Here is a 230,686-nt window from a genome sequence, read left to right on the forward strand (position 1 = left end):
TCTTTAAGCTGAAAGAAATCCTGAGCATTGCTTATTAGGGGAAAAAGTAAGAGTAACCAGACGATAGCACAGAGTTTATGTGTCATTCTGGTTACTCCTTGCAGTCCTTAAAACTTCATTTCGGTAATAGGACTGTCTTCAAATTTCAGGTCAACTTGATACTCAACGCCACCCGCACGGACGAAAAAATACGTCTTGTCTTTTTTGAAGACTTCTTGCAGAGAAACGAGTCTCAGACCGGGACGCCGCTCGGCAGGGAGGTCAGTAAGCTCTACTGTGCCTCGGGAAACCAGAATATTTTGGTAACGAGGACCAGTAATTAAAAGCAGTTTTTTATTTTCATCTTTCAGTAGAATGGTATTACCCGTTACTGAATAGGGTTCTTCATTACCAAACAAGGCCAGCTCCTGTCGCGTCAGCTTATTACTGACGACACTATAACGAATTATCGCTTTTTGGCAAATAACCGTTTAAAAAATCTTCAACAATAATGAGCGCCGCCTGACTATCAACCGCGCCCTTCTCCAGCTTTCGGAAACCGCCTTCGGCAAACAAACTTTCCCTTGCTGAGGTTGAGGTCAGCCGCTCATCCTGAAAAGCGACCGGTAAACCGAAGCGACCATGTAACCTGTTACCGAACTTCTTTGCTCGTTGAGTTAAGGGTTGTTCTGTGCCATCCATGTTTAATGGCAGACCGACGACCAACTGTTCTGGCCGCCACTCGGCAAATAACTTTTCGATAAGCTGCCAGTCGGGTATACCTTCCTTTGCTTTAAGTGCCGCTAAAGGCGATGCTGTTGCTGTTATTGTCTGACCAACAGCAACGCCAATACTTTTGGTGCCAAAATCAAAACCAATAACCGTACTCATGCGTGCCCGACATCCGGTCCCAGCTGCCACACATCAAAACCCAGCTTTTCGGTCGCTTTCTGCCAGCGTTCGCTGGGCGGCGTGTTGAACAAGAGTTCCGGGTCTGCCGGAATCGCCAGCCAGGAGTTTTCCCCTAACTCCTCTTCCAACTGGCCAGCCTCCCAGCCCGCGTAGCCCAGTGTCAGCAAAAACTGAGGTGGGGCTGCCGAGGAACCCAGTGCTTCGAGAATGTCGCGCGAGGTGGTTACCATAATGTCGTCGCTCATCTTTTGGCTGGCGCGCCAGTTATCCTGCGGTGGATGAATCACGAAGCCGCGTTCCTGGCCAACAGGGCCACCCTGATAAACATTACCTTGTAAGTGTTGGTTATTCTCGGGATAAACAATTTCCAGCTTATCCAGTAATGAGGTAACACTTAAATCCGCGGGCTGGTTAATGATTAAGCCCATCGCGCCTTCTTCGTTATGTTCACAGATATAGGTCACGGTCCGTTTAAACATCGGGTCGTTCAGCATAGGTGTTGCTATCAATAAATGGTTCTGTAAATTGTTCATCGATTCACCGACTCCTTAACGATAATCTCTGCTAACGATATTGGGGCGCATAGTTGAATTTCAATTAAGCTTTTCTTCTATAGCCTGGAAAACGAGCTCAGCGATATTGATGTCATAAGCATTCTCAATTTCACGCATACAGGTTGGGCTGGTGACATTAATTTCGGTAATACGATCACCAATGACATCCAGTCCGACAATAATAAGACCACGCTTTTTCAGTTCAGGACCTACTTTGCGGGCTAGCTCCCAGTCACTGTCAGATAACGGTTGAGCACGACCACTGCCGCCAGCAGCAAGGTTGCCCCGAGTTTCGCCCGCGCTGGGAATTCGCGCGAGAGAGTAGGGTACGGGCTCACCGTTAATAATCAGAATGCGTTTGTCGCCGTCTTTAATTTCGGGCAGATACTTTTGCGCCATGGCGTAGCGCGCGCCTTTTTCGGTGAGTGTTTCGATAATAACGCCTAAATTGTTGCCGTCGGCTCCAACCTTAAAGATTGACGCACCGCCCATACCGTCAAGAGGTTTCAGAATGACATCGCCATGCTTTTTATGAAACGCTTTAATGACATCGGCTCTGGCGCTGACAAGCGTGTCCGCAATAGAATCGGCAAACCAGGAGGTGAACAGCTTTTCATTGCAGTCGCGAAGGCTTTGCGGTTTATTAACCACCAGACTGCCGCGCAGCTCGGCCAGCTCCAGAATTTGCGTGGCATATAAAAACTCGCTGTCAAAAGGCGGATCTTTACGCATCATAATCACGTCAAAATCTTCAAGCGGACGATATTCGCTGTCGCTTAAACTGTAAAAGTCGCTTTTTTGGTCGCGAACGCTTACTTCGCGAGCAAACGCCATGGGTTGTCCGTTATCAATGACTAAGTCGCCAAGTTCAAGATAAAAACACTGATAACCGCGTGCCTGAGCTTCCAGCAGTAGACGAAAGCTCGTGTCTTTTTCGGTTTTTACTGCGGCGATTGGGTCCATCACCATAGCTAACTTTTTCATGTAAACTCCTTTAGCATAAGTCGCCAAATTGATATTGCACAGCGGTAAGCGCTGAAAGTGCTGCGGTTTCCGTTCTTAGTATACGCGGGCCCAGGCGCATAGGTTTGAATCCGTGTTGTTCGGCGGCATGAACCTCAGCTTCACTAAACCCGCCTTCAGGTCCAATTAATAATTGTATACCTTTGTCTGCGTCATTAAACGATGACAATGGCTTGGTCGCAGTTGGATCCAGCGTGAGTTTTAACCCTTCGAATGGGCTTTGCACAAAGTCGTTTAATTGCTGGGCTGGTTTTACTGGCGGAACCACGCTGCGACCGCATTGCTCGCAGGCAGACTGAACAATCTTTTGCCATTGCTGTTGTTTCTTTTCGAGCCGGTCACCGCTCAGTTTAACGCCACAACGCTCACTGAACAGGGGAGTGATTTCTGTGGCACCTAGCTCAACTGACTTTTGCAACACAAAGTCCATGCGGTCACCTCGAGAAATCACTTGCGCCAAATGAACTCGGATAGGTGACTCCGAGTTATTCACCTGATAGCTTGTTGCGATAAAGTGAGCGGACTTCTTTTGAATTGAAGTAATACTCGCGTCGTAGTTGTGACCGTCACCGTTGAACAAAACAATGTTATCACCTACGTTTAAGCGCAGTACTTTGATCAAATGCTGAAATGCATCTGAACTCAATTCAGTTTCAGTTTTTAAGTTAATGGGATCGGGGTGATAGATCCGCGGTACTCGCATGCATTCGCCTTATTCGGACTTTTAGACGTCCAGAAGTAGAAAAAAACAGAGTGATCGGTTACATTATGCAACCAGTATTGAATGATTTCATCAAATTAAAGGAATAGTGGGCATATGTCACGTCACCTGTTTACCTCAGAGTCAGTGTCCGAAGGACATCCGGACAAAATTGCCGACCAGATCTCCGATGCGGTTTTAGACGCAATTTTAGAAAAAGATCCTAAAGCCCGGGTTGCCTGTGAAACCTATGTTAAAACCGGCATGGTACTCGTTGGTGGAGAAATCTCTACCCGAGCCTGGGTCGATGTTGAAGACTTAGCACGCCAAACAGTACAAGACATTGGCTACCGGCACTCCGACATGGGCTTCGACGGTGCGTCTTGTGCCGTATTGAATGCCATTGGTAAACAAAGTGGCGACATTAACCAGGGCGTTGATCGCGCGAATCCGGAAGAACAGGGGGCCGGTGACCAGGGCTTGATGTTTGGTTATGCCTCAAATGAAACGTCAGTCTTAATGCCTGCACCTATTACTTACGCGCATCGCATTATGCAGCGTCAGTCTGAAGTGCGTAATAACGGTACATTAGGTTGGTTGCGCCCAGATGCAAAAAGCCAGCTTACCTTTGTTTATGAAAATGGTAAGCCGGTTGCTATCGATACCGTTGTGTTATCAACCCAACACCGCGAAGATATTACTCAGGAAACGCTGCGCGAAGCGGTTATGGAAGAAATTATCAAACCAGTGCTGCCAGAGCAGTGGGTGTCAAAAGATACACAATTTCATATTAACCCTACGGGGCGGTTTGTGGTTGGAGGGCCGATGGGCGACTGCGGACTGACTGGCCGTAAAATTATTGTCGACACCTACGGTGGCATGGCCCGTCACGGTGGCGGTGCGTTTTCTGGTAAAGATCCGTCAAAAGTTGACCGCAGTGCGGCTTACGCCGCCCGTTACGTTGCCAAAAACCTGGTGGCTGCTGGTCTGGCTGAGCGTTGCGAGCTGCAAATCTCTTATGCCATTGGCGTTGCTGAACCAACCTCCATCAGCATTGATACTTTCGGTACGTCAAAGTATTCGGAAGAACAATTAATTGCTCTGGTTCGTCGTCATTTCGATTTACGTCCTTATGGTCTTATCAAAATGCTCGATCTGGAACGCCCAATTTATAAACAAACGGCAGCATACGGCCACTTTGGTCGCGAGAATCTGCCGTGGGAAAAAACCGACAAAGCAGCCGATTTACAGGCCGATATTTAAACACTATTTTGCCTATAAATTTGCTTGTACCCCCTGAAATGTGGAGAATACGCGCATCGCAAGTTGCTCTTCATCGTCCAGGGGGTTTTTCATGTCAGAACGTCAATATCTCGCCAATGCCATACGCGCACTTAGTATGGACGCGGTTCAGAAAGCCAAGTCCGGTCATCCCGGAGCGCCTATGGGTATGGCAGATATCGCAGAAGTCCTTTGGCGTGATTACTTAAAACATAACCCGAACAACCCAAGCTGGGCCGACCGTGATCGTTTTGTGCTGTCAAACGGACACGGTTCAATGCTTATTTATTCGCTGTTGCACCTGTCGGGTTATGACCTCAGCATTGATGACTTAAAGCAATTTCGACAGTTAGATTCAAAAACTCCGGGTCACCCTGAATATGGCTACACCCCCGGTGTTGAAACCACTACCGGACCGTTAGGACAAGGGCTTGCAAACGCCGTGGGTATGGCGCTGGCAGAAAAAGTGCTGGCGGCGCAGTTCAACCAGGAAAACCATGAAATTGTTAATCACCATACTTATGCGTTCCTTGGTGATGGCTGTTTGATGGAAGGGATTTCACACGAAGTCTGTTCATTGGCCGGAACCTTAGGGTTAGGCAAGCTAATTGCGTTCTATGATGACAACGGCATTTCTATTGATGGTGAAGTGGAAGGCTGGTTTACCGACGATACTGCGAAGCGTTTTGAGTCTTATGGCTGGCACGTTATTAACAAAATTGACGGACACGATTCTGCAGCCATTACTCAGGCAATTGAAAGTGCTCGGGCAAATGAAGATAAGCCCACACTGATTATCTGTAAAACGGTTATTGGCTATGGCGCCCCGAACAAACAAGGGTCCGAAAGCTGCCATGGAGCACCTTTGGGGGACGATGAAATTGTGGCCGCACGCAAGCAATTGAACTGGCCACACGAGGCGTTCGAAGTGCCTGCCGATGTTTACCAAAAATGGTCAGCGGTAGATAAAGGTGCTGCGGTTGAGTCGTCATGGAATAAGCGCTGGGTAGCTTATGAGCAAGAGTTTCCGCAGCTGGCAAAAGAACTGAAGCGTCGCCTAAACGGTGAGCTGCCGGAAGGGTTTGAAAACTCAGTGCACAACTATGCCAAACAGCTGCAAAGTAAGCCTGAAGCTATAGCAACACGTAAAGCGTCGTTGAATGTTTTGAATGAATTTGGTCCTAAGTTACCTGAGTTGTTAGGCGGTTCTGCGGACTTGGCAGGCTCTAACCTGACACTTTGGAACGACGCGAAAGGTATTACCGCGGATGACGCCAGTGGTAACTATGTGTTCTACGGTGTTCGTGAGTTCGGAATGTCGGCCATTATGAACGGCGTTACCCTGCACGGCGGTTTCAAAGCCTATGGCGCAACCTTCCTGATGTTTATGGAATACGCACGTAATGCGGTGCGTATGTCAGCACTGATGAAGCAGCCCAGTATTTTTGTTTATACCCATGATTCCATTGGTCTTGGTGAAGATGGCCCGACACACCAGGCGGTCGAACAACTGGCGAATCTGCGTCAGACCCCGAATCTGCAGTGCTGGCGCCCGTGCGATCCAGTAGAAACAGCAGTCGCCTGGGGGGCTGCAATACAAAGCAGTAAAACCCCGTCGGCTTTAGTCTTTAGTCGTCAGGGCATGCAACAGCAAGAACGTAACGAAGAACAGCTCACGAACATTGCCCGCGGTGGTTATGTACTCAAAGATTGCGACGGCGAACCCGAGGTCATTTTGATTGCCACCGGTTCCGAAGTTGACTTGGCTGTAGCTGCTTTCAATGAACTGTCAGAGCAGGGGCATAAGGTGCGTGTTGTTTCGATGCCATCGACCAATGTGTTTGATATCCAGGACGCGGAATACAAAGAGTCTGTATTGCCTTCAGGCGTAACTCGCCGTGTGGCAATAGAAGCGGCTATTGCGGATTTTTGGTTCAAGTATGTTGGTCTTAACGGCGAAGTCGTCGGAATGACAACCTTTGGTGAGTCCGCTCCGGCTGGTGACTTGTTTAAGCATTTCGGTATCACCACAGAAGAGACTGTAGCTGCGGCAAAACGCTTGCTGGGAGCTTAAATGAGCGAACCGACGCGTATTGCAATTAATGGTTTCGGCCGCATTGGCCGAAGCTTTTTGCGCGCATTGTATGAAAATGGCTACCGCGACAGCGTGCAGGTGGTGCTTATTAACGAACCGGCGGCTTCCGAAGCGATAGCGCATTTATTGAAATACGACTCAAGTCATGGCCGGTTCGGGCAAAAAGTGACACAGTCGGGAGATACCCTAACCGTAGCCGGGGATACTATCGCGTTAACTCATCAAACGGAGATTGAGGCCATTGACTGGCGCGCCCATCAGGTTGATTTTGTGATTGACTGCACCGGCGTTTATGGTAGTCAGGAAGATGGGCAGCGTTATATCAAACGCGGTGTTAAGCGGGTATTGTTTTCTCACCCGGGTAAGCCGGATGTGGATTTTACCGCTATTTATGGGGTGAACGAAAAAGAGTTAACCGCTGAGCATAAAGTGGTGTCCAATGGCTCCTGCACAACCAATTGTATTGTACCGGTCATTAAAGTGTTAGATGACACTTTTGGCATTGATTCGGGTGCCATCACAACCATCCACTCTGCCATGCACGACCAGCAAGTAATTGATGCTTATCACCCCGATCTTCGACGAACTCGCGCTGCCGGGCGCTCTATTATTCCGGTGGACACGCGTCTGGCTAGAGGTATCGAACGAATACTGCCTCACTTAGAGGGGCGTTTTGAGGCTATTGCTGTGCGAGTGCCAACCACGAATGTGACCGCTATGGATTTAAGTGTCACGCTGAATAGTGATGCGACCATCGAGCAAATAAACCACGTTTTGCGCGAGCAGAGTGAGCAGCAACTGGCAGGCATACTGGACTACACTGAAGAGCCTTTAGTCTCAATCGATTTTAATCACGATCCGCATTCGTCGATTGTTGACGGCACCCAAACTCGCGTTAGTCATAAGCGTTTGGTTAAGCTGCTGTGCTGGTGTGATAATGAATGGGGATTCGCTAATCGCTTGTTGGATACCGCCAAAACGATGGCTGAACAAATTGAACATTAAGTTTAGAGAGGATACCGCATGTCTGTCATTGCTATGACTGATTTGGATTTAAGTAATAAACGAGTTTTAATTCGTGAAGATTTAAACGTTCCGATCAAAAATGGAAAAGTCTCTTCCGATGCGCGTTTAAAAGCAGCAATGCCGAGCATTCAAGAGGCATTGAAAGCCGGCGCTAAAGTCATGGTAATGTCTCACCTGGGTCGTCCGACCGAAGGTGAATACGATGAGCAGTTCTCCATGCAACCGGTGGTAGATTATTTGCAAGAGGCGCTGGATTGCCCTGTGCGCCTATGTAAAGACTACCTGAACGGTGTTGAAGTGAGTGCTGGAGAACTGGTAGTTTTCGAAAACGTTCGCTTTAATACTGGTGAAAAGAAGAATGATGACGAGTTGGCTAAAAAATTAGCGAGCTTGTGTGACGTGTATGTGATGGACGCCTTTGGTACTGCGCACCGTGCTCAGGCATCCACCCATGGTGTGGCTAAATATGCACCAATTGCTTGTGCAGGCCCATTGCTTGCCGGAGAGCTTAAGGCGTTAAGCAAAGCACTGGAAAATCCTAAGCGTCCTTTGGTCGCTATTGTCGGGGGTTCGAAAGTATCAACTAAGCTGACTGTGTTAGAGTCACTGTCTGGTGTTGTGGATCAACTCATTGTGGGGGGCGGAATCGCCAATACCTTTGTCGCAGCGGCAGGGCACAATGTTGGTAAGTCACTGTATGAAGCTGATTTAACCGACGAAGCGACCCGCTTAATGGCTCAGGCAAAGTCTGAAGGTGGTGATATTCCGTTACCGGTGGATGTAGTGACGGGTAAGGAATTCAGCGCTGAAGCAACGGCAGAGACAAAAGCGGTTAACGCGGTTGCTGATGACGACATGATTTTTGATATTGGCCCTGAAACGGCTGAGCAATTAGCGTCTATTTTGAAAGGTGCCGGAACCATTGTCTGGAACGGGCCCGTCGGCGTTTTTGAATTTGAGCAATTTGGACAGGGCACAAAAACCATCGCCAACGCGATTGCAAAAAGCGATGCCTTTTCAATTGCCGGCGGTGGCGACACGTTAGCTGCAATTGATCAATACGGTATCGCTGATAAGATAAGTTATATTTCAACAGGTGGCGGGGCTTTTCTGGAATTCCTCGAAGGTAAAACATTACCGGCCGTTGCAATTTTACAAGAGCGGGCTAAAGACGCCTGAACACAAGTTTTAAATTAAGGAGTATTTTTTATGGCCCTGGTGTCATTACGACAGTTATTAGATCATGCCGCAGAAAACGACTACGGCGTACCGGCGTTTAACGTCAACAACCTTGAGCAGATGCGTGCAATTATGCAGGCTGCTGACGCAACGGACAGCCCGGTTATTGTGCAGGCCTCCGCTGGCGCCCGTAAATACGCTGGCGCACCTTTTCTGCGTCACCTAATTCAGGCCGCAGTAGAAGAGTGGCCACACATTCCTGTGGTTGTGCATCAGGATCACGGTACATCGCCTGCCGTTTGCCAACGTTCTATTCAGCTGGGCTTTAGTTCCGTAATGATGGACGGCTCGTTGCTGGAAGACGGAAAAACACCTGCTGACTATGACTATAACGTTAAAGTGACCAAGCAAACTGTTGAAATGGCACACGCCTGTGGTGTATCCGTTGAAGGCGAACTGGGCTGCCTGGGTTCTCTTGAAACCGGTGAAGCAGGCGAAGAAGACGGCGTTGGAGCGGAAGGCAAACTGTCGCATGAACAGCTACTGACTGACCCTGAAGAAGCGGCCGAATTTGTTAAGGCGACTAATGTTGACGCGTTGGCCATTGCCTGCGGTACCTCTCATGGTGCTTATAAGTTCACCCGTCCACCCACTGGCGATATTTTGGCCATTGATCGCATTAAAGAGATTCATCGTCGCATTCCGGGTACACACTTGGTGATGCATGGTTCATCATCTGTACCTCAGGAATGGTTAAAAATTATCAATGAGTTTGGTGGCGAGATTCCGGAAACCTATGGTGTACCGGTTGAGCAAATCCAGGAAGGTATTAAACATGGTGTTCGTAAGGTCAATATCGACACCGATTTACGTTTGGCTTCCACGGGGGCTATTCGTCGCCATTTGGCGGAGAATCCGTCAAACTTTGATCCGCGTAAATTCTTTACCGCGGCAACTCAGGCGATGGAAGATATTTGTCGTGCGCGCTACGAAGCGTTTGGCTGTGCCGGTATGGCAAGTAAAATTAAGCCAATTAACTTAGAATCAATGTTCCAGCGCTATGAAAATGGCGAATTAGACGCCATTATTAAGTAATACAGAACGTTTATTACAGAGATAAATACGAGGTTAGTGTGCGATTTTCTTTATTATTCGCGAGTTTATTTTTACCCGTTGCAGCAAGTGCGCAAACGTTCATGTTTGACGACGCTGATGACATGGATACAAAAACCGTTGAGGAGTGGCAGGCAAGTGCTGAGTTTGGTTTGCTTTATACTTCAGGCAATACAGAAACTGAGACTTTAAAAGGCAAGCTGAATGTCTCTCGGGACATTGAGAACTGGCGGCATAAAGGCGTTTTCGATTATTATACGTCTGAGCAGGAGAACCAGGAAACAGGCGAATCTATTGAGACGGCAGATCGTATGTTTATCTCGGCGCAGAGTAACTATAAGTTTGCTCCGGACAGTCGCTCATCACTGTTTGTTTTCGGTTCTTATGAAGAAGATGAATTCAGCGGTTTTGCCTATCAGGCAACCGTGGCAACCGGTTACGGTGCTCGGTACCGTTACGATGAAAATGTCTATGCAGACTATGAAATTGGTCCGGGTTATTCGCGTACAAAACCGGTTCAAATTGAAGGTGAACCGCCAGTTGATGCCGAAGGACAGATGATTCTCCGTGTCGCGGGCAACTTGAGTTGGAAGATTTCTGAAAACTCACAGTTTAGTGCGCTATTGTCCTCAGAATTAGGGGAAGACAATACCAAGAGCAAAGGTGAACTGTCCGTTTCGTCAAACATTAACAGTTCGTTGGCGATGAAGTTTTCTATTGGAGCCACTCATAACTCACATGTTGCTGATGAGAGTATTGAAAAGCTTGATACAGAAACAGCAGTAACCTTGGTTTACTCTTTTTAAGGTGCTAACCTTTTGCACTTGAAAGCCGTGGCATTGCCACGGCTTTTTTATTGCGAGAAAGCCGAACAATATTGAATAATTAATCAAATCTTACGGTTCCCTTTATCTTTATATTTCGCTAACATTCGCGGCAGCTAAGATTGGCTGAAAAAATCGGATATTGTTATGTCAGTGAACTCATTTCTTGGGGTGTTTGCAAAATCCCCTATAAAACCGATGATTGAGCACATGGACGAAGTGCACCGCTGCGCTTATGCGCTTAAAGATTTCTTTAAAGCGGTTTATTCAAAGGACTGGCAAAGCGCAGAAGTCGCTCGCGCAACCATCGTGAAGCACGAATCGAATGCGGATGATATGAAGCGCAAAATCCGCCTTAACCTTCCCAGCGGTTTATTTATGCCTGTAGAGCGAGCTGACTTGCTCGAGCTGGTTTCTCAACAGGACAAAATTGCGAATAAAGCCAAAGACATCTCCGGTCTGGTTACTGGTCGCGAACTGCCTATTCCTGAAACCTTGGTAAAAGATTTTGATGCGTATTTAAGTCGCTGTCTGGATGCTACCGATAAAGCTCGCGAAACCATTGGTGAATTTGATGATTTGCTAGAAACCGGCTTTAAAGGGCGCGAGCGCGATCTTGTCGACAACTTCATTGCCGAACTTGACGCGATTGAAGCTGATACCGACAAGCTTCAAATTCAGTTACGCCAGGATCTACGCAAAATTGAACTGGATATGAACCCAGTCGATGCGATGTTCTTGTACCGCATTTTGGACTGGGTTGGCGACTTAGCTGATTTAGCCGAGCGAGTGGGTGCACGTTTCGAATTAATGCTAGCACGCGTCTAAGCGGAGTCTGATTCATGGATATTATTTCTAGCTACAGCTTTCTGCTTATTGCGATGGCAGCGGCCTTTGGTTTCTTCATGGCGTGGGGTATTGGTGCAAATGATGTCGCCAATGCTATGGGAACGTCTGTCGGCTCTAAGGCTTTGACAATAAAGCAGGCGATTATCATTGCAATGATCTTTGAGTTCGCCGGTGCCTATTTAGCGGGCGGCGAGGTTACCTCAACCATTCGCAAAGGTATTATCGACTCTGCTTACTTTGTCGACCAGCCTGAACTGCTCGTTTTTGGCATGATCTCGGCGCTATTAGCGGCTGGGTTTTGGCTATTAATCGCTTCCTACCTCGGGTGGCCTGTATCAACCACGCACTCGATTATTGGTGCCATTGTCGGTTTCTCTGCTGTTGGTGTCAGCATGGAATCAGTTCAGTGGGCGAAAGTCGGGGGTGTTGTTGGAAGCTGGGTGGTTACCCCTGCCATATCAGGCTTTATTGCTTATCTCATATTTATGAGTGCACAAAAACTGATATTTGATCGAACCAATCCGCTGAAAATGGCGCAACGCTACGTACCTTATTATATGGGGCTGGCGGGTTTTGTACTGTCGTTGGTAACGATCAAAAAAGGACTTAAGCACGTCGGCTTGGATCTTGGCGGCCTGGAAGGGATTGTTTGGGCTCTGGGTATAGCGGCACTGGTTTTCTTTATTGGTAAGTTGGCTATCAGCCGTCTGAAGTTTAATCCGTCAGATGACAAAGACATGCATTACACCAATGTTGAAAAAGTGTTTGCTGTGCTTATGGTGGTAACCGCCTGTGCTATGGCATTTGCTCATGGTTCAAACGATGTGGCTAACGCCATTGGGCCACTTGCTGCCGTTGTAAGTGTAGTGACCAGTGGTGGTGATATTAGCAGTAAAGCGCAGTTGGCTTGGTGGGTATTGCCTTTAGGTGGTATCGGCATTGTGGCTGGCTTGGCTATGCTAGGCAAGCGTGTTATTGCGACCATTGGTAACGGCATTACGCATTTAACCCCGAGTCGCGGCTTTGCTGCTGAGCTCGCAGCGGCGTCGACCGTAGTTCTTGCTTCGGGTACCGGGTTACCAATATCAACCACCCAAACGCTGGTAGGTGCGGTGTTAGGTGTTGGTATGGCACGCGGTATTGCCGCCTTGAACCTTGGTGTTGTCCGTAACATTGTTATTTCGTGGGTAGTAACGCTGCCAGCGGGCGCAATCATGTCGATTGTTTTCTTCTATATTTTGAAAGCAATCTTCGGCGTCGCGTAACAAACGCCATCTACTATAGAGCCCCGCCGTCAGCGGGGCTTTTTTATGCTATTCAAAAAATTTAGTTTCCTTCAAACTTTTTTCCTTCCATTATCGACTTAGTAATAAAACCACGGAAACAAAGTCTTGTGTTCAAACCGTCAGAAAAGAAACAAATAAGAAAGGCGTTAGGTGGCGATCAGCGAGCCTGGCTATGGTTAGTTCAGCGCTATGAGAAGCTGGTTTATCATTACGGGTTGCGCATGCTTCCGAGTCAGGCCGATGCATTGGATTTACTGCAAGACACCTTTACTAGTGTTTTTAAAAGTTTAGCAAACTGGCGTGAGGAAGAACATTTTAAAGCATGGTTAATGACTATTGCTCATCATCGGTGTGTTGAATTTTATCGACGTCGGAAACTTGAAGAACAGTGGCAAGTGGAAAGCCACGATGAAGTGGACGAAGGAGACTGGTCCCACCCAGAACGCTTTTATACGCAAGGAGAGAACGTTCGAAGACTCCTGCAGGCAATGCAGTTACTTTCAATAGAGCAAAAAGCGGTTGTTGATGCAAAGTTCTTTCAGCATTTGACGCTGCCGCAAATAGCGGAACAGCAAAGAATATCGGTTAATACCGTGAAATCTCGTCTGTATGTATCGGTCGATAAACTAAAACAGTATTTGGAGGAAGCTCATGAGTCATCAAAATCAGCATGAGTTTGAACAGCGGATTTCGGAAGTAAGTGAGAGTTACATAGAGTCCGAAGTCCCGCCCTGGGATAGAGCGCAAACCATGACTTACAGAAAAGAGCCCTTGGCATTTTGGCAACGCCCCATAGGGTTCATATCGTTAGCGTTCTCTTTTCTGGCAATAACAGTCGTGACAGTGCAATTTTATAAGGCGGAATTGGAAGCCTCTATAGATCAGCGGGTTGAAACGCTTGTGGCTAAAGAAATGTCGGTTTTTAAGGAAGAGCAAGAAACAGCCTTTGCAATGCATGGTAGAGAATTGCGCGAGGATTTTAGAAAACAGCTTTCGGCTTCGACGACACAATTAGCGACTTATATTTTGGCGACTAACCGAAAAGAGCGTCAACAGAATTATTCTCAGTTGGTTGAATATATGAACGAAGCCCGGGAAGAAGATTATGATTTTTATGCGACACAGTTACGGCAGTTACAGTCCTCTGTGTGGCCGCCATTAACGGAGAAAAAACAATGAAAAAGTGGATAGTAGCGTTAAGTGTCGCTGGCACGCTAATGAGTAGTAGTGTTTTAGCGAATGAATATGATTCGCTGGAAAAGCAGATGAATATTCTGGCTGAAATTCTCGAAACGTCGGTTGAACAAGAAAGTGAAAAAGGAGAGCTACCCATATCGCGGTTTGAATACAGCTATCTTAAAGGGCAGGGGGTTGTTCTGTTTGCTGACTCGGGACGTATGCCGTGGCGCTTTGTTGTACCGAATATGCCCGAGCCACCAATGCCACCAGACGTAGGCGAAATGAATGAGTTTGCTGAGCGCATGGATTTGGATGCAATTATTGAGCAAGGATTGCGCAGTGCTCACAGAGTCTTAGGTCAACTCAACGGTGAGTACTCAAATGAGTGGGTCGAGATGGCTGAAAGCGCAAGGGATACCGCTTGGGAAATTCGCGACAAAGAACGTGAGTTGCGAGACCTGGAGTTTGAATTACGTACGGCCGACGAATCTCGTCAAACGGGAATTGAGAAAGAGAAAAAGCAGCTGGAAATGGAGCTATCCAATTTGCGGGAAGAACAGAAAGCGCTGCAACAACAAGCGTCAAGCTTAAAATTGAAGTTAAAAGAAAAGCGGCGTGAACTTGAAGAAAAACGAGTAGCGACACGTGAAAGTTTATTGAAGCGATTTGAAACCACTCTCGCAAATACCCTATGTACATATGGAGTAACGCTCAAATCGTTACCAGAGAATGAAAAAGTGAATGTTATCTTGAGAGACTTTTATCCGTCGAAGCAAGGAGAGTCTCAGGATCAGTTGTATGTTTTTGATAAATCTGAATTGATCCAGTGCGTAACCGAAGGTAATGCACAGTCCCTTATTGAATCGGCCAGTCGTTATCGCTTCTGATAGTAAAAGCAGTTTGGCAGCCTGCAACAGTGACAGGCTGCCTACTTTCCAGTAAAATCCGCGCTTTATTACATCTCGCAATTGCAGCACGGATATGTCAGATACCAATCATTCTTCTTTAAAAGTCAGTGACTTTTCATTTGAACTACCTGATGAGCTTATTGCCCGCTATCCCCAGGAGCAGCGCAGTGCAAGCCGGCTATTGTCTGTCAATTCGAGTGAAAACAGCATTGAACATAAGCATTTCGAAAACATTGTTGATGAGATAAACGCTGGCGATTTGTTGGTGTTTAATGATACTCGGGTGATTCCTGCCCGTTTACTGGGCGAGAAAATCTCCGGCGGTAAAGTGGAAGTTCTGGTTGAACGCTTGCTGGATGAGCACCGCGTGTTGGCACATGTTCGTGCCAATCGAGCGCCCAAAGCGGGGGCTCAGTTGCTATTAGAAGGCCAGGTTAACGTCACCATGTTGGGTCGTCATGATGCACTCTTTGAGCTGAAGTTTGAGCACAATGAGACCGTACTCGAATTATTAGAGCAGTATGGTCATATGCCGTTGCCTCCTTATATTGATCGCCCGGACGAGCATTCCGACAAAGAGCGCTACCAAACAGTTTATAACCGGGAACCTGGTGCAGTTGCCGCACCCACGGCCGGGCTGCACTTTGACGATGAGATTCTGCAACAGCTACGCGATAAAGGGGTAAAGTTTGCTTATGTGACTTTGCACGTGGGAGCCGGCACGTTTCAGCCCGTGCGAGTGGAAGATATTAACGACCACGTTATGCACAGCGAATACGCCAAGGTCAGTGCTGAAACCTGCGATGCTATTAAGCAAACAAAAGCCACCGGCGGGCGAGTTGTTGCTGTCGGAACTACGTCAGTTCGTTCGCTGGAATCTGCAGCGCAGGCGTCAAGCAGCGGTGATATTGAACCCTTTTTCGATGACACCGATATTTTTATCTTCCCCGGCTATGAATTTAAAGTGGTTGATAGCTTGATAACCAACTTTCATTTACCGGAATCGACGCTCATTATGTTGGTATCGGCATTCGCTGGCCGTGATTTGATAATGAGTGCTTATAATGAAGCCATTAAAGAGCGCTATCGTTTCTTTAGCTACGGCGATGCCATGCTGTTACAGCGTTAAACTTAATACACTGAAGTGAATACTTATGACAATGAAATTTGAACTTGATAAAACCAGTGGTCGAGCACGTCGCGGTCGAATGGTGTTTGAGCGAGGAACCGTAGAAACTCCGGCCTTTATGCCCGTGGGTACTTTGGGCACGATAAAGGGCATGACGCCAGAAGAAGTCAAAGACACTGGCGCCCAAATCTGCCTGGGCAACACATTTCATTTAATGCTGCGGCCCGGTACGCAAATTATTAAACAGCACGGCGATCTGCATGACTTTATGAACTGGGACAAGCCTATTCTCACCGATTCAGGTGGTTTTCAGGTGTTCAGCCTTGGCGAGCTTCGTAAAATTACCGAAGAAGGTGTTACTTTTCGATCGCCCATTAATGGTGAGAAAATTCTGCTGACGCCGGAAAAATCGATGCAGGTTCAGCGAGATCTAGGCTCCGATATTGTCATGATTTTTGACGAATGTACGCCCTTTCCAGCCACTCAAGCTGAGGCCCGTAGTTCAATGGAGCTGTCACTGCGTTGGGCGGAGCGCTCTAAACAAGAGCATGGCGATAACTCAGCAGCATTGTTTGGAATTATCCAGGGTGGAATGTACGAAGAGCTTCGGGATATCTCCTTAAAAGGTTTGAAAGATATTGAGTTTGACGGTTACGCCATTGGTGGCTTGTCTGTTGGTGAACCGAAAGAAGACATGATGCGGATTCTGGAGCATACCGCACCGCAGATGCCCGAGCAAAAGCCTCGTTATTTAATGGGAGTGGGCAAGCCGGAAGATTTAGTGGAAGCCGTGCGTCGTGGTATTGATATGTTCGATTGTGTCATGCCCACTCGTAATGCTCGTAACGGCCATTTGTTTATTAGCACCGGCGTGGTGAAAATCCGCAATGCCGTTCATCGCACCGATACCTCGCCGTTAGATGACAATTGTGATTGTTATACCTGTAAAAATTATTCACGCGCGTATTTACATCACTTGGATCGTACCAACGAGATGTTGGGTTCACGGCTCAATACCATTCATAATTTACGCTTTTACCAAAAAGTAATGAGTGATATGCGCGACGCCCTAGATGCTGGGACTTTCGATGACTTCGTGAAAGAATTTTATCAGCAACGAGATCAGTCTGTTCCGGCACTGGATTGATACTGGCTTATTTCGTTCTGTAATTTCTGGTAGCGGTCGGCATTTGGTTTATTCTGAATGGCGGCCTTTACCGAACGCAGTGCCGAGTCTTTCCATCGTTCAACTAAGTGGGGATGCTCGTTATTGAGCTTAGCAAGTGCCAAGTACATTTTTGCGAGCAAATAATGCGCTGCTGGTTTCTCTTCAAACTGCGCGGGATCCCCTAATTCATTAATTGCATTCAATAGCATTGTCGTGATTTGGGTGTGACTAAAAATTTGCCCAGATGTCAGAATAAAGCGGGTCCGTTCTTCATGGTACCTAAGTGCATCCGGATTATTCGCAATAGCGTGGTCAAAGTGATCGAGTGAAAGCTCGGCCTGTTCCGTAGCCCGTTGTCTATCGCCCTGGTTGGCAAGGTATTGCGAATAGTGAGCGAAGACGACTGCATGCGCGTACTGATCCTGCTTACTGGAATAGTCCTCCAGAAAGTGTCTGGGCGCGGTGTCATGCAGTGTAAGAAACAATATAAAGGGAACAACCAGCACGGCCGCATTGGCCGCCGTAAACCAAAAAAGGCGTTTCTTCAGCCGATAACGATTAAGCCAATGTTCGAGTTCTTTTTGAAACTCCTGACACTCATGAAAACGAGAATTAGGATCCAGCGACAGCGCTCGTTTGATAATGCGGCTTAACTCTATAGGAAGCCCTGGTCTGGATATGATTGGATGATGGTAAAACTGCTCCGGCTTCATGTCGGTTAATAAAGACAGAAGCAATGCGCTAAGCTGGTAGATATCTCGTTGAATACTGGCCGGGGAACTCGGTGCTGAAATGCTGAGATCCACTAACACTGCTCTCTTACTTTGTTCTTTTTTACTGGTTCCTAAAGAGCGAACCATAATATTTTGCGGAGTGATATCGCTGTGCGCATAGCCAGCCTCGTGCATACGACACACACCATCCACAAGTGATTTTACCATCGCCACTGTTTCGTAAACTGAAATAGCGCTACGCACCTTATTCAGTGGTTTACCATCAATATACTCGAGCACCATGAATAATGAAGACGAGGGGGTTTCAGGTTCACCAATATCAAATACTCGACAAAGTGCGGGGTGATCCACGGCCGATAGCAAACGGGCTTCGTTGACGAGTCGATGACGACTGACAATAGAGGGTGAACGTGCAAACTTTATCGCGACATGACGTCTTAAACGTTGGTCATAGGCCTTATAAACGAGCCCACTGCCGCCGTGCCCCAACAATTTAACGCATTGGTAACGTGCTGGTATTGGGTAAGGAAAATTTGTGTCCGGATGTGCTTCAGCCAAATTCGTATCCTTACTGGTTAAGCTCAAATCCAGTCTAACGACCACAACTCTCAAACAACAGGTTTAGCGTAGATGCTGATCGGCTACACATAAAGTGACGTCAATTGACATCATGGGAAAATAATTCCTCTATAGCTTAAAATGCAGCAAATTTAAGCTATGATGAGTTTCATAAAAAAATAATAAAGCAGGGGTTAGCACTGATGCAGGGAAACAGTGATGTTTTAGCAAACAGTGGATTCAGGCAGTCCGTCGAAGTCCAAATTAAATACAATGGCAGTTACAAGCGCCTAAATATGACCCTGGTTGGCCAGCAGCACCCTGACTACCTTATTTTGCAGCTTTCCAGACAATACTGTTGGCAAGATATTTTGCCGTTGTTAGTTGCGGATAAAACGATTGGTCTGAAAACGATCTCTCAGGCAGGAGAGCAGTTAACCGGTGTCGTCGACATTCTTCATATGACCCAATACCCGAGGAAACTCTTGTTTGTCAGCTATCCCAGAGAGGCGGATGTTCAGGTGTTACGGTCATCACCCAGAATTGCAATTAATTGTGAAGCCAAACTGCAATTACAGCTTAATGATAAACTTGGAGACCCTTTGCCCGGAACAGTCGTTGATATATCAGATAAGGGCATTGCTTTTAATTATCGTGGTACGTCTCCTGTTAGCGCTGACCAAAGCGACGATGTGCTGGCGGAGGTGAAAGTAAATACCGGTGACGGTACGCTTACGTTCCCCGAACTGTTAATTCGAAGTGTAAACTCTGTAGGCCCGCAACTCTGGCAGTTTGGGCTTGCTTACAAAGAAAAACCAAATAATTTGCAGGACCTTGTCAGTAAGTTACTACTGGAATCTACGCCAGTCCGCGAATTGCTTGGTGATAATGATCCCGGATGGGAAGCATCGGATAACACTTTACAAGGCGAATCTGAGTCGGTACAATTCAGCACCAATTGAACCCGTAGTGGTTAATTTTTAACCGAAACAGATAATTTACCCGAGGTGATTTTTTAATGCCAGTCGTTAAAGTGAAAGAAAACGAGCCGTTTGACGTAGCTTTGCGTCGCTTTAAGCGCTCTTGTGAAAAAGCAGGTGTTCTGTCTGAAGTCCGTCGTCGCGAGCACTATGAAAAGCCGACTTCAGAGCGTAAGCGCAAAAAAGCTGCTGCGGTAAAGCGTCACGCCAAGAAACTGGCTCGTGATAACGCTCGTCGTACTCGTCTTTACTAAGACACTAATTACTACGACAATTTGAGTGTTCACTTTTCCGTAAAGTGCTGAAAGCCGTGACTGAATTGTCGCGGCTTTCGTGTTTCTGCTACTTTTTGTTTTCGCAACCCCGATATTGAGACAATATGGCAGGCTTGATCCCCAAAAGTTTTATTCATGATTTGCTTGAACGAGCAGACATTGTCGAGATAGTTGATAGCCGTGTGCCGTTGAAAAAGGCCGGTAAAAACCATCAGGCTTGCTGCCCGTTTCATAATGAAAAAACACCTTCTTTCACCGTGAGTCAGGATAAACAGTTTTATCATTGTTTTGGCTGTGGGCAGCACGGTAACGCCGTAGACTTTTTAATGGAATTTGATGGCTTAAATTTTCCTGATGCGGTGGAAGAGTTAGCTGGGATCATGGGCGTTGAAGTTCCGAGGGAACAGCCAGAGAACCCCCAGCTGGCGCAGAAAAAGCAACAACAAGTGCAAGACGATGCTGAGCTAATGAATAAAACGGCTCGTTTTTTCCAGCACCAATTAAAGCATCATGAAAACTCTAAGCGCGTTATAGACTATTTAAAAGGCCGGGGGTTAAGCGGAGAAACCGTAAAGCGCTTTCAAATTGGCTACGCGCCGGATGCTTGGGATAGCCTGCTAACTACCTTTGGTGGTTCCGCTCAACATCGCCAGCAATTGCTTGAATTGAAGCTTATTAACCGGAATGAGAAAGGGCGGCACTACGACTTTTTTCGTGACCGGGTAATGTTTCCTATTCATGATCGACGTGGTCGGGTTGTTGGTTTCGGTGGGCGCATTATTGACGGTGATGGTCCTAAGTATTTGAACTCTCCGGAAACTAGGCTATTTCATAAAGGTAGCGAGCTTTACGGTTATTGGCACATGCAGCAAGCGGTGCGTAAGCCTGAGCAGGTTTGTATTGTCGAAGGCTATATGGACGTGGTGGCGCTTTCTCAGGCTGGTATCCATTACGCAGTAGCATCTCTGGGTACCGCAACCACCAGTGAACAATTACAGAGGTTATTTCGTACTAGTAGCAGAATTGTTTGCTGTTATGACGGTGATCGCGCCGGTCGGGATGCGGCCTGGCGAGCATTAGAAAATGCGTTGCCGTTGTTGCGGGATGGTCTGGATATGGCATTTTTGTTTTTACCCGAAGGTGAAGACCCTGATTCGGTGGTACGCGAACACGGTGCAGAGGCTTTTGAACACCAGTTGAAGAAGGCAACGCCATTCACTGAGTATTTCTTTGAGCACCTTCAGGCCGATATTGACGTAAGTACTGACGCTGGTCGGTCGCAATTATTGAATATTGCCAAACCATTAATTGAGAAAGTAGCCAGTGACTACTATCGTGACACATTAATGCAGCGCTTGGCTGAAAAACTGCGTCGGGAAACCTCGCAACTGGAAAGAAATTTCGAAAAACCGCAGCGTCATTCAAGGCCGAAAGAAAGCGTGAAAATGACACCGTTACGCAAAGCGATTGCTTTGTTAGTTCAATACCCACAGTTAGCACAAACGATTCCGGTACGAGAAGAGTTACGCGAGCTAAGGGTTAACGGTATCGATTTATTGATAGCACTGCATAAACAGTGCTCAGAAAGACACATGACGACAGCGCAAGTGCTTGAGGGGTGGCGTGATACCGAGTATTACCAACCGCTGCAGAAACTGGCGTTATGGCAACATCAGCTCGACGAAGACAATGTCGAGCAAGAATTTAACGATATATTTATTTACCTTATTGACCAATATTTTGAGCAGCGAGCGAATGCGCTTTTAAAGAAAGAGCAGGAGGGTGCTTTAACCCGAGTTGAGCGTCAGGAATATCAGACGCTGATTCAATACTTGAGTAAGGCAAGATAGTACATCCTCGTGCGCCTTACGCTAGCTTAAAAATCAGTATTCTGATATACTATTCGGTCATTTTGGATACTCTACATTCACAGTCACAGGTGGAACGTCTGTATGCAGCAGAATCGGCAATCGCAACTTAAGGTCCTTATTGCGAAAGGCAAAGAACAAGGGTTTTTGACATTTGCTGAGGTCAATGACCATTTACCGCAGGAAATTGTTGATTCCGATCAGGTTGAAGACATTATTCGCATGATCAACGACATGGGGATTCGCGTGTTTGAAAGCGCGCCTGATGCCGATGACTTGATGATGGCAGAAAGTGCTGCTGACGAAGACGCCGCTGAAGAGGCCGCTCAGGCGCTAGCCTCTGTTGACGGTGAAATTGGGCGTACAACTGACCCCGTGCGTATGTACATGCGCGAAATGGGTACGGTTGAACTACTGACCCGTGAAGGCGAAATTGACATTGCCAAGCGTATTGAAGAAGGCATTAACCAGGTTCAGTGTTCCGTCGCTGAGTACCCTGAAGCCATCAACTTCCTGCTTGAACAATGGGACTCCTACGAAGCTGAAGAACTGCGTTTAACCGACATTATTTCCGGATTCATCGATCCTGACGAAGTAGACGAAGCTCCTGTGGCGGCGACTAACGTTGGCTCTGAATTACCAACTGAAGAGTTGGAAAAAGAAGGCGACGATGACGAGGAAGATGAAGAGGAAACCGATACAGGCATCGATCCGGAATTCGCCCGCAGTAAATTTAATGCGCTTCGCGAACAGTACGAAGTGACTCGTCAGGCTATTGCTAAACATGGTCGCGATGGCGCCGATGCGCGTGTAGAAATCGACAAACTCAGTGAGCTATTCAAACAGTTCCGTTTAGTTCCGAAGCAATTTGACCGTCTGGTTAAAGACATGCGTGGCATGATGCAGCGTGTTCGAGTTCAGGAACGTATTATTATGAAGATAAGCGTTGAACAGGGCGAAATGCCTAAACGCAACTTCATGAAAGCATTCTCCAGCAATGAAAACAGCATGGCCTGGGTAGATAAAGAGATTGATTCAGGTGCGGGCTACGCTGATACGTTGAAAGAAGTTCGGGGCGAAATTGAACGCTGTGTCAACAAACTGGTTGATGTAGAGAAAGAAACCGGTTTAACCATCGGCAAAGTAAAAGAAATTAACCGTCGTATGTCTATTGGCGAAGCCAAGGCACGTCGTGCGAAAAAAGAAATGGTAGAAGCCAACCTACGCTTGGTTATCTCTATTGCTAAAAAGTACACTAACCGTGGCTTACAATTTCTGGATCTCATTCAGGAAGGTAACATTGGCTTAATGAAAGCCGTGGATAAATTTGAATACCGTCGGGGCTATAAGTTCTCAACTTACGCCACGTGGTGGATCCGCCAGGCTATCACCCGTTCAATTGCCGACCAGGCTCGTACCATTCGTATTCCGGTTCACATGATAGAGACGATTAATAAGCTTAATCGTATATCGCGCCAGATGCTCCAGGAGATGGGCCGTGAGCCGCTCCCAGAAGAGCTGGCTGAGCGTATGATGATGCCGGAAGATAAAATCCGTAAGGTATTGAAAATAGCTAAAGAACCTATTTCAATGGAAACACCCATTGGTGATGATGAAGATTCACATTTGGGTGACTTTATTGAAGATGGAACTCTGGATTTGCCAATTGACTCGGCAACGTCCGAAAGCCTGCGGAATTCAGTGCGTGATGTTCTTGGTGGGTTAACCGCACGTGAAGCAAAAGTATTGCGTATGCGCTTTGGTATTGATATGAATACCGACCATACTTTAGAAGAGGTAGGCAAGCAATTTGATGTGACTCGTGAACGAATTCGTCAAATTGAAGCCAAAGCATTAAGAAAGCTTCGCCATCCAAGCCGCTCTGAGCAGCTTAAATCATTCTTGGATGAGTAAGATATTTTCAGAAACAGGAGGCAGCATGGGTAACAACCGTGACAATTGGCCGAAACGTATTATTGACTCTCATTTGCATATTTATGATGACGAGTTTCCGCTAATTGAAAACCAAGGTCACATCCCTGAGCCTTTTTATATTGATGATTATCGTAACTTGGTGCGAGGCCTCCCTATAGAAGGCGGTGTCATTGTTTCAGGTTCATTCCAGGGCTTTGAGCAGCGCTATTTAAAAGCTGCATTGGAAAACTTGGGTGGTAACTTCGTGGGTGTCACACAGTTACCAGGCTCTGTTAGCGATGAAAAAATTCAGCAACTGAACGAGCATGGTATTCGTGGTGTGCGTGTTAACTTAAAACGAGGTGTTCACCGCGATATCGAAGGCATTGTTGAGTTTGGTAAGCGCATTTGGGATCTCGCTGGTTGGCATTTGGAAATTTATGTCGATAGCCGCGAACTGGACGACATGGTTCCTACCTTACTTCAGCTACCGAAGCTCAGTGTTGATCACTTAGGTATGGCGAAGTCTGGATTATCTCAGGTTCGTCGTTTGGCAGAAGGCGGAGTCAAAATTAAGGCCAGCGGTTTTGGTCGTACTGAAGTGAATGTGGCCGATGCTGTCCAGACACTGAACAAAACCAATCCTGATGCTTTGATGTTTGGCACCGACTTACCAGGCACCCGCAGTAACCGTTCATTTGAGCCATCGGACATCGCCACGATAGTGAATGCTCTGGATGACGAAGAAGCGGTTGATAAGGTGTTTTATCAAAATGCCCGTGATTTTTACAAACTACCTTAATAAAAGAGAGTGAGGTAAGTGCAGTCTCTCTCTTCTCACACAAAACATAACCGCTGGCTGGCCATTGCATTGATAGCAATAGCCGTTGGCGGTTTGTTAGTTGCGTTCTGGTTTTCTTCCGGCGAAGCACTGCAGCGCAATCAAAACACGATGAGTGCGTCCTGTAAAGAAGCTCAACTTGCCGTCAGTCGTCTTTTTCCCGTTTCTGAGTCTCTGCAACAGCAAGTTGCTAATCCCGAATTGATGTACCAGTCACTGCAAGACTCTATAAAAGATGCCGGTCAAATTCAGGGTGGCTTTTGGCATACCGCTCAGGGTTTCATGGGGTTTGCGTTCACCAATGCCGGTGATGGTAACTCCGGAGTTGGTATTGGCAACGAGGACATCCCTATTGTTCGCTCAGCGGTTCAGCGTTCGTTAGAGCAGCAACGGGCGGTGGTCTCGGTTCAGGCTCATGATGGAGGCGCTACAGTGGTTGCTGCCTGCCCGGAGAAGAATCACTACAACTTGGGGATTTGGCTGAAAAAAGAGGTTCAGCTGGTACCTCCTCATTTTACACTTATTGTTAGTGTCCTGTTTGTCGCGCTCGCTATTATTGGTGGAATTTTAATTGTTTGCGAGTCGGTGTTTAATCGTAACTGGCATATTGAGCGAGACCGAATTGTTGCTCAGGCGGAGGATAACTCCCAAGCCGTTTCTGTCACCACTGAAATTCCGGAAATACAACCGTTGTTAATGTTGCTGTACCAGGCTCGCCAAAAAATTCAGGCGAAAGAGCGTGAGCTCAGTCAGCAAATGAATAAAGTCATTATGGCGAACCAGAAGACATTAATTGGACGGATTGCCCGCTCGATGAGCGCATTGGCTGTGGCTGAATTGGAAGAAATAAGGCGCAAATTGGCTAAAACGAATGCTGACGACATTCGACTCAAAGTGTCTGAATTGACCGAGTTATTCGAGTCATTCGATAAGGTAACGTCCGAAGCTGGCAATGGCCGAACTCAACCGATTGAGGCCGAAAGCTTTCTCGAAGAGCTATCTGATTATCATGAAAGCCACGGCAATGTTAAAGACATTACCTTAACAAGTATTGCGGAAAAAGGACTCAAATTCGATGCCGAACCTTTGCTACTACGCTTCTCAATGGACTATTTATTACGCCATATAATGAGTTTTGCGCCGGATAATTCCGAGATTATGTTGCAGGCAACAGCAGAGGGTGACTTTGTGAAAATTGCTATTAGCGACGAAAGCACTGGCATAGAGAACAAGAATAAGCACCTCCTGTTTCATGCCGACGAACTGGCGCCAACGCAATATGGCATAGGCTTGAAAGTAGTGCGAGATACCCTGCAAAGTCAAAATGGCGACATTAGTTATGAAAAACTCGAGAAAACTTCACGATTTAACGTGCTGATACCCATGACAAAAGCATAAAAAGTTCGTATAATCTGCGCCGCTTAACAGCTTCCAATCAAAAATGGCCCCTTAGCTCAGTGGTTAGAGCACCCGACTCATAATCGGTTGGTCCCCAGTTCAAATCTGGGAGGGGCCACCACCTTTCAAAGTCCCATTTTCTCGCTGTTCGTGGCTCGAGCAAAAATTAATTTTGTTACCTATCCAGTTAGCGCGCCTAACAATGCAGATATTGATCTACATCGCCGATGACGTCGGTTACGCCTATTTAATAACGACCTAAAAGTAGTAACATGCCAGCACATCATTAATGAATTAGGTGGGTATGATGACAGTCGATATAAATAGCCGCTATGGCCTCAATCCTGCGCATAGTGAAGTCGTAGAAGCATGTAAGATTATAGAGCCGTGTAACGCGTTAGATATGGGCTGCTCAAATGGCCGTAATGCGTTGCACATGAGCCAGCTTGGCTTCAATGTGACCGCGGTAGATAATAACCCTGATGCTATCAATATGTTACGACAAATTGTCAGTGAAGAGGGTATCAACAATATTGAAGCGCGAGTCGACGATATTAATGATGCAGAGTTAAGTGGCGAATATGGGCTGATTGCCTGCACGGTAACGTTAATGTTTCTTAACCCCTCGCGAGTTGACGCTGTTATTGACGATATGCAATTACATACCCAACCCGGTGGGTACAATTTAATTGTTTGTGCTATGGATACTGCTGAGCATCCATGCCCGGTTCCTTTCCCCTTTACGTTTAAAGCAGGGCAATTGCGAGATGCATATCAGGGATGGGAGCTACTAAAGTACAACGAAGAAGTCGGAACCATGCATAATGGAGCGCAACTTCAGTTTGCAACGATGTTAGCGCGCAAACCCAACAAATGAAACACAAGGCTATGGCTGTTTTATTAAGGAGTCCTCATGAAACTTTATCAGAAAATGGGCTGTGTAGGTTTGATATTGGTAGCTTCTGGTTTGTCTTTAAGTACATTAGCAGCGGACCCAGTCACTCCTAAATTGACGGATAAACTAAGCCGATTGCTAAAACAAGAAATGCGCTCGATTCAGTCTGCCATGGCCTCAATTCATGTTTCCATGGTTACCGGGGAGCATGAGCTGGTAGCGACCCAGGCACAGCAAATACACGACAGCTTTATAATGAAACAATCTTTGACGGAGCAGGACAAAAAAGACTTAATGTCGGCGGTTCCAGAGGGGTTTGTCAAGCTGGATAAAGACTTCCACCGACTCGCTGCGGGACTGGCTCAGGCGGCCAAAGACAAAGATACTCAAAAGCAATTTAAGCTTTATAACAAAATGACAGGTAGCTGCATTGCTTGTCATAGCAAATATGTATCTGATCGTTTTGATGGGCTAGTAAAACAGTAATTATCGCGGTAATGGACTAGAATGTTAACTTGGGTATCACCGACATTTTTGTAGTCCGTAGGCTCAAAGGTATCTAAATGGCACAAAATGCAAATAAAACAGAGCATTCAGGCGCTAAAAAAGGCCGCGGTGCTTATTGGGGGCGAAAAAAAGACGCGAAAGAAGAAAGTAGCAAAAAACGCCGAGCGGACGAGCGCGAACAAGTAAAAGATTGTCCGCTTGCCTCTGAGCCGTTTTGACTGCAGTGTACCTGAGTCCTTTCCTGGCCAACATTGACAAGCTTAGGATGCCTGACAATACTTTCAGACTGACACCTACGAGCAATCTAATTTCGAGAGCACGGAAGGAGCCTATGTCGATGAACACAAAGGTCACCAAAAAACAGTTTCCCGTCAATAAAGCACGCCGTTACCTTGAGCCCGGGCCGGTCGTTCTAGTGAGCTCTCATTCTAACGGTGAGTCCGACATCATGACCCTGGGCTGGCATACTGTAATGGATTCTTCACCGTCGCTGATAGGCTGCAACATTTCAAAGGCTAACCACAGTCATCATTTGATCAGGGAAAGCGGGGAGTGCGTGATCAATGTACCTACCACCGAGCTGACGGAAAAGGTTATTGGTATCGGGAATACGACAGGCGCCGAAATTGATAAGTTTTCAGAATTTGATCTGACGGCAGAGCCCGCCCAGAAAGTGTCAGCACCGAATATCAAAGAATGCTATGCAAACTTTGAGTGTCGTCTTTACGATGACACACTCGTTGACGCCCACAATTTCTTTATCTTTGAAATCGTTAAAGCTCAGGTAATGACTGAACCTGAGTATCCGACAACCCTGCATTACACCGGTGACGGTATATTCATGATCTCCGGTGAGATAATTAATCGCCGGGAGCTTTTCTTACCGGAGATGCTGGATTGAGCAACTCAGTAATAAATGTCCTAAAAGAAAAGAAGCGGGAATTTTCCAGCAGCGATGAACTGCGCCCTTTAATCGAGTCTATTAAAGACAAAAAGGTTGTGATGTTGGGCGAAGCGTCACACGGTACGCATGAGTACTATAAGTGGCGGGCTAAAATATCAAAGATTTTAATCGAAGAGTACGGGTTTGACTTCGTTGCCGTGGAAGGCGACTGGCCGCCTTGTTATGAGCTAAACCGGCACGTTAAAGGCTATGACGATGCGATTAACGATACGACCCAGGCGTTAAAGCAATTCAAACGCTGGCCGTCATGGATGTGGGCAAACTGGGAGGTTCATGAGTGGGCGCAGTGGCTGCGAGATTTCAACAAAGGGCTGGCGCAGGATAAGCGCAAAGGCTTTTACGGTTTAGATGTCTACAGTTTGTGGGAATCGATGGATGCGATTATGGATTACCTGAAGGAAGAAGATCCGAGTGCCTTTGAGACTGCGAAAATGGCGATGCGGTGTTTTGAGCCTCACCGCGATGGTGGCGGGCAGCGCTATGCACTCTCTACCCGACTGGTCCCGGAAGGGTGCAGTGCCGAGGTGACACAACTTCTAAAAGAGATACGCAGTAAAGTGCCGAGCTACAATTCGGATAGAGAGCACGCCTTTAGCACTGAGCAAAATGCGGTTGTGAGTAACAATGCGGAGCGCTATTACCGCATTATGGCGTCGCGGGACGAGTCGACCTGGAATCTTCGCGACCGGCATATGATGGATACCCTGAAACGGTTAATGGCGTTTCACGGCAGCGAAGCCAAAGGTATTGTTTGGGCGCACAATACTCATATCGGTGATGCCTCTTATACCGACATGGGTGACGCTGGCTTGTACAACATTGGTGAACTTGGGCGTGAGGAATTCGGTCGTGACAACGTGGCTTTGATTGGTTTTGGCTGTCATAGCGGAAGCGTTCTGGCCGGCGCCTCGTGGGGAGACCAAGTGCGCCAAATGAACCTGCCAGACGGTCGCAGCGACAGCTGGGAAGACTGGTGTCACCAGGCTGGCACGCAATTTTATGTTGCCAGTGACGATCTACAGTCGTTGGATGAACTGCAAGACCGTATTCCTCATCGCGCAGTGGGCGTGGTTTATGACCCACGGCACGAGCGCTACGGCAATTACGCGCCGACCATTATTCCAAAGCGTTACGATTACTTTATGTTTTTTGATAAAACGCGAGCACTGCACGCTATTAATATTCAGGAAGAGACATCCAGAACGCCTGATACCTATCCGCACGGATTGTAATGTGGTGTCACCGATAATGTCCCTACCCCAATATTGTTTTTACGAAGCCTCGGTTAGAGCTAGAAGTCATAACTCACAGACAGACGGATATCGCGTCCGGCTTCGTAAGGGCCGACAACCGTAGGAAATACCTCACTGTAGTCTCCAACGCTTGAGTGGTTGATATACAGTTCGTCCAGCAGATTAGTAACGGCTAAGTTAACCGACAAATTATTGCTGACATCCCACGCTCCGAAAAGGTCGACCACGGTGTAACTTGGCTTATTTAAGGTATACAACGAATCGGTCCAACCGTTTTCAACGGCCTGATGCAATGTTTCAATGTTGATATCATCCACGTGAGTGACATTGAACCCGACGCTTAAATCATGCGCTACAAAGTAATCCGCACCCAGCACCATGGTATTGCCGCGACTGTTGCCTAAGCCATTAAACTCATACCCATTCAAGTCAATGGCGTTGTAGTCTTGAGTGTATAAACTGTCCCGGGGTTTCAGCTCGGCGTCGGCGTTTGAAAAACCAAAGTAGAGATCCAGAGACTCCCAACGATAAGCCAGGTTGAATTCAACGCCTGTTGATTCGATATTGCCAATATTGTTGTAAACAGAATTTCCTGAAAAGCCGCTGAAAATGACATCATAAATTGTCGACTGGTAAACGCTGAGTTTCGCACTTAATTGGCTAGCATTGTATTGAATAGAGGCCTCAATGTTTTCAACTGTTTCCGGCACCACATCGCTTGCAACTACGGGTACATCTTCGCCGTCATAAAGGTACTCATCTAGTGTAAAGCCATCACCAATTTCCTTTCCTCGCGCCGCCTCTGCATAGCTCAAGCCGAGCTTCCATGCTTTGGCAACTTGATAGGACAAGCCGGCGTTAAAGCTCAGCTCGCTCTCGTCTAAGCCAGCCGCTGTATCGGTAATAGGCTCACCAGAGTAGTTATCAAGGAGAATTCTCTGCTGGAAATCGTAGTCGTCGTAACGAACACCGTAGCTGAACAATAATTCAGGCGTAATATTACTGTGCGCCTGTGCATAAACGCCGAGTACGCTACTTTCTTCAGCATTTTCTTTGGGCCCCGATGCAGGTCCACTTACAACTTCATCGCTGCGATAATCGACACCATAAGTGAAGCTGTGGTACAGAGTGTCGCTGGTGTTGCGTAGATCAAAGCCTTGCGTATCAATTTCTGCCAGCCAGTCAAAACGACCACCACGGAATGACGAGCTTGTCTGATACGCTGTCGCCTCCAGATACACTAGTTCGCTATGATCAAAGCGATAATTGGCGACATAGGTATCACGTTTTGCTGCGCTAGGGTAGAGCGGTGAGCCTTCGGGTACAGCCCAGTTTGGCCGAGCCGAAAATTCGCCTTCTTCGTCACGCTGCTCAAAACTCAATGAAACATAATGATTATCAGCAATATCGCCACTGGCCTTTAAAAAGGCGAGATCCTGGTCTGCGGCAGTACCGTAAACCTTATTGTCTTCTCCGTCTTCCATGGTGTTACGGTCAACGGCGCTGTAATAGCCTAAAAGACCGAAGCTGTCGTTGAGCTTTCCGTAAAGGGTACCGCTGTAACGTGTTCCGTCGTTAGAGAAGTAATTGGCTTTTACTCGACCTCCAAATTGCTCATTTTCGTCTAATAAGTCTTGTGCATCTTTGGTTTTAAAGCGAATAGCACCGCCAATAGCACCGGGTCCACTGGTGGCTTCACCGGCACCTGCTTGTACATCGATTTGTTTCAGTAAGTCCGGATCCAGGGTGACCCGACCAATATGATGGAATAATGTTGATGTTTGTTGTGCACCATCCACAGTCACATTCAGGTAGGCATCTTCCAGGCCGCGAATATAAATCTTTTGCGCAACACCAACTGAACCACCCACACTGACTGACGGTGACTCACGAAAAATGTCGGCAAGATCATTGGCCTGAAACTGCTCAATGTCTTCAGCCGTTACGCTAAAGTTGGTTGCAGCGCCGACAACAGAAATTCGTTCAATGGCTTTTTCATCTTTGGTTTTTACGTTATCGGTATTCTCAGCCTCTGCTGTTTGCGCTAACAACGGCGTGCTAAAAAGGGCGTAGGCAACCCCTGTTAAAACAAGCTTCTTCACTGGTATCTCCTTTTTATTCTTCCATGCATGAAAATGAGAATGATTTCTATATGCATTATTGAGGAAATAGCGAGATAGCGCAAATTCTTTTTAAGAAGAGTCGATAAGAAACAAGCCAAACTTAGACAGAGGGTTACGGCAACCTCAACATTGCATGTCTTTAAGGTTAATAGGGTTCGCGCCTTTCTGCGTTTTATCTAGCCAGGTTTGAATAACGCCGGTAATTAAACTGCTGCCAGAAATAGACTCCAGAGTTTTATCATTAATTTTAAAAACGGTGCCGGAATCGGGGTCATAGGCGATAGTGATAATATCGTCGGTGCTCATGGTTTTATAGACCTGCTGCATTTCGTTTATTTGTGTCTGAGTCAGATGTTTTTGCAGTCGCTTATACCAAGATTGTGGAATGTTCTTTGGGAGCTCTCCGTCGTAAACCGGGTACAGTACAACTGCTTTGGCCGTGTTGGGTGACAGAATTGAGGGTTGTGTCATGCTTGAGTCCGGCAGGTAAAGTGCTACGGCATAAATGTTCATCCATAAGCTTTCGCGCACGCCACAGGCGGCCAGTTGCAGAGTTTTATCTTGCAGTTTCACGGCTGCTGCCGGCGAGATGCTGGCGATACGTTGCGCGTGTGAAGAGGTTGTTATAAACAGGAGCGATAGCAAAAGGATCGGTAAGAAAACGCGCATAAAGCCTCCTAAATAAGGAAAGCCCAGCATCGCGCCGGGCCAATTGACATTGTTATCAGCCCTGATTAAAGGCAGATAATCTGGTTATTTTACAACGAGTGTTTAGACGTCAAACCAACCGGCTTCACCGGCATCGTCCCATTCTTCGTCATTAAGGAAGTTGTCATCATCAATATCGTAATAATCGAATGTACCGTCTAAAAACTCATTATCATCTAAGTACCCGTCGTTATCGATATCCCACGATGTGAAGTTGTAGTCGTAATCGAGATCGTGCCACTCGTCCTCTTCCAACAGGTTATCGTTGTCGAGATCCCAGTCATCATAAATGCCTATATCATCAACGTACCCGTAATACTCAGCTTTTGATATTTTCCCGTTATTATCGGCATCAGGCTGATTCATAGGAGCGGCCATAGCACCGCTGCTACCCAGAGCAAATGCAATTCCTAATGCGAGGCTGATTTTTTGCAACTTTTTACTATCAGTATTAAGAAGTTTCATAAGAAGTCTCCTTATGTATTCAATAAAAAATTGATGTCATTTTCATTCCAGACAAGATGTCTTGCTTTGCTACCTGTCTGCAATTAAACGTAGTTTATTAATCTAAAATTTCAAGTAAGTCGTCTGTGTTCAGACGAGTGATAACCAGGGTGACTGAAAGTCAAAAGTAGCTTAAAAGCTAAAGGTACTGCGTGGGCACGGAAGAGTTCGGTCGCGACAATATTGCTTTGATAAAACGTCCGATACCTATCCGCACGGATTCTACAGAGCTGTCGCTGGATAAACCTGATTACGGCCTGAGTGTTTGCCTTTGTACAACGCTTTGTCAGCGCGGTTGAATAGTTTTGTCCAGTTATCTCCAGGCTGAACTTCCGCCACGCCTAATGTCACTGTCACAAAAATATCGTTCCCATTTTTTGAGAATTTGTGCGCTGCAATTTTTGTGCGTAGCTTTTCTGCTACCACGGCGGCCTCCGCTTGGCCGGCTTCCGGAAGTAACGCCGCAAATTCCTCTCCACCAATGCGGGCAGCAGTATCGTGAGAGCGTACAGATTTTTTTAAAATAGAGGCTATTTTTATGATCACCTCGTCACCAAACGGGTGGCCGTAGGAGTCATTGCAGTTTTTAAAGTGGTCGATATCAAGAATGATAAGGCTTAAAGGGCTGCCGTTTCGTTTTGCGCGTGACAGTTCTTTATCCACTTGTTCTGTGAAATACCCTCGGTTGTATATGCCGGTCATTCTGTCGGTCGATGATTTCTTCAGAAGTTCCAGCTCCAGGGTCTTCTGCTCGGTAATATCTCTGAACGTACCGATTAACGTGAAGCCGTCCTGTTGCAATTCAGCAAACTCTTCTACCCAAATATAGTGGCCGTCAGCATGTTGCATACGGTGCTGAATTTGTAGTTTATTGTTGTCAGGAGTGAGTCTTTCAAGCGACTTAACACCTTCCAAATCATCTGGGTGAACCAAACTGTTAAAGCGTTCTATTGACGTATTGGAATTTGTTTTGTCTAGCCCCAGCAATTCTCTAACCATCGTGGAACGATGCAGTTCACCGGTGTTTAAATTGGCCTGCCAGTGACCAACACGGCCAACTTGCTGTGCGCGCTTCAGTTCATCATTGGTGCGCTTTAACTCAAGTTCTAGTGACTTTTTGTCGGTGTTATCAATAAAAAGGCCATTCCAGATAAGGTTGTCTTCTACCTGCTTGTCCGGCACTGCCCGGCCCGATATCCAGACGACTTTTTGCTCAACTATGACGCGAAATTCAAATTGCCAGGCAGTGAGCTTGTCGCTGGCATTCTCCAGGCTTTCAATAAGAAGCTCTCGGTCGTCAGGGTGTACTTTATTAAAAAAAGCCTCGGCGGATTCTGTTAAATCGCCGGGTGATATATCAAATAGTTTTTTGGCGTGAGCACTTATTAACGGAAACGAAATTTCAGCGCGGCTACCGAATCGCATTTGGTATAAAACGCCGGGAAGAATATAGCTGAGCTGACGAAGTTGTTCACGGGTTTTTACCAAATCTTCAATTACCGTAATGGTTCCGACAAAGTGCTCTGCGTGGTGGGTTGATGAAGAATGTTTTCTGATTAGGTCTTCAACCCAAAGGTAGCCTTTTGTTTTGTGTCTAAAGCGGTACTGACGACGCAGTAATCCGGTAAAGTCTGCGTGTTGCCAACGGACAAACTGGTCATGGGTCGTGCTTATGTCGTCGGGGTGGATATTGTTATACCACCAGTTTTCAAGGTGATCGATGCTCGACCTGGGGTAGCCCAGTGAACGCTCAACATCGTTAGAAATAAAAGCGGTCTCAGCGCCTCGATCTTCTGATGACATGGGCGTTCTGAAAACGATAGAAGGAATATCGTCAACAATAGCCTGAAACTCTTCAATGGCGTCGAGTGGTTCGGTACCGGCAATAAGGCTGTTCTGGATCAAATGAGCCTCTGCTCTGGGTTTGTGAGAACGGTACAATTTACAAACAACAATCTTATCTTTTGCCGACAGCTATGCACACTATGTCAGAGGGGGTAGTTTGTATTGTTTCTAATATGCTGGGGACTTTACATTTACTTCATATTTACAAAGCCAACGTATCAACTTTACCATTTAATGCCTATCCTTTGGTTTACTCGGCAAGCTTGAAACTAGGAGGAATAGAGATGGATTTGGTTCGAATTATCCTTGCGATTCTTTTGCCACCGTTGGGTGTTTTTCTTCAGGTTGGGCTTAGTGGAGCCTTTTGGCTTAATATTCTTTTAACGATATTAGGATACATCCCCGGCATTATCCACGCTGTATGGATCATCGCTAGGCGCTGATAAAATAGGCTGGTGACAGGGAAGCCGTTAGCTTCCCTGTTTTGATCTTGCTTGATGCAGTTTCTTGTAGCTCTCAATTAAACGCAAGTGCCTGTCTAACCCTTCCAATTGCATGTTGGTTGGCGTCAGGCCATAAAAACGGGTAGTGCCGCTAACAGAGCCTATAACGGCCTCAATAGTTTCTTCGCCGTACATACGGCCTAAATTGTAGCGGTAGTCTTCAAGTTCTAATTCGTCGTCTTGTTCAATTTCCAGCACCGCTTCCACCGCCCGATAAAACAAGGTGCGCTCAACGGTGTTGTCGTTGAACTGCAGGAACATCTCTACGTATTCGAAGGCGTCTTCTTGGCGCTGCAGTGCCAGATAAATGAGCAGCTTAAGCTCAAGAATGGTGAGCTGACCCCAGACGGTATTTTCATCAAACTCAATACCAATCAGGGTAATAATGTCCATGTAGTTATCAAGCTGACTGTCTTCTAAGCGCTCGACTAAATCTTCCAGTTGCTCGTCGGTTAAACGGTGCAAATTAAGAATGTCTTCGCGGTATTGCAGAGCTATGTTGGTGTTATCCCAAATAAGGTCTTCCACCGGATATACCTCGGAGTAACCAGGCACCAGAATGCGGCATACCGGGGCGCCTAAATCCTCGTGTACGGCAACATAAACTTCTTTGCCCATGTCCTGCAGAATACCAAACAGTGTGTCAGCTTCCGCTTGATTAGAGCCGCTAAAGTCCCACTCAACAAATTCAATGTCGGATTTTGCACTAAAGAAACGCCAGGAAACGACACCTGAAGAATCAATAAAGTGCTCAACAAAGTTATTGGGTTCGGTGACTGCCATGGAGTTGAAAGTGGGTGCTGGTAGATCGTTTAAGCCTTCAAAACTGCGACCCTGCAGTAACTCGGTCAGGCTGCGCTCCAGTGCCACTTCAAAACTGGGGTGCGCACCAAACGAAGCAAAAACGCCGCCGGTGCGCGGATTCATCAGGGTAACGCAGGCCACCGGGAACTGACCGCCCAGTGAAGCGTCTTTAACCAGTACCGGGTAGCCTTGTTCTTCCAGTGCGTTAATGGCCTCGACAATGTCGGGGTATTTGCTGAGGACTTCTTGCGGTACGTCTGGCAGAGCAATTTCATCTTCAATAATTTGTTTTTTAACCGCGCGCTCAAAAATTTCAGATAAGCACTGAACCTGAGCTTCCGGCAGGGTGTTACCTGCGCTCATGCCGTTACTTAAGTACAGGTTCTCAATCAAGTTAGACGGGAAATACACCGTTTTGCCATCGGAGTGACGCACGAATGGCAGCGAAACAATACCGCGATCAGTTCGACCCGAATTGGTATCAATTAAATGTGACCCGCGCAGCTCACCTTCCGGGTCGTAAAACTCACGACAATGTTCATCGAGAATCTCCCCGGGTAACTGGTCGTCAACGCCAGGTTTAAACCACTTTTCGTTGGGGTAGTGAACGAAATCGGCGTTCGCAATCTCTTCGCCAAAGTACTGGTCGTTATAAAAGAAATTGCAGCTTAAGCGCTCGATAAATTCGCCCAGAGCGGAACACAATGCGCTTTCTTTAGTGGCGCCTTTGCCATTGGTAAAGCACATGGGCGAGGCGGCGTCGCGAATGTGCAGTGACCACACGTGCGGGACAATATTGCGCCACGACGATATCTCAATTTTCATGCCTAAATCCGCGAGTATGGCGGTCATGTTGGCAATGGTTTGCTCCAGCGGTAAGTCTTTACCTTCAATAAAGGTTTTACTGTCGCTGTCTGGCCGTATGGTCAGTAAGGCTTGTGCGTCTTGAGTAATACTTTCAACCGCTTCCACGTCAAACTCAAGGTCATTTTCTATGACACGTTTCACGGCACAGCGCTCAGCGGCACGGATAATCGCTTTACGGTCTTTATCTGAAATATCAGCCGGCAGTTCTACCTGAATTTTAAACAGCTGCTTATAGCGGTCTTCCGGGTCAACAACATTATTCTGCGATATACGGATGTTTTCGGTTGGAATGTCGCGGGTATCGCAATACAAGCGAATAAAATGTGCCGCACACATAACCGATGACGCCAGAAAGTAGTCGAAAGGACCGGGCGCGGAACCATCGCCTTTGTATCGAATAGGCTGATCCGAAATGACTGTGAAGTCGTCGAACTTGGCCTCAAGGCGCATATTGTCGAGAAAGTTTACATTGATTTCCATGGGAAGCTTAACCGCTGAACGAGGCTGTTTTAAATCGTGTGCGTATTATGCCTGTTTTATACGTCAGAGTCTTGGGGGAATCTTTTAAAGTGAATATTTATTGACCAATTAAAGCTTTGCTGCTTTGTTTCCGATATAGATTCACGAAAGTGTCACAGGAGCGCAAATTCATGGGTTGGTTTAATAATTTAAACGTCCGTTACAAACTGCTATTACCGATAGTGTTGTTGGCGTTGGTACTGATTGGAATTGCTTCGGTCAGTATGGTCAACTTTAAGTCGGTGGCAGGCAGTGTCGACAAAATTTCAGCAGAGCATCTGCCGGGGCTGAACTTTTTACTGCAAGCGGACCGGGATTTGCACCAGGCCCAGGTGGCAGAGCGAACCTTACTGTCAGTTGAGCCCGGGAGTTCGCAGCAGCAACAGCTCATCGACACGCACAACGAAAATATTAAGCAAGCACAGCAACGGGTCGATAAGTTCCTGGGGCTTACCTCAAGCGAAACTGAGCGCGAGATGGTGGCCGACTATAAGCAAAAGAGTAAGGTCTGGGTTGCCACATCCGAGGAAGTTATTGAACTGCACGCCAGCGGTAACGTCGATGCGGCAGTGAACTTAAGTCAGCGACAAAGCGGACCCGAGTTTGAGACAATGCGGAATGTTCTGGATCAACTGGAACAGAGACAAGAAGAGGCTGCGTTTAATCAGACCGAATTAATTAACTCAACTATTGCACAAAGTAACTGGACGCAAAGCGCCGTACTTATTATTGGTCTAGCGATTTGTGTGCTTCTGGCTCTGTTCTTCCCTCCGTTAATTTCTAAGCCACTGAATTTATTATTAGAGCGTTTTCGTGATATGGCCAAGGGTGAGGGTGACCTAACCGCCCGTATTCATCTGCAACGTACGGATGAACTGGGAAAAGTTGCTGATGCGTTTAATGAATTTGTCGAAAAACTGCAGCGCACCATTCAGAAAGTGAACAGCATGGCTGAGCAGGTCGCCACGGCATCAGAGCAATTGTCCAGTATTTCAGAACAGTCTAACCAAAGTATTAAACAGCAGCATCAGGCCGTTGAGCAAGTTGCGACCGCTATTCATCAAATGTCGGCAACGGTGGATGAAATTGCTAAGAATGCGAATGAAGCGGCGCAGTCAGCTCAGGAAGCCGATGCACACACGAAAAGCGGTCGACAAGCAGTGGACCAGACGGTTGATGCCATTCAGGCGTTGGCCTCTCAGGTTCATAATATTACGCAGGTCATCGATAAAGTCGCTGATGATAGTAATAACATTAACCGCGTGATTGAGGTGATTGGTGGTATTGCGGAACAAACCAATCTGCTGGCGCTCAACGCCGCAATTGAGTCGGCACGTGCCGGTGAGCATGGCAGAGGTTTCTCAGTGGTCGCTGACGAAGTGCGGACGTTAGCGAGCAGAACACAGCGGTCGACACAAGAAATTCAGGACATGATTGAGCGTTTGCAAAGCGCTACCAGTGAAGCTGTGACTTCTATGAATGCCGGACGTGAGAGTGCTGATGCGACAGTGGAAAAAGCACAGCGGGCAGATGACGCGCTAAAAGGAATTACCGAAGCGGTAACAGAAATCAATGACATGAACAGTCACATTGCAACGGCGGCCGATGAGCAAAGCTCGGTTACCGAAGACATTAATAAAAATGTCAGCACGATAACCGATATTGCGGAGCAATCAGCGCAGAGCTCAGCGCAAGTGAGGGAGTCGAGTGACGATTTGGCGAAATTGTCGATGTCACTGCAAAAGGAGCTTCGTCAGTTTAAAATTCACTGATCATTGTCGGCATAGCCACTGCCGATGGCACTGAAAGGTAATTTCAGGCCAAGTTCCGGGAATTGTATGGCTATCCAGGCCGGAAAGGTATTACTGTTCGGGCCTGGTAGAACTTCGTATTGATTGGCCCATGGATAGCGTAAGGCGGCAGCTTTTATGTCGGGTATTAACTCAGCGGCTTTCTCGCCCCGAATCGATAGGAGTTTTGCCGGTTTTGCACCATACCAGTAACGATCAGGGTTTGCTGTTTGGTAACTACGTAATGCCGGGCGGCCGTGCTCTACACCCCAGCCAACCACTTCGTAGACAGTGTACTCACTGGCATCCTTCGGCTTTACCGCCAACCAGGTGTGAACCGCGAACCAGCCCCGCCAGCCAAAAGCATCGGCGGCATACGCTTCTATTACCGCTTGTTTTTCAAGTTCAGGGTCAGGTGCTATGCCTGCAGGCTCTCTGGATGCGTCGCGCCAGTCACCCGATGAGCAACCAAAAAGAAATACGGTTGTAGCCGCAGCAATGACTATATTGCGCATATTATCAAACCTCACTTAAGTTACGCTATTGCGGTGTTGCCATTCGGACGCGAGGTGCTCTTCCGCTTTAATCACCTGTTGCAACTGCTCGGCTGCGTGCCACACATCTTCAAAGCTGGTATACAAAGGCGTAAACCCAAAACGGATGTAGTTCGGAGCCCGGAAATCGGCAATAACACCTCTTTGAATCAGTGCCTGACAAAGACCGTAGGCATGCTCAAAGTAGTAGGACAACTGGCTACCACGCTGTTCTCGCTGCTGAGGCGAAATTAATTCCAGGGTTGTATCAAGGTTGTGGTCTTTCAGCGATTGATGAAACACATCGCTCAGCTGTAAGGACTTTTCTCTCAACTTTTCCAGACTAACGTTCTTAAAAGCATTAAGCGCTTCGTCAACGGCCGCCATTGCAATAACCGAAGGCGTACCGGTCAGCATCTGCTGTATTCCTTCTGCCGGTTCGTACTCTGGCGTAAAATCAAACGGACGCGCATGACCAAACCAGCCGTTCAAAGGTTGTGCCATCGCTTTGTGGTGGTGTTTTGCAGCATAGATAAAGGCGGGCGCCCCAGGGCCTCCGTTTAAATATTTGTAGGTGCAACCAACTGCAAAGTCTGCGTGCCAGTCATCCAAGTGCACCGGCATTGCTCCGGCACTGTGGGCCAGATCCAAAATAACCAACGCCCCTTTTTCATGGGCACTGCTGGCTAGCTGCTTTGCGTTCAGTCGTTTGCCCGTTCTGAAATTAACCTCGGTTGCTAAGACAACAGCCGTTTTGTCATCAATGTGCTGCTCTAACTCACTCTCTTCAACTAACTTTAACTGGCAGCGGTGTTCACCAATAAATTGAGCAACCCCCTGCACCATATACAAATCGGTTGGAAAATTGTCTTTTGTTGATACGACAATGTTGCGCTCTGAGTCCAGGCTTTGAACAAGGGAAAGTGCTGCGGCTAATGCTTTAAATAAGTTCACCGATATGGAGTCGCAGCATATGGTTTGTCCTGGTTCTGCTCCTATCAGACGGCCAATTTTTTCACCGACGGTCAGTGGTAGATGGATCCAGTTATGGTCGTTCCAGCTACTGATAAGATCGTGTGACCACTGTTGTTGAATGACGTGCTGCAAACGTGTTGCGGTGGCTTTGGTCATTGCACCCAATGAGTTGCCGTCCAGATAGACTTTATTTTCCGGTAATTGAAACTGTTCGCGATACGACGCAAAGGGATCGATGCTGTCCAGTTCCCGTATGTCGGTCAGGTTCATGGGGTAAGCTCTTTATTTAGTCGCTGAATGATTGCTTTCCATGCAAGTGAATGAGGGTGTATCAAGTCAAAGTGGCCTGCACCGTCAATTGTTTGTCTGTGTACGTTAAGTCCACGAGTTTGGCTCATAGGGACAATCGCATCAGCAGTTCCCTGCATAAGCCAGGTATTGTCGTGTAAGCGTTGTGGTTTAGCACTGGCCTTTTCGTAATCGTTTTTGTCCGTATAGGCGGTTTCCATTAAGGCTGAGGCTGCACGGTTACAGCTGCCTTCTATTTGGGTGTAACTCACCATGTCAGTTATAGCCGCAAGTCCAATAACCGTATCGATGTTGTCAGAAGACGAGGGAACATTTGAAGTGGCAAGAAGGGCCAGGTGGCCGCCGGCCGAGTGTCCCATGACTGCAACGGGCTGGTCATTTAACTTTGGCTGTATATATTCTATAGCGGTCTTTACGTCGTTTAAGCTGGCCGGCCAGTCTCCGCCTTGCTCGCCAAGACGACGATATTCAACGGACCAGACATTAAAGCCTGCGTTTTTTAGCGCGCTACTTGCGGGGTAAGTGTGACTGATATCGTACTCTTTTAACCAACAGCCCCCGTGAATAAAAATCACGTTTGCCGCCGAATCAGGCTGAACAGGGGCACTCCAGTACTCAATATACTGGGAGGGTTGAGACCCGTAGCGGTAGCTGGTTTCTGGAGCTTCAGAAGGAAGCTCAAGCACTGACTGAAAAGAGACTTGCTTCAAAGGGGAACTGTTAGCTGAAGCATTGGAACTAACCAGACTGAAAATAAAAAGGCTAAACACACTCAGTTTAACGGGGAGTTTCATTGAGTAATACCACCGCTCTAAATGTTTATAAGTGAAAAACCTGAGAACCATACAAGTATTTTCAAGAAGGCTCAACAAAATTGTCTCATTAGCAATAAATGCGTCATTTATTCGTCATCGTATCGTCAACTGACCTAAGTAAATTGGCCCGGCGTTAACACGTTAATCACTCAAATTAGGGCTTAAAGAGTTATGACTACTCATAAAAAAATACCGGCATTACCGTTTCCAAAAAATAAAGTATTAAACTCTGTTATTGCAGCAATTTTTACACTAAGTGCACCAGTTGCGTTTGCGCAACAAGACACATCTGATGAACTGGAGCGCATTGAAGTCACCGCACAAAAACGGGTGCAGTCTATTAATGACGTGCCAGCCAGTATCACTGCATTTGAAGGTAGTCGCCTGGACGCGTTGGGTTTAAATGAACTGGATATGATTTCAGATTTGACTCCCGGGCTAGTCATCCAGGAGCAAAGCCCTAACAACCCGGGGTTTGTTATTCGTGGTATTACCTCGGACAGCGGTTCTGCTCAGGCCTCTCCGCGAGTGTCGGTTTACTACAACGGCGTGGATGTTTCGCGTTCACGGGGATCCTATTTTGAGTTGTTCGACATAGAGCGAGTAGAAGTGGTTAAAGGTCCGCAGGCAACATTGTTTGGTACAGCGGCATCGGTTGGAGCAATCAGTGTGATAACCCGTAAGCCAGAAGCTGATTTTTCTGCAGAAATTAATGTAGGCGCGGGGAATGAATCTCAGAAGAGATTGGGAGGCTTCATTAATGGCGGCAATAATTCAGTGAGTGGGCGTTTTGCCTTCATTTATCGTGAACGTGATGGTTATATAAAAAATATTGCTGAAAATCAGGATGATATGAACGGTCTGGATAGGGTCGCTCTGCGTGGTTCTCTTCGTTTTCAACCTAACAATGCGGTAACTGCTGATTTAATTTACAGCTACGAGAAAAACGAAGACACCGGAACGTCCTTTAAGAATGGTATTTTCGCGCCAACCGGAGGTGATACAAGCCCTTATAGCTTTGTTGAAATGACAGGTAGTCCTTATTCTGCTTCGGTATTAGGCCGTGAAAAGTTGGGTCTGGACAGAACCGTTGACGATATTAACTTAACCGTAGACTGGACCATTAGCCCACGCCTGAGCTTTACCTCGGTGAGTGGTTACCGCAGCTTCGATTCACTGGAGGTGTTTGACGCAGACGGTACTCAGGCCTGGTTCCTGGAGTTTGGTGAAGACGCCGAAGGCGACCAGTTCAGCCAAGAGTTTCGCTTTAATTATGCGGCGGATAATCTTTTAACCTTGTGGGGTGTTAACTACTTTACGGAAGATGGCAGCCAGCGCGTGCCCTTTAGTACCGAAGAGTCCATCTTCTTAAATTGTGCAGGCGCCTTGCCAAGCGGTTTGCCTTGTATTAATGCCGATGGTTCGGTTAATCAGCTGACACCGGTATTAACGGGTGGCGCCTTGCAAGAAATACCTTACGCTGGCGAATTTACTAACTTTGGTGATAATGAGTCCTGGTCTGCATTTGTCGATTTAACTTACCAGTTAAACGAGAAAACCGAAGTTGCTGCGGGGGTCCGGTATGTTTCAGAAGATCGTGAAAGTGGTTTCTCTGCTACGATGCCGAACAGCCAGCTGTTACCTCTGCTTGGCCTGCCGACACAAACCTTACTGCCGACGGTGTCTACCGACGGAGAGGTATTCACTGCGAGCAACAGTTCAGACGCGTGGCTGCCGCGCTTTAACGTGATTTATAAATTAAATGATGCGAACAACTGGTTTGCAACGGTTTCTAAAGGGCGTCGCTCTGAAGTGGTCGACGTCAGTTCAGCTCGTAATGCAAATGGCGAAGTTGTACGCGATTTTGATTTAATTCCGGCAGAAGTTATCTGGAACTATGAAACTGGTTTAAAAGGCAATTTAACCGAAAACCGAGTGCGTTATTCTGTCTCGGTATTCTATCAGGACTACTCCGATTTTCAGGTTACTCTACAAGATGACTCGGGTAACTTTTATACGGCAAATGCAGGATCTGCAACTAACTTCGGTGTGGAAACAGAAATTAATGCCAATTTAGGTTCAGGTTTAGAAGTATTTGGACATCTGGCTTATCTGGATGCGAAAATTGACGATGAGAGCAGTAACGGCGATTTAGCTGGCAACCGATTCCGTTTGCAACCTGAGTGGACCTCAAGCCTTGGGGTTATTTATGAAAAATCGATGTCGGATCAATACGCTTTGCGCGGCTCTGTAGTGGGCACTTACCGCTCGGAAGTTTTCTTTGAACCGGAAAATGCACCGATAGCCGGGCTGGATATTAGTCAGGATTCGGTCTCTCTAGTGAATGCAACCTTGGGTCTTTATAATGACTCGGCAAACTGGAGCTTGGCCTTAAAAGCGACAAACTTACTGGATAAAGACTATCTGGTTGATGCAGGGAACACCGGAGGTAGCTTTGGCAACCCCACCTTTATCGCAGGACCACCGCGTTTATTCTATTTAGAGTTTACCAAGAAATTTGGGATGTAAAATAGACGTCAGAACAGCAAAAGGGAACCTGAACGGTTCCCTTTTTTGTGTAAACTGCTGCGGTTAACTACCGATATAGCGAGCTTTGTGCTTATTAACGACGTGATAATCTCTACTGCGAATATTGTCGATAAACACCCACTCCGCCTCTACAGCGTCTTCCGATGCCAGTAGGTTCATATAGCCGCGCTGATGTAGGTTGGTGTACTTTAAGTCCTCAATAAGCGTCGGAAGCGCTTTAGCGAGTTGCTCTGCCGTTTTTTCATCCAGGCTTAAATAGGTTTCCATACCCGGAGAGGAAACAGAGGATGTCGCAAACTCAACGCCAATGTGAGAACCATCAGCACTGCGTAGTTCACTGTGCCAGGCATTGTGTGTGTCGCCGGCGATAACAATCAGGGGTTTATTGGCTTTTTGGGCCGCACGGTACAATAACTCCCGCTCCATGGGGTAACCATCCCAGGCGTCCAGATTATACGGGGTAATCTGCGTTACCATTGCCTGTTGCTGCGGCGTTAATGTTTCACCGTTTTTGAGGCGTTGTTTAAGCTCGGCTACCTGTAACAGTATCGGCGTGACTTTGCTGCGGTCACCCGCTGAAAACGCAGCTGCCGGGAAGTTCATTTTTCCCATCAACAGCTGTTGCCCCAGAACCTGCCAGCGGGCTGAACTGTTATTGAGTTTATCGACCAACCACTGCAACTGCTTTTTACCCATAATACTGCGGTCACCGGAGATGTCCCGCTGGAATTTTTCTGCATTAAATTGACCGCTGGCATCGCGATAATCATCATAATTGAGTTGTTTATCGCGGCCTATAATTCGGGTGTCCAGCATGATCAAATCGACAAGATCACCGAATTTAAAGTCCCGATATATGGTAAGGTTTGCTTCGCCCTGTGGCGGGCGAATAGGAAGCCATTCATAGTAGGCCTGAACCGCGGCCGCTCGTCTTTCGATAAAGCTTCCTTCGTCTTGCTGGTGGTTTTCAGCACCATTTTTCCAGGTATCGTTACTGATTTCGTGATCGTCCCATACCGCTATAAAGGGGGCGTGGGCGTGCAGTGCCTGCAATCCTTCATCGGTACGATAAAGCGCATAGCGACGGCGATAATCGGTCAGGGTAAAAAGCTCGGTATCATTATTATCCGGTAACCCGCGGCCAATTTCTTTTGAGCCTTCTGTTGCGTAGCCATCTTCTCCGTATTCGTAGATGTAATCCCCTAAATGAATAACGGCGTCGATAGCCTCGTCTTTTGCTGCTTCTGTATAGGGATTGAAATAACCGGCTGGATAATTAGCACAGGAAAACACAGCAAATTTTAATGGTCTTAATCCCGATTGAGGAAGGGTTTGTGTTTTGCCGGATGGGCTCTGGCTGCTTTTGCCTAAAAAACGATAATAATAACGCTGGTTAGGAGATAGTTGAGTGACGTCGACTTTTACGGTGTAATCGCGACTGGCGCTGGTTGTGGTTGTGCCAGAACGAATAATGTTTGAAAAGCCTTTATCAGTGGCCAGTTCCCAGCCAACGGTTACCTGTTTTTCTGCGCTGTCTATTGGCTCTGCGCGGGTCCATAACAGAATGGCGTTTGAAGTTGGGTCGCCGCTTGCCACACCATAACCAAACTTGACTGAGCTGCGCTCGTTAACTTTGCCAATGCCTGCGCAGCCCTGTAAAGCCGTCGATACCGTTACTGCCGCTCCTGTTGCGGCAAATAATTTTAAAAAGTCACGTCGATTAAATTGCTTCACTCTTTTTCTCCATGCATTTTCCCAGAATAAAAGAAATTACTCTGCGGATATGAAGGCTTAATGACAGTGAAGTTTTAGTTCGGCGTTAACTTATGCATTATCGTTTTTGGGCTTGAGTTCCAACGCCTGAATTGCTGCGCGAACGTCTTGGCCTGATGTTTCCTGATACACCTGCAAATCAAATTGAGGCAGTATGGCAAAAAGATGATCGAAGATATCAGACTGGATACCTTCATAAATTTCCCAGGCAGTGTCGCTGCTGAAGCAATAAACTTCTATGGGTAGACCCTGAGGCCCAGGACTCAGTTGGCGAACCATTAAGGTGAGCCCTTGATGAATATCCGGTCTGTGTTTCAGGTACTGCTTCACGTAAGCTCGAAAGGTACCAATGTTAGTTACCTGACGCCCGTTAATGGGGTCAAAGCCTTGTTTCTCTAAGCCCAGGTTCCATTCAGAGATGTCTTTTTCTTTTTGCTCCAAATAGTCGCTCAGTAGAGAGAAGCGTTTGAGTTTTTGCTTTTGCTCCGCCGATAAGAAGTGAATACTGTTTTGATCAATATACAAAGCGCGCTTTATACGACGACCACCGCTTTCCTGCATTCCGCGCCAGTTTTTAAACGACTCTGAAATCAAGCGCTTGGTCGGGATGTTGGTAATGGTTTTATCCCAGTTTTGTACGCGCACGGTGTGCAGTGCAACATCAATGACATCGCCATCGGCATTCAGTTGAGGCATTTCAATCCAGTCGCCTACGCGAAGCATGTCGTTAGATGACAGCTGAATACTGGCAACCAGCGACAGGATGGTGTCCTGAAATACCAACATAGCCACGGCACCCATGGCACCTATGCCTGACAACAGAATAATCGGCGAGCGGTCCAGCAGCGAAGCGATGATGAGAATAGCGGCGACGACATAAACCACAATTTTGGCAATTTGTAGGTAACCTTTAATAGGTTTTTCATGCGCGTCGGGCTGCCGACTGTAAATCTCATTAATGCTGGTCATGGCCGCACTGAACGAGCGGGCCAGCGTTAAAATTAAATACGCAATACTGATATTACGTATGATTGTGGTGGCAACTTCCGGTAAGTCGGGCACTAAGTAAATGCCGGCGGACAGAACCAACGCAGGAACCACTTGTGCCAAACGGTGGACAATAACGCGGATACCAATACCCGGGTCACTGCCTAACTGAGTTTGCGATAATAGTCTGGAGACACCGCGTAATAAAATGTTTTGAGTGATGAGCTGAGAGAGCCATACTGCGACAACGAGAATAACGCAGGCACTCATAGTATAGGCCCAGGGTTGTGTTGAGGCCCACTCGTGAAACCACTGCGGGTAGTCCAGTTTCATCATAGTTTTTGTTCCACCGCTGCTTTTAAGTCCTTTCTAAAGCCCAACATAAATACCACCTCTGCTACAACGAATAAAGGCCCAATGGCCAGACCCATAATGTCATCAACGAAAGCCGGTTTTCGGCCTTCAAAATAGTGGCCAATAAACTGAAATATCCAGCCCACGATAAATAAACCGATACTCCAGCTAAGCCAAAAGGTAGTGGGTAATGCGGCAATATCGCGACCAATGGATAAAGATAACCACAGGAGCACAGTCATTAATAAGCCGAGCTTTATATCCAGCCGTATGTAAAAGATCACCGAGGCTAATACCACTAAGCTGGCAGGAGTGATCAATAGATAATCTAACGGCAGGGCAGGTCGTGATAACAAACTAATGATGCCGACAACAATCATCGGTATGCCCACAATGTGAGTTGCCACATTCTTACAGTTACGATGATAAGCCGCATATTGCGCTAAGTGATCAACGATGGTTTTCATAGGTTTGCCACTTGGTAACAAAATAGAGACTTAGATTGCTACGCACATGGCGTGTTGTCAATGGACGCCAGAGGTGCAGAGTCCTTTATTTTTTTTATTGCCGGGCCTTTAACTAACCGATAACCTAATACCCTTATTTTTATAAGGTATGGAATAGGGGAAGTTCGGTGGCGTTTGATTACGGTTCGATAGACCTTGGGTTAAAAAACCCGTTTAAAACTGAAGGCTTGATAACAAGTATGCGCGGTGTTGTGCAATCGCTGTTTGGCATTTACTTGTTGGTTGCGGGAGCGGGCTTTGTTAAGCAGGACGCGATTACCGGTTGGGTGTTGGCACTGTTTGGCATTTTACTGTTAGCCGGTGGTATTAAAGTGCTGAGTGGCGGCACAATGGCCATGCTGCGCTACTTTGTTGGTCGTAATCACCCGACTTCGTTGGCGCGTAACTTCAGTAAATCTGAGCGTAGCACAGCCCAGGAAGAGTCGCGTTATGTGGCTTATAGCGACCAGGCTCTGGAAGAAATGCTTATGGGTCGTAAAAATAGCACTTTTATAGAGCCTAAAGGGTTATTGGCCCGAATTGCTCATACTGTGTTTCCCAAACTACTGTTTATGCCTTACCCAATAAGGAATATGGCGCAACGCCTGTTAGGGGCCTGGGTACGTACGTTAACGGCAATGGTCGCTTTCGGCTTTGCAGCATTTGTTTCGCTGGCCGGGTTTGCTGGTGATGCCGGCGTCCTCGCTTTCCCGGTCTATACGGTGTTGTTAACACTGTATTTAATGCATGTGTGGAAGGCAGCAGGCAAAGCGATATCTCGTGTTGCGGAACAGTCTATTGACTCTATGGGCAGTGGTGATTTAGTCAAAACCATCGCTTTTTCTTTGCTGTTGCCCGTTATTGTTGGTTTACTCGTTAGCTGGTGGATGAATGCTGCTGACTTAACAGCGGAAACAGTAGCGCAGCAATTTGCGGCCTTACCGGATTTTCATGCGGGTTGGTATTTACTCGGTATCTTTGTGGGCGCTGTCGCTTGTACCTTAGTGACGGTTGTGTTGCTGAAAAAGAGACTGTCTGACGCGAACCCCGTTGCCGAAGTGTCTGAATTACGGGAAAACTGGCAGGAGTCGGTGCATCCCAAAGAAATTTTCATTAACCTGGATAACCTGGTAATGGCAAACCGCCGTTATCGGGAAGTACCAAACCGTGTCTACCGTGAACTCGAGCCGAACCTGCAAGAGCAGGTGGACGGGAAAGGCGCTTTTAGTGGCGAAATGATTCAGGAAATTCAGCCCCGAGTGAAACCCATGACGTTGGGAGCGGTTTTTGAGAAGTTCCGTTTTATCAGTTTGTTGCTGGGTAATGGCCTGTTTATTGTAGGAATACTCTTCACGTTCTTTTTAGCTTATGCCTCGGTCGACGTGGTGAAGTTTTTGCAAAGTGTCAATTACCAGCTGTCAGAAAATACAACCTACGGCGAACTAATGGCGTTTGCGGATATCGCCATGACAGCGGTTCACTTTTTGTTAATTGGTTACGTTTTACGCGCTTTTGCACGTATGACCGCGAATATTGCGCATTTGTTCTACGCAGAAATTCAATTTGAATCGATGCTTATTTATTTTAAATGCGAAGGCACTTTCACCGAGTCTAAAATTTCAACTGGTGCGGGCATTCATGACAGTACCCGCTCAGAGAACACCTTAGTACGCAGCAGCATTACACCTTGGGTTATTGTGTCTCGCATTGTGTCGACAACGTTTGCAGGAACCGGAATGAAGAATCTGGAGCACCCTCGCCACATTTTGGAAATGCATAAGTCAGACAGTGAGATGGCCTCTATTCGCAACGATGTCATCGATTTTCTGAAAGATCGTGAATCTATTGCTTCTATTACCAGCAACAGAGATTTAGGCAATGCGTCGCAAATTCATCAGTTGAACGAGCAAACTCGTGCTATGCCAACTAGTCAGGATAAGTTGCAAGAAAATAAAGCACGGGCTTCCGATGATGAAGCCGCAGGCTACTTGCGCCAGCAAGAAGAGCTGAGTGCAGATGACAAAGAAACCGAAACAGAAAAGGAACGTTGATTTTAATCAAGTAAATGCGCGGACGAGCCGAAGCTCGTCTGCCCTTGCTACCAAGGTCGTAATGCAGCAACGTTAAGTTTCATGGAAACTGTTCGATAAATAAACATGGCTTGTTGCGTTGTTTACGTCTTACGGAAGCAAAAAAATGTCCACAGTTGATGTGAAACCTCCATTATTATTAACGGCTTTGACCGTTCTTACCGGCTTGGCCGTTATTTCCTTTGTTCCCTGGCTTTGGCTGCAGTTGTGCCTTCAATCTTTGCTGTTTATTGTTTTAAGCGGATTCTGCATTCGCTATTTTCAGCGATACGCAGTGGTTGATGAGAACGACGACTTTGTTGCCGGTGACACCGACCACCTTGCTGAAAACTCAGGAAAGAACGCCATTGCGACGGCTGAGCTCAGTTTTGCAATTACTCGTTTTAAAACGGTATTAGCAGACATTGTAGAGCGCCTGGAAGAAAGCGTTGATAACTCCTCTCGGGTAAGTGAGCGGGCTCAGGGAATCGAAACCTTTTCCTCAGAGGTAGCCGTTGCAGCAGAGCAAACTAAACAAATTAGTCACGAGGGTAGAGAACGAATAAAGCAATTGACGCATGAAATTGATTTAGTCGTATCGGATAGTCAGCAAAGCGCAGAAGCAGTTAGAGGGCTGCAGGAAAAAGCCAGCGATATTCGAAAAGTGACTCAGGTTATTGATAGCATTGCTGAGCAAACCAATTTGCTGGCGCTGAATGCTTCTATTGAATCTGCCCGTGCCGGAGAGCATGGCCGAGGGTTTGCGGTGGTTGCCGATGAGGTAAGAACATTGGCAGGGCGCACGTCGGATGCAACCGTAGAAGTAAGTCAGCTGGTCGAAGCGATTCACAGTGAAACGACTGCCGCGGTAAAAAACATTGAGCATTTGTCAACGCGTATCGAACAGCAGTCAAAGACCACCGCCGGTATTGTCGAGCAGTTGGCCAGTATTGTGGAACAGGCAGAAACGGTTGAGCAACAGTTGCAAAAAATCACCGCATTAATGGGAGAAAACGCAGAAGATCTCTCCCGTAATGGCGAGCTATTGCATTCCGTTAATTCAGACTTATCTGAACAGTATCAGCAGCTGGATGGTGTTAGTGGCCAGGCGGAGCAGTTGGAAATGCAGTCGGAACAGTTATTTGCGCATTTGGTAGAGAATGATGCCGACGCCGAGCACCGCGTAATTTATAAAGCTGCAACTGACGCAGCACAGCAAATTAAACAGCGCCTGGAACAAGCACTTGAACAGAGGGAGTTGTCCTCAGCCGAACTGTTTTCGCAAGATTATGAACCGGTGCCGGGGACGGACCCGGTAAAATACAAGACAGCTTATACGGAGTTTTTTGACAGCGTATTGCCTGCTATTCAGGAGCCTGTTTTAAAACGACATGAACACATTATTTATGCCATTACCACAGACCCCAAAGGGTACGTTGCCCGGCACAATGACGCATTTAATAAGCCATTGACGGGCGATCCACGAAAGGATTTCGTCGGTAATCGTTCTCGGCGCTTATTTAATGATAAAACAGGCGCTCGTTGCGGTGCTCACACGCAGACGTTATTGTTACAGACCTATAAACGCGATACGGGTGAAGTCATGCATGATTTGTCTGTGCCTATTTATGTTAACGGAAAACATTGGGGCGGCTTCCGTATCGGCTATAAACCTCTTTAACTAACAAGTAGGTAAGTGAGTTGAATGTCACACGATACCATTGCGATGAATAAAGAACGCCAGGATTTGAGTGGCCTTGAAGCGGTTTGGCTGTTCGGTTATGGCTCGCTTATTTATAAAGTGGATTTTCCCTATCTGGATCGCGCTCCAGCTTCCATCGAAGGGTGGTCGAGACGTTTTTGGCAGGGGTCGCATGACCATCGTGGTACACCGGACGCACCTGGAAGGGTTTTGACGTTAATTGAAACGCCAGGGGAAACTTGCACGGGCATGGCGTATAAAGTTTCTCCAGACGTTTTTGAACATTTAGACCACCGCGAGAAAAATGGTTACTTGCGGTTCTCAACAGCAATGACATTTAATGACGGCTCTCAGCAGGAAGGCCTGGTTTATATTGCAACAGAGGACAATGAGGCCTTCCTTGGTGCCGCTCCTGAAGCGGCAATAGCCAAACACATAGCCGGTGCTTCGGGTCCCAGTGGTCCAAACACGGAGTATCTGGTTAAACTGCAACTGGCGTTACAGGAATTGGGCGTTAACGACCCTCATATTACTCAGATCTATGAAGCACTCGTTGATGATTAAGTTAGTCGGAAACAAAAACGGCATCGGCAGTCTGAGGTAGTTTATAAAACTGCCCTTGCCAATAATGGCATCCAAACTCTTTAAGCTTATCAAATTGAGCTTGGTTTTCTACGCCAACCGCCTGTACTTCTAACCCTAACTCCGAGGTCATCCGAATAAGAGCTTTAACTAAAGTTCGAGAACGCTCATTGGTATCGAGATCGCGGATAAATTCACGTTCAATTTTAATTTTACTGACCGCCATGGTTTTTAAGTGCAACATGCTGGCAATGCCTTTACCAAAACGGTCAATGACTAAGGTGATACCTAATTCATGCAGTTGTTTAATAATATCCAGAGTATCGGGCAGTGGCTCATTTAAACTACTTTCGCTGAGATCAAACTCAATTTTAGTAACCAGTTCAGGTTTTTCTTTCATTAACCGGCTCATGGTTTGATAAAGCCTCTGTGATATTTGTTCGGTCGCTAAATTAATGGCTATTTTGCCGGGTGCTATAGCCTTTTTCTGCCATTGCTCAAATTGTGCCACGACATTTTCAATGACCCAGATACCAAGAGTGTCAAGCATACCGTTGGCATCGAATTGTGGTAAAAACTGGACTGGCTGCAAAGTGCCTAGGTCGGGATGTTCCCAGCGCAATAACGCCTCAACTCCGATAACTTTTTTGTCCATGTTCAGTACTGGCTGGTAAACCAATTGTATTTGCTCAGTCTGGAGGACACTGCGCACATCTTCTTCGAATTGAACGTCATCGTAAGAGCGCTTTTCAAGCTCTTGTTTAAAGTAGGTTTGATTACCGCTGTGCTGGTCCTTAGCCGAATTCATTGCTAAATTAGCTTGTGCTATGAGCTTGCCGGCATCGTGCCCGTCTAAAGGGTAAACGCTGGCGCCAATGCTTGCGGTTAACTGAACCTGCTGGTCATTACTGCCGAGTACGAAGGAGCGCTCGTAAGCTTTTTGAATCTGCAAAATAATATTTTGGATATCAATATACTCAACGACATGATTCAAAACCACAGCAAACTCATCGCCGCCCAGGTTATATAGCTTAGTGCCAAAGGGCATAATCTCTTTTAGTCGCTGGGTAAGGCGCTGCAGTATTTTATCGCCTATGTGATGACCATATTGGTCGTTGACCTGGTGGAAATGATCAATATTCATAACAACGACAGCGGCTAATCGGTCGCTGGGCAACTCATCCAGTAACCGGGATAAGTCCAAAGTCAGTGAGTTGCCGTTGGGTAACCCGGTTAAGTCGTCGAAAAAAGCTAACTTCTGTAGTTGTCTCTGCTGTTGCTTCATTCGGGTGACATCACTTAAAGTCGCAACATACGCAGCCTGCTCCGAAAGTCCCCGCACCGCCTCCCGAATTGTCAAAATGGCGGAGTATCGCTTTTTCTCCGCGTTGCGGCCAACAATCAGAATATTTTGGTTGTACGGAAAGTGAGTACTAAGATCGTCAAGATCGGTGGTAATTAACAGCTCCTCTAACTTTGAGTTCACACACTGAAACTCGTTTAATCCTGATATCTCGGTGAACGGCGAGTCTACGCTAATGACTCTGTGGTGCTTATCGAGCAAGGCAATGCCGGATAAAACGCCGTGCTCTGAGGTATCGCCCGCACTTCCGTTTGAGTCATCAATATAGTCTGCGGAGATATTTGTCCAGGAGCCCTGAAAACTAAGAGGTCGTTGGCTAGTCCGGCGTAATTCATCTCGTACCCAAACGTAATGACCCTGTTTATGACGAAAGCGATATTCATAAACAAACTGAGTCTCTTCAAGGCCTCGTAAGGCTCTTTTCTTAACCATTTGAACATCGTTAGGGTGAATGTTTTTCAGCCACCAGCCCGGCGCTTTCACTTCGTCCGGCGTATACCCCATAATTCGTTCACAGTTCGGGCTGACCCAATCGACGCGAAAGTCTGATTCAAGCGCTTTGATCTCATAATGGACGGTGGGGCTGTTACCCAGATACTTATGCAATAAGTGACGAGATTTCTTAAGTTTTAAGGCCCAGATACGAGTGTAGAAAAACATTAAGATGACTGAAAATGCAGCAAAAACCCAAGGTTTTGATTGAACTAAGGTCTGTTTAATGTCGGCATTGAGAGACACATGCAGGACTAAGGCATTGACGCCGAGTTCCCAGGCAATAACCGCAATAATGTAGCTAAACGCCAGGATGACTTCCGGGCGTTGTAAAAATGGTCGGCGCCATTTTTTCCGTGCTGTTAACTCGAGTTTATCGTTCATTATCGTATCCGTGCCCAGGGTATATCTGATTTCTTCAATGATTTACTGAGAATCGATCCTTGTAGTTCCTCGCACCCTATTTGTTTTAGTAGCAATAGTTTTGCGCGATCATTAATACCGGTTGCTATGGTGGTTAAACCACGCGCTCTTGCCATTTTGACCATCGACGCGAGTTCTCGTTTTTTATCGCTGTGCGAGGTGGCTTTTTGTACTAACTCTTCTGATAGTTTAACTGCATCGACCGGCAGCACAAAAAGCGACTGTATGGTTGAACGTCCTTCACCAAAGTGGGAGGCAATCACATTGCAGCCCACACTGCGTAATCGCTCAAGGTATCGCTTTGATTTGTCTGGCAGTGACATTAACGCGCGTTCGCTCACTTCGATATTAATATGTCGCGCCGGAAACTTGGTTTCTTGAAGTTCGTGAGCCAAAACATTCAGAACAATGGGGTCAACGATATCATTAATCGTGATATTAATAGAAACGCGGACGGTAACTTTTTGTTTTTGCCATACCTTCAAATCTTTGAAAGTGCGTTGAATCATCCACGAGGTGAACTGCTGAGTGAGCGAAGCCTCTTCAATCATCGGTTTGAACTCAACGAGTTCCATGTTACCGCGTTTGGGATGAACCCATTTGGCTGATATTTCCAGTACCGAAAAATAGCCAGTATTGGTGTTCAGACGCGGTTGGTAGTAAAGCTGAATATCGTTATTTTTCATTGCCTCGTTGAATTGACGAGAGAAAGAGACTTCTTCAATTTGCTCAATAGCGTTGTCACTTTGCTCCAAAAATGAAAATTGCTGCTTTTTCTGAAGCGCATTAAAGGCATGAGCCTGAGCTTCATCAAACACTTTCTGATGATCATCTTTTAGCTGATCTTTTTTGACCCTGAGGACGCCTGCCGCGCTGTCCATTTGGTAAGAAACACCGTCAATCACAATAGGCTGTTCCAAAAAGCTTTCTATTTTTTGCTGCAACTCTTTTGTATTTTCTTCTGCTTCAGCACTAACACCCACTAACTCATTCTTAGACGTTTGCCCAACGTGTATTTGATCGCCCAGTAATTTTTTGAGCTGCACCGCCATTTGCTTAACCAGCTCATTGGCCTTTTCAGTGCCCACTTGTTGTTGAATTTTTTCCATGTTCTGCAGACGAAAGTTAAAAATATCGACGAGGTCGTTCGGCGACCCGTTCTGGTTGTGACCTATTGCTTTTAACTGTTCCAGCAAAGCATCAATATTGGGAAGGCCTGTTCCCTGATACTTACGTTTAGCGTTTTGCTCAGCTTTGTTGAGATCTTTTACCACTCTTGAGATGACACCGGCTATTGTGGCAACTGAGGTGTAGGCGACTAAACGAAGGATCCAGCCTCCAGCGATTTCATTACTACTGATTAATGAATCTGAAAAAGAAAATGGACTGAGTAGTACACCGCACATGATGCCGGCTAAAGCTCCAATACGGGGACCCAGTAGTAGGCCGGTGAAGACTAAAGGGAAGTAGAGTAAGTGTTCATACAGGCTTGGAATGCCGCCTGTCATTTCAATAATTCGAATGAAAGCCGCAATCAGTATTGCCAATACGAATCCGATAAACACCTGTTTTTCGGCGTTCATCTCCGTAAAGTTAATTAAACTTTCTTTGCACCACGTGGCAAAGCTGTATTGATCATCTAATTTGGGCATTTATTCTTAACAGTTGTGATAAATTAAACAGTTAGCTACGTTGAGATTGTTATCAATCATAAGGTCTGTCAAGCCTTAACGTAAATAATCATTAACACCAGAGGATTGTTTATGCGCGAATCACTAGAGCGCCGATCGTTTTTACTCACATTGGGTTTTGTCAGTATAGCCTTTGCCTGGGTACTCATCCCGTTTTGGGGCGCTATTTTCTGGGCCTCTGTTGTCGCTGTAATCTTTTTCCCGCTGCAGCAAAAATTAAAAACGAAATTGGGTGATAAACCCAACCGAGCCGCAATAGTGACGCTATTAATCGCACTGATTATTGTGATTATACCGGTGTTAGGGATCTCTTATTCGTTTGTGCAGGAAGGTGTCGGCTTTTATCAGAGGTTGGACTCGGGGAAAATTAACCCGGGCAAAATTTTCGATGAAATCCAGTCGGCTTTTCCTGTTATAAATGACCTGCTTGCTCAGTTTGATATTAAGGCGAGCGATGTAAGAGACAAGATATCGTCATTAGCGATGAACGGCAGTAAGCTGTTAGCAGAGAAGGCGTTAACGATAGGCCAAAATACATTCTCTTTTCTAATGAGCCTGGCCTTAATGATTTATCTGACCTTTTTCCTGCTACGAGATGGGCATCGCCTAATCAACCTGATGGTTCAGGCTTTACCCTTGGGTGATGAACGAGAACATAAGTTATTTAGTAAGTTCGCAGAGGTGACCAGAGCAACAGTCAAAGGCAATTTAGTTGTTGCCGTTGTACAGGGTGCGCTGGGCGGTATTATCTTTGCTTTACTAGGTATTCCGGGCGCTCTGCTCTGGGGTGTGGTGATGGCCTTTTTGTCTCTCATTCCGGCGGTGGGAGCGGCTCTTGTTTGGTTGCCTGTTGCTGTTTACTTATACGCTACGGGCAGTTGGGTATCGGCAACCATACTGGTTACTTATGGTGCGGTAGTGATAGGCCTGGCAGATAATCTGTTGCGGCCACTGTTAGTTGGCCGGGACACCAAACTGCCCGATTACGTGGTGCTGTTTTCGACACTGGGCGGGTTATCGCTATTTGGTATCACCGGATTTGTTTTAGGGCCGCTGGTTGCAGCCCTGTTCATGGTCTTCTGGGATATTTTTAAGACGGAATTTAATTCGGCCCCTTAAAGTTGAGGCCGGAAATAACCGCCAACGCGTCCTTTCGGAGATAACACCCATTGCCACAGCTGGATGTCGCGCGCACGGAACGCGCCGGCACAGGACAGCAGGTAGTATTTCCACATGCGATAAAACTCATCATCAAATTGTGATTTTAGCTCAGGCCACGCGTTGTCGAAGTTCTCAAACCAGGCCATCAGGGTTTTATCGTAGTCCTGACCAAAGTTATGGAAGTCCTCGCACACGAACTTTCCCTCGAGCGCAGTACCTATCTGGGAAATAGAAGGCACTTCACCGTTAGGGAATATGTATTTGCTGATCCAGGGGTCGGCGGCTGTATCGCTTACATTTTTACCTATGGAGTGCAGTAAAAACAAACCGTCCTCTTTGGTGCAACGCAGGGCCACATCCATATAATCGTCATAGTTTTTCTGACCGACGTGTTCGAACATGCCAAGGCTTATGACACGGTCAAACTGTTCATCGAGATCGCGGTAGTCCTGCAGTCGAAACTCAACCGGGAGACCCTTGCAGCGTTCTTTTCCAAGCTCGACCTGCTCTTTTGAGATAGTCACTCCTACGCATTCAACACCGTAATTCTCGGCTGCGTATTGCATGAAGCTACCCCAGCCACAGCCAATATCAAGCACCCGCATGCCGGGTTTGAGACCTAATTTTTTACAGCAAAGCTCAAGTTTATGCCGTTGGGCTTCGTCAATATCTTTTGCCTTTTCCCAGTAGGCGCAGGTGTAGACCATACGTTCATCAAGCATTGACTGATAAAGGTTATTTCCCATGTCGTAATGATGCTCGCCAACTTCCCATGCTTTTGACTTGCTTTGTAAGTTAAATACCCGGCTTTTCAATGAATGAAAGATAAGGCGAGCGGGGTTAATTTCATCCTGAATGCCAGAGCGTAGCAGTTTGAAAAAAAACTGATCGAGCGATTCTGCATCCCACAAACGGGCCATGTAAGATTCACCAAGGCCCAGGTTTCCCCGAGACAAGGCCTGGTCAAATACGGTTTCATCGTGAACTTGTATATCCCAGGCACGATCGCCGTTAATCCGAATATCTGCTTTAGCTAAAAGTTCTTCAACATACTCTCGTGATGTCGACATAGTCGTTCGCCCATTCCGGAAAAATGATGGTATAAAACCGTATCAAGAATGGGCGATACTGGCAATAAAGCGTTCTCTAACCATCCTTTTTAGAGGTAAACTCAGGGTAAGCCTCAACACCGCAGTCGACTTGATCTAAGCCAATATACTCCTGCTCTTTGGTAACGCGGATACCCAGGATTCGCTTCAGTATAGTCCACACAATTAAACTACTGACAAACACCCAACAAAAAATAGTGCCAACGCCTGCCAGTTGTATGAAGAAACTAGCACTGCCATCACTGAGCGGTACCACCAGAGTACCGAAAATGCCCACTACGCCATGTACTGAAATAGCGCCAACCGGGTCATCAATATGCAGTTTATCCAGACCAATAATTGAGAGAATTACAATGAGACCGGCAATAAAGCCAATAATGCCGGCAAGCCATGGCTGCGGGGTGACAGGCTGTGCGGTTATTGCCACCAACCCGGCTAACGCGCCGTTCAGAATCATGGTTAAATCGGCTTTCTTCCAGAGTAGTTTGGTGAATAACAAAGCACCTATGGTGCCGGCTGCTGCCGAGGTATTGGTATTGACCATAGCACGGGCAATGGCATTGGCGTCGTTGACGGAGCTTAATGCCAGTTGCGAACCACCGTTAAAGCCAAACCAACCAAACCAGAGAATGAAAGTGCCCAGTGCTGCGAGGGGCATATTTGAACCCGGTAATGCATTGATACTGCCATCGCTCAGATATTTACCAGAACGAGGGCCCAGTAACAGTACCGCAGCCAGTGCAGCGGAAGCCCCGGTTAAATGAACGATGCTGGAGCCCGCAAAGTCAACAAAGCCCCATTCGGCGATCATGCCGCCGCCCCAGGTCCATAACCCTTGTACTGGATAGATAACAGCACTTAATACCACACAGAATACTAAAAAACTCATGAGTTTCATGCGCTCTGCAACCGCGCCTGACACGATAGACATAGCGGTGGCAACAAACACCATCTGAAAAAAGAAGTTGGCATCCGCAGCGTAAGCGGAAGTAGCTGGCGCCGGGTACATAATGCTGTAGCCAATTGCCAGGTAAGTGATGCAGGCAATGGCGTAAAGTACGATATTTTTAGTCAAAATTTCGGTGGTGTTCTTGCTTCGTACTAAGCCTGCCTCCAACATAGAGAAACCCGCTGCCATCCACATCACCAGGGCCCCGGACATAAGTAAATAAAATGTGTCTAGCGCGAAAGTCAGTTGTTGTGTGTCTTGTATGTCCATCACGGGCTCCTTAAAGGGCGTCTTGATTGGTTTCGCCGGTGCGTATACGAACGCATTGCTCCAGCGGCATAACGAATATTTTTCCGTCTCCGATATTGCCGGTATGAGCGGCAGCAATGACCACCTCAAGCGCGCGTTCAACGCTATCGTCGGGAACCGCCAGCTCAATTTTCATTTTGGGTAGAAAGTCCACTTGGTACTCGGCGCCTCGGTAAAGTTCTGTATGGCCTTTTTGTCGTCCGACCCCCCGCACTTCAGTCACTGTCAGGCCCTTACAGCCAATTTCAAACAGCGCTTGTTTTACATCTTCCAGTTTGAACGGTTTGATAAGAGCAATGAGCATTTTCATGGTGCTTTCCTTATTAAAGTCGTGTTAAGCAACCACTTACTTCACGAAACGTGCCAATATATAAGTGTTTGATATTAAAGTGTAATTTTTGTCGGAGTGACAGTGCTGCACAAAAAATGTGCGCAACCGCTGTGCATTGCACCAAAAGTGCTATTGAACCGAAACGATGCAAAGGGGATACTATTTACCTACAGTAGCGAATGATTAAAGGTGCAGTAGCATGAGAGTTGGCGCGCGGCAGAGCGATCTTATCGGACAGACGGATTTACTGCGGATACCTTCGCTGTCTGACTTGACCGGATGCGATATTTTTCTTAAGTGTGAGTTTCAGAATCCGGGCGGCTCGATAAAAGATCGTGCGGCGAAGCAGTTAATCGATGACGCTATGGAGCGCGGTGAATTAAAGCCTGGCATGACGGTGGTCGAGGGCACAGCCGGTAACACCGGTATTGGCCTCGCAGTGGTGGCAAAGTCATACGGACTACGTATGTTAGCGGTCATGCCAAACGACCAGACGCCAGAAAAAGAGCGGATGATTCGGTTGCATGGTGGTGAGCTAATGGCCGTTGATCCGGTTCCCTTTAAGAATGAAAACCACTTTTACCATACGGCGCGCCGTTTAGCCGAAGAGCGCGACGACTGTTGGTGGGCTAACCAGTTTGAAAACACGAGCAATGCGCGTGCGCATTACCTGCATACGGGTCCTGAAATATGGGAACAAACGGCGGGTAAAGTTGATGTTCTGGTGTCTGTTGCCGGTACCGGCGGCACTATTGGCGGCAACTCCCGTTTTTTAAAAGAACAGAATCCGAACTTGGATGTTTGGGTGGTAGATCCCGACGGCTCTGGTATTTATGAGTTTCTGCGCAGCGGTGAATATGTGTCGAATGGCGGCTCTATGACCGAAGGCATTGGTATCATGCGGTTAGTGGATAACTTCCGTCAGGCACGTATCGATCACGCGGTTAATCTGCCCGATCAAGATTTAGTGACCTTATCCCGTTACGTGCGAGACAAAGACGGTATTGTTTTGGGTAGCAGTTCAGCGTTAAACGTTGCTGGCGCACTGGCTGCTGCTGTACGAAAAGGGCCGGGGCAACGCATTGTGACGTTTTCTTGTGACTTAGGCGAACGTTCCGCCAGTAAGCTGTATAACCCGGAATACTTGCGGGGGCGCGGGTTAAAATCCGAACCTGAACCTATTGAGGCACTATTGAAGCGTTATCGTGAGCTTGGCGATAAAGTACTTGAGGTTAACTGGAATAATGATTAAGCCGACTTTTGGTGTCTTGCTTTTACTGATAACAACGACCGCTGTGAAAGCGCAGGAAACTCTGCCGGAAGCTCCATTAGACGATCTCAAAGTACCCCAATTTCTGGATATTGCTCATCGTGGCGCCTCCGGTTATCTGCCAGAGCATACGCAGGCCAGCACGGTTATGGCCCATGGCCTGGGCGCGGATTATATTGAACAGGACGTGCAGCTGAGCCGCGATGGCGTTCCGATTGTCTTGCACGATGAAACCCTGGGCCATGTCACCAATGTTTCTGAAGTATTTCCGGAAAAGCACCGACCGGATGGAAAATATTATGTTGTTGATTTTTCTCTGGAAGAATTAAAGCAGTTAACGGTGGTTGCACGGCATAAAGACTATGAATTGGTTTACCCTAAACGGTTCTCGCACCCGGATATACGCTTTCCAATACAAACGCTTGATGAACAAATTAAATTGATTCAGGAATTGAACCGAGTCAGGAATGTCTCGACGGGTATTTATGTTGAGCTGAAATCTCCGCGTTGGTATCAGCAACAAGGCTACGATGTCACTGCAGCGGTTATGTCGGTGCTGGCAAAAAATGGGTATCAGGACAGACGTCCAACACCGGTTTACTTGCAATCCTTTGACCCTGAAGTGTTACGACGTTTGAAGCGAGAGTTTAATTGGGATTTTCCGTTAATTCAGTTGGTGGGTGATAATGAGTGGGGCACCACCGATATTGATTACAGTACCATGCGCACGGCAGCGGGGCTGGAGTCAGTAAAAAGCTACGCTGAAGGCGTTGGCTTGTGGCTAAACCATGTGCTGACCGGAGTGACTGAAAACGGCGAACCCGAATGGAGCAGTGTCATTAAGTCAGCAGAAGAAAAAGAATTGAGCGTTCACGTGTATACCTTGCGTGCCGACGATTTACCCAAAGGCGTGAAGTCTCACGCTCAACTACGACAGTGGTTGAAGCAGGCGGGTGTCGACGGTGTTTTTACTGACTTTCCGGATAAAAAGTAAGGCGCATTTTAAAACCGTCGCTGCCATCATCGTAATAGTCGGGCAACAGGTCAACGGTTTCGAAGCCACAATTCTGATACCAGTGAATAGCGGCTTTGTTGTCGCTTTTGACTTCCAGAGACAACCCTTTAGCGGCGTGACGTTTTGCGGTATCGAGAATTTCATTCATGAGCAAATTACCGACTCCCAACCCTCGAAAGTTGAGTGCAACAGCAATGGAATAAAGGCGCCATAGGTTGCTATTGCGCCGGGTAAAAGCAATGGCATACCCGGCCAACTCCTTGCCTGCGCGCACAACCCAACAAAAGTTATGTTGGGATTCAATGACCTGCTTAAAACTACGACGGCTAATACAGCTGTAATTAAAGGTTGCCCGCTCAAGTGCAACGAGCTGAGCCAGGTCGCTTAGCTGCGCCCGCTCAACCCGGAAATTAGTATTCATCCAGACGTCGCCCAAAGTCCGCCATGATTAACCGGTAAAGTTCATAGCCTAAATGTTTGTCTTCAACACCAGACTCAATCGACGGGTTGTCATTAATTTCAATGACCACCGGGCCTTGTGGGGTTTGCTTAATATCCACACCGTAGAGACCGTCACCAATTAAACGGGTGGCCTGCAATGCCAGCCGAACCACGTCTTTAGGAGCCTGGTGCACGCCTAAGGTGCTAAATGAGCCACTCTTACCACGAGAGGACGACTCACTGTGGTTGTATATCTGCCAATGGTTACGCGCCATAAAATACTGACAAGCGTATATTGGTCGGTTGTTCAGCACGCCCACGCGCCAGTCGTAGTCGGTTCTCATGTACTCTTGAGCCAGCAATATAGTGGACTGTTTAAACAGCTCTTCTGCCACCTTTTTAAACTGAGCCAGATCCTCTGCTTTTTCCACACCAATTGAAAATGAGCCGTCAGGTATTTTTAGAACCACCGGGTAACCGAGACGTTCGCCAATGGCTTCATAATCGATATCGGACTGGCTTAGTAGAAGCTCGGTTTTTGGTGTCGCGACTTTATGCTTATCCAGTAACTCTTTTAAGAACACTTTATTCGCACACTTAACAATGGAATCCGGGTGATCAATAACCACCATACCGTTGGCCTCGGCCTTCTTGGCAAAGTGGTAGGTATAGTGGTTAATACGGGTGGTTTCCCGAATGAACAGCGCATCAAACTCCAATAAGCGGTTGAAGTCATTGGCGGTAATAAGCTCTGCTTCAATATCGGCTTCTTTAGCTGCCTTGATAAACTGCGCTAACGCTTTTTTGTCACTGGTTGGAATGGCTTCGTCCGGGTTATATAAAATAGCCAGGTCAAAACGGTATTCTTTACGGGTACGGGCCTTGCGCCATACGCGCTTGCTAAAATGGTCCAGCGAATTACCAAAAAAGCTTTGTTGCTCGTCAGATAACTGGTTCAGTGCCCCAGAAGTGAGCTTATTAATATGCCAGCGACCATTAAATTCCAACTCCACTTTTAAAATGGGGCATGGATAGCGCTCAAAAATTTGGCGCGCAAAAGACGCTAACTCAGGTTGTTCACACAAACCAAAGCAAATCAGTAATGACAACGACTTTTGGTCGTGGTTTTGTAAGTACTTCGTCAGTGATCGGTCAGCGGTATTGATCAGTAACTGATAATGAGAAAAATTGGTCAGGTCGTTAATGGTTGCAACCGATGGCATGACCCGCTGTCCCCGTGCCTCTGCTAACAAACTGACGTAGTAACCGGTAGACAGGTAAGATAAGTCATTACATAAATTTAAGACGTGATAACGACTCTGCAAGTGCGCTGATTGTAAGTATTCACTTGCGGTGAGTAAGCTTTGACTGGGGTAATAAGGCTGCCAGTCGGCGGCGTTATCTATGATAAGGTGAACGTGTTGTTGCATGTCGTAAGATACTCAAAAGTCGCTAAAAAATAGGTAAGTTATTTGCGTAATAAATGCAACTGACACTATATTAGAAAGACAACGGATAACAAGCAAATTTGCTGTTTTATCTTTTTCAAAGGAGTCAGGTGAATGCTGACAATTCTGGCAAAGCTGTTGAAAGCTTTGAATTCTGAAACAAGCGCCTGGGCATTAGCGTTAGCCATAGTGTTGGGGATGTTTATGGGGATAACCCCACTATGGCGAATTCATAACCTCATCATTTTATTGGCTGCGTTAATATTCCGCGTCAATCTCAGTCTATTTATTGTGTCTTTTGCTATTTTCTCAGGGATTGCCTATTTACTGGACCCCTGGTTCCACAGTATTGGATTGAGTCTATTGCAAGCCTCAAGCTGGCAGGGCATTTATGAAGCTGTTTACGCCACCGCATTAGGGCGTCTGTCCATGTTTAACCACACCATTACGCTGGGGAGCTTTGTGGTCGCTTTGATTGCTGCACCGATATTGGCTGCTGTGAGCTATTGGGTGGTCGTTAATTATCGTAAACGGATTCAGGCGAAAATAATGAAGTTTCGTCTGGTGCAAGTAATTCGTGGTAGCCGCTTCTGGCAAATCTATATGGACTTGAGGGGGTGAGTATGAAACGCAGTATCATTCGCTGGCCGGGACTGGCCGTTTTTGCCGGATTCGTATTATTGTTGATTGCCATCTCCTGGTTGTTTCTGGACGCTATTATTAAGGTCACACTCGAGCACACTTTGGGCAGACTGAACGGCGCAGAAGTGAATATTGAGCAGGTAGAGCACAGTTGGGTTCCGCTGTCGTTGTCTTTGACCGGAGTGCAAGTGACCAATCCCGATGCTCCGGAATACAATCGGGTGCAGGTTGCTGAGGCGTCGGCCGACATCAGTCCGACCGAAATTGTACTGGGCCGTATGCTAATAGAAGATTTAACGATGACGGGTATACGTGTTGACCAGCCGCGCGAAAGTGAAGGTGAAGTCTATGTACTGCCTGACGAAGAGGACATGAAAGGTTGGGCGAGTCAGTCGTGGGATACACTCAGTACATCGCTGCCCTCTACCGATGAAATTGTAAGCCAGGTTGATTTGCGCACTGAAAAGGTGATTGAAGATGCGAAAACGGCTTACGAGCAGCAAAAACAAAATGTAAAAGCGGCTCAGGCAGCTCTGCCAAGTGAAGAAGCCATTAAGGAATATGAGCAAAAAATTAAGCAAATTACTGAAGGTAAAATGGAAGGTTTGGGTGATCTTGCGGCAAGGAAGAAAGCGCTGGATGACTTAAAGGAATCGATTAAAGCGGATAAAGAAGCTGTTAGTAATTTCAGAAAAGAAATAACACAAGCAAAAGACGTTGTGCAGCAGCAAATAACCGAGCTTAAAAATGCACCGGGAAATGATATTGACCGGATAAAGTCGTTTTTCAGTATGGACGGGCAAGGCTTACAAAACGTGACCGGGTTGTTGTTTGGCAATAAAGCCAAAGAATGGAGCCAGTATCTGCTCTTAGCTTATGAGCAGCTGGGACCCATGTTGGCACGTTCCGATAATTCAGCAACGGTAAAACCGGTTAGGGGCGAAGGGCAGACAATTTCATTTGCCGATGAAAATGCGCCACCGGAGTTTCTAATTGAGAAAGCTCGTACTGAGTTTATGATTGCCGGGACCGTCATCGATGTAAACTGGCAGAACATCACACACCAACACAACTTGTTGGGGCAACCGACAACCTATCAAGCGAGAGCTGACAATAGTGAGCTTTGGAGTTCCTTTAATCTGAATGGCGAATTGTCGCTGACCGATCTGGGCATTGATGCGAAGCAACAGTGGCAACTAAAAGATGCGAAGTTGGAAAACATGGGCTTGAGTGAAAGTGATGAGCTGAGTGTCCGTATTCTGTCGTCGTTACTGGATAGCAGCGGAACTGTTTTGGTTCGTGAAAACAAGCTGGATGGCAAAGCGATGATACGGATGCTAAGCCTGGATCTGGCGGCAGACGGCAGCAGTAAAATAACCTCAGCGATAGCCGCTGCTTTAAAACAGTTAGAACGGTTGGATATTACGACGAATATTGGCGGTGATATTCAAAGCCCGTCTTTGAGCTTTGAGTCTGACCTTGATAACCAGCTGAGCAATCTACTGACACAAACGGCTATGTCAGAGGCGGACGAAAAACTGTCTGAGATAAGAGCTGACTTGACCGCTAAAGTTTCTGGCCAATTAGAGGGGCAACAGGGTTTACTGAAAAACCTGACTCAATGGGACAGCGAATCAGGCAAGAAAAGTGAGCAACTTGAAGAGCTGTTAAAGTCGAAAGTTGAAGACAGTTTGAAAGATAAACTTAAGGGCCGCCTGTTCGGCGACTCTTAAGTTTTTGCGGAGGTTACTCAGTGGCTAAAAACTCACTGAGTAACTTAGCTTTTTGTTGAATAGAGAATAAGCCATTTAAGTGGCCCCAGGGACCATCAATTTCTTCGTACTGAACGTCTTTTCCCATTTCTTTCAATTGGCCTGCGGTTTTTTCGGCCAGGTAAGGCATTAATAATAAATCGTTACTGGATGGAAGAAATAACGTTTTAGCCGAAATGTTCTTAAGCCCTTGTTTTAGCGTTTCCTGATGACCCGCCACAAACAACTGATTTGCCCTGACTAAATAAAGAATATGATTGGCGTCAGCGAGCGGCGCGCGTGCGCGGCTCGCTCCGTATAACCATTCCACAGCAGGAAGCTCATTCGTGACGGACTCAAGCGCTTTTTCAGGCAAGGTTTCCTGTTGAGGTGCGACCTGATTAATATAGGTTGGGTGCATTGCACCTTGAGTGATCATTGCCTGTGCCATGGTCACGCCTTCTAAAGGGGCTTTACTGTCGTAGTAGTCCCCACCATTCCAGTTCGGATCCAGACGAATGGCTCGTGCCCAGTGCTCCAGCCCCATAATAGTCCAGGCATCTAAAGAGCCAGCACCAATAACGGATACCATGCGTTCAACCCAGTCAGGATAAGCGGCGGCCCATTCAATGGCCTGCAGTGAGCCCATGGATGCGCCGACAACGGCATGCAATTGACGAACCCCCAAGTCTTCTAGCAGCGCCTTCTGCACGTTAACAAAATCTCGAATGGTCACGATAGGAAAGTCGAGTCCATAAGGTTGTCCTGTCGCCGGATTGATACTGGCGGGGCCTGTGGTGATAACACTGGGAAGGTTTGGATAGGCGTTCACGAGTGAATCCACACTAATCACATAGTACTTATTGGTATCGATAGCCTTACCCGGGCCAATAATGGCATCCCAGTAGCCAGCTTGTTTGTCGTCTTCGCTGTATTTTCCGGCAGCGTGACTGTTCCCTGAGAAAAAATGCGTGATTAGAATGACATTGTCTTTTGCTTCATTGAGCGTGCCATAAGCTTCCCAACCCACTTTGACGTCTTTTATGGTTTCTCCGCCGTGTGTTGTGTAGCTGTCCATAGTGAAACTGCGTTTTTCTACCCATTGTTCAGCATTTATCGGTAAGCTGATGATCAGCACTGTCACGCTGATAACAATTGTCCATAGTCGGGTCATGACTGATTCTCCTGTAAGTGGTTCTGATAGTGTTGACGCAACGTCTTTTTCAATAGTTTGCCGGTCCCTGTGTGCGGAAGTTCAGTAACAAAGAGAATGTCATCCGGCATCCACCAGCGTGCGATTTTTCCGTCTAAAAAGCGTTTGATGTCTTCTTTCGACAGGTTTTGACCTTTGTTTAAAACCACCAACAGTAGCGGGCGTTCGTCCCATTTTGGGTGTTTTACTCCAATAACACAGGACTCATTCACTGCCTCATGTTGGCTGACGATATTTTCTATATCCAGTGAGCTTATCCACTCACCCCCACTTTTAATGACGTCTTTTTTGCGATCGACTACCTTCATAAAGCCTTCTGGCTCAATAACCGCAATGTCTCCTGTGGCTAACCAGCCATCGGGGAAGCTGCTTAAGTCGTCATTGCGAAAATACTGTGAAGCAATCCAGTGTCCTCGAACTTGCAGCTCGCCACGAGCTTCTCCGTCATTGGGTAGCGGTTTATTGTCTGCATCGACAATACGGTGCTCTATACCGAATACCGGTCGGCCTGCGGTTGTTTGCAAGCGGTACTGCTCTTCTTTGGGGCGACTAATAATATCTGGCTGCGGCGGTAAAGAGTGAACCAAAGGTCCTGTCTCTGTCATGCCCCAAATAGGTTGCCAGTAAACACCATAATACTGGTCGTAGGTTTTGACCAAACCTGCGGGGGAAGCCGCGCCGCCAACACACACGCGCTTTAGTGAAGGAACGCTGAGATTATTTTCACTCAAGTAATTGTGGAGGGTTAGCCAAATGGTTGGTACCCCTAAGCCCACAGTGACATGCTCGTCGCGAATCATCGTTGCCATGGCCTCGCCAGAGGTGCCGTCGCCGGTAAAAACCAACTTGCAGCCGGATAATGGACCCGCGTAAGGTGCGCCCCAGGCCGCCACGTGATACATGGTGACCATGGGCATCAATACGGTATCACTGCGCAGATCCAGCATGTCGGCACTGATGGTGGCCTGTGCGTGCAGAACCATTGCCCGATGCGAACTCAGTACGCCTTTCGGGTTACCTGTTGTGCCTGAGGTGTAGCAAAGTAAGGCGGCGCTGTCTTCGTCAACATCAGGCCAGTCAAAGTCGCTGGCCTCGCTTGCCAGAAGGTCTTCGTAGCAAAGCGCGTTGCTCAAGCGAGTTTTTGGCATATGGGCTCTGTCGGTCATAATGACAAACCCTGTCACCCCGGACAGTTCAGCTTCTATCGACTCGAGTAATTCAACAAAGCTCAAGTCGACAAAGACCCAGCCACTTTCTGCATGATCCAGGATCCACGCAATTTGTTCACCGAACAAGCGTGGATTTACGGTATGCATGATGGCTCCACTGCCGCTTACCGCATAATAAAGCTCCATATGGCGGTAGGTATTCCAGGCGAGACTAGCGACTCGCTCACCTTGTTTTACACCGAGCTTCTCAAGTGCATGGGCTAACTGCCCGCTTCGTTTCCAGCAGTCGGCATAGCTGTAACGATGGATATCCCCTTCCAGCCGGCGGGTTACAATCTCCTGACGCGGATGGCGATTCGCTGCAAATTTTAACAAGTCGATAATTTGCAGCGGTCGTTTCATCATATTTCCTAACATGGTCAAATCCCCTTACGACCGGGTTACAGCATGAACAGGCTGATAGCCACGGCCAGACCCATTAAAGGCACGACCACGGTAACCGCCGCAACAGCCCAGTAAGCGGCGCTGTGAGTTTCGTTACAAATAGCCCGGATAGTGGTTACCACGTAACCGTTATGCGGCAATGAATCGAGTGCACCGGAAGAAATAGATACAATACGGTGGAGTTGTTCTGGGTTAACCCCCGCAGCCAGATAATGCGGGCCTACTTCCGGTAAAGCGATTGCCTGTCCACCCGATGCTGAGCCGGTTAAACCTGCAATGACACTGACTGCGACAGCCGCGCCCACCAGCTCATTGCCCGGCAGACTGGTCATGGCATTCACTGCGGTATCAAACGCTGGCGTTATTTTGGCTATACTGCCAAAACCGACCACCGCGGCAGTATTACCAATGGCCACTAACGCCCCGGTGGTGGCTTCGTGAATGGCGGTCTGCGGCTTATGGAAGTGTTTGAAGTTAATCACGGCTATGGCTATTACGCCGCCAAGCAATGCAACAATAAGTGCATTTTGTTGCAAGATATCATGGAAGGTAAAAGACAAACCCAGTACAACAAATAACGGGATCAGGCCGCTAATAGGAGAGGGCAGTTCACGTTCCAGCAGTATGGGATCGCCTTCACGCGCTTCAAAGCGCTCGCCATTTGCAACCGCCCGGTTGATGATCTTTTTTAGCCACCAATAGCCAAAGGTAGCCATTAATACGGCGACCACCAGACTGACTTCCCAGGCCGCGTAAGGCGAAGTTCCAAGGTATTTCACCGGTATCCAGTTTTGAATCTCTGGTGAGCCTGCCGATGTCATGGTAAACGTTACCGACCCAAAAGCCAGCGCTGCCGGAATAAAGCGACGGGGTAAATCGGCGTCTTTAAATAAACTTAACGCCATGGGATAAACTGAGAAGGCAACAACGAACACGCTGACGCCGCCATAAGTCAGAATGGCACAAGCTAATACAACGGCTAAAACGGCTTGTTTGCGGCCCAGCTTCTTAATGATCCAACTGGCAACACTGTCGGCAGCACCGGTGTCTTCCATAAACTTACCGAACAAAGAACCCAGTAAGAACATAAAAAACCAGGATGCGACAAAGCCAGCAAAGCCATTCATATAGGCACTGACAAAGTTCACGTCACCCGTGAGTAATGGAATACCGCTGCATAAAGCAACAATCACCGCGCACAGAGGAGCACCGATAAACAGGTTCATCCCCTTTAAAGTGAGTATGATAAGCAGCACAAGACCACCAATCAGACCAATCATACTTAACATGAGATACCTCGCAACGAAAAGAAAACGGACCATGCTCTGAATCGCTGCATGGATTTATTGTGCGTGATAAAGGGATTTGCCCCTATAGTACTATGGTACAGATCACAATCTTAACAATTTGCGCTAGTTTAGTAAGCAACCATGACTCTGAACCGTTCAATAGCTGTAAACGGAAATAACAAATACAACGACATTATCTGTCAGGGGAACAACAATGAAACAACCCAAATTTCAGAAATCACTGATTGCAGCGGCGGTAGCGACTTTATTGAGTAGTTCTGTGGCTATAGCGCAGCAAAACGAAAACATCGAGACTGATGAATCAGCTAAAGAAGATAAAGCTAAATTAGAACGTATCGAAGTGACAGCTCGCCGTACCACTGAAAGCTTGCAGGAAGTACCCGTTGCGGTGTCAGCCTTTGGTGAAGAAGAGCTGGCCAGAGATGGTATTGAGGATATCACCGAGCTGCAATACAAAATGCCTAATACGACCTTCCAGGTTAGTCGCGGTACTAACTCTACGTTAACAGCCTATATTCGAGGCGTGGGCCAGCAGGATCCGTTATGGGGGTTTGAACCCGGTGTCGGTATTTATATTGACGATGTTTATGTGGCACGTCCACAAGGCGCGGTTTTGGAAGTACTTGACGTGCAGCGGGTCGAAGTGCTGCGTGGGCCGCAGGGAACGCTTTATGGTAAGAACACCATCGGTGGTGCCATGAAGTATGTGACTCGGGAGTTGACGGGTTACAACGAATTTGAAGTGAAAGGCACCGTTGGGACATACAACCAGCGAGACCTAAAAATATCAGGTCAAACCGCTTTAACTGATAATTTTTACGTAGGTGGCGCGTTTGCGACATTAAATCGCGACGGCTTTGGCGAGTTTGTTAACACCGGTGACGAAAACTACAACAAAGAATTAATGACTGGCCGCTTTAATGCTAAATGGCTTGTTAATAAAGATATCAACGTTAAATTTGCAGCTGACTGGACAAAGGATGACTCAAACGCCCGTGGTGGTCATCGTGAGCAAGAATCCCTGCTAAGCGATATGCCGCGTTTGACCGATGTCTATGATGCTTATACAGCCATGCCTACCTGGAACGAAGTTGAAAACGAAGGGTATTCAATGACTGTTGACTGGGCGATTAATAATGACTGGATGTTTAAGTCTATCACCGCCTATCGGGAAGGTTACACAAACACCAACATTGACTTTGACTCTACGGTGAATCCAGTGCTGCTGGTTCCGGCTATTTACGATGATAATCAAACAACTCAGGAGTTCCAGTTTAAGTACAGGGATGACCGTTTAGATTTCGTTGGTGGTTTATATTTTTACGAGGGTGAAGCCTGCGGTGAGTTTGGAACAGTTCTGGGGTTACTTAATCTTTCCATCGATACCGGTGGCTGTGTTGATACCTCAAGTGAAGCTGTCTTTGGACAAGCGACTTATCAATTGGATGACCAATGGTCTGTTACATTAGGCGGTCGTTACACTCGCGACGACAAGACCGCGAATGTCTATCGCTACACTTATGCTGGGGTCAAGTTCCTTGACCGAGGCGACTATTCAATGGATCCGATTGTCGTCAACTCAGATTTCACCACTCAGGCTGACTGGAGTAAATTTAGTCCCCATGCAAGTGTCAGTTTTCAATTAGATCCTGCGGTTATGATGTATGCCAGCTACAGCAACGGCTTTAAATCGGGCGGTATTGATATGCGCGCCGACGTATCGTTAAACCCTGACGCTGATAATCCATACGACCCTGAAACCGTTGATACAGTTGAATTTGGTGTTAAAAGTGAATTACTCGATGGTCGTATGCGCTTAAATGCAGCGACTTTCTATTCCGACTACCAGGACATGCAGGTTACTGTACAGCGTGCGATTGAGGGCGGCGGTGTTGCTTCCCAAGTGCTCAATGCTGCAGACTCGACTGTCAAAGGCTTTGAAGTTGAATCGACCTTTGCGGCAACATCGACACTAAACTTCACCGGTTCACTGGGTTATATCGATGCCGAGTTTGATTCTGTTGCCTTCTTTAACCCGGAAACGCAGCAAGTAGAAGATGTGTCTGAGCTATGGTCATTCCAGAACACTCCTAAAGTAACGGCCAATGTCGGTTTCACTCAGGAATTTGCATTAGAGAGTGGTTCGTTAATCTGGTCAGCTAATATCGCGTACCGCGATGACACGCAAATTTTTGAAGTACCTTCACCACTGGATGAAGAAGCTTATAGCCTAACGAATACAAGCGTAGTTTGGTATTCAAACTCTGGTCAATGGACTGTTGGTTTACATGCCAAAAATGTGTTCGATGAAGAATACCGGGTTTCAGGTTATAACTTTGGTTCGACATTCGGTGAAAATATTGTCACTGGCTACTACGGTGATCCGCGTACTGTATCTCTGTCGGTCGCTTATCGTTTTTAGCACTTATCCGCCAGCATTACTGATTACGCGGTAATGCTGGCTTTTTTCTCCTAAGTCGATAGCATGGTCATGAAACAATCGTTAACCCCAGCAGGAAATATGGCCAGAGCAATTATTGCCGATGATCATCCCTTGTTTCGTGCCGCTATGAAACAGGCATTAAGCGACAGTTTAGAGAGCGACATCATTGAAGCATCAAGTTTCGCTCAACTAGAACAGCAACTGAAACAATTCCCTCAAATTGAACTGGTTTTTCTCGATTTGTCTATGCCGGGAAACCGGGGACTTACCGGACTTAGCGTTTTACGAAGTCAGTTTCCTGATATTTTAGTCGTTATTGTTTCTGCTAATGAAGACACCCGGGTGATACGTCAGGCTATGGCGCTGGGGGCCAGTGGCTATATTCCTAAATCGGTGCCCCTGCCTGAATGGCAGACCGCTGTGACGACTGTATTGGCCGGTGACAATTGGCTACCTGAATCTATGCGCACGATGAATGTGGCGGAGCCGGATGCTGAAATGAGTGAATTTGCGAATAAGCTGGAACAGCTAACACCGCAGCAATTTAAGGTACTGCAGTGCATAGCCGATGGCTTATTGAATAAACAAATTGCTTATGAGCTTGGGGTGCAGGAAACCACGATTAAACAACACGCATCAGCCATATTAAGAAAGCTTAAATGCATTAATCGAACCCAGGCAGGTATTCTCTTCCGGCAGATGTTAGATACTTCGGACTCGTTTGAGGAGTCTCTTTAACGCACCGCTCTTCAAGGGTTTTGGAATAAAGTGAGCGTTGGCCTCCAGGGCTTGCTCTCTTAAAATTTCATCGGGGTCTGCTGAGTTTATTATCGCTGGTACATCGTTCCCCCAGACCTTTCTCATGGCTATAACCAATTCAATTCCCGTGCTGCCATTGTCCAAATGGTAATCGGCCAGAATGAGATCACACGGCGGATGCTGTCGTGCCTGCTTTAAATCTGCTGCGGTCAGGGTATCCGCGCCCCAGTCGCTGAGTAAACCGGCAGTAGCTACCAGCACCTGAGGATCATTATCGATGACTAATACGCGCATGCCGCTCAATAGCTTTTCATCAATGCTTCGGTTCTGGATGACAACAGGCTCAGGTGGCGTATGCCAGCTGACAACTGGCAGCGTTAACTCAAAGAGGGTTCCCTTGCCCAGAGTGGATGATAAGCTCAAGTCAATTTTTAGCAGTCGACACATCCTTTCGACAATTGACAAGCCGAGTCCCAGTCCGGGGTTGTCACCGCTGGATTGCAGTTGATGAAACTCTCTGAAGATGTCCTGTTGTTTGTGCTCAGGAATGCCCGACCCCGTATCGATAATGCAAATGGTCAGGTGGTGTTGGTGCCGCCGGAACCCCAGTACAATCCGGCCACTTTCGGTATAACGTAACGCGTTAGAGAGTAAGTTTTGTACCACTCGCGTCAGTAACTTGCGATCGGTCTGTACCATCGCTGAGCTCTTGTGGTAGTTCAATTGCAAGTGTTTCTCTTTTGCCATCATTTGGTAGCGCTCAACCAAAGGTTGTAAAGCGCGATCAATCGAAAACTCCTGATAATCGGGTTGGAGATTACCGGCATCGAGTTTGGTCATATCAAGCAACATCGTAAGCAGTTCTTCCGCGTGCTCAAGTGAACGCTGAATGTTATTGGCTAAAGGCAGGTATTGTGGTGGAAGCCTGGATTGCAGCATTTCGCAGAATAAGCTGGCTGCATTAAATGGCTGCATCAAATCGTGACTAACGGCAACGAAAAAACGTGATTTACTCTCATGCGCTCGTTCTTCTGCCTGTTTTGCAGATAATAACTGTTGCGTGCGCTCATCAACTCGCTGCTCCAGCTCCTGATTAACTTTTTGCAGTTGTTTCTGCGCTTCAATACGTTCGGTTATGTCGCTATAGGTTGTGACAAAGCCACCTCCCGGCATTGGGTTTCCTTGCAACTCGATAGTTAAGGAGCCTTGTTGGCGTTGGTAGCGATAAGCACTGCCGGCGCGTAAATAGTTAAGACGTTTCTGAATTTCACCTTCAACATCCTGGTTTTCTGACGTACTGAGAAGGCCGCGGCTCGCGTTGTAGCGCAGGAGTTCTTCCACCGGCATTCCAGAGCGCACCAGGCCGTCCGGGTAAGCAAAAATTTCTAAATAGCGGCGGTTCCAGGCAACGAGCCGGAGCTTCTGATCAACCACGCTAATACCTTGCGGGATATTCTCTACTGATGCCTGCAGCAGCTCGCGGTTAAATTGATAAAGCCGGGAAGCTTCTGTCGCCCAATCTACTACCCGGGAGACGGGAAACTCCTGCTGTTCAGATACGGTGTCTAGCAGTAGACGGCTGGCGGAGGTGCCGATGACAGCAGAGAGCTCCCGCTCAATACGGACCAGCATAGGAGCCGGAACCATGGACTGACCGTCAGGGGTCAGTAAATCCATTTGTAATCGCTGCTGAATAGCGGCTAATTGTTGATCGTCATAAAATCGAGATAACAGTGAACGCAAACGTGCCCAGCTGAGGCTGGGTTGTTGTGCAAACTCTTCCGCGTGATCGACGCGGGGAGGCTCTGTCTGGACGCTTCGACTGATGATTGAAAATAGCCAAAAACAGAATAGGTTAGCGCCCAGACTTATCAGAACACCATCCGCGATATCGATATCCGTTATCTGTGGCTGTTGACCAATAGAAGGAATAAGCAACAGAGTTAACCAGAGTGCTGTGCCCACGGCTAACCCCGCTAATACACCGCTCTGCGTCGCGTTACGCCATACTGCCGTACCCAGTATAGCGGGAGCCATCTGTGCTAACAGCGCAAGGGAGAGTAATCCTGAATTGACCAACGGCATAGATTCGATCGTGGCTTTATAATACAAATAAGCCATGAACATGACGACGATCATGGTGACCCGCCGTATGGACAATATTCGTTTGGGTGTGAAACTAAATTGTCGCAGTCGCTGACGAGTTAAGCGCAGCCAAACGGGCATGACGACATCATTTGAAACCATGATACTCAGTGCAAGAAGGGCGATGATAACCATACTGGTGGCAGCAGAAAGACCACCGATAAAAGCGATCAATGTAATATCCGGACGTTCCATCATCAGTGGTATAACGAGTAAAAACGTATCCCGGCTAGCCTCCCCGGGCGCCAAATGCAGTGCGCTTAGGGCCAATGGCAATATAAAAAAGTTGATCGCAAACAAGTATAGGGGGAACGCCCAACGTGCCGTTCGGAGTTCGTCGGAATGGGTGTTTTCAACGTAACCCACGTGGAATTGGCGCGGTAGACAGAACATCGACAAACCGCCCAGTAACATATGTACAGCAAAAACATAGCCACCGTGCTCTCGCCCGGCAAGAACGTCCTGCGTGTGAGCGGTTTGAAAGCTTTGCTGGAAAAGATCGGTCAGACCATCAAATACCGAATAGCTGGCAAACAGACCCACAATAATAAAAGCAGCCAGTTTCACTAAAGATTCAAATGCAATCGCGTCCATCAAGCCGGAGTGTTGCTCTGCCAGACTGAGCCGTCGCGTACCAAACAGAAAGCCAAAGACCACCATGGTCAACGCCACCAGTAAGGACAAATCAAATAACCAAAATGGCTCATTATCGAACCCGGTCACTGCGGCAAAGCTTGAGGTCACAGCGCGTAACTGCAGAGAAATATAGGGAACGACGGCGATAAACGCCGTAATAGCGACAACGCCGGCCAGTAAAGGAGATTTGCCATAGCGTGTGCCAATTAAGTCTGATATCGACGTGATATTCTGGTGCTTACAGTAGTTCAGTAACTTTAATTGTATGCCGTGCAGCAGAATAAAGACGACAATGGCGCCGGCGTAGGTCGGGGCGAACGCCCAGCCATAATAAGCCGATTGAGTAATGGTGCCAAAGAAGGCCCAGGAGGTACAATGAACTCCCTGGGCTAACGCGTAACGGTAAGGTTTGACCCGGTTCGAAGCAGCGCGGTCACCGCGATAAGCAATGCTGAACAAAATCGTCAAATAGGCGATTGCAGCAAAAACGGTGACTTCGATGCTTAGCATAACTAGTGGTGATCGTGATGGTCAGGGAAAACGGTCAGCGACCAATTAAACTTGATGGCCCCGAGACGAATGAGCAATGTTGATGCCATACCGGCAGCCAACGCAATGAGGGGCTGAAAGGGAACCAGTATTACGTAAACGGTAGCGCCTATTATGCAGGTGGTTGCGTATAATTCGCTTTTTAAAACCATGGGAATATCACGCGCAAGAACGTCGCGGAGCATACCGCCAAAGCAGGCTGATATGGTTCCCATGATAATAGCAATAAAAGGTGGAAAGCCGGCTGATAGAGTTTTTTCAGCGCCCATTGTGGCAAAGAAGGCCAGCCCAACAGCGTCTGCAGCCATTAAAGTGTTCATGGGTATGTAAGCTTTGAACCTGAGCCAGGTGATGGTCAGCAGCGCCGCCACAATAATGGTGTAGAGGTAATTTGGGTCGTGAGTCCAGAAAACCGGTAAGCCAAGGATCAGATCGCGTGTTGTACCACCTCCGATAGCGGTCGCTGACGCTAAGATAAGTACGCCAAAGCCATCCATCTTTTTGCGAAACGCTAATAATGTACCGGCTATCGCAAAAACCGCGACACCAGCATGATCTGTCCAGTAAAATATCAATTCCATGAGTAATCAAAAAGTAGCAATGGTATAACCTAGTTTGTCATTAAGCTTAATTGATTCCCAGCACAAATTGATTGGCTATTTACGGCCTATAATTTTATCATGCTACCAACTTCAGAGAAGCTGATGAGCTAAGGATTAGCGAGAATGAGTGCAACTCAGTACACGACAAAACACGTTGTCGATGAATTAGTTAATAGTTATCAGCGAGTACCAATGCTAATTATTGCAACGCACCCTGACCGCTCAAGGATTGGCGAGCGGGCAGTGCTGATGGAATTGCATAATAACAGCAATGATTACTTGAGCCGGGTTAAACCTGAATTTGCTAAAAATGGGAATGCGGGCAGGGCGTTACTTGACGAATTTATCAGCCGATCGCCCATCATTTTTCAAAGCGAATCAGGTGGGCGTATCAAGCTGCGCGCGCACAGTACCAAAACAACCGTGACTATCGCCGGGCGTGGCATTCAGGACGAGTATGTTCTGCAAGAAAGTGAGTTAGATAACGGTGTTGTTATCGGCTTAAATCACCGCATTGTTTTACTCTTAAAAAATTTACCATTGCATGACTCCACCGTTGACGATAATGACGTGCTGTTTGGAATCAGCTCAGACATTAGGGCGATTCGGCAGCGGGTGGAGCGGTTAGCCGGAATGAACTTACCGGTTATGATTAGAGGCGCTGCCGGAGTCGGAAAGCAGCAGGCGGCTTACGCTATTCATCAAGCCAGTGAGAGGCGCACCAAACCTTTCATTAGCGTGAACCTGGCGGCTATTCATGATGCCGTTGCCGAAGCTGAACTTTTCGGTAGTTACCGTAACGGAAGCCGGCAGCCCGGTTATTTTGAGCAGGCCGATGGCGGCACTATTGTTTTGGAAGACATTGAGGACGCCTCAAGCAGCATACATCGGTTGCTTTACACTGTGCTGCAGAGCCAGTCGGTAGTGCCTGTTGGGAGCGACGAAGCATTGTCGGTCAGTTGCCGCATTATGCTCACTAGTCATCACGATCCGAATACGCATGAGGAAAACTCCATATTGTCGATGCTAATTGAGAAATTATCGGCTTATCAATTGTTTATTCCTCCGTTGGCGGAGCGTCGAGAAGACATCGGTTTGCTGTTCGACTATTTTGTTCGTGAACAGTGGCGCAAGCTTTATGGGAATCGCAAGGATGATATTAGAATTCCGGGGGAGCTGATGAACCAGCTGCTGACGTTCCACTGGCCGGGAAATGTGCGGCAATTACGTAACGTAGCGCGACAGGTGGTTATTGATAGCAGAGAACAGGAACAATTGCATCTTGACCCTCAGCTATTGTCCATGTTGAAGCCCGCTACCAGCGGTAGCTGGGAGGAAGCAGCAGAAGTGCACCGTAAGCCAAATAGTATCAGTCGTGATGAATTATTAGAAACACTGAGCGGCTGCCGGTTTGAGCTGCAGGCAACCGCCAAAAAACTAGGGATATCGAGAGCGTCGGTTTATCAACTAATCCAGCGTTTCGAAGGGGTTCGCACCGCACAGGATCTATCCGAAGATGAAATCAAACAAAGTTACGATGAGAACAGAGCAGACACAGAAAAAATGATGTGGGATTTACAAGTTTCTCAAATTGGATTGCGGCGCCGTTTAAAAAGTCTTGGCTATACTATTTGATAATACTGAGCGGTGTTAAACTTTCTGATAGTATAACGGGTTTAGAAAACTGAATTGTATTTTTGAATAACTGTCCCCATATGGGAAGATGGTTGTTTAAAACATATAAATAATAAACTGATATTAACTGAGGGAAATTTATGGATTTTTTTATTAGCTCAGCATACGCACAAGGTGCCGGCGGCGTCGGTGGCGGTGGTATGGAATTAATTTTCATGCTGGTCATGTTCGCCTTAATTTTTTACTTCATGATTTACCGTCCGCAAGCAAAACGCGTTAAGCAGCATAAAGAACTGATGGGCGCCTTGAGCAAGGGCGATGAAGTGTTAACCCAGGGTGGTTTAGTCGGCAAAATCACTAAAGTAGCTGAAGACAAAGATTTTGTCGTTATCGCTTTGACTGACGAGCTGGAAGTAACGATTCAAAAAGGTTCTGTGACTTCTGTTCTTCCTAAAGGAACGATGAAGTCTCTCTAATCTCTGATGTTATAAACAGGGGCACGACGTGTTAAATAAATACCCGTTGTGGAAAAACTTACTGATTATTTTTGTCGTCTTAGTGGCAGCGCTTTATGCGCTGCCAAATATTTACGGCGAAGATCCCGCAGTTCAGATTTCCGCAAACCGAAATGCGACCATCGATACCAGCACAATGGATCGCGTGAGAACGAGTCTTGAAGAAGCTGGTATACAGGCCAAAAGCATTGCGCTTGAAGAAGAGCAGCTGCTGGTCCGTCTGACATCCGATGATGAGCAACTTGAAGCACGAAAAGCTATCATGAAAAGCTTGAGTGATAATTACACCGTTGCTCTCAACTTGGCTCCCGCTACACCAGAATGGCTTAAAAGCATTGGCGCTCAGCCTATGAAGCTGGGTCTGGATTTACGTGGTGGTGTCCACTTCTTAATGGAAATCGATATGGACGAAGCCGTCCGTAAGATTGTTGGTGGTATGAAAGACACGGTTCGTGCTGAACTGCGTGAAGAACGCATTCGTTACAGTGCGGTTCGCGTCAATGACACAACCGTTGAAGTGGAGCTTCGCAATAAAGAAGCTTATGCGGAAGCAGTCAGTTATCTCGATGGGCGTTACCCCGGATACACCTTAGTTGAAGACGAAGAAAATCAACTACTGACGTTGCAAATGACTGACCAGAAGCTGGCTGAAACCCGTGACTACGCCGTATCTCAAAACATTACGATTATGCGTAACCGGGTGAATGAGTTGGGTGTGGCAGAACCACTGATTCAACGCCAGGGCGCCAATCGCATCGTGGTTGAACTGCCGGGAGTTCAGGATACCGCGCGCGCCAAAGATATTTTAGGTGCGACGGCAACGCTGGAATTCCGCATGGTTGATACGGAAAATGACGTACGCGATGCGCAAAATGGTCGGGTGCCCTTCGGTAGTGAGTTAATGCCGATGCGTAACGGACCTACTCAATTATTAAAAGAAGACGTTATTTTAACCGGTGACCACATTGTTAACGCTGACGTAGGCTATGACGAGTACAACCGTCCACAAGTCAACATCACCCTGGATGGCGCTGGCGGCAACAAAATGTCCATGGCGACTAAAGACAATGTTGGCGACCCAATGGCAACGGTCTTTATTGAATACAAAGCAACGGACGAGCGTGATGCGGAAGGAAATCTGGAGTTCACGAAAAATGCTGAAGTCATTAACGTAGCAACCATTCAGTCGCGTCTAGGCAGTAGTTTCCGTATTACCGGTGTGGGTGCTAATGAAGCACAGAACCTGGCTCTTTTACTGCGAGCAGGTGCCTTAATCGCGCCTATTCAAATTGTGGAAGAACGGACGGTTGGACCAAGTCTTGGTCAACAAAATATCAATGCCGGCACACAAGCTATTCTCTGGGGCTTTATTTTGGTTCTGGCGTTTATGGTGTTGTACTACAAGAAGTTTGGTCTTGTGGCCAATACCGCGCTGGCAGCCAACCTGATTCTTATTATCGGTGTTATGTCGATGATTCCTGGCGCAACGCTTACGTTGCCAGGTATGGCTGGTATCGTGCTAACCGTTGGTATGGCAGTAGACGCCAATGTGCTTATTTTTGAGCGGATACGTGAAGAGATTAAATCCAAACGAAGTCCACAGCAGGCGATTCACCATGGTTATGACAGTGCGCTGTCGACCATTGCCGATGCTAACGTGACGACTTTGATTGCCGCACTGATACTCTTTGCTATTGGTAACGGGCCGGTTAAAGGCTTCGCTATTACGCTTATTATCGGAATAGTAACGTCAATGTTTACGGCGATAGTTGGAACCCGTGCCATTGTTAACTCAGTTTGGGGCGGTAAAAAGCTGTCTAAACTGTCTATTTAGGGGGAGCTATGCCAAGAATTATTAATACAGATGAACGACTTCCCTTTATGCGTTTTCGCGGAATTATGGGGGCTATCAGCGCGTTGCTGGTGGTCGCTTCCATCATTTCGTTATCGGTGAACAAGCTAAATTTTGGGCTGGACTTTACTGGCGGAACGTTATTAGAGGTTGGTTTTGAAAAACCGGCAGATTTAAGCCGTGTCCGGGGTGCCTTAGATGGTGCTGATTTCGGTGATGCGGTTGTACAGCATTATGGCACTGAAGAAGACATTCTGATTCGACTAGAGCCTCGCGAAGGCGTTAAAGCTGAGCAGCTAGGCACCGCGATACTTGAATCTTTGCGTTCAACTTTTGAACAAAAGATAGAAATGCGCCGGATCGAATTTGTTGGCCCGAACGTTGGCGAAGAATTTATCGAGCAGGGTGGGTTAGCGATGCTGACCGCGATGATATGTATCCTACTGTATATTGCCATGCGATTTGAATGGCGATTAGCGGTTGGTGCTGTTGCTGCCTTGGCTCACGATGTTATTTTAACGCTAGGGCTATTCTCGGTATTAGGGTTGGAGTTTGATTTAACCGTACTGGCCGCACTACTGGCGGTTATTGGTTACTCAATTAACGATACGGTGGTGGTCTGTGACCGAATCCGTGAAACTTTCCGCAAGTTCTCTAAGTTAACGCCTATTCAGACAGTTAACCGGGCGCTGACGGATACGTTAAGCCGAACCTTAGTGACATCGTTAACAACAATATTAGTTTTGTTGACCTTATTTTTTCTTGGTGGGCCGTTAATCCACGGATTTTCTACAGCGCTATTATTTGGTGTGGTCATTGGTACTTACTCATCCATTTATATCGCCAGTACGGTTGCGCTGGCTTTTGGCGTCAGTCGAGAAGACTTAATGCCGCCAGAAGTAGAAAAAGAAGGCGCGGATCAAGATCCGTTACAGTAAAGTCGCTATTATTGTATAAATTAAATGGGGTGCATTAGACATGTTGGCCGTTGTTTCTCCAGCAAAAAATTTGGATTATGAAAGTGATTTGCCAAAGCTCAGTGTCACGCAGCCTCGGTTGCTGGATAACGCTGAGGAGCTGGTTCAGGTTTGTCGTGAATTGAGCCCGCAACAACTGGGGTCGTTAATGAAAATTAGCGACAAGTTAGCGGGTTTAAATGCGGCTCGTTTTGAGCAGTGGCAACGACCTTTCAATGAAAAAAATGCACGCCCGGCTATGTATGCTTTTAACGGCGATGTTTATACCGGGCTTGATGCTGCAAGCTTGAGTCCGGATGCCATTGATACGGCGCAAAAGCAGCTGCGTATTCTTTCCGGTTTGTATGGTGTTTTGCGTCCACTAGACTTAATGCAGCCTTACCGGCTGGAAATGGGGACGAAACTGGATAACGCCCACGGTAAAAATTTATATGAGTACTGGGGCGATACGATTACCCAGCTACTCAATGATGATTTAGCCGAGCTGGGGAGTTCAACCTTAGTTAATTTGGCGTCTAATGAATACTTTTCTGCCGTTAAGCCAAAAATGTTGAATGCAGATATTGTTACACCAGTGTTTAAAGACGAAAAAAACGGTCAGTACAAAGTGATCAGTTTTTACGCAAAAAAGGCACGCGGACTAATGGCTCGCTTTATCGTGAACCAAAAGCCACAATCTGTGTCTGATTTAAAAGAGTTTGATGCAAGTGGTTATTGTTTTAACGAAGCAATGTCAAACGACAAACAACTGGTTTTTTGTCGTGCTGAGCAAAAATAAAGGAGCGCACAATGAGTGATGAACAGGTAGAAACATCGCCGGCAACCGAAGAAGCAAGTCGAAAAACGACTTGGGTTGTTGTTACGCTGATTGTGCTGGCTATTATAGCCGCGCTGGTATGGTGGTGGTTACCGTCTTCGGAAGACAGCAAACAGCGAACTGAAACGGTCGAGGTTGATCAGCAACAATCGACTGAAGTTCAGGCTGAGAGTTATGAAGAAGTGACCGAACCTGAACCCGAGGTTGAGCCGGAACCAGTGCCAACCGAACCTGAGCCCGAAGTCCAACCTGAACCAGAACCCGTTGAGCCTGAGCCTGTGACGTTACCTGAGCTTGAGAATAGTACACCAACGGTTTTACAGAACCTTGATTCTGCGGACATCAATATTCGCCCGCTTAAGAGTTCTCAGCTTATTCGAGATGCCGTTGTGTTAGTGGATAACATGAGTAACGGCGGCATTGTGCGCGAGCGGACTATTGTCCAGCGCCCAGATGGCCGTTTCAGTGTGATTGAAGTGGATGGTGAGCTTTATATTGATGAAAGCACTTATCGTCGGTACGACGCATTAGTTGACTGGTTCGTCAGCCTGGACCCTTATGCACTGGCTGAAAATTACGAGTTATTTAAACCGTTAGTACAGGAAGCTTATGCTGAAATCGGATACCCTGACTCTGATTTTGATAACACGCTTTTAGAAGCCATTGATGTTGTTTTGGGAACGCCTGTACCGGAAAGTCTGGTGCAAGTAGAAGATGATAACGTCATGTACACCTATGCCAATGAGGCTTATGAAACGTTACCTGCGGTGCAAAAGCAATTATTGCGCATGGGCCCTGAAAACATTAAGCGCGTGAAGCAAAAATTACGCGAAATAAGAAGAGCACTACAATAATCTTATGACGGATAAAGACGTAATTCCGGAATTTGTTAAAGGCGAATTCCCCGTTCATCATAATCGCTTTTTGCGTTGGTTGGGTCGGTTAGGCCTAAGGTTGATGGGCGGTTGGAAAATTAATGGCGAAATGCCGAATGTAAAGAAGGCAATTCTTCCTGTAGCGCCACATACTTCTAACTGGGATTTCCCTGTTGGGGTTTTCGTTATGCTGGCTATGGGTCTGAAGCTGAATTATTTAGCCAAAAGTAGTTTATTCCGATTCCCTTTAAAAGGTCTGATGATCAAACTGGGAGGGATTCCCATTGACAGAAGCAGTGCGAATGGCGTTGTTGGCAACATGGTCCGAGAGTTTCGGGAGAAGAATGAACTGATACTGGTGATTACACCCGAAGGCACCAGAAAGCGCGTAAAAGAATGGAAAAAAGGTTTTCTGCACATGGCGCAGCAAGCGAAAGTTCCAGTCATTCCTATCGTGTTCGACTTTGCCCGTAAAGCCATTGATATAGGCCCTGCCCTGATGATTGGCGATGAAATTGATAAAGAGCTCATTCGCGTAAAATCTTATTTTGAGCACGCACGAGGCAAGCGGGGAGAAGCCTGTTGAAACGGTCGCTTCCCTTTTGTCTCTTGCTGCTTATTCTTCCGCTTTCTTTTTCAGCGGCTGCCGCAGACTTTTGGAAAAAAGATTGGGTAGTACCTGAATACGCAGAAGGGACGAGCTTAATCATTCGTCCACTCAAAGCATCTGACACAGACCGTTTCTTTCACAGTTACATGACCTCTCAAAAGTGGCTGTATAATCGCCTTGGCTGGGCCTGGCCTTCGGAGAAAAGTAGTCTCGAACAGAATGAAACGATGGTTAACTACCATCTGGAGCAGGCTAGAGAACATACCGCGTTTACGTATTTGGTGATTGATAAGAGCGACAACTCCATTATTGGGGCTGTGTATATGGTGCCGGTAGCCGCAAGCAGAGAAGAAAAAAGCGGTATTTCACGCGGTACCTATAATGCTGAAGTCAGCTGGTGGCTTTTGCAGTCAGCCGTGAATGATAATTTACACAACGACTTTTTTGCCTTATTAACCGACTGGTTAGAGGCAAGCTGGCCCTGGCGTCAGGTATTATTCCCCGTATCCGAAGATAACGAAACAACGGTGCAACTGCTTGAAACGAGCAATGCGCGTTCGTTAGGCCGTAACCTGGATGCCAGAGAAAAGTATTTCTCCTATTCAATTTCACGCAAATAATCCGTCATTGTGCTATCATCGCGCGCAATTAACGAACGGTTAATAAGGAAAACTCATGCAGGTAATCGAAGGCGGAATAAACGCCGCGGGTAAAAAGTTTGCCATTATTGTCTCGCGCTTTAACCATTTTATGGTCGAAAGCCTATTAGACGGTGCGGTACAAACACTGAAACATTATGGTGAAGTTGCGGATGAGGACATTACTGTCGTACGCGTTCCAGGCGCATACGAAATGCCGGTAACCGCTAAACGCCTGGCCAGTTCAGGTAAGTACGATGCGATCATTGCTGTTGGCGCTGTTATTCGCGGCGGGACACCTCACTTTGAGTTTGTTGCTGGCGAATGTAACAGTGGTTTAGGCCGGGTCGCTACGGAATTTGATCTGCCAGTAGCCTTTGGTGTTATTACCACCGATACGCTGGAACAGGCGATTGAACGCAGTGGCTCTAAAGCTGGTAATAAAGGCTCGGAAGCCGCACTAAGCGCGCTTGAAATGGTTAACGTACTGAAACAACTCTGAGATACATTAAATGAAACCCGCAGCAAGAAGAAAGGCCCGCAAGTTGGCCGTGCAAGCAATTTACTCATGGCAGCTATCGCAAAATAGCTTTAGCGACATCGAGGCTCAATTTTTAACGGACAACGACACCAGTAAAGTGGATGTCGACTACTTTTTGGAGCTGGTTCGTGGTGTTGGCGGGCATTACCGGACACTGGACGAAGCTCTGGAGCCGTTTTTAGACAGACCGATTAAGGAACTCGACCCGGTAGAACTGGCGGTTCTGAGAATTTCAGCTTACGAATTACGCGAGCGTGTGGACGTACCTTACAAAGTTGCTATTAACGAGGCCATCGAGCTTGCTAAGTCTTTCGGTGCCGATGACAGCCATCGTTTTGTGAATGGCGTCCTCGATAAAGCCGTTGATACCTTTCGGCCAACCCGGCAGTAATTTATGCCTCGCGATGAATTTTCGCTAATTAATGAATACTTCGCACATCGCTCCGCAAAACGGGGCGATGTTGCTTTGGGTATTGGAGACGACGGCGCGGTTGTCCGCCCAATGCCTGAACATGACTTAGTTGTTGTGACTGATACCCTGGTGGAAGGTGTGCACTTTGATCAAACGACTCCCCCGCGTGCTATAGGTCATAAGTGCGTTGCCGTAAATTTGAGTGATTTAGCCGCAATGGGCGCTCAGCCGAGCTGGGTCAGTTTAGCTCTAACTCTTCCCCGCGTTGACGAGGACTGGTTGCAGGAATTTAGCGGCGGACTCGATGAAATTTGCAGTTATTATGATTGCCAGTTAATTGGCGGTGATACCACCAAAGGTCCACTGACCATTACCATAACCGCGCATGGTCAGTTGCCATCGGGTACCGCGATACCGCGCTCCGGAGCTAAAGCCGGAGACTGGGTTTATGTCAGCGGCTCTTTAGGAGATGCTGGTTTAGGTTTGAAAGTAACTCAAAATAAGATCAGCACAACAGGTCGCCACTTACAGCAGGTGATTGAGCGCTTACATTATCCGTCGCCAAGGGTTGCTTTGGGGCAAAGCTTGCGGGGTGTTGCCAGCTCCTGTATTGATGTATCCGATGGTTTGATAGCTGACTTGGGGCATTTGATGACAAAAGCCGGCACGACCGCTCAGCTGGATCTGGAAAAGCTACCCCTGTCCTTAGCGCTAACTGAAAACTTAAACGTTGACGATGCGCTTGCCCTTGCTTTGACCGCCGGAGACGACTACGAGTTATGTTTTACCTTACCGGAAGAACATCGTGGTCGAATGGAAACCTTAACGGCCCACCTGAAAACGCGACCGGTCTGTATTGGCCGTGTGGCTAATGGCGGACAGGGAGACGTTCATTTACGTTACAATGGCGAGGAATGGTCGTTGTCAGAGGAGTACCGGAGTTTTAATCACTTTGCGCAGAGCGATATGACCCGGGAAGAAAGTTAATGGATCATTCAGATTTACCGAAAAATAAGCTTCCCAAGTTTAACCCAGTGCATTGGCTGTCTTTAGGATTCGGATCCGGTCTGATCCCGAAAGCACCTGGTACGTTTGGAACGCTGGTTGGTATCCCGGTTGTTTTTCTATTAGCACAGCTGACTTGGTGGGGCTATTTGCTGGCACTTGTGGTAATGACTGTGGCGGGTATCTGGATATGTCAGTACACAGCGAAAGCCATGGGGGTGCATGACCATCCCTCTATTGTCTGGGATGAAATTGTCGGTTACGCCATTGCTATGTTTGCCTTGCCGGTCGAGCCGTTTTGGTTAGTGGCGGCGTTTATTTTATTCCGCATTCTCGATATTTGGAAGCCCGGGCCTATTGGCTGGGCTGACAAACAGTTAGAGGGCGGAAACGGCATCATTATGGACGATGTACTGGCAGGGGTTTTCTCTGCTGCGTTATTGCATTTAGGGTGGTGGTTGTCAGGTCTGTTAGGCTAACAAACCTGACGTGTACTCTTAGTTTTGCTTGATGAAATCCTTTACCTGACGCTCTAAACCTCTGGCATCTAAGCCCAGCTCCGCACGAACTTCATTTTGTGACCCATGTTTTATAAACTCATCAGGTAATCCAAGTCTCAGAACCTGCGGACTACTCTCGCGCTGAGCAATGTATTCACAGACAGCGCTGCCTGCGCCGCCCGCTATCACGTTTTCTTCGATAGTGACGAACAGAGTGTGGGTTTTCATTAATTCGTCCAGACAGTCGGTGTCCAGGGGTTTTACGAAACGCATATCAATGACCGTGGCATTAAATGCCGCAGCCGCTACTTCCACCTCAGGCAGTAAAGCACCAAAATTAAGGAAGGCAATGTCCTGACCCTGATGAATGGTTTTCGCCTGACCAATGTCCAGGGCTTTGCCCTGACGAAGTTCCAGACCTATGCCAGCTCCGCGGGGATAGCGAACAGCAGCCGGGCCTTTGTGTTGATAACCCGTGGTGAGCATATCCAGGCACTCTTGCTCGTTGCTGGGCGCCATAACTAACATATTGGGTATGCAGCGCAAATAGCTTAGATCAAAGGCGCCCTGATGCGTGGGTCCATCTGCACCGACGATGCCCGCCCGGTCAATAGCGAAGAGTACGTCGAGGTTTTGCAACGCGACATCGTGAATCAGTTGATCGTAACCACGCTGCAAAAAGGTAGAGTAAATTGCCACAACAGGCTTCGTTCCTGCAATTGCAAGGCCGGCCGCATAGGTCACGCTGTGCTGTTCAGCTATGGCAACATCAAAATATTGTTTTGGGAAGCGTTGAGAAAACTCAACCATACCGGAACCTTCACGCATGGCAGGTGTGACCGCCATAAGCAGGGAGTCGTTATCGGCGGTATCACACAGCCATTGACCAAAAATTTCTGAGTAGCTTGGGATTCCTGCGGCCTTTTTAGGCAAGCTCGATTCTGCAGGGTCAAACTTAGGAACGCCATGGTAGCCAATGGGGTCCTGTTCTGCTGGCTTATAGCCTTTGCCTTTTTGCGTAGCAATATGCAGTAACTGCGGGCCACTTAAATGGCGCATATTTGACAGTGTTTCAACTAAGGCATCGACATCGTGACCGTCGATAGGACCAATGTAGTTGAAACCCAGTTCCTCAAAAATTGTTCCCGGTGCCATCATGCCTTTCATGTGTTCTTCAGCGCGGCTGGCGAAATGGCGAATGTGAGGAAGCGGGCTGAGTAATTTTTTGCTGCCTTCACGCAACGAGGTGTAAAAACGACCGGACAACAAACGGGCAAAATGATGATTTAATGCGCCGACATTCTCTGAAATTGACATGTCGTTGTCGTTGAGTACAACCAGCATATCCGGCTTTATGTCACCGGCGTGATTCATCGCCTCAAAGGCCATGCCTGCGGTCATTGCACCGTCACCGATAATGGAGACCACTTTTTGCTTTAAGTTTTGCCGTTGAGCCGCAACGGCTAAGCCTAGAGACGCCGAAATGGATGTACTTGAATGACCGACCGATAGCACGTCGTATTCACTTTCCTCACGCCATGGAAAGGGGTGCAAGCCGTCCTTTTGACGAATGGTGTGTAATTGCTGCTTGCGGCCTGTCAGTATTTTGTGTGGGTAAGCCTGATGACCCACATCCCAGACTAACTTGTCTTGAGGCGTGTGATAGACATAATGCAGAGCGACGGTCAGCTCAACGGTGCCTAATCCCGAGGCCAGATGACCACTGCTCTGACTAACAGAGGTCAGTAAAAACTGGCGGATTTCGGCACATAATTCCGGTAACTGCGTGCGTGAGAGTCTGCGCAGATCAGCGGGGAAGTTAATTTTATCAAGTAACGGATATTTTTCAGTCATTCAATTAGTGGTCCCGCTTTAACAGCAAGTCGGAAAATTGTTCGAGTTTGTCGGTATTGTAAGGGATATCGTCTAATGACTGTAGCGCTTTATTGTGTAAGTTTTGTAAGCGCTCTTTTGCCCCTTCGATACCGAGTAAGCGCACATAAGTTGATTTTTCTGACGCGGTATCAGAACCCTGAGGTTTTCCCAAAGCTTCTGTATTACCTGTTACGTCGAGAATATCATCCTGCACTTGAAATGCCAGCCCCAGATAACGCGCAAACTTTTCAAACTGCGGTAACCATTGTTGCGCCTCGCTGCTGCCGCACAAAACGCCCATACTGGCCGCCGCTGCAATCAGAGCTCCGGTTTTACTTACATGCATTTGCTCCAGAGCGCTTTCGGTTAATGTTTTAGCGGTTGCCTGTAAGTCAATCGCCTGGCCTGCACACATACCCTCAGCACCGCTGGCCTTAGCCAGTACATGCACCAATTGTAACTGGCGTATCGCTGGCAGTTGATGCATGGCCTGTTCGGTTAATATTTCGAACGCCAGCGTTTGCAGAGCATCACCAGCCAGAATAGCAGTCGCTTCATCATATGCAATGTGACAAGTGGGTTGGCCCCGACGCAAATCGTCATTATCCATTGCCGGTAAATCGTCATGAATTAACGAGTAGGCATGGATGAGCTCTATCGCGGCGGAAGCACGTAATGCGTCTTGTTTGTCCGCACCGCAGATATCAGCCACGGTCATGACCAAATAGGGACGAATGCGCTTGCCCCCCAATAGAACACCATGCTGCATTGCCTGGTTTAACCGTTCGTTTAGCGTCAGAGTGCCGAGTTTCTGTTCTAAAAAGCGATCAACCTGCTCTCGGGTCTCTGCTGTTAACGAATTAATCGTCACATTAGTTCTCCGTTATCTTCACTGCTTTCTGGCTGCTGTTGCTCAGCGAGCAGCGTGGTGACTTTCTGTTCCGCCTGCTGCAGTTGCTGTTGGCTTGATCGTGATAACTGAATGGCCTGCTCAAATTTTTTCAGTGACTGCTCTAGCGGCAAGTCGCCTTGTTCAAGTTCGTTGACTAATTGCTCCAGCTGTTCAAGAGCCTGTTCAAAGGATTGCTGTTTTTTCTCATCTGCCATAGCTGTTTCTGCCTTTAAGTCAGTTTTGAGCGGCTTCGCTACTCTAGTGAAAGTTAATTATCCGATAAAGAATCCCGAATGTCAGCCGATGATCTCATTATTCCTGTGTAAGATGATCAGATGTCGCTTGTCAGAGCGACACTATTGTTTAAGAATGAGCACAGCAACAAAAGCGAATACGTAAATTGGGGAGGAAAGCTGAGTGGATATAGCAACGCTCATAGGAATTATAGGCGCTATCGGCTTTGTCGTTGTTGCCATGATTCTGGGGGGTGATATTGGGCTATTTATGGATACCCAGTCATTCTTTATCGTATTCGGTGGATCATTATTTATAACCTTAGCAAACTTTTCTTTAAGTCAGTTTCTGGGTACCGGGAAAGTTGTCGTTAAGGCCTTTTTCTTTAAAATTGAACACCCACAAGAACTTATTGATACAGCCGTTGAAATGGGCGACGCTGCGCGAAAAGGCGGGTTTCTCGCCCTTGAAGAAGCAGAAATTCCAAATAAGTTCTTTCGCAAGGGTGTTGATATGCTTGTCGATGGACACGATGCTGAGGTTGTTCGTCAGACGCTATCGAAAGACATCAAAATGAGCTTTTCCCGCCATGAAGAGGGTGCCCGCGTATTCAAAGTACTGAGCGACGTAGCCCCGGCTATGGGTATGATTGGTACCTTGATTGGTCTGGTCGCCATGTTATCGAACATGGACGATCCGAAAGCGATTGGTCCAGCCATGGCGGTTGCGTTGTTAACGACGCTTTATGGTGCCTTTCTGGCCAACGTCATTGCGATTCCTATCGCGAACAAACTGCTCTTGCGTGCTGAGCAGGAAAAACTGAACCAGCAATTGATACTGGATGCCATTTTAGGTATTCAGGACGGTCAAAACCCCCGTGTAATAGAAGGTATTCTCAGGAACTATCTGGCTGAATCCAAACGTATTGGTAACGAGGATGAGGGCGAGTAGTCATGGCCTCTGAGAAAGTGAGAGACGAAGAAGAAGATTGCAACTGCCCGCCGGCAGGGCTGCCCATGTGGATGGCAACCTTTGCCGATCTCATGACATTGTTAATGTGCTTCTTCGTACTGCTGCTGGCTTTCTCCGAAATGGACGTACTGAAGTTTAAACAAATTGCCGGTTCCATGAAGTACGCGCTCGGCGTACAGAATAAAATTGAAGTCAAAGACATTCCTAAAGGCACCAGTGTTATTGCACAGGAGTTCCGACCCGGGCGCCCGGAGCCTACCCCCATTGAGACGATTCAGCAGCAAACAGTTGAAATGACACAGCAAATGCTCGAGTTCCAGGAAGGGGAGTCGGATTTTGCTGGCGGTCAACAAACTGAACGCGGTGGCAAGGAATCGGAGAGTGAGCAGGATAAAGAAGAAGCGAAGTCCGAAAATACTGAAGCCATGACGAAAGTATCAAAAGAGCTGATGCGTCGAATTGAACAGCAACTGGAAAATGAGATTAAAGCGGGCACCATTGAGCTGGAACAGCATGGACAGCAAATTATTATTCGCATACGCGAGCAAGGCTCTTTCCCCGAAGGCTCGGCATTTTTGCAGCCGCAGTTCCGTCCAATTATTCAGGAAGTTGCAGGGGCATTAAAAGATATTCCCGGCGAAATTACTGTGTCGGGTCATAGTGATAACGAACGTCTGGTTTCTGAAATTTACTCTTCACGCTGGGATCTTTCCAGTAAACGAGCGGTCGCTGTTGCGGAAGAAATGCTGAAAGTTGAAGGTTTCAGCGAAGATCGTATGGTTGTCATGGGCTATTCGGATACCAAGCCTCTGGTTCCTAATAACTCAGAGGAAAATCGCAAGCGTAACCGGCGTGTTGAAATATCTATTATGCAGGGTAAAGCCGCAGAGTCCGATCCGGTTGATGTGATCGACTGAACGCTGGTTTCTGTCAGGCAGGACACGTATAATTGTGCACTTTCCTAAAGAACTGACGATGTTGCTATGAAGTTTGTTGTCCGCCTGCACGCCGAAATTACCATTAAAAGCCGTTCTGTGCGTAAGCGTTACGGTAAAGTGTTAACCAATAACCTGCGCAAAATTTTGGCCCCGGTTGATAATTCCGTGCTAGTGAAGTGGCTATGGGATCGCATTGAAGTGTCTGCTGATGGCGACTCTCCCCAAGTGCGAAATGAAATTAATGACATTCTACAAAATACCCCCGGAATCTCCTGGTTTGCTGAAGTTATTGAGCAACCATTAACCGATTTTGATGCTATTGCAGAATTGGTTGGCGAGCACTGGCTAGAGCGTTTGTCGGGAAAAAGCTTTGCGATGCGGGTTAAGCGCAAAGGCAACCATGACTTCACTTCTCAGCAACTTGAGCAATATATTGGTGGCTATTTGTTAGAGCGTGTTCCGGATGCGTCGGTCAATCTTTCTAAACCCGACGAAGACATCGCACTTCAAATTACCAATCAAGTCGTGCATTTAGTGGGCGAACGCGTTAATGGTCTTGGCGGATTTCCCATTCCTACCCAGGAAACGGTGCTGTCGTTATTGAGTGGTGGCTTTGACTCAGGGGTAGCCACCTATGAATTTATTCGTCGTGGTGCCCGCACGCATTTCTGCTTTTTTAACTTAGGTGGCGATGCTCACGAAGTAGCGGTACGGCAAATCGCGTATTATCTTTGGAAGCGCTATAGTGCGTCACACCCCATTAAGTTCATTAGTGTCGACTTTGCCCCAATTGTTGATGACATTCTGACCCATGTGGATAACGGCCAAATGGGGGTGGTATTAAAACGCCAAATGCTAAGAGCAGCCGACAAAGTGGCCCGCTATGTGAAGGCTCAGGCGCTTGTGACCGGCGAAGCCATGGGGCAGGTGTCGAGTCAGACCCTCTCTAATTTACGCGTTATTGACCAGGCAACGTCGGCGTTAGTGTTGCGACCGCTGATAACCAAAGACAAACAAGAAATTGTGGATGAAGCCAAGCGCATCGGCACCGAGCCGCTGGCGAAATCTATTCCTGAATACTGCGGGGTTATTTCGAATAAGCCCACGGTCAAGGCCATTCCGGCGGTTATCGAAGCCGAAGAAGCGAAGCTTAATCAGGAATTGCTGGACCAGGTGGTTCGTGACTCGAACGTGCTCAGTATGCAGGATATTGCAACGCAAACGGAAGAAGAGTTGGCACTGCCGGAGACGACAACGGAACTGAAAGCAAATACTGCCATCATAGATATTCGCAACGATGACGAAATAGAGGATGCTCCGTTGTCGGTGGATGTTGAAGTGATTGAAATTCCGTTTTTCAAATTAGCGACTCAATTTGCTGAACTGGATCAAAATCGCGAATACTTGTTGTACTGTGATCAAGGTATTATGAGCAGGATGCAGGCGTTGTTATTGCACGAAAATGGCTACACCAACGTATCGGTCTATAAGCCTTAATTTAAAGAGATGTAAATTATGCTGGCAAGAGCCGTTTTTTTTGTTCTGTTGTCGATAACAACGTTTTTATTTTTGTGGCAGTTTCCCGCAACAGGAGCCCAGAGTGTTCCTTATTTGGATAAACTGGTTCACTTCGTTCTTTTCTTTCTTCTGGCGCTGACGTTTCATCGGGCTTTTGCTTTGTCAGCCGGTATTTCACTGTTGTTTTTGGTGGGATACGGACTCTTAATTGAGGTGGCGCAAACGTATGCGCCGGGTCGCGGCGCTGATGTTTATGACTGGATAGCCGATGCCAGTGGCGTCATCGCCTATTTTATCTGGCACCATATAAGAAAAAAGTCGCGTTAACGCGACTTTTTCTTTTTGTCCTTTTTCTTCTTGTCTTTTTTCTTAGAGCGCGATTTATCCGTCGACGGAAATTTATACTGAGGCTTTAAACCCTCAATGTTTCGTCTGTCGAGTTTGGCATCTAAATAGCGTTCAATTCGGCCCAGCAATAAGGCATCGTGTGCTTCGACTAAGGAAATGGCTATGCCTTTTTGCCCTGCTCGAGCAGTACGCCCAATTCGGTGCAGATAAACGTCGGCCTGTTTCGGTAAGTCGTAATTCACCACGACGGTAATATCGTCCACATCCAGGCCTCGTGCGGCAATATCAGTGGCAACTAGCGTTATGTCGGTGGTCTGCTTTAGCTCGTTCATAATGCGCTGTCGGTCACTCTGCGGCATATCACCCCGTAGCGTCACAATTTTGCGGGCGGTACCGAACTGACTGCGTAAGAAATTGGCAATGAGTTCCACACGCTCACGAGTTCGGACAAACACAAACTGACGGCCAGGGTGCTCTTTAAGCGTACTCATTAAAAGCTGGCGCTTATGTTCGTCAGTATCGGCCAAATGCACCCATTGAAGAATTTTGCCGCGTTCACGCTTTGGTGGTTGTACGTCAATGTATTCCGGTTCGGTGAGTAGCTCCCGTGAAAACTTAATAACACCAGAACTGTTGAGCGTTGCCGATAGCAAGAGCGATTGTTTACGGTGACGCGCTTGCAGGGCCATTTCTTTTACTGTTGCTGCAAAGCCCATATCTAACATACGGTCGGCTTCATCAATAATGAGCCACTCTATGCCTTCCAGGTTGTACTGTTCTGCTTCCAGTAAGTCCATGAGGCGACCGGGTGTGGCAACCAGAATGTCGTGTGTTTTTTCCAGCAGTGATAGCTGCGAGCCGTAGTTAATACCGCCGGTCACTACCACAGAAGACAACCCTGTTTTATTTTCAAATAGGCTTGCCTGCTGGTGGATTTGCTCAGCGAGCTCACGCGTTGGAGCCAGTATTAAAATGCGTGCCGGGCCCGGTTGTTGACGCGGAAAGTCCAGCAAGTGCTGCAGAGCGGGCAGCAAAAAGGCTAATGTTTTACCGGTGCCGGTGGGTGCACTAATGAGTAAGTCACGGCCATCGAGAGCCGCAGGAATACTCTGTTGTTGCACTTTTGCTGGCTTGTTGAGTTCAGCCTCTCGCAGAACAGCAATTAAGCGGTCGTCGAGATCAAACTCTTCCCAATCTGGGGTCATGTTGTTTTCCTTGAAGTCATCTTGTCTACCGTTAACGTAGCAATAGTAAAGCTGAGTTGGTCGTTTGTAACAAACTGGTTGTGGTGCTGCCAACTAAAAACTGGCGAATACGCGAATGCCCATAGGCACCCATGACCAGAATGTCGATATTATGTTCTTTTTGATAAGCGTGAAGCGCTGGCTCAACGTCACCAGAACGTATTTCAAAGCGTACGTCATGCCCCAGTTCATTCAGGTGGTTTGCAGCGGCTTCAATCGAGGCACGGCTGTCGTGTGTGTCTGCGCCAACCATGACCAGGTGCAAAGGCAACCCTCTAAAAATTGGACTTTCGGCCAACAGCCGAATGCCTTTACGGGAAGAGTCGCTCCCGTCGAACGCCAGCATGGCGCTCTTAGGTTCTGTGAATTCTTCCGGGGCAACCAGAATAGGGCGGTGCATGGTTCTGACAACGGTTTCTAACTGGCTACCGACTCTGCTTGTACGAGTGGTGTCTTCACCGTGCAAACCCATCACAAGCAGTCGCATTGAGTCTTCAATTTCTTGTAGTGAGTCGGCTAAGTCACCATGGCGTTGACGCAAGTTAACCTCTTCTACGCCGTCTTTCAGGGCCCGGGCTTTTGCACTTTCCAGCATATGGTGGCCTTGTTCTAATGCCAACTTGCTGCGTTTTTGATCCAATTCCGCCAGTTGCTCCAGCAACGCTTCGCGACTGCCCAGGCCGATGTTACCGGTCATATCCGGTTCGGTTGGGTAGCGTGCTTCATCCAGCACATGAAAAAGCGTTAAGGGGGTTTCTAAGCGCAACGCAGCCCAGCTGGCGTAATCGCAGACAGACTGAGTTGACGCGGAACCATCAATACAAGCAACAACGTGTTTCATTATTGAATCCTTTTCCATTAGTGACCATCCATCAGTTTATCAACCGCGGCAGGCTTGTCGTGAACACCAAAGCGATCAACGATAGTGGCACTGGCTTCATTCAGCCCAATCACTTCGACTTCCGCACCTTCCCTACGGAATTTCACCACGGCACGGTCAAGCGCATCAACCGCGGTAATATCCCAGAAGTGGGCATGACTTAAGTCAATAACAACCTGTTCAACACCTTCTTTGAAATCAAATGCTGCCAGGAACTTTTCAGATGAACTGAAAAATACCTGCCCAACCACACGATAGGTGCGTTTCATACCGTTAGCATCAATGTTCGAGTTAATGTACAGATAATGCCCTATTTTGTTGGCAAAGAACATGGCAGCCAAAAGCACACCAACCAGCACGCCATAGGCTAGGTTATGCGTAGCTACCACCACTGCAACCGTGGAGACCATAACAATATTAGTGGACAGCGGGTGTTTTTTTAAGTCGCGAATAGAACTCCAACTAAAGGTACCGATAGAGACCATGATCATGACAGCGACTAACGCGGCCATTGGAATTTTTACCAGTAAGTTGTCGAGAACCAAAACCATAACCAACAGAAATAAACCGGCCACAAGTGTTGAAAGTCGCGTCCGGCCACCCGATTTCACGTTAATAATGGACTGACCTATCATCGCGCAACCGGCCATGCCACCTAACAAACCCGCGCCAATATTGGCAACGCCCTGACCTTTACATTCGCGGTTTTTGTCGCTGGGGGTATCGGTTAAATCGTCAACAATAGTGGCGGTCATCAGAGACTCGAGCATGCCCACAACGGCGAGAGCTGCTGAGTAGGGGAAAATAATAGCTAACGTTTCAAAATTGAGCGGAACGTCAGGCCAAAGAAAAACGGGCAAAGTGTCAGGCAGTTCACCCATGTCACCCACGGTGCGAATATCCAGTCCTAAAAACACAGCGACTATCGTTAGCGACACAATGCACACCAGTGGTGACGGCAGTATCTTTCCGATAACAGGTATATACGGGAAGCCGTAGATAATAGCTAACCCGGCTGCGGTCATGGCATACACATGCCAGGTCACGTTCGTTAATTCGGGGAGCTGTGCCATAAAAATGAGAATGGCTAACGCATTAACGAACCCGGTCACAACGGAACGGGAGACAAAACGCATGAGCTCACCCAGCTTGAGGTAACCCGCGATGATTTGCAGCACTCCGGTCAGTAACGTTGCCGCCAGCAAGTACTGAAGTCCGTGATCTTTAACCAGCGTGACCATCAGTAGCGCCATGGCCCCGGTTGCGGCGGAGATCATGCCTGGGCGTCCACCGGTAAATGCAATGACTACTGCAATGCAGAAAGAAGCATATAAGCCGATTTTTGGATCGACGCCGGCAATAATAGAAAATGCGATTGCTTCCGGGATAAGCGCTAGCGCGACAACAATACCCGATAACAAATCACCACGTATATTAGAAAACCAGTTCTGCTGGATAGACTTCAACATAGTTAAATGACACCAAATTTTAGATAACAACAACGAATATAATTGGCCGGAATGGCCAGAAAAGCAGTGAACAGCCTACTGCGCACCTGTGACAGGAAAGTGACGGCTAGGGTGGCGTAATACGCGTCAGCACGTAGGTGGCTCCTTATGGTTTGCGGCTGGTCAAAAAAAGAGCGCGAATTCTAGCATAAAACCAGCCGACTACAAGGGCTTTCCACATCGGCGTAGCCTGACATTTATGTCAGGTCAGATATCGCAATTGACATAAATGTCAGGCTACGACATATCAGACACGATGCTTTTCCCGCGCTGGTAAAAAGCTAATAGCGACAGTGGATAATAGCAATAACAGCGTTGATATCATTAAGCAGGCCGCTAGCCCCCATTGTTGATAGACCCAGCCTGATAAAACAGTACCCATTAAGCGACCGGCGGCGTTGGCCATATAATAAAAGCCCACATCCAGAGAAACGCCATCGGCGCGCGAGTAGGCCACGATTAAATAGCTGTGCAACGAGGAGTTAATGGCGAACAAAATACCGAACAGGCCTAAACCAATCATAATACTCAGAGCTACCGGCAAGCTTTGCCATAAGGCCAGTGTCAGCGCTAACGGACTGAGCATTAGTAATGCATTCCAGACAATGGCCTGGGTTTTAGGTACGTCATTACGACTTTGGGTAAAGCTTGGTGCAATGCTCTGTACAAAGCCATAGCCAATGACCCAAAGTGCGAGAAAACTACCAACCTGCCAATGACTCCAGTTAAGCTGACTGGCAAGAAACACCGGCAGCCCAACCACAAACCACACATCGCGGGCGCCGAAGAGCAGAAACCGCGCCGCTGATAGAATATTAATCGGCCGGCTTTTGGATAAAATGTCTTTAAATTTGGGCTTGAATTTGGCCTTGCCAGACTCCTTTTTCAGGAAAATGAGACTGCCTGTCCAGACGACAGCCAGCATTATTGCCATAGCCAGTACCGCACCCTGGAACCCAATGACGGTTAACAGTAAGCCCCCCAGGAAAAAGCCAACACCTTTTAAAGTATTTTTAGAGCCGGTCAGTATAGCGACCCACTTATACAACTGATCTTGTTTGTTATCGGGCACCAAGAGTTTGATGGTACTTTTGGCGCTCATTTTATTTAAGTCTTTGGCAATGCCAGAGAGCGCCTGAGCTGCCATCACCCAAATAACCGTTAACATTGAACTGGGGACCAATAGCATGGCAAGTGCCACAATCTGTACTCCCAGCCCAATGTTCATGGTTCGGTTGAGCCCCCAACGAGCACCCAGCCAGCCACCGAACAGGTTGGTTACCACGCCAAAGAACTCGTAGAACAGAAACAGCATGGCCACTTCCAGCGCACTGTAACCCAACTGGTGGAAGTGCAGAACCACCAGCATGCGCAGCGCGCCGTCAGTCAGCGTAAAAGCCCAGTAGTTACCTGTAACAATTAAATACTGACGGATGGCAGGAGACAGCTGACTGAGCATTAGCCGACCTTAGCAACCAGTTCTACAGCGCGGTTTGCATAGCCCCATTCGTTGTCATACCAGGCGTAAATTTTAACGTGTGTGCCATTAATGACTTTGGTGGATAGCGCATCGACAATACTGGAACGTGGGTCGGTTTTATAATCAATGGATACTAGCGGGCGTTCTTCGTAGCCGAGAATGTTTTTCAATTCACCTTCAGCGGCTTCTTTCATCCAGCCGTTGATTTCTTCAACTGAGGTGGCTTTTTCCACTTCAAAAACACAGTCGGTTAACGATGCGTTGGCTAAAGGAACTCGTACCGCATGACCGTCAATTTTGTCCTTAAGCTCCGGGAAAATCTCGACAATAGCAGTGGCCGAGCCGGTAGATGTAGGAATCAGGCTCATACCGCAAGCGCGGGCGCGACGTAAGTCTTTGTGCGGCGCGTCCAGAATGGTCTGCGTATTGGTTAAATCGTGAATGGTGGTAATAGACGCGTGTTTAATGCCTATTTTGTCCTGCAGTACTTTAACCACAGGCGCCAGACAGTTGGTGGTACAGGACGCAGCTGTAACTATCTGATGCTTTTCCGGGTCATAAAGATGATCATTAACGCCCATGACAATATTCAAAGCGCCGGGCTCTTTAACCGGAGCTGATACGACAACTCGCTCAACGCCCTGTGACAGATAGTCGTTAAGAACTTTTACGGTTTTCATTTTGCCCGACGCTTCCAGTACTACATCGCAGCCACTCCAGTCGTTGTCGGCGATGGTTTTGTGTTGGGTGAACGCAATGCGCTCATCTCCAATCTGAATGGCGTCGCTTAGGCCTTCGGCTTCATAACCCCAGCGGCCATGCACGGAGTCAAAATTCATTAAGTGCGCAAAAGTCGCAGCGTCAGCACCCGGGTCATTCACCTGAACAACTTCCAGTTCAGGATTCTTCCACGCTACGCGCAAGGCAAGGCGACCAATACGACCTAAACCGTTAATTCCAACTTTAATCGTCATAATATTAACTCCTACTAAATGTAAGCATTCGTATCTCACCTGACGCTATTGCGTCAGGTTGATGCAAACCAATGCTTGGTTCTATTTGCGAACCAAACTAAAGACAACATCACCGGCACTTCAACCAATACCCCAACCACCGTGGCAAGCGCAGCCCCCGATTGCAAACCGAACAAACTGATAGCCACTGCAACCGCCAGCTCAAAAAAGTTAGAGGTACCAATAAGGCACGCTGGTGCTGCAATGCGATGTGGTAATTTAATCAGTAAAGCAATAATAAACGTGATAGCAAAAATACCGTAGGTCTGAAGCAATAGCGGGGTGGCTATCATGGCAATATCCAATGGCCGGGTTAGTAAGACTTCTGCCTGAAAGCCAAACAGCAATACCACGGTCATTAGTAACCCCACAATTGACCAGGGTTTCATTGTCTGGTCAAAGTGAGCCAGCGATTTTTCACTATCTTCAGTAGAACGCGTAATACGTTGACGCGTTATAAACCCGGCAATCAGCGGGGCGATAACGTAAAGTCCTACGCTTAACAGCAAGGTTTGCCAGGGGACAATAATGTCAGTAACGCCTAATAGAAGGGCCGCAATAGGCGCGAAAGCGAAAATCATAATGATGTCATTAACGGACACTTGTACCAGGGTGTAGTTAGCATCACCTTTGGTCAGCTGACTCCAAATGAACACCATGGCAGTGCAGGGAGCGACCCCCAGTAAGATAACACCGGCAAGGTACTGGTTAGCGGTTTCCGGTTGAATAAAGTCGGCAAATATCCCTTTGAAAAATAGCCAGCCAATAAAGGCCATCGTAAAAGGCTTAACGAGCCAGTTAATAACAAGGGTCAGAATTAATCCTTTCGGCTCTTTAGTGATTTGTTTAATGGAACCAAAGTTAACCTGAACCATAACCGGGTAAATCATTAACCAAATTAATACGGCGATAACCAAGTTCACCTGAGCGAACTCTATGGCTGAAAGCCACTGAAAAATGGATGGGAAAAATTTACCCAAAGCGGTGCCGGTAATAATTGCTAAGGCAACCCAGGCGGAAAGGAAGCGTTCAAACACACCCATTTTCGATATCCTTAATCAGCTGTGGATTGTACTCTGCGGTCGTAATAATCACTTTTCGCATCCAGTCAGGCAGCGCACTGTTTAGCTGGTAATACACCCAACGTTGATCTTTGCGGTCAGTGAGTAGCCCATATTCGCGTAGTTGGGCCAGATGACGTGAAACCTTAGGTTGTGACATGCCGGTCGCATCCACAAATTCGCAGACGCACAACTCTTTATGCTTAGCCAGCAGGCTTATCATGGTTAAACGTAGCGGGTCGGCCATGATTTTGAAAAAGCCTTCCGGAGCATTGAATAAATGAGGCATCTGACTGTCTTTGTTTTTGCGCAGAATCAATAAAAACATTTTAATCCGCTCACTCAGTTCATGAGCGGTTTTTTTTAAGGCGTTGGGCTTATTGCTGCCGGAGGGATCAGGAAAGTCCCAGGCAATAAAGTGATTATTTTTGTACTGAAGCTGGCACTCAGAGCGAGCGCGGTCGCATAAGCTAATCACGTAATCGAATTCTGAAATGCTTAAATCCGAGACCGCTTTTGAACGCAAACCATCTGTACTTACACCAAGCGTATTCAGCGCCTCAATAGCTTCCGGTTTAGGTTCGGTGGGTTCAGTGCCGGCACTGTAGACGTCTAATTCGTCGTTGCCAAACTGACGCAAAATGGCTTCCGCCATTAACGATCGAGCAGAGTTTGCAGTGCATAAAAATAGGACTTTTGTGCTCATGGGAGACACCATATATTCGATATTCCATATATATGGTAATCCGAATATATAGTGATTGCAACAGGTTAAGGACTGAACCAAGAGCGCTGAGGTTACAGGAACCGTCGGACGCGCTCCTGTTTCAGCTCCTAACCTGATATCAATCCTAGGTTGGGCAGATAGGGTAGGTCGCTCAGTTGTGAGCGTTATGAATGTTGGGCCCCCTGTGGCGGAGTGTCGAAGGCCATGGATGGCCTTCGTCAAGCGTTCATGGATGAACTCGTAGCGTCTCCGTCACAGGGGGCCCAATGTTCAAGCGAAGCAAGTGACAACCTGGCCCTACAGCCCCAATACGTCTTTGCCTTGCTCAAAGGTAACGTCTACGGGGATGCCGGCGTCTGCTAATTCATCCAGGTCGGCTTTTAACTGTGGGCTGACAACACCCAGAGTCGCAACCAGTTCAGCTACACCGTTGTAATCGCCGTCACCTTGCAGGGTCAGGATCTTTTTCGACAAGCTGTTCATAGCTTCGCGCATTTTTTCCATGTTTATAGCGTATTGACCGCTGGCATTACGCTTAAAGGCGCCTGCGTCAGCAAAGTAGTTAAAACGAATCATGTTCGCTTTGCCGTGTGCACTGGAGGCACCAAAACGAACGGAACGGAAGATACTGGCCATAAACGTGGTGTAATAGTCTTCCAGTTCGCCTTCGTCTAAAACGCCTTGCTCAAACAGTTGGGTAACCATGTAGAGCCCAAGAATGTCGGCTTTGCCTTCCTCTAAAGCAGAAGCGTGTTCCTTTAAGGCTTCGCGAACCGTGCCCTTGTTATTCAGGGTGTTTTTAATGCCCAGACCGTGAGCCACTTCGTGGAACATGGTATTGGCAAAAAAGGCGTTAAAGGTAATGTCGTCACGTTGCTCCGGAACAATCAACTTCTCTGCAATAGGCACCAGAATTTTATCGAACTTAGCGCGCATTGCGTTTTTCAACTGCAAGCGACGTGTCCCTTTTTCTAATTGCACTTCTTCGTCGTTCGGCAGGTTAATGGCGATTGTTTTGCTGCCTGCGTTTGAGTGGCCTGCGTAGTAGATTGCATCGTAGGCGTTCAGCTGGGCGTTAGCCCCCGGCATTTCTGCTTTGTAGGCTGGTTCAACGGGCAAGCCCTTCTGCAGTTGAGGTAAATACTGAGCGTATTTAGCCAGGCGCTCACTCCATGCTTTATCTTTTATCAAAACGTAGGACTCGAAGGCCGCCTTATAGCCAAACAAATGATCTTCATAGTTTTCAATAGGCCCGATAACAACATCGACGTCATTATTTTTCATTTCCATCCAGGCCATGTCTGACGGTTGGTATTCATTGCTTAAAAACGCATCAGCACGCAAACGTAAATACTCAGCGAATTGCTTATTCTCTGCTAAATCAGCAGCCTGACGAAGTAAATTAGCCGCTTCGGTCAGAGGCTCTTTGAAGGCTTCTGAATAAGGCACCGTAATGAGTTCACCTTTTTCATTGCGGCGAATAAGCGTGTAAAGACTGGTCTTATTCGCTAGCTCGGCGTTTTCGAACTCAACTTTTGTCATGTCCGTAGGATAAAAGTTGGCACCTTCCGGTTTCTCTTCAAAGCCCGTTAAAAAAGGCTGGTTATTATTCAAACGATCCCATGGGCCGTAGTTTATCGCGGTAAATTCCTGAACATTACCCTCAACATTGCTTAACAGTTTCTCCTTGTTGCCCGGAAAAGCCTGTTTCCAGAATAGGTTGTCCATAATTTTAGAGGCGTCTATTAATAAGCTGACCATCTTTTTCTGGTCGCTCGATAAATGCGACAAGTCTGCATCCAGTTGATAAGGTGTGTAGATATCTAAACGATCTTTGGCACCGTCTACCAGCTCGTAGCGATCGACGGCTACATCAGGAGATGTCTGTGGTTCATTGCAACCAAACAGAATAAGAGTCAACGGCGCTATGCTAAGAAGAGTTTTTTTCATAATATGACTTTTGTAGAAATTGTGTTGTTTGAAAGTTCTGTTAATCTACTGCCTAGCTTTTAGAGAAGCAAGAAAACCATAATAATAATAAGGATCCCAAATGTCATCGCAAAATGCGTTACACCTTCTCATTGATGAACGGCTAAAACGTGATGAGTTGAAACTGCCCAGTTTACCTAAAACGGCAGAGCAGGTTCGTAATGCGACAATGGATCCCGACTGTAACTTGCACGACCTAAGCCACATTATTCAGCAGGATACTGTGCTCACGGCACGGCTTATCCGGCTGGCTAACAGCGCGTATTTAGGCGGGCGCAGTAAAGCCGAAAGTTTGATGCAGGCATTAACCCGTATTGGTATGCGCCGCATAAGAACATTAGCGCTGGCTATGGCTATGGAGCAGGTGTTTAATCCCAGCAACGACATTATACGAATGTTTTCCGAACAGTTTATTACGGAAAGCCGGCAAATTGCAGCGGCGTCGGTTGTGATAACACAAGACCTGCAGCGTCGCGGAATTGGTCATCGTTTGCATCAGGATGTGTCGCTCTTAGCTGGCATGGTGTCGCGTATTGGCGTGGCACCAATTCTGAGTATGGCGAATGAGTTTGAGGACAGCTTTGCTAATCCGTCGTTTATTAACGAATGCATTACCCAGTTCAGCTCGGGCTTAGGCAGCAATATTCTGCGTTATTGGCAGTTCACCTCTAATTTAGTGCAAGTACCGCTGCACTTTTATACCGGTCGGATGGAATTAGATGATGCAATAACTGTGAATTATTGTGACATTGTGCATTTGGCCAGCTTATTAACCGGCAATGCCAAACCGAACAAAAACAGCGTGACTATTGTTGAGTATCAAATGCGGGGCGTGATTAAAACCGATGACTTTTGGCAGCAGGAATCCATTCAGGACGCCTACCACCAAATGTTGGAGCTATTGTCTTAGCCAAAGGCACGCTTCAAATCATCAAATAGCAGTCCGACTTCTGCGCTCACAAGAGCAAAGTCAGCATCAATTTTTTCTTCCGGGCTTGGGTCAACCAGGTCATCTTTGGTATCCAGCAGGCGATCAGTTGGTTTGACCCGCTTTAATGCCATGTCCGACTCTATAATAAACTCTAAGTTTTCCTGCCAGACCAGTCCCAGACGAGTGACTTGTTTGCCACCGGATAAATGGGCTTGAATATCTTCCCGGGTTAAATCTTCCTGCTTACAGCGAATGATGCCACCATCGGCTTGAGGCGAACGCAATTCCGCTTCATCGCCAAACTCAAAAGGCTGGGGTAAATCGGTGCTTTGTAACCAATGTGTCAGGTAGGTTTCAACCGCATCGCTGGGGCTGACCGGACGTACCGGTAACGAACCCACGGATGAGCGTAACAGGCCTAAAAAGTCCTCGGCTTTATTCGCGGCCGATTCATCAATTGCAATAATTTGACGGTCGAGGTCAATGTAGCCCCAGCTCTGACGAAAACGACTGAATGCCTGTGGTAGCAACTGATGAATTAAATCTTCTTTTAGATTTTGCTTTTCTTTACGGGGTACCGAACGACCCTCTGCATCACTAATTTGGCGAACTTTTTCGTCCAGCTGCGCATTGACGACGGTACTGGGTAATACTTTTTCTTCGCGTTTTGCGCACAGCAGCCAGCAGTTGCTCAGACTGTGGGTAAGCACATCGTTATCTGCGCCAAAGGGCGAGCTCCAGCCAAAGGAGCTTTGATCTGAACGGGAACAGGGATGAAAGCTGTGCTCTGCTAATTGCTCAGAGAAATCATCAGGCAGTGAAAAGGTTTCGCTGAATTGATAAAACCGAAGATTTTTAAACCACATAGGTAAGCTGTTCCTGTCGCAACATAGAAAAATTTAGGGCTGGGATTGTATCCCGTTAGCGCGGAACTGTCAGTTAAAAAGCTCAGGGCTGTCAGTTAAAAAGCTCAGGGCTGTCAGTTTAAAACCTGTACAGGAAACGAAAAGAAGTAACTTAATCCCTCACCCGGTTCGCTCTCGGCCCGGATATCGCCCGACAAGGTCTGAGTCACCAAATTTCTGACAATATGAGTACCCAGGCCGCTACCGCCCTGATCGCGCTTGGTGGTGAAGAAGGGGTCAAACAATCGGTTGAGCTGCGATTCTGACAGACCGTTGCCATTGTCGGAGTAATGTACCTCAAGCGTTTCGCCGTCCAATTTGATAGAGATATTCATTACCCCTTGGCTAATACCGTCAAACGCATGTCTCAGTGAATTGAGAATCAAGTTGGTGAAAATTTGCGATAACGCTCCGGCCGGACAACGAATAAAAATATCATCAGCACATTCCAGGTTGACCTGATGATTGCTCTTTTTCAAATGTGGTTGCAACGACTGAATTAAATCTTCGATATAACTTTTGAGGTTAATGTCACGGATGGCATCCGATGCCTGGTCAACGGCCACTTGCTTAAAGCTGCTGATAAGATCCGAGGCGCGGTGCAAATTGTTGTCTAGTAAGTTAAGACTTTCTCGCCCTTCATCTATAAACTTCTTTAACTGTGCCTGTGTCAGCTCTTTATTCAGCAAAGACTGATCAAGCATATCGAGCTTTTCGCGTAAATAGGACGACGCGGTAACACTGATGCCAATGGGGGTGTTGACATCGTGGGTAATGCCAGCCACCAGGCCGCCTAAAGACGCCATTTTTTCTGACTCAATCAGTTGTTGCTGGGTTTCTCGCAAATGGTTAAGCGAGGACTCCAGCCGCTGATTTGACTGCCGCAAGGTGTTCTCGATAGAGCGGCGCTGGCCAACTTCTCGCTCCAGTTTTTCCTGGCGCATTTCCAGCTCGTTTTTACGCTGCTCAAGATCCAGCATGACCTGACTCAGGCGTGAGGTTTTGCGCGCCACTTCCTGTTCCAGTATGGCGTTCTGCTCATCCAGCTGACGGTTAGCCGCTTTTAGTTTCTTTTGCGTGCGATCCAGGTCGGCCTGATATTCCTCAATATTATCCAGCAGCTGATTGTAGGCTTGTTCCACAAGCACCAACTCATTGTTGTGCTGATCATTCAGGCGAATTCTGGAACGCTCAAGGTTATCCAGTCTAAAGCCTTTAATTTGTTGGGTCAGGTCATTTAAAGGACGACTTAACATGCGGTTAAAGGCAATGGTGAAAAGCACAATAAGAAAGGTGCTTTTAATAATCGCATTACCAATAATAAAGCCTAGGCTGACTTTGATGCGATCAATGGCGATGTCGCGGGTTGAGAACAGGCTGACGTCGCCGACTTTGGTTGAGTGTCCGGAAAATTCAAAGATTAATGAGTCGTAGTAACCAAAAATTCCTTTTCTTTCCGGTAAGAGCATCCCTTCACTGTTGTCATCGGGCAGGTCACTCATTTCGGTGGTTTCGCCTAACTGCACCAGTATGTTGCCCGCGTCGTCGCGGATAAGAACACCAGCAATGGCCGGTATGCTGATAAGTCCGTCGGCAATGGTGTCAATTTGATTGCTGTTGAATTCCCAGAGAGAGCGAGTTAGCGAGCCATTAAAGGTGCTTTGTTGGTTTTGCAGTTCGGCAATCAAAACCCGTTTGGTATCAAAGTATTCTGCTCCAATTTGTACCGCAGTGACAATCAGCGTTAGCACAAAGTAAACAGACAGTACCCGGGTCAGCAATGAGGATGAAATGCTTTTGATTGCCATAGACTAATGTCAACGAATTGAACGGATAGGGATAAACTAATTCATTGACCAGCATAACGCAATAAAGCAATAGGACCTAGGCGAATAAAAACGCTGACATAAAAGTGACACGTTTCGGTCATTAAGCTGTCATGAAAAATGACTAAAGTCGCCACAAATTAATTCACAAAGGTCATAACTTATGAAGTTAATTACTTCTGCTGGCGCTTTAGCTGTTGCCGCTTTGATGGTAGCCCCCGCATATTCGCAACAGGAAAAACTTGAGCCCGTGGTTGAGAAAGCTTCTTCTATTAATGAATCGGCTCGCAAATCTCAGCTAACTATCGATGAAATTTCCGACGATATGCAAGAACGGCTGCAGCAGTATAAACGCATTCTAAAAGAAATTGATGGATTAAAAGTTTATACCGCACAAATTGAGCAGCAAATTCGCAGTCAGGAAACCGAAAAGCAGGATATCGACAACTCCATTGATCAGGTGAGTTATGTCGAGCGTCAAATTACGCCTCTCATGTTGCGAATGATTGACTCGTTAGAGTCCTTCGTTGAATTAGATGTGCCTTTTTTACAGACCGAACGAAGTGAGCGTTTACAACAGTTAAACGACTTAATGACAAGAGCCAACGTTGATGTGTCGGAAAAATTCAGACGGGTAATGGAGGCTTACCAAATAGAAGCGGATTACGGCCGGAACATTGAAGCCTATACTGCTGAACACTCCATTAACGGCCAGCCGCAAGACGTTACTTTTCTCCGCATTGGTCGCGTTGCGCTTATATACAAAACCCGTGACGGGCAACAATTGGGTATCTGGAATCAGGAGAAGCGCAGCTGGCAAGAGCTTGATAGTAAGCACTTACCTGCAGTAGAAGAAGCCATTCGTATTGCCAGAAAACAGCTGGCTCCTGATTTACTGATGATGCCGCTGTTCGCGCATAAATCAACCTCAACTCAAAATAGCGCAGGCCAATAGGGAGTGATAGCCATGAATTTGAAACAGCGATTTGCAAAGTGGTTTTCAGTAACGGTACTGGCATGTGCTTCCGTTACTGCGCTGGCGGCACCCGCTCCGCAGGACCCAATTAATTTAGATGAATTACTAAAGCAACTGCAACAAGGTCAGTTTTCGCAGTCGGAAAATAATAAACAACGCGAACAGCGTTTCCGTGAAAAAGAGCAAGAGCAGAAGGCGCTATTAGCCGACGCGATTGCTGAGCGGAACCGACTAGAAAAGCGTGCAGAGCAACTGGAAACAGAGTTCGAGCAGAACGAAGTGGATTTAGGCAACTTAAGTGACACCCTGACGCAGCGTATGGGCTCGCTAAAAGAGCTTTTTGGTGTACTGCAGCAGGTCGCCAGCGACGCCGCCAGTAATTTCGAAAATTCGGTGATATCGGCTCAATATCCGGGGCGCGCCGAACGTATGTCGCAGCTTGCCGAACAAATGGGGTCATCATCAAAAATGGCGTCTATTGAAGACATTGAGAGTGTTTGGTTTGCACTGCAACAAGAGATGACAGAGTCGGGCAAAATTGCTGAGTTTACCACCGAGGTCACTGCTGCAAACGGCGATAAAGCGGAACAACAGGTAGTTCGTGTTGGCACATTTAACCTGGTATCGGACGGTAAATACCTGGAGCGCATGAATGCAACGGGTTCCGTCGTCGAACTGATGCGTCAACCCGCAGGGCGCTATCTGAGTACTGCCGAAGAAATTCAGGCACAGGACAGTGGCATTGTTACCTTTGGGCTTGACCCTACCGGCGGCTCAATTCTGGGCTTACTGGTGCAGGCTCCGAGTTTAGGTGAGCGCATTGATCAAGGCGGCACCGTTGGATACATCATTATTGCACTGGGCGTTATTGGTTTGTTGTTTGCTCTTGAGCGTTTTGTCTCGCTGATGTTACTGGGCAACAAAGTGAAGCGTCAGTTGAAGAAAGACAAGCCGAGCGAGGACAACCCACTGGGTCGCGTCATGCTTATTAAAGACAAGTACCCACAAGCAGACACCGAAACACTCGAGCTTAAACTCAGCGAAGGTATTTTACGTGAGGTGCCGAAAATTACCCGGAATCTGACGTTTATTAAGATTATTTCTGTGGTGGCCCCGCTAATGGGCTTACTAGGAACAGTGACCGGCATGATCAACACCTTCCAGGCCATTACTCTGTTTGGTACGGGTGACCCGAAACTGATGGCCGGCGGCATTTCACAAGCGTTGGTGACAACGGTCTTAGGCTTGGTGGTTGCGATTCCAATGACGTTACTGTTTGCAACCTTGCATACACGCAGCAAGAACTTGATTCACATACTGCAGGAACAAGCATCCGGCATTATTGCGGAGCGGTCTGAGCGAGGAGAGTAACCGTGTTATTCCTCATAGAATTCAGTAATGCCATTCGAGATTTCATCGAGGCCGGCGGACACGTTCTGCTGGTCATCGGAATCCTAATTTTTACCATGTGGCTGATGATTCTTGAACGCATTTTTTATTACCTGAAGGGCCATCGGGCTCGTGTAAAAGCGACCTTAAAACGCTGGCAACAACGGGAAGATAAATCATCGTGGAATGCAGAGCAGATTCGGCAAGCGATGATCTCCCGCGTCAGTTTAGCGTTAGGCGGGAACCTGCCAGTCATAAAAGCGCTGGTGGCGTTGTGTCCTTTGCTCGGATTAATGGGAACGGTCACCGGCATGATTGAAGTGTTTGATGTGATGGCAATTACCGGAACCGGCAGTGCACGCTCAATGGCATCGGGGGTTTCAAAAGCGACTATTCCTACTATGGCCGGCATGGTGGGGGCGTTGTCTGGTGTTTTTGCCGCCACCTGGTTGCAGCGAACCACCCGCCGTGAGCGGATGAAGCTGGAAGACAAAATTTTACTGGAACGTCACTAAGGTGATGTCGGGGACAAGATTATGAAGCAACATTTTGCCAATTTAGTTGAAGAGGAAGAAAGTGCGATTGATATGACACCCATGCTGGATGTGGTGTTCATTATGTTGATTTTCTTCATTGTTACGGCGTCGTTTGTGAAAGAGTCAGGTATTGATGTAAACCGCCCGGACGCAGCAACCGCTGTTCAGAAAAACCGCGCCAACATTTTAGTCGCTATTAGCGAAAACAATGAGATTTGGATTAATAAACGTCAGGTCGATATTCGCGCCGTACAGGCCAATATCGAACGCTTGTACGCAGAAAACCCACAAGGGTCGGTGGTTATCCAGGCCGACGAAGAGTCCAACACCCGAGCGCTAATTAAAGTGATGGATGCGGCCCGTTCGGCGGGCGTTTACGACGTTTCTGTAGCAACGGATGAAGAGTAAATGATGAGATTCCTGGCAGCATTATTGGTTGCGGCTTTCGTCACCATTGGGTTGTTTTACTTGATGCAGTCGCTAATTAGTGGTGGCGAAGGTGCTATGAGCGAACCGCCGCAGGGTAGCGTGCTGGACTTTGTGCGCGCTCCGGAGCAAGAGCAGGTACAGGAAAAAGAACGTAAGCCCGAGCGTCCGCCCGAGCCTGAAGAGCCACCGGAACAGTTGCCTCAACCACAAATGAATAACGATGTCGTGAATGCTGACGCAGGTTCCGGGTATAACTTTTCGGCTGATGTCAGCAGCGGAGCGGATATTGGTAACGGCTTGTCGTTACAGGCCAGCGACGGCGAATACTTACCTATTGTTAAAGTGCAGGCTGCTTACCCCCGACGCGCACTGCAACGGGGCATAGAAGGGTATGTGGTGGTTGAGTTTACCGTAACAAAGCAGGGATCGGTGCGAAATCCGGTAGTGGTTGAAGCTGAGCCTGAAGGGATTTTTGATGAAGCCGCTATGGACGCGGTGCTGAAGTTTAAATACAAACCTCGGGTTATTGATGGTGAACCAGTCGAAGTGGATGGTGTTCGCAATCGAATGACCTTCGAAATGAACTAAATGGGTGATTTATGACACTGCGACTCCTCACACTGATGGTTTTTAGTTGCTGGCTAGTATTAGTGCAGCCGGCGCTGGCACAAGAAACGGAGCGCGTTCCAGCCTTAAGAGAAAAGGTGTACGGGCAGTTAGCGCGGGCTCAGGAGCAGGCAGATAAAGGGGATGTGGAAAAAGGGCTTACCATACTGAAAGCGGTCGAAGAAAAAGCCGACAGTATGAACAGCTACGAGCGCGCGATGATGTGGAACTTTTATGGGTTTATGCATTACGAGCAAGGCAATACCGGAAAAGCGATTAACTATTTTGAAAAGGTGGTTAACGAGAAACCCATTCCCGATTCGCTGCAAAAAAGCACACTTTTCAGTTTGGCTCAGTTAGCGTTAAGCGACGGACAGTTTCAACGCTCAATTGGGTTTTTGCAGCAGTGGGAAGCGTTAGCCACAGAAGACGAAATGAGTAAGTCCTGGGTATTGAAAGCGCAGGCGTATTATCAGTCAGATGAGTTTCAGACGGCCTTAAATTTTATCGACAAAGCTATTGCACACGCTGATGCAGAGCAAGAGACGCCAGACGAAAACTGGCTTATTTTAAAACGCGCTTTGCATTATGAAATGAACCAAACTCAGCAAGTAGCTGATGTAATGGAACGCTTAGTAACGGCTTACAGCAAAGCGGAGTATTGGCTGCAGCTGGCGGGTGTTTACGCTCAACTTGAGCAAAGCGAAAAGCAACTGGCGGTATTAGAAGCTGCCCGACAGCAAGGGTTTATTGAAAAAGGCAGTGAATGGCGACAACTGGCTCAGGCTTACTATTTTAATGAATTACCCTTTAAAGCGGCAGAAACTCTGCAGCAGGCAATGCAGGAAAACAAAATAGAAGCCTCAGTCGACAACCTGAAATTCGTTGCTCAGGCATACACCCAGGCAAAGGAGTATCAACGCGCTGTGGATGTCTATAAAAAAGCGTCCGATAAAGTCTCGCACGGTAATTTTTCTGCGCAAATTGCGCAGCTTTATCTGAATTTGGGCAATAACGAAATGGCGCTTGAATACGCTAATGAAGCGCAGGTTAAAGGGGATCTCGACAGTGCCGGGAACCTCTATTTGGCTGAGGGAATTGCGTTGCTGAACCTGAAACGATATGAACAGGCGGTTGCGTCTTTCGAGTTGGCACAAGAGCACGAGGCGGTGTCGCGCTCGGCGAAACAGTGGCTGAAGTATGCGAAGAGTCAGTATGAGCATCAGCAGCAGGTAGCAAAACTGAAATAAATAGTACACAAAAGGTTAATTTGTCATATTAATGTCACAAAAAAGACATAGAATTGACTCACGACAGAAAAATAACTGCAATAAATAGTCAGGGCACTATAATGTGCGTAAAATTTATACAGTTTTGGGTTTAAGCTCGTGAGGATGACAATGAAAAGGTACTCGGTTCCGCTACTAATTGCTGCTACGGCAGCCAGTTTTTCGACTTTTGCTAACGACAATGACAGTCTAACCGTTTACGGTCGGGCGAATGTGTCGTTTCAAAGTAACGATTATGGCTATGGTTCAGAAACTGAAGTGGTGAGTAATTCCTCGCGCTTCGGTTTTAAAGGAGCCAGTGAGCTCGAATCAGATTTAGAAGTTTTTTATCAAATAGAGTTTGGCGTTGATTTAGCGGACTCCGATTCTGATGACGATGCGGTGACGAACCGTAACCAGATAGTTGGCTTACGTGGCAACTTCGGTGAAGTCATGATTGGCCGTTACGATACCTTTTTAAAAGATTCGCAAGGCTCGGTCGATGAATTCAAAGACTTTGAGGCCGACCTTAAAAGCTTGTTCCGTGGGGAAAACAGAGCCGAGAGTTCGGTCACGTATTACTCGCCATCGTATCAAGGTTTCAGTTTTGGCGTGACGTACATTGCGTCAGAAACAGACGCCACCGATGACGGCTTGTCCTTTGGTTTAATGTACGGTGACAGTAAATTAAAGAAAACCCCTTATTACGCGGCTTTAGCTTTTGACCGTGACGTGAATGGCTATGACATTACCCAACTGACGGGTGCCACTAAGTTTGGTAAAACCCGTGTCGGTGTTGTGTTGCAGCAATTTGAAACTATCAGTGGCTTAAATGATTCCGATGGTTATTTGGTGAGTGCAGCGCACCCATACCAAAACTGGGTGTTTAAAGCTCAGTATCAGGCCATCGATGACGGTAATGAAAGTGACGGCTCACTGTCGGTGGGCGCTGATTACTTCTTTAGCGGTGATACGCGCGTTTATGCCTGGTACACCGGCCGTTCTTGCGACATTTCTTCCTATTCAACCCGCGGCTGCGGTGCGACTCCGGGTATAGAGCAAGATTATATAGCGGTTGGTATTCGCCACGACTTTTCCTGGTAAGCAAAGGACACAAATGTAGCCTGACATCGGTTGTCGGGCTACACTATAGCCGTCACTCTCAACTTATCTGTACGCTATGATCAACCTGGCCGTATTGGGGCTTTACTTACTTATTGGTTTTATCCTGAAGCGTACCGGCAAGTGTCCGGAAAACACCGCGCAAGTCCTTAACCTCTACGTTATTTATGCCGCATTGCCCGGTGTTATTTTTAGCAAAGTTCCGGCTCTGGAGTTTTCGTCTGATTTACTGATTCCGGTTGTTATTCCCTGGGTTTTATTAATTGCGAGTGCGGTTTTTATCTGGCTGCTGGGCCGGGCTTTCAAATGGCCAAAGGAAGTTGTTGGTGCCTTGCTTATCTGCGTGCCACTGGGTAATACATCGTTTTTCGGCTTTCCAATGATAGAAGCCTTTTATGGCAGCGACGCCATCGTTTATGGCTTGTTGTACGATCAGTTTGGCTCCTTTTTTGGCCTGGCAATTTATTCAACTATTATTATAGCGCTTTACCGCGAACAGGATGAAAAGCCAACGGTTGCTCGTATTGCTAAGCAAATTATTACCTTTCCGCCTTTTATTGCGTTAATCATCGCGTTGTTGACCAAATCTTTAACGTACCCCGACGTTTTCCAGCGGCTGATTGACTCGCTCGCTGTAACGTTAGTGCCTGTCATTATGATAGCCGTTGGCTTTCAGCTGAAGTTTCGTTTACCGAAAGGCAGTAAAACGCCTCTGACTATCGGCTTGCTGACAAAGTTAGTTTTAATGCCGGCATTAACCGTTGGGTTACTCTTTAGTTTTGGCTTTGACAGTACGCTGGTTCAGGTAACGGTGTTTGAAAGTGCGATGCCGCCTATGATAACAGCCGGTGCGGTGGCTATTATGGCTGGGCTGGCACCGAGGTTATCCGCCGCTATGGTGGGTTACGGAATCCTCTTTGCGTTTGTTTCTTTACCGATAGTTTACGAGTTATTGCAATTGCTTTCTGCGCATTGATATAAGAAGTTTTTCAGAAATATGTCCAGATTCATAAAAGTGTCATATTCTTTGGTAATAATTGCAGCATCAGTTCATATTAGGGAACCAGTGCATGTCGCGTAGAATTCTAATTGTGGAAGACGAAGCGCCTATTCGTGAGATGTTGAGCTTTGTTATGGAACAACACGGGTATCAAGCTGTAGAAGCCAATGACTTTGATGCTGCTGTCAATAAAATTGCTGAGCCATATCCCGATATGGTGTTGTTAGACTGGATGTTGCCGGGCGGTTCCGGTATACAGCTGGCGAAAAAGATTAAAAGTGATGATTTTACCCGTAACATTCCCATTATCATGCTAACCGCACGGGGTGAGGAAGAGGATAAAATCAAAGGGCTGGAAGTGGGGGCGGATGACTACATTACCAAGCCGTTTTCACCCAAAGAGTTGATGGCTCGTATGCGTGCGGTGTTTCGCCGGGTCGCTCCTACCGTTCTGGATGAACCTCTGGACGTTGAAGGGTTAAAACTAGACCCTGTATCACATCGTATCTCGGTCAATGATAAAGGCATTGATATGGGTCCTACCGAATTCAAATTACTGCACTTTTTTATGACGCACCCAGAGCGGGTATACAGCCGGGAGCAGTTACTTGATCACGTTTGGGGTACCAACGTTTATGTTGAAGACAGAACGGTTGATGTGCACATTCGCCGCCTGCGTAAAGCCCTAACTGAGTATGGTTATGAGCGTTTGATTCAAACGGTACGAGGTGTTGGTTATCGTTTCTCCAGTCGTTAACGTCAGGCGTATTTAGTATGGACAGGAATTACTCCAACTGGCAGTCGTTCACTAACCTCTTTCTCTTTCTGCTGCCTTTTTTATTTGTTGGTTGGTTGTTTGATTTGTTTTGGCCAATAACCACATTGGCTTTGCTGGGGTTGGTTTGCTGGCATTATTACTACCAACAAAAGTTAATTAAATGGCTGTGGCAAAGCCGCACACTCATGCCTCCCGCAGCACCGGGCAGTTGGTCCTACATTTACGACGGTATTTATCGTTCGCAACGGCGCAGCCAAAAACGACGTAAAGCGTTAGCTCGTTTGCTGCGCCGTTTTCGTGAAGCGTCTGAAGCCTTACCCGATGCTGCCATTGTCTTTCGTGCCGACGGCGCTTTGCTCTGGAGTAACAAGCTGGCACAGTTCTACTTTGGTCTGCGCTGGCCAGATGACGCAGGACAACGTCTCTCGAACCTTATTCGTCACCCTGAGTTTTATGCTTACCTTAACGAGGGTAACTTCGAAGACGAATTGACGATTCCGTCCCCAATACGGGAAAGCCTGGATCTTGAAATTCGTATTATGCCTTACAGCGAAGATCAGTTTTTACTGGTCGCCCGCGACGTGACCCAGCTGAAGCGATTGGAAAACTTACGGCGTGAATTTGTGGCCAACGTCTCGCACGAATTAAAGACGCCTCTGACGGTTTTGCAGGGCTACCTGGAAATGATGGACGACCCTCAACAAACACCGCCGGCTATGCTGCAAAAAGCCGTTGAAAACATGAATGCACAAAGCACCAGAATGTCGAACCTGGTTGACCAATTGCTGACGCTCTCCCGTATGGAAACGCCGAGTGATGACGTTTTTGATCACGAAGTGGATATGCCTGCACTGCTTGAGCAATTAGAAGCAGAAGCCAAACGCCTGAACGAAGGCAAGCAGCACCAAATTGAGTTTAAAGTTGCTCCGGTCAGAATTTATGGTAAAGAAAATCTATTACGCAGCGCCATGCAAAACCTGATAACCAATGCCATTAATTACACCCCAGACGGCGGCAAAATAACGGTGTCGTGGAAACCCGTGGCGGGCGGTGCAGAGTTCAGTGTTGCCGATAATGGTAAAGGGATACCGGCGGAGCATCTGCCGCGCTTGACTGAGCGTTTTTACCGGGTGGAAGGTGACCGTAACAGTGCGACCGGCGGAACGGGGTTGGGTCTTTCTATTGTTAAACAAGCCATAGAACATCATAACTCGCAGCTCGATATTAACAGTTCATTAGAAAAGGGCAGTCGCTTCTCATTTCGCATTCCCAGTGGGCTGTTAGTCAACTAGTCATAATTTTTTCATATTGTCACAAAGCTGTCATATAACTGCCTTAAACTGATCATAATTCGAAAAGAGTTCAATAACCTTCAGAGGTGAATAGAGTATGTTTCAATCCAATTTGAACAAGACGTTAACAGTTTTAGTTGCCGCGGGCTCGCTGGCATTCAGCTCATTAGCTGCAGCAACGGATAAATTACCAGAATATGAAAAAGTCAGTGGCTTATCGGGGAATTTGACTTCAGTAGGTTCAGACACCCTGGCTAATATGATGACGTTCTGGGGGGAAGAATTTAAACGCCTTTACCCTAGCGTCAATATCCAAATTCAGGCGGCCGGTTCTTCAACCGCTCCTCCGGCTTTAACCGAAGGTACATCAAGTTTCGGCCCTATGAGTCGCGAAATGAAGTCAAAGGAAATTGAGGCTTTTGAAAAGCGTCATGGTTACAAACCAACTCCGGTGCGTGTGGCAATTGATGCTTTGGCGGTTTTTGTCCATAAAGACAACCCAATTGACGGTCTGACGATTCCTCAAGTTGACGCCATTTTCTCATCCACCCGCAAGTGTGGTTTAGATGAAAAAATCAACCGCTGGGGCGACTTAGGCATGGAAGGTGCCTGGAAGAACCGTGACATGCAGCTTTATGGTCGTAACTCAGTATCGGGCACCTATGGCTACTTTAAAGAAGCGGCGTTGTGTGACGGAGATTTTCGCTCTGGAGTAAATGAGCAACCGGGTTCAGCTTCTGTTGTTCAGTCGGTCTCTACCTCGGTTAACTCTATTGGTTACTCAGGTATTGGCTATGTCACCTCTGGTGTCAAAGCGGTTCCCCTTGCTCGTGCAGAAGGTCAGGAGTTTGTTGAGCCAAACCGCGAAAATGCGTTAACCGGCAAATACCCATTATCTCGGTTCCTGTATGTTTATGTGAATAAGCACCCAACTGAACCATTAGGTAAAGCTGAAGCTGAATTTTTGCGTATGATCCTTTCTCAAACGGGTCAACACATTGTGAATAAAGACGGTTACATTGGTCTGCCAAAAGCGGTTGTTGATGCGGAACTTGAGAAGCTTGGTCTAAACTAATATGGGTTTGTGACTGCTTAGCCGGTAGCTTGCTACCGGCTTTTTTTATCGCTACAGCGGCATTATTAAGGAAATATGACAGCAGTGTAACAATACTGTCATATTCTTCATCTAAACTGTGTGCAGATATTTAGTGAAGTTTGTTCAAATTTGAGGTTTCAAATGGCATCACTGTCAGCTCAGCAACTTGCAGCTAACCGAGGAAGGCTCATTAAAGATCGCCTGGCACGCTACGGCGTTACCCTTGGCGGAGCTATGGTGCTTATCGCGCTGCTGCTTATATTTTTCTATCTACTCTATGTTGTTCAACCCATCTTCGAGTCTGTGTCTTTAAAAGAAGAACAGAGCTTCTCCCTGCCAAACAGTGATGCTGTTGAAGCCTTGGGTATGGAGGAGCAGGCTGAAATTGGTTATCGCCTGATGAAGTCAGGAGAGCTTGAATTTTTTGCGCTGGCGGATAAATCGATAGTCAAACGCAAAGCCGGCGATATTATTCACTCAGAGCAAGTGGTTCCAACGGATAAAATCACCAGCTTTGCCAGTTCCCTGCCGGTGAATAAACAATACGCCTATGGCCTGAACGATGGTACGGCAGTAGTTGTTGAACCTAAGTTTAAGGTGTCCTTTGCTGAGGACCCCCAGAGCGGCGCACTGGAACGTACCATAACGCCGCGTGTTGAGCTGATGAACAATGGCGAGCCGGTGGTGATTGATAAAGAAGGTCAGGCACTCGAAAAGCTGGCTTACGACACCAACGGTGACAGCATGATGTTTGCTGCGGTGCAGGGCGGTAGTAACCTGCTCATGACAAAATACACAGCAGAAGAAAACTTTATGACCGGTGAAGTTACCTTACAGCCGGCTTTTCATAAAGTCAGCTTAAACGGCACTATCGATGACGTGATTGTTACGCCGGGTTCGGGTCAGGTTATGGCGCGTGTCGGGAATCGCATTCATGTGTTTGATATCGGTATTTCCGGCCAAGTCAGCGAACGTGAATTAATGCAGATTAACGCCCGTGAACAAGGGAACGCTACAGGTCTTTACTTATTGGCCGGGGCAAGCTCAATACTTGTCACCCACGATACCGGAAAAGTTTCACAATGGTTCCAGGTATCGACCGATCAAGGTCGTAAATACCAATACATTCGCTCATTTGAGGTTGGCTCTCCGGTTGAAGATATTGAAGTTGAATACTATCGGCGCACCTTTTACACAGTTTCAGAGAACGGCAAGTTAGGTATATTCCACACGACATCGGAAGCCGATTTGTATCGCGGAAACCCACTCGAGTCCAAAATAGACCACGTAATGGTCGACCCGCGGGCGAACTACCTTATTATGCAAAGCGATAATCGCTTTAGTGTGTTTGATGTCGACAATGAACACCCCGAAGTGACCTGGAGTGCAATGTGGCAGGAAGTCTGGTACGAAGGGTACCCTGAGCCTGATTACACTTGGCAGTCCACCTCGGGTTCTGACGACTTTGAATCAAAATTTAGCTTAGTTCCTATTGCGTTCGGAACCATAAAAGCAGCGGCCTATGCCATGCTCTTCGCGGTGCCTATTGGTTTAGCGGCTGCGGTTTACACAGCTTACTTTATGTCGCCTTCCGTACGTAAGTATGTGAAGCCTACGGTAGAGATTATGGAAGCGCTGCCAACGGTAATACTCGGCTTTCTGGCGGGGTTATGGTTAGCACCCATCATTGAAAGGTATTTACCGGGGTTGATAGCCGTTCTGATCTTAGTGCCAATGGCCATTATTTTAACCGCGTTTTTATGGTCGAAACTGCCCACGAATATTCGCAGTAAGGTTAATGACGGACGTGCCGCATTACTGTTAATACCTGTTGTACTTCTGGTGGGCTGGTTTTCCTTTGGCCTTAGTCCCTGGGTGGAAGAGGTTCTGTTTAACGGTGATGTCCGTGGCTATTTAACCAACGAACTCGGCATTACTTTCGACCAGCGTAACTCATTGGTTGTGGGTATTGCGATGGGCTTTGCGGTTATTCCGACCATTTTCTCAATTGCTGAAGACGCCGTATTCAGTGTGCCTAAACACTTGTCTAATGGCTCGCTGGCACTGGGGGCTACACCGTGGCAGACACTGACCAAAGTCATTCTTCTAACCGCAAGTCCTGGTATCTTCTCCGCGGTGATGATGGGGCTGGGGCGCGCCGTTGGCGAAACGATGATAGTGCTCATGGCGACGGGTAACACACCCATTATGGACTGGAACATCTTTGAAGGTATGCGCACCTTGTCTGCGAATATTGCAGTTGAAATGCCGGAGTCTGAGGTCGGGAGTTCACATTATCGAATCTTATTCCTGGCAGCTTTTGTGCTGTTCATATTTACCTTTTTCTTTAACACCATTGCTGAATTTGTGCGCCAACGTTTGCGTGACAAATACAGCTCGATGTAATTCCGGAACAGAGGTTGAATTCAATGAATACATGGTTTAAATCCGGAAAGCCCTGGATCTGGTTAACCGCCGGTTCAGTGAGTATTAGTCTGATAGCGGTTATCGGGCTGGTGATCATGATTGGCTGGCGTGGGTTGTCCTTCTTCTGGCCGTCGGCTATTCACGAAATGTCGATTGAGCAGGCTGATGGTTCAACTCGAACGTTAATTGGTGAGATTTACGATAACGAAACCGTGCCTACAACGAGAATTATCGAGTCAGGCGTGATATTGGATGGTTTCGATGAAGAAACTGTGACTCGTTATCTGATGAAAATAGGTAACCGGGAGTATGTTCCTCTGGATTTTGCGTGGGTGTTGGCTCCGGCAATTGAAAAAGATACAACACCACCAGACCTGGCCGTTATTGAACGTACAAAAGACGGTAATTTTTACGGGTACCCGGTTGCCATACTGCAGCAGGGAGAGCGAGTAACCATTCAAGGGGACTTCCGTGAAGAGCTGTTTAAACGCGTAGAGCGAGCGGTTGAGCTCAACGAGCAGGCGATGGCACTGCAGGAAGACGAGATTGGTGCTATTAACTATCAATTAAGCCAACTCAACCTTGAACGGCGAGCGCTGGAGCTTGAAGGTAAGCTGACTGAGCAGGCAATTGCTGACATTGAACAGCGTCGTGAAGCGTTGCAGAACCAGTATCTGGAATATGAAGAAAAGCTGTTTGCGCTGCGCGATAAAGCCGCACGCGACGCCCTTATCATGCGCGACATGCGTGGGGAAGAAATTAAGTTACCGATGCAGGAAGTACTGGATGTCAATTTTCCGAATGACATGGGCTTCTTTGCGAAACTCGGGCACTTTTTCCAGCAAATTGGCAAGTTTGTTTCCGAGCCTCCGCGTGAAGCCAATACCGAGGGCGGTGTGTTCCCGGCCATTTTTGGTACCGTGTTTATGGTGCTGCTAATGTCGGTGATTGTCACGCCGTTTGGGGTTATTGCCGCTGTCTACTTGCATGAATACGCTGGTAAGAATGCGGTGACCAAGCTGATTCGTATCGCCGTAATTAACCTGGCGGGTGTGCCATCCATTGTTTACGGAGTATTTGGCTTAGGCTTCTTCGTCTATATGGTGGGCGGCAATATTGACCAGATCTTTTACCCTGAAGCGTTGCCAAGCCCGACCTTCGGTACGCCCGGGGTTTTATGGTCCGCTGTAACACTGGCCATTCTGACATTGCCGGTAGTGATCGTATCAACTGAGGAAGGCTTGTCCCGCATTCCGCCAACGCTACGTGAAGGCAGTTTGTCTTTAGGGGCAACAAAATGGGAAACCATCTGGCGAATTGTTCTGCCAATGGCGTCCCCGGCCATTATGACCGGCTTGATCCTGGCAGTAGCTCGCGCAGCGGGCGAGGTGGCACCACTGATGCTGGTTGGGGTGGTCAAGTCGGCACCCATGCTGCCGGTGGATGGAAACTTTCCTTATTTCCATCTGGACCGCAAGTTTATGCACCTGGGTTTCCATATTTACGACGTCGGCTTCCAGAGCCCGAATGTCGAAGCGGCGCGGCCGCTGGTTTACGCCACTTCATTCTTACTGATTACTGTTATTGTCGGTCTGAATTTAACGGCTATTGGTGTGCGTAACCATTTACGTGAAAAATACCGCTCACTTGAGCACTAAAGTTGAGCACGAAAGTTTTGATGAATTAGCGAAAAGGTCTGAACTTATGATTTCGGTAAACCCGAGTACAAGCAACTTAGAAAAGCTGGACTTACACAACTTGCCAGCAGAGCAGACGGCTTTAGATATTAAAAATCTGGACCTTTACTACGGTGAAGATCAAGCGCTGTACGATATTTCTATGCGTATTCCGAACAATCGCGTCACCGCGTTCATCGGTCCGTCGGGTTGTGGTAAGTCAACGTTACTACGCTGCATTAACCGCATGAACGACTTGGTCGAAATTTGCCATATCGATGGCCAGATTGATATGCACGGCCACAACATTTACGACAAAAGTGTCGATGTTGCGGCTCTGCGTCGTCGCGTGGGCATGGTGTTCCAGCGGCCGAACCCGTTCCCTAAGTCTATTTACGAGAATGTGGTCTATGGTTTGCGCTTACAGGGCGTAAAAGATAAGCGCGTGCTGGACGAAGCGGTAGAAACATCGCTTCGTGGCGCGGCGCTATGGGACGAAGTGAAAGACCGCTTAAGCGCGAGTGCTTTTAGTTTGTCCGGTGGTCAGCAGCAACGGCTGGTGATTGCCCGCTCTATTGCCATAGAGCCGGAAATTTTGTTGCTGGACGAACCAACGTCTGCCCTGGATCCCATATCCACATTGACCATTGAAGAGTTGATTACTGATCTAAAAGACAAATACACCGTGGTTATTGTGACGCATAACATGCAGCAGGCAGCGCGTGTATCCGATCAAACGGCGTTTCTGTATATGGGTAAGCTGATTGAGTACGCAGATACTGATACTCTGTTTACCACGCCAACAGAGAAGCAGACAGAAGATTACATTACCGGTCGTTACGGTTAAGGGGCGAGTCATGGATAAGATGAATATGAGTAAGCACATTTCCGGCAAGTTTAATGACGAGCTTGAAGCTGTGCGTAACCGTGTATTAAGCATGGGTGGTTTGGTTGAGAAGCAACTGCAGGACTCACTTCTGGCTATTCAGAAAGGCGATGTTGAACTGGCCGAGAAAGTGCTGACCAGCGACCATAAAGTAAACAAGCTGGAAGTGCAGATTGACGAAGAGTGCGTGCACATTATTGCGAAACGTCAGCCCGCAGCCAGCGACCTGCGTTTGGTTATTGCCATTATCAAAACCATTGCGGACCTTGAGCGTATTGGCGATGAGGCAGAGCGTATTGCAAAAGTAGCGAAAGAAAGTTTTAGCAACGACCAGCAACAGCTGCTAGTGAGCCTGGAAAATTTGGGCCAGCAAGTGCTGGGTATGTTGCGTAATGTACTGGATGCGTTTGCCCGTATGGATTTAGAGTCGGCTTATAATGTCCACCAACAGGATGAGCAGGCTGACCGCCAGTACGAAGCCTTAACACGTCAGTTAATGACTTACATGATGGAAGATTCCCGTTCTATTCCAAAAATCATGAATGTTCTTTGGTCCGCCCGTTCGCTAGAGCGTATCGGTGACCGCTGCCAGAACATTGCCGAATACATTATCTTTTTTGTAAAAGGCAAAGACGTGCGCCATGTCTCGCCAGAGAGCATGGAACGCACGGTTAAGGGGCGGTAAAAAAAGACTAGAACAAGCGCCGGGCGCGAATAGTGCCCGGAATGTCCTTAAGCTGTTGCAGTATATTAGCGCCGTTGTCACTGTCGATATCCATCACCACATAACCGACGCTCTCATCCGTTTGTAAGTACTGACCGGCCACGTTAATTTCGTTATCACTAATAATACGGTTAATAGCGTTTAGCATGCCCGGCTGGTTTTTATGAATATGCAGCAGCCGCTGTGCAGTGGCGTGCGTAGGCAGGCTCACCTCAGGGAAGTTGACTGCTGACAGGGTCGAGCCATTGTCTGAGTAACGCACTAACTTGCCCGCTACTTCAACGCCTATATTCTCTTGAGCTTCCAAGGTTGAGCCGCCAATATGCGGTGTCAGCAGACAGTTCTTTAAGCCCCGCAGCGGGGATATAAACTCGTCGTTATTACCTTTGGGCTCCACCGGGAAAACATCAATAGCCGCACCGCCAAGGTGTCTTGATGACAAGGCTTTGGCCAGAGCGTCAATATCCACCACAGTTCCGCGCGACGCGTTAATCAACAGACTGCCGGGCTTCATGCGCTCAATTTGACGACGGCCCATCATCCATTGCGTTTGTTCGGTTTCCGGTACATGCAGAGTGACTATATCGGCTTGTGTCAGCAAATCGTCTAAAGTAGCCACTGGCTGAGCATTACCCATGGGCAGCTTGTCTTCAACATCGTAATAACGAATGTGCATCCCCAGTTGTTCGGCCAGTACACTCAGCTGACTGCCTATGTGACCGTAACCAACAATGCCCAGAATTTTACCGCGCGCCTCATAAGACTGTTTGGCCGATTTTAGCCAGCCGCCTTCGTGGGCTACCGCATTTTTCTCCGGAATACCGCGCAGTAGCATGATGGCCTCCGCCAATACCAATTCGGCAACACTGCGAGTGTTAGAAAAGGGGGCGTTAAAGACAACCACGCCATGCTTTTTGGCTGCGTCTAAGTCAATTTGATTGGTGCCGATGCAGAAGCAACCCACCGCAATCAGTTTTTCAGCGGCAGCGAAGACATTCTCAGTCAGTTGGCTGCGCGATCGTATACCCAGAATATGGGCATCTTTAACTTTCTCGCAAAGTTCGTCTTCGCTCAGTGAGGTCTGTAATATTTCCAGATTATGGTAGCCGTGGTGTTGAAACAGCTGAATAGCACTGTCGTGCACGCCTTCCAGTAAAAGAACTTTAATTTTATCCTTTGCCAGAGAGTTATGCATTAGCCGCCAACCTTCAAGGTTTGAACACCATCGTCGCGCGCAATAAGAGCAATATTAGCGCCGCGTTGGGCGAATAATCCGTTAGTGACTACTCCGACAATGTTGTTGAGTTGAGCTTCCAGTTTCATCGGCTCCATAATGTCCAGGTTGTGAACATCCAATATCCAGTTGCCATTGTCTGTGGTGAAGCCTTGACGCCAGACTGGGTCACCGCCCAATTTCACAATTTCACGGGCAACATAGGAGCGTGCCATAGGAATCACTTCAACTGGCAGAGGGAACTGGCCTAAACGGCCAACCATTTTGGTTTCATCAGCAACGCAAACAAACTTTTTAGCGACAGCGGCAATGATTTTTTCGCGGGTTAGCGCGCCGCCACCGCCTTTAATCATCTGGCCGTGCTCATTAATTTCATCGGCGCCGTCAACATAAACCGGAACCTCGCCAACCGAGTTCAGTTCAAATACCTCGATACCGTGAGATTTGAGCCGTTGGGTTGACTCTTCAGAGCTGGAAACGGCCCCTTCAATATCATGTTTACGTTCGGCTAAGGCGTCGATAAAAAAATTGACCGTGGAGCCGGTACCCACTCCCACAACCGTACCGTCTTCAATGTACTGCATCGCCGCTTCTGCGGCGGCTTTCTTGAGTGCGTCAGCGTTGTGTGACATGAACCTTTCTCCCGTTAATTTTTATGCGCCAGTATAAGGAATTTGTTGGTTTTTATCGACGTTTCTTTTGTCTTAAAAGTACCAGTGCTTTTCCGGTGTAATGATTTCAGAAAGCGGAATATCCCAGCTTTCCACCAGAATCTCTTCCACTCGTTGTTCGTTATATCCCAAGCCTATAGGAGACAAATTAGGTCGGTGGCCATTGTACCACTGAGCGAGTGTGCGATCGTAATAGCCACCACCCATCCCCAGTCGGTTGCCGCGGTTATCGAAACCGACCAGCGGCATAAGCAAAACTTGAATGTTGTCTAGCGGCACCACGTTCTGAACGTTGAGTACAGGTTCTTCAATGTCATATTTATTCATGGCCAGTGGGGTGTCGGGAGAATAACGTAAGAACAGCAAGTGCCCTTTGGTAAAAGGGTGAAGTACCGGTAAAACCACCTGGAACCCGAGCTTCCAGAGCATTTCAATAATAGGCTGGGTGGGCAGTTCGCCGGCAAAGCTTTTATAAACAGCCACGGTTGTCTGACTGGGCGGTAAACCTTGTAAACGCTGCTCCAGTATACTGGCTACTTGTAATCCTGCCGCCTCCTGCTGTTCCGGAGTTAAATTGCGGCGAATTTGCTGTAACTTGCGTCGGAGGTCGTGTCGAGTCATGCTAAAGTCTGCTTATCGAAAATGCTGAACGAATCATCTGAGGATAACCGATGAAAACAATAAAAACGATAGCTTTAACCCTGGTTGTTATGGCTTTTACGGTTGCAGCCCAGGCTATGCAAGCGCCACCGAAAGCGCCGGAACGCGACCGCGGTGAAGGTCCTTATGAACGCCTTATTTTACGCGGCGGCACATTAATTAATGGCGAAGGGGCACCACCGTTCGGCCCGGTCGATATCGTGATTGAAGACGATCGCATCGTGAACATTGTCAGCGTCGGCAACCCCGGTGTGCCCATTAAGCAGGAACGACGTCCTGTCGCCAGGCAAGGTGACAAAGAGCTGGACGTGAGCGGGAAGTACATTCTGCCCGGCTTTGTTGATATGCACGCGCACATTGGTGGTTCGGCAGAAGGCATTCCCGCTGAGTATGTATTGAAGCTCTGGTTGGGTCATGGTGTCACCACCATTCGCGAGCCCGGAAGTTTTAACGGTCTTGACTGGGTTCAGTGGCATCAGCAGCGAGCGGCCGATAACCGCATTACGTCGCCCCGTATTATTCCTTACGTTGGCTTTGGTCAAGGCTGGGAAGAGCCTATTTATAACGCAGAGCAGGCGCGCGATTGGGTTCGTTACATTAAAGAGCGCGGGGCAAAAGGCATTAAGTTCTTTGGCGCTTCTCGTAAAGTGATGGAAGCGGCGCTGGACGAAGCCAATAAGCAAGGCTTAGGCACCATGATGCACCATGCGCAGCTGAATGTTATGTCAATGAACGCTCTCGATTCAGCGCGGCTGGGCTTAACTTCTATGGAGCACTGGTGCGGCTTGCCGGAAGCATTATTCGAGAATCAGGTGGTACAGGATTACCCGGCAAACTATAACTACAACAACGAGCAACATCGCTTTGAAGAAGCCGGTCGGCTATGGAAGCAGGCGGCAGAGCCGGGCTCTGAAAAGTGGAACTCCGTGCGCGACGAGTTGATTGAACTGGACTTTACCATCGATCCAACCTTAACCATTTACGAAGCCTCGCGTGACTTAATGCGCGAACGTCAGGCCATTTGGCACGATGAATACACCTTGCCGCGGCTGTGGGACTTTTTTGAACCGAGTCGTTACGCTCATGGCTCGTATTGGTTTGACTGGACCACTGACAATGAAATTGCGTGGAAAAAGAATTACCAGAAGTGGATGGCGTTTTTGAAAGACTTCCATGAAAGTGGTGGCCGCATTACCACCGGCTCAGACTCTGGTTACATTTATAAAACTTACGGTTTTGGTTATATACGTGAACTGGAGTTGTTGCGTGAAGCTGGCTTAAATGCGTTAGAAGTGATTCATGCGGCCAGTTTGGCTGGCGCCGAAGCATTGAACATGGAAGACGACATTGGTTCTGTGGCTATTGGTAAGAAGGCCGACATGGTTATTGTGAATGAAAATCCGATGGACAACTTTAAAGTGCTGTACGGGACCGGGCATTTCAAACTGGATGAGAATAACCAGCCTATGCGCACGGAAGGTATTCAGTACACCATTAAAGACGGCATCATTTTTGATGCTCAGCAACTGTTGGCAGATGTCAAAGCGATTGTTGCTGAAGAAAAGGCGATGCGCCAAGAATAAGGGTGGTTTCCCAAGGTGCCGCTGCTGGCTGTAGCCCTTGAACCCATTGGTTCAAGGCGGGGAGCAAATGGTATCTGCCGTAGGCTTCCCGGTTCATGCCGGGCTTGCACATGGCAGGCCAGTGATCCCCTTATAATACAAGCATCGGCTCAGGGACATAAGCCTGCTGGCTAACACCCCAGGAAACCGCAAAAGGGTTACAATGCGACTTCAGGTTAACAAGTACCAGGTTAACGATTACGCTGCGAGCGTTGTTCGCTCATTGCCTGCTCTATGGTTGCCTGAAGTAACTGAATTTTTTCTTCCAGTTTAGCTGTTTTAGCTGCCTGATCATTTTGATCCCGAATCCACTCGTGACACAAATTCAGGGCTGTCATGACCGCTATTTGTTCGACATTCGTTAGCTGCGTCCGTTCCTTGGTTTCTTCAAGTCTTTCATTAAGCGCATCTGCCGCTTGCTGTAACGCACTTTCCTGCCCGACAGGACATGCCACTTTATAATTACGTTCCAGCAATTTTATATCCATGGTTTTTGCGGTCATTCAAAGACTCCTTGCAACTGACTCAACAGCGTTGATGAGGGCATTATGGCATGAGCTACCGGTGTTTGTCAGCTAGCGATTATGTAAAGCCAGTGTTAGGATTAAGGCAAGATTAACCAAAGGCAGAATGTGAATGTCGACACGTTTTAATTATGACCGTTTAGTTGAACTTTACGCACAGTACGATATGACCCCGAGCGCATCAGAAGTGCAGGGTATGTTGACGGGGTTATTAGCCACTGGCAGCGATGCAAAAAGTGAAGATTTAATGACGCTAATGTCCGACCTTGCTTACGATGGACAGGGGATACCGGTTGAGCTAAAAAACTTACTACAACAACAGGCGGAAGAAATTGAGCATTCGCTGGGCGATGAAGATTTAGGCTATCGCTTACTGTTGCCGGACGATAATACGCCGTTGTCAGAGCGCTTAAATGCGCTGGCCGGTTGGGTCAATGCCTTTTTGGTTGGCTATGGCGTGAATCAGGAAAACATGACCAACTTAAGTGGTGATTTAAAAGAAGCCATTGAAGACATGGTCGAGCTGGCAAAAATTGAATTTACCGACGACGGTGATGAAGAGGAAGAGCGGGCGTACTTTGAAATTGTCGAGTATCTGCGTATTTCGGCCATGATGTGCTACACCGAACTGGGCCGAAAAGAGCACCCAGCGAACCAGCCTCCCAAAACTTTACACTAATCACTGACGGAGTTGAGGTCGTTGATGAGAGACGTTATTCCTCAGGATGAATTTAAACAGCGCCGGCAACAGCTTTTACAGTTATTGCCGGAACGTTCCATGGCGTTAGTCGCTGCACACAGTGAAGTGACGCGCAGCAACGATACCGAATACCCTTTTCGGCAAAACAGCGACTTTTTCTATTTAACCGGCTTTAATGAACCCGATGCGGTTTTGCTGCTGATCAACGACAATAAACCGCGCAGTGTTTTATTCTGTCAGGACAAAGATCCTAAACATGAAGTCTGGCACGGGTTACGCCTGGGTTATGAGAACGCGGTGGAGACCTTAGCGGTGGACAGCGCAGAAGACCTCGAGACCTTGCCGGAGCGTTTGCCGGAGTTACTGCAAGGCATTGAGTCCGCTTTTTATCCCATGGGAGAGAATTCAGTGCTGGCCGAACTGGTCGGTGATGCGCGCGACGAGCTCAGCGTAAAAGCCAGACGAAGCGGTAAATTAGGTCCACAAAGTTTATCGGACTTGAGGCCGCAACTGGACTCTCTGCGACTGATTAAATCGGCGAATGAAATTGCGGTAATGAAAGAAGCGGCTCGTATTAGTACTCAGGCGTTTCGCCGCATTATGTGCTTTGTCGAAGCCGGTAAGCAGGAATATCAGGTGGCGGCAGAATTGCACCATGAGTTTGCTATGAACGGCGCACTGCAACCGGCTTATGGTATTATCTGCGGCGGTGGTGCCAACGCCTGTGTCCTGCATTACACCGATAACCGTGACCCATTGCAAAACGGTGATTTACTGCTGGTGGACGCAGGTGCTGAATACCAGGGCTACGCGGCAGACATTACCCGCACATTCCCGGTCAATGGCCAATTTAGTGAACCGCAGGCCATACTGTATAACTTGGTGTTAAAGGCACAGCAGGCCGCCTTTGCGGAGGTGAAACCCGGCAGCAATCTGGTTCAGGCCAGCGAAGCGGCCGCCCGAGTTATCAGTGACGGCTTGACCGAACTGGGTATTTTGAGCGGCGATGCCGATGAGAACTTTAAAGAACAGCGCTGGAAAACCTACTTTATTCATGGGCTGGGCCACTGGCTGGGTCTGGATGTTCACGATGTGGGGCGTTATCGCAACAGTGACGGTGAACCCATTGCGTTTAAACCGGGCATGGTGCTGACGGTTGAACCCGGTGTTTATATTCCGGAAAGCGCCGATGTTGATTCCAAGTGGCGCGGTATTGGCATACGCATAGAAGACGATGTGGTGGTAACCGCCGATGGTTTTGACAATATGACCGCCGATGCTCCGAAAACCATTGAAGAGATTGAGACATGGATGAAAAGCCAGTAACTCAAACGGACGTTGCAATAGCCGGTGGCGGTTTGGTTGGCGCCTTAACCGGTCTGATGCTGGCGCAACAACGTCCCGACTGGCGCATTGTGGTGTGTGAACCACGAGCAGAGGGACCGCCCACCGACAAACGTATTATTGCGTTAGCGGCAGCCTCAGCTCAGCGGTTGCAGACGTTAGGTGTTCTCGAGGGCATTGAAAGTACGCCAATAAAGCATATTCACATTTCCGACCGCGGCTTTGCCGGTGCAACAGAACTGCATGCGCAGCAGGAGCAGGTTGATGCACTGGGCCGTGTGGTTGCTGCGTCTGAGCTGGTGAATAACTTGTATTTGAGTTGTCAGCAGCAAACCAATTTAACCTGGTTGTCGGGTGTTCGGCTCGAGTCGCTGCAACAGCAGCAAGAGCAAGTTGAGTTAACCCTGAATAACGGGCAACAGCTACAGACGAAACTGCTGATTGGCGCCGATGGCCAAAACTCGCTTGTGCGGGAACAACTCCGGTTAGAGTCCGATGTCTATAACTATGGTCAATTTGGCTGTATTGCCACGCTGGATCTTGAGCAACCCTTAAATGGCTGGGCTTTTGAGCGTTTTACAGAAGCCGGACCCATTGCGTTGTTGCCCATGCAGGGTAATCAGGCTTCACTGGTCTGGAGCTTTACCGAAGCGCAACGCGACGCGGCAGAGCAATGGTCAGACGCGGAGTTCCTGCGTCGTTGTCAGCAGGCGTTTGGCTACCGTGCGGGGCTATTCTCCGGGGTGTCCAGACGAGTCTTCTACCCACTCATTTTACGCCGTGCCAAACGGTCGGTGCACCATCGCAGTGTCATTATTGGTAACGCATCGCACGCGTTGCACCCTATTGCCGGGCAGGGCTTTAATCTGGGTCTGCGCGACACAGAAGAACTGTGCCAGTCGCTGGCGGCAACGGATGACCCGGGTAGCTTTAAAGCGCTGCAGCGTTACGAACAAAGTCGCGAGCAGGACTACCAGGCCATTATTAAGCTAACGGACGGCTTGGTTCGTGGGTTTTCCAACCATTACTGGCCAACGGTTCTTGGCCGCAACAGTGCGCTGATGTTGCTGCAGCACTGCGGCCCGTTGAAATCAGCCTTTGCACGCTTAACTATGGGAATGCGGCCATGACAATGAAACGCAAAAAAGTCGATGTCGTGATTGTGGGTGGCGGCATGATAGGCCTGAGCCTGGCAATTGGTTTGGCTCAGCAAAACCGCCGGGTGGTGGTGCTGGAACGGCATGCGCAACCTGAACTGTCCAACAAGCTGGCGCTGCGGGTGAGTGCATTAAACGATCGCAGTCGCGCCTTATTGAATCGCTGCGGTGCCTGGCCCTTGATACAGGCGCACCGCACCGGCCCTTACCAGAGTATGCAAGTGTGGGACAAAGACAGCCCGGCGCACATTGAATTTTCAGCAACGGAAATTAACGCTGCCGATTTAGGCGCTATTGCTGAGAATAACGTGGTCGAACATTTTTTATGGCAATGCGCTGAGCAGACCGGCGTTGAAATGTTACAGACAGACCAGTGGTCAATACTCAGTTCGGGTGATGAAACTACCCCGGTAGAAATTGATGTGGGTGAGTGGTTACTGTCGGCCGATCTGCTGGTCGGTACCGATGGCGGCCGCTCCAAAGTTCGTCAGCACACTGAGTTGCCATTAACGTTCTGGGATTACGGTCAGCAAGGCATTGTCGCGAACATCCGCACCGAACAGCCGCATAACGGCGTTGCGCGTCAGGTGTTTTTACCCACCGGGCCGCTGGCGCTGCTGCCAACGCCAGATCCTCATACCGTTTCTATTGTCTGGTCGGCGGATGAGGATCTGGCTTCTGAGTTACTTCATGAAGCGCCGGAACGTTTCGCTAAGCAGGTGGAGACCGAGTCAGGTCGAGTGTTGGGTGCCTGCGAATGCGTTTCTGAGGTTAAAGCTTTTCCGCTCAGAATGCAGTACGTTCGCCAGTGGTATCAGCATCGCATTGTGTTAGCCGGTGACGCCGCTCATACCATTCATCCTCTAGCCGGGCAGGGCGCTAATTTGGGCTTTGGTGATGTGAAAGCCTTAACCGCACAGCTTGAGGGCGTTAATTTGTCGTCGCTATCGCAACTGCAACGCTCGTTAAGTGCCTACCAGCGCGAACGAAAAGCCGACACACAGCTAATGATTGCCGCCATGGAAATGTTCAAACGCGGCTTTGGTACCGCTAACCCAGTGATAAAAGGGCTACGCGCCCTGGCTTTTGCACTGCCCAACAAGCTGACTTTCATAAAACGCAAATTAGCCGAAGTGGCTCTGGGGACAGAGAGATCGTAGCCTGACGTTCACGTCAGGTGAGATGCTTAAATCCTGGCCTTCAGATAATCAGCTAACTGTGAAGCTGCGCTCGAAGACCCGCCAGCCAAACGCATAATGACGTTAACCGAGCCGGGATCGGGTAAGGGCCGGTTGTCGGGGAAGCTTTCTAAAATGGGAATATCTTGTGGCACGGTGCTTTTAGCCAGCACGGTCATTCCCAATCCACTATTGAGCGCGGCCGTTAAACCGGAAAAGTCGGTGTTGGTGTAAGTGATACGGTAAGGCTGATGGGTGCGCTGCAAACTTTGTTCTGCGCGGCGGCGGTAAATGCAGCCTTCCGGGGCAACTACCATCGGCCAGCTGGGTTGCTCTAATAAGCCGGGTAACCCCACCCAAACCAATTCTTCGCGCTGAATCAAAACATCGCTTTTATTGGTTTGTTCGCGCAGTGCAAGAATAATATCGAACTGTTGCCCAAGCCCGGACAGTAAGTCTTTACTCAGTGCGGAGGTTACCTGCAGTGTGACCTGTGGGTACACCTGAGCAAACTGGCCAAGCACTTTGGGCAGCAGACTGGAGGCAAACTCGCTGGTAATACCCAGCCGCACTTTACCACTGACTTGTTGGGGCTCGAATTGTGCCCAGGCCTGATCATTCAGTGCCAGCATACGCTGAGCGTAATCGAACAGCAGATCGCCGTCGGCGGTGAGCGCAAAGCCGCTGCCTTTTCGGGTCAGTAGCTCAACACCCAGTTGTTGTTCCAGTTTTTTCAGCTGCAGGCTAATGGCAGGCTGCGAACGCCCCATGCGCTCTCCGGCCAATGTCATACTGCCTAATTCTATAACCGCACTAAAACTGCGTAAGGCTTCTAAGGATAAATGTTTCATTGGCTCACTTTATAAAGTCATGACCAGTTATTTGAAAAATTAATACCATTATAAGCATTATTGATTTTAAGTTTAAGCAAATCACGCCTATAATTTGCGCCCATACACACGCACATAAAGTGAACAGAATAAGGAACACGGTATGGGTAGCAAAACGCCACTGTACGATGCACACGTTAAAGCGGGTGCAAAAATGGTTGATTTTCACGGCTGGGACATGCCGCTGAACTACGGTTCACAAATTGAAGAGCACCATGCTGTGCGCCGTGACTGCGGTGTTTTTGATGTGTCTCACATGACCATCGTTGACGTTGAAGGCCCTCAGGCTCAGGCGTTTTTGCGCTACCTGCTGGCTAACGATGTTGCCAAGCTGAAAACCGAAGGCAAAGCACAATACACCAGTATGTTGAATGAAAACGGTGGTGTTATTGATGACTTAATCGTGTATCACTTTTCAGAGACTTCATACCGCATGGTGGTTAACTCTGCGACACGTGACCGCGACCTGGCCTGGATTGAAAAAGTAGCGGCCGAGTTTGATGTCACCACCAAAGAGCGTGACGACATGGGTATGTTAGCTTTACAGGGCCCTAAGGCCGCTGAAAAAATCCAAACGGTTTTAACCAGCGATCAGTACGCTGAAATTGACGGCATGAAGCCTTTTGTGGGCAAAGACGTTGGCGATTACTTTATTGCGACCACCGGGTACACCGGCGAAAAGGGTTATGAAATTGTGGTTCCTGCGGACCAGCTTGAAGCGCTGTGGGATGCTCTGCTAAAAGCAGACGTTGCTCCTTGTGGACTGGGCGCACGTGATACCCTGCGCTTAGAAGCTGGCATGAACCTGTACGGTCAGGATATGGATGAAGAGATCACGCCGCTGGAAGCCAACATGGGCTGGAGCGTAGCGTTTGAACCGGCTGACCGTGACTTTATTGGCCGTAAAGCATTAGAGCAGAAAAAAGCAGAAGGCCACGACAAGCTGGTTGGCCTGGTGATGGAAGAGAAAGGCGTGCTTCGCCATGGTCAGAAAGTGACCGTTGAAGGTGGCGAAGGCATCATCACTTCTGGTACATTCTCGCCTACGCTTGGTTTCTCGGTTGCAATGGCTCGCGTTCCATCTTCTGTTGGTGATACAGCGGAAGTAGAAATGCGTAAGAAACAAATGCCGGTGAAGGTGGTTAAGCCAGGTTTCGTCAGAAACGGTCAATCTGTTTTATAATCGAATAAGATTCAATACATTCCGGCTATGCCGGTTAGAAGGAAAGTAAAATGAGCAATATTCCAGCAGATCTGAAATACGCATCAACCCACGAGTGGGTCCGCGATGAAGGCGACGGTACCTTTACTGTCGGTATCTCTGAACACGCGCAGGAACTTCTTGGCGACATGGTGTTTGTTGAGTTACCAGACGTGGGCGATAAAGTTGCCACAGGCGACGACATTGCTGTCGCTGAATCAGTAAAAGCGGCGTCAGACATTTACGCACCAATGACCGGTGAAGTGGTTGCGGTTAACGAAGATCTGGAAGATGCCCCTGAAACGGTTAACAACGACCCTTACGGTGATGGCTGGTTATTCCGCATAAAAGCAGAAGACAGCGGTGAGCTGGACAACTTGTTGGACGCAAACACCTACGAGGCTTCAATAGACGAAGACTGAGGCCATTGGCGCATAGCACCAATGACACAGAGCGTCCTGAGCCCCGGAAATTAGCCGGGGTTCATTGTTTCTTAATTCCGATAAGTTTTCGATAAATTCCCGATAAATGTACGAGGCCGAGTTACATGAGCAGTACTACCCTGACGCAACTAGAACACCACGATGAATTCATCAGCCGCCACATTGGGCCAAGCGCCGATGAGCAAAAAGCCATGCTGGCTGAACTGGGTGTTGATTCTTTAGAGGCACTAACCAAAGACACGGTACCTGGTGCTATTCTTCGTGAACCCTTCCTGAAAACCGGGGAGCCGCAAACGGAACGTGAAGCTCTTGCTCGCCTTAAAGGCATTGCGAAAAAGAACCAAATTTGCACCTCGTACATTGGTATGGGCTACTACGACACCGTAGTGCCTAACGTTATTTTGCGTAACGTGCTGGAAAACCCGGGTTGGTATACAGCGTACACGCCGTATCAGCCGGAAATTGCTCAGGGCCGTCTAGAAGCGCTGCTTAACTTCCAGCAAATGACCATGGACTTAACCGGCCTGGATTTAGCCAGTGCGTCGTTGCTTGATGAAGCAACCGCCGCAGCCGAAGCTATGGCCATGGCGAAACGTGTTTCTAAAAACAAAAAATCGAACGCGTTTTATATTGCCGATAACGTTTACACGCAAACTATCGACGTAGTGAAAACCCGTGCAGAATACTTTGGTTTCGACATTATTGTTGGACCAGCGCGTGAAGCGTCTGACCACGATGTGTTCGGTGCCTTGTTGCAGTACCCTGACAAGCAAGGCCAGCTGCACAATATTGAACAGTTGATTGGTGAGTTGCAGGAGAAAAAGGCCATTGTCGCCGTTGCTTCTGACCTCATGAGCCTGTTGATGGTGAAAGCACCGGGTGAAATGGGTGCCGACATGGTGTTCGGTAACGCCCAGCGCTTTGGTGTCCCTATGGGCTACGGTGGTCCTCACGCAGCGTTCTTTGCTACTCGTGACAAGTTTAAGCGCTCACTGCCTGGCCGCATCATTGGTGTTTCTAAAGACTCGCGCGGACGCCCTGCGTTACGTATGGCTATGCAGACTCGTGAGCAGCACATCCGCCGCGAAAAGGCGAACTCCAACATTTGTACCGCGCAGGTTCTGCTGGCGAACATGGCGTCTTTCTATGCCGTTTACCACGGTCCTGACGGTTTGCGCCGCATTGCCAACCGTATTCACCGGTTAACCGACATTGTTGCGTTAGGCATGCAGGACAAAGGCGTGGAGCTGGTGAACAGCCACTGGTTCGACACCTTAACCTTTGAAATGAAAGAAAACGCAGCAGACGTGTTGGCTCGCAGTAAAGCGCTGGGCGTTAACTTGCGTGTTGACGGCGAAGGCGTATTTGGTATCAGCCTGGACGAAGCAAAAACTCGTGACGACGTTGAAACCTTATTCGCAGCTCTGTTTGGCGAAAACCACGGTTTAGACATTGATATTTTAGATAGCCGCGTTGCCGGTGGCGACGTGGAATCCATTCCTGCTGACTTAGTGCGTACCTCTCAGTATCTGCAACACCCGGTATTCAATGAGTACCACTCAGAAACTGAAATGCTGCGTTACATTAAAAAGCTGGAAAACAAAGATTTAGCCCTGAACCATTCCATGATTTCACTGGGTTCATGCACCATGAAGCTGAACGCTACAGCAGAAATGATTCCGGTTACCTGGCCTGAGTTTGGTCAGTTGCACCCGTTCTGCCCGGCAGAACAGGCCGAAGGGTATTACGAGCTGGTTGAAACCTTGTCTGAATGGTTAATTGATGTGACTGGCTACGATGCTATGTCTATGCAGCCGAACTCGGGTGCGCAGGGCGAGTACGCCGGCTTACTGGCTATTCAGAAATACCACGAAAGCCGCGGCGACGGGCACCGCAACATTTGCCTTATTCCAAGTTCGGCTCATGGTACCAACCCGGCTTCCGCTCAGATGATGAACATGAAAGTGGTGGTGGTTGACTGTGACAAGCACGGCAACGTGGACATGGACGACCTGAAAGCTAAAGCCGAAGAAGCAGGCGATAACCTGTCGTGCATTATGGTGACTTACCCGTCAACGCACGGTGTTTACGAAGAAGGCATTAAAGACATTTGTGACCTGGTTCACAGCTACGGCGGTCAGGTTTACATGGATGGTGCCAACATGAACGCGCAAGTGGGTGTTACCTCTCCGGGTTACATTGGCTCTGATGTATCGCACCTGAACCTGCACAAAACCTTCTGTATTCCGCACGGTGGCGGTGGCCCGGGTATGGGTCCTATTGGTGTTAAACAGCATCTGGCTGAGTTTTTGCCAAACCACTCGGTTGTGAATATTGAAGGCCCTAAAGCAGGTAATGGCGCGGTGTCTGGTGCTCAGTTTGGTAGCGCGAGCATTCTGACCATTTCCTGGATGTACATTGCCATGATGGGCGGACGCGGTTTACGTGAAGCCTCAGAAACGGCTATTTTGAACGCCAACTACCTAGCTGAGAAGCTGAGCAAGCACTTCAAAATTCTGTACCGTGGCCGTAACAACCGTGTGGCGCACGAATGCATCATTGACTTGCGCCCAATGAAAGACGCCGCCGGCATTGCCGAAATTGATGTGGCTAAGCGTTTACAGGACTACGGCTTCCACTCGCCAACCATGAGCTTCCCGGTAGCGGGTACTATTATGGTTGAGCCTACAGAGTCTGAGTCTAAAGCCGAGCTGGACCGCTTCATTGAAGCCTTAGTCAGCATTAAAGCTGAAGCCGAAAAAGTGGCTGCAGGCGACTGGCCAAAAGACAACAACCCACTGGTTAACGCACCACACACTCTGGCCGACATTACCGACGCCGAGTGGGACCGCCCATACGACCGAAAAACAGCGACGTATCCGGTAGAAGCCGTTGGCTACGATAAGTTCTGGCCAACCGTAAACCGTATTGACGACGTGTTCGGCGACCGTAACCTGATGTGCTCATGCCCGAGCATTGAAGAGTATAGGTAAACTTTGTGATGTAGCCTGACGTTCACTTCAGGTGCTATATCTCACTGACATGAATCTGAAGCCCGCTTTTTAGCGGGCTTTTTTGGTCTACACGGTTTATTTTTCAACAGGATTAGTCAGTGAGAAAGTTTCTTTGAGCTGCTACAGAAGCAGCGATCTTTGTACACCTGCCGGCACTGTTAGCACAACTTGGCTTAGAAGCGATAGCTCAAGGTGACGCTGAAATTACGCGGTGCGCCGTATTGGAACTGGTTATAGAAGCCGAGCTGGCTGTAATAGCTTTTGTCCAACGCGTTATCCAGATTGGCTCTCAGGCTCAGCTGTTTATTGATTTTATATCTCGCCATTAACTTCACTAGCGCGTAACTACCTTGTTCCACTTCGGCTGTACTATTATCTGGTTTGGAGACTTGGTTGTAGATGTGACTCTGCCAGTTCACGCCAGCGCCTATGCGCAGTCCGTTAAGCCATCCATCAAACTCATAGCCGGTAAAAAGCTTGAGTTGCTGCTCCGGATTGATGGTGTTAATTCTTTCGCCATAGGGGTCTTCGGTTTCAAACTGAGTGTAGCCTAAATAAATGTCCCAATTTTTATTGATAGAGCCATTTGCTTCAAACTCAAAACCGCGAGTCTGAGTATCGTCGACGCCGCGATAAATGGGAATAGTGCTGTTTGGCAAGGTTTCACCGGTTTGTTCTCCGACATTATCTTGACGGATCTCAAAGCCAGCTAACGACAAATCGAGAGCGTCGCCGAACAGAGTGGCTTTGATTCCGGCCTCATAATTGATGCCCTTAATAGGATCCAGATAACTGCCATCGGTCTTGACCTTGCTTTGCGGAGTAAAAATGTCCGTGTAATTGGCATACAGAGCGTACGCCTCACTCAAGGCATAGGTGAGTCCCAGATAGCCCGTGAATTCATTATCGATTTTATAGTCATGTGTGGCCCCAAAATTGTCCTGATCGGTTTCCCAGTTATCTAAACGCCCACCGAGTACAACAGACAAGGCTGTGCTCAGCTCAAGCTGAGACGCGACATACACTGCCTGTTGCGTGGTTTCGCCCCATGAACCATACAGCACTTCATCGCTCCATTGTGGTCTTGGGTAATCGAAGTTGGATTTGCTAAAGTCTCCCAGTGTTGGTTTGGGACCGAGGGCGCTATAGTAGGGGTTGGCAAAATTCTGCTCCTGTTGATTGGTACCGGCCACCAGTTGGTGGTTGCGGCCAAAGGCATTAAAGCTTCCTGTCAGCTTGAGATCGATGGTGTGCTGGGTGCGACTTCCGTCGATAAAGGCCATAGAGCCGGGGATCATGCCCTCGTTGCTGACGGGATCCGGATTCCCTGTCGGCCAGAGCACATCATATTCCAGGCTGTTGTCGCCGTAGATGTAACTGCCTTTAAGGCGCCAATCTGAATTGAAATGATGCTCCAAAGTGACAAAGCTGTTGAGCGCGTTTGTCTCAGCTGAGGCCCAACTTGGGGCGGTAGAGACATGCCGGTCGTAATCGGTACGGTTACCGTCGCTATAAAACAGTGGCAATCCGCCGGACATGGTGCCCTCTGGTTTAGTATGTTGAAAATCACTACCCAGAGTCAGCAGGGTATTGGTTCCCAAATCCGCTTCCAGAATGCCGTAAAGGGTTTGCCGTTGTTGCTCATATCTGTCCTGCCAACTGTCTTTGTCCTGATAAGCCAATACGATTCGGCCGCGGACGGAAGCGTTCTGATTGAGTCCGCCAGAGAGATCGATCACACTGCGCAGCATGTCCCAGGAACCGCCGCTTATACTGATGTTTCCCTGAAAGTTTGTCGTGGGACGTTTTCGCACTAAATTGATGGCGGCAGAGGGGCTACCGGCGCCAAGCATCAAGCCGGTGGCGCCACGCACTATTTCGACACGTTCATAAAGAGCACTGTCCATCAGATTATCACCGTAATTAAAGCGGGTGTCATAGGTGGTTGGAACGCCATCATAAAGAATGCTGCTGACCGAGATTCCGCGAGCGCTGACGGAATATCTGTCGTTGTCAGAGGGACGGGCGTTAACTCCGGCAACACTGGTCATTACATCGATGACAGAATTAAGCTGTTGGTCGTTAATCGCTTTGGCGGTTACCGCGGTGACAGACTGTGGCGTCTCTAGAAACGAGAGATTCATGCCGGTAGCCGTACTCATATCGCTCGCTTTGTAGCTCATGGGCTCGCTTTGGGTACCGACCACCGTCAATATCTCTAGCTCTTTTGCTTCGCTCTTGTCGGTGGCGAATGCAGGGGCACACATTAAGACAGAGCAGAACAGGGCAATTGGGGTTGGTCTGAAGTAATGAGAGGGTTGCATATTAATATCCATTTTTCTGTTAATCCTTGAATGGTTTATAAAGCTGATTTGGCAAGGTTTTCGGCCTTAGTTGGTTTTACGCCAAAGCTATGGCTGGCGGTAAAACGGTGAAGCGGATTCTCAATATCGCCGGCAAACCTTAGGTTTTGTTCTCTGTCTTCGAGATCGATCATCTGCTGGTTGTTGTTGAGCTGGATACGGTTCAGACAAGTGCGTACAAAGGTCGCTTGGAATAGGTCGTAGCGGTGATATTTATCAGCAAACTGAGGGTGGGATGCTTGATACTCTCTCACTTTATCGGCGACTAGCGCCCAAAATCCATGCTCACTAAGGCTGGTGTGGCGATCGAGTAGTGGCGCTATAAAGCGGAAAATACAGTCAAAAATATCCAGTAGTATGTAGTTGAGCTTCATATCTTCTTCGAGCGATACGGCCAACTCTGCCACATGTTTTGGTAACGACGCACTGCCGTTGAGAATCGCAACTTCTTCGCCAATGTCCTTCATCAATATAGTGACAGGCACCTTTTCATCCAGCACGAGAATAAGGTTTTCTCCGTGAGGCATAAACACCAGATCGTAGGCAAAGAAGGCGTGCAGCAGGGGCTGTAGGTAGAGGTCCAATAGGCGACTCACCCAGTCGTGAGCGCTCAGGGGAGAGGCCTGAATAAGTGCCGCCAAGAGGCTTTGTTGCTGGCTATCTTGGTGCAGAAGGGCCGCTAGGCTCATTAGTTGCTGCCCCGGTTTTACCAAAGGCTCGCCTCTGAATCTGAGATCATAGGGACTTTCACGCCACAGCGCCGAGAGCATTTTCTTGTAGGGAGTATCTTTCTCCAACGCTTGCTCATAGTACCTGTGGTGGTAGCCGATAGCGGCTATCTCCCTGAGCAGAACAAATCTTTGATTGGCAAAGAAGGGGTCGCTGTTAATAAGCTCGGCGACAAACGCGTTGATTTTGGGCGTACGATTCATGTAGTAGGGCGATAAGCCCCGCATAAACCCCATGTTGAGAATGGAAAGTGCCGTCTTTACGTAACAGCGTTTGGGTTGGCTCAGGTTGAAGAAGGTGCGGATGGATTGCTGTACTTGATATTTATCACGGCCTCGGCCTAAGTAAATGAGGCGGTCGCGGGCTAGGTCGGCAGCAAATATGCGACTGACCTTTTCGCGCCACTGCCACGGATGAACAGGTATTAGAAAATAATCGTCGGGATTTTTGCCCTGCTGTTGAATTTTCTGCTCATACTGTAGCAACAGATCGTCGCCCAACTCGTCTAGCAGTAGTTGGCTATAGTCGAGCCCTTCTATCAAAGCCAGACTAGTGTGTTCTTTGCTGACTGCTAGCCACTCAAGTTGCAGCGGTTGACCGCTCTCTGGACTAAAAGCGTGACAGTCAACGGCGTCAAAGCCTATGCGGCCATTGTTGGCAACAAATACAGGGTGGCCTTCGGTCATAGCCGCTTCTATCTGCTGGTAATCACAATCAACCAGTTCCTCTACTGGTTTTGCCTGCCATAGAAGTTTGAAGGACTTGCTATAGAGGGTGCTGGTAATCTCCTCAAGATAAGTGGGCAGTAGTGCATCGCTTATGCCAAGACGATCCTTCAGAGCAATGATTAGTAGCATGGCGTCTGGCTGCTGTTGTTCGCCGTCTTTGAAACACTCGATAGACTCTGGCTCTATCTGCAGGTGGTCTAATTGATAGCGGCGTCCAGTGAAACGATAGCAAAGCTGGCCATCAGGCGTATCCAGATGGAATTGCCAACTTGCCTGCTGTTCTCGATCTTTTTGTGGCAATAGCTCTGGAACCAATAGTCGTTCATGATTAAATTCGCTTATAATTTTGGCTAGCAGATGGCGGCTTGCCAAATTCCAGATGGTCGGTGTCAAATGGCTGATATGGGTTTGGTCGATAATGGGCACTGTCATTGTAAGGTTCCTTTTGTTACTGCGGCATTGAAGCTAGGCAGGGTGCAAAAACCCAGCATGGCTTTTTTGTTTTTCAGTTGAATGGCTTGGCTGTAGTAGATGCCTACCGTCCGGTTCAGCGGATGTATCTTTTGGTTGTTAATATCCGGCTCAACGACTAGGCGCACAAAGCCTAAGTGTTGTAGTATCAACGAAACCACGGCCGTAATTGCTCGGCGACTGAAGCCGCTCTGGGGTTTACTGGCAGGGGCCAGCAGTAAATGCATACCGCAATCACCGTTTTGGCATTCATAGTGTTTCCCTACTTCATCGAAGCGAGGATCGTACAGCTCGGTATAAAGCACAGGTTCAGTGCCTCGATAGGCCATCAAGCCGAATTTACTTGTCGTAGGAGCAAGCTCGGAACGCCGCTCAGCAGACGTCATAGACTGTGCTCCCCAGAAGGCGGCGTAGTCGCGCTCGAGCCAGCCGTTGAGCGTGTCAAAGTGCTCGCTTTCTTGATATGCGCAAAAGTCAAAGCCATTCACCTTAAGACGCTTGCCCAGCGTAAAACCGCATCTTGCACTGAAGTCGGTCGTTTGGGGAGATGAGCGAACTGTTGTCTGAGAGGCCATCAGGAGACCTCCCGCTGCAACTGCTGATTCGTGCTCCCCGGGATTCCAAAGCTCTGGAAGGCGATTTGCTTCTCTATATGGTAAGGCGCTTCCCCCAAGATTTGCCGTAGTATTGTGGCATTGCGATAGCAGCCCATGCCCAAATCCGGTGAGCACAAGCCATGGGTGTGCAGCCCTAGATTTTGGACAAAAATTCGCCCGGCCTTGTCTATGTGGTAATGGCGTTGAACATCTGGCTGACCCTCTGGGTCGAACAGCAGTTGCGAGTGGAGCGGCTCGAGAAAATCTGGCAGTCGGTAGCAATAACCGGTAGCCATCACCAATGCCGAGGAGGTCAGTTCAAAATCTTGCGCAAGCTCTGTGTGCCTGCAACCCAGCAACAGTTGTTGTCCGTCGCTGTGAACGCGTTGCAGAACCGTGTTGGTCAGCAGCTGCACATCGAAGTCACAATGCAAGCGTTTTTGATAGAGCAGATCATAGATGTTGTTGATCAGATCGGCGTTGATCCCCTTATAGAGATTCTTCTGTGAATTGATAATCTCGCGGCGCTGAGCTTGGGGAAGAGCGTGGAAATAATCGATATAATCCGGAGAAGTCATTTCCAGCGTCAGCTTGGTGTACTCAAGCGGTAAGAACCTTGGCGAGCGGGTGAGCCAGCGTAAACGATAGCCGTATTTGTCAATATCCAGCAGTAAGTCCTCAAAGATCTCCGCTGCGCTCTGGCCACTACCAACTATGGTGATCTCACTCTGGCTCTGCAGCGTCTCCTTACGATGCAGGTAGTTAGCTGAGTGCATGACCCGACTGTCTGCACTGGGACAGAAATGAGGCATCCAGGGCTGAGTGCCGGTTCCCAGCACCAGATGACGAGCGCGGAAGGTCCGTTCTTCGGCTCTAGCTGTGTCCTGGCCTTTGATCAGGTAGGTGTCGGTTTCCGCATCGAAACTGGTCTGGGTGACCTTGAAATTAAATCGAAGGTTGCTGAGCTCAGCGCAGACCCACTGACAGTAGAGGTTATATTCCTGCCGTGGCAAGAAGAAGCTTTCGCGGATGTAGAAGCTGTACAGCCGGCCGGTTTGTTTGGCGAAGTTGAGATAACTATAACGACTGGTAGGATCGGCCATGGTCACCAAATCCGACATGATGGGGGTCTGCAACCTGGATGATTCCAGCAGCATACCGGGGTGCCAGTCGAAACCATCGTTGGCATCGACAAACAGGCATTCAAGATCCTCTAGCGGCTCGGCCAAGGCCGCCAAACTTAGGTTAAATGGGCCTATTCCTATACCCAGAATATCGTAGGTTTTCGTTTGCATCGGTTCGTCCTCAGGCGCTGGAAGGGGCGCCGGTCTTGTAATAACGGGCCTGCTCACGGCCAATTTTGCTGATATCGGTCAATACGGCTTCGATCTTTTCGAGACGAGTATGAGGATTGAGCAGGGTAAACTTGAGGTACTGACTGCCGGCCACCTTGGTAGCGGCAATCATGGCCCGCCCTTCGCGAGCCAGGCGGCCACGGATATGGCGGTTGCACTGATCCAGTTGGGTGCTATCAAGTGTCGGATCATTGAAGCGAAACACTAAGGTCGTCAATGAAGGGCGTTGAGCCGCCTGCAGTTCAGGGAAGCGCCAAAATCTCTCATAAAGGGCTGCCGTGGTGGCAATCAGGTTATCGAACATTTCGCCTATGGCATCCGGCCCAGCCGCTCTTAAACTCAGCCACAGCTTAAGAGCATCAAACCTGCGGGTGGTCTGCAGGCTTTTGTTGACCAAATTCGGCACACCGGCCTGAGCCTGACACTTGGGGTTGAGGTAATCGGCATGATAGGTGAGATAACCCAGCATCCCTTTGTCTTTAACCAATAACGCTGAGCAGCACACTGGTTGGAAAAAGGATTTATGAAAATCCAGACTGACCGAGTCGGCGAGCTCTATACCTTCGAGGCGTTGGCGCTGGGTCGGTGATAGCAACAGGGCACCGCCGTAAGCCGCATCTACATGCAGATAACAATCAAACTCTTGGCACAGTGCGGCTATGGGAGATATCGGATCTATGGCGCCAAAGTCTGTGGTCCCTGCGGTGGCGACCACGGCGATGGTAATTAATCCTGCAGCTTTGAGTTGTCTGAGTTTGCTTGCCAATATCTTGGGATCCATGCGCCGGTTGGAATCACAACCTATGCTCACCACGGCTTCGTGACCCAGCCCCAAAAGCGAGGCGGCCTTTTGAATGCTGAAATGGCTGAATTCAGAGCATAGGATGCGGTAATGGCGGGCATTGGGTGACAGGCCTGCCAAGACATTGCCTCTGTGACCCGGCTCGCGACTGCCTGCTAGTTCTCTGGCAAGCAGCAGCGCCATCAGATTGGATTGGGTACCGCCTGTGGTAAATACGCCATCGGCAAATTCTTGAAAACCCACACGTTGGCAGACCCAGTCGATAACCTTTTGTTCTATCAAAGTGCCGCCGGCGCTCTGGTCCCAGGTCTCCACTGCGGTATTGATGGCTGAAGTCAACTGTTCCGCCAATAGGGATGTGAGCATCACAGGGCAGTTGAGGTGGGCCAGGTAGTCTGGATGTTGAAAATAAATGGCATGGCTTAGATAAAGGGTGTCGATCTCAGCCAGAACCTGCTCAATGTTCTCCAAAGGATGATCGAGATCGATGTTGGAAAATGCTTTTTGCAGCTCTTCGGGGCGAATACCGCTGCTGGGACCATCGAGTTGTTCAAGGCGATTTTTTAAGGTCTCCATCCCCAGCTGCATCAAGCGGGTATAGTGGTGCTCAGGAGCTATACCAAAGAGCTCGGTGTGGGGAGCGAACTGCAGATGACCGGCGGTACCATAGCCTGGGTCATTGCTTGCCCTTTCAGATTCTATGCTGGTACGTGCCACTTTTGCCTCCTTTGCAATTGATTCAAGTCTGTCATCAATGACAAGTCATCCAGGGATAGGAACAGTCACAGTAACGGTCCTCCCCCGGACTATTCCTTTTTGACCGCCGCTCTCTCGGCAGTGCGGAAAGGCTAGCACGCGGTTAAATGCAAATGCAAATGATTCGCAATTGATCTTTTGTAAAGATGTTACTGGTCTGATTAGAAGCTGCTTAAAATGGTGGGATTACAATTTGATCCTTCAGACACCCTCGCAATATCGCTCCTGTTTGATGTTCCTATTTCAGCGACTTTTTAGTCACATTAGCTTTGCTAACCTGTCAGCGCTTCACTAATTTAATAAGAGCAGATAGCTGGAGGAACAGGAAATGGGCAGGCACTTTAAACAGGTATCGTTGTTAATCTTGTGGGGCTTTTTAATGAGCTTCCCACTTTTTACGCACGCCGCAGAAGATCCCGGAGCGCTGACTTTTATCATTAAAGATCAGAAGACTGACCGTCCGCTGCCAACTGTGCAAATTACGCTCACGGAACGCGAAACCAATTCCGCACAATCGGTAGAAACTGACTCACAAGGTCGTGTTGTTGTTGAAGAACTCGACCCCGGCCTTTATTCCGTTAGCGTAGCCAAAGACGGGTTCGCTCCAGCTTATGAACCAAGCATCCGCGTTATCACTCGTAAGAATGTGAAAGTTGAGTTTGAACTTGTTGAACAGGCCATTGAGAGACTGCTGGTTCAAGGGCAACGCGCCGAAGCGTACGGGTCCGGAAGCAGTACCTATATTGACAGAGAAGCCCTGCGAAGTGCTGTTGGCGGTGGGGCCGATCCACTCCTTTCGCTGGACGGTTTACCGGGCCTGGCATCCGCCAGTGAGTTTGCGAGCTTCAGCGTGCGCGGCCGTGGCCCAAGAGACAATTTGTTATTTGTTGATGAGTTTCCGTTTGATAAAGCGATTCACTTTGATGCGACCCTGGGTGAAGAAGAAGATATAGGTGGCGGCGGTCGTTTCTCGATTTTCGCACCGAACGTGATTAGTGGCGCCGAGTTTTCACCGGGTGGCTGGAGTGCCGCTTATGGGGGCCGGGCTGCATCCTTGCTCAAGCTGGAAGTCGCCGATGGTAACCCAAGCCCTTCAGCCAGTTTTCGCTACGACCTTGCGGGCTATGAAGTAGGTTACGATGGTCCGAGTGGTATCACCGAAGACTCTACCTTACTGGTTTCTGCCCGAAGACTCGATTTCGGTCAGTTATTTGAAACCATTGAAGAGCTTGATATCGGAGAGCCGGTATTGCGCGACGTCATCGTAAAGTCGGTCACACCCATTAACGATAAGCACACGTTAGAAGTTCTGCTGATAGACACACACGAGGACTATACGCGTGGCGTGACTCATGTTGCCGAATCGCCGAATTTCGAAGATACGGCACTGCAAGACTCTGAACAAGACAGCGATTTGTACGGCCTGACATTGCGGTCGTGGATTGGTGAGAACTCTATCTGGACTAACAAGGTTTATTATCGCAAAAGCGACAAAATTAGCTCAGAGGGTGAAGCCTTTCCTGAGCGTGTTCCGGAAGGAGCCCCCGCGTCGAGTTTTCCTGTGCGTGAAAACATTATTACTATTGGTGAGGGTGAAACTGAAATCGGCTTGCGCAGCGACTTCGAGACAATGAACCAATGGGGTTTGTTAAGTGCAGGTGTTCGATTAACGCAACTTGAACTGGATTATGACACCGTTTTAGACGGCGACTGGATCCGGTATGTTTACGACGACGATGATTTTCGCCCCGACCCTGATCAGAAATATATTGTCTTGATGCCTGAAAACATCAATTCGTCACTGGTTCAAAAAGAGACGAACTATGCAGGGTACGTTGAGCAGGTTTTTGAGTTCGGTGATTGGGATGTTAGTACCGGATTGCGCTTAGAGCGCGACGGCTTTGCCGACGAAAGCCTGGTTTCGCCCCGTTTCAGCGCAAACTGGCGGCCAAGTACAACAATGAGATACTTCGCGACCGCGGGGCTCTTTCATCAGTCGCCACGGTTTTTAGACCTGGCTGCGAATGAGTCGAACAACCTTGAGAACGAAGAAATCACGCACAGCAGTGTCGGGTTTCAGTTCTTCCCGAGCAAGAGCTGGTCGGTGCTGACAGAAGCCTATTACCAGAGCCTTGATAACCTCGTGGTAGACCTTGATAGAGCCAACGGAACGTTCGCTAATATCGGTGACGGTACATCTTACGGCGTTGATATTGTGGCCAACGGTATGATTACCGAGGGCATTTACGCTACCGCGACTTACTCCTATAACGATGCCGTAGTCGACCGCAAAGACGGCCGCGGTGAGGTTGCTGCAGAATTTAGTCGCGACCATGTCGCAACGCTCGGCTTAACCTGGGAAATCAACGACCGCTGGAAGGTGGCCGGGCGCTACAAATACTTGTCCGGCAGGCCAGATGACAACTTTATTATTCACGCCGACGTGCTGGGACCAGGGCAACCTTTGCGCTACTCTAAAGAAATAACAGAGCGTAACATTGGTCGTAAAAGTGGCTCGGGCATATTTAACCTTCGAGTAGATTACCGACGTGCCGTTGGCCCGGTTGATGTAACCGCGTTTCTTGATGTTATTAACGTAACGGCGGCGTCTTCGAGCGACGACACCGAATTTGACTATCGCCGGGGCGTGCAAGTGGATGACGATAGCGAAGCGGAACCACTTATTGGCCTGCGATTTGATTACGCCTGGTAAGGAGAACACTAAATGGGACAGGCGCTTGCAGCGACGCCGATTAGGGCTTTGATTGTCGAAGACAATCGCGACATTTGCGGCAACATTGCCGAGTACCTTGAAAGGCATCATTATATTTTGGATTTTGCTTATGATGGTACAAGCGCGCTGCAGCTGGCGCTGTCGAACTCGTTTGACGTAATTGTTCTGGATTTGATGCTTCCAAGGATGGATGGTCTCAGCGTTTGCCAGAAATTGCGTGACGAGGCCGAATTAGAAACGCCCATTCTGATGCTAACAGCACGGGATACGCTGGACGATAAACTCAAAGGCTTTACTGCGGGAGCCGATGACTATTTAAGCAAACCCTTCGAGTTACAAGAGCTGCATGCCCGTTTGCAAGCGCTGTACAAACGCAGTCACAGAAAAGCGACCAACCTGTTAACCGTCGGGGATTTGAGGTTGAACCGGTCCACGCTGCAGGTGCATCGCGCCGGCCGGCATATCGATATTACGCCTGCCGGCATAAGGCTGCTGCAACGAGTGATGGAAGCGGCGCCGTCTGTGGTGTCTCGCGATGAGCTCGAAACCCTGTTATGGGCGGACGAGCGCCCCGATGGTGATGCACTCCGCTCACATATGTATAAGTTACGGCAGGTTATCGACAGGCCGTTCGACAACGCGCTCATTCATACGGTGCATCGTATTGGCTATCGAATTGCTGAGGAACCGGAGTAATGTACCGTCACAGTTTACGCAAGCGTGTGGCCATTGCATTTGCGGTCTGTGTGGCTGTACTCAGTGTGGTTTGGGGGTTCGCTTTCTTCGCTGCCATTAAGCTGAGCGAAGATAGGGTGGTGACGCAACAATTGGAGCATGCCGCCGAAATTTATCCCGCTGTGACGATTAACCCCCGCGGTTACGATGAGGTAGACAGCTTGCCGGAAAAGCTCAGGGACTGGGCGCGAACAGACCCCGCTGAAGGAACCTACGAGTTCACTGCCGAAGAATTTCATGTCGCGGTTATACCCGCAGGCAACGAACAGGGGCGAGCCTTCGTGGTATTTGACGTTGCTGAAATTGAAGCCGAGTCTTCAGAGGATTGGTGGTGGTTGTTGGTTATTACCGGTGTGGTAGGAACGCTTGGTGTGCTTGGCTTTGGGCTGGGACTAATGGTAATTCGCAAAGCGGTAGCCCCGGTCGTGGAACTCGCCGACGTGGTCGCAAGCATCGACCTGGAGCATCTATCGGCCGGCGATCATAAACGCATTGAGTCTAATCGGTTTGGCGATGATGAAGTGGGTATGCTGGCTGAAACCATTGAAAAGACGCTTGAGCGCATCAGCGCCTTTATTGTCAGGGAACGGTACTTCACCGGTTCGGCCAGTCATGAGTTGCGGACGCCACTAACGGTGATAACCGGCGCGCTGGAGTTGCTGGAGCAAAGCGATTTGTCACCGGCTGATGAGAAGGTGCTAGCCCGATTACGGCGTGCAACGCACGAAATGAGAACCACAATTGACATGTTCTTGTGCCTTGCTCGCGAGACCGATGATGGATTGTATGAAGAGCAATTTTCAGTCATGCCTATGGTGAGCCAGGCGGTCGAGCAGCAGCGCTATCTATTAAACGGCAAGTTCATTGATGTTGAAATCGACGCTCTTGCAGAGCCTATAGTCTGCGGACATCCACAAGCTTTTTCTATTGCGATTAATAACCTGGTGCGAAATGCGTTCGAGCACACGCTGGACGAGCAGGGGCTGGTCACGGTGCGTGTGAAAGATAACGAGCTTTTAGTCACTAACCAAATTAGCAGTGAAGCAGATGAGCGGCACACGCCAATTGAAACGTCGTCTCAAGGGTATGGTTTGGGCCTGGGTATTGTGCAACGGATGTGTGAGCGCAATGGCTGGTCATTTTCGCTGCTCACCGATGAGAAGCGTGTCATTGCGCGGCTTTCTTGGTGAGGAGAGTGCAGCCGGATATTTCACGGCTGGGTCGGCAAGCTGGGCTTGGATTGTTCGTTGGTAAGCATCTACTTTCTTTTTTACGGTTCTATTAATAGAACGTTAAACTTCCAAGGTGAGCTCGCAGCTGTGTTCTTGATCTACCTGGATAGGATTAAAATATATGAAGTCCTTGATAACCGACTCACTCGGGTGCCTTGTGTTTCTTAAGTTAGGATCAGATGAAAATACCGAAGCCAACGGGTTAACACAGGAGGCTAAGCCTCGGTACCAGCTACCTTTACTACCGTGATGCATTACCTGAAAAATAGCCACTTTATCTAACCGTGCTTGTGTCATCTCGGATACCAGAGCGTTCCATCGTGTGAGCGTATTCAGAAAGCCGTCCCCTGTGAATAAAATGTTGCTTCGCTGCTGAATATCAGAGACAACGGTTTCCTGTTTTTTGTCTCGATAACTATAAGTAAGCGTCGACGTATTGCGCTGATTACGAAGGGGGCCAATACAGAGGAACAGGGAAATGACATTTTTCCGATAAGCCGAGCCGCCAAAAGTCTGCGTATACAAATCCTTTAAATTATTTAAGGCATGCTGCTTTTCGAGTTTATCTCCGTTACCCAGCAGCTTACTCACCTCTTGACCAGCTTTTAGCTCAAAAGTCTTTAATTTATTCAAAACCACTCGATCGTCGACGTATGGGATAATTTCGAAAACCTCAGTTTCAGCTGCTTGCGGCTTAATATCAACTCTCTCAGGCTTACCCGAAGGAATCGTAACAACGTCTAATTCTCGAAGTATAGAATTGTCAGAATTATTAAAAGGAAACTCATAGCCTTCTTCTGCGCCGACCAATATGAAGCGCGGCGACTCAGTGTCGTGTCTTTGTTGATGAATCTTTGAAAGTTTAGAAACTGGATTCTCCAAAACCTCTCGGACATCGCTATTTAACCGCTCACTGTTGTCTTTGAGACTTGCGAACGCCACTCTAAGAATATAACTGAACTTTGGCAACATTATCGCGCGAACCTGCTGTGCTCTGATCAAATCAATAACACCACTGATATGATCTCTGTCGAAGTGGGAAATAACCAACAGGTCAATAGGTCTATTCTTAGCTCGGTGAGTTGAAGCCGATATTGCATCCTGGACGACTTGTTGCCGATTAGACGTGCCGCAGTCATAAACTATTCGGAATTCACTTCCACTATCATCGCCTAAATATACTTCAGCAAAAAGACCTTGACCGACATTATTAAAATAGACTTTTTGTTTCATAAATAATTATTTATTAGCTCATTTTAATAACCAATCGTAAACGATTGCAACGAAAACTAACAGAGCAAGGAACACAATTATATAGCAATGAGCTCAGTTCAATTAGTTAATGCTGAATCGCTATTAAGGCATATTGACTACTTTATGTGTTGGTGATGCTTGGCCGCTAGTAACTGCTATCGTTCAAGCTAGATGTTTTATCCCAGAGTTGCTTTATTGTTGCAAAGGAGTAGTTTAGTTGGCTAACAACTAACAAGCCTCAAGGAGGAGAGATGAAATATTGTCATGTAATGTTTGCTTCGTTACTGCTTTCTAATGTTGCTTTCGCAAGTGATTTGACCGCTAAAGTAAACCAGTATTTCGAAGCGCAAGAAGCTGTGGAGCATAAAAACTCAACAAAAAACGATGTTAGTAACCTACTAGCACTGCTCACCGAAGATGCAACATTCGAGCATCCCAAGTTTAATGCCGTGCAATCAAAAGACGAATACAGAAAAGGCCTGCTTTCCTATCTAGGAGAATATGGTGAATGCGATATCCAGGTAAAAAATGTCATTGAAGGGCTTAATGTTGTCACCGTCGAATATTTACACCCTTGCACTGATAAAAATGGAAGCTCTGATCCTAAAGAAAACGAACAAATGCTGGTTACTTTGTTCGAATTCGAAAAAAACAAAATAAAACTTATTAAGCACTATTTCTAACGAGTAATTAAATGGCATCTCAAATGAAAAATGCCGGAGTTAGAAAAACGAAAACGGGAGGCAGTCATGCCAGGTGCATTCGCTCATTTAAGTGTAGCTAATGTTGCAAAAGAGTTTAAAGAGCTCAAAAATTTAAATATTGACTCAAAAGTAAAAGCACAACTAGGAAGTCATCTAGAACTCATTGAGCTGGGTTCGGTTAGTCCAGATTATCCATATTTGACCTTAACGCTGTTTGGCCGCAACGCGCAAACTGAATGGGCTGACTATATGCATCTCGGCGACACGAAGCGAATTGTCAAAGCTCTTATTGAAAATACAAAGGCGCTAAGTGACGAGAATAAGTTATTCGTTTTTCCGTGGTTAGCCGGATACATTTCGCATGTTATCGCTGATGTGACGATTCACCCAGTGGTTGAATGTCGGGTTGGCCCCTACAAGGGTAATGAAAAAGCGCATCGGATTTGCGAAATGAATCAAGATACCTACATATGGTTTGAAAGAACGGGGCTGGGTGAACCTGGTTACTGTGAGCGTATTTCTGAGAATTTAACCAAGTACGACGTTGATGAAAAATTTAATCCCACTATTCAAAAAGTTTGGTCGGCTGCACTCAGAGAGGTATACCCAGAAGAGTTCGAACAATCGCCGCCGAATATTGAAAGTTGGCACGATGGCTTTAGAAAAATTACCGGTACAGCTGAAGAAACGCACAAGCTTTTTGAGTGGGCGCGGCATGTTGCAGTGGACTCTGGCAGTGGTTATCCCTTGCGCGAAGAAGTCGACTTTACTTATATCCGCAATTTGAAAACTCCAGTTAGCAATAAAGATTACGATGAAATATTTGACCTGGCAGTTGGTAATGTCCGGACGTATTGGGAGTTTTTGGCCGCAGCGGTATTTGATGACGGAGATACCAGTATGTTCAAACACTGGAATTTAGATAACGGTGTCGATAGAGACTCAGATAAGCAGACCTTATGGGAGAACGTATCATGAAACTATTACTGATTATCTTAGCTTTATTAATTACTAATGCTTGCGCAGCTGAAAATCAGACTTTATGCGATACGGAAAATCGTTATGAAACTGCCTCTCATTTTTCTGATTTCGTGCAAAAAGTGAATTTCAAATATGCGCTAGAGGATGTAGAAGGCCTGAGCAATGACGAAGTTATTGATCAAGTCGCAAGTACAGACGAAGACTACCGAGCTATCCTCAATAATTTTAACGTTAAATCATATTTTGAAGACGATAATGTCGTGATGCTGATGTGTGAGGGAGACTCGCTCATTATTGAGGACGCTGGATGGTACAGCAAAAGTTGAAAAAGTTTTTGAGTGTGGTGAACGTCCGGTATGTGCTTTATCTAGCAATGCTTTTAAAGTTTGTACTTGAGGTGAGCGCATCAACAGCACTTTTGAAGTAACCCAAATAAGGTGCTTAGAAATCAGGGAGAACCCATGAAAAAAGTTATATTTTTCTTGCTTTTGTGTTTAATTTTGATTCTAGTCGGCTTTATAAAAATAGAGCTAAGTTCCCTCCCTGAGTACCTCCTTTCAGCTGAGTTAGCTATACGGTGTGGCATGATTTCAGCGCTTGGCGGCGTTTTGTATTGTTTACGTTCTGTTTATCTAAATAGGTGTGTTCGAAATCGATGGAGTACGGAGTGGGAAGTTTGGTATTACCTTAGGCCTATCACTAGCTCTATCTGCGGGGTAGTCGCTTACTTATTTCTTAAAGCGGGATTAATCATTTTAAACGCATCCGACGTTGCATCCGGAGAAGGCCACTTTGGCTATTTAGCTCTTGCTTTTCTTGCTGGATTAAATGTTGATAAGTTCGTTGAAAGAATAGAGGAAGTTGGTAAGTCCATTTTCGGTATCGATAAATCAAGAAATGCGAAAAATTCAAGTAAAGAGGATCCAGAATGACAGTTAAAATAACATTTTTCCCAGTTGGGAATGGCGATATGACATTGATCGAAACTGATTCTAAAAAGAAAATACTCATAGATTGCAGAATTCGGCAGAATGACGATTACCCCAATGCACTTGAAATGCTCCGAGACGCACTGGGAGATAGACAAGACGGTAAAAAAGTAGTCGACTTATTTGTGTGGAGTCATCCCGACAAGGATCACTGCCAAGGAATAGAGGAACATTTTCATCTAGGGCCGCCAGAAGAATGGTCGGATGAAGAAGACTTGATTTTTATAAATGAGATTTGGTCTAGTCCGATGGTATACAAACGCGCAAACCGGACTAATAATAAACTTTGTGACGACGCGAAGGCTTTACGGAAGGAAGTAAAACGTAGGGTAGAGCTTTTCGAAGATAAAAAGCAGTTTGAGTCTGGTGACAGGGTATTGGTACTGGGTGAAGATGAGAACGGTAACACAGATAATATACAAGATATTGTGCTTCACCTTGATGAGTGCTGTAGCAAAATAAATGGGTCTTATGAAGAAAGCTTTGAAGCTAGATTGCTTGGACCTGCCTCTAAAGCGGAGTTAGATGAAGAAGAGGAAACTCTAGGAAAGAATCATTCGAGCGTAATAATCAATTATTGTTTATCAGCTGGTGGTAAATCGATTAATTTTTTAAGCGGGGGAGATGCAGAAGTAGCTTGCTGGGAAAGCCTGGAAAAACGCTTATCGAGTACGAAAATTTTGGAATATCTTGATTACGATATACTGCAAGCACCACATCATTGCTCATGGCACTCTCTTTCTAGAGATAGTCTATCTGATAAGGGAGAGGACGCAGAAGTATGTGAGGAAGCAATGAATGCTCTAAACAGAGTTAAAGACGGAGGTTTCATTGTTTCAAGTAGTGAGATGATTGAAGACAACGAAAAAGATCCGCCGGCATTCCGTGCAAAGAAAGAGTATGAGAGTATTTTGGAAGAAAAAAAGGGCGACTTTAAGTGTGTGGCAAATCATAAGAAAAATGGTAAGAATATCCCGATGGTTATAACTTTCAACGGAGATGAAGTAGAGCTTACGGCTGCAACTTCAGCGGCGAATAAGTCTGGGCAACCAAGCGAAGCGGTAAACCGAGCTGGTGGTGATGGCTATGCCTAAGGCTGGCGAGCCGATATTGGATGAAGTTGATAATCTTCTGGCACCTTATGGCGCTAGAAGATTGTACAAGCCAGAGCTATCGCTATATAAAACCAGAGATTATATCGCTGGATGGCAGTTAACGTCTCCAGTCTTCTTTAAAGGTGAGTTCATTAAATTAAGAATACTATTTGAAAGCTTACCTAACTTGAATACTCCGGATGTTTTAATATCTAAGCCAAATATAGATGCGTTAACGCTTCCTCATGTAGAGTCGGGAGGAAGGTTATGTGTGTGGCCTTCTAGAAATATTGCGGACTTAGACAATTTAAACTACATAACGGACTTAGTTTCAGACGCTATTGACCTTTTAGAAAAATCTACTAAGGGAGAAATTGATAGTGAATTCAATAGCGAATTTGAGAGTTATTGGCGTCTTTATTGTAAAGAGATCATACCGAATTTCTCGTTAGTAAACCCTGATAACCTCATCACTAGAGAGATCTCACTCTACAAGCTTTCGAATAGGAAGGTCGTCTTTGCTGACAAAAAACGGGAGCTTATAAGTTGGCTTGATAATCAATGTAAACTCCCAGGAACTGATAGAAAAAGAGCGAGAGAGAATGTAGTCGAGAGGATTGGAAGCTCGGTCGTTATCTTCTTTGATTCTGCTTTATATCCAAAAGAATATCCAAAAACAGCCAGTGACCTATTTGCCCTAGTTCATAGAGAATTTGGTGGTTGCGCGGAGAGCGTACTTGAGTTAATCGCTAAATGTCTAAGCCAGCCTTCCCTAGTTCAACCTGAGCTACTACTTTCATTCAAAACTGATAATGGTAGATCCTTTGTTGGATTGAAATTTGAACGGAACATATACTCGAGAAATAATCGCAAGTCCGTTACCGATGGATTTAGGAATAGAGTTCCCCTTGATACTATCTTAAATCGGACATCCAACTATAAAGTCTATGGAAAGTTAATAAAAAGAGCTGACCAGTCCTGGATATATGGTAGAGACGAGAACCCAGACTACAAAAAGATATCTGAGCATCGTATAGCGATTATTGGGTGTGGTTCAATTGGATCTAGCATAGCAAGGCTTTTAATAAAAGCGGGCTTAAGAGATTTAGTTTTGATAGATGGCGAGGTTCTTCAAACCGAGAATATTACCCGGCATGATCTCGGTTTCGAGTACATCTATCAACCAAAAGCTGATGCTCTAAAAATGAAACTAAATAAAGAGTTCCCGAGTACTTCGATAAAGGCAGTATCAAAAGATTTTCGTTTGGACGATTACTTCAGGAGCGAGTTAGAATCTGTCGACTTGGTTCTCTCCACTTCAAGTGACTGGTATGCCGAGCAACAGTTGTTGAAACTTCAGAAAATTTTAAACTTTTTTCTCGTCTTCGCTTTTGTAGAAGCGCATGCAATGGCTGGACAAGTAATTGTCAACGTGCCAGATGATGACGCCTTTAATAGCTTACATATTTGTAGTGGCTCTGATGTCGGCAAGCTCAAGCAGCCAGTAACGCTATGGGATAGGGAAACTATAAGAAAAATACCAGCTTGTGCTGGAGAGTTTCAGCCCTATGGGGCGATAGATATTGGGTTTGTCCATGCTTTAGCCGCTCGCAAGATTTCTAGTTTACTGCTAAGTACTGATGGCGCTAACCATATATCATCTTTGTCAATTTGGTTTAATGCTACCCAAGATCTTAAACACTTAGGTGGGAAATGGAATATGTGCTGGGAAAACGAGCGTTTCCAAATAGGAGCAGGCCTTAAAGCTATTGAATATCGATATACTGAGGAGAACTGGAGTGCTTTGAATTGTGACTATTAAGTTTTTAGATTCGGATACAGGTTTTAGTGTGGAGTTTACTGATGAAGTGGCCGACATATTTTGTGATTTTCATCAATGCAATAGCCGCAATGAGAATGGTGGGATGCTATTTTGCAATGTCATTGACAAATCTGAAATTCGAATAACTTTTATTTCAACAACAACTAATAAAGATGTAACTTCTAAGAACTTCTTTCAGCACGATAAGCTAGAGAGCCAAAAGCTAATTGACAGGCTTTTTAAACGTGGGCTTCATTATGTAGGCGATTGGCATAGTCACTTTGAAAGTGAGCCAGAACCCTCTGTTAAAGATATAAAAACAATAAAGTCAGTATTTAATCAGTCCAGACATGATTTACGCTTTATGCTGCACGTAATCATGGGCGCAGATGACGACTTTAAGAAAGCATTTGTTTGTATAACGGATGGAATCTTAGTCCGAAAATTGAATCATGACTGCTAAAAACCAATCACTAACAACTAGTTGAAATGCTTTGATCTAATAAATTTTCAAGTTGCTATTAACAATTTTAGTAGTAGTGCCAACTAGAAATTATATGAGATTATTCCAAATAAAAGCGTGACTTAGGCTGAATACATATTTGATAGTTGTCTATTTTGATACGAGATTAATGGACATATTCGAATATTGAAGGATACCGGAGACTAGTATTCGTGGGGTGTCCATTTTATTTAAGTCATGTGTACTGACGAGTATGGATCCGTGTATGGGGTCGAGAATGCTGGCTGCGTTAGGTGATGGGCGTAATCGTTTTAACAGTGCCGAAGAGACACAAAATTATGCGGGTATAGCTCCCGTGACCGAACACAGCGGACAGAAGTCATGAGTGCATTGGCGATGGCAGTGTGCCAAGTTCGTCAGACAGACGTTCGTAGAATGGGCTGCCAAGACGGTGTATTCATCATATTGGGCTGGACTTTATTATCAGCAACAACGAGAAAAGGGCAAATCACACCAGTCAGCCGTTAGAGCATTAGCATTTAAATGGATACGCATCATCTACCGTTGCTGGAAAACCAGAACCCGCTACGATGAGGCGAAATATTTAAAGGCATTACGAGAAAGACGATCGCCTTTATTGATGGCATAAAAAACTTGCTGAAAGTCTCAGGGCGATAAGTGGACGCTGGGCTTAACCATAGCTTAAAAACTCATTTCGTTGCGATAAAAAATTAAATGATTAACATAAGAATTTAACAACTCGGGGAATCGCTAATGTCGGAATCGACAGATCTTTTAACGTCATTGTTTAGAATTTTGGCTCCAATACTATTTATTGCTTTTATTGTATTAATTAACAGGAAAATAGGTCTAAAATATCCTCTTGGAGCATTATCTTGTATTGGAATTTTCGTAGTCGCTTACTTCGGTATAGATCTTTTCGATAAATACGTTTTGGGTACTATAGACGAGACAGGCCCTTTGGACAGTATCTTTGACGTTGCTGTACCGATATTATTAGGCTTTATAACAGTCGTCGTTGACTATACCACTTTATTGGTTTTGAGGAATATTCGTACTCAGAGAGATTAAAGCTTTCACCTACCAAGAGGTAAGAAGTTAATAAAGTGACGATGAGCTTACAATTCAATTTATAGATTAATTTCTTGCCATCAAAAATCGCAAAAACTAGTCTGAACTTCCGCTCCTGGAACAAAGTTGCCTAGCCGCTATGAGCCAATTGCAGACACAGAAATAGGACTGTAATTGTTTCTCAAACCTAATACGCTGACACTCGTGCTATCGTTAAGCAGCTTCACCTTTCTAAGGAACAGAAATATGTGGAAAATTCTAACTGGGATCATGATTATATTTAGCTTCAATGCATATAGCGTAGAGCTAGATGAGATTAAAGGGATAACAGCTCAGGGGGATTGTTTTAGGGGCCCATTCACGACTTATGATGCGTGGGTCGGCATGCTCTCAAAAAGTCCAAAATTTTCTATGGAGCGCTTTCCTTTTACAGAGAAGCAGTTTAAACACTTCAAATCGAGCTTGTCATGTCTCACTTTCAATTACGACGTAGACGGTGTCGCGGTAGATGGGTTTTTGATTTACCCTGCAAATATTCAAAAAGCCTTACCAACAATAATCTATAACCGAGGCGGAAACACACATTATGGCCGCGTTGTATTCGGCAAGATGATGTTTGATCTCATGCCGCTTGCCGAAAAAGGTTTTGCAGTGATAGGCAGCCAGTATCGTTGGTCAGGTGAACGAAAGAAACAAGAGAATTTTATTGCCGACGGTACGGAAGATCAGTTTGGAGGTGTTGATGTTAAGGATGTACTCGCACTGGTTCCCATTATCAAGCAGTTAGAGATTGCAGACAGCGAGCGTATAGGAGTTTATGGAAGTAGTAGAGGAGGCATGCAAAGCTTCTTGTTCGCTAAAGCTTATCAAAAGACAAAAGCTATAGCTGTGGTATCTGGTATTAGTGATGTCATTATGTTTAGGGATCGCGATGAAAAAACCGCTTTTATGCTTAGTAAACTAATCCCCAACTACAATATCAAAGGTGATGATGCCCTAAGGTCAAGATCCCCAGTTCAGTGGGCGACCGAGCTCCCTGATGCGCCAACCTTGCTTATCCATGCTAAGGATGATGAGCGGGTAACCTTCGAGCACTCAGTAAAAATGGCGGAAGCGCTGAGACAGGCTGAAAAGCCCTATGAATTTGTTAAGTATGAGACGGGCGGTCATGGCCTGTTCTTGCACCAAGAAGAGGTTAGAAACAAGGTAGTGGAATGGTTCCGACGTCATTTGTGAGTTCAATGAGCTATATTGGGACAGCTTGTTATGAGGATAAAATGTTTAGTAAATAACTAGAAAAGTCTCTTAAATCGGAAGCATATTCTCAATGGTTGAGTGTCCGCTCGTGGCAACAGACCATCACGTAAGTTGAAAGCACCTACAGAGTTTGAGCTGCGTAGAAGGAAATAAGTGTAAGTTTGAGGTTTATCCACAATGTCCCCAGCTTGGGGATTCCAACAAATATTAGTAATCTAAAGTAGGGAAATCTTGTGCTCAAAGTTTTAAGTATTTTTATTTTCATTCTTTTTAGTGCTCAAGTCGAAGCGGGTTCAATGTTGGAAGTTGATGGCAACAGTATTGAATACGAGGTTAAAAAGGGTGGGGATGTAGTCGTTCTATTTGATGCTGGTGCGCTATCCGGAATGGCAGGTTGGAACTCAATATGGGATGACTTGCCAGCAGAAATAACCGCTATCAGGTTCTCGCGGTTGGGAGAAGGAAATTCAGACGCCTGCTCAGGACAACGGAGTACTTCAGACTACGTGAATGAGGTTGATCAGTTACTCTCTGAATTGAATATCGAAAGACCAATTGTCTACGTCAGCCACTCTCTTGGCGGAATAACGGCTAGGAATTTCGCTGCCCAACACAAAGGCGATGTGTCAGCGTTGCTTATGATTGACCCTGCAAATCCTCGTGATGTAGATATAGTCACTCAGCTGGATCCGTCAGGAGGTCAAGCTGAAATAGAAGCAATGAAAAAGAATGATTATGCGATGGGTGACGGGAAATGGTGCTTCTTGGATGTGATTTGGGATAAATCTCAGTCTGCTGGTTTCTCAGATATTGGTGATATTCCCGTAACATTAATCGCCGGAGTCAAAGTACCGGAACAGCCGTCAAGTGTATTCGAGAGTGAACAAGGCCGCCTACTGTGGGGGCAATATCAAAGTGAATGGGTAAACCAGTTTCCTAAAGGCAAAGCTGTTCTTACCAACAATAGTGGTCACTTTGTTCAGGATGAAGAACCTGAACTTGTGCTCGATGAACTAGTAAAACTACTAAATAGACTGTAGGTTGCTCACAAAGAATTTAAGCTGACGTTAACGTCCGCTCCTGGCTGTCACTTATGTCTACGCAAGCCCCAGGCTCTATACCTTCGGAATATTTTTTATAGCCCTTGAAAGGGCTTTTATAGATAAATTCGGACTTTACATCCCATATAAAGACTTTTATATAAATATAATTGCGTACCTTAAATAGTCTGCTAAACTCTAATTATGTATTTAAAGTCTATAAAAGGTACGTTATATGGACTCCGAACGTCTTTCCGTCGTTATTGGTCAGAGAGTTAAGCAGTATCGACTGAATCAGGATTTAACCCAGGAGGACTTAGCAACCTTGGCTAATGTCTCTCTGAATGCGGTTAAATCGGCCGAAAGTGGTAAAAGCACGTTGCCCACTTATGTCGCTATTCTGCAGGCGTTAGGCCATGTCGATAATTTACTGGCGGCCTTTCCGGACGAGGGGGTTTCTCCTGTTCAACTGCTGAAAAGCAGCACTAAGCAGAAAAAACGGGCCAGCGGTAAAACGCGTGTGAAACCTGCTGACAATAAGGAGCTGGATTGGTGATAGACACTATCGAAGTACGATACAAAGACCAGCCGGTAGGCGCTTTAAGTTATACCAAGGGCGATACCGCCGCGCGGTTTGAATATTTGTCTGAATTTGTCGACAAGAATATACCGCTGGCTCCGCTCACTATGCCCGCTGAAAAAGGGCGGATTTACGCCTTTCCGGGGCTAAACTGGGATACTTTCAGAGGCCTGCCCGGCATGCTGGCGGACTCCTTGCCGGACGACTTCGGCAATGCGGTACTGAACCAGTGGGTTGCCCAACAGCCCGACCGTACCGAACCACTGAGTCCGCTTGAGCGACTTCAGTATACCGGCGAGCGGGGCATGGGCGCGCTGGAATATCACCCAGCCCGCACTAAGCAAACCCTGTCAAAAAACAAAGACATTGAGCTTGAGAGCTTAATGCGGCTGGCGCAGGACGTTCTGGATGCGCGCAAAGGCTTCCGGAAGCGCACGCACTTTGACGAGGCGGAAGACAGAGAAATGATGCAGGCCTTGCTGGCCGTGGGCACCAGCGCCGGCGGAGCAAGGCCGAAGGCGGTATTGGCCTTTAATGACGACTTCAGTCAGGTACGCTCAGGGCAGGGTACGGTGCCTGAAGGCTTTGAGCACTACCTGTTAAAGTTTGACGGCGTAAGAGAAAGGGACCCGTCTCAGCAAACCTTCGGCGACCCTCTGGGCTACGGTGCCATGGAGTATGTGTATTACTTAATGGCGACTCAGGCTGGCATTCATATGATGCCATGCCACCTGCTTGAAGAAGGAAGTCGGCGACACTTTGTGACCAAGCGCTTTGACAGAGTCGGCAATGAGAAAAAACATATTCAAACGCTGACCGCAATTAAGCATGTGAACTATCACGACATTGGCTCTTTCTCTTATGAAGAGTTATTTCAGGTGGCGCGTCAGCTAAGGCTGCCACGCGAAGACGCTATGGATTTGTTCCGGCGTATGGTGTTCAACCACGTAGCCACTAACCACGATGACCACTCAAAGAACTTTGGCTTTATGCTGGAAGGTACACAGTGGCGGCTGAGCCCAGCCTACGACGTGGCGTTTAGCTATAAACCCGGAAATCCCTGGGTAGAGCAGCACTGGATGTCGTTAAACGGCAAACGCAGTGATCATTCTCGTGCGGACTTCTACGCACTTTCAGATGTACATTTGCCAAAAGTGCCGCGACAGGAAATTGATGCCATTATTGATGATGTGATTGAGTCGGTGGCTCAGTGGCCGCAATTGGCTAAAGCGCATGACGTGCCGAAAACGCTGGCTGATTCCATCAGCAGCCACCTGAAGCTGAAAGACTTTTCGTGAGCCGTGCTTAGGTTCTGTTTAGGTATGACTGGACTTAACCTCGTCAATCAGCTCGCGCATAAGGTTATTATTGTAAGCGTGCACAATCTGTTGCGATTTAAACAGCTGAGGCAGTTCAATAATGACAATGGCAAGCAGAATGATAATGCCGAGTAAGGGTAAAAACGGCAACATCGCCAGCCCCAGTAGCATGACACACAGGTTGATAACGCCGCGCTGTGTCTTGCCCAAATAAAAATGGTGTAAGCCTGCCATCACAAACCAGTTTAGAACGGCGTAGGTGTCGGGGTCTTTTAAGCGCTGACCTTCAAGGCGGTAATATTCTTTTCGCTGTTCAGGTGTCAGCTCGCGTATTTTTGTGCGTAGTGCTTCTTCTTCATCGCGCAACTGTTCGGAAGACATTTTGTCAGACATAGTAGCTACCTCGTCTAAGGCACCGGATCGTGTTTTTTATGCACGCAGTCCGGATCATTACAGCGCCGCATGCGCGCAATGCCAAGCTTAAAACCCTGCCACGTACCATATTGGCTAATGGCCTGGTAAGTATAGGCTGAACAGCTCGGCTCAAAGTTACATTCTGTATTAAAAAAACGACGCGAACCGCCACGACGCTGATACCATCGAATTGAGGCTAAAAGAAGCCGTTTCAACATAGTGCCGCTTATCGACCCAGGGTCAGAATGGCCGCTTCGCGCGACCAGAATAACCAAAAACGCTTTTGCTCAATAACCTGAAACACCAGTTGCCAGCCGTCAGCCGCTTCTCTGTTCAGGGTCGACTCAATATTCTTCAGCGGCAAACCGCTTGAACCCAACAGCAAAGTGCCGCAACCGCCTTCGGCAATATGAACCACTTTGTATTCCGTAAACTTAGACATTGTCTCTTCCTATTTTTTATTTATTTTTAATAACTTACGTAAAAAGCCAAAGGGCGTCAATTAGTCTCAATCGCCCAGTATTGTCCTTATTCAGACCACACGGCGTACTCATTCCCGCTGGGGCAGGTGAATTGAAAACGGCGGCCACCGGGAAAGTCGAATATCGGCTTGATGATTTTACCGCCGGCGTCTTCAACCTCTTTCAGGCTTTGCTCTAAATCTTTGCTGTATAACACCACCAGGGCACTGCCGATAGCGGTTTCTGCCACCAGGTCAGACTGATAAAACCCACCATCGAGTCCGGCATTCTGGATAGCGGCGTACTCCGGACCGTAATCCACAAACTCCCAGCCAAAGGCTTGTTGAAAAAAGCGTTTAGTTGCATCCAGGCTGCGGGCTGGCAATTCAATGTAGTTAATTTTGGTTGAGTTCATGGCGTGTCTCACTTAGCGTGTTTTGGAAAGCAATTTTGGCTTCAGTAAGCGTATCAGAATTTTCGTAACCCACCACTTAACATTCGGGGCGAAAAGCAACGACTTAGGTATTTAATTTTATTGCGATGTTTTAGAATTTGAAAGACGTATTATGGGAGGCCACGAATTGTCTGCTTTAAATTAGGAAGCCTAACTTAGCATAGAGTTCCGCTTCTATTTAGAATGAAGGAAAGTAATGATGAAGTATTTTACATACAGTACAAAATGGGCCGCTCTTCCCGTATTAATGACGTTGTTGATTACTTATTTAGTTTTCCAAAGAAAAGAGCAGTTTTATTCAGCGATAGAAACTGGCCATGTAAGCTTCAATTTAGCTTTATTAATGTTCTGGGGCTTAGTCGTTCTTGGTATTGGATATACCATAGTTCCATACAGGATTGTCACGACTCCTTTACTTAAGTATCGCTTTAACGAAAAAGGGCTATTTTATAATAAACGGGGTAAAGAAATGCATATACCCGCGGGCTCTGTTTCAGAGCTGCATTTTCCACCAACACTGAAGCGTGACGTTGGAGCGATAGGTTCCGTTTGGCTTAAAATTGATAATAAGTGGCATAAAATTCCAACGGGCTACGATTTATCACCCCAAGAATGGAAGCATTTTGAGGGTGTCATGGTTAAATAGACAGCGAGACAGCCTACAGCGTCCGATGCCTTAACTTGTTAGCCCTATTTAGTTGGTTTTAGAAACTAACTGGCGAACCTCGTCAGAACGTAATGGCCTTACTAGACGATCCACTTCATTCCCATCTTGCAGGAGTATCAAGGTGGGCCAAAGCTTTACCTTGAACGCACGGCCCAGTCGTTTGCCTTTTCCGTCGTATATTTTAATATGGCGGAGTTCCGGATGTTCAGTTACTACTTCTTTTATCGCAGGGCTTGCAGCCTGACAATGCCCACACCAAGGGGTACCAAACTCAAGCAGAGTGCTGCCGGACAACTCGCCAACTTGTTCAAATGTAATAGCTTCTTCTGTGTAATCAGAGTTAGAACCAATATCATTTGTTTTCATCGCATTTACTCCCCATGACAAATTACAAGAACGCCCAATGAAGTGTAGTGCATAGTGAGTATCATCCAAACCTATTAAAAATAGGAAAGCTGAATTGGCTACATCCTTTGCGATCAACCCCAATAGGTGCTCAATTACAATTTAGATCTGCTTGGCTGTTTACAAATAAAACGTTCAGCTAGAGTATCAAATATGCAGTTCATTCGGTTTGTTTCTTCTTCGTTTGGCATGGGGGTCGGTAACCCGAAAGAAAACTGAAGTAGGAGCTTGCCTATAGAGGCCGGAGAGTTTTCTACTAGAATAAACTTTGACTCGTAGAAATCGAACAGCATACTTGCGTATGGGCGACTGCTTTTTGACTCTAATAATAGTTTGTGTAGCTTATGGCCTGCACTGTCAACCATAATGAAAGGTGTAACGGGTATTCTCAATTCACTTACAAACGTTTCCCCTTCATATCTAAAACCGAATTTATCGAAAAGCAACTCTAGTAGACTATCACTTTTCTTTCCCAAGCTACTGATCGTTATGCTACTAACGCTTTTTATGCCGTCCCCATTAGAGGAAACTGGTTTATCAAACTTGATTTGAATACCTATAGGATTTGAATAACTCTCATCAGAGATATAAATATGATTATTTTCAATATCAAACGGAATAGAGACAGACTGAACGTCAGCTTTTTGCCCCGCGGCTGAAGCCGAAGTAAAAATCATTAATGTGCAAATTATAACTTTTATTTTTTGAAGCACTTCGACCCCTAAAGTAGATCTACAAAAAGTCTGTAAATACTAATTCAAAAGTAAAAATGGCGGAAGTTGTTCACTAGCCTCAAGCTGAATTTTTTCATGAAATGAGAAGTCAAAAACAGGAAATACTCGTATTAATAAGTAAGCAATTCATAACCACGGTGGTGGTATCCATGCAGAACGCTGAATTTATTATTTTTTATGATGGCGGTTGCCCTTTATGCGTGAAAGAAATGCGCCATCTAAAACGGCTGGATAAAGAAGGGCGGATTCAATTTGAGAACATTAACGAACCGGACTTTAATGAGCGTTATCCCGACGTAGACATTGCCAAAGCAAACCAGTATTTACACGGGCAAACACGTTCTGGAGACATGCTTTACGGACTGGATGTTACTCACGCTGTTTGGTCATTAGTGGGCAAGGGCTGGATGATAGCGCCGTTACGCTGGCCAGTTATTCGCTGGTTTGCTGATAAAACCTACTTGTTTTTTGCGCGCAATCGTAACCGTATTTCTAAGCTATTAACGGGCGAAGAGCGTTGTTCGCAGTGCTCTATTGATTGATATTTTCATTTCTACCAGGCTTTAGCTGTACTCTAATGCATACCGCGTTTTCGATTTTCTGAACCTATCGCATCTAAATATGACAAGTTAACTTGACATCCATAGTTTATCGGGTTAAAAGTAAAGTGTATTTTACATAAAGTCATGTTATAGCGACTTTTAACGAATCATATCGAGGTGATAAATGACGGATCTTTCTACTTTGGACTATTGCCAAACCAACAAGAAAAACACGAGGCGTTTGGCGTTCTGGACCAGTATTTGGTTGATAACAATGGCTGTGGTTAATTTTGGGCCTAAGTATTTATGGGGTGAAGATAGTGTACTCACGTTAATTGCCATAGCGGTCAATTTATCGGTTGGCCTGGTAATGATTTGGTCTAATAAAAAACATCTGATGGGTTTGGATGAGTTACAGCAACGTATTCAATTAGAAGCTATGGGTGTGACATTAGGAATTGGGTTAGTGGTTGGGCTCGCCTATTCGAGTCTTGATGCTGTGAATTTAATTGCTCAGAATGCCGAAATTACTCACTTGGTTATGCTCATGGCGGTTACTTATTTTATTTCAGTGGTGATTGGCGTTAGGCGGTATCAATGAGAAATTGTCTAAAAGTTTTACGCGCTGAAAAGGACTGGACTCAAGCCGATTTAGCCGCTCGTCTGGAGGTATCAAGGCAAACAATTAATGCCATTGAAAAAGGTAAGTTTGATCCTAGCTTACCACTGGCGTTCAAAGCTGCTCGACTATTTGGTTTAAGTGTTGAAAGTATTTTTTTCGATGATGCCGATAGTGTTGATAACTAAAGACCAAGCGTATGGCTTTATTTTACTGTTTTTTCTTCTACACTTAATGGTGAAAGAGTAAAGAAAACGCACTGACATTTTTAATGATTAAGGAGGCTTTATGACAGGGCCAATGAATCCGAAAATTAAAAAACACGAGCAGGATCTTACCGAAGAAGAAAAGCGCAAGCTGCAGTCGCAGCAGGACAAAGAGAACCAGAGCCGTGAAGATCACAGCCGGCCAGGTTCAACTCATGACACACATTCGCAGAAAGACAAACAAATTGCCCCTGAGCAACGCGGAAAAGACTCCCAGTAAACATTTGTAAGGAGGCTCTTATGCCGGACGTGTGGCGTGATAAAGACGAACGGATGTATCAGCATATCAAGCAGTCACAGCTGGATGATGGCAAGAGTACGGATGAGGCAGAGGAAATTGCCAGTCGTACGGTGAACAAGCAGCGAAGGGAAGAGGGGTTGACCGAAAATGCCACAACCAAGGGTACCGGCAACCCCAATACCAAGCTTGAACATCGCACTAAAGATGAGCTCTACAATAGGGCGCAGCAGCTTGATATTGATGACCGTAGTCAGATGAATAAAGAGGAACTGATTGAGGCGATAAGGCAAAAGCAGTAGTCGATTGAAGCTGACGAGTGGCTGCTTTAATGGTTAAATAAAACTATCGATATCAGGAACAAGCAGTAACTGTCATGGCGGACACGCAGTACATAACCACAAATCGTCTCTCTCAGGAAGTAAACCAAACCCGCTTATGGGTCGCTATTATAGGCGCTCCCGTGGCGGGTTTTTTTATGTATCAATTGCCTAATCTGTGGTGGATTATAGGGCTGATTTATCTCTTCGCTATTATTGGCGCAGCTTCGACGAAGCGCTCCGGCGCCAGGGGCGAACTGAAAACACTGAAACTTTTAAAAAAGCTCCCCGATAATTATGTACTGTTTAATCAGGTTGACGTACCCAACCCACGGGCAAAGCGTGGCTTTACCGAGTTGGATTTGATTGTGGTGGGTCCTAACGGTGTGTTTGTTGTAGAGGTAAAAAACAACAACTCTAAGGTTACCGGAGACGAGCAGGTGGCTCACTGGACAGCCCACAAAGTAGGGCGCAAAGGTGGGCGCTACACCGCCAAAGTTCGCAACCCCATTAAGCAGTTAAAAAAACAGGTTCATGTTTTAGCGGAGCACCTTAAAAGGAACCGCGCATCAACATGGATAGACGGCGTGGTGTTCTTTTCACACCGCGGTGCGCGGGTCAAGTTGACTTCACCACCAAGCGTTCCTGTGCTCGAACGCAAAGGGCTGGTCGAGTATATTTTGAGCTACACGCCTAAACGGGCGCCTTCGAATATTGAGACCGTAGTGCAGCAATTAGTGGCGCTTAAACAAGCGATAAACTAGTGACACTTTGCAAACTTTTCACACCTCTGCCATCGTTTGTTAACAAAACCGTAACAAAAGTCTTTTAAAATGACCGGGTGTGTGGTACTTATGAATTGTGGTTTTTTTGTTAACAAACAGATTCGCCACAGCGCTAATACCATAATTAAAAAAGTTGTATCAAAAAAGCAGAGGGTCATACCATGGATAATTCAGAAGAACTGCAAAAGGTAAATGACAAGTCTGGAAAGGGTCGCGCCGCAAAACGGAAATGGCGTGAAATAGAACAACTCAAAGAGAAGTACCAGTTGCGGGAAGAACTCTCTGATATGGATTACTCGCTAGAGCTGGATTTGGAAGAAATCCAATTATAAAAAAGAACGCCGTCTGGCTTAGCTCAGACGGCGTTTTGCTTTTAGCGTTTCAACAACAGTTTAGCGAATTTGTGCCAGCATTTGTTTTAATGCTTTTGGCGCACCGGCCGCTATGTTGCCTGACTGAATGTAGTTGTGACCGCCTTGAAAGTCACTGACAATGCCCCCGGCTTCGCGAACTAATAATTCGCCGGCCAACATATCCCAGGGTTTCAGACCCATTTCCCAGAATGCGTCGTGACGTGCGGCTGCTACGTAGGCTAAATCTAATGCGGCTGCGCCTGCACGGCGAATATCGGCACAATGTTCAAACAGTTTGCTGAACATTTCCAAGTATTCGGGAGTACGATTTTTCATTTTGAACGGGAAACCGGTGGCTAGAATAGCGCCTTTTAATTCCACCTTAGGCGAAATACGTAAGCGACGACCATTTAACTGTGCGCCGGCACCACGAGAAGCGGTAAACAGTTCTTCGCGCATAGGATCGTACACAACGGCCTGCTGAACAGAGCCTTTGTGGAGCAAAGCAATAGAGATACAAAAGTGGGGAATACCGCGCATGTAATTGGTGGTGCCGTCGAGCGGATCGATAACCCACTGGAAGTCATTTTCTTTACCAGCCTGGGTGCCGCTTTCTTCTGCAATGATGCCATGGTCCGGATAGGACTTTTTAATCGTGTTGATAATAGCCTGCTCTGCGGCTTTATCCATATCGGTAACCCAGTCATTCAAGCCTTTTGATTCGGCTTCAACAGGGCTTCCCTGATCGAAATTTTTAACTAAAATTTTGCCGGCCGCACGCGCTGCGCGCACCGCAATATTTAACATCGGATGCATACCAATTACCTGTGCTGTAAAAGAACAATTTTCGGTCGCGGATCATACCAGTGTTACGGTATCATGCCAAACTTTTCCATAAGTCGAGAAAAACCCAAGGAAAACGCCATGCTTGATAACATTCGCATCGTTCTGGTGAACACTTCCCACACTGGGAACATCGGTTCGGTTGCCCGTGCCATGAAAACCATGGGGCTGTCTAAACTCACTTTAGTCGACCCTGTGCAGGAACCTGATAGCCATGCATCGGCGTTAGCTGCTGGTGCGACCGATATCCTGGCATCAGCCAACATAGTAGACACCCTGCAAGAAGCCATTGCCGATTGCGGCTTAGTTATTGCCACCAGTGCCCGTAACCGGACGTTAGACTGGCCGTTGTTAGGGCCTCGTGAATGTGCTGGCAAAGTGCTGGAAGAAGCAGGGCAACACCAGGTTGCTTTGGTCTTTGGCCGTGAAAATAGTGGCCTGACTAATGAAGAGCTGCAACAAAGTCAGTTTCATTTGCACATACCAACAAACCCTGATTACAGCTCATTGAATCTGGCTATGGCGGTACAAACGGTCTGTTATGAGCTGAGAATGCAGTGGCTGGAATCACAGCAACGGTCGCCTGAAGATTTGCCGGAATACCCGCGCGCCGACGATTTAGAGCGATTTTACGAGCATTTAGAAAAAACGCTTGGCCAAACCGGGTTTATTGTTCGCCATCACCCTGGGCAGGTGATGACCAAACTGCGCCGCTTATTTAATCGTGCCCGTCCGGAAGAGAATGAAATTAATATTTTACGCGGCATTCTGGCCTCTGTGGATAAATCGACCAGCAATACTTGACTAAAACGGTCAGGAATGTAGAATTTCGTTATAATAATGATGAGTTAAACAGCAGAGGAAATCACCATGCGCCTGACGTCAAAAGGTCGATACGCAGTAACGGCAATGCTGGATGTTGCGCTATTTACGGCAAATGGTCCTGTACCGTTAGCGGATATTTCTGAGCGTCAGGGAATATCACTGTCTTACTTAGAACAGTTATTCGCGCGTTTGCGTAAGCACGGATTAGTCGACAGCGTGCGTGGCCCCGGTGGGGGCTACCGTCTGGGCTGCCCGGCCAATGATATTTCTGTCGGTGCGGTGATTCATGCGGTAGATGAATCTATTGATGCAACACGTTGTCAGGGCAAAGCCAATTGTCAGGGTGGTGAGCGTTGCTTGACCCACTCCTTATGGGAAGGGCTCAGCGATCGAATATCCGATTTTCTGGATGGTATTACTCTGGCTGAGCTAATGAAAAAAGACGATGTGGGCGATGTTTTGCATAGACAAAACTCTCTGCATAAAAATGATGACGAAGAAATAAAACTTAACTCTCACCTCTAGTTAGTATCGACACATTAGCCGTTAGTTATGAGTGTTCAGGAGCAACGACGTGCCTAAGTTACCCCTTTATTTTGATTATGCTGCAACTACGCCTGTCGATCCTGTTGTCGCAGAAAAAATGATGGCTTGCTTAACCCAGGACGGACTTTTCGGTAACCCCGCTTCGCGCTCACACAAATATGGGTGGCAGGCGGAAGAGGCTGTCGATATTGCCCGACATCAAATTGCAGACCTGATTAACGCCGACGCACGCGAAATTGTCTTTACCTCCGGGGCTACCGAGTCAGACAACCTGGCAATAAAAGGTGCAGCCCAATATTACGCCGCGAAAGGCAAGCACATTATTACCCTGAAAACCGAGCATAAAGCGGTACTGGACACTTGTGCTCAACTGGAAAAAGAAGGCTTTGAAGTCACCTACCTCGACGTTGGTAGCGATGGTCTATTAGATATGGATTTGTTTCGCTCGGCCTTGCGTGAAGATACGGTGTTGGTCAGCGTCATGCTGGTGAATAACGAAATTGGTGTGACTCAGGATATCACCACGATAGGCGATTTATGCCGTGAAAACGGCACGGTGTTTCATGTTGATGCGGCTCAGGCGTCCGGTAAAGTTCCAATGGATATGGCGGAGCTACCGGTCGATCTCATGTCGCTTTCTGCCCACAAAATGTATGGGCCGAAAGGTATTGGCGCATTGTACGTACGTCGCACACCGCGGGTTCGCTTGTTTGCGCAAATGCATGGGGGCGGCCATGAACGGGGTATGCGTTCAGGTACTTTGCCCACTCACCAAATTGTCGGCATGGGCGTTGCAGCGGAAATAGCAGGTAATGAGCTGGAGCTGGAGCCCGCACGGGTTGAGAACTTACGTCAGCAATTATGGACCGGAATTAGCCAGTTGGATGGGGTAACCCTGAATGGTTCAGAGCAGCAACGCGTGCCGCATATTACGAATATCAGCTTTTCCGGCGTTGACGGTGAACTGTTGTTAATGGCGTTAAAAGACTTAGCGCTTTCTTCGGGCTCTGCCTGCACGTCAGCCAGTGTTGAGCCGTCGTATGTGTTGAGCGCATTAGGTGTTAAACCCGAGCTGGCCATGAGTTCGTTGCGCTTTAGTATTGGCCGTTACACCTCCGAAGATGACATCGACAGCGCAGTAGAGCTTATCCACCGCACTATCGGCACGTTAAGAGGGGCTGCTTAGTCTTTCAGCAGGCCGGCAAAGGTTTTACGAAACTTAGCCAGCTTAGGTGAAATGACGGCCTGACAATACGGGTTTCCCGGGTTTCTGGCGTAGTAATTGTCGTGATAATCCTCCGCCGGATAAAACGTTCCTAACTCCGTTACTTCCGTTACGATAGGCGCTGCGAAAGCGTCGTCCGCTTCAAGCTCGGCAATAATGTCTTCCGCTTCACGTTTTTGCTCATCGTTATGATAGAAAATCGATGTGCGATATTGCGTCCCTACATCATTGCCCTGGCGGTTAACCTGAGTAGGATCGTGCAGCGTGAAAAAGATTTCTAAGATTTGACGGTAAGAGATCTGCTTCGGGTCGTATTCGAGTTGCGCGACTTCTGCGTGCCCTGTATTACCAGTGCACACCTGTTCGTAAGTTGGCTCGACGGTATGTCCGCCGGTATAACCCGACTTCACTGACTGTATGCCTTTTACCTGTAGAAAGGCGGACTCAACACACCAGAAACAACCACCGCCCAGTGTCGCTTGTTCGTATTCGTTGTTCGCCATCTAAGAACTCCTTATCGTCAAATAGACGTCTATATGGCTAATTGGTTCTGACATCCTAGCCGAGAATGAATTAAAAAACAATCACTGGGGATTCGATTTCTGTGTTGATCTCACGTATAATCCGCGCGACTAATTTATCCCTTTATTTTATTGGAGTTTATACCATGGCTTTAGAGCGTACTCTATCAATCATCAAGCCTGATGCAGTTGCAAAAAACTTAATCGGCGCTATCTACAACCGTTTTGAATCTGCGGGTCTGCGCATTGTTGGTGCTAAAATGATGCACTTAAGCAAAGAACAGGCAGAAGGCTTCTACGCTGAACACAAAGAACGTCCTTTCTTTGGCGCTTTGGTTGAGTTCATGACCTCTGGCCCTATCGTGGTTCAGGTTCTTGAAGGCGAAGACGCTGTACGTAAAAACCGCGACATTATGGGTGCAACAAATCCAGCAGAAGCACTGGCAGGAACTATCCGTGCCGACTATGCTGAAACTATAGACGAAAATGCGGTACATGGCTCAGATGCGACTGAATCTGCTGCCCGCGAAATCGCTTATTTCTTCAGCGACGAAGAAGTTTGCCAGCGCACTCGCTAAGACGTAAGAAAATATGGCCTGACGTTTGCGTCAGGCCAAATCAAGAAAACCGGAGCTTTATGACCAACGCAATTGATAAAAAAGTGAACTTACTCGACCTGAATCGCGAGGGAATTAAAGAGTTCTTTCGGGAGATGGGTGAGAAACCTTTTCGTGCCGAACAGGTTATGAAATGGCTGTATCACTTTTGTGTCGATGACTTTGATGAGATGACGAACCTCAATAAAGCGCTGCGCGAAAAGCTTAAGCAAGTGGCTGAGATTCGTGCCCCGGAAGTTCGTGAGCAACAACAGTCATCGGATGGCACTATTAAATTTGCGATGACACTGTTTGATGGCCAGGACGTGGAAACGGTCTGGATACCTGAAGGCGACCGCGCTACTTTGTGTGTGTCTTCTCAGGTGGGTTGTGCATTAGAATGTACTTTCTGCTCAACCGGCGCTCAGGGCTTTAACCGTAACCTGAGTGTGGCTGAAATTATTGGCCAGGTATGGCGAGTGAATCAGTTGCTGGGGGCTTATGGTAAGACCGGTATTAAGCCGGTAACCAACGTTGTCATGATGGGCATGGGTGAGCCTTTGCTTAACTTGAATAATGTTGTCCCATCAATGGAGTTAATGCTGGATGACCTGGGTTTTGGTTTGTCTAAACGCCGCGTTACCTTAAGTACGTCGGGTGTTGTTCCTGCGCTGGAAAAATTGCGTGAGCGCATTGATGTGATGTTGGCTATTTCGTTGCACGCACCAGACGATGAACTGCGTAACGAAATTGTCCCCATTAATAAAAAATACAATATTGAAGAATTTCTGGCATCCAGCCGTCGTTATGTTGAGCAGTCAAAAGCTCAGCGTAAAGTAACGGTAGAGTATGTCATGCTGGACCATGTCAATGACTCGACTGATCAGGCACATGCGCTGGCAAAAACCTTAAAAGATACCCCCAGTAAAATTAATCTTATTCCGTTTAACCCGTTCCCGGGTTCAGATTACGGGCGTTCGAGCAACTCGCGAATTGACCGCTTCGCCAAGGTACTGATGGAATACGGATTTACTGTGATGGTAAGGAAAACTCGCGGTGATGACATTGACGCTGCGTGCGGGCAATTGGTGGGTGATGTCATTGATCGCACCAAACGAATACTGAAACGTCAGCAGAAACAACGTGGTGGAGAAGCAATCGCTGTAAAGACCGCGTAAATTAACAGAATCGCAGGCACAAGGAGTGTGATAATGCGAGCCGCTTTATTATTGATAGCCTTAGGGCTATATGGTTGTACCGCTAACCCTGAACAGTCGGTGTCTGTGGGTAATGATGTACGGTTGCAGCTTGGACTTGCTTACTTAGCGCAAGGGAAATTAAAGCTTGCGCAACCGCATCTGCAAACAGCATTAAAGAACAACCCTCGGTCTCTGGATGCCAACCTTGCCTTAGGGCAGTGGTATTTAGCGACAAATGACGTTGATTCCGCTTTGTCACTTTACCAACAGACATTATCATGGCAACCTATGAGCGGTGCATTGTACAATAACTATGCGGTTGCACTGTGTGTGGCTGGTGACTGGAAAACCGCACTGACGTATTTTGATAAAGTGGCAGAGGATCCAGCGTATCCACATCATGCCAGAGCCAAGGCTAACAAGGCCGGATGTCTGGCAAGGGTGAGTCACGACGCAGCTCAACCATAACAGGGAAACCCCTTACAATCATGACTGCTGAAAACGAATCAACACAAGATAACAAAAAGCCAGAATCAGAAGCGGTAAAAGAAACAGAACAAAAGCCGAGCAAAGGTCCTGGAGAGATATTAAAAGATGCCCGCGAAGCGAAAGGCTTAACTCAACGCGAGGTGGCAGACCAACTGCGTCTGCGAAAACAGATTATTGAACTGCTGGAAGCCGATGATTACGCAACCTTCTCTACGCCTACCTTTATTAAAGGGTATCTCCGTGCCTATGCGAAATTACTCGATTTAGATGATACGGAGCTATTTGAGGCCTATCGGGCTAAAGGCTTTCAGGAAGTTGAAAGTAGTCAAATGCAAAGCTTCTCTCGCCGAACAAAACATCAGGAAAATGATAACCGTTTAATGCTGATTACGTATGTGGTTATTATCATTGTTATTGCCTTAGTTATTTGGTGGTGGCAGGAGCCTGATATAGGGTTCAATGAAGATACCAATGGTGTCCAGGAAAGCTCGGAGTCAAGCTCCGTAAACGAAAACGACGAAGCCGGCAGTGTTGGTGGCATTGAAGTATCCAGCCAGCCGATGGAGCCTCAAATTAAACCGAATGAAGAAGAAGCTGTCCTGGAATCGGAAGTCAGTTCCGGCGATACAAATGTTGCCGTCGAGTCAGTGCAGGAGCCTGTGGAAGGTACCACTGAGGGGAATGCTGAGCCGGAGAATGGCAATTTGCCGGAAGAACAGACGGTTGCGAGTACAGAAAGTAACGAACAGCCGCCCGGTGAAAGCACTGAACAAACAAATACGGCACCAGTGGAATCAGTTACAGAAACTGAAAATCAGCAAACTGCAGCTGTCCCGCCTCCGCAACCGGAGGCCAGTTCCCCAAGCTTGGTTTTAGAATTCAACGAAGAGTGCTGGGTTAAAATTGACGATGCGTCTGGTGAAACCCAGGCCGTCGGTGTGAAAGAAGCGGGTTACCGCATGCCGGTTCCCGGCAGTGCCCCGTTCTCGGTTACTTTATGTAAGCCAGAAGCTGTCACAATGAGCTTTGAGGGTAATACGGTTGATATGAGTCAGTTCCGCAGCGGTCGTGTTGCGCGCTTTACCGTCCCCCTGTCCGAACAGTAGTAGAGGTCAACTTAAGGTTATGATGCACGAAACCCCAATTAAACGCCGTCCTTCCCGCCGATTGTATGTAGGTAATGTGCCTATTGGCGATGGCGCACCGATTGCTGTGCAGTCCATGACAAACACCGAAACCACCGACGTTGATGCAACCGTGGCGCAGATTGAAGCGTTAGCTCAGGCCGGTGCTGATATTGTGCGTGTTTCTGTCCCAACCATGGAAGCGGCAGAAGCGTTTAAATTTATAAAACAGCGTAGCTCTGTGCCCCTGGTAACCGATATCCATTTTGACTATCGAATTGCGCTTAAAGTGGCTGAATACGGAGCCGACTGCTTACGTATCAACCCGGGTAACATTGGTCGCGAAGACAGGGTTAAAGCCGTTGTTGATGCAGCGCGCGAGCGTAATATTCCCATCCGTATTGGTGTCAACGGTGGTTCGTTAGAGAAAGACTTGCAAGAAAAGTATGGCGAACCAACGGCAGAAGCGTTGGTTGAGTCTGCAATGCGCCACGTTGATATCCTCGATAAGCTCGATTTTCATGACTTTAAAGTCAGTGTGAAGGCATCCGACGTGTTTTTAGCGGTAGAGTCCTATCGCTTGCTGGCGCAAAAAATTGATCAACCGCTGCACTTAGGCATTACCGAGGCCGGTGGTAAACGCAGCGGGGCTGTAAAATCATCGGTAGGTTTAGGTATGTTATTGGCCGAAGGTATTGGTGACACATTACGCGTATCACTTGCGGCCGATCCGGTTGAAGAAATTAAAGTCGGTTTCGATATATTGAAGTCGCTGCGCATTCGGGCGCGAGGAATAAACTTTATTGCCTGCCCAAGTTGTTCGCGTCAGGAATTTGATGTTATTAGCACGGTGAATGAGCTGGAACAACGTTTAGAAGACATTACCACGCCTATGGATGTTTCAGTGATAGGCTGCGTTGTTAATGGCCCGGGTGAAGCCTTGATATCGCATGTGGGGCTTGCCGGTGCGAAAAACAAAAGTGGCTTGTACATTGGCGGCGCGCGACAAAAATTGCGACTGGATAACCGTAACTTAGTCGATGAACTGGAAGCGCAAATTCGTGAGCAAGTGAAGTTTATTGAAGCGAATAAAATTGATGTAAAAGAAATTAACGGTTGATTTTACCCGCATCGACAAAGTCCCTATAATACCCGCTTATTTTCTGTATCGATAACCAGACGAGAAGGTTCCGTGGCGAATACAATACAAGCAATTCGTGGCATGAATGATTTGTTGCCAGAGCAAAGCCCGGCGTGGCAGCAGGTAGAAGCAGTAATACGCCGTGTTGCTGCAAGCTACGGTTACAGCGAAATCCGTATGCCTGTGCTGGAAAGCACACAACTGTTTAAACGTTCAATTGGCGAAGTGACCGATATTGTCGAGAAGGAAATGTATACCTTTGATGACCGTAACGGCGACAGTGTCACTTTGCGCCCGGAAGGAACCGCAAGCTGCGTTCGTGCCGGCAATCAGCATGGCTTGCTGTATAACCAAATTCAGCGATTGTGGTATATGGGACCCATGTTCCGCTACGAACGCCCTCAAAAAGGTCGGTACCGCCAGTTTCATCAGTTTGGTATAGAAACTTTTGGTTTAGAAAGTGCCGATGCAGATGCCGAAGTTATTCTTCTTTCGGCTCGGTTATGGCGCGAGTTCGGCATTGATGACCAGGTGGAACTGCAATTGAACTCTTTAGGGTCCAATGAGGCTCGCGCGAATTATCGTGACGCATTAAAGGCCTATTTGTCGGACTATATTAATGAGTTGGATGAAGACAGTCAGCGACGTCTTGAGAGTAACCCACTCCGTATTCTGGATAGCAAAGACGAAAATACCCAGAAGATTCTTGAGGGTGCACCACAGTTATCGCAGTATTGGGACAGTGAATCGAAAGAGCACTTTGAGCAGCTAACGGCTCGTTTAGAAGCGGCGGGTATTTCCTACACTTTGAATGAGCGTCTGGTTCGCGGTCTGGACTATTATAATCGCACTGTGTTTGAGTGGGTGACAACCGCGTTAGGTGCACAGGGCACGGTTTGTGCGGGCGGACGTTATGATGGCCTGGTTGAGCAACTGGGCGGTAAATCAACGCCTGCGGTCGGCTTTGCTATGGGCATGGAACGTCTGGTGCTGTTACTGCAGGATCAGGGTAAACTGACACCAAGGCGTACAGTGGACGCCTACTTAATGCCGTTGGGTGAGGAAGCGGAACTAAATGCCCCGCGCATTGCCGAACAGCTGAGAAATGATTTACCGGAACTGCGGCTAGTGACCCACTGTGGCGGTGGTTCCATGAAAAAGCAAATGAAGAAAGCCGATAAGTCAGGTGCGGAAGTCGCACTGATTATTGGTGCAGATGAAATCGCTCAGCAGCAAGTAGCGGTTAAGCCGTTGCGTACTGCTGAAGAACAACAAACTCTGGGCTGGCAGGCACTTATTGACTTTCTGCAGCCGCTGACAAGAGGGTAGTCAGGTGGATAGTACCGAAGAACAACAAGTAGAACGTTTAAAAGAGTTTTGGAAAGAACACGGTAAAGGTATTGTAGCGGGTGTCGTTATTGGGTTTGGCCTGTTTTATGGCTGGCGCTACTACGACCAGCACACGATAGAAACTCAACAACAAGCTTCCGCTAACTATGAACAGTTGACTGCAGGGTTGTCTGAAGGTAGCGATAATGCGCTGCAAAATGCTCAGCAATTTGTCAAAGAAAACCCGGAAAATATCTATGCGCATCTGGTTGCTTTGCAATTAGCTGAGTACGCGACGAATAAAGACGATTTAGCAACAGCGGTTACCGCGCTGCAATCGGTCGTTGATAATTCAGATGATAAAAACATGTCCGCGTTAGCAAGTATTCGTCTGGCCCGAGTGTTAATTGCTCAGGACCAGTTGGACATGGCTTTAAGCTTAGTGCAGAAGCCGTTGCCGGAAGCTTATACTGGTTTCGCCGCAGAGCTTGAAGGCGATATTCTTGCAGAGCAAGGGAATACGGAAGAAGCTCGTGCAGCTTATGAACGCGCATTGCAAGCCGGGGAGTCATTGACTCCTGCGTTGCAAATGAAACTCAACAGCCTGGCTAAGTCATAATGCAATTGATAAAACGCTTTACTAAAGGCAGTTTACTTTTTACTGCTGCCGTCCTTATTTCTGGTTGCTCCATTTTTGGTGATGAAGAAGAGCCGAAGTTTGCAGAACTTCAACCAATTAACGAAGAAGTACAGCCAAAAGTTTTATGGGATGCCTCTGTCGGTGATGGCATTGGGGATTATTTTTCACGACTTAATCCGGTTGTTGAATACGGAAAAGTGTTTGCGGCTGATCGCAGTGGCATCGTTCGCGCGTTTGACAAGAAAACGGGTGAGCCGATCTGGAGAATTGATCTTCGCACGCTGATTGAATTTGATGCAGCTAAAGACGAAAGTTGGTTCAGTGGCATTTTCTCAAGCCCTTTCCCGGCTCGTATTTCAGGCGGATTAGTGGCTAGCTATGATCGCATTTTTCTGGGAACAGAAAATGGCGATGTGGTTGCGCTTGACGAAAAAACCGGTGAGTTGGTCTGGCACGCAGAAGTGAATAACGAAGTCATGTCCGATCCGGCAGTAGGCGAAGGCCGGGTTGTTGTGCATACCAGCGGCGGTAAGGTCATTAGCTTGAATGCCGAAACGGGTGAACAGCAATGGGAATATCAGTATCAAGCACCGATGCTAACGGTCCGTGGTGCATCAGCTCCTGCCATTATTAGTGGTGGTGTTGTTGTGGGCGACAGCAATGGTGTTGGCATGGTATTGATTGCTGAAAATGGCCAACAAGCCTGGACCCAGAAAGTTGGTGAGCCCAGCGGTAGTACTGAATTAGAGCGGTTAGCAGATATTGATGCAAAACCTGCAATCGATGGCAGAACGGTCTACATGATCGCTTTCAATGGCGAGTTGGTTGCATTGGAGTTAATGAATGGTGAAGTACGCTGGAAACGCGACTATAAATCGTTTGAAAACTTGCTCGTAGCAAATGGCAAAATCTTTTTAACCGATGTAAACAGTCACGTTTACGCGCTCGGTCAAGAAGCCGGTATCGAACTGTGGAGTAACACAGCGTTATTTGGTCGTGAGCTAAGCGCTCCTGCATTGCAGAGCGGAAATGTTGTTGTTGGCGATTTTGAAGGTTATCTGCATTGGCTGGATAGCGACAGCGGTAACATCACTGGTCGTTACGAAGCTGGCGGTGATGGTGTCTATGCGGCCCCTGTCGTTGATAACAACATTCTATATGTACAAACTCGGGACGGTGATATCATCGCGCTCGATATTCAATCAGGAAATTAATAAGAGATGTTACCTGTTGTCGCGCTGGTTGGGCGCCCAAATGTGGGGAAATCCACACTTTTTAACCGTTTAACACGGACTCGCGATGCACTGGTAGCGGACTTTCCCGGGTTAACCCGGGACCGTAAATACGGTCAGGCAAATTACGACGGTTTTCAGTTTATTGTTATTGATACCGGCGGTATCCATGGTGATGAAGAAGGCATCGACGAGGAAATGGCTAAGCAGTCACTGCTTGCTGTTGACGAGGCGGATGTCGTTTTGTTTATGGTGGATGCCCGTGACGGTGTCACCGCTGGTGACCAGGGCATTGCCGATCATTTACGTAAACAAAATAAGAAAGTCTACCTGGTCTGCAATAAAATTGACGGCATTGACGCCCATTCGGCTATGGCTGATTTTTACTCTTTGTCGCTGGGAGAGCTTTACGGCATAGCAGCGGCTCACGGCCGCGGTGTTGAGTTGCTACTCGAAACCTGCTTTAGGCCGATTGCGGAAGAATACCCCGATGTTATTGTACCGAAAGAGACGGTTTCTGAAGAACTTGCTCATGACGAAATCGACTACGATAAGCTGCCGTTAAAACTGGCCATTGTGGGTCGTCCTAACGTGGGTAAATCCACCTTAATCAATCGCATAATGGGTGAAGAGCGTGTTGTTGTCTATGACATGCCTGGCACTACTCGTGACTCGGTTTATATTCCTATGCAACGCAATGAGCGGGAATATGTTCTGATTGATACTGCCGGAGTACGCCGTCGGGGTCGTATAGGCGAAGCGATTGAGAAGTTCTCCGTGGTGAAAACGCTGCAGGCAATTGAAGACGCTAACGTTGTGCTCGTTGTGATTGATGCACGCGAGACTATTAGTGATCAGGATCTTAACCTTATCGGGTTTGCGCTAAACGCGGGTCGTTCCATTGTCATCGCTGTGAATAAGTGGGATGGTCTGGAAAGTGATCACAAAGAAGAAATTAAGCGTGAGCTCGATCGCCGTTTAGGCTTTGTGAACTTCGCCCGATTACACTTCATATCGGCTTTACATGGTACCGGAGTGGGTCATTTATTTGAGTCGGTTGAAGAAGCCTATGCCAGTGCAACGCAGCGTATTAGCACGTCTAAACTGACGAGCATTATGGAAATGGCTCAGGAAGAACATCAGCCGCCATTGGTCAGTGGTCGTCGGGTTAAGCTAAAGTATGCGCACGCAGGAGGCTATAATCCGCCGCGTATCATTATTCATGGGAATCAGGTAAAAGACTTACCGGGTGCTTATCAACGTTATTTAATTAATTACTTTCGTAAAGCGCTGGGCGTAATGGGAACACCCATTAAAGTGGAGTTCCGCGAACCGGTTAACCCATATGAAGGTAAGAAAAATCAGCTCACCTTGTCGCAGCAGCGTAAGCGCAGACGTTTAATGAAATTTCTGAAAAAGAAAAAGTAGTTTTGAAGAAAAAGCCTGCAACAAAAAGCAGGCTTTTTTATGTCTTAATTAAAGTCGGCTGGACTGAAGCGATATTCAGTCAGACAATAATCGCAGGTCATTACAATTTCACCTTCCTGCTCTAAAATTTCCTGAATTTCTGCCGGGCTTACTGAAGCAAGTGCTTCCAACGTGCGCTCACGAGAACACCCGCAAACAAAACTTACCGGTTGCGACGGGTACAAGTGAACTTGTTCTTCATGGTACAGGCGATGCAGTAGCTGCTCGGCCGGTAAGGTATAAAGCTCTTTTGCCGTGATAGTGTCGGTTAAGGTGGCTAAATGTTCAAAACCCGCTAAGTCTTTGCCGGTTGCCGGTAAGCGCTGTAGCAACATACCTGCGGCATGTTCTCCGTCGGCATGTAACCAAACTTTAGTGTGTAATTGCTCTGACTGCTCAAAGTAGTTTTCCAGTATCGCTGCGATGGAATCTTCATCCGCACTGACAACTCCCTGATAGCGCTCACCGGTGTCCGGGGTCAGGGTGATAATCAACTGGCCTTTGCCAATCATTGAGCGCAGGTCGGTCGCGCCGATGTCTGACTTTAACCGGGCAATGCCGCGCAATTCTTGATTGTGATTACCGTTAACCGCGATAAAATTAAGTGGACCATCGCCCTGAAGCTGAACGGCAATGTGACCGTTAAACTTTAAGGTTGCCGTAAGTAATGAAACCGCTGCCATCATCTGGCCAAGTAACTCTTGAACCGGAGCTGGGTAATTGTGACCACGGATCAGCGTCTGATAACTGCTGGTCAATTGCACCAGTTCACCACGCACATCGTGCTCTTCAAAGGTGTAACGTGACAATTGATCAGTTGGGTACTCCATGGGAACTCCTGTTAATTCAAAGTTGGCGGCTTACTCACCGCTGTCTTTCATTCTGATAAGCTGACGGCGTTGCTTTTTATCGGGCCGCCCGTCGGGGTGCGGATTATACAATGCATTCAGCTTTCTTGCTTCAGCATTTTGCTCGCGTTTTTCGATACTCGCCGGCGTTTCCCGGTAAAGCAATTGAGCTTCACTGGCACCGCGACGCTGCTCACTTAGCTCCATTACTTCCACTTCTTTGGTATCGAAACCCTGACGTAACGTAATAAGGGCACCAATTTGGACTGCTTTAGAGGGCTTGCTGCGCTGGCCGTCATAATGTACTTTGCCGGACTGCACCATTTGCCGGGCCAGCGCCCGGGTTTTATAGAATCTTGCTGCCCATAGCCATTTATCAAGGCGAATGGGGCTTTCTTTTCGAGTTTTTGTCATAAAAACGCAACGAATTCGTTATAAACTTTGTGTTAATCGATTGTTGACTCATGTCGCCTGCGCTAGAATGCATGAATCGTCTTTTGTCAGTGTAACAAGAATAAGAATAAAGTGACTGCCCGACTTAAACAAATATTTACAGATGCTCATACGTGGCGCCGATTAATGCAAGCGCTCATCGCTTTCGCGTGGTTTTTAGTGGCGGTGCTGCTGGCGCGTTTTACCTGGTCTCTACTTAGCCCTGATGAACCTTCGGGAAAAGCGGTGTTACCCCGGGTGGCATCGGCTGACATGTATTCCACTTCAGTCAATCTGGATAACTTAACGTCTTTAAACCTATTTGGTGCATCGGATCAAAACAGGGGGCCGGGTAATACACGGAACGCCCCTAAAACGTCCTTAAATGTTCGCTTGATTGGTGTCTCAGCAAGTTCAAACCCTGCCCGCTCTGCCGCTATTATTCAACAGGGAAGCCGGCAGCAGACCTATATTATCGGCGAAAACTTGGGAAGCTCCTCGGTTACCGTGGAGGAAATTCATGCCGACCGGGTGATTCTTGATAATAATGGGCGTTTAGAAACGCTGGAAATGGAAGACATTGGGGAAGACAGGCCGGCACTATCGCTGGTCGTCGAGGGGTCAGAAAGCGGTAATGAAGAGGAACCCGACGACCCAAGTGCGTCAGAAACGCAAGAGTCGGTTGAACAGCAGCTTGCACAAGTTGCCAGTAATCCGTCTTCGTTACTTGATTATGTCACTATTTCACCGGTGCAAAGTAATGGTGAATTAAAGGGGTATAAATTGACCTCAGGACAAAACCCCGATCTTTTTCGGAATGCAGGCTTCCAAAACGGCGACTTGGCTGTGGCCATTAATGGTTATGATTTGACGGATATGGAGCAAGCGATGTTAGCGAGTCAGGAACTGTCGCAGCAACAACAAGTCACTATAGAAATAGAGCGCGACGGTGAACGGATGGAACTGTCGTTTGAACTACCGGAAAAACAGGATAATTGATATGACAGTGGCAAAGAGTGGCTTAAAAGCGTGGCTGGGAGCCCTGGGCTTGGCGTTAACATTGATGAGTGCGCCATTAAGCAGTGAAGAATACGCCGCCAGTTTTAAGAATACGGATATAAACGAATTCATTCAGGTGGTTGGTCGTAATCTGGGTAAAACCATCATTATAGACCCGAACGTGCGGGGCAAAATTGATGTCCGCAGTTACGACGTGATGAATGAAAGCCAGTATTATCAGTTTTTCCTTAATGTGCTTGAAGTCTATGGCTTTGCTGCGGTTGAGATGGACTCTGGGGTACTTAAAGTTATTCGTGATAAAGACGCAAAAACGTCTTCTCTTCCGGTTATCGGCGGTGATACGCAGTTGCTGGGTGATGCGATGGTGACCCGGGTTGTTCCTGTCGAGAACGTGTCAGTAAGAGAACTGGCGCCGTTATTGCGTCAGTTAAATGACCAAAGCGGCGGTGGCATGGTGGTCAGTTATGATCCGTCAAACGTCATTATGATGACCGGACGTGCTGAAACGGTACAGCGATTAGTCGAGATTATCGAAAGAGTGGATCGGGCCGGTGATCAAGATGTCGACATGATCCACCTGGAGTACGCATCGGCAAGCGAAATAGTCCGTATTGCTCAGTCTCTATTCGAGAAAAATGCTGAAGGTGTTCCCGCGTTACTTATTCCGAAAATTGTTGCTGATGAACGGAGTAATAGCGTCATTGTCAGCGGAGAGCCTCGGGCAAGAGCGCGGGTGGTTAAGCTGATTAGACAACTCGACCAGGATTTAAAAACGGAAGGGAATACGCGTGTTTTTTACCTGAAATACGCTAAGGCGCCGGATGTGGTTGAGGTGCTAAAAAATGTCAGCAACTCTATTCAGGCGGAAGTAGAGCAACCAGGCGCTGCGGGTGCTAACCAACGCCGCTCGGGTAACAATGATACGGTCAGTATTAGCCCTCACGAACCAACCAATTCAGTTGTTATTACTGCGCCTCAGGACATGCTGGCGTCGCTGGAAAAAGTGATTCATGATCTCGATATTCGCCGGGCACAGGTGCAGGTTGAAGCCATTATTGTGGAAATTATGGAAGGCGACGACATTGACTTTGGTGTGCAGTGGATAAGTGAAGATGGCGGTATGGTGCAGTACAGCAATGGCAATCAGGTGCCTATTGGTAGTCTGGCCGCCGGAGCCTACCAGGCAAGAGAGAGACCCGGTACAACAACAACGCGCATAACCGATGGTGGCGTAGAAGTGACGACAACTGAACCGGATGAACCTGGCGATATTTCTTTGTTGGCCAATTTGTTAGGGTCGGTTAATGGCATGATGTTCGGCACCATTCAGAATGACTGGGCGGCCGTAGTGCAGGCAGTGACCCAGGATACTAACTCCAATATTCTGGCAACACCCAGCATTGTTACCTTAGATAACGAGGAAGCGAGCTTTTTAGTAGGGCAGGAAGTGCCGACAATTACCGGCTCGACCACAGGAGACAGCAACGAAAACCCGTTCCAGACAGTGAATCGAAAGGAAATTGGGATTAAATTGAAAGTGACGCCTCAGATCAACGAGGGAAATGCTGTACAAATGCTGATAGAACAGGAAGTGTCCAGTTTAAGTGGAGCAACCTCTGTCGATGTCATTATTAATAAGCGTGAACTGAAAACAACGGTTATGGCGGACGATGGCGAAACCATTGTGTTAGGCGGCTTAATTGATGAAGACGTGCAAGAGTCCGTATCGAAAATTCCCCTGCTGGGCGACATTCCAATTTTGGGTCGACTGTTCAGCTCTACGTCGACGTCGACGCAGAAGCGCAACTTAATGATTTTTATCCGTCCGACAATATTACGCGACGGCAGCCGTATGCGTGAATTAAGTTCAGCGAAATACAACTACATGAGAGCCTTGCAACTTGATGAAAGAGCTCGTGGTGTTTCACTGATGCCAACTAAGGATTCTCCGGTTTTGAAAGACTGGGACAGCGAACTGACTCTGCCTCCGGGGTTTGATGAGTACATGAAAAACCAAAACAAAGAAAAGGCAGACGGACAGAACAACGGGCAAGAAAATGACTGAAATCAGTGCCATTGCGACAACCCGGCTCCCCTTTAGTTTTGCCAAACGTTTTGGCGTTGTGGTTGAACATGGTGACCCTATGGTTTTGCACTGTCGCGCCGGTATTTCCCCTTCTGCGCTGAGAGAAGTCAGGCGCGCTATGGGGCAGGCGGTAAAAATTCAGGAGCATGCGGCGAGTGAATTTGAAAGCTTACTGACCCGGGCATACCAACGAGACTCGTCCGAAGCTAAGCAACTGATGGAAGACATTGGTAATGAGTCCGATTTGTTCTCATTGGCCGATGAACTCCCACAAACGGAAGACTTGCTCGAAAGTGAAGATGACGCGCCTATTATTAAGCTGATTAACGCAATGCTGAGTGAGGCGATAAAAGAGGGTGCGTCGGATATCCATATCGAAACCTTCGAGAAAGCCTTGCTGATTCGTTTTCGGATTGATGGCGTACTGCGTGAAGTGCTGCGGCCGAATCGTAAGTTATCCTCGTTGTTGGTGTCACGCATCAAAGTAATGGCGCAATTGGACATCGCTGAAAAGCGGGTGCCTCAGGACGGTCGTATTTCGTTATTGATAGCGGGTCGTGCGGTTGATGTGCGAGTTTCCACCATGCCTTCAAACCATGGGGAACGGGTGGTGCTGCGTTTGCTGGATAAGAACAATGCCCGACTGAACCTGACTGAGTTAGGTATGACGGATGCGAATCGGAAGATATTTCAGGAACTGATTTATAAGCCGCATGGCATCATTTTGGTCACCGGGCCGACAGGGTCAGGTAAAAGTACAACCTTGTATGCAGGGCTGAGTGAAATTAACTCAAAAGACCGCAACATATTGACCGTAGAGGATCCCATCGAGTATGCCATTGACGGCATTGGTCAGACTCAGGTTAACCCGCGGGTTGATATGACCTTTGCTCGCGGGCTCCGCGCAATATTGCGACAGGACCCTGATGTGGTGATGGTGGGCGAGATCCGGGATGTTGAAACGGCACAAATTGCAGTGCAGGCCTCGTTAACCGGGCATTTGGTTCTGTCGACGTTGCACACCAATACCGCCGCGGGTGCTATCACTCGTCTGGAAGACATGGGCGTAGAACCTTTCCTGCTGTCTTCGAGTTTGCTGGCCGTATTGTCTCAGCGTTTGGTGCGGACTCTGTGCAATGAATGTAAACAGCCCCACCAACCCGATGACGAAGAGAAAAGAATGTTAGGGCTTGGTGCTGCAGATGATGCGGTTATTTATCGTTCCGGGGGCTGCGAACGGTGCAATGAAACAGGCTATCGCGGCCGGACGGGTATTCATGAGTTGTTGGTCGTGGATGACCATGTGCGTGAACTGGTTCACAATGGCCATGGCGAGCAGTCAATCGAAAAATATATTCGCCAGTCGACTCCGGGTATTCGGCATGACGGCTTAGAAAAAGTACTGAAAGGCAAAACAACGCTGGAAGAAGTGCTGCGGGTTACCCGCGAGGAGTAAAGGGTGGCGGCATTTGAATATCAAGCTGTTGAGGCTAACGGCAGAAAGAAAAAGGGCGTCCTGGAAGCAGACACCGCAAGGCAAGTACGTCAGTTATTGCGTGAACAAGGGTTAATGCCGCTAACCATAGAGCCTGCGGCTGACAGAGACCGAAAACAAACGTTACGGCCTCGTTTCGGGTTACCTCAGCGTAAGGTAAAAGCGCAAGACTTAGCACTTATTACCCGTCAGTTATCAACGCTGGTGAGCTCAGCGCTTCCTATTGAACAAGCCTTGTTAGCGGTTGCGGATCAGACCGAAAAGCCACGCTTAAAAAAATTGCTCATGTCGGTGCGTAGTAAGGTTGTCGAGGGGTATGGCCTGGCTGAAGCGATGTCAGATTTTCCCGGTGTCTTCGACTCTTTGTACACCGCGATGGTTGCTGCCGGCGAAAAATCAGGGCATTTAGATACGGTGCTGGATGAGTTGGCAAACTACACTGAGCAACGGCAGCACATGAAAAGCCAGCTAACCCAGGCCCTTATTTATCCGTTAATGCTGACTTTGGTGGCTATTGGAATTGTTGTTTTTCTTCTGGTGTCCATTGTGCCGCAGATAGTCGAAAACTTCTCAACCATGGGCCAGGAGTTGCCACCAACAACGCTGGCGATGATAGCGATCAGTCAATTTTTACAGGACTGGGGGTTATGGCTTCTGATAGCACTTGGTTTGGCGCTTGTGATTTTTAACCAATGGCTCAGAAACGAAAAGAATCGTCTGAAATATCATCGTTGGCTGTTAAAACTTCCGATGCTGGGTAAGGTCATAAGAGGGGTGAGCACGGCTCGCTTTGCCAGAACCTTAAGCATTTTAACCTCATCGGCGGTTCCGTTGCTTGATGGGCTGCGTATTACCTCATCAGTAATTGGTAACTTGGCAATACGGCAAGCAGTGGATGAAGCTGCAGACCGTGTTCGCGAAGGTTCATCCATGCGTGGGGCTTTACAGGAAACCGGTTTATTCCCGCCAATGATGTTGCATATGATAGCGGCGGGTGAGAAGTCCGGTGAACTGGAACAAATGCTAAAACGCTCAGCGGATAATCAGGACAGAGAGTTTGAAAGTTTGGTTTCAATTAGTCTTAAGGTGTTTGAGCCCGTGCTGATTGTCACCATGGCAGGGATAGTATTCTTTATTGTGCTGTCTATCATTCAACCCATTTTACAATTAAATAATAGTGTAGGGCTTTAGCTATGAGACGTAATCAAACTGGTTTTTCATTAGTCGAAGTAATGGTAGTAATTGCTATTATCGGCATTTTAGCAACCATGGTGTTACCGAACGTGTTAGGTAACCAGGAAAGAGCAAATGAACAAAAAGTCATTGCCGACCTTGTTGCTCTGGAAAATGCGTTAGCGCAATACCATCTGGATAACGGAATGTTTCCAACTACCGAGCAAGGCCTGCAGGCGTTAGTAAGTGAGCCGAACTTAGATCCTCAACCGCGCAGTTATCGCAGTGGTGGCTATATTCGTCGTTTACCGCAAGACCCTTACGGTAACGAGTATCTGCTTCTGAACCCAGGTCAGTATTCCGATGTCGACATTTTCTCGCCAGGTCCGGACGGGCAACCAGGTACCGAAGACGACTTTGGCAACTGGATGATTGGCAACGACAACCGTGATCAATAAGCGTTGCTTGCGTGGTTTTACCCTAATTGAAATTATGCTGGTGATGGCCATTCTTGGTCTTATTGCCAGCTCAGTGATGTTGACTTTACCGGGGGGAGAGCGAGGCGCAGACTCCCCTCACAACGCCGCTGTTACCTTACGTCAGCAGTTGAATTACGCTCGCGAATACGCCATGGTCAGGCAACAGCCCGTTGGATTAAAATTTGAACAAAGCGGCTATAGCTTCGTTTTTTGGAAGGACGAGCAGTGGCAGCAAGATAACGTCCGCGGGTTACGTGGACAGCAGACTGAAGAGATGTTGCGCTGGACCTTTCGTAGCCAGGGTTTAAAAATACTGGAACAAAATGACTCATTAAATACCGGATTGTTTTCAGAAGAAACGGATGAGGACCACGTTGTTCCAGATGTTCTTATTCTACCCAGTGGCGAAATGACACTATTTACCGTGCGCATTGAACACCTGGATGATCCCGAGGCTGAACGTTGGCTAACTGCTGAGAATAGCTGGTTAATCAGTATATCGGCGGAGGCCCCGGAGTCGTGATGTCGCAATTACGAGGGTTTACGCTAATTGAGGTTATGGTTGCCTTATCCATATTCGGTTTGGCTGCATTAGCAGCGCTGCAATCGGCTAGCGGACATTTAACGGGTCTCAGTGCGTTACAAAATAAAACCTTCGCTCAGTATGTGGCGTCTAACCGATTGGCTGAAATTTCACTAGCGGAGCAATGGCCAGTAGAAGACAAGCGTAAAGGCCAGCAAAAACAAGCCGGAGTAACTTGGTATTGGCAACAGAGCGTGACCGAGACCGTCACCCCTGACGTAGTTGCGATAACGGTGAAAGTAATGAGAGAGGAAGGGGGACGTGAGCACTTTCGGTTAACGCGTTATTTGCGCAAGCCCGATGCTGCGGGGGAGTCTTCTAATGGCCGTTAGCCGCACAGCGCAAGGTTTTACGCTGGTAGAAGTGTTGGTCACTATGGCGATTTTTGCCATTATTGGCATTGCCAGCTTTCAAGTGCTGAATCAAATGGTCCACACAGAAGAGCAATCTGAGCAGATACGAGAGCGGCTGGAACGTGTGCAGTTCAGTCAGCTGCTAATGCAACAAGACATACGGCAGATGGTGGCTAAGCCAACGCGTCCTTCCGGTCTTGAGGTGACCCATCAGTACGTGAGTAACGATCCCGAGTATTTTGATTCTGACAGTGGTGTATTGGCGTTTGTCAGAACTGGATTTGATAATCCCGGTAACATTATGCCCCGAAGCGAGCTAAAGCCAGTTGTTTACAGGTTGCGGGACAAAAAGTTACAGAGAGTGACGCAAACCTTTGTTAATGATCGCTCATCTGAACCGACGGTTCAGACCCTGCTGGAGAATGTGACAGAGCTTTCATTTCGGTTTTACCAAGGTGAGGCGAGCAGTAATAGCAACCAAGGTGTCGATCAGGGTTGGAGCGATAATTGGCAAAGCCAGGGGAGCCTGCCTCGAGCGGTGGAAGTGACTATTGAGAGTGAAAACCTTGGTACTATCCGCCGCATTTTTCTAATTGCCGCGGCCGGTCAGGTTGCTGTTAGCCAGGGCGAGGGCTCGCCACGTGACAATTAACCCGAATAGAGCACAACATGGTGCGGCGCTGATTACGGTATTACTGGTCATTGCTCTGGTGTCTGTTATTGCAGTGAATTTGGGTGGGAAATTGCAGCTGCAAATAACACGCATGAGTAACTTAAAGCAGGCTGAACAGAGTTACTGGATGTGGCTGAGTGCTGAAGATGTGCTGAAAGAGGTGCTGCAACGTGAGCTGAACGAGAGCGATGGCGTGGCTCACCGACAACAAAGCTGGGCGACCCGCACAGGCCCTTTTCCGGTAGAAGGTGGTCAGATAGCCGCTCAGGTGAAAGACCTGTACAGCTGCTTTAACTTGAACAGCCTGGTGAGTAACCCGGATGATCCGGGGACGCTGGAAAAACGAAAGCGACAGTATAAGGCAATGCTGCAAGCTCTGGATATTGACAGTTACCAGACAGAGATTTTAACGGATAGTCTGGTTGACTGGCTGGATGAGGACAGCAGACTATCGGGCAGTAACGGTGCTGAAGACCCTGACTATGAAAGTCTGCCCCAACCTTATCTGGCTGCGAATAGCCAATTGCTCGATATAAGCGAGCTGAGGATGGTACGCGGTTACAGCACTAAAATAGTGAACGAATTGAGCTCGGTCGCCTGTGTTATTCCGAATGAAACGGAGCTCAAAGTTAATATTAATACGCTCAAACAAGAGCAGGCCGCTGTTTTAGCTGCAGTGACAGAAGGTAAGTTGTCGCTGAATGATGCTGTTGCATTAATAAATGACAGGCCTGAGCGTGGCTATGAATCGGATGAAGCCTTGTCGGAATTAGCTGGGCTAGCAACGGTTCGATCGGAGCTAAATAGTGAATTGCCAGAATTGACGGTAAACAGTGAGTATTTCCAACTGGTTGCGATGATCCAATGGGGTGACGTAGAAATGAAGGCTCGCTCGGTATTACACTTAAATAATGGTCGAGTACAGACATTGTACCGGGCGATGGGAGACTAGGTTATGAATGAAATATTGATTCTGAGGTTGCCGGCGCAAGGCACCGATGAGCCCATACCTTGGCTGGTCTGGCATAAAAGGCAACAAGAACTGATAGCGAGTGGCGAGCTAGCCTCTATCGCTGAACTCGACCAACTAAAAGAGAAGGCGAATCGCTGCGAAGTGATTGTGGCTTTGCCGGGGCAGGATGTCTTGTTAACCAGGGTAACCCTACCTGCGGGAACGAAGCGACATCTCCAACGCATTATTCCTTACGCTCTGGAAGAAGAGCTCGCGAGTGATATTGAGCAGCTGCACTTTGCCTGGCCCGATGCGAAAGGAGACAAATTACCCGTTGCTGTTGTGGCAAAGGAACGGATGGACGCGTGGTTAAAAGCGCTTTCTGATGCCGGGATTGAATCAGCCTATTGGATACCTGACTGTTTTCTCCTGCCCTATCAGGAAGACGTTTGGCAAGCGATAGAGTTAGGTGACAGCGTTATTGTCAGAACAGGAGCCTGGCAGGGCTTTACGGTAGACAAAGAACAATTTGCAGAGTTAGCTCCGGCCTTGGTTGCGGAGCAGGATAACCCCACCGAAATTGTCCATTATGGAGCATTGAACTGGCCACAATCACCGGCGCCATTAGTGGCTGCTGACATTGAAGTCCCATTTACCATTGCGGCACAAAATGTGGGGGGTGCAACAGAACTGAACCTGCGCCAGGGGGCGTATCGCTCACAACGAGCGAAGCGTTCGGTTGATTTGCCGTGGCGGGCATTTGCCGCAGCGGCCAGTGTTCTTTTTATTTTGGCGGTGTTGCTAAACGGCGTCCGTTACTGGCAACTGGAGTCTCAGCGTGAGGTTTTGAATGCGCAGGCTGAAGCGCTCTACCGCGACGCTTTTCCAGGGCAGACACGTATTGTGAACTTAAAAGTTCAGTTGCAACAACAACTGGATCAACTGGGTTTGGGGAGCTCAGACGAAGCCTCGGTGCTCAGTGTGCTGCAGCAGCTTGCCCCGGCGTTTAAATCTCAACCCGAATTGCAGCTCGAATTACTGCGTTTCCAGAATAACGAACTGCGACTGCAGGCAACGGCCAATAGCTTTTCTCAATTTGAAGCGTTCCAGCAGGCGGTAAAAGCCGAAGGATTAGGAATTGAAGCCGGACCAATGAATAATCGGGGGAACCGAGTGTCGGGCTCTTTAACGGTAAAGCTTGATGAACAGGGGGCTCAATCATGAGTGAAATAAGACGTCACCTGATGCCTTACCTTAACTTAGGGAAGCAGCGTTGGGCGCAATTTAATCAGCGAGAGCAAAGGTTATTAGCCGCATTGGTGGGTGTTCTGTTCATAGCGATACTCTACTTCTTTATTTGGCAGCCGAGTCACCAGGCGGTGTTAAATGCTGAGCGAAGACTCGACGCGCAGCAACAGCAATATCAGTGGGTTCAGCAGACTATTGCCCGCTATAAGCAGCTGCAAGCCAACAGCGCAAATCAGGAAGGAGCTTCCGGGTCGGTTAGCCAACGCATTAACCGAGCTGCGGCCGCACAGGACATTGAAATTTCCAGGTTGCAGCCACAGGGAGAAGAGTACTTGTTAAGTGTCGACGAAGTGGCTTTCTCAGATTTATTGAAATTTTTGTCTGAGCTGGAACAACGACAGGGGTTAGCGTTAAGCGCGGTCGATATTGCAAAATTAAATACTCCAGGCCAAGTGCGCCTGCGTAAGTTACTAGTAAGAGAGGCTTCATGAATTTAAAACGCTGGATACCCTGGTTAGTTGTCGTGTATCTGGTGGCCATGTTGGTCATGCTGCCGGCCCGTGTCATTTATTGGTTCCCGCTGCCTGATAACGTTCGGCTTTCTCAGGTTAGCGGTAGTTTGTGGCAGGGGGTTGCGGGACAGGTTGTGGTCGATGGTATGGTTTTTAATAATCTTAGCTGGGATTGGCAGGTTTCTTCGATCTTTTTGGGAGAGCTGGTCGTTGACGTTAATTTGCCTGACCAGAATAATCCGCTGGCCTTTAGTGGCAGGCTGCTGGCGGGGTCGACAAAAGTGGGCGCAAAAGATGTCACTGCCCGGGGCGATTTAAGTGCGCTATTGCAGTTAGTGGGCACTCGCTTACCGCTAAAAACCGATGGTGAATGGAATCTGTCAGTAGACACCTTTGTGGTGACAGCGCCAGGCCCGGTACGCTGGTGTGATGAACTGCAAGGGAACGCAAAAGGCGAACAAATTCGTGTTCTGATAAACAATCAGTGGCAGTCGTTAGGTAACTTTCCCGTTGAATTGGGATGCAGCGACACTAACGCGGTTAGCTTGACGATGAGCGGTGACAACAGCCTTGGTCTGGAATTTAATGGCCGTATCAATAGCCAAAGTTTTCGTGCTGAAGGAACGGTTAAACCAACACCAAGAACCCCCGAAGGTCTAGCCAAAATGATGCAGTACATGGGAACACCCGATTCCCGGGGCCGCTATTCGTTCCGTTTGTGATCTCACTTGCGGGCAAACACGTTTACAATTACTGTAATAAATAACTCATTTAAGCTTTTGCGGAATAAGGAACTTGTATGGATAGCATTGTTCAATGGATTAATGATAACCAAGACATGCTGATTGGCTTCTCAATTAAATTTATCATCGCAATTGCGATACTCATTATTGGTAAAATCGTAGCGAACGCTGTGACCGGCGTAATGACCAAGAATATGCGTAAGCGTGAAGTTGATGGTGCTGTTATCAGCTTTGTCGGCGCTATTTTGAAGACCGTCATTTTTATCGCGGCAATTATGATGGCGCTCTCTCATGTTGGTGTTGAAACGACATCCTTTATCGCCATATTAGGTGCTGCTGGTTTGGCAATTGGCCTGGCTTTGCAAGGCTCACTGTCCAATATCGCATCCGGTGTATTACTGATCATGTTCCGCCCAATTCGGGCCGGTGAATATGTTGACGCAGGTGGTGTTTCGGGAACCGTTGAGCAAATTAATATCTTTCAGACGATTATGAAAACGCCGGATCGCAAAGTGGTTTTCGTGCCCAACTCTGAAATTATTGGCGGACCGATTATTAACTATAATCGCGAAGAGCTGCGCCGTATCGACTTGGTTATTGGCGTTAGCTACAGTGCCAATTTGCAACATACTAAGAAGGTATTGATGGACGTTATTACCAGCGATGAGCGCGTGTTGGAAGACCCTGAACCGGTCGTCACCGTGACCAATCTAGGTAATTCATCGGTCGATTTTAATGTGCGTCCATGGACCAAAAACGAAGATTATTGGCCTACCCGCTGGGACTTGCTAGAACGTATTAAGGATCGTCTGGATGAGGAGGGTATTGGTATTCCCTTTCCCCAAATGGACGTTCATATGATTAAAAACGATTAATAGCGTTTGTTTGAAAAAGGCCACTACAGCTTTGCTGCGGTGGCCTTTTTTTATTGGGTTTTAAGTCAGTGCTTGCGTGATATCAGCAATAATATCTTCTATATTTTCAATACCGACACAAAGCCGTATGGCTTCCGGTTTTACACCAACCGCTTTTTGTTCTTCTTTTGAAAGCTGCCTGTGAGTGGTCGACGCCGGATGGCAGGCCAGTGACTTGGCGTCACCAATATTGACCAGGCGTTTAAACAATTTCAGCTTATCGTAAAAGGTCACGCCAGCGTCGTAGCCACCTTTCACACCAAAAGTGAGTAAGGAAGCGGGCACCGTATTTTTAATGTATTTTTTTGCCAGCGAATGGTTGGGGTGCTCCGGAAGCGCGGCAAAGTTCACCCACTCAACTTGCGGGTGAGTTTTTAAATATTCAGCTACTTTCAATGCATTGTCGCAGTGACGTTCAATGCGTAAAGAGAGTGTTTCTAACCCTTGTAATAAGAGAAACGCATTAAAGGGGGACAGGCAGGCACCAGTATTACGCAGCGCAACCGTACGCACGCGGGCAATAAAAGCCGCCGGACCAAACGCCTCGGTATAGACAACGCCGTGGTACGCTGGTTCGGGCGCGCTAAACTGGGGGAATCGTTGTTTTTCCTTAGCCCAGTCGAAACGACCACTGTCGACAATTAAACCACCGACGGAATTACCGTGTCCGCCAATGTATTTAGTCAGCGAATGCACAACAATATCAGCACCAAAATCTATCGGTTTGCAGAGTATTGGAGTCGCAACCGTATTGTCGACAACCAGCGGAATGCCGTGTTGATGAGCTACACGGGCAAACCCCTCTAAATCGGCAATGTTTCCTGCCGGGTTGCCGATACTTTCGCAATAAACGGCTTTGGTTTTGTTATCAATGAGTTTGGCAATATCGTCTGGCTTATCTGAGTCGGCGAAGCGCACATCGATGCCAAATGAAGGGAGCATATGGCGAAAGAGCGTGTAGGTTCCGCCATAAAGCTGGGGGGTACTGACAATGTTATCGCCCTGACTCGCCAACGTAATGAGGGCGTACTCAATGGCTGCCATACCAGAGGCAACGGCAAGCGATGCAACGCCATGCTCTAACTCCGCAACGCGTTTTTCCAGTACATCGTTAGTCGGGTTCATTATCCGTGAGTAAATGTTCCCCTCAACAGCAAGATCAAACAGATCCGCCCCGTGCTGGGCGTTATCAAACTCGTACGATACCGTCTGGTAAATTGGGGTGGCCACTGACTTTGTTGTTGGGTCGGTTTCATAGCCATGATGTAGGGCAAGAGTTTCGTCTTTCATGCAGACTCCAGTTGAGATTCAGTTAAAAAGTGGGTTAGCGCAGAGCGGTATTGTTCAACATTCTTGATAAAGCCGTCGTGGCCAAAAGGTGTATCGATAGTGACCCTGCCAAAATGATTAGGCAGTAATTGCTCTAATTCATTAACTAAACTTGGCGGCGCAATTGAGTCGTTATGAAAATCAATAAGCTGAACCTTTGCTTCGATTTTGGTCGGATCAATCGCGTAGTCATTGAGTATCGGTGTCAGGTGCGTGAATAAACTGCGGGAACCGTTACCGTTCTGCTTGAGTAGCTTTTCGCCCTGATACAACAAATACTCAAATGCATTATCAGCGTGGTTAAAGCGTTGCTCAAATTCCTCGGCGGTGCGATAGCTCAGCATTGCTAGTGCCCGGGCGAGAATGATCCCGGACTGTTCATCGCCGCAGCGTTGAATTAAAGCTTGCTGAAAATAGCGCAGTAGAGCGGAATGAACAGATGGTTTATGCGCTGCCCCTATCACACTCAGCGTGGATAATTCCTCCGGGTAGTCAGCCGCAAACTGTAATCCCAGAACACCCCCGAATGAGCCGCCAATCCAGGCTTGAATACTGTCAACGTGCTGTTTAAGCGCATGCCTTAATGCCTTGCTGTGTTGGGGCACGCTTAATGGTGTTGTGGGACATTCAGAGCCTCCCAGGCCGCCGAGGTAGTCAAAACTCAGCACCTGAACGTTATCGTTTTCGGCAAATAACGGATACAGAGACTGCCACCAGCCGCTCTCATCCGCTTTCCAGAGTTTGCCGGTGGCACTGATGCCCCCCTGAATAACCACAGCTGGCGCGTCGGCGCAGCCGTAGCGATAGCCTTTCACGCGCCCGAACGGCGTATCGACATAAAAACTGCGGGCAACGGATTGAACCATAGCGAACCTCACATGAGTAAATCATGCATCGACTGTAATAAATGGATAGAAAGACGTCAAGACATTTAGACGTCTAAATGTAACCTGACCTTATTTTGATACGAAATGAATGTGGTATGATTTGGCTTTAGCCTTCAGAAAAGAGTGATGTTTATGGTCTATTCGGTTAGCCAGTTGAATACTGAGATCCGCCAGCTACTTGAGCAGGGCTTCGGCCAAATTAGCCTGGTTGGGGAGATCTCAAATTTTGCCGCACCGGGTTCAGGCCATTGGTACTTCACGTTAAAGGACGAGCGCGCGCAGGTCCGCTGCGCAATGTTCCGCAATGCGAATCAGCGTGCCAAGGTGCGGCCGCAGAATGGTATGCAAGTATTAGTGCGAGCCAAAGTTACTGTTTATGAGCCGCGTGGCGACTACCAACTGATTGTTGAGCAAGTTGAAGACGCCGGCCAGGGGCTGTTGCAGCAGCGCTATGAGCAATTGAAAGAAAAGTTGTCGGCTGAAGGCTTATTTGCGGTTGAACGCAAGCGAGCGCTGCCGGAACACATTCATAAAGTTGGCGTACTGACGTCTCCGACCGGCGCTGCCGTTAAAGATATTCTGGCCGTTATGAAGCGCCGTGATCCCAGTGTTGAGGTGGTTATCTATCCCAGCGCCGTTCAGGGTGAAGCTGCTGTACCGCAATTGCAGTCTATGTTGAAGGTGGCGTTTGAACGTAATGAAGTGGATGTTCTTGTGGTCAGTCGCGGGGGCGGTTCACTGGAAGACTTATGGTGTTTTAATGATGAGATGTTTGCGCGTCTGTTAGCAACCGCACCTATGCCGACCATTAGCGCCGTTGGCCATGAAATTGACTTCACAATTGCCGATTTTATCGCGGATGTGAGAGCGCCAACACCCTCTGCTGCTGCTGAGTTAGTGACCCGTGATCAACAACAGCAATTGCAAAAAGCACGGGCATTGCAACAACGGTTAGGGTTAGCACAACAACGACTTGTGCAAAAGTTAAAGCAGCGCTGGCAGTTTTTGCAAACTCGTCTGCAACAACAACATCCGCAACGTCAGTTGCAGCAACAGTCTCAGTTAGCCGACGAGTTGCAGGCTCGTGCGTATCGAGCCCTAAAAAATAGGTTGGCGCGTGAGCAGCAACGTGTTTCCTATTTACATGGACGCCTGCAAGCGGTGCATCCGCAAAAAGAACTGCAGCGCTCACGAGAACAACTGCGTCTTCAGCAGCAACGACTCCCTTCGGTTATGCACCGACTATTAAGAGACAAACGAACTCGCCAGCAGCAATTGATGCAGTCGCTGAACATAGTCAGCCCCTTGAATACACTGGAACGCGGTTACGCTATTGTGCGTGATGAAGCTGGACAAGTGGTTCGTAGTGAGAAGCAAGTAGCGGTTGGTGACTCAATTGAAATTCGTCTGGCTGAAGGCAGCATGAGCGCTAAGCGGCAATGATTGAGCGGTTATTGTCATATTACTGACATCAGGCTTTTGCTATACTGCCGGGGTTATTTACACAGGAGTCATGGTATGAAACTTAAAGCGTTAATGGCTGGTATAGGACTGGTTTTAGCATCATCCGTGGTGCATGCAGAAGAACAGAAACCGAACATTATTTACATAATTGGCGACGGTATGGGGTTTGAATATATTTCGGCCTATCGTTATGCCATGTCGGATCTAGACAGCAAAACCATTGCTAAAACCGAATTTGATGCCCTGCTGAAAGGCGCTGCAACGACGTACCCGGATGACGACACCTGGGTGACCGACTCAGCCGCTGGCGCAACCGCTTTGGCCACTGGTGTTAAAACCTATAACGGTGCTATTGGTGTGGATGCAGACAAGCATCCTTTGCAGACCATCATGGAAATTGCCCGTGAAAATGGCTGGGCAACAGGCTCGGTTTCGACATCGCAAATTAACCATGCAACGCCAGCTTCTTTTTTTACGCATCACCCTTCACGCTATGAGTACAATCAAATAGCGGACCAAATTGCCACGCAAGTCGTTGAGGGTAAGCCATCTTTTGACGTTATGTTAGGCGGTGGTCACGCGTATTTTGAACGCAAGGATAAAAATTGGCTGGACGTTTTACCGGAACACGGCATGCAAATTGTGACCGACATGCAGCAACTGGATTCTGTGAACAACACTCCGGTAATGGGCTTATTCGCTGAAAAAGGGTTACCTCACGCTATTGATGGCAACGTTGATGCGTTGGCAACGATGACTCAAACGGCTTTGCGTTTGCTGGATAAAAAGCAACAGCCTTTCGCTTTAATGATTGAAGGCAGTGAGATTGACTGGTGTGGGCATGCCAATGATATTGCTTGTGCTGTGCACGAGATGGATAGTCTTAACCGGGCATTAAAAGTTGTGGCTGAATATCGCCGGAACAACCCGAATACGTTAGTTGTTATGACGGCTGACCACTCTACCGGCGGTCTCACCTTAGGGAGAGACGGTGAATATGCCTGGTACTCAGAGCGGGTTATGGCAATTGAAAGCTCTATTGCCAAAATGAGTGAAGAAATGCTCGCCATGGACGCAGGAAATTGGCCGCAATACGTGGCTGACAAAGTAAACTTTGAGCTCACTCAAGAGTACATTGACGAGCTAGCTATTGCTGCAGAGCAGACTGGTGAGGAGCAAGAAGACGCTCTGCACCAGGCGCTGGTTTATATAACCGGAGACATTACGGGTACCGGCTGGACAACCAGCGGTCATACCGGTGTCGATGTCCCCGTTTTTGCTGACGGACCATACAGTGACAATTTCGGTGGTTATATGGATAACACGGATATTGGTAAAGCACTGATTGAGATTGTTCGTTAAACGTAGTTAAATCGGTAATTATTGATGATGAAGTTTGGGATAAAACAACAATAAGAGGAAAGCCTTATGACAACGGAAGTGAACTCAGAACATCAGGAACTGAAGAAAATGGCACTTGTGGGGTATATTTTGTATGCCCTGAGTCTCATTATTCCTTTTGCGTCGATTGCCGCAGTTATTTTAGCCTATTTGAAACGAAGTGAGTCCCGCGGAACTTGGGTTGAAAGCCATTTTAACTGGCTTATAAAAACCTTTTGGGTAGCGGTTGTCGGAACAATTATTGGTATCATACTAATGTTTGTTGTGATTGGTTATTTCGTTTTGCTGGCGGTGACTATATGGGTTATTTACCGTGTCATACGCGGTTGGATAGCATTGTCAGAAAATAAACCCGTTATTGCTGACGTCTAATTGGCTAACGTTTAATTGAAAGTACAGATGCACAAAATACGTTTGTATCCTTGTGCATCTGTGTTCCTGTTCTTAGCTGTATTTAGAACTTATACATTGCCATGAGCTGCAGGCGGTTCAAATTGCCGTCAACCTGAGCTTCGGTTTCGCGTTCAGCTTGTGAAATTTCTGCACCAAAAGTCAGATTAGACGCTGGTGAATACATCACGTTAAATGCCAGACGTTGGGTGTATTCTGTCATATCACCAGCCAAAGCCAGCACTTCACCATCATTGTCTGCCCAGCCACGCGAGTACACTACATTAGAGCGTAGCTTTTCGGTCCAGAAATGGCGGTAAGCAAAGGATACGCCAGTTGAATCAATGGCTTCTAACTCACCATTAGCGGTAATGTATGCACCATTCCAGGTATTCAGACCCAAGTAACGACCTAAGCCTGAGCCGGTGGTTACTGATGCGCGAATATCGTCCATACCAAAGGTGTATTTGGCACCGAAGCTCACACCATAACCGAACGTTGTTTCATCATCGCCGGTTTGACTGACATCGTAGGTAAGCTGGCGTAAAAGAGCCGATGCTTGCCAGGTCAGGTTGTCCGCCTTACCGGTATACTTAAAGGTAACATCGGGAACAAATCCGTCACTTGAAATAATACGGCCACCACCAACGGGTGTTACCGTTGTTTCAGGGTTTTCAATTGACGCACTAAAATTGCCTGAAGTGTAACGGATCTGTGCCTGGCGGTTAAAGACGATACCATCTGTAATGCCGATAAAGTCGACGGACTCAGCCAAAATGTTGAGGTCCTGGAAGTTCGACCAGGTTTGACCAAAGGTCCATTTCCCATACTTCAAAAATGCATGACGCAGACGTGGGTTGTATGAGTTGGAAATGCGCTGATCACCGTCAGGGGTCAACATAAAGTCCATTTCAATATGGCCCGTTAAAGTCTCACCATTGTCTAGCTCGGTCTTACTGGTAAGAAAGAAGCGAGATTGACGGGCGTGAAAGTCTGTGACCATATCGTCACCTTCGCCACCTACCGGGGTCAGACTTGGAATGTACTGCTGGCGGGCAATGCTACCACTGGCTGGAGCCTGACCGTCCGTGTAGTCAGATACCATCATATCCAGTTTAACGAAGCCCCCGAAATCGATGTCGGTTTCGTTTGCCTGAGCTTGTGCGCCTAAGCTCATGACACCCAATACAGCGGCGCTTGCCGCCGATAAGGTGAATTTTTTTGCGATACTTGTTTTAGCCATGGTGTTTCCCCTGTCAGCCAAGTGTTCGTTTTTTTGAATGTACATTTTATAGTTATACCAAATATAAACGCTGTTAATTCTCGTTAACTGGTCAATTTTTATCAATCTAGACTATGGTCTAATAGTGTTTAAGCCCTTTAAAACGTACAACAGATACCATCTTGCGAATAAGGAGGAAGAGGTAATGTCGCAACTCTATTCAGTTCCTGAACATATCAAAGCAACAGCTAAAATCGACAACGACGGTTATAAAAAACTGTACCAACAGTCAATAGACAATCCTGAAGGTTTCTGGAGTGAACATGGGCAGCGAATTACTTGGTTCACACCTTACACCAAAGTTAAGAATACCAGTTTCGAGTTAGGTAAAGTCAGCGTTAAATGGTACGAAGACGGTACCTTGAATGCCTGTTATAACTGCGTTGACCGTCACCTGGCGGATAAAGCTGATAAAACAGCAATTATCTGGGAAGGTGACGACCCCAGTGTAGACAAACACATCACTTACCGCGATTTACATAAAGAGGTATCCCGTTTTGCTAATGGCTTGAAAAAATTAGGTATTGGCAAAGGTGACCGCGTGGCTATTTATATGCCGATGGTGCCGGAAGCGGCCTATGCGATGTTGGCCTGTGCACGCATTGGTGCAGTGCATTCCGTTATTTTCGGTGGGTTCTCGCCAAATGCCATTGCCGATCGTATTAACGACTGTCAGGCGATAGCAATCATCACGGCTGATGAAGGTCGCCGCGGCGGTAGCACGATAGGCTTGAAAGCCAATGTTGATAAGGCATTAGCCGACGATGCTTGTCCTTCACTTGAGCACAGCATTGTGTGCCGTGTCACTGAGGGTGACGTTGAATGGACAGAAGGGCGCGATGTCTGGTGGCATGAGCTGGTCGGTGAGGTGAGTGATGAGTGTCAGGCTGAAGTAATGAACGCGGAAGATCCACTGTTTATCCTGTATACCTCCGGCTCAACCGGCAAACCCAAAGGCGTCGTGCACACAACCGGCGGCTATATGGTGTATGCATCAATGACTCACGAGTACGTGTTTGATTACCAGGATGATGAAGTTTACTGGTGTGCGGCCGATGTTGGTTGGATTACAGGCCACTCCTATATTGTTTATGGACCACTGGCAAATGGCGCGACAACTCTGATGTTTGAAGGTGTGCCAACGTACCCGGGCGTGGGTCGTATTGGTGAAATTGTCGATAAACATAAGGTGAATATTCTCTACACTGCGCCAACGGCTATCCGCGCGTTAATGGCGAAAGGAGATGAAGCTGCTAAAACGTCGACCCGAGAAAGTCTTCGTGTACTGGGAAGTGTGGGGGAACCTATTAATCCGGAAGCCTGGGAGTGGTATCACCGCGCCATTGGCAACGGTAAATGCCCTATTATGGATACTTGGTGGCAAACCGAGAACGGCGGTATTTTGATTACTCCATTGCCGGGCGCAACGGATCTTAAACCGGGTTCAGCGACTCGTCCCTTCTTTGGTATTCAACCTGCTCTGGTTGATAGCGAAGGCAACATTCAGGAAGGCGAAGCAGAAGGCGGCTTGGTTATTAAAGACTCCTGGCCGGGGCAAATGCGCACACTGTGGGGCGATCATGATCGCTTCGAACAGACCTACTTCTCTACTTTTAAAGGCATGTACTTTAGTGGTGACGGCGCCCGTCGTGACGCCGACGGTTATTACTGGATAACGGGACGCATGGACGATGTACTGAATGTATCCGGACACCGTTTAGGAACTGCTGAAATTGAAAGTGCGTTAGTGGCACACAAAGCGGTGGCGGAAGCGGCGGTTGTCGGATACCCGCATGACTTAAAAGGTCAGGGTATTTACGTATACGTGACGCCGGTAGAAGGCGTTGAGGTAACGGACGAGCTGACTAAGGAAGTTCGTAATTGGGTTCGCTCCGAGCTAAGTCCAATTGCTACACCTGACCTTATCCACTGGACCACTGGTTTACCCAAAACCCGTTCCGGTAAAATTATGCGTCGTATTCTGCGTAAAATTGCTGCCAATGAGCATGAAAACCTCGGTGACACCTCTACGCTTGCCGATCCAAGTGTGGTAGATTCATTGATAGAAAACAGAATGAATAAATAATGTCACCTAATTTGGAATCTCATGGCGAAATTTTTAATCGCAGATGACCACCCATTGTTTCGCGAGGCGCTGCAAGGCGCTCTCGCGAATCACTTTTCTGAGTTGACGTTACGCGAAGCCGAAGACTTAGATTCAACTCTGGCGGCACTCAATAAAGACGATGATGTTGACTTACTGCTGCTGGATTTACACATGCCGGGTAGCGGTGATTTATACGGTCTCATTCGTGTAAGAGAAGACTATCCATTATTACCCGTTGCTATCATTTCAGGTAGTGAAGACTCTTCAATTGTGGCTAAATGTATTGGTTTTGGCGCACTGGGCTTTATCCCCAAGTCGCTGCCTTCTGCCGGAATAGCAGAAGCAATTGACACAATTTTGCAGGGGGAAACCTGGGTTCCGAAAGAAACCCGCGAGCGACTGGATGTTATCTCGGATGAAGATCAGGAGCTGGCGCGTAAGGTGGCCGAGCTAACGCCGCAACAATACCGGGTCCTGTACTTTCTGCATGAAGGGCTGTTGAATAAACAAATTGCCTATCAATTGGGGATTACCGAAGCTACGGTTAAAGCGCACATTACCGCTATTTTCCGCAAGTTGGGTGTTTACAGTCGTACCCAGGCTGTTTTGGTAGCTGAACGCCTGCAGTTATGACCTGGTTACTGATCTTTGCCTCGCTGGCCTATGTGATTTTTCTCTTCGCTGTTGCCACCTGGGGGGACCGCTTAGGTTCGTGGGCCAATAAAGTCAGCCACAAGCCAATGGTTTACTCCATGTCGCTGGCAATATACTGCACTTCCTGGACCTATTATGGTGCCGTCGGCAATGCCGCGGTTGATGGCTGGGCGTTCTTTCCTATTTTGCTTGGCCCTATTCTTCTTTTTCTGTTTGGCATCCGTATTCTTGAAAAACTGGTCTCGGTCAGTAAACAGCAGAATATTACTTCCATTGCGGACTTTATCTCATCCCGATTTGGGAAGCGCCGCCGGCTGGCGATGGCTGTCACGGCTATTGCCGCTGTCGCTATTATTCCCTATATCGCTCTCCAGCTTAAAGCGGTGGGGATCAGCTTTGCGGTGCTGACTGAAAGCAGCGGTGTAATGGCTGAGTTCTCAATTAAAGAGTTAGGCGCGGCGGCGTTAATGGCCATTTTTGCTATGTTATTTGGTACGCGTCACGTTGAAGTGACCGAGTATCGTAGCGGGATGATTCTGGCGATTGCGGTTGAGTCGATGATAAAACTGGTGGCTTTGCTGGCAGCCGGTGTTTTTGCCTGGTCACTGATTCATGGTGACGCGCAATCGAGTTTGATGAACACATTTAGCGATGTGAGTAAGCCGCAGTGGTCGTTTGCCGCTTTCGGAGAGTTTGAGTTTATTGTACAAACTTTTATGGCAGCTGGTGCCATTCTTTGTTTGCCCAGACAGTTCCACGTCGCGGTGGTCGATAATGTCGATGTTCGTCACTTGCGTACCGCTCGTTGGGGGTTTCCACTTTATCTGGCGTTAACCGCGGCGGCTATTGTGCCCATTGCTATCGCCGGTACGTTTTATCTGTCAGCCGCTGCGGACGGCTCAACTTTCGCATTGCAGCTGCCTTTGCTTAAAGATCAGCTTTGGTTGTCTTTGGTTATCTTTATTGGTGGTATATCGGCCGCGACAGCCATGGTGATTATTGCTTCTGTGACCTTAAGCACCATGATCACCAATGATGTCATCATGCCTATTTTGTTGCAGCGAGAGTCACGTTTACCGTTAAAACACCGACGCCGCGAGTACGACCGGGCGTTACTGTTGATTCGGCGAGTGGCTATTGCAGTGACAATGGTACTGTCGTTTTTCTGCTACTACTTTTGGGCTGCCCGAACCAATCTGGTCAGCATTGGATTACTGGCGTTCTCCTTGGTGTTGCAGCTACTGCCAGCATTGCTGGGCGCTCTTTATTGGAGGAAAGGCCATGCACGCGGTGTTTACGCTGGTTTGGCTGCAGGGTCAGTGGGTTGGGTTTTGGCTGTATTGGTCCCTCTTTTTTCAAACGCGCAGTTAACTGATGTTGAAGTGATCACCCGCGGTACGGTCGTTTCACTGGCCTTAAATAGCTTGAGTTTTATCGTGTTTTCACTATTAGCAAAACCCCGGTTAGTGGATAGAATTCAAGCGACAGCGTTTGTTAAGCCAAGAGCAGCACTGCCTGAGTTACATTTGAATAAAAACGACAGCGCGACGAATGCCGATATGTTGCTGCTGCTGAAAACCTTTTTGGGCTCTGAGCGAGCTCAGCAGCTAATGCACTATTATCAACGCCCGGAAGATACCGAACTACAACTTGAAGATGTGGCCGAGAAGTCCTTTATCAGCTTTGTAGAAAGAGCAATAGCGGGTGTCTTGGGCTCAGCCACGGCGCGTTCTTTAATTGATGCAGCACTGCGGGATAAACAGCTCAATTTAGAAGAGGTTGTTCACTTTTTTGACGATACGACCCAGGCACTTCAGACACAACAGTCAATTTTATTTAGCTCGTTAGAGAATTTAGCTCAGGGGATTAGTGTGGTGGACGCCGAATTACGTTTGGTGGCCTGGAATAAACGATATCTGGATTTGTTTGAATACCCGGAGGGCATGGTTAAGCCCGGGCAACCCATTGCGACACTGATTCGCTACAATGCAGAACGTGGCGAGTGTGGCCCCGGTGATGTTGATGACTTGGTTAATAAACGTTTGCGCTATATGCAGCGAGGCTCAGCGCACCGTTTTATTCGTAGACGAGCGGATGGACGGGTGATTGAGATGGTCGGTAATCCGCTGCCTACAGGTGGCTTTGTTACAAGCTTTACCGACATTACCTCACACGTTGAAACCCAACAGGCCCTGGAAGATGCCAATATTGATCTTGAGCAACGAGTGGATGTTCGTACACAGGAAATACGTGAAATCAATCAGGAGCTGACAGCCGAAATTGATCGACGTCGACACGTTGAAGATGAGTTAAAAAAAGCCAAAGGCGAAGCTGAGGCAGCGAATGCCTCAAAAACACGTTTCCTGGCATTAGCCAGCCATGATATTTTACAGCCGCTCAATGCCGCGCGGTTATATTTATCCGCCATTCAGGAAAAGGAGCTTTCGGAGCGTAATCTGTCTTTGGTCGGGAAGTTAGATACTGCACTTGGGTCAACCGAGCACTTACTCTCCACGCTGTTATCAATAGCGAAGATGGATCAGGGGGCATTAAAACCGCGTTTTCGTCATGTGCAGTTGAGCTCGGTATTGGACCCGTTAGTAGAAGAATATGGCGTGTTAGCGGAACAACGGGAGTTGGATTTCCGAGCGTTTTATAAAGATAGGCCAGTGTATACCGACCCCACGTATCTGCGCCGTATTGTGCAGAACTTTTTATCCAACGCCATTAAGTACACCCAAAAAGGCAGCGTTTTGTTGGGGGTTCGTAAGCGGGGCGACGAGTTGCAAATTGCTGTCTGGGACACGGGTCCGGGTATTGCGGCGCAGCAACAGAATAAGGTATTTGATGCGTTTTATCGTGTACAGAACCAAACGGTCGATGGTGTTGGCTTAGGGCTTAGTGTCGCGCAACGCATGGGTGAGCAATTAAACTGCGACGTCCAGGTTGAGTCGGTGGAAGGCAAAGGCTCCTGCTTTTCTGTGAGAGTTCCTTTAGGCAATGCCGGCCAGGTTGTCAGCCGGCCTGAGAAGCAAAAAGAAGACGCTTTAGCAGACCGTTTACAGTTGTTGGTTGTGGACGATGATAACGAAAATCTGAGTGCTTTAAGCGCCTTATTGCGGAAGTGGGGATGTGAAGCTCTGACCTTTAATAGTTACAGTAAAGCCTTAACGTATGCGAAAGAACATAGCCAGAAGAGAGCGCCGCAGGGGTTGCTCTTAGATTATCAGCTGGGCGATGGCGATGGTTTGAAATTGGCCCAGGAGTTGCGGGATATTTGGCAACAGCAAATACCGGCAGCATTAGTTACCGCTATGCGCGACGATGTTGTAAAACAAGCGGCCAGGAAGAATGGCCTGCAGTTTTTACCAAAGCCGGTGAAACCCGCTGCACTAAAAGCATTTCTGAAATATATCAGCACCCGAAAATCAGGAGGAAACAGACGTTGATTGAGCTTGCTGAGCGACACACCTTTAAGCTACCGGCAAGGTGCCGTTCTTTCATCGAATTAGACTGCAGTGACGATGTAGAGCAGTTGTCCTTTGATGAGCCTTACTATTTGCTCGGCGAGGGTAGTAATACCCTGTTTATAGATGACTTTCAGGGCACGGTTATCTGCAATCGGTTGCTGGGTGTTTGTATTGAAGAGCAGGAAAATGCGTATTTAGTGACGGCGGCAGCCGGGGAAAATTGGCATAACTTTGTTACCGACTTAAGAGCCCGGAATATAGATGGCCTGGAAAATCTGGCGTTAATACCCGGCTCTGTTGGTGCTGCACCAGTACAGAATGTAGGTGCTTATGGTGTTGAAGTTGCCACCTTCATTGAGCAGGTAACGGCCTGGGATATAAAGAAGAAAAGCTGGGTTCATATGAGTCGCAGCGACTGCCAGTTTTGCTACCGCAACAGTCTGTTCAAGCAGTATCCGGGTCGTTGGTTGATTACGTCGGTTGTTTTTCGGCTACCCAAAGACTGGCAACCGGTCACTCACTATTCTCCTCTTAACGAATTAAAAGGCAATGTGAGTGCGCAGAATATTTTTAATAAGGTACTGGAAGTGCGCCAGAAAAAATTACCTGACCCTAAAGTAACGCCAAATGCAGGCTCTTTTTTTAAGAACCCGGTAATTACCAAAAAGCAGTTGGAGGAACTACTGAAAAAATGGCCTGACATGGTCTATTTTCCGGTGGCAGAGGATCAGGTTAAAGTGGCAGCGGGATGGCTGATCGAGCATTTAGGTTTGAAGTCAGAAGCGATTGGTGGCGCCGCGGTTAATCCGCATCAGGCGCTGGTATTAATTAATAAAGGAGACGCCACGGGTAATGATGTCACTCAGTTGGCACGGCGCATTATGCAGCAAGTGGCAGAGGCTAGCGGAATAACGCTGGAACCCGAGGTTCGTCTGGTAGGACAGCAAGGACTCTTACAGTTGACGGTAGCAAGATGAAGCAGACGGAACGCCTCGATCAATTAATTATGTTACTTGCTAATGGTGAGTTTCATTCCGGCCAGGCTATTGGCCAATCGTTATCGATATCCCGGGCGGCGGTAAATCAGCATATTCACAAGCTGGAAGCACTCGGACTAGAGCTGTTTTCAGTAACCGGACGTGGGTACAAACTGGCCCGGCCTATAGAACTCTTACAGTCGGCTGTTATCGAAAAAGAGACACCGATACAGTGGCGCAAGGCTCCGCCTTTCGAGGTTCGTTCGGTTGTAGACTCCAGTAACGATCAGGTTAAGCAGTTGGCCTCGGAGGGTGGATTAGAAGCTGGTTTTTCGCTCTTTGCCGAAGCACAAACAGAGGGCCGCGGACGACGTGGCAAACAGTGGTTCTCACCCTTTGGCAGCAATCTCTATTTTAGTGTTTACTGGCCTTTAGATGACGGCATTCATGGTGCAATGGGGCTGAGCCTGGCGGTGGGGGTAGCTTTAGCGGAGTGCTTTACCGAGCTTGGCATTGAAGGGGTCAGCGTGAAGTGGCCAAACGATGTTTATATTCGTGGTAAAAAAGTGGCTGGCATTCTGGTTGATCTTGAAACGCTGCCGGAAGGGCCTGCGCACAGTATTATCGGTATTGGTATCAATTTAAGAGTACCGGAACATGTCGGAGCGAAAATAGATCAGGCCTGGACCGATCTTAGCTCGGAATTATTGCAACCGGTATCGCGCAATCATATTGCAGCGCAAGTGCGCTCTTTCGTGCTGTCCGCCTTGCAGCGGTACGCTCAGAACGGACTGTCGGCATTTGAGCAAAGCTGGCGCCGATACGATTGTTTTCTCGATAAACCCGTTAAGCTGATTATGGGTCAGAGAGTGTGTCTGGGGACTTGTCGTGGAATAGACGAAAATGGCGCTTTACTGGTAGAAGATGAACAGGGTGTGCGTCGTTATTTTGGTGGTGAAGTTTCATTGAGGGCGCAAGATGCTATTAATTGATGCAGGCAATACTCGCAGTAAATTTGCCTGGTGGGATCAAACAACAGACAGTATTGAGATAATGGGCGCAATTTCTCATCAGAGCTGGCTTAATGACTTAAGCCAGCCGCTTAAAGAATTGTTGCTGGAAGTTGTGAGCAAAGAGCAGATACAGCAAGAACAGCAGGCTATTGGTTGCAGTGTTGCGGCGGTTCAGGTCATGGATACCTTGAATAGCTCGCTGGATGAACTGGGAATAAAAGTCGCCTGGCAGAAAACGCAATCGCAGCAAGCCGGTGTTGTAAACGGTTACACCAAGCACCCGGAACGGCTGGGGTCTGATCGCTGGATGGCGTTATTGGGTTGTCACGAGCATGTGAAAAAGAATGCCTTGATCATCGATGCCGGTACAGCGTTAACCATTGATTGGCTTAACTCAAATGGACAACACCTGGGTGGTTGGATTGTGCCGGGCAGACAGCTAATGCTCAATGCATTGGGGCAGGGCACGGCCAACCTAAAGGGTATTACGGTAGACGACATTGAGCGCGATGGGCTTGCCGCGGGAGAAAATACGTTCGACGGTATAGCGCAAGGAACTGAGGCTGCGTTAACTGGCGCGATTGCGCAGGCCATTCAATTATCTGCCCGTTATTTTTCCGACCAGCCTTTCGAGGTAGTGGTGACAGGGGGAGATGGCGAACATTTGATGCGAACTTTATCCGGAAAATATCATCGATACGATGATTTGTTGTTCAAGGGATTACGACTCTGTGCCGATAACCTAAACAGTTAATCGTTTAGGTCTATTCAGAGACATGACAGGCAAATTTATGAAAATAGTCATTCCAATGCTGATTGCGGTAGCCGGACTGACCCTGACACACAAGGTTTCGGCACAAGATATTGAAGCTGTTCAACTCTATTCGGATGCTGAACTGGTTGATATGTTTGCAACCAATGCACATTTGAAGCGGGTGCGTGATACGGATCGTTGCCAGCTGGCTCAGGATATTGAAGCTCAGGCGGAACTCGAGCGCCGGCCAACTTACCAATTCTTATATGGCGACATGAAGGCCTGGGGCGTTTGTTATGACCGTGATCCCGAGCTAGGTCTGCTGTATATGGAAAAAGCCGCGCAACATGGTTTATTGGAAGCCTTAGAGCAATTAGGTCGCTATTATCATGAAGGGGTGTTGGTTCAGAAAGATATTGACCGTGCCATTCTTTATCTTCGTGAAGCTGCTTCTTTAGGGAATTTGCCGGCGCAAAGACGTTTTGCTGAAATTTTGCTGGCGGGTAAAGGCAGCCCTTACGACTTCCAAAAAGCCTACCACTGGTTACATAACGCGGTGACCGCTAACCAAAGTATCTACCAGGATATTGACGAGAAGCTAAACAAGTTGGCTGAGCGGATGCCACCCTCTGTTGTTGAAAAAGCAAAAAGGCCCCTGGATTAGGAGCCTTTTCGTTGGTGTTATTGAAGACTTAAGACAGACGATTACGGAAATCTTCGTAACTGAACTGCCGCACGCAATCAAATTGCCCGCTCTCTCGTAAGATACCAATGGCCGGGTGTTGCACACCGTTAAAGAACGATGTTTTCACCATTGTGTAGTGCATCATGTCTTCAAAGATTAAGCGGTCACCAACAGCCAGTGGTTGATCAAAGCTGTATTCGCCAATCACGTCACCGGCTAAACAACTATTGCCGCCTAAGCGATAACTGAAGTCTTTCTCGGCGGGTAAGCCTGCACCAGTAATGACTGGACGGTAGGGCATCTCCAGTACGTCAGGCATATGTGCCGTAGCGGAAATGTCCAGTAAAGCGATTTGCCCCTGATTCTCAACAATATCCACGACTTCGCAAACTAACGGACCGGTTTGCCAGGCAACCGCTGAACCCGGCTCAAGTATGACTTGCAGGTCATAGGTTTCACGTAAGCGTTTCAATTGCGTTATCAGATGATCGACATCGTAGCCTTTGCGGGTCATTAAGTGACCGCCGCCAAGGTTCAGCCACTTCATTTGCTTCAATTGTTCGCCAAAACGGCTTTCAACAGCCTCCAGAGTGCGCTCCAGCGCGTACGAGTCACATTCGCATAGATTATGCACGTGTAAGCCTTCTACGCCGGTTAGGTCCTGCTGTGCGAGTTCGCTGGCGCGAATACCCAGACGAGACCCCGGTGCGCTGGGGTCATAAAGCTCAGTTTCGGCTTCCTGGTGCTCCGGGTTAATACGGAGACCAATAGAAACACCGGCGTCAGAAGCCTGTTCACGGTATTTATGCCATTGCGAGACACTGTTGAATGATAAGTGATTGACCAGCGGTAATAACTCGTCAATATCATCCTGTTTATAGGCCGGAGCATAGGCATGAACTTCGCGTGCAAACTCCTGCGCCGCCAATTTTGCTTCCCAGACAGAGCTGGCTGTACAGCCTTTAAGATACTGGCGAATGAGTGGAAAGGCTGACCACATGGAGTAGCCTTTCAGTGCCAGAATAATATCCGCGCCACTTTGCTCTTGTACCTTTTGCATAAGCTCCAGGTTCTTGCGCAGTAATTTTTCGTCCAGCACGTAGCAGGGAGACGGAATGTCCGGCGATGTATATTGACTCATGAATTATCTTCTCTGTTACTTCTCGAATGGTTTATCGCATTCCATAACTTGCCATGGCAGGCCGTATTTGTTCAGTCGCTCCATGAACTCATCCGGATCGAACTGCTCCATATTCCAGACGCCAGGCTCCATCCAGTTACCCTGTAACATTAAAGACGCGCCAATCATTGCGGGTACGCCGGTCGTGTAAGATACCGCCTGAGCACCAACTTCTTTATTGGTTTCCGCGTGGTCACAGTTGTTGTAAATGAAAATAGTTTTTTCCTGACCATCTTTCAGACCCGTGACATAAGTACCTATGCAGGTTTTGCCGGTGTAGCCTTCAGCCAGAGAGCCGGGGTTTGGTAGTACGGCTTTCAAAAACTCTAGTGGCACAATTTGTTTACCTTCAAACTCAACCGGCTGAATTGATGTCATGCCAACATTTTCCAGCACACGTAAGTGTGTCAGGTACTGCTCACCAAAGGTCATCCAGAAACGCGCCCGTTTAATGGTAGGGAAGTGTTTAACCAGAGACTCAAGCTCTTCATGGAACAGCAAGTAAGAGGGGCGGACACCAACGTTCGGGTAGTCCAGGTCTTTACGCACACTAATAGGATCGGTTTCGTGCCACTCGCCATTTTCCCAGTACTTACCTTTTTGGGTAATTTCGCGAATATTAATTTCTGGATTAAAGTTGGTTGCAAATGCCTGACCGTGGTCACCACCGTTACAGTCAACAATGTCCAGATAATGGACTTCATCAAAATAGTGCTTAGCCGCATAAGCAGTAAAGACGTTGGTGACACCCGGATCAAAACCGGCACCCAGTAACGCCATCAAGCCTTTCTCTTTGAAACGCTCCTGATAAGCCCACTGCCACGAGTATTCAAATTTCGCTTCGTCTTTTGGTTCGTAGTTTGCGGTATCCAGGTAATGCACACCGGTTTCCAGACACGCATCCATAATAGGCAAGTCTTGGTATGGAAGTGCAACATTAATCACCAGCGATGGGTTAATACCACGGATAAGTTCGGCTACCTCGGCTGAATCATCGGCATCAACCTGATAAACACCAACAACGCGATCTTTACCTGCTTTTTCCTGCAGTGCCTGACACTTAGACAGGGTACGGCTGGCCAGGTGGATCTCAGAAAAGACATCGGGTAAGCCCGCACACTTTTGTACGACTACGCCAGCAACGCCGCCGGCACCAATAATTAGAACTTTAGACATGAATGCTATCCTTCACAGAAATTTTTAACTAATAAAGTTGCTGCGAAAGATAGCATATTTTTATGAAATCATCATTCAGAAGCGTTGCTTTCTGCCGCCTCTGAATCCATTTCTAAATGCTTGTGTAAGAACGCCCAGTTTTCAGCATGCTGCTCAATACGCATCCAGGTGGGTGTACCAGCACCGTGGCCGGCGCGGGTTTCAACGTTTAACAATATGGGTTGGTCGCAGCTCTGATCACGCTGTAACGCAGCGGCGAACTTATAGCTATGCCATGGAACCACACGATTGTCTTGATTGCCGGTGGTAACTAAGGTTGGCGGGTAACAGGTGCCACTTTGCGTGTTGTGTACCGGCGAATAGGCATAGAGTGTTTTGAACTCTTCTTTATTTTCGCTTAAACCAAATTCGGAGCTCCAGCCGCGGGCATTGGCACTGGGCAGATGGTATCTGAGCATATCCAGTACGCCAACTGCGGGTAAAGCCGCCCCAAACAACTCAGGCCGCTGTGTCATAACCGCTCCGACTAATAATCCGCCGTTGCTGCGTCCCTGAATTGCCAGTTTGTCTTTATTGGTGTAATTGTTATTTATTAGCCATTCAGCAGCGGCAATAAAGTCGTCAAATACGTTTTGTTTGTTTTCCTTCGTACCGGCCTGATGCCACTGTTCACCAAACTCGCCGCCGCCACGAAGGTTTGGAATAGCTAAAACGCCACCCATTTCCAGCCAAACAATGTTTTTGGTGCGGTATTCAGGTGTCAGAGAAATATTAAAACCACCATACCCGTAGAGTAACGTTGGCTTTTTTCCATCAAGCGGAAGGTCTTTGTGGTGTACTAAAAACATTGGGATCTCGGTGCCGTCTGCACTGTTGTAGACCACTTGTTTAGTGGTGTACGGGTCTAAATTAGCAGGTACGTTAGTATCGAACCACAGAGTGGTTCGCTGTTGTTCGGTTTGATAGCGGTATATCTTTCCGGGTTCAGTAAACCCCTCGAAACGAAAAAAGGTCTCGGGTGCATCATTACTGCCTTTAAAACCGCTGACGGAACCAATACCAGGCAGAGCAAGCTCCTGCAGCATCGTGCCTTCTAAGTCAAAAATAGCCACGCGGGAACGTGCCGATTGCAAATAATGAACAAAGAGTTGCCCGTTTATCGCACTGACGTCTTTCAGTGTGTGAGTTTTGGTTGCGATGATTTCGTCCCAGTTTTTAACTTGTGGCTGCTGTGGGTCGATGGCTATGACGCGTCCCATTGGCGCGTTATGGGTTGTTTTGAAGTAGAGCTTACCCTCGTGGCTGGTCACATATTCATAACGTGCATCCCATTGAGTGAGCAGCCCCTCAAATGGTGCTGTTTCCTGTGCTAGCGGCCGGAGGTAAACCGCATTGGCGTTGTACCCTTTCGAGACGTTAATTAATAAGTATTTGCCGTCGTCGGAAACGCTGGCATAGGGGTTCCAGTCGGGTTTGTTATTAAAGGCAAAAATAAGTTGATCGTCACGTTGAGCTGAGCCCAATGTGTGGAAATAGACACTGACGGGCTTAGAGTCATTGAAACTTCCATCCTCATTTTGAGGGTAACGACTGTAATAAAATCCACGCTCGTTCGGTAGCCACGCTACGTCGCTAAACTTTACGCCCCGGATGCTATCCTGGGTGTCTTTTCCCGACTGGATGTTGCGTACTTTTATGGTCGCCCAGTCACTACCTCCCTGCGACACGGCATAGGCAACGTAACTGGCTTGCGGCGACACACTAATACGCACTAAGGAAGCGGTGCCATCGTCGCTGAACGTATTTGGGTTAATCAGTACCTTGGGCGCGCTGTTTAAATCGGCCATGGTATACAAAATATCCTGGTTCTGCAGGCCATCATTAGAAAAGTAGAAATACCGGTCGCCATAACGAAACGGGGTACTGACTTTTTCGTAATTCCATAGCTCTGTCATGCGCGCTTTTATATCGGGAAAGGCGGGAAGATTTTGAAGCGATGGTGTTGATAACTGGTTTTGCGAATCCACCCATTCAGCAACCTCCTCATTGCCTTGTTCTAGCCAGCGATAGGGGTCTTTAACCTCTGTACCATGATAGTTATCTTGTTGACTAACGGTTTTGGTTTCTGGGTAAGGGCTCTCTGGTTGTTCTTTTTTGGGCTCTAAAGAACTGCAGGCACTCAGAATCAATACAGTGTAGCAAGCAAGGAAAGCCGAATAACGCGTCATGGTATAAATTCCTGTTTAAGTTCTGTGTTGATGATAGGAACTTGCTGGTCAAACAACAAGCCACATCAACGCAGTGTCTGTACTTCTTTACACAAATTTTCATTTGCCTGGCGCTGTGATATTCCGTCCCAGCACTGGCTGAGTCGCTTGAGTGTCATTGTTGGTTGGCAAAGCAATTCTGCCAAATGGTGCTCAGGGTGATGCCAGTAAAACCATTGGGCGAGGGCAAAATGGGCTGCATCAAATGGAATGATATTGGCAGTATAGGCGTTTATCAGGGGGGTTCTTATCTCACCTAGCGCCTCGGTTGAAGCCAGCGCTTTAACGCCTACTGACAGCCATTGCTGCTGCTGCTGCCCCCATGAGCCGAGTGTTCGGTACTGAGCCACTGATGAGGCAGAGAGCGGTTGAATATAGATGGCGGCGGGGCGGGCCGATACGCTGTCGATACGACTGCTGAAACGGCAGGGCTGGTAGCTGTTTTTTTGCCAAAAGGCATCCAGTTGCTCAGACCAGGCAAAACTGGTTCCCAGCATTTGATAATGATTACTTCGTGCCCACTCCCGAGTGTCGTCCAGCAGGGTTGAAGCGACTTTTTGGCGTCTTTCCCCGGTCGGCACGGCAATACGGGCAACCCTTAGCCAGCGTATATCCATTGCCCATTCTTGTTGTAGAAAATAGCCGATGGCCTGAGGCAATAAATTACCTTTTGGCCGACGACGGCCCTGTAGGATGTCCTGTTTTAAAGGGACTGGTATTGGCCCTTCATCCATAAGCCAGGCAACCGCAACAACCTTGCCGCTTCTGCACTGATAGGCGACTCTGTGGCCGGGCTCTGTTAATAATAAATGAAGATCATTAGGGCTACTTTGATAATGCGCATTGAGCAGAAGTTGAAAGCACTGCCGTAGTACGTTCTCTTCAAGTTCTGAGGCGTGCACAATGAAGGTGCCGGTTGGTGCATCCACTGAGTTGGTAATCGGCTGTTCACTCAGCAGGAAGGTTTCTGTTAACCATTGCTCTAATGGATCACGTAATGGCCAGCGCAAGGGCTGAGTCAGTTGGTGGAGAGCAACTTGAGGTAGGGTGCGTTGAGCCCATTCGGTAAAATGTACCGCAAAGCCGCGCCCGCAACCTTCGTAACCGGCCACTGTTGTTGCAAGCAACCAGGGCGTATATTTCTGGCAGAGCTTTGCTGTTGCCCATAACGGTAACCCCGCCGCTTCATCAATAACTAATTGTTTTGCAGGATCGTCCGGTTGCTCAAGCAGTTTATCCCAGGCTATAAATTTGGCGTGAGGGGCCTGCTGTAGCAACACGTTTGCGTTGGCTTTTCGGGGGGCGGTAACAATAACGGCTTGCTGGTCTTTTACTCGGGTCAGAGCCCGGCCCAGCAGAGTACTTTTTCCTCTTCCCCGTTCAGCTGTAATGATATGGGTGGTTTGTTGTTGCGGCCCTTCAATTGAGTTAAGAATGGTTTGTTGCTCACTTGTGAGCTGCATGGGCACGCCGGGTGAACCCGGTTTAATGAGCATCTCAGGATGGGTGTCGGCAATGTGTTCACTATAAAACTCTGCCGCGAAGTGTTCCATCCGCTGGCTCATTGTATTGCCATTGGTTGGTAACAGTATTGAGAGTACTCCCCCTGCTGTTATGGTTCCGCAAAGTGCTGCTATAGCATCTGCGTGTAGCCCCTCACGACAGTCTATCCAAACGTGTTCAAATTCATGGCCCAGATAATCCCGGTACCGGGACAGTGTGGCATTAGCCCGCGTGTCGTGGTCGGATAAATAAATTGAAAGGGGAGTGCGAGCCTCGCAGTTTTTTTGCCAGAGGCTCGCGTTACGCAGCAGTTGAAGTTGTCTGTAACCACTGCGTTCCTGCATGCTAGAAAATTGAAATAGCGAAGAATTTAGTCAGCACCGTATTGATAAAGACCGCCGCCAATATCAATGGAATAAAGGTGCAGATGGAAAAACGAACATAGCGTGCCAGGAAGGTTTTCGGGTAACCAGGGTTTCCTTCAGCAAGCTCTGCATCTAAATTCTTACGACGCCAGTGAAAGCTCACAAATAAGCAAATCAGTAGCCCGTTCAATGGCAGAATCGTGTCGTAAAATACATCGTAAATGATATCAAACACGGACTTAGAGGTGTTTGCGTATTCCGTAAATTCTGTAAAGGCAGGAATAAAGCCAAACGACGTCGCGGCGATTAGAGTCAAAACAGTGACGGCTATAGCCATTAACATAAGCGCCTTTTTGCGGCTGACTTTAGCTTGTTCTATGACAGCCGCGGTTGGTACCTCTATGATTGAAACCAACGACGTAATAGCAGCAACAAACGCCAATAAGAAGAAAACCGTTGCTGCGATACTGGCTCCGACATAACCCACAACGCTTTCTAATGCGATGAAGATTTGTGGAAAAAACGAGAAAATCATACTGACCGATGAGTCACTTAATGTATCGGGATTGGTATTGGGGTTAATGGCAAATATTGCAGGTAGTGTCATTAAACCTGCCGTAAATGCGACGGCTGTATCGGTTAGCGCAACCAGCTTACCCGAGGTCACAATGTCGTCCCGACGGCTGAAATAAGAGCCGTAGGTAATTAAAATACCCATCCCTAATGACAGCGAAAAGAATGCCTGAGATAACGCCCCGTTAATGACCGAGCCGTCAATTTTTGAAAAGTCAGGAACTAAATAGAATTGGAGTCCTAGTACAGCGTTATCCAGTGAAAGCACGAAGATAACCAACAGAACCAGCATAATGAATAAAGATGGCATCAAAAACTTTGCCGCCTTTTCAATGCCTTGTCGCACGCCACCGACCAAAATGACATTGACGATTATGGTGACTGCCACGAGGAAACCGACAAAACCGTAGTCGTTGACGAACTGGCCGAAGTATTCAGGATTCGCCAGCATATCTAAGTTACCAATAATAGAATGCCATAGGTAACCAAATATCCAGACGGTGATAACCATATAAAAGACGGCAATCATAAAAGGAGTAAGAACAGCAAGCAGGCCGGCAATATGCCATCCTTTTTTATCCGGCGACAACGCTTTATAGGATCCTAAAGGACTTTTTTGTGCTCTACGACCCAAGCCCATTTCAGCCAGCATAACCGGAAGACAGATAAACGCCACAAACAACGCGTAGATGATTAAAAATGCGCCTCCCCCATTTTTGGTCGCCGCAACAGGGAAGCCAACTAAATTACCAATACCGACAGCGGAACCGGCTGCGGCTAATATAAAGCCAATCTTGGAGCTAAATTGATCGCGTTGTTCGCTCATTCTGAACCTTCTTTTATCGTTTTTGTTTTAACGCTTTTTAAGCGCCGCTGCTCAGCAAATTTGAGCAATCCTAGCAAGGTGGCAATTTAACAGCAAGCAGCTAATCAGCGATTGTGCGGCAGAATGCGGGAAATATGGTTCGAAAACAAAACTTATTTTAACATCCATTACAATTGTGATATTGGATTTTGTTAGAAATAAGATAACCTTTTTGTAACTCAGTTTTAACACGCTGGTAAATACAGGGAATTCAACTCTCTGGAACAGATTGGCGTCTTTTTGCCAGCGTGTTTCCTTTCTCAGTGCTTGCCCATTGCTGCATTTCAAAAAGCCTCGAAACACACCGCCTGAAAGGAAAAGCGAGCTGCTTCGCTTGATATAATTTATCGATATCGGTTTCTGCCGTAACAATCAGGTGGCAGCGTCGGTCATAGCACTCATCAACCAAAGCAATGAAACGTCTGGCTTCGTTATCCAGCTTACTGACGATATTTTCTTGATGTTCGCGTTGATAAGTTTCTTCGACCCCATGAACCAAGTCTTTGTCAGGCAGGTAAGAAAAGGCCGGAACGTTATGCACTGCAATCGCAGCGTAGTGATTTGCTAGCTCCATATAGTCACGCTGGCTTCTGGGGCCAGAACACAGGGACATAAAATCAAAACCAATAGCTTTGTCGTTGCGCCATAAGCAGGGAATCTGCCGATTCATTATCTCAACCGACCGTGTTTCCCGGGTGACTCCAAAGTAACTTTCGACAACGGAGCGTAGCTGCTCAGAACTTCCTTGCCGTAAGTAATAAGGCAAGTCTGTGCTTCTCAGACGGCGATAATCTATACCCATGCCTAAGTCCAGACACTCACATTCGTGGTTGAGTAGCTCTATCGTTGGCTCAAACCGGTGTCGGGCTAATCCGCCCTTATAAAGTTCGCTTGGCGGTGCGTTGGACGTTGTTATTAGACTGACACCTTGGTCAAACAGCGCTTCCCACAGACGAGCTAAGATCATGGCATCACCAATGTCTTCAACGAAAAACTCATCAAGACAGATGACGGAAACCTGCTGTGCCCATGCTTTTGCGATGGTCAGCATTGGGTTTGTTTCACCCTGGCACTGATTGAGCTCCCGGTGAATTCTTGCCATAAAGTGATGATAATGCAGACGAACTGCTTTGTTCGCGGGAAGGTGTTGATAAAATAAGTCCATTAACAGACTTTTGCCTCGCCCAACCGGACCAAACAGGTAGAGACTCCGGGGTTTATAGCCACTTTCTATTGCATCCAGCCGCTGCTGCAACGCACGGACGGCTCGCAACTGATGCTCATCGGACTTTAGTGAACCTGACTGGAGGCGGTGATGATAACTTTGTTGCATGAGAGTAATTTCGCCAAATGCAGAATAAAAAGAAGCCGGCTGAGGAAGCCGGCCAAAATGGTTGCTAGTGAACAGCCATTAATACATTGTGCTGTATAACTTTCTACGATAGGTCGCTGCCAGAGGATCACCATCAGGTAGTGAGTTAATAATGTCGAGCGCGTATTTTTTCGCATCGGTAAAATTAACGTCTGTGTTTAGTACAGTGAAAACCATTTGCAGAGCCTCTTCATCGCGATGCGCTTCATGAAATTTTAGTGCTAATTGCAGTTTTAAAGCTAAGTCATCGGGTGTCTTCTTAACCTGATCCTGCAGCGCTCTTAACTCTGGCGAGTCAGCGGCATCTTCTGCCAGTTCCAGCTTACCTTTTATGCGTTGGTAGTCACCGTCTTGTTCAACCATAGGGATTTGAGCGACTAACTCTTTGGCCTGGTCAAGCCGACCAGCATCGACGGCAGCTTCGGCTAATAGCTTAAGCGCCAGCATGTTGCTGCTATCAATATCATAGGCCTGTTTTGCCAACGTATACGCTTTATTCGCGTCGCCTTCACCCATTGCCGTTTGAGCTTGTTGAATCAGATCGTCCGACGGGCTGGGCAAGTGCTTGTCCAGAATTTCCCGAATTTCACTTTCGGTTTTAACACCGCCGAAACTGTCGACGGGCTGACCGTCTTTAAAAAAGGCCACCGTCGGTAAACTGCGGATACCAAATTGCATGGCTAACTCTTGCTGCTCGTCACAGTTAATCTTTGCCAAAATAACTTGGTCGTTGTACTGAGAAGCCAGTTTTTCCAGTACTGGCATGAGTTGTTTGCAGGGCTCACACCAATCTGCCCAAAAATCGATAATAATGAGTTTTTCTTTCGAGCCTTCCAGCAACACCTGCTGGAAATTTTGCAAGTCAACGTTAACGATATTGGATTCTGACATCAGTGGTGTGTGCTCCTGTTATTGTTTGGGTCACTTAAGCGGCTTCTACCAGAGATATGCAGGCACGGTTTATGAATTTCAATGGTTAAGGGCTAATCCAGGATAAGATTTTGTCTTTCAACTTACTGTAAGGTGGGTAACGTAATGCGACATCAAAGCGAAAACTCCGCTTCATTACCGGTTTTAAATGGCTCAGTGTGTCAAATCCCCACTTGCCATGATAACGGCCCATGCCACTGTGTCCCACGCCGCCAAAAGGAAGTTCATCGTTGAGCATAAACATCAGCGTATCGTTGTAACAGACGTTCCCTGCAGAGACTTTCTGGGTAAATAAATCAAGTAGTCTTTGATTGTTACTAAAGACATACAGCGCCAGTGGTTTTGGGTGCATATGAATTTTTTCAATGGCATCCGCTGCTGACTTAATCGTTAAAACCGGAAGTATCGGTCCAAAGATCTCTTCTTTCATCAATTGGCTGCCATCTTTCACACCGTCGACGATCGTTGGCGCGATATAGAGCTCACGACTGTCGGAATCGCCGCCAATTACGACATTTTCCTGCTGCAGCATTTGCGTCAGGCGTTGCCAGTGATCGTGATGAATGATCCGGCTATAGCTGCTGCTCTGTTGGGGATCCTCCCCGTAAAAATTCAATAGCTCCTGCTGCATGGCGTTAATCAGTTGCTCCCTAACACTGTCTTCTACTAAAACGTAATCGGGTGCGATGCAGGTTTGACCGGCATTAAGAAACTTACCCCATATAATACGGCGCGCGGTCACTTGAATTGGGGCGTCGGCTAACACCACGGCCGGACTTTTGCCGCCAAGCTCAAGAGTAACGGGTGTCAGGTTTTCAGCTGCTGCCGCCATGATAGCTTTTGCGGCATTTTCACCACCGGTATAAAAAATATGGTCAAAAGGCAGTGCGGTGAGTTGTTTTGACTCCGTTACTGAGCCTGTGACTATTTTTATCGCGGCATTATCCAGATAATCAGGCAACTGGCGGGAGAGTATCTCCGCGGTTGCAGTGGCATGCTCCGAGGGTTTTATTAAAGCGCAGTTGCCAGCCGCAATAGCAGCAACTAGAGGAGCGAGCAATAATTGTAAGGGATAGTTCCATGCTCCTAAAATAAGCACTGTGCCAAGCGGCTCAGGAATTAGTTGGCTTTTAGCGGGCCATGCCAACAGAGGGTTGCTGACCTTGCGCGCTTTATTCCATTTAGGCAAAGCTCTGAGTGTGTGCTTAATGTCGTTTTGCAGGAATTGCAATTCAGTTAAGCGCGCCTCACTCGGGTGTTTATTGAGATCGCTTTCTAAGGCGTCAAGCAATGACGTTTCGTTTTCAGTAAGAAAGCGGTGAAGCTGTTCAAGTTGATTTAAACGCCATGACAGCGGGCGGGTTAGCCCGCTGTCAAAATGGCTTTTCAGTTGTTCGAGAGTACTTTCGAACGGTTTCATCCGAGTCCGCCAAGAGTCACTGTCTTCAACTCAAGGTACTCGTCAATGCCATATTTCGAACCTTCGCGACCAACACCTGACTCTTTAATGCCGCCAAACGGATTGTATGCGTGGGAAATGCCACCTGTGTTGACGCCTACCATGCCGTATTCCAGAGCATCGCTGACGCGGAAAATACGGGCGGTATCTTTTGCCGCAAAGTAAGAGGCTAAACCAAACGGCGTATTGTTGGCTTTTTCAATACCTTCTTCCTCAGTTTCAAAGGTGTTGATTGCAACCACCGGGCCAAAGATTTCTTCTTCGCTGATGTCCATTTCCTCGGTAACTCCGCTCAAAACGGTAGGCGCATAGAATAAGTCACCTAGCTCGGTCATAACTGAGCCGCCAGTTTCTATGGTTGCCCCGTCAGATTTAGCTGACATAACCAAGCGTTGAACTTTATCCACTGCATCCTGATCGATTAGCGGACCTAAATCGACATCATCCGCGGTGCCTGGTCCTACTTTTAACGCCTTCACTTTGCTTACAACAGCATCAGTGAATTTTTCGGCTACGGACTGTTGGACCAAAATTCTGTTTGCGGAAACACATGTCTGGCCACCGTTGCGAAATTTACAAGCAATCAATTGTTCAGCTGCTTGTTCAATATCGGCATCATCAAAAACAATGAAAGGTGCGTTGCCACCCAGTTCTAAAGATAATTTGGTAACGTGTTCCGAGCATTGCTGCATGAGTATCTTGCCAACGCCGGTGGAACCGGTGAACGATAATTTACGCACTTGTGGTGACGTGGCTAGACGTTTTCCAACCGTTTTTGCATCACTGGTTGGAATAATATTGATGACCCCATCCGGAATACCTACTTCACTAGCCAGTTGTGCCAGAGCTAAACTGGATAACGGCGTTAATTGTGGAGGTTTAACCACAATGGTGCAGCCTGCCGCTAAGGCGGGTGCAATTTTGCGAGTGATCATTGCATTAGGGAAGTTCCATGGAGTAATGGCGGCACAAACACCGACAGGCTCCTTGGTAACCAGTACACGTTTGCTGCTATCAGTTTGTGGTAAAACATCACCGTCGATGCGCTCAGCTTCTCCTGCAAACCAGTCAACAAAGCTGGCGCCGTATTCGACTTCACCAACGGCTTCGGCAACTGGTTTGCCTTGCTCAGCACTCATTAATTCACCCAGTGCCTGCTTATTGTCCATCATGGCGTCATACCATTTACGCAGTAGAAGGGCACGTTCGCGAGCGGTTTTCTTACGCCATTTTTTTAAAGCGGTCTCTGCAACATTTATCGCACGCTGGGTCAGATCCTCGTCAGCGTCAGCAACTTCGGCTAATACTTCGCCGGTTGCGGGGTTGGTAACTGAGAAACGTTTATCTGTAGGAACCCAGTGACCTTCGATAAAACAATCTTGCTTAGTCAACGATGACATAGAATGTGCTGACATAATGCCTCCAAATTTGAAAAACTCTCTAATAATGTAGGCAATATAAAGCGAAATGGTTCAACTTTTTCGATGATTTTGGCAGAAACTGATGTGTTTGGTGAAAAAAAGCTCAAAGTCATTGCTTTCTTGGTAAAAAAACGTATAATCCGGCCTTCCTCAAGGAACACCGCATAACTGATGAGGCAGCGGTCACCCTTGATTCGTGGGGTTGCAGCGCCTGATTCCAGTCCAGACAGTTTAGAGACTGAACACTGATTCCTGTTGCCGGGCCATAACCCCTTTTTTGTTGTGTTTGCCAAATGGGCAAACGGGAATAAAGTGAGACAAATATGTCAAATACCCAAACGGGCGTGTCGTTTAACGACATGGCCTTACCTAGTGCTGTGCTTGAACAACTAAACGCAATGCAGTTTTTAACCCCTACTCCAATTCAGCTACAGGCTATCCCTGCGTTGCTTGAAGGTCAGGATGTATTGGGTGAAGCTCAGACAGGTACCGGTAAAACGGCAGCGTTTGGTTTGCCTGCGCTGGCCAAAATTGATGCATCAGTTAAGCAAACTCAAGTTTTAGTTGTAACGCCAACCCGCGAACTGGCTATCCAGGTCGCCGAGGCTTTGGAAGGTTTTGCTGCGAAAATGCGTGGCGTTGGTGTGGCAACGGTTTACGGTGGTGCGCCATTCGGACCACAGGTTAAAGCCCTGAAGCAGGGAACTGCGATTGTTGTTGGTACACCAGGTCGCCTTATCGACTTATTAAACAAAAATGTCCTGCAATTGGATGGTTTGAAAGTCGGTGTTCTGGATGAAGCTGATGAAATGCTTAACATGGGCTTCATTGAAGACATCGAGACCATTCTGAAAGCGGTACCTGACACAGCGCAGCGTGCACTGTTCTCAGCAACCATGCCGAATGCAATTCGCAAACTGGCAAAAACCTTCCTGAAAGATCCGCTGAACATTCAGATTGAAGCTATTGCTCGCGAAAAGGCGACCATTAAGCAGAAAGCCTGGAAAGTTCAGGGCATGACTAAAATGACCGCTCTGACGCGTTTACTGGAAGTGACGCCGTATCAACGTGCATTGATTTTCGTACGTACTCGTCAGGATACAATGGATGTGGCTGAGCTATTGCAGCGTAATGGTTTTAAAGCGGCACCATTAAGTGGTGATTTGAACCAGGCTCAGCGTGAGCAGACGGTCAGTCAGTTACGTAGTGGACACATTGAAATTCTGGTAGGAACCGACGTGGTTGCTCGTGGTTTAGACGTTCCGGAAATTACGCACGTTATTAACTACGACTTACCAAGCGATACGGAATCTTATGTTCACCGCATTGGTCGTACTGGTCGTGCGGGCCGTACAGGTGAAGCAATTTTGTTCTTCCGTGCAAAAGAGCGTCATTTGTTACGTCACTATGAGCGCTTGACCAATGCACCGGTTGAGTTCTTTGAAGTACCAAACGCGAATGAACTGAGCAAGTATCGTCAGCAACAGTTGCTGGAAAAGCTACAGGCATCTTTAGCACCGGAAACGGCAAGTGCTGATAAGCCAAAACTTGAGAAGTTACTAGCACAGTGGCTGGAGCAGTCTGAATTGAGTGCTGAAGAAATCGCATTAGCGTTATTGGCTCAGCATAACGAACAGCGTCCATTGTTCCTCAAAGAAGATCGTCCGGTACGTGAAGCGCGTAACGAGCGCAGCGAACGTTCTGGCCGCAATGAACGCAGTGAGCGTGGTGATAAGCGCAAGCCTCGTACAGAGCGTGCTAGCCGTGCCGCAGATGTAGACTTTGAAACTTACAAAATTCAGGTAGGCCGTGAGCATGGTGCTCGTCCGGGTGATATCGTTGGTGCTATTGCTAACGAAGCCTCAATGGACAGCAAGTACATTGGTCAAATTCAGTTGTTTGATAATCACTCTTTAGTGCAGCTGCCAAAAGGTATGCCGAAAGATATTATGCATGTACTGAAAAAGGCGCGTGTACGCCAGCAGCCTATGGGTCTGGAATTAAGTGATGAACAAGTTAAACGTGCGCCACGCCCACCGCGTGACCGTGATGCACGTGGCGGACCTAAGCGCAACTCCGGTAAGGGTGCTGCGCGCCGCTTTAATTAATTAGCAAATCGTAACTTGGCCGGATGATCCACCAGGATCATCTGGTCAATGTTATAGCCCCACTCATGCGCTTTTGCCAAAGCAAAATCAATATCTTCCTGAGCAACATCCGGAGTTCTCGATAAAAACCAAAAGTATTCGTGAGAATCGCTCGTGACGATTGCTTGTTGGTAATTATCGTCTAACCAGCTGACATAATAGCCGCCATAGAACGGCCAAAAGAATGTGACTTGATAAGCTGCTTCCATATTTTCAACGGGCTCAGCCAAGCCGATAGCTGTTTGCCACTTTTCATCTTTGACATGATAACCCCGATTAGTCACCTCTAAGGTGCCATCGCCGTTTAAACGGTATTCAGCAGTAACACTCTGTAAGCCTTCTTCAAAACTGTGTGGCATACGGGCTATCTCATACCATTTCCCTAAATAGCGTTTTGCTTCAAAGTCTTTGACGACGTCGGTTACAGGGGTGGGCTGTGAGTTACAGGCACTGAGTAGTAAAGTGAAAATGAACGACATTATCCATTTATTCATTGTTCTTCCTTTTATAAATCGTTGATACAGTTTAAGTACAGCTCGGCTTGTTCCATTAGCGCTTGTTGTTGTTCCTGAGTTTTCTGTTGCCAGACCTTATACATCATGCTCATTCGATGATTGTCTTTAAAGCGTTCTTTATGACGCTCAATAAAGTGCCAGTAAAGACTGTTAAAAGGGCAGGCGTTGTCACCCGTTTTTTTCTTCGGATCATAATAGCACTCTTTACAATAGTGCCCCATTTTCTGCATATAGTTAGCGCTGGCAATATAGGGCTTGGTGGCAATTAATCCGCCATCAGCGTATTGACTCATGCCGCGGGTATTGGGCAATTCTACCCACTCAATCGCATCAATGTAGATGCCAAGATACCAGTCATCCAGTGCATCCGGCGATACTCCGGCCAATAACGCAAAGTTACCGGTTACCATCAGTCGTTGTATGTGATGGGCATAGGCATACTTTAGAGACTGTGTAATGGAATGGTGTAAACAATTCATTTTGGTATCGCCGGTCCAGTAAAATTCAGGCAAGTCATTGTGATGCTTCAGTTCATTTAGGTGTTTATAGTCGGGCATATGTGCCCAGTAAATACCTCTGACAAACTCACGCCAACCAATAATTTGCCGGCAAAAACCTTCAATTTGAGCGAGTGAAATATTTTCCTGGTTTTTCGACCAGGCTTCGATGGCCGTTTCGACCACCTCTAACGGGTGTAGCATTTTGGTATTTAATGAAAAAGAAAGGCGAGAATGATAGAGGCTCCAATAGGATTTTTTGAAATTGTTAGGCGTTGCCATGGTGTCCTGATAGCGACCAAAGTTAGGTAACCCAAAGCGGCAAAAGTGCTCGAGTAGTTGTTTCGATTGTTTTCGGTTAACCGGCCACATAAGCTGACGGGGGTTGGCTTGTCCCATTGTCTTGATCTCGCACTTTCGCAAGAGGGTGTCGATATCAGAAGTGTCGTTAGCCAATAATAGAGGGGGCTCAACTTCCTGATGCTCAGGAATTTTTTTCTGGTTTTCCTTATCGAAATTCCAGCG

214 protein-coding genes, 1 tRNA gene, 1 other RNA gene and 1 pseudogene (2 of these 217 only partly in view) are annotated in these 230,686 nt (G+C 47.6%); 138 read left to right on the forward strand and 79 right to left on the reverse strand.

Annotation, left to right across the window (positions count from 1 at the left end; all coding sequences use genetic code 11):
- The 6 genes in view from RBK99_RS04285 to RBK99_RS04310 are tightly spaced (at most 60 nt apart) and all read right to left on the reverse strand, a layout consistent with a single transcriptional unit that may run on beyond the window.
- Nucleotides 1–86, reverse strand: partial view of a hypothetical protein gene (locus RBK99_RS04285; RefSeq protein ID WP_317503410.1) — the start only. Its footprint begins 874 nt before the window's first position; only the first 86 of its 960 coding nucleotides appear in the window; the start codon lies at nt 84–86; its stop codon lies off the left edge, out of view.
- A gap of 21 nt (nt 87–107) precedes the next feature.
- Nucleotides 108–398 carry a hypothetical protein gene (locus tag RBK99_RS04290; RefSeq protein WP_317503411.1) on the reverse strand — a complete coding sequence of 97 codons (291 nt, stop codon included), beginning with the start codon at nt 396–398 and terminating at the stop codon, nt 108–110.
- 37 nt (nt 399–435) lie between these two features.
- The gene (gene ruvX / locus RBK99_RS04295; protein ID WP_317503412.1) at nt 436–870 is read right to left on the reverse strand and encodes a Holliday junction resolvase RuvX; all 435 of its coding nucleotides are present in this window, start codon (nt 868–870) and stop codon (nt 436–438) included.
- Nucleotides 867–1,424 (reverse strand): YqgE/AlgH family protein, encoded by a 558-nt coding sequence (locus RBK99_RS04300; RefSeq protein WP_317503413.1) that lies wholly within the window; start codon nt 1,422–1,424, stop codon nt 867–869. The genes ruvX and RBK99_RS04300 overlap by 4 nt, the downstream gene beginning before the upstream one ends.
- Nucleotides 1,425–1,484: 60 nt before the next feature.
- Nucleotides 1,485–2,429 carry a glutathione synthase gene (gene gshB, locus RBK99_RS04305; RefSeq protein ID WP_317503414.1) on the reverse strand — a complete coding sequence of 315 codons (945 nt, stop codon included), beginning with the start codon at nt 2,427–2,429 and terminating at the stop codon, nt 1,485–1,487.
- Nucleotides 2,430–2,439: 10 nt separating this feature from the next.
- On the reverse strand, nt 2,440–3,171 hold the full coding sequence (locus RBK99_RS04310) for a 16S rRNA (uracil(1498)-N(3))-methyltransferase (protein WP_317503416.1): 732 nt from the start codon (nt 3,169–3,171) through the stop codon (nt 2,440–2,442).
- 114 nt (nt 3,172–3,285) lie between these two features.
- Between RBK99_RS04310 and metK the strand changes: the two genes are divergently transcribed.
- The 13 genes from metK to tgt all read left to right on the forward strand — a co-directional run bounded on the left by metK (nt 3,286) and on the right by tgt (nt 17,184).
- Nucleotides 3,286–4,431, forward strand: a complete 1,146-nt coding sequence (metK, locus tag RBK99_RS04315) for a methionine adenosyltransferase (protein WP_317503417.1) — start codon at nt 3,286–3,288, stop codon at nt 4,429–4,431.
- Nucleotides 4,432–4,522: 91 nt separating this feature from the next.
- A complete protein-coding gene (tkt, locus tag RBK99_RS04320; protein WP_317503418.1) occupies nt 4,523–6,523 on the forward strand; it encodes a transketolase in 2,001 nt (666 codons plus the stop codon).
- Nucleotides 6,524–7,549 carry an erythrose-4-phosphate dehydrogenase gene (gene epd / locus RBK99_RS04325; protein ID WP_317503419.1) on the forward strand — a complete coding sequence of 342 codons (1,026 nt, stop codon included), beginning with the start codon at nt 6,524–6,526 and terminating at the stop codon, nt 7,547–7,549. It abuts the gene before it with no gap.
- Between the two features lie 18 nt (nt 7,550–7,567).
- Nucleotides 7,568–8,749, forward strand: coding sequence for a phosphoglycerate kinase (locus tag RBK99_RS04330; protein ID WP_317503420.1), 1,182 nt, complete (start codon nt 7,568–7,570; stop codon nt 8,747–8,749).
- A 30-nt stretch (nt 8,750–8,779) separates the two neighbouring features.
- Entirely contained in the window at nt 8,780–9,844 is a 1,065-nt protein-coding gene (gene fba / locus RBK99_RS04335; protein ID WP_317503421.1) for a class II fructose-bisphosphate aldolase, read from the forward strand.
- Between the two features lie 38 nt (nt 9,845–9,882).
- Nucleotides 9,883–10,668: a DUF481 domain-containing protein gene (locus RBK99_RS04340; protein ID WP_317503422.1), complete on the forward strand. Its 786-nt coding sequence runs from the start codon at nt 9,883–9,885 to the stop codon at nt 10,666–10,668.
- A 165-nt stretch (nt 10,669–10,833) separates the two neighbouring features.
- Nucleotides 10,834–11,514, forward strand: coding sequence for a TIGR00153 family protein (locus RBK99_RS04345; protein WP_317503423.1), 681 nt, complete (start codon nt 10,834–10,836; stop codon nt 11,512–11,514).
- 14 nt (nt 11,515–11,528) lie between these two features.
- Complete coding sequence (locus RBK99_RS04350; RefSeq protein WP_317503424.1) at nt 11,529–12,800, forward strand: inorganic phosphate transporter; 1,272 nt, start codon at nt 11,529–11,531, stop codon at nt 12,798–12,800.
- 128 nt (nt 12,801–12,928) lie between these two features.
- Nucleotides 12,929–13,495, forward strand: a complete 567-nt coding sequence (locus RBK99_RS04355) for an RNA polymerase sigma factor (RefSeq protein WP_317503425.1) — start codon at nt 12,929–12,931, stop codon at nt 13,493–13,495.
- Complete coding sequence (locus RBK99_RS04360) at nt 13,473–14,000, forward strand: hypothetical protein (protein ID WP_317503426.1); 528 nt, start codon at nt 13,473–13,475, stop codon at nt 13,998–14,000. The genes RBK99_RS04355 and RBK99_RS04360 overlap by 23 nt, the downstream gene beginning before the upstream one ends.
- Nucleotides 13,997–14,887: a hypothetical protein gene (locus tag RBK99_RS04365; protein ID WP_317503427.1), complete on the forward strand. Its 891-nt coding sequence runs from the start codon at nt 13,997–13,999 to the stop codon at nt 14,885–14,887. The genes RBK99_RS04360 and RBK99_RS04365 overlap by 4 nt, the downstream gene beginning before the upstream one ends.
- A gap of 94 nt (nt 14,888–14,981) precedes the next feature.
- A complete protein-coding gene (gene queA / locus RBK99_RS04370) occupies nt 14,982–16,037 on the forward strand; it encodes a tRNA preQ1(34) S-adenosylmethionine ribosyltransferase-isomerase QueA (RefSeq protein WP_317503428.1) in 1,056 nt (351 codons plus the stop codon).
- Nucleotides 16,038–16,068: 31 nt separating this feature from the next.
- Entirely contained in the window at nt 16,069–17,184 is a 1,116-nt protein-coding gene (gene tgt, locus RBK99_RS04375; protein ID WP_317503698.1) for a tRNA guanosine(34) transglycosylase Tgt, read from the forward strand.
- Here the strand turns inward: tgt and RBK99_RS04380 are convergent.
- The gene (locus RBK99_RS04380; RefSeq protein ID WP_317503429.1) at nt 17,160–18,497 is read right to left on the reverse strand and encodes a protein kinase domain-containing protein; all 1,338 of its coding nucleotides are present in this window, start codon (nt 18,495–18,497) and stop codon (nt 17,160–17,162) included. The genes tgt and RBK99_RS04380 overlap by 25 nt on opposite strands.
- 203 nt (nt 18,498–18,700) lie before the next feature.
- Here RBK99_RS04380 and RBK99_RS04385 point away from each other — a divergent pair, with 203 nt between their 5' ends.
- The 12 genes from RBK99_RS04385 to RBK99_RS04440 all read left to right on the forward strand — a co-directional run bounded on the left by RBK99_RS04385 (nt 18,701) and on the right by RBK99_RS04440 (nt 29,371).
- The gene (locus RBK99_RS04385) at nt 18,701–19,459 is read left to right on the forward strand and encodes a PilZ domain-containing protein (RefSeq protein WP_317503430.1); all 759 of its coding nucleotides are present in this window, start codon (nt 18,701–18,703) and stop codon (nt 19,457–19,459) included.
- A gap of 56 nt (nt 19,460–19,515) precedes the next feature.
- Nucleotides 19,516–19,731, forward strand: coding sequence for a 30S ribosomal protein S21 (rpsU, locus tag RBK99_RS04390; protein WP_126782326.1), 216 nt, complete (start codon nt 19,516–19,518; stop codon nt 19,729–19,731).
- Nucleotides 19,732–19,856: 125 nt separating this feature from the next.
- Nucleotides 19,857–21,602, forward strand: coding sequence for a DNA primase (gene dnaG / locus RBK99_RS04395; protein ID WP_317503431.1), 1,746 nt, complete (start codon nt 19,857–19,859; stop codon nt 21,600–21,602).
- Nucleotides 21,603–21,704: 102 nt separating this feature from the next.
- On the forward strand, nt 21,705–23,534 hold the full coding sequence (gene rpoD, locus RBK99_RS04400) for an RNA polymerase sigma factor RpoD (protein WP_317503432.1): 1,830 nt from the start codon (nt 21,705–21,707) through the stop codon (nt 23,532–23,534).
- 25 nt (nt 23,535–23,559) lie between these two features.
- Nucleotides 23,560–24,336, forward strand: coding sequence for an amidohydrolase family protein (locus RBK99_RS04405; RefSeq protein WP_317503433.1), 777 nt, complete (start codon nt 23,560–23,562; stop codon nt 24,334–24,336).
- A gap of 18 nt (nt 24,337–24,354) precedes the next feature.
- On the forward strand, nt 24,355–25,773 hold the full coding sequence (locus RBK99_RS04410) for a histidine kinase (RefSeq protein WP_317503434.1): 1,419 nt from the start codon (nt 24,355–24,357) through the stop codon (nt 25,771–25,773).
- Nucleotides 25,774–25,818: 45 nt separating this feature from the next.
- Nucleotides 25,819–25,894 (forward strand) — tRNA-Ile (locus RBK99_RS04415).
- A gap of 183 nt (nt 25,895–26,077) precedes the next feature.
- Nucleotides 26,078–26,650, forward strand: a complete 573-nt coding sequence (gene tehB, locus RBK99_RS04420) for a tellurite resistance methyltransferase TehB (protein ID WP_317503435.1) — start codon at nt 26,078–26,080, stop codon at nt 26,648–26,650.
- 36 nt (nt 26,651–26,686) lie between these two features.
- Nucleotides 26,687–27,154, forward strand: a complete 468-nt coding sequence (locus tag RBK99_RS04425) for a cytochrome c (protein WP_317503436.1) — start codon at nt 26,687–26,689, stop codon at nt 27,152–27,154.
- Between the two features lie 77 nt (nt 27,155–27,231).
- Complete coding sequence (locus RBK99_RS04430) at nt 27,232–27,393, forward strand: hypothetical protein (protein WP_317503437.1); 162 nt, start codon at nt 27,232–27,234, stop codon at nt 27,391–27,393.
- A gap of 119 nt (nt 27,394–27,512) precedes the next feature.
- Nucleotides 27,513–28,076: a flavin reductase family protein gene (locus RBK99_RS04435; protein WP_317503438.1), complete on the forward strand. Its 564-nt coding sequence runs from the start codon at nt 27,513–27,515 to the stop codon at nt 28,074–28,076.
- Nucleotides 28,073–29,371 carry an erythromycin esterase family protein gene (locus tag RBK99_RS04440; RefSeq protein WP_317503439.1) on the forward strand — a complete coding sequence of 433 codons (1,299 nt, stop codon included), beginning with the start codon at nt 28,073–28,075 and terminating at the stop codon, nt 29,369–29,371. Before RBK99_RS04435 ends, RBK99_RS04440 begins: the two co-directional genes overlap by 4 nt.
- Before the next feature lie 59 nt (nt 29,372–29,430).
- Here RBK99_RS04440 and RBK99_RS04445 read toward each other — a convergent pair whose 3' ends face one another.
- The 4 genes from RBK99_RS04445 to RBK99_RS04460 form a co-directional block, all read right to left on the reverse strand.
- Nucleotides 29,431–31,443 carry a TonB-dependent receptor gene (locus RBK99_RS04445; RefSeq protein ID WP_317503699.1) on the reverse strand — a complete coding sequence of 671 codons (2,013 nt, stop codon included), beginning with the start codon at nt 31,441–31,443 and terminating at the stop codon, nt 29,431–29,433.
- A gap of 195 nt (nt 31,444–31,638) precedes the next feature.
- Nucleotides 31,639–32,184 carry a chalcone isomerase family protein gene (locus RBK99_RS04450; RefSeq protein ID WP_317503440.1) on the reverse strand — a complete coding sequence of 182 codons (546 nt, stop codon included), beginning with the start codon at nt 32,182–32,184 and terminating at the stop codon, nt 31,639–31,641.
- Between the two features lie 102 nt (nt 32,185–32,286).
- Nucleotides 32,287–32,688, reverse strand: a complete 402-nt coding sequence (locus RBK99_RS04455) for a hypothetical protein (protein ID WP_317503441.1) — start codon at nt 32,686–32,688, stop codon at nt 32,287–32,289.
- A 261-nt stretch (nt 32,689–32,949) separates the two neighbouring features.
- Nucleotides 32,950–34,632 carry a GGDEF domain-containing protein gene (locus RBK99_RS04460; protein ID WP_317503442.1) on the reverse strand — a complete coding sequence of 561 codons (1,683 nt, stop codon included), beginning with the start codon at nt 34,630–34,632 and terminating at the stop codon, nt 32,950–32,952.
- A gap of 224 nt (nt 34,633–34,856) precedes the next feature.
- On the opposite strand from RBK99_RS04460, the gene RBK99_RS04465 reads away from it, so the two are divergent.
- Nucleotides 34,857–35,015: a YqaE/Pmp3 family membrane protein gene (locus RBK99_RS04465; RefSeq protein WP_317503700.1), complete on the forward strand. Its 159-nt coding sequence runs from the start codon at nt 34,857–34,859 to the stop codon at nt 35,013–35,015.
- A gap of 27 nt (nt 35,016–35,042) precedes the next feature.
- Here RBK99_RS04465 and RBK99_RS04470 read toward each other — a convergent pair whose 3' ends face one another.
- Complete coding sequence (locus RBK99_RS04470; RefSeq protein ID WP_317503443.1) at nt 35,043–37,226, reverse strand: OsmC domain/YcaO domain-containing protein; 2,184 nt, start codon at nt 37,224–37,226, stop codon at nt 35,043–35,045.
- Nucleotides 37,227–37,396: 170 nt separating this feature from the next.
- Here RBK99_RS04470 and RBK99_RS04475 point away from each other — a divergent pair, with 170 nt between their 5' ends.
- On the forward strand, nt 37,397–39,037 hold the full coding sequence (locus RBK99_RS04475) for a methyl-accepting chemotaxis protein (RefSeq protein WP_317503444.1): 1,641 nt from the start codon (nt 37,397–37,399) through the stop codon (nt 39,035–39,037).
- Here the strand turns inward: RBK99_RS04475 and RBK99_RS04480 are convergent.
- The 3 genes from RBK99_RS04480 to RBK99_RS04490 are packed head-to-tail and all read right to left on the reverse strand — an operon-like array spanning nt 39,031 to nt 41,666.
- On the reverse strand, nt 39,031–39,570 hold the full coding sequence (locus tag RBK99_RS04480; RefSeq protein ID WP_317503445.1) for a DUF3750 domain-containing protein: 540 nt from the start codon (nt 39,568–39,570) through the stop codon (nt 39,031–39,033). The two genes, RBK99_RS04475 and RBK99_RS04480, sit on opposite strands and share 7 nt — an antisense overlap.
- A gap of 15 nt (nt 39,571–39,585) precedes the next feature.
- Nucleotides 39,586–40,833 carry a kynureninase gene (gene kynU, locus RBK99_RS04485; RefSeq protein WP_317503446.1) on the reverse strand — a complete coding sequence of 416 codons (1,248 nt, stop codon included), beginning with the start codon at nt 40,831–40,833 and terminating at the stop codon, nt 39,586–39,588.
- Nucleotides 40,830–41,666: an alpha/beta hydrolase family protein gene (locus tag RBK99_RS04490; protein WP_317503447.1), complete on the reverse strand. Its 837-nt coding sequence runs from the start codon at nt 41,664–41,666 to the stop codon at nt 40,830–40,832. The genes kynU and RBK99_RS04490 overlap by 4 nt, the downstream gene beginning before the upstream one ends.
- A gap of 192 nt (nt 41,667–41,858) precedes the next feature.
- Between RBK99_RS04490 and RBK99_RS04495 the strand changes: the two genes are divergently transcribed.
- The gene (locus tag RBK99_RS04495; RefSeq protein ID WP_317503448.1) at nt 41,859–44,216 is read left to right on the forward strand and encodes a TonB-dependent receptor; all 2,358 of its coding nucleotides are present in this window, start codon (nt 41,859–41,861) and stop codon (nt 44,214–44,216) included.
- Between the two features lie 63 nt (nt 44,217–44,279).
- On the opposite strand, the gene RBK99_RS04500 is transcribed toward RBK99_RS04495, so the two are convergent.
- The 3 genes from RBK99_RS04500 to RBK99_RS04510 form a co-directional block, all read right to left on the reverse strand.
- Nucleotides 44,280–45,971, reverse strand: a complete 1,692-nt coding sequence (locus RBK99_RS04500; protein ID WP_317503449.1) for an alkaline phosphatase D family protein — start codon at nt 45,969–45,971, stop codon at nt 44,280–44,282.
- A gap of 90 nt (nt 45,972–46,061) precedes the next feature.
- Entirely contained in the window at nt 46,062–47,333 is a 1,272-nt protein-coding gene (locus RBK99_RS04505; protein ID WP_317503450.1) for a mechanosensitive ion channel family protein, read from the reverse strand.
- Nucleotides 47,330–47,818 carry an Mpo1 family 2-hydroxy fatty acid dioxygenase gene (locus RBK99_RS04510; protein ID WP_317503451.1) on the reverse strand — a complete coding sequence of 163 codons (489 nt, stop codon included), beginning with the start codon at nt 47,816–47,818 and terminating at the stop codon, nt 47,330–47,332. Before RBK99_RS04510 ends, RBK99_RS04505 begins: the two co-directional genes overlap by 4 nt.
- A gap of 167 nt (nt 47,819–47,985) precedes the next feature.
- Between RBK99_RS04510 and RBK99_RS04515 the strand changes: the two genes are divergently transcribed.
- From RBK99_RS04515 to RBK99_RS04525, 3 genes are all read left to right on the forward strand, one after another.
- Nucleotides 47,986–49,908: a hypothetical protein gene (locus RBK99_RS04515; RefSeq protein WP_317503452.1), complete on the forward strand. Its 1,923-nt coding sequence runs from the start codon at nt 47,986–47,988 to the stop codon at nt 49,906–49,908.
- 145 nt (nt 49,909–50,053) lie between these two features.
- A complete protein-coding gene (locus tag RBK99_RS04520) occupies nt 50,054–51,607 on the forward strand; it encodes a methyl-accepting chemotaxis protein (RefSeq protein ID WP_317503453.1) in 1,554 nt (517 codons plus the stop codon).
- A 24-nt stretch (nt 51,608–51,631) separates the two neighbouring features.
- On the forward strand, nt 51,632–52,192 hold the full coding sequence (locus RBK99_RS04525) for a gamma-glutamylcyclotransferase (protein ID WP_317503454.1): 561 nt from the start codon (nt 51,632–51,634) through the stop codon (nt 52,190–52,192).
- 1 nt (nt 52,193) lies between these two features.
- On the opposite strand, the gene RBK99_RS04530 is transcribed toward RBK99_RS04525, so the two are convergent.
- Together RBK99_RS04530 and RBK99_RS04535 are read right to left on the reverse strand one after the other, a co-directional pair.
- On the reverse strand, nt 52,194–54,449 hold the full coding sequence (locus RBK99_RS04530; RefSeq protein WP_317503455.1) for an EAL domain-containing protein: 2,256 nt from the start codon (nt 54,447–54,449) through the stop codon (nt 52,194–52,196).
- Nucleotides 54,449–56,140, reverse strand: a complete 1,692-nt coding sequence (locus tag RBK99_RS04535; protein WP_317503456.1) for an EAL domain-containing protein — start codon at nt 56,138–56,140, stop codon at nt 54,449–54,451. Before RBK99_RS04535 ends, RBK99_RS04530 begins: the two co-directional genes overlap by 1 nt.
- 111 nt (nt 56,141–56,251) lie before the next feature.
- Here RBK99_RS04535 and RBK99_RS04540 point away from each other — a divergent pair, with 111 nt between their 5' ends.
- Nucleotides 56,252–57,298: an AI-2E family transporter gene (locus tag RBK99_RS04540; protein WP_317503457.1), complete on the forward strand. Its 1,047-nt coding sequence runs from the start codon at nt 56,252–56,254 to the stop codon at nt 57,296–57,298.
- On the opposite strand, the gene cfa is transcribed toward RBK99_RS04540, so the two are convergent.
- The 3 genes from cfa to RBK99_RS04555 all read right to left on the reverse strand — a co-directional run bounded on the left by cfa (nt 57,295) and on the right by RBK99_RS04555 (nt 60,017).
- Entirely contained in the window at nt 57,295–58,410 is a 1,116-nt protein-coding gene (gene cfa, locus RBK99_RS04545; protein WP_317503458.1) for a cyclopropane fatty acyl phospholipid synthase, read from the reverse strand. The genes RBK99_RS04540 and cfa overlap by 4 nt on opposite strands.
- Nucleotides 58,411–58,486: 76 nt before the next feature.
- Nucleotides 58,487–59,668, reverse strand: coding sequence for an ammonium transporter (locus tag RBK99_RS04550; protein WP_317503459.1), 1,182 nt, complete (start codon nt 59,666–59,668; stop codon nt 58,487–58,489).
- A gap of 10 nt (nt 59,669–59,678) precedes the next feature.
- Nucleotides 59,679–60,017, reverse strand: coding sequence for a P-II family nitrogen regulator (locus tag RBK99_RS04555; protein WP_317503460.1), 339 nt, complete (start codon nt 60,015–60,017; stop codon nt 59,679–59,681).
- Between the two features lie 220 nt (nt 60,018–60,237).
- Between RBK99_RS04555 and RBK99_RS04560 the strand changes: the two genes are divergently transcribed.
- Entirely contained in the window at nt 60,238–61,290 is a 1,053-nt protein-coding gene (locus tag RBK99_RS04560) for a cysteine synthase A (protein WP_317503461.1), read from the forward strand.
- Nucleotides 61,283–62,302, forward strand: a complete 1,020-nt coding sequence (glpQ, locus tag RBK99_RS04565) for a glycerophosphodiester phosphodiesterase (protein WP_317503462.1) — start codon at nt 61,283–61,285, stop codon at nt 62,300–62,302. The genes RBK99_RS04560 and glpQ overlap by 8 nt, the downstream gene beginning before the upstream one ends.
- Here glpQ and RBK99_RS04570 read toward each other — a convergent pair.
- Nucleotides 62,277–62,744 (reverse strand): GNAT family N-acetyltransferase, encoded by a 468-nt coding sequence (locus tag RBK99_RS04570; protein WP_317503463.1) that lies wholly within the window; start codon nt 62,742–62,744, stop codon nt 62,277–62,279. The two genes, glpQ and RBK99_RS04570, sit on opposite strands and share 26 nt — an antisense overlap.
- Complete coding sequence (locus tag RBK99_RS04575; protein WP_317503464.1) at nt 62,734–64,194, reverse strand: RimK family ATP-grasp domain-containing protein; 1,461 nt, start codon at nt 64,192–64,194, stop codon at nt 62,734–62,736. The genes RBK99_RS04570 and RBK99_RS04575 overlap by 11 nt, the downstream gene beginning before the upstream one ends.
- A gap of 132 nt (nt 64,195–64,326) precedes the next feature.
- On the opposite strand from RBK99_RS04575, the gene RBK99_RS04580 reads away from it, so the two are divergent.
- Nucleotides 64,327–64,833 carry a DUF2062 domain-containing protein gene (locus RBK99_RS04580; protein ID WP_317503465.1) on the forward strand — a complete coding sequence of 169 codons (507 nt, stop codon included), beginning with the start codon at nt 64,327–64,329 and terminating at the stop codon, nt 64,831–64,833.
- Between the two features lie 2 nt (nt 64,834–64,835).
- Nucleotides 64,836–66,587 carry a TIGR03545 family protein gene (locus RBK99_RS04585; protein WP_317503466.1) on the forward strand — a complete coding sequence of 584 codons (1,752 nt, stop codon included), beginning with the start codon at nt 64,836–64,838 and terminating at the stop codon, nt 66,585–66,587.
- Between the two features lie 13 nt (nt 66,588–66,600).
- Here RBK99_RS04585 and RBK99_RS04590 read toward each other — a convergent pair whose 3' ends face one another.
- From RBK99_RS04590 to RBK99_RS04600, 3 genes are read right to left on the reverse strand one after another with little or no spacing between them, the layout of a single operon-like run.
- A complete protein-coding gene (locus RBK99_RS04590) occupies nt 66,601–67,779 on the reverse strand; it encodes an E22 family MetX-like putative esterase (RefSeq protein ID WP_317503467.1) in 1,179 nt (392 codons plus the stop codon).
- The gene (locus tag RBK99_RS04595; protein WP_317503468.1) at nt 67,776–69,404 is read right to left on the reverse strand and encodes a long-chain fatty acid--CoA ligase; all 1,629 of its coding nucleotides are present in this window, start codon (nt 69,402–69,404) and stop codon (nt 67,776–67,778) included. The genes RBK99_RS04590 and RBK99_RS04595 overlap by 4 nt, the downstream gene beginning before the upstream one ends.
- Before the next feature lie 23 nt (nt 69,405–69,427).
- Entirely contained in the window at nt 69,428–70,720 is a 1,293-nt protein-coding gene (locus tag RBK99_RS04600; RefSeq protein WP_317503469.1) for a GntP family permease, read from the reverse strand.
- Nucleotides 70,721–70,934: 214 nt separating this feature from the next.
- Between RBK99_RS04600 and RBK99_RS04605 the strand changes: the two genes are divergently transcribed.
- Complete coding sequence (locus tag RBK99_RS04605) at nt 70,935–73,163, forward strand: TonB-dependent receptor (RefSeq protein WP_317503470.1); 2,229 nt, start codon at nt 70,935–70,937, stop codon at nt 73,161–73,163.
- A gap of 99 nt (nt 73,164–73,262) precedes the next feature.
- A complete protein-coding gene (locus RBK99_RS04610; protein ID WP_317503471.1) occupies nt 73,263–73,922 on the forward strand; it encodes a response regulator transcription factor in 660 nt (219 codons plus the stop codon).
- Here RBK99_RS04610 and RBK99_RS04615 read toward each other — a convergent pair.
- On the reverse strand, nt 73,887–77,234 hold the full coding sequence (locus tag RBK99_RS04615; protein WP_317503472.1) for a PAS domain-containing hybrid sensor histidine kinase/response regulator: 3,348 nt from the start codon (nt 77,232–77,234) through the stop codon (nt 73,887–73,889). The genes RBK99_RS04610 and RBK99_RS04615 overlap by 36 nt on opposite strands.
- Nucleotides 77,235–77,236: 2 nt before the next feature.
- Nucleotides 77,237–77,854, reverse strand: coding sequence for a trimeric intracellular cation channel family protein (locus tag RBK99_RS04620; protein WP_317503473.1), 618 nt, complete (start codon nt 77,852–77,854; stop codon nt 77,237–77,239).
- Nucleotides 77,855–77,998: 144 nt separating this feature from the next.
- Here RBK99_RS04620 and RBK99_RS04625 point away from each other — a divergent pair, with 144 nt between their 5' ends.
- The 12 genes from RBK99_RS04625 (at nt 77,999) to RBK99_RS04680 (ending at nt 88,231) form a co-directional block, all read left to right on the forward strand.
- Nucleotides 77,999–79,510, forward strand: a complete 1,512-nt coding sequence (locus RBK99_RS04625; protein WP_317503474.1) for a sigma-54-dependent transcriptional regulator — start codon at nt 77,999–78,001, stop codon at nt 79,508–79,510.
- Between the two features lie 140 nt (nt 79,511–79,650).
- Nucleotides 79,651–79,986 carry a preprotein translocase subunit YajC gene (gene yajC / locus RBK99_RS04630; RefSeq protein WP_317503475.1) on the forward strand — a complete coding sequence of 112 codons (336 nt, stop codon included), beginning with the start codon at nt 79,651–79,653 and terminating at the stop codon, nt 79,984–79,986.
- A 28-nt stretch (nt 79,987–80,014) separates the two neighbouring features.
- Nucleotides 80,015–81,859 carry a protein translocase subunit SecD gene (gene secD / locus RBK99_RS04635; RefSeq protein WP_317503476.1) on the forward strand — a complete coding sequence of 615 codons (1,845 nt, stop codon included), beginning with the start codon at nt 80,015–80,017 and terminating at the stop codon, nt 81,857–81,859.
- An 8-nt stretch (nt 81,860–81,867) separates the two neighbouring features.
- Entirely contained in the window at nt 81,868–82,815 is a 948-nt protein-coding gene (gene secF / locus RBK99_RS04640; RefSeq protein WP_317503477.1) for a protein translocase subunit SecF, read from the forward strand.
- A 40-nt stretch (nt 82,816–82,855) separates the two neighbouring features.
- On the forward strand, nt 82,856–83,632 hold the full coding sequence (gene yaaA / locus RBK99_RS04645) for a peroxide stress protein YaaA (RefSeq protein WP_317503478.1): 777 nt from the start codon (nt 82,856–82,858) through the stop codon (nt 83,630–83,632).
- Nucleotides 83,633–83,643: 11 nt separating this feature from the next.
- Nucleotides 83,644–84,525, forward strand: a complete 882-nt coding sequence (locus tag RBK99_RS04650; protein WP_317503479.1) for a DUF3014 domain-containing protein — start codon at nt 83,644–83,646, stop codon at nt 84,523–84,525.
- 4 nt (nt 84,526–84,529) lie between these two features.
- Nucleotides 84,530–85,132, forward strand: coding sequence for a 1-acyl-sn-glycerol-3-phosphate acyltransferase (locus RBK99_RS04655; RefSeq protein ID WP_317503480.1), 603 nt, complete (start codon nt 84,530–84,532; stop codon nt 85,130–85,132).
- On the forward strand, nt 85,129–85,776 hold the full coding sequence (locus RBK99_RS04660; protein ID WP_317503481.1) for a GNAT family N-acetyltransferase: 648 nt from the start codon (nt 85,129–85,131) through the stop codon (nt 85,774–85,776). The genes RBK99_RS04655 and RBK99_RS04660 overlap by 4 nt, the downstream gene beginning before the upstream one ends.
- A gap of 55 nt (nt 85,777–85,831) precedes the next feature.
- Nucleotides 85,832–86,296: a 6,7-dimethyl-8-ribityllumazine synthase gene (ribH, locus tag RBK99_RS04665; protein WP_054489444.1), complete on the forward strand. Its 465-nt coding sequence runs from the start codon at nt 85,832–85,834 to the stop codon at nt 86,294–86,296.
- Between the two features lie 10 nt (nt 86,297–86,306).
- Nucleotides 86,307–86,726, forward strand: coding sequence for a transcription antitermination factor NusB (gene nusB, locus RBK99_RS04670; protein WP_317503482.1), 420 nt, complete (start codon nt 86,307–86,309; stop codon nt 86,724–86,726).
- A 3-nt stretch (nt 86,727–86,729) separates the two neighbouring features.
- Nucleotides 86,730–87,734, forward strand: a complete 1,005-nt coding sequence (gene thiL, locus RBK99_RS04675; protein WP_317503483.1) for a thiamine-phosphate kinase — start codon at nt 86,730–86,732, stop codon at nt 87,732–87,734.
- On the forward strand, nt 87,734–88,231 hold the full coding sequence (locus RBK99_RS04680) for a phosphatidylglycerophosphatase A family protein (protein WP_317503484.1): 498 nt from the start codon (nt 87,734–87,736) through the stop codon (nt 88,229–88,231). Before thiL ends, RBK99_RS04680 begins: the two co-directional genes overlap by 1 nt.
- A gap of 18 nt (nt 88,232–88,249) precedes the next feature.
- Here the strand turns inward: RBK99_RS04680 and dxs are convergent, their stop codons facing one another.
- From dxs to RBK99_RS04695, 3 genes are read right to left on the reverse strand one after another with little or no spacing between them, the layout of a single operon-like run.
- On the reverse strand, nt 88,250–90,106 hold the full coding sequence (dxs, locus tag RBK99_RS04685; RefSeq protein WP_317503485.1) for a 1-deoxy-D-xylulose-5-phosphate synthase: 1,857 nt from the start codon (nt 90,104–90,106) through the stop codon (nt 88,250–88,252).
- Between the two features lie 4 nt (nt 90,107–90,110).
- A complete protein-coding gene (locus tag RBK99_RS04690; protein WP_317503486.1) occupies nt 90,111–90,998 on the reverse strand; it encodes a polyprenyl synthetase family protein in 888 nt (295 codons plus the stop codon).
- Nucleotides 90,995–91,234, reverse strand: coding sequence for an exodeoxyribonuclease VII small subunit (locus RBK99_RS04695; protein ID WP_317503487.1), 240 nt, complete (start codon nt 91,232–91,234; stop codon nt 90,995–90,997). Before RBK99_RS04695 ends, RBK99_RS04690 begins: the two co-directional genes overlap by 4 nt.
- Nucleotides 91,235–91,436: 202 nt before the next feature.
- Here RBK99_RS04695 and pomA point away from each other — a divergent pair, with 202 nt between their 5' ends.
- From pomA to RBK99_RS04715, 4 genes are all read left to right on the forward strand, one after another.
- Entirely contained in the window at nt 91,437–92,204 is a 768-nt protein-coding gene (pomA, locus tag RBK99_RS04700; RefSeq protein ID WP_317503488.1) for a flagellar motor protein PomA, read from the forward strand.
- 2 nt (nt 92,205–92,206) lie between these two features.
- A complete protein-coding gene (locus RBK99_RS04705) occupies nt 92,207–93,142 on the forward strand; it encodes a flagellar motor protein MotB (RefSeq protein ID WP_317503489.1) in 936 nt (311 codons plus the stop codon).
- A gap of 66 nt (nt 93,143–93,208) precedes the next feature.
- Complete coding sequence (gene thiI / locus RBK99_RS04710) at nt 93,209–94,660, forward strand: tRNA uracil 4-sulfurtransferase ThiI (protein ID WP_317503490.1); 1,452 nt, start codon at nt 93,209–93,211, stop codon at nt 94,658–94,660.
- Between the two features lie 18 nt (nt 94,661–94,678).
- Nucleotides 94,679–95,008 (forward strand): VanZ family protein, encoded by a 330-nt coding sequence (locus RBK99_RS04715; protein ID WP_317503491.1) that lies wholly within the window; start codon nt 94,679–94,681, stop codon nt 95,006–95,008.
- Here the strand turns inward: RBK99_RS04715 and srmB are convergent.
- The 8 genes from srmB to RBK99_RS04755 form a co-directional block, all read right to left on the reverse strand.
- Nucleotides 95,005–96,234 (reverse strand): ATP-dependent RNA helicase SrmB, encoded by a 1,230-nt coding sequence (gene srmB / locus RBK99_RS04720; protein ID WP_317503492.1) that lies wholly within the window; start codon nt 96,232–96,234, stop codon nt 95,005–95,007. The two genes, RBK99_RS04715 and srmB, sit on opposite strands and share 4 nt — an antisense overlap.
- Nucleotides 96,235–96,265: 31 nt before the next feature.
- Entirely contained in the window at nt 96,266–97,114 is an 849-nt protein-coding gene (locus RBK99_RS04725; RefSeq protein WP_317503493.1) for a universal stress protein, read from the reverse strand.
- A 17-nt stretch (nt 97,115–97,131) separates the two neighbouring features.
- Nucleotides 97,132–98,622, reverse strand: coding sequence for a SulP family inorganic anion transporter (locus RBK99_RS04730; RefSeq protein ID WP_317503494.1), 1,491 nt, complete (start codon nt 98,620–98,622; stop codon nt 97,132–97,134).
- Nucleotides 98,623–98,908: 286 nt separating this feature from the next.
- Nucleotides 98,909–100,120, reverse strand: coding sequence for an organoarsenical effux MFS transporter ArsJ (gene arsJ, locus RBK99_RS04735; protein ID WP_317503495.1), 1,212 nt, complete (start codon nt 100,118–100,120; stop codon nt 98,909–98,911).
- A complete protein-coding gene (locus RBK99_RS04740) occupies nt 100,120–101,115 on the reverse strand; it encodes an ArsJ-associated glyceraldehyde-3-phosphate dehydrogenase (RefSeq protein WP_317503496.1) in 996 nt (331 codons plus the stop codon). Before RBK99_RS04740 ends, arsJ begins: the two co-directional genes overlap by 1 nt.
- Before the next feature lie 53 nt (nt 101,116–101,168).
- Nucleotides 101,169–102,197: an ACR3 family arsenite efflux transporter gene (arsB, locus tag RBK99_RS04745; protein ID WP_317503497.1), complete on the reverse strand. Its 1,029-nt coding sequence runs from the start codon at nt 102,195–102,197 to the stop codon at nt 101,169–101,171.
- The gene (locus RBK99_RS04750; protein ID WP_317503498.1) at nt 102,184–102,921 is read right to left on the reverse strand and encodes a metalloregulator ArsR/SmtB family transcription factor; all 738 of its coding nucleotides are present in this window, start codon (nt 102,919–102,921) and stop codon (nt 102,184–102,186) included. The genes arsB and RBK99_RS04750 overlap by 14 nt, the downstream gene beginning before the upstream one ends.
- A 318-nt stretch (nt 102,922–103,239) precedes the next feature.
- Nucleotides 103,240–104,892, reverse strand: coding sequence for a DUF8614 domain-containing protein (locus RBK99_RS04755; RefSeq protein ID WP_317503499.1), 1,653 nt, complete (start codon nt 104,890–104,892; stop codon nt 103,240–103,242).
- 100 nt (nt 104,893–104,992) lie between these two features.
- Between RBK99_RS04755 and RBK99_RS04760 the strand changes: the two genes are divergently transcribed.
- Nucleotides 104,993–105,841: an HDOD domain-containing protein gene (locus RBK99_RS04760; RefSeq protein WP_317503500.1), complete on the forward strand. Its 849-nt coding sequence runs from the start codon at nt 104,993–104,995 to the stop codon at nt 105,839–105,841.
- Here the strand turns inward: RBK99_RS04760 and rdgC are convergent.
- Nucleotides 105,838–106,728, reverse strand: a complete 891-nt coding sequence (rdgC, locus tag RBK99_RS04765; protein WP_317503501.1) for a recombination-associated protein RdgC — start codon at nt 106,726–106,728, stop codon at nt 105,838–105,840. The genes RBK99_RS04760 and rdgC overlap by 4 nt on opposite strands.
- Before the next feature lie 113 nt (nt 106,729–106,841).
- On the reverse strand, nt 106,842–108,575 hold the full coding sequence (locus RBK99_RS04770; protein ID WP_317503502.1) for a sensor histidine kinase: 1,734 nt from the start codon (nt 108,573–108,575) through the stop codon (nt 106,842–106,844).
- Nucleotides 108,576–108,756: 181 nt separating this feature from the next.
- Here RBK99_RS04770 and RBK99_RS04775 point away from each other — a divergent pair, with 181 nt between their 5' ends.
- From RBK99_RS04775 to phoU, 15 genes are all read left to right on the forward strand, one after another.
- Nucleotides 108,757–109,548, forward strand: a complete 792-nt coding sequence (locus RBK99_RS04775) for a DUF3450 domain-containing protein (RefSeq protein WP_317503503.1) — start codon at nt 108,757–108,759, stop codon at nt 109,546–109,548.
- A 12-nt stretch (nt 109,549–109,560) separates the two neighbouring features.
- Complete coding sequence (locus RBK99_RS04780; RefSeq protein ID WP_317503504.1) at nt 109,561–110,940, forward strand: MotA/TolQ/ExbB proton channel family protein; 1,380 nt, start codon at nt 109,561–109,563, stop codon at nt 110,938–110,940.
- A 2-nt stretch (nt 110,941–110,942) separates the two neighbouring features.
- Nucleotides 110,943–111,473 (forward strand): MotA/TolQ/ExbB proton channel family protein, encoded by a 531-nt coding sequence (locus tag RBK99_RS04785; protein ID WP_317503505.1) that lies wholly within the window; start codon nt 110,943–110,945, stop codon nt 111,471–111,473.
- 21 nt (nt 111,474–111,494) lie between these two features.
- Entirely contained in the window at nt 111,495–111,902 is a 408-nt protein-coding gene (locus RBK99_RS04790; RefSeq protein WP_317503506.1) for an ExbD/TolR family protein, read from the forward strand.
- Nucleotides 111,903–112,511, forward strand: a complete 609-nt coding sequence (locus RBK99_RS04795) for an energy transducer TonB (protein WP_317503507.1) — start codon at nt 111,903–111,905, stop codon at nt 112,509–112,511. It begins immediately after the preceding gene.
- A gap of 11 nt (nt 112,512–112,522) precedes the next feature.
- Nucleotides 112,523–113,779, forward strand: coding sequence for a tetratricopeptide repeat protein (locus tag RBK99_RS04800; RefSeq protein ID WP_317503508.1), 1,257 nt, complete (start codon nt 112,523–112,525; stop codon nt 113,777–113,779).
- A gap of 150 nt (nt 113,780–113,929) precedes the next feature.
- Nucleotides 113,930–114,901, forward strand: coding sequence for a porin (locus tag RBK99_RS04805; protein WP_317503509.1), 972 nt, complete (start codon nt 113,930–113,932; stop codon nt 114,899–114,901).
- 76 nt (nt 114,902–114,977) lie between these two features.
- On the forward strand, nt 114,978–115,895 hold the full coding sequence (locus RBK99_RS04810) for an AEC family transporter (RefSeq protein ID WP_317503510.1): 918 nt from the start codon (nt 114,978–114,980) through the stop codon (nt 115,893–115,895).
- A gap of 94 nt (nt 115,896–115,989) precedes the next feature.
- Nucleotides 115,990–116,676: a phosphate regulon transcriptional regulator PhoB gene (gene phoB, locus RBK99_RS04815; RefSeq protein WP_317503511.1), complete on the forward strand. Its 687-nt coding sequence runs from the start codon at nt 115,990–115,992 to the stop codon at nt 116,674–116,676.
- A 17-nt stretch (nt 116,677–116,693) separates the two neighbouring features.
- On the forward strand, nt 116,694–117,989 hold the full coding sequence (phoR, locus tag RBK99_RS04820) for a phosphate regulon sensor histidine kinase PhoR (RefSeq protein WP_317503512.1): 1,296 nt from the start codon (nt 116,694–116,696) through the stop codon (nt 117,987–117,989).
- Nucleotides 117,990–118,086: 97 nt separating this feature from the next.
- A complete protein-coding gene (locus tag RBK99_RS04825) occupies nt 118,087–119,064 on the forward strand; it encodes a PstS family phosphate ABC transporter substrate-binding protein (protein ID WP_317503513.1) in 978 nt (325 codons plus the stop codon).
- Between the two features lie 162 nt (nt 119,065–119,226).
- Entirely contained in the window at nt 119,227–121,491 is a 2,265-nt protein-coding gene (locus RBK99_RS04830) for an ABC transporter permease subunit (RefSeq protein WP_317503514.1), read from the forward strand.
- Between the two features lie 23 nt (nt 121,492–121,514).
- A complete protein-coding gene (gene pstA / locus RBK99_RS04835; protein WP_317503515.1) occupies nt 121,515–123,170 on the forward strand; it encodes a phosphate ABC transporter permease PstA in 1,656 nt (551 codons plus the stop codon).
- 46 nt (nt 123,171–123,216) lie between these two features.
- Entirely contained in the window at nt 123,217–124,035 is an 819-nt protein-coding gene (pstB, locus tag RBK99_RS04840) for a phosphate ABC transporter ATP-binding protein PstB (RefSeq protein WP_317503516.1), read from the forward strand.
- A gap of 10 nt (nt 124,036–124,045) precedes the next feature.
- Complete coding sequence (phoU, locus tag RBK99_RS04845) at nt 124,046–124,759, forward strand: phosphate signaling complex protein PhoU (RefSeq protein ID WP_317503517.1); 714 nt, start codon at nt 124,046–124,048, stop codon at nt 124,757–124,759.
- Between the two features lie 7 nt (nt 124,760–124,766).
- On the opposite strand, the gene serA is transcribed toward phoU, so the two are convergent.
- The 3 genes from serA to RBK99_RS04860 all read right to left on the reverse strand — a co-directional run bounded on the left by serA (nt 124,767) and on the right by RBK99_RS04860 (nt 127,324).
- Complete coding sequence (gene serA / locus RBK99_RS04850; protein WP_317503518.1) at nt 124,767–125,993, reverse strand: phosphoglycerate dehydrogenase; 1,227 nt, start codon at nt 125,991–125,993, stop codon at nt 124,767–124,769.
- Nucleotides 125,993–126,664, reverse strand: coding sequence for a ribose-5-phosphate isomerase RpiA (gene rpiA / locus RBK99_RS04855; RefSeq protein WP_317503519.1), 672 nt, complete (start codon nt 126,662–126,664; stop codon nt 125,993–125,995). Before rpiA ends, serA begins: the two co-directional genes overlap by 1 nt.
- 72 nt (nt 126,665–126,736) lie before the next feature.
- A complete protein-coding gene (locus RBK99_RS04860; RefSeq protein WP_317503520.1) occupies nt 126,737–127,324 on the reverse strand; it encodes a 5-formyltetrahydrofolate cyclo-ligase in 588 nt (195 codons plus the stop codon).
- Nucleotides 127,325–127,374: 50 nt separating this feature from the next.
- Here RBK99_RS04860 and RBK99_RS04865 point away from each other — a divergent pair, with 50 nt between their 5' ends.
- Nucleotides 127,375–128,946 (forward strand): amidohydrolase family protein, encoded by a 1,572-nt coding sequence (locus tag RBK99_RS04865; RefSeq protein ID WP_317503521.1) that lies wholly within the window; start codon nt 127,375–127,377, stop codon nt 128,944–128,946.
- A 3-nt stretch (nt 128,947–128,949) separates the two neighbouring features.
- Here the strand turns inward: RBK99_RS04865 and ssrS are convergent.
- Both ssrS and zapA read right to left on the reverse strand, forming a co-directional pair.
- Nucleotides 128,950–129,134, reverse strand: a non-coding RNA gene (ssrS, locus tag RBK99_RS04870) — 6S RNA.
- A gap of 42 nt (nt 129,135–129,176) precedes the next feature.
- Entirely contained in the window at nt 129,177–129,488 is a 312-nt protein-coding gene (zapA, locus tag RBK99_RS04875) for a cell division protein ZapA (protein WP_317503522.1), read from the reverse strand.
- 133 nt (nt 129,489–129,621) lie between these two features.
- On the opposite strand from zapA, the gene RBK99_RS04880 reads away from it, so the two are divergent.
- From RBK99_RS04880 to RBK99_RS04895, 4 genes are read left to right on the forward strand one after another with little or no spacing between them, the layout of a single operon-like run.
- Nucleotides 129,622–130,188, forward strand: a complete 567-nt coding sequence (locus tag RBK99_RS04880; RefSeq protein ID WP_317503523.1) for a UPF0149 family protein — start codon at nt 129,622–129,624, stop codon at nt 130,186–130,188.
- Nucleotides 130,189–130,212: 24 nt separating this feature from the next.
- Nucleotides 130,213–131,535 carry a Xaa-Pro aminopeptidase gene (gene pepP / locus RBK99_RS04885; RefSeq protein WP_317503524.1) on the forward strand — a complete coding sequence of 441 codons (1,323 nt, stop codon included), beginning with the start codon at nt 130,213–130,215 and terminating at the stop codon, nt 131,533–131,535.
- Nucleotides 131,517–132,683 (forward strand): 2-octaprenyl-6-methoxyphenyl hydroxylase, encoded by a 1,167-nt coding sequence (gene ubiH, locus RBK99_RS04890; protein WP_317503525.1) that lies wholly within the window; start codon nt 131,517–131,519, stop codon nt 132,681–132,683. The genes pepP and ubiH overlap by 19 nt, the downstream gene beginning before the upstream one ends.
- Complete coding sequence (locus tag RBK99_RS04895) at nt 132,680–133,870, forward strand: FAD-dependent oxidoreductase (RefSeq protein ID WP_317503526.1); 1,191 nt, start codon at nt 132,680–132,682, stop codon at nt 133,868–133,870. The genes ubiH and RBK99_RS04895 overlap by 4 nt, the downstream gene beginning before the upstream one ends.
- 26 nt (nt 133,871–133,896) lie before the next feature.
- Here the strand turns inward: RBK99_RS04895 and RBK99_RS04900 are convergent, their stop codons facing one another.
- Nucleotides 133,897–134,739, reverse strand: a complete 843-nt coding sequence (locus RBK99_RS04900) for a LysR family transcriptional regulator (protein WP_317503527.1) — start codon at nt 134,737–134,739, stop codon at nt 133,897–133,899.
- A 142-nt stretch (nt 134,740–134,881) separates the two neighbouring features.
- On the opposite strand from RBK99_RS04900, the gene gcvT reads away from it, so the two are divergent.
- The 3 genes from gcvT (at nt 134,882) to gcvP (ending at nt 139,415) form a co-directional block, all read left to right on the forward strand.
- Nucleotides 134,882–135,961: a glycine cleavage system aminomethyltransferase GcvT gene (gcvT, locus tag RBK99_RS04905; protein ID WP_317503528.1), complete on the forward strand. Its 1,080-nt coding sequence runs from the start codon at nt 134,882–134,884 to the stop codon at nt 135,959–135,961.
- Nucleotides 135,962–136,011: 50 nt separating this feature from the next.
- Entirely contained in the window at nt 136,012–136,401 is a 390-nt protein-coding gene (gcvH, locus tag RBK99_RS04910; protein WP_126782526.1) for a glycine cleavage system protein GcvH, read from the forward strand.
- A gap of 125 nt (nt 136,402–136,526) precedes the next feature.
- The gene (gcvP, locus tag RBK99_RS04915) at nt 136,527–139,415 is read left to right on the forward strand and encodes an aminomethyl-transferring glycine dehydrogenase (protein WP_317503529.1); all 2,889 of its coding nucleotides are present in this window, start codon (nt 136,527–136,529) and stop codon (nt 139,413–139,415) included.
- 194 nt (nt 139,416–139,609) lie between these two features.
- On the opposite strand, the gene RBK99_RS04920 is transcribed toward gcvP, so the two are convergent.
- The 5 genes from RBK99_RS04920 to RBK99_RS04940 are packed head-to-tail and all read right to left on the reverse strand — an operon-like array spanning nt 139,610 to nt 147,197.
- On the reverse strand, nt 139,610–141,772 hold the full coding sequence (locus tag RBK99_RS04920; RefSeq protein ID WP_411161968.1) for a TonB-dependent siderophore receptor: 2,163 nt from the start codon (nt 141,770–141,772) through the stop codon (nt 139,610–139,612).
- Nucleotides 141,773–141,795: 23 nt separating this feature from the next.
- Nucleotides 141,796–143,688 carry an IucA/IucC family protein gene (locus RBK99_RS04925; protein WP_317503530.1) on the reverse strand — a complete coding sequence of 631 codons (1,893 nt, stop codon included), beginning with the start codon at nt 143,686–143,688 and terminating at the stop codon, nt 141,796–141,798.
- A complete protein-coding gene (locus RBK99_RS04930) occupies nt 143,685–144,302 on the reverse strand; it encodes a GNAT family N-acetyltransferase (protein WP_317503531.1) in 618 nt (205 codons plus the stop codon). Before RBK99_RS04930 ends, RBK99_RS04925 begins: the two co-directional genes overlap by 4 nt.
- Entirely contained in the window at nt 144,302–145,618 is a 1,317-nt protein-coding gene (locus RBK99_RS04935) for a lysine N(6)-hydroxylase/L-ornithine N(5)-oxygenase family protein (RefSeq protein ID WP_317503532.1), read from the reverse strand. The genes RBK99_RS04930 and RBK99_RS04935 overlap by 1 nt, the downstream gene beginning before the upstream one ends.
- 10 nt (nt 145,619–145,628) lie before the next feature.
- Nucleotides 145,629–147,197, reverse strand: coding sequence for a pyridoxal phosphate-dependent decarboxylase family protein (locus RBK99_RS04940; protein ID WP_317503533.1), 1,569 nt, complete (start codon nt 147,195–147,197; stop codon nt 145,629–145,631).
- A gap of 418 nt (nt 147,198–147,615) precedes the next feature.
- On the opposite strand from RBK99_RS04940, the gene RBK99_RS04945 reads away from it, so the two are divergent.
- The 3 genes from RBK99_RS04945 to RBK99_RS04955 are packed head-to-tail and all read left to right on the forward strand — an operon-like array spanning nt 147,616 to nt 151,895.
- On the forward strand, nt 147,616–149,949 hold the full coding sequence (locus tag RBK99_RS04945; protein ID WP_317503534.1) for a TonB-dependent receptor: 2,334 nt from the start codon (nt 147,616–147,618) through the stop codon (nt 149,947–149,949).
- A 12-nt stretch (nt 149,950–149,961) separates the two neighbouring features.
- Nucleotides 149,962–150,666 (forward strand): response regulator transcription factor, encoded by a 705-nt coding sequence (locus RBK99_RS04950; RefSeq protein WP_491015851.1) that lies wholly within the window; start codon nt 149,962–149,964, stop codon nt 150,664–150,666.
- Nucleotides 150,666–151,895 (forward strand): sensor histidine kinase, encoded by a 1,230-nt coding sequence (locus RBK99_RS04955; protein ID WP_317503535.1) that lies wholly within the window; start codon nt 150,666–150,668, stop codon nt 151,893–151,895. The genes RBK99_RS04950 and RBK99_RS04955 overlap by 1 nt, the downstream gene beginning before the upstream one ends.
- Before the next feature lie 102 nt (nt 151,896–151,997).
- Here RBK99_RS04955 and RBK99_RS04960 read toward each other — a convergent pair whose 3' ends face one another.
- Nucleotides 151,998–153,170, reverse strand: coding sequence for an MBL fold metallo-hydrolase (locus RBK99_RS04960; RefSeq protein ID WP_317503536.1), 1,173 nt, complete (start codon nt 153,168–153,170; stop codon nt 151,998–152,000).
- Between the two features lie 272 nt (nt 153,171–153,442).
- Between RBK99_RS04960 and RBK99_RS04965 the strand changes: the two genes are divergently transcribed.
- The 13 genes and pseudogenes from RBK99_RS04965 (at nt 153,443) to RBK99_RS05025 (ending at nt 164,511) form a co-directional block, all read left to right on the forward strand.
- On the forward strand, nt 153,443–153,874 hold the full coding sequence (locus RBK99_RS04965) for a nuclear transport factor 2 family protein (protein ID WP_317503537.1): 432 nt from the start codon (nt 153,443–153,445) through the stop codon (nt 153,872–153,874).
- A 66-nt stretch (nt 153,875–153,940) separates the two neighbouring features.
- On the forward strand, nt 153,941–154,873 hold the full coding sequence (locus RBK99_RS04970) for a zinc dependent phospholipase C family protein (protein WP_317503538.1): 933 nt from the start codon (nt 153,941–153,943) through the stop codon (nt 154,871–154,873).
- Nucleotides 154,870–155,202 carry a hypothetical protein gene (locus RBK99_RS04975; RefSeq protein ID WP_317503539.1) on the forward strand — a complete coding sequence of 111 codons (333 nt, stop codon included), beginning with the start codon at nt 154,870–154,872 and terminating at the stop codon, nt 155,200–155,202. The genes RBK99_RS04970 and RBK99_RS04975 overlap by 4 nt, the downstream gene beginning before the upstream one ends.
- A 135-nt stretch (nt 155,203–155,337) precedes the next feature.
- Nucleotides 155,338–155,808, forward strand: coding sequence for a hypothetical protein (locus RBK99_RS04980; protein ID WP_317503540.1), 471 nt, complete (start codon nt 155,338–155,340; stop codon nt 155,806–155,808).
- Nucleotides 155,805–156,959, forward strand: coding sequence for an anti-phage 6A-MBL system MBL-fold protein (mblB, locus tag RBK99_RS04985; protein WP_317503541.1), 1,155 nt, complete (start codon nt 155,805–155,807; stop codon nt 156,957–156,959). The genes RBK99_RS04980 and mblB overlap by 4 nt, the downstream gene beginning before the upstream one ends.
- Nucleotides 156,952–158,781, forward strand: coding sequence for a ThiF family adenylyltransferase (locus RBK99_RS04990; protein ID WP_317503542.1), 1,830 nt, complete (start codon nt 156,952–156,954; stop codon nt 158,779–158,781). Before mblB ends, RBK99_RS04990 begins: the two co-directional genes overlap by 8 nt.
- Complete coding sequence (locus RBK99_RS04995; RefSeq protein WP_317503543.1) at nt 158,771–159,244, forward strand: Mov34/MPN/PAD-1 family protein; 474 nt, start codon at nt 158,771–158,773, stop codon at nt 159,242–159,244. The genes RBK99_RS04990 and RBK99_RS04995 overlap by 11 nt, the downstream gene beginning before the upstream one ends.
- A gap of 226 nt (nt 159,245–159,470) precedes the next feature.
- Nucleotides 159,471–159,893, forward strand: a pseudogene (locus tag RBK99_RS05000) (transposase); the annotation flags it as partial.
- A gap of 125 nt (nt 159,894–160,018) precedes the next feature.
- A complete protein-coding gene (locus RBK99_RS05005; RefSeq protein WP_317503544.1) occupies nt 160,019–160,336 on the forward strand; it encodes a hypothetical protein in 318 nt (105 codons plus the stop codon).
- 246 nt (nt 160,337–160,582) lie between these two features.
- Nucleotides 160,583–161,572, forward strand: a complete 990-nt coding sequence (locus tag RBK99_RS05010; RefSeq protein WP_317503545.1) for an alpha/beta hydrolase family protein — start codon at nt 160,583–160,585, stop codon at nt 161,570–161,572.
- 254 nt (nt 161,573–161,826) lie between these two features.
- Nucleotides 161,827–162,633, forward strand: coding sequence for an alpha/beta fold hydrolase (locus RBK99_RS05015; RefSeq protein ID WP_317503546.1), 807 nt, complete (start codon nt 161,827–161,829; stop codon nt 162,631–162,633).
- A 235-nt stretch (nt 162,634–162,868) separates the two neighbouring features.
- On the forward strand, nt 162,869–163,189 hold the full coding sequence (locus RBK99_RS05020) for a helix-turn-helix domain-containing protein (protein WP_317503547.1): 321 nt from the start codon (nt 162,869–162,871) through the stop codon (nt 163,187–163,189).
- Complete coding sequence (locus RBK99_RS05025; protein ID WP_317503548.1) at nt 163,186–164,511, forward strand: type II toxin-antitoxin system HipA family toxin; 1,326 nt, start codon at nt 163,186–163,188, stop codon at nt 164,509–164,511. Before RBK99_RS05020 ends, RBK99_RS05025 begins: the two co-directional genes overlap by 4 nt.
- Nucleotides 164,512–164,529: 18 nt before the next feature.
- Here RBK99_RS05025 and RBK99_RS05030 read toward each other — a convergent pair whose 3' ends face one another.
- The 4 genes from RBK99_RS05030 to RBK99_RS05045 all read right to left on the reverse strand — a co-directional run bounded on the left by RBK99_RS05030 (nt 164,530) and on the right by RBK99_RS05045 (nt 165,822).
- Nucleotides 164,530–164,925 (reverse strand): TM2 domain-containing protein, encoded by a 396-nt coding sequence (locus RBK99_RS05030; RefSeq protein WP_317503549.1) that lies wholly within the window; start codon nt 164,923–164,925, stop codon nt 164,530–164,532.
- 14 nt (nt 164,926–164,939) lie between these two features.
- Complete coding sequence (gene yidD / locus RBK99_RS05035) at nt 164,940–165,164, reverse strand: membrane protein insertion efficiency factor YidD (RefSeq protein WP_317503550.1); 225 nt, start codon at nt 165,162–165,164, stop codon at nt 164,940–164,942.
- Between the two features lie 8 nt (nt 165,165–165,172).
- Nucleotides 165,173–165,388, reverse strand: coding sequence for a DUF4177 domain-containing protein (locus tag RBK99_RS05040; RefSeq protein ID WP_317503551.1), 216 nt, complete (start codon nt 165,386–165,388; stop codon nt 165,173–165,175).
- An 86-nt stretch (nt 165,389–165,474) separates the two neighbouring features.
- Nucleotides 165,475–165,822 carry a VOC family protein gene (locus tag RBK99_RS05045; protein ID WP_317503552.1) on the reverse strand — a complete coding sequence of 116 codons (348 nt, stop codon included), beginning with the start codon at nt 165,820–165,822 and terminating at the stop codon, nt 165,475–165,477.
- Between the two features lie 235 nt (nt 165,823–166,057).
- Here RBK99_RS05045 and RBK99_RS05050 point away from each other — a divergent pair, with 235 nt between their 5' ends.
- Entirely contained in the window at nt 166,058–166,507 is a 450-nt protein-coding gene (locus RBK99_RS05050; protein WP_317503553.1) for a hypothetical protein, read from the forward strand.
- A gap of 48 nt (nt 166,508–166,555) precedes the next feature.
- On the opposite strand, the gene RBK99_RS05055 is transcribed toward RBK99_RS05050, so the two are convergent.
- A complete protein-coding gene (locus RBK99_RS05055; RefSeq protein WP_317503554.1) occupies nt 166,556–166,894 on the reverse strand; it encodes a thioredoxin family protein in 339 nt (112 codons plus the stop codon).
- A gap of 134 nt (nt 166,895–167,028) precedes the next feature.
- A complete protein-coding gene (locus RBK99_RS05060; protein WP_317503555.1) occupies nt 167,029–167,646 on the reverse strand; it encodes a hypothetical protein in 618 nt (205 codons plus the stop codon).
- Between the two features lie 170 nt (nt 167,647–167,816).
- Here RBK99_RS05060 and RBK99_RS05065 point away from each other — a divergent pair, with 170 nt between their 5' ends.
- The 7 genes from RBK99_RS05065 to RBK99_RS05095 all read left to right on the forward strand — a co-directional run bounded on the left by RBK99_RS05065 (nt 167,817) and on the right by RBK99_RS05095 (nt 170,769).
- Nucleotides 167,817–168,209, forward strand: coding sequence for a thiol-disulfide oxidoreductase DCC family protein (locus RBK99_RS05065; protein WP_317503556.1), 393 nt, complete (start codon nt 167,817–167,819; stop codon nt 168,207–168,209).
- Between the two features lie 184 nt (nt 168,210–168,393).
- Entirely contained in the window at nt 168,394–168,810 is a 417-nt protein-coding gene (locus RBK99_RS05070; protein ID WP_317503557.1) for a hypothetical protein, read from the forward strand.
- Complete coding sequence (locus RBK99_RS05075) at nt 168,807–169,016, forward strand: helix-turn-helix transcriptional regulator (protein ID WP_317503558.1); 210 nt, start codon at nt 168,807–168,809, stop codon at nt 169,014–169,016. The genes RBK99_RS05070 and RBK99_RS05075 overlap by 4 nt, the downstream gene beginning before the upstream one ends.
- Nucleotides 169,017–169,116: 100 nt before the next feature.
- Nucleotides 169,117–169,314 carry a hypothetical protein gene (locus RBK99_RS05080; RefSeq protein WP_317503559.1) on the forward strand — a complete coding sequence of 66 codons (198 nt, stop codon included), beginning with the start codon at nt 169,117–169,119 and terminating at the stop codon, nt 169,312–169,314.
- Between the two features lie 20 nt (nt 169,315–169,334).
- Complete coding sequence (locus RBK99_RS05085) at nt 169,335–169,634, forward strand: Rho termination factor N-terminal domain-containing protein (protein WP_317503560.1); 300 nt, start codon at nt 169,335–169,337, stop codon at nt 169,632–169,634.
- Nucleotides 169,635–169,708: 74 nt separating this feature from the next.
- Nucleotides 169,709–170,416, forward strand: coding sequence for a nuclease-related domain-containing protein (locus RBK99_RS05090; protein WP_317503561.1), 708 nt, complete (start codon nt 169,709–169,711; stop codon nt 170,414–170,416).
- Between the two features lie 182 nt (nt 170,417–170,598).
- The gene (locus RBK99_RS05095) at nt 170,599–170,769 is read left to right on the forward strand and encodes a DUF3545 family protein (RefSeq protein ID WP_317503562.1); all 171 of its coding nucleotides are present in this window, start codon (nt 170,599–170,601) and stop codon (nt 170,767–170,769) included.
- A 60-nt stretch (nt 170,770–170,829) separates the two neighbouring features.
- Here the strand turns inward: RBK99_RS05095 and suhB are convergent, their stop codons facing one another.
- Nucleotides 170,830–171,606, reverse strand: a complete 777-nt coding sequence (gene suhB / locus RBK99_RS05100; protein WP_317503563.1) for an inositol-1-monophosphatase — start codon at nt 171,604–171,606, stop codon at nt 170,830–170,832.
- 108 nt (nt 171,607–171,714) lie between these two features.
- On the opposite strand from suhB, the gene trmJ reads away from it, so the two are divergent.
- The 3 genes from trmJ to RBK99_RS05115 all read left to right on the forward strand — a co-directional run bounded on the left by trmJ (nt 171,715) and on the right by RBK99_RS05115 (nt 174,190).
- Nucleotides 171,715–172,437 (forward strand): tRNA (cytosine(32)/uridine(32)-2'-O)-methyltransferase TrmJ, encoded by a 723-nt coding sequence (gene trmJ / locus RBK99_RS05105; RefSeq protein WP_317503564.1) that lies wholly within the window; start codon nt 171,715–171,717, stop codon nt 172,435–172,437.
- A gap of 66 nt (nt 172,438–172,503) precedes the next feature.
- The gene (gene iscR / locus RBK99_RS05110) at nt 172,504–172,983 is read left to right on the forward strand and encodes a Fe-S cluster assembly transcriptional regulator IscR (protein WP_317503565.1); all 480 of its coding nucleotides are present in this window, start codon (nt 172,504–172,506) and stop codon (nt 172,981–172,983) included.
- Nucleotides 172,984–173,032: 49 nt separating this feature from the next.
- On the forward strand, nt 173,033–174,190 hold the full coding sequence (locus RBK99_RS05115; RefSeq protein ID WP_317503566.1) for an IscS subfamily cysteine desulfurase: 1,158 nt from the start codon (nt 173,033–173,035) through the stop codon (nt 174,188–174,190).
- On the opposite strand, the gene msrA is transcribed toward RBK99_RS05115, so the two are convergent.
- Nucleotides 174,187–174,732 (reverse strand): peptide-methionine (S)-S-oxide reductase MsrA, encoded by a 546-nt coding sequence (gene msrA / locus RBK99_RS05120; RefSeq protein WP_317503567.1) that lies wholly within the window; start codon nt 174,730–174,732, stop codon nt 174,187–174,189. The two genes, RBK99_RS05115 and msrA, sit on opposite strands and share 4 nt — an antisense overlap.
- A gap of 164 nt (nt 174,733–174,896) precedes the next feature.
- Here msrA and ndk point away from each other — a divergent pair, with 164 nt between their 5' ends.
- From ndk to der, 9 genes are all read left to right on the forward strand, one after another.
- On the forward strand, nt 174,897–175,328 hold the full coding sequence (ndk, locus tag RBK99_RS05125; RefSeq protein WP_248263947.1) for a nucleoside-diphosphate kinase: 432 nt from the start codon (nt 174,897–174,899) through the stop codon (nt 175,326–175,328).
- 59 nt (nt 175,329–175,387) lie between these two features.
- Nucleotides 175,388–176,524, forward strand: coding sequence for a dual-specificity RNA methyltransferase RlmN (gene rlmN / locus RBK99_RS05130; protein WP_317503568.1), 1,137 nt, complete (start codon nt 175,388–175,390; stop codon nt 176,522–176,524).
- A gap of 33 nt (nt 176,525–176,557) precedes the next feature.
- Nucleotides 176,558–177,013 (forward strand): tetratricopeptide repeat protein, encoded by a 456-nt coding sequence (locus RBK99_RS05135; RefSeq protein WP_317503569.1) that lies wholly within the window; start codon nt 176,558–176,560, stop codon nt 177,011–177,013.
- Nucleotides 177,014–177,033: 20 nt separating this feature from the next.
- Nucleotides 177,034–178,140, forward strand: a complete 1,107-nt coding sequence (locus RBK99_RS05140) for a RodZ domain-containing protein (protein WP_317503570.1) — start codon at nt 177,034–177,036, stop codon at nt 178,138–178,140.
- A gap of 19 nt (nt 178,141–178,159) precedes the next feature.
- Nucleotides 178,160–179,278, forward strand: a complete 1,119-nt coding sequence (gene ispG / locus RBK99_RS05145) for a flavodoxin-dependent (E)-4-hydroxy-3-methylbut-2-enyl-diphosphate synthase (RefSeq protein ID WP_317503571.1) — start codon at nt 178,160–178,162, stop codon at nt 179,276–179,278.
- 72 nt (nt 179,279–179,350) lie between these two features.
- Complete coding sequence (gene hisS / locus RBK99_RS05150) at nt 179,351–180,628, forward strand: histidine--tRNA ligase (protein ID WP_317503572.1); 1,278 nt, start codon at nt 179,351–179,353, stop codon at nt 180,626–180,628.
- A gap of 4 nt (nt 180,629–180,632) precedes the next feature.
- The gene (locus RBK99_RS05155) at nt 180,633–181,247 is read left to right on the forward strand and encodes a YfgM family protein (RefSeq protein ID WP_317503573.1); all 615 of its coding nucleotides are present in this window, start codon (nt 180,633–180,635) and stop codon (nt 181,245–181,247) included.
- A complete protein-coding gene (gene bamB / locus RBK99_RS05160) occupies nt 181,247–182,482 on the forward strand; it encodes an outer membrane protein assembly factor BamB (RefSeq protein ID WP_317503574.1) in 1,236 nt (411 codons plus the stop codon). Before RBK99_RS05155 ends, bamB begins: the two co-directional genes overlap by 1 nt.
- A gap of 6 nt (nt 182,483–182,488) precedes the next feature.
- On the forward strand, nt 182,489–183,928 hold the full coding sequence (der, locus tag RBK99_RS05165; protein WP_317503575.1) for a ribosome biogenesis GTPase Der: 1,440 nt from the start codon (nt 182,489–182,491) through the stop codon (nt 183,926–183,928).
- Nucleotides 183,929–183,972: 44 nt separating this feature from the next.
- Here the strand turns inward: der and hslO are convergent, their stop codons facing one another.
- Both hslO and hslR read right to left on the reverse strand, forming a co-directional pair.
- Nucleotides 183,973–184,797, reverse strand: coding sequence for an Hsp33 family molecular chaperone HslO (gene hslO, locus RBK99_RS05170; RefSeq protein WP_317503576.1), 825 nt, complete (start codon nt 184,795–184,797; stop codon nt 183,973–183,975).
- 30 nt (nt 184,798–184,827) lie between these two features.
- A complete protein-coding gene (hslR, locus tag RBK99_RS05175; protein WP_317503577.1) occupies nt 184,828–185,229 on the reverse strand; it encodes a ribosome-associated heat shock protein Hsp15 in 402 nt (133 codons plus the stop codon).
- Between the two features lie 165 nt (nt 185,230–185,394).
- Here hslR and gspC point away from each other — a divergent pair, with 165 nt between their 5' ends.
- From gspC to RBK99_RS05240, 13 genes are all read left to right on the forward strand, one after another.
- Nucleotides 185,395–186,246, forward strand: coding sequence for a type II secretion system protein GspC (gene gspC / locus RBK99_RS05180; RefSeq protein ID WP_317503578.1), 852 nt, complete (start codon nt 185,395–185,397; stop codon nt 186,244–186,246).
- A gap of 1 nt (nt 186,247) precedes the next feature.
- The gene (gspD, locus tag RBK99_RS05185; protein ID WP_317503579.1) at nt 186,248–188,332 is read left to right on the forward strand and encodes a type II secretion system secretin GspD; all 2,085 of its coding nucleotides are present in this window, start codon (nt 186,248–186,250) and stop codon (nt 188,330–188,332) included.
- Entirely contained in the window at nt 188,325–189,809 is a 1,485-nt protein-coding gene (gene gspE, locus RBK99_RS05190) for a type II secretion system ATPase GspE (RefSeq protein ID WP_317503580.1), read from the forward strand. Before gspD ends, gspE begins: the two co-directional genes overlap by 8 nt.
- A gap of 3 nt (nt 189,810–189,812) precedes the next feature.
- Nucleotides 189,813–191,039: a type II secretion system inner membrane protein GspF gene (gene gspF, locus RBK99_RS05195; RefSeq protein ID WP_317503581.1), complete on the forward strand. Its 1,227-nt coding sequence runs from the start codon at nt 189,813–189,815 to the stop codon at nt 191,037–191,039.
- Between the two features lie 2 nt (nt 191,040–191,041).
- Nucleotides 191,042–191,479, forward strand: coding sequence for a type II secretion system major pseudopilin GspG (gene gspG, locus RBK99_RS05200; protein ID WP_317503582.1), 438 nt, complete (start codon nt 191,042–191,044; stop codon nt 191,477–191,479).
- Entirely contained in the window at nt 191,454–192,023 is a 570-nt protein-coding gene (gene gspH, locus RBK99_RS05205) for a type II secretion system minor pseudopilin GspH (RefSeq protein ID WP_317503583.1), read from the forward strand. The genes gspG and gspH overlap by 26 nt, the downstream gene beginning before the upstream one ends.
- Nucleotides 192,023–192,415, forward strand: coding sequence for a type II secretion system minor pseudopilin GspI (gene gspI / locus RBK99_RS05210; protein WP_317503584.1), 393 nt, complete (start codon nt 192,023–192,025; stop codon nt 192,413–192,415). Before gspH ends, gspI begins: the two co-directional genes overlap by 1 nt.
- The gene (gene gspJ / locus RBK99_RS05215; protein ID WP_317503585.1) at nt 192,405–193,088 is read left to right on the forward strand and encodes a type II secretion system minor pseudopilin GspJ; all 684 of its coding nucleotides are present in this window, start codon (nt 192,405–192,407) and stop codon (nt 193,086–193,088) included. Before gspI ends, gspJ begins: the two co-directional genes overlap by 11 nt.
- A complete protein-coding gene (gspK, locus tag RBK99_RS05220; RefSeq protein ID WP_317503586.1) occupies nt 193,078–194,061 on the forward strand; it encodes a type II secretion system minor pseudopilin GspK in 984 nt (327 codons plus the stop codon). Before gspJ ends, gspK begins: the two co-directional genes overlap by 11 nt.
- Before the next feature lie 3 nt (nt 194,062–194,064).
- A complete protein-coding gene (gene gspL, locus RBK99_RS05225) occupies nt 194,065–195,285 on the forward strand; it encodes a type II secretion system protein GspL (RefSeq protein ID WP_317503587.1) in 1,221 nt (406 codons plus the stop codon).
- Entirely contained in the window at nt 195,282–195,800 is a 519-nt protein-coding gene (locus RBK99_RS05230; protein ID WP_317503588.1) for a type II secretion system protein M, read from the forward strand. The genes gspL and RBK99_RS05230 overlap by 4 nt, the downstream gene beginning before the upstream one ends.
- A complete protein-coding gene (locus tag RBK99_RS05235) occupies nt 195,797–196,543 on the forward strand; it encodes a type II secretion system protein N (RefSeq protein ID WP_317503589.1) in 747 nt (248 codons plus the stop codon). Before RBK99_RS05230 ends, RBK99_RS05235 begins: the two co-directional genes overlap by 4 nt.
- Nucleotides 196,544–196,620: 77 nt before the next feature.
- A complete protein-coding gene (locus tag RBK99_RS05240) occupies nt 196,621–197,439 on the forward strand; it encodes a mechanosensitive ion channel domain-containing protein (protein ID WP_317503590.1) in 819 nt (272 codons plus the stop codon).
- 60 nt (nt 197,440–197,499) lie between these two features.
- On the opposite strand, the gene RBK99_RS05245 is transcribed toward RBK99_RS05240, so the two are convergent.
- Complete coding sequence (locus RBK99_RS05245; RefSeq protein WP_317503591.1) at nt 197,500–198,768, reverse strand: O-acetylhomoserine aminocarboxypropyltransferase/cysteine synthase family protein; 1,269 nt, start codon at nt 198,766–198,768, stop codon at nt 197,500–197,502.
- On the reverse strand, nt 198,765–199,673 hold the full coding sequence (locus RBK99_RS05250) for an alpha/beta fold hydrolase (protein ID WP_317503592.1): 909 nt from the start codon (nt 199,671–199,673) through the stop codon (nt 198,765–198,767). Before RBK99_RS05250 ends, RBK99_RS05245 begins: the two co-directional genes overlap by 4 nt.
- 153 nt (nt 199,674–199,826) lie before the next feature.
- Here RBK99_RS05250 and xseA point away from each other — a divergent pair, with 153 nt between their 5' ends.
- The 3 genes from xseA (at nt 199,827) to RBK99_RS05265 (ending at nt 202,931) form a co-directional block, all read left to right on the forward strand.
- Complete coding sequence (gene xseA, locus RBK99_RS05255) at nt 199,827–201,137, forward strand: exodeoxyribonuclease VII large subunit (RefSeq protein WP_317503593.1); 1,311 nt, start codon at nt 199,827–199,829, stop codon at nt 201,135–201,137.
- A gap of 75 nt (nt 201,138–201,212) precedes the next feature.
- Complete coding sequence (locus tag RBK99_RS05260) at nt 201,213–202,520, forward strand: alkaline phosphatase (protein ID WP_317503594.1); 1,308 nt, start codon at nt 201,213–201,215, stop codon at nt 202,518–202,520.
- A 66-nt stretch (nt 202,521–202,586) separates the two neighbouring features.
- Nucleotides 202,587–202,931: a DUF4870 family protein gene (locus RBK99_RS05265; RefSeq protein WP_317503595.1), complete on the forward strand. Its 345-nt coding sequence runs from the start codon at nt 202,587–202,589 to the stop codon at nt 202,929–202,931.
- An 82-nt stretch (nt 202,932–203,013) separates the two neighbouring features.
- Here RBK99_RS05265 and RBK99_RS05270 read toward each other — a convergent pair whose 3' ends face one another.
- Complete coding sequence (locus tag RBK99_RS05270) at nt 203,014–204,192, reverse strand: DcaP family trimeric outer membrane transporter (RefSeq protein WP_317503596.1); 1,179 nt, start codon at nt 204,190–204,192, stop codon at nt 203,014–203,016.
- 184 nt (nt 204,193–204,376) lie between these two features.
- Between RBK99_RS05270 and acs the strand changes: the two genes are divergently transcribed.
- From acs to RBK99_RS05305, 7 genes are read left to right on the forward strand one after another with little or no spacing between them, the layout of a single operon-like run.
- A complete protein-coding gene (gene acs / locus RBK99_RS05275) occupies nt 204,377–206,317 on the forward strand; it encodes an acetate--CoA ligase (protein WP_317503597.1) in 1,941 nt (646 codons plus the stop codon).
- Between the two features lie 21 nt (nt 206,318–206,338).
- Nucleotides 206,339–206,971, forward strand: a complete 633-nt coding sequence (locus tag RBK99_RS05280; protein WP_317503598.1) for a response regulator transcription factor — start codon at nt 206,339–206,341, stop codon at nt 206,969–206,971.
- Entirely contained in the window at nt 206,968–210,441 is a 3,474-nt protein-coding gene (locus tag RBK99_RS05285) for a hybrid sensor histidine kinase/response regulator (RefSeq protein WP_317503599.1), read from the forward strand. Before RBK99_RS05280 ends, RBK99_RS05285 begins: the two co-directional genes overlap by 4 nt.
- Entirely contained in the window at nt 210,438–211,439 is a 1,002-nt protein-coding gene (murB, locus tag RBK99_RS05290; RefSeq protein ID WP_317503600.1) for a UDP-N-acetylmuramate dehydrogenase, read from the forward strand. Before RBK99_RS05285 ends, murB begins: the two co-directional genes overlap by 4 nt.
- Nucleotides 211,436–212,431 (forward strand): bifunctional biotin--[acetyl-CoA-carboxylase] ligase/biotin operon repressor BirA, encoded by a 996-nt coding sequence (gene birA, locus RBK99_RS05295; RefSeq protein ID WP_317503601.1) that lies wholly within the window; start codon nt 211,436–211,438, stop codon nt 212,429–212,431. The genes murB and birA overlap by 4 nt, the downstream gene beginning before the upstream one ends.
- Nucleotides 212,418–213,206 (forward strand): type III pantothenate kinase, encoded by a 789-nt coding sequence (locus RBK99_RS05300; protein WP_317503602.1) that lies wholly within the window; start codon nt 212,418–212,420, stop codon nt 213,204–213,206. The genes birA and RBK99_RS05300 overlap by 14 nt, the downstream gene beginning before the upstream one ends.
- Nucleotides 213,207–213,243: 37 nt before the next feature.
- The gene (locus RBK99_RS05305) at nt 213,244–213,870 is read left to right on the forward strand and encodes a tetratricopeptide repeat protein (RefSeq protein WP_317503603.1); all 627 of its coding nucleotides are present in this window, start codon (nt 213,244–213,246) and stop codon (nt 213,868–213,870) included.
- A gap of 28 nt (nt 213,871–213,898) precedes the next feature.
- Here RBK99_RS05305 and nspC read toward each other — a convergent pair whose 3' ends face one another.
- The 9 genes from nspC to RBK99_RS05350 form a co-directional block, all read right to left on the reverse strand.
- Nucleotides 213,899–215,032 (reverse strand): carboxynorspermidine decarboxylase, encoded by a 1,134-nt coding sequence (nspC, locus tag RBK99_RS05310; protein ID WP_317503604.1) that lies wholly within the window; start codon nt 215,030–215,032, stop codon nt 213,899–213,901.
- Nucleotides 215,033–215,047: 15 nt separating this feature from the next.
- The gene (locus RBK99_RS05315) at nt 215,048–216,247 is read right to left on the reverse strand and encodes a saccharopine dehydrogenase family protein (protein WP_317503605.1); all 1,200 of its coding nucleotides are present in this window, start codon (nt 216,245–216,247) and stop codon (nt 215,048–215,050) included.
- Nucleotides 216,248–216,318: 71 nt separating this feature from the next.
- Nucleotides 216,319–218,475: a prolyl oligopeptidase family serine peptidase gene (locus RBK99_RS05320; protein ID WP_317503606.1), complete on the reverse strand. Its 2,157-nt coding sequence runs from the start codon at nt 218,473–218,475 to the stop codon at nt 216,319–216,321.
- A gap of 65 nt (nt 218,476–218,540) precedes the next feature.
- Nucleotides 218,541–220,361 carry a tRNA(Met) cytidine acetyltransferase TmcA domain-containing protein gene (locus tag RBK99_RS05325; protein WP_317503607.1) on the reverse strand — a complete coding sequence of 607 codons (1,821 nt, stop codon included), beginning with the start codon at nt 220,359–220,361 and terminating at the stop codon, nt 218,541–218,543.
- Between the two features lies 1 nt (nt 220,362).
- Complete coding sequence (locus RBK99_RS05330) at nt 220,363–221,781, reverse strand: sodium-dependent transporter (RefSeq protein WP_317503608.1); 1,419 nt, start codon at nt 221,779–221,781, stop codon at nt 220,363–220,365.
- 250 nt (nt 221,782–222,031) lie between these two features.
- Nucleotides 222,032–223,153, reverse strand: a complete 1,122-nt coding sequence (zapE, locus tag RBK99_RS05335; protein WP_317503609.1) for a cell division protein ZapE — start codon at nt 223,151–223,153, stop codon at nt 222,032–222,034.
- Nucleotides 223,154–223,231: 78 nt separating this feature from the next.
- Complete coding sequence (gene trxA / locus RBK99_RS05340; protein WP_317503610.1) at nt 223,232–224,083, reverse strand: thioredoxin; 852 nt, start codon at nt 224,081–224,083, stop codon at nt 223,232–223,234.
- Between the two features lie 85 nt (nt 224,084–224,168).
- Nucleotides 224,169–225,542, reverse strand: a complete 1,374-nt coding sequence (locus RBK99_RS05345) for an aldehyde dehydrogenase family protein (RefSeq protein WP_317503611.1) — start codon at nt 225,540–225,542, stop codon at nt 224,169–224,171.
- Nucleotides 225,539–226,981, reverse strand: a complete 1,443-nt coding sequence (locus tag RBK99_RS05350) for an NAD-dependent succinate-semialdehyde dehydrogenase (protein ID WP_317503703.1) — start codon at nt 226,979–226,981, stop codon at nt 225,539–225,541. The genes RBK99_RS05345 and RBK99_RS05350 overlap by 4 nt, the downstream gene beginning before the upstream one ends.
- A 344-nt stretch (nt 226,982–227,325) precedes the next feature.
- On the opposite strand from RBK99_RS05350, the gene RBK99_RS05355 reads away from it, so the two are divergent.
- Nucleotides 227,326–229,110, forward strand: a complete 1,785-nt coding sequence (locus RBK99_RS05355; protein WP_317503612.1) for a DEAD/DEAH box helicase — start codon at nt 227,326–227,328, stop codon at nt 229,108–229,110.
- Here RBK99_RS05355 and RBK99_RS05360 read toward each other — a convergent pair.
- Nucleotides 229,107–229,643 carry a lipocalin family protein gene (locus RBK99_RS05360; RefSeq protein WP_317503613.1) on the reverse strand — a complete coding sequence of 179 codons (537 nt, stop codon included), beginning with the start codon at nt 229,641–229,643 and terminating at the stop codon, nt 229,107–229,109. The two genes, RBK99_RS05355 and RBK99_RS05360, sit on opposite strands and share 4 nt — an antisense overlap.
- Nucleotides 229,644–229,654: 11 nt before the next feature.
- On the reverse strand, nt 229,655–230,686 hold the 3' portion of the coding sequence (locus RBK99_RS05365) for a cryptochrome/photolyase family protein (protein WP_317503614.1). It continues 525 nt past the right edge of the window; only the last 1,032 of its 1,557 coding nucleotides appear in the window; the start codon falls outside the window, past its right edge; the stop codon is at nt 229,655–229,657.

The sequence above is a fragment of the Idiomarina solivarensis genome (assembly GCF_033052755.1).
Classification (GTDB): Bacteria; Pseudomonadota; Gammaproteobacteria; order Enterobacterales; family Alteromonadaceae; genus Idiomarina.

What these genes read in the sequence shown, in the direction of transcription:
- RBK99_RS04595 (WP_317503468.1), bottom strand. Translation starts at nt 69,404, where the DNA reads ATGTTAGGAAATATGATGAAACGACCGCTGCAAATTATCGACTTGTTA.
- phoR (WP_317503512.1), top strand. Translation starts at nt 116,694, where the DNA reads ATGGACAGGAATTACTCCAACTGGCAGTCGTTCACTAACCTCTTTCTC.
- cfa (WP_317503458.1), bottom strand. Translation starts at nt 58,410, where the DNA reads ATGTCGACATCACGAGAGTATGTTGAAGAACTTTTAGCTAAAGCAGAT.
- RBK99_RS04970 (WP_317503538.1), top strand. Translation starts at nt 153,941, where the DNA reads ATGCCAGGTGCATTCGCTCATTTAAGTGTAGCTAATGTTGCAAAAGAG.
- zapE (WP_317503609.1), bottom strand. Translation starts at nt 223,153, where the DNA reads ATGCAACAAAGTTATCATCACCGCCTCCAGTCAGGTTCACTAAAGTCC.
- RBK99_RS04600 (WP_317503469.1), bottom strand. Translation starts at nt 70,720, where the DNA reads ATGTTAAGTATGATTGGTCTGATTGGTGGTCTTGTGCTGCTTATCATA.
- gcvH (WP_126782526.1), top strand. Translation starts at nt 136,012, where the DNA reads ATGAGCAATATTCCAGCAGATCTGAAATACGCATCAACCCACGAGTGG.
- ruvX (WP_317503412.1), bottom strand. Translation starts at nt 870, where the DNA reads ATGAGTACGGTTATTGGTTTTGATTTTGGCACCAAAAGTATTGGCGTT.
- RBK99_RS04900 (WP_317503527.1), bottom strand. Translation starts at nt 134,739, where the DNA reads ATGAAACATTTATCCTTAGAAGCCTTACGCAGTTTTAGTGCGGTTATA.
- RBK99_RS04525 (WP_317503454.1), top strand. Translation starts at nt 51,632, where the DNA reads ATGTCACACGATACCATTGCGATGAATAAAGAACGCCAGGATTTGAGT.
- fba (WP_317503421.1), top strand. Translation starts at nt 8,780, where the DNA reads ATGGCCCTGGTGTCATTACGACAGTTATTAGATCATGCCGCAGAAAAC.
- RBK99_RS04725 (WP_317503493.1), bottom strand. Translation starts at nt 97,114, where the DNA reads ATGAAACACGTTGTTGCTTGTATTGATGGTTCCGCGTCAACTCAGTCT.
- RBK99_RS05315 (WP_317503605.1), bottom strand. Translation starts at nt 216,247, where the DNA reads ATGTCTAAAGTTCTAATTATTGGTGCCGGCGGCGTTGCTGGCGTAGTC.
- RBK99_RS05070 (WP_317503557.1), top strand. Translation starts at nt 168,394, where the DNA reads ATGACGGATCTTTCTACTTTGGACTATTGCCAAACCAACAAGAAAAAC.
- RBK99_RS04455 (WP_317503441.1), bottom strand. Translation starts at nt 32,688, where the DNA reads ATGAAACTTCTTAATACTGATAGTAAAAAGTTGCAAAAAATCAGCCTC.
- RBK99_RS04770 (WP_317503502.1), bottom strand. Translation starts at nt 108,575, where the DNA reads ATGGCAATCAAAAGCATTTCATCCTCATTGCTGACCCGGGTACTGTCT.
- ispG (WP_317503571.1), top strand. Translation starts at nt 178,160, where the DNA reads ATGATGCACGAAACCCCAATTAAACGCCGTCCTTCCCGCCGATTGTAT.
- dnaG (WP_317503431.1), top strand. Translation starts at nt 19,857, where the DNA reads ATGGCAGGCTTGATCCCCAAAAGTTTTATTCATGATTTGCTTGAACGA.
- RBK99_RS05280 (WP_317503598.1), top strand. Translation starts at nt 206,339, where the DNA reads ATGGCGAAATTTTTAATCGCAGATGACCACCCATTGTTTCGCGAGGCG.
- RBK99_RS04740 (WP_317503496.1), bottom strand. Translation starts at nt 101,115, where the DNA reads ATGACGATTAAAGTTGGAATTAACGGTTTAGGTCGTATTGGTCGCCTT.
- trxA (WP_317503610.1), bottom strand. Translation starts at nt 224,083, where the DNA reads ATGTCAGAATCCAATATCGTTAACGTTGACTTGCAAAATTTCCAGCAG.
- RBK99_RS04535 (WP_317503456.1), bottom strand. Translation starts at nt 56,140, where the DNA reads ATGCCCAAATTAGATGATCAATACAGCTTTGCCACGTGGTGCAAAGAA.
- RBK99_RS04880 (WP_317503523.1), top strand. Translation starts at nt 129,622, where the DNA reads ATGTCGACACGTTTTAATTATGACCGTTTAGTTGAACTTTACGCACAG.
- ndk (WP_248263947.1), top strand. Translation starts at nt 174,897, where the DNA reads ATGGCTTTAGAGCGTACTCTATCAATCATCAAGCCTGATGCAGTTGCA.
- RBK99_RS04930 (WP_317503531.1), bottom strand. Translation starts at nt 144,302, where the DNA reads ATGGCCTCTCAGACAACAGTTCGCTCATCTCCCCAAACGACCGACTTC.
- RBK99_RS04505 (WP_317503450.1), bottom strand. Translation starts at nt 47,333, where the DNA reads ATGATGAAACTGGACTACCCGCAGTGGTTTCACGAGTGGGCCTCAACA.
- RBK99_RS05085 (WP_317503560.1), top strand. Translation starts at nt 169,335, where the DNA reads ATGCCGGACGTGTGGCGTGATAAAGACGAACGGATGTATCAGCATATC.
- RBK99_RS04385 (WP_317503430.1), top strand. Translation starts at nt 18,701, where the DNA reads ATGCAGGGAAACAGTGATGTTTTAGCAAACAGTGGATTCAGGCAGTCC.
- RBK99_RS04540 (WP_317503457.1), top strand. Translation starts at nt 56,252, where the DNA reads ATGCGCGAATCACTAGAGCGCCGATCGTTTTTACTCACATTGGGTTTT.
- RBK99_RS04955 (WP_317503535.1), top strand. Translation starts at nt 150,666, where the DNA reads ATGTACCGTCACAGTTTACGCAAGCGTGTGGCCATTGCATTTGCGGTC.
- acs (WP_317503597.1), top strand. Translation starts at nt 204,377, where the DNA reads ATGTCGCAACTCTATTCAGTTCCTGAACATATCAAAGCAACAGCTAAA.
- bamB (WP_317503574.1), top strand. Translation starts at nt 181,247, where the DNA reads ATGCAATTGATAAAACGCTTTACTAAAGGCAGTTTACTTTTTACTGCT.
- gspL (WP_317503587.1), top strand. Translation starts at nt 194,065, where the DNA reads ATGAATGAAATATTGATTCTGAGGTTGCCGGCGCAAGGCACCGATGAG.
- RBK99_RS05075 (WP_317503558.1), top strand. Translation starts at nt 168,807, where the DNA reads ATGAGAAATTGTCTAAAAGTTTTACGCGCTGAAAAGGACTGGACTCAA.
- RBK99_RS04975 (WP_317503539.1), top strand. Translation starts at nt 154,870, where the DNA reads ATGAAACTATTACTGATTATCTTAGCTTTATTAATTACTAATGCTTGC.
- RBK99_RS04570 (WP_317503463.1), bottom strand. Translation starts at nt 62,744, where the DNA reads ATGAATACTAATTTCCGGGTTGAGCGGGCGCAGCTAAGCGACCTGGCT.
- RBK99_RS04490 (WP_317503447.1), bottom strand. Translation starts at nt 41,666, where the DNA reads ATGAAACTCCCCGTTAAACTGAGTGTGTTTAGCCTTTTTATTTTCAGT.
- RBK99_RS04300 (WP_317503413.1), bottom strand. Translation starts at nt 1,424, where the DNA reads ATGAACAATTTACAGAACCATTTATTGATAGCAACACCTATGCTGAAC.
- RBK99_RS04980 (WP_317503540.1), top strand. Translation starts at nt 155,338, where the DNA reads ATGAAAAAAGTTATATTTTTCTTGCTTTTGTGTTTAATTTTGATTCTA.
- zapA (WP_317503522.1), bottom strand. Translation starts at nt 129,488, where the DNA reads ATGACCGCAAAAACCATGGATATAAAATTGCTGGAACGTAATTATAAA.
- pstA (WP_317503515.1), top strand. Translation starts at nt 121,515, where the DNA reads ATGAATACATGGTTTAAATCCGGAAAGCCCTGGATCTGGTTAACCGCC.
- RBK99_RS04575 (WP_317503464.1), bottom strand. Translation starts at nt 64,194, where the DNA reads ATGCAACAACACGTTCACCTTATCATAGATAACGCCGCCGACTGGCAG.
- metK (WP_317503417.1), top strand. Translation starts at nt 3,286, where the DNA reads ATGTCACGTCACCTGTTTACCTCAGAGTCAGTGTCCGAAGGACATCCG.
- kynU (WP_317503446.1), bottom strand. Translation starts at nt 40,833, where the DNA reads ATGAACCTGACCGACATACGGGAACTGGACAGCATCGATCCCTTTGCG.
- RBK99_RS05230 (WP_317503588.1), top strand. Translation starts at nt 195,282, where the DNA reads ATGAGTGAAATAAGACGTCACCTGATGCCTTACCTTAACTTAGGGAAG.
- hslO (WP_317503576.1), bottom strand. Translation starts at nt 184,797, where the DNA reads ATGGAGTACCCAACTGATCAATTGTCACGTTACACCTTTGAAGAGCAC.
- arsJ (WP_317503495.1), bottom strand. Translation starts at nt 100,120, where the DNA reads ATGCTCAGTCAGCTGTCTCCTGCCATCCGTCAGTATTTAATTGTTACA.
- RBK99_RS04920 (WP_411161968.1), bottom strand. Translation starts at nt 141,772, where the DNA reads ATGGATATTAATATGCAACCCTCTCATTACTTCAGACCAACCCCAATT.
- rpoD (WP_317503432.1), top strand. Translation starts at nt 21,705, where the DNA reads ATGCAGCAGAATCGGCAATCGCAACTTAAGGTCCTTATTGCGAAAGGC.
- RBK99_RS04950 (WP_491015851.1), top strand. Translation starts at nt 149,962, where the DNA reads ATGGGACAGGCGCTTGCAGCGACGCCGATTAGGGCTTTGATTGTCGAA.
- RBK99_RS05265 (WP_317503595.1), top strand. Translation starts at nt 202,587, where the DNA reads ATGACAACGGAAGTGAACTCAGAACATCAGGAACTGAAGAAAATGGCA.
- RBK99_RS04895 (WP_317503526.1), top strand. Translation starts at nt 132,680, where the DNA reads ATGACAATGAAACGCAAAAAAGTCGATGTCGTGATTGTGGGTGGCGGC.
- RBK99_RS04805 (WP_317503509.1), top strand. Translation starts at nt 113,930, where the DNA reads ATGAAAAGGTACTCGGTTCCGCTACTAATTGCTGCTACGGCAGCCAGT.
- RBK99_RS04480 (WP_317503445.1), bottom strand. Translation starts at nt 39,570, where the DNA reads ATGCGCAATATAGTCATTGCTGCGGCTACAACCGTATTTCTTTTTGGT.
- yajC (WP_317503475.1), top strand. Translation starts at nt 79,651, where the DNA reads ATGGATTTTTTTATTAGCTCAGCATACGCACAAGGTGCCGGCGGCGTC.
- rdgC (WP_317503501.1), bottom strand. Translation starts at nt 106,728, where the DNA reads ATGTGGTTTAAAAATCTTCGGTTTTATCAATTCAGCGAAACCTTTTCA.
- RBK99_RS04965 (WP_317503537.1), top strand. Translation starts at nt 153,443, where the DNA reads ATGAAATATTGTCATGTAATGTTTGCTTCGTTACTGCTTTCTAATGTT.
- RBK99_RS04560 (WP_317503461.1), top strand. Translation starts at nt 60,238, where the DNA reads ATGAGAGTTGGCGCGCGGCAGAGCGATCTTATCGGACAGACGGATTTA.
- iscR (WP_317503565.1), top strand. Translation starts at nt 172,504, where the DNA reads ATGCGCCTGACGTCAAAAGGTCGATACGCAGTAACGGCAATGCTGGAT.
- RBK99_RS04705 (WP_317503489.1), top strand. Translation starts at nt 92,207, where the DNA reads ATGGCCTCTGAGAAAGTGAGAGACGAAGAAGAAGATTGCAACTGCCCG.
- phoU (WP_317503517.1), top strand. Translation starts at nt 124,046, where the DNA reads ATGGATAAGATGAATATGAGTAAGCACATTTCCGGCAAGTTTAATGAC.
- RBK99_RS05330 (WP_317503608.1), bottom strand. Translation starts at nt 221,781, where the DNA reads ATGAGCGAACAACGCGATCAATTTAGCTCCAAGATTGGCTTTATATTA.
- RBK99_RS05235 (WP_317503589.1), top strand. Translation starts at nt 195,797, where the DNA reads ATGAATTTAAAACGCTGGATACCCTGGTTAGTTGTCGTGTATCTGGTG.
- RBK99_RS05240 (WP_317503590.1), top strand. Translation starts at nt 196,621, where the DNA reads ATGGATAGCATTGTTCAATGGATTAATGATAACCAAGACATGCTGATT.
- RBK99_RS05345 (WP_317503611.1), bottom strand. Translation starts at nt 225,542, where the DNA reads ATGAAACCGTTCGAAAGTACTCTCGAACAACTGAAAAGCCATTTTGAC.
- gspG (WP_317503582.1), top strand. Translation starts at nt 191,042, where the DNA reads ATGAGACGTAATCAAACTGGTTTTTCATTAGTCGAAGTAATGGTAGTA.
- RBK99_RS05360 (WP_317503613.1), bottom strand. Translation starts at nt 229,643, where the DNA reads ATGAATAAATGGATAATGTCGTTCATTTTCACTTTACTACTCAGTGCC.
- RBK99_RS04465 (WP_317503700.1), top strand. Translation starts at nt 34,857, where the DNA reads ATGGATTTGGTTCGAATTATCCTTGCGATTCTTTTGCCACCGTTGGGT.
- srmB (WP_317503492.1), bottom strand. Translation starts at nt 96,234, where the DNA reads ATGACCCCAGATTGGGAAGAGTTTGATCTCGACGACCGCTTAATTGCT.
- birA (WP_317503601.1), top strand. Translation starts at nt 211,436, where the DNA reads ATGAAGCAGACGGAACGCCTCGATCAATTAATTATGTTACTTGCTAAT.
- tehB (WP_317503435.1), top strand. Translation starts at nt 26,078, where the DNA reads ATGATGACAGTCGATATAAATAGCCGCTATGGCCTCAATCCTGCGCAT.
- RBK99_RS04860 (WP_317503520.1), bottom strand. Translation starts at nt 127,324, where the DNA reads ATGACTCGACACGACCTCCGACGCAAGTTACAGCAAATTCGCCGCAAT.
- RBK99_RS05095 (WP_317503562.1), top strand. Translation starts at nt 170,599, where the DNA reads ATGGATAATTCAGAAGAACTGCAAAAGGTAAATGACAAGTCTGGAAAG.
- RBK99_RS04935 (WP_317503532.1), bottom strand. Translation starts at nt 145,618, where the DNA reads ATGCAAACGAAAACCTACGATATTCTGGGTATAGGAATAGGCCCATTT.
- RBK99_RS04405 (WP_317503433.1), top strand. Translation starts at nt 23,560, where the DNA reads ATGGGTAACAACCGTGACAATTGGCCGAAACGTATTATTGACTCTCAT.
- rpiA (WP_317503519.1), bottom strand. Translation starts at nt 126,664, where the DNA reads ATGTCACACAACGCTGACGCACTCAAGAAAGCCGCCGCAGAAGCGGCG.
- thiL (WP_317503483.1), top strand. Translation starts at nt 86,730, where the DNA reads ATGCCTCGCGATGAATTTTCGCTAATTAATGAATACTTCGCACATCGC.
- RBK99_RS04360 (WP_317503426.1), top strand. Translation starts at nt 13,473, where the DNA reads ATGAGTCATCAAAATCAGCATGAGTTTGAACAGCGGATTTCGGAAGTA.
- RBK99_RS04605 (WP_317503470.1), top strand. Translation starts at nt 70,935, where the DNA reads ATGAAACAACCCAAATTTCAGAAATCACTGATTGCAGCGGCGGTAGCG.
- gcvT (WP_317503528.1), top strand. Translation starts at nt 134,882, where the DNA reads ATGGGTAGCAAAACGCCACTGTACGATGCACACGTTAAAGCGGGTGCA.
- RBK99_RS04925 (WP_317503530.1), bottom strand. Translation starts at nt 143,688, where the DNA reads ATGACAGTGCCCATTATCGACCAAACCCATATCAGCCATTTGACACCG.
- RBK99_RS05355 (WP_317503612.1), top strand. Translation starts at nt 227,326, where the DNA reads ATGTCAAATACCCAAACGGGCGTGTCGTTTAACGACATGGCCTTACCT.
- RBK99_RS04435 (WP_317503438.1), top strand. Translation starts at nt 27,513, where the DNA reads ATGAACACAAAGGTCACCAAAAAACAGTTTCCCGTCAATAAAGCACGC.
- RBK99_RS04350 (WP_317503424.1), top strand. Translation starts at nt 11,529, where the DNA reads ATGGATATTATTTCTAGCTACAGCTTTCTGCTTATTGCGATGGCAGCG.
- RBK99_RS04450 (WP_317503440.1), bottom strand. Translation starts at nt 32,184, where the DNA reads ATGCGCGTTTTCTTACCGATCCTTTTGCTATCGCTCCTGTTTATAACA.
- dxs (WP_317503485.1), bottom strand. Translation starts at nt 90,106, where the DNA reads ATGACTGAAAAATATCCGTTACTTGATAAAATTAACTTCCCCGCTGAT.
- RBK99_RS04790 (WP_317503506.1), top strand. Translation starts at nt 111,495, where the DNA reads ATGAAGCAACATTTTGCCAATTTAGTTGAAGAGGAAGAAAGTGCGATT.
- yidD (WP_317503550.1), bottom strand. Translation starts at nt 165,164, where the DNA reads ATGTTGAAACGGCTTCTTTTAGCCTCAATTCGATGGTATCAGCGTCGT.
- RBK99_RS04345 (WP_317503423.1), top strand. Translation starts at nt 10,834, where the DNA reads ATGTCAGTGAACTCATTTCTTGGGGTGTTTGCAAAATCCCCTATAAAA.
- RBK99_RS04365 (WP_317503427.1), top strand. Translation starts at nt 13,997, where the DNA reads ATGAAAAAGTGGATAGTAGCGTTAAGTGTCGCTGGCACGCTAATGAGT.
- rlmN (WP_317503568.1), top strand. Translation starts at nt 175,388, where the DNA reads ATGACCAACGCAATTGATAAAAAAGTGAACTTACTCGACCTGAATCGC.
- RBK99_RS05325 (WP_317503607.1), bottom strand. Translation starts at nt 220,361, where the DNA reads ATGCAGGAACGCAGTGGTTACAGACAACTTCAACTGCTGCGTAACGCG.
- RBK99_RS05320 (WP_317503606.1), bottom strand. Translation starts at nt 218,475, where the DNA reads ATGACGCGTTATTCGGCTTTCCTTGCTTGCTACACTGTATTGATTCTG.
- RBK99_RS04945 (WP_317503534.1), top strand. Translation starts at nt 147,616, where the DNA reads ATGAGCTTCCCACTTTTTACGCACGCCGCAGAAGATCCCGGAGCGCTG.
- RBK99_RS04780 (WP_317503504.1), top strand. Translation starts at nt 109,561, where the DNA reads ATGAATTTGAAACAGCGATTTGCAAAGTGGTTTTCAGTAACGGTACTG.
- nusB (WP_317503482.1), top strand. Translation starts at nt 86,307, where the DNA reads ATGAAACCCGCAGCAAGAAGAAAGGCCCGCAAGTTGGCCGTGCAAGCA.
- RBK99_RS05080 (WP_317503559.1), top strand. Translation starts at nt 169,117, where the DNA reads ATGACAGGGCCAATGAATCCGAAAATTAAAAAACACGAGCAGGATCTT.
- pstB (WP_317503516.1), top strand. Translation starts at nt 123,217, where the DNA reads ATGATTTCGGTAAACCCGAGTACAAGCAACTTAGAAAAGCTGGACTTA.
- thiI (WP_317503490.1), top strand. Translation starts at nt 93,209, where the DNA reads ATGAAGTTTGTTGTCCGCCTGCACGCCGAAATTACCATTAAAAGCCGT.
- RBK99_RS05010 (WP_317503545.1), top strand. Translation starts at nt 160,583, where the DNA reads ATGTGGAAAATTCTAACTGGGATCATGATTATATTTAGCTTCAATGCA.
- mblB (WP_317503541.1), top strand. Translation starts at nt 155,805, where the DNA reads ATGACAGTTAAAATAACATTTTTCCCAGTTGGGAATGGCGATATGACA.
- RBK99_RS05005 (WP_317503544.1), top strand. Translation starts at nt 160,019, where the DNA reads ATGTCGGAATCGACAGATCTTTTAACGTCATTGTTTAGAATTTTGGCT.
- RBK99_RS04330 (WP_317503420.1), top strand. Translation starts at nt 7,568, where the DNA reads ATGTCTGTCATTGCTATGACTGATTTGGATTTAAGTAATAAACGAGTT.
- RBK99_RS04825 (WP_317503513.1), top strand. Translation starts at nt 118,087, where the DNA reads ATGTTTCAATCCAATTTGAACAAGACGTTAACAGTTTTAGTTGCCGCG.
- serA (WP_317503518.1), bottom strand. Translation starts at nt 125,993, where the DNA reads ATGCATAACTCTCTGGCAAAGGATAAAATTAAAGTTCTTTTACTGGAA.
- RBK99_RS04610 (WP_317503471.1), top strand. Translation starts at nt 73,263, where the DNA reads ATGGCCAGAGCAATTATTGCCGATGATCATCCCTTGTTTCGTGCCGCT.
- tgt (WP_317503698.1), top strand. Translation starts at nt 16,069, where the DNA reads ATGAAATTTGAACTTGATAAAACCAGTGGTCGAGCACGTCGCGGTCGA.
- gshB (WP_317503414.1), bottom strand. Translation starts at nt 2,429, where the DNA reads ATGAAAAAGTTAGCTATGGTGATGGACCCAATCGCCGCAGTAAAAACC.
- RBK99_RS05055 (WP_317503554.1), bottom strand. Translation starts at nt 166,894, where the DNA reads ATGAAAACAAATGATATTGGTTCTAACTCTGATTACACAGAAGAAGCT.
- RBK99_RS04775 (WP_317503503.1), top strand. Translation starts at nt 108,757, where the DNA reads ATGAAGTTAATTACTTCTGCTGGCGCTTTAGCTGTTGCCGCTTTGATG.
- nspC (WP_317503604.1), bottom strand. Translation starts at nt 215,032, where the DNA reads ATGAGTCAATATACATCGCCGGACATTCCGTCTCCCTGCTACGTGCTG.
- glpQ (WP_317503462.1), top strand. Translation starts at nt 61,283, where the DNA reads ATGATTAAGCCGACTTTTGGTGTCTTGCTTTTACTGATAACAACGACC.
- epd (WP_317503419.1), top strand. Translation starts at nt 6,524, where the DNA reads ATGAGCGAACCGACGCGTATTGCAATTAATGGTTTCGGCCGCATTGGC.
- RBK99_RS05250 (WP_317503592.1), bottom strand. Translation starts at nt 199,673, where the DNA reads ATGGTTCAATCCGTTGCCCGCAGTTTTTATGTCGATACGCCGTTCGGG.
- arsB (WP_317503497.1), bottom strand. Translation starts at nt 102,197, where the DNA reads ATGGGTGTGTTTGAACGCTTCCTTTCCGCCTGGGTTGCCTTAGCAATT.
- RBK99_RS05045 (WP_317503552.1), bottom strand. Translation starts at nt 165,822, where the DNA reads ATGAACTCAACCAAAATTAACTACATTGAATTGCCAGCCCGCAGCCTG.
- RBK99_RS04695 (WP_317503487.1), bottom strand. Translation starts at nt 91,234, where the DNA reads ATGGCAGATGAGAAAAAACAGCAATCCTTTGAACAGGCTCTTGAACAG.
- RBK99_RS04730 (WP_317503494.1), bottom strand. Translation starts at nt 98,622, where the DNA reads ATGTTGAAGTCTATCCAGCAGAACTGGTTTTCTAATATACGTGGTGAT.
- RBK99_RS05350 (WP_317503703.1), bottom strand. Translation starts at nt 226,981, where the DNA reads ATGTCATCGTTGACTAAGCAAGATTGTTTTATCGAAGGTCACTGGGTT.
- RBK99_RS04310 (WP_317503416.1), bottom strand. Translation starts at nt 3,171, where the DNA reads ATGCGAGTACCGCGGATCTATCACCCCGATCCCATTAACTTAAAAACT.
- RBK99_RS04795 (WP_317503507.1), top strand. Translation starts at nt 111,903, where the DNA reads ATGATGAGATTCCTGGCAGCATTATTGGTTGCGGCTTTCGTCACCATT.
- RBK99_RS04510 (WP_317503451.1), bottom strand. Translation starts at nt 47,818, where the DNA reads ATGAAAACCATCGTTGATCACTTAGCGCAATATGCGGCTTATCATCGT.
- RBK99_RS04530 (WP_317503455.1), bottom strand. Translation starts at nt 54,449, where the DNA reads ATGAACGATAAACTCGAGTTAACAGCACGGAAAAAATGGCGCCGACCA.
- RBK99_RS05245 (WP_317503591.1), bottom strand. Translation starts at nt 198,768, where the DNA reads ATGAAAGACGAAACTCTTGCCCTACATCATGGCTATGAAACCGACCCA.
- RBK99_RS04760 (WP_317503500.1), top strand. Translation starts at nt 104,993, where the DNA reads ATGTCATCGCAAAATGCGTTACACCTTCTCATTGATGAACGGCTAAAA.
- RBK99_RS05305 (WP_317503603.1), top strand. Translation starts at nt 213,244, where the DNA reads ATGAAAATAGTCATTCCAATGCTGATTGCGGTAGCCGGACTGACCCTG.
- gspD (WP_317503579.1), top strand. Translation starts at nt 186,248, where the DNA reads ATGACAGTGGCAAAGAGTGGCTTAAAAGCGTGGCTGGGAGCCCTGGGC.
- ribH (WP_054489444.1), top strand. Translation starts at nt 85,832, where the DNA reads ATGCAGGTAATCGAAGGCGGAATAAACGCCGCGGGTAAAAAGTTTGCC.
- der (WP_317503575.1), top strand. Translation starts at nt 182,489, where the DNA reads ATGTTACCTGTTGTCGCGCTGGTTGGGCGCCCAAATGTGGGGAAATCC.
- RBK99_RS04960 (WP_317503536.1), bottom strand. Translation starts at nt 153,170, where the DNA reads ATGAAACAAAAAGTCTATTTTAATAATGTCGGTCAAGGTCTTTTTGCT.
- RBK99_RS04550 (WP_317503459.1), bottom strand. Translation starts at nt 59,668, where the DNA reads ATGGACATACAAGACACACAACAACTGACTTTCGCGCTAGACACATTT.
- trmJ (WP_317503564.1), top strand. Translation starts at nt 171,715, where the DNA reads ATGCTTGATAACATTCGCATCGTTCTGGTGAACACTTCCCACACTGGG.
- RBK99_RS05090 (WP_317503561.1), top strand. Translation starts at nt 169,709, where the DNA reads ATGGCGGACACGCAGTACATAACCACAAATCGTCTCTCTCAGGAAGTA.
- RBK99_RS04990 (WP_317503542.1), top strand. Translation starts at nt 156,952, where the DNA reads ATGCCTAAGGCTGGCGAGCCGATATTGGATGAAGTTGATAATCTTCTG.
- RBK99_RS05285 (WP_317503599.1), top strand. Translation starts at nt 206,968, where the DNA reads ATGACCTGGTTACTGATCTTTGCCTCGCTGGCCTATGTGATTTTTCTC.
- RBK99_RS05135 (WP_317503569.1), top strand. Translation starts at nt 176,558, where the DNA reads ATGCGAGCCGCTTTATTATTGATAGCCTTAGGGCTATATGGTTGTACC.
- RBK99_RS04865 (WP_317503521.1), top strand. Translation starts at nt 127,375, where the DNA reads ATGAAAACAATAAAAACGATAGCTTTAACCCTGGTTGTTATGGCTTTT.
- RBK99_RS05050 (WP_317503553.1), top strand. Translation starts at nt 166,058, where the DNA reads ATGATGAAGTATTTTACATACAGTACAAAATGGGCCGCTCTTCCCGTA.
- RBK99_RS04495 (WP_317503448.1), top strand. Translation starts at nt 41,859, where the DNA reads ATGACTACTCATAAAAAAATACCGGCATTACCGTTTCCAAAAAATAAA.
- RBK99_RS05020 (WP_317503547.1), top strand. Translation starts at nt 162,869, where the DNA reads ATGGACTCCGAACGTCTTTCCGTCGTTATTGGTCAGAGAGTTAAGCAG.
- RBK99_RS04830 (WP_317503514.1), top strand. Translation starts at nt 119,227, where the DNA reads ATGGCATCACTGTCAGCTCAGCAACTTGCAGCTAACCGAGGAAGGCTC.
- RBK99_RS04655 (WP_317503480.1), top strand. Translation starts at nt 84,530, where the DNA reads ATGACGGATAAAGACGTAATTCCGGAATTTGTTAAAGGCGAATTCCCC.
- RBK99_RS04615 (WP_317503472.1), bottom strand. Translation starts at nt 77,234, where the DNA reads ATGCTAAGCATCGAAGTCACCGTTTTTGCTGCAATCGCCTATTTGACG.
- RBK99_RS04430 (WP_317503437.1), top strand. Translation starts at nt 27,232, where the DNA reads ATGGCACAAAATGCAAATAAAACAGAGCATTCAGGCGCTAAAAAAGGC.
- suhB (WP_317503563.1), bottom strand. Translation starts at nt 171,606, where the DNA reads ATGCATCCGATGTTAAATATTGCGGTGCGCGCAGCGCGTGCGGCCGGC.
- rpsU (WP_126782326.1), top strand. Translation starts at nt 19,516, where the DNA reads ATGCCAGTCGTTAAAGTGAAAGAAAACGAGCCGTTTGACGTAGCTTTG.
- tkt (WP_317503418.1), top strand. Translation starts at nt 4,523, where the DNA reads ATGTCAGAACGTCAATATCTCGCCAATGCCATACGCGCACTTAGTATG.
- yaaA (WP_317503478.1), top strand. Translation starts at nt 82,856, where the DNA reads ATGTTGGCCGTTGTTTCTCCAGCAAAAAATTTGGATTATGAAAGTGAT.
- RBK99_RS04755 (WP_317503499.1), bottom strand. Translation starts at nt 104,892, where the DNA reads ATGAAAAAAACTCTTCTTAGCATAGCGCCGTTGACTCTTATTCTGTTT.
- RBK99_RS05140 (WP_317503570.1), top strand. Translation starts at nt 177,034, where the DNA reads ATGACTGCTGAAAACGAATCAACACAAGATAACAAAAAGCCAGAATCA.
- RBK99_RS04520 (WP_317503453.1), top strand. Translation starts at nt 50,054, where the DNA reads ATGTCCACAGTTGATGTGAAACCTCCATTATTATTAACGGCTTTGACC.
- RBK99_RS04590 (WP_317503467.1), bottom strand. Translation starts at nt 67,779, where the DNA reads ATGACCCGACTATGGACAATTGTTATCAGCGTGACAGTGCTGATCATC.
- RBK99_RS05270 (WP_317503596.1), bottom strand. Translation starts at nt 204,192, where the DNA reads ATGGCTAAAACAAGTATCGCAAAAAAATTCACCTTATCGGCGGCAAGC.
- gspJ (WP_317503585.1), top strand. Translation starts at nt 192,405, where the DNA reads ATGGCCGTTAGCCGCACAGCGCAAGGTTTTACGCTGGTAGAAGTGTTG.
- RBK99_RS04625 (WP_317503474.1), top strand. Translation starts at nt 77,999, where the DNA reads ATGAGTGCAACTCAGTACACGACAAAACACGTTGTCGATGAATTAGTT.
- ubiH (WP_317503525.1), top strand. Translation starts at nt 131,517, where the DNA reads ATGGATGAAAAGCCAGTAACTCAAACGGACGTTGCAATAGCCGGTGGC.
- gcvP (WP_317503529.1), top strand. Translation starts at nt 136,527, where the DNA reads ATGAGCAGTACTACCCTGACGCAACTAGAACACCACGATGAATTCATC.
- msrA (WP_317503567.1), bottom strand. Translation starts at nt 174,732, where the DNA reads ATGGCGAACAACGAATACGAACAAGCGACACTGGGCGGTGGTTGTTTC.
- RBK99_RS05030 (WP_317503549.1), bottom strand. Translation starts at nt 164,925, where the DNA reads ATGTCTGACAAAATGTCTTCCGAACAGTTGCGCGATGAAGAAGAAGCA.
- RBK99_RS04475 (WP_317503444.1), top strand. Translation starts at nt 37,397, where the DNA reads ATGGGTTGGTTTAATAATTTAAACGTCCGTTACAAACTGCTATTACCG.
- RBK99_RS04650 (WP_317503479.1), top strand. Translation starts at nt 83,644, where the DNA reads ATGAGTGATGAACAGGTAGAAACATCGCCGGCAACCGAAGAAGCAAGT.
- RBK99_RS04580 (WP_317503465.1), top strand. Translation starts at nt 64,327, where the DNA reads ATGCTGACAATTCTGGCAAAGCTGTTGAAAGCTTTGAATTCTGAAACA.
- RBK99_RS04680 (WP_317503484.1), top strand. Translation starts at nt 87,734, where the DNA reads ATGGATCATTCAGATTTACCGAAAAATAAGCTTCCCAAGTTTAACCCA.
- RBK99_RS04800 (WP_317503508.1), top strand. Translation starts at nt 112,523, where the DNA reads ATGACACTGCGACTCCTCACACTGATGGTTTTTAGTTGCTGGCTAGTA.
- gspC (WP_317503578.1), top strand. Translation starts at nt 185,395, where the DNA reads ATGCAAGCGCTCATCGCTTTCGCGTGGTTTTTAGTGGCGGTGCTGCTG.
- phoB (WP_317503511.1), top strand. Translation starts at nt 115,990, where the DNA reads ATGTCGCGTAGAATTCTAATTGTGGAAGACGAAGCGCCTATTCGTGAG.
- RBK99_RS04425 (WP_317503436.1), top strand. Translation starts at nt 26,687, where the DNA reads ATGAAACTTTATCAGAAAATGGGCTGTGTAGGTTTGATATTGGTAGCT.
- pepP (WP_317503524.1), top strand. Translation starts at nt 130,213, where the DNA reads ATGAGAGACGTTATTCCTCAGGATGAATTTAAACAGCGCCGGCAACAG.
- RBK99_RS05300 (WP_317503602.1), top strand. Translation starts at nt 212,418, where the DNA reads ATGCTATTAATTGATGCAGGCAATACTCGCAGTAAATTTGCCTGGTGG.
- xseA (WP_317503593.1), top strand. Translation starts at nt 199,827, where the DNA reads ATGGTCTATTCGGTTAGCCAGTTGAATACTGAGATCCGCCAGCTACTT.
- gspI (WP_317503584.1), top strand. Translation starts at nt 192,023, where the DNA reads ATGTCGCAATTACGAGGGTTTACGCTAATTGAGGTTATGGTTGCCTTA.
- RBK99_RS04715 (WP_317503491.1), top strand. Translation starts at nt 94,679, where the DNA reads ATGCTGGCAAGAGCCGTTTTTTTTGTTCTGTTGTCGATAACAACGTTT.
- RBK99_RS04620 (WP_317503473.1), bottom strand. Translation starts at nt 77,854, where the DNA reads ATGGAATTGATATTTTACTGGACAGATCATGCTGGTGTCGCGGTTTTT.
- RBK99_RS04555 (WP_317503460.1), bottom strand. Translation starts at nt 60,017, where the DNA reads ATGAAAATGCTCATTGCTCTTATCAAACCGTTCAAACTGGAAGATGTA.
- RBK99_RS04750 (WP_317503498.1), bottom strand. Translation starts at nt 102,921, where the DNA reads ATGAGCACAAAAGTCCTATTTTTATGCACTGCAAACTCTGCTCGATCG.
- hslR (WP_317503577.1), bottom strand. Translation starts at nt 185,229, where the DNA reads ATGACAAAAACTCGAAAAGAAAGCCCCATTCGCCTTGATAAATGGCTA.
- RBK99_RS05260 (WP_317503594.1), top strand. Translation starts at nt 201,213, where the DNA reads ATGAAACTTAAAGCGTTAATGGCTGGTATAGGACTGGTTTTAGCATCA.
- RBK99_RS04585 (WP_317503466.1), top strand. Translation starts at nt 64,836, where the DNA reads ATGAAACGCAGTATCATTCGCTGGCCGGGACTGGCCGTTTTTGCCGGA.
- RBK99_RS04470 (WP_317503443.1), bottom strand. Translation starts at nt 37,226, where the DNA reads ATGGAAATCAATGTAAACTTTCTCGACAATATGCGCCTTGAGGCCAAG.
- secF (WP_317503477.1), top strand. Translation starts at nt 81,868, where the DNA reads ATGCCAAGAATTATTAATACAGATGAACGACTTCCCTTTATGCGTTTT.
- RBK99_RS05040 (WP_317503551.1), bottom strand. Translation starts at nt 165,388, where the DNA reads ATGTCTAAGTTTACGGAATACAAAGTGGTTCATATTGCCGAAGGCGGT.
- gspE (WP_317503580.1), top strand. Translation starts at nt 188,325, where the DNA reads ATGACTGAAATCAGTGCCATTGCGACAACCCGGCTCCCCTTTAGTTTT.
- queA (WP_317503428.1), top strand. Translation starts at nt 14,982, where the DNA reads ATGTCAGATACCAATCATTCTTCTTTAAAAGTCAGTGACTTTTCATTT.
- RBK99_RS05065 (WP_317503556.1), top strand. Translation starts at nt 167,817, where the DNA reads ATGCAGAACGCTGAATTTATTATTTTTTATGATGGCGGTTGCCCTTTA.
- RBK99_RS04810 (WP_317503510.1), top strand. Translation starts at nt 114,978, where the DNA reads ATGATCAACCTGGCCGTATTGGGGCTTTACTTACTTATTGGTTTTATC.